Annotated in this window: 223 protein-coding genes, 6 tRNA genes and 1 other RNA gene (2 of these 230 only partly in view); 99 read left to right on the top strand and 131 right to left on the bottom strand. The window is 68.1% G+C overall.

Features of this window, described 5'->3' with window-relative positions; translation table 11 throughout:
* The 3 genes from ACYVKL_RS20260 to ACYVKL_RS20250 all read left to right on the top strand — a co-directional run.
* Positions 1-1320 carry the 3' portion of a serine/threonine-protein kinase gene (locus ACYVKL_RS20260; protein ID WP_379165311.1) on the top strand. 558 nt of this gene lie to the left of the window's left edge, so 1320 of the gene's 1878 nt are visible here — the last part of the coding sequence; its start codon lies off the left edge, out of view; the stop codon is at positions 1318-1320.
* A gap of 12 nt (positions 1321-1332) precedes the next feature.
* Positions 1333-2967: a serine/threonine-protein kinase gene (locus tag ACYVKL_RS20255; protein WP_379165310.1), complete on the top strand. Its 1635-nt coding sequence runs from the start codon at positions 1333-1335 to the stop codon at positions 2965-2967.
* 83 nt (positions 2968-3050) lie between these two features.
* Positions 3051-4592, top strand: a complete 1542-nt coding sequence (locus ACYVKL_RS20250; RefSeq protein ID WP_379165309.1) for a serine/threonine-protein kinase — start codon at positions 3051-3053, stop codon at positions 4590-4592.
* A gap of 14 nt (positions 4593-4606) precedes the next feature.
* On the opposite strand, the gene ACYVKL_RS20245 is transcribed toward ACYVKL_RS20250, so the two are convergent.
* The 4 genes from ACYVKL_RS20245 to ACYVKL_RS20230 form a co-directional block, all read right to left on the bottom strand.
* On the bottom strand, positions 4607-6424 hold the full coding sequence (locus ACYVKL_RS20245) for a glycosyltransferase family protein (protein ID WP_379165797.1): 1818 nt from the start codon (positions 6422-6424) through the stop codon (positions 4607-4609).
* 221 nt (positions 6425-6645) lie between these two features.
* Positions 6646-8580 carry an arabinofuranosyltransferase gene (locus tag ACYVKL_RS20240; protein ID WP_379165308.1) on the bottom strand — a complete coding sequence of 645 codons (1935 nt, stop codon included), beginning with the start codon at positions 8578-8580 and terminating at the stop codon, positions 6646-6648.
* A 162-nt stretch (positions 8581-8742) separates the two neighbouring features.
* Positions 8743-9504 (bottom strand): decaprenylphospho-beta-D-erythro-pentofuranosid-2-ulose 2-reductase, encoded by a 762-nt coding sequence (locus ACYVKL_RS20235; protein WP_379165307.1) that lies wholly within the window; start codon positions 9502-9504, stop codon positions 8743-8745.
* The gene (locus ACYVKL_RS20230; protein WP_379165796.1) at positions 9501-10910 is read right to left on the bottom strand and encodes a decaprenylphosphoryl-beta-D-ribose oxidase; all 1410 of its coding nucleotides are present in this window, start codon (positions 10908-10910) and stop codon (positions 9501-9503) included. The genes ACYVKL_RS20235 and ACYVKL_RS20230 overlap by 4 nt, the downstream gene beginning before the upstream one ends.
* A 164-nt stretch (positions 10911-11074) precedes the next feature.
* Between ACYVKL_RS20230 and ACYVKL_RS20225 the strand changes: the two genes are divergently transcribed.
* On the top strand, positions 11075-11530 hold the full coding sequence (locus ACYVKL_RS20225; RefSeq protein WP_357442801.1) for a GtrA family protein: 456 nt from the start codon (positions 11075-11077) through the stop codon (positions 11528-11530).
* A gap of 11 nt (positions 11531-11541) precedes the next feature.
* Here ACYVKL_RS20225 and ACYVKL_RS20220 read toward each other — a convergent pair whose 3' ends face one another.
* The 3 genes from ACYVKL_RS20220 to ACYVKL_RS20210 all read right to left on the bottom strand — a co-directional run bounded on the left by ACYVKL_RS20220 (position 11542) and on the right by ACYVKL_RS20210 (position 15497).
* Positions 11542-12159, bottom strand: coding sequence for a pyridoxamine 5'-phosphate oxidase family protein (locus ACYVKL_RS20220; protein WP_379165306.1), 618 nt, complete (start codon positions 12157-12159; stop codon positions 11542-11544).
* Positions 12160-12571: 412 nt separating this feature from the next.
* Positions 12572-14839, bottom strand: coding sequence for a molybdopterin-dependent oxidoreductase (locus ACYVKL_RS20215; protein WP_379165305.1), 2268 nt, complete (start codon positions 14837-14839; stop codon positions 12572-12574).
* 190 nt (positions 14840-15029) lie between these two features.
* Complete coding sequence (locus ACYVKL_RS20210; RefSeq protein ID WP_379165304.1) at positions 15030-15497, bottom strand: hypothetical protein; 468 nt, start codon at positions 15495-15497, stop codon at positions 15030-15032.
* Positions 15498-15846: 349 nt separating this feature from the next.
* On the opposite strand from ACYVKL_RS20210, the gene ACYVKL_RS20205 reads away from it, so the two are divergent.
* Together ACYVKL_RS20205 and ACYVKL_RS20200 are read left to right on the top strand one after the other, a co-directional pair.
* Positions 15847-16419 (top strand): DUF4282 domain-containing protein, encoded by a 573-nt coding sequence (locus ACYVKL_RS20205; RefSeq protein WP_213558799.1) that lies wholly within the window; start codon positions 15847-15849, stop codon positions 16417-16419.
* 108 nt (positions 16420-16527) lie between these two features.
* Positions 16528-17400, top strand: coding sequence for a helix-turn-helix domain-containing protein (locus ACYVKL_RS20200; RefSeq protein WP_213558800.1), 873 nt, complete (start codon positions 16528-16530; stop codon positions 17398-17400).
* Positions 17401-17411: 11 nt separating this feature from the next.
* Here the strand turns inward: ACYVKL_RS20200 and ACYVKL_RS20195 are convergent, their stop codons facing one another.
* Positions 17412-17825 carry a MarR family transcriptional regulator gene (locus ACYVKL_RS20195; RefSeq protein WP_213558801.1) on the bottom strand — a complete coding sequence of 138 codons (414 nt, stop codon included), beginning with the start codon at positions 17823-17825 and terminating at the stop codon, positions 17412-17414.
* Between the two features lie 30 nt (positions 17826-17855).
* Between ACYVKL_RS20195 and ACYVKL_RS20190 the strand changes: the two genes are divergently transcribed.
* The gene (locus ACYVKL_RS20190) at positions 17856-19379 is read left to right on the top strand and encodes an MFS transporter (protein WP_379165303.1); all 1524 of its coding nucleotides are present in this window, start codon (positions 17856-17858) and stop codon (positions 19377-19379) included.
* A gap of 111 nt (positions 19380-19490) precedes the next feature.
* Here ACYVKL_RS20190 and ACYVKL_RS20185 read toward each other — a convergent pair whose 3' ends face one another.
* On the bottom strand, positions 19491-20057 hold the full coding sequence (locus ACYVKL_RS20185; RefSeq protein ID WP_379165302.1) for a dTDP-4-dehydrorhamnose 3,5-epimerase family protein: 567 nt from the start codon (positions 20055-20057) through the stop codon (positions 19491-19493).
* 2 nt (positions 20058-20059) lie between these two features.
* Positions 20060-20935, bottom strand: a complete 876-nt coding sequence (rfbA, locus tag ACYVKL_RS20180) for a glucose-1-phosphate thymidylyltransferase RfbA (RefSeq protein ID WP_379165301.1) — start codon at positions 20933-20935, stop codon at positions 20060-20062.
* 247 nt (positions 20936-21182) lie between these two features.
* On the opposite strand from rfbA, the gene ACYVKL_RS20175 reads away from it, so the two are divergent.
* Positions 21183-22184 (top strand): alpha/beta hydrolase, encoded by a 1002-nt coding sequence (locus ACYVKL_RS20175; protein WP_379165300.1) that lies wholly within the window; start codon positions 21183-21185, stop codon positions 22182-22184.
* Positions 22185-22335: 151 nt separating this feature from the next.
* Here ACYVKL_RS20175 and ACYVKL_RS20170 read toward each other — a convergent pair whose 3' ends face one another.
* The gene (locus tag ACYVKL_RS20170; RefSeq protein WP_379165299.1) at positions 22336-23055 is read right to left on the bottom strand and encodes a DUF8020 domain-containing protein; all 720 of its coding nucleotides are present in this window, start codon (positions 23053-23055) and stop codon (positions 22336-22338) included.
* Between the two features lie 436 nt (positions 23056-23491).
* Between ACYVKL_RS20170 and rfbB the strand changes: the two genes are divergently transcribed.
* Positions 23492-24496, top strand: a complete 1005-nt coding sequence (rfbB, locus tag ACYVKL_RS20165; protein WP_213558804.1) for a dTDP-glucose 4,6-dehydratase — start codon at positions 23492-23494, stop codon at positions 24494-24496.
* A 70-nt stretch (positions 24497-24566) separates the two neighbouring features.
* Here the strand turns inward: rfbB and ACYVKL_RS20160 are convergent, their stop codons facing one another.
* A complete protein-coding gene (locus ACYVKL_RS20160) occupies positions 24567-26114 on the bottom strand; it encodes a DUF2142 domain-containing protein (protein ID WP_379165298.1) in 1548 nt (515 codons plus the stop codon).
* Between the two features lie 50 nt (positions 26115-26164).
* Positions 26165-27136: a glycosyltransferase gene (locus ACYVKL_RS20155; RefSeq protein ID WP_379165297.1), complete on the bottom strand. Its 972-nt coding sequence runs from the start codon at positions 27134-27136 to the stop codon at positions 26165-26167.
* Between the two features lie 97 nt (positions 27137-27233).
* On the opposite strand from ACYVKL_RS20155, the gene ACYVKL_RS20150 reads away from it, so the two are divergent.
* Complete coding sequence (locus ACYVKL_RS20150; protein WP_357189818.1) at positions 27234-27737, top strand: GtrA family protein; 504 nt, start codon at positions 27234-27236, stop codon at positions 27735-27737.
* Between the two features lie 119 nt (positions 27738-27856).
* The gene (locus ACYVKL_RS20145) at positions 27857-29761 is read left to right on the top strand and encodes a glycosyltransferase (protein WP_379165296.1); all 1905 of its coding nucleotides are present in this window, start codon (positions 27857-27859) and stop codon (positions 29759-29761) included.
* A 94-nt stretch (positions 29762-29855) separates the two neighbouring features.
* Here the strand turns inward: ACYVKL_RS20145 and ACYVKL_RS20140 are convergent, their stop codons facing one another.
* Entirely contained in the window at positions 29856-30443 is a 588-nt protein-coding gene (locus ACYVKL_RS20140) for a TetR/AcrR family transcriptional regulator (RefSeq protein ID WP_379165295.1), read from the bottom strand.
* 21 nt (positions 30444-30464) lie between these two features.
* Here ACYVKL_RS20140 and ACYVKL_RS20135 point away from each other — a divergent pair, with 21 nt between their 5' ends.
* On the top strand, positions 30465-30845 hold the full coding sequence (locus ACYVKL_RS20135; RefSeq protein WP_379165294.1) for a hypothetical protein: 381 nt from the start codon (positions 30465-30467) through the stop codon (positions 30843-30845).
* The gene (locus ACYVKL_RS20130) at positions 30842-31345 is read left to right on the top strand and encodes a hypothetical protein (RefSeq protein ID WP_379165293.1); all 504 of its coding nucleotides are present in this window, start codon (positions 30842-30844) and stop codon (positions 31343-31345) included. The genes ACYVKL_RS20135 and ACYVKL_RS20130 overlap by 4 nt, the downstream gene beginning before the upstream one ends.
* A 25-nt stretch (positions 31346-31370) precedes the next feature.
* On the opposite strand, the gene ACYVKL_RS20125 is transcribed toward ACYVKL_RS20130, so the two are convergent.
* A complete protein-coding gene (locus tag ACYVKL_RS20125; RefSeq protein ID WP_357189828.1) occupies positions 31371-32219 on the bottom strand; it encodes an SDR family oxidoreductase in 849 nt (282 codons plus the stop codon).
* A 223-nt stretch (positions 32220-32442) separates the two neighbouring features.
* Here ACYVKL_RS20125 and ACYVKL_RS20120 point away from each other — a divergent pair, with 223 nt between their 5' ends.
* A complete protein-coding gene (locus ACYVKL_RS20120) occupies positions 32443-33618 on the top strand; it encodes a serine hydrolase domain-containing protein (RefSeq protein ID WP_379165292.1) in 1176 nt (391 codons plus the stop codon).
* An 11-nt stretch (positions 33619-33629) separates the two neighbouring features.
* On the top strand, positions 33630-35156 hold the full coding sequence (locus ACYVKL_RS20115) for an alpha/beta fold hydrolase (protein ID WP_379165291.1): 1527 nt from the start codon (positions 33630-33632) through the stop codon (positions 35154-35156).
* Here the strand turns inward: ACYVKL_RS20115 and ACYVKL_RS20110 are convergent, their stop codons facing one another.
* The 7 genes from ACYVKL_RS20110 to ACYVKL_RS20080 all read right to left on the bottom strand — a co-directional run bounded on the left by ACYVKL_RS20110 (position 35157) and on the right by ACYVKL_RS20080 (position 41937).
* Entirely contained in the window at positions 35157-35801 is a 645-nt protein-coding gene (locus tag ACYVKL_RS20110) for a response regulator (RefSeq protein WP_213560762.1), read from the bottom strand. It lies immediately after the preceding gene.
* 28 nt (positions 35802-35829) lie between these two features.
* Positions 35830-37170, bottom strand: a complete 1341-nt coding sequence (locus ACYVKL_RS20105; protein ID WP_379165290.1) for a sensor histidine kinase — start codon at positions 37168-37170, stop codon at positions 35830-35832.
* A gap of 116 nt (positions 37171-37286) precedes the next feature.
* A complete protein-coding gene (rsgA, locus tag ACYVKL_RS20100; RefSeq protein ID WP_379165289.1) occupies positions 37287-38393 on the bottom strand; it encodes a ribosome small subunit-dependent GTPase A in 1107 nt (368 codons plus the stop codon).
* Between the two features lie 227 nt (positions 38394-38620).
* Positions 38621-39547: a galactofuranosyltransferase GlfT1 gene (glfT1, locus tag ACYVKL_RS20095; RefSeq protein ID WP_379165288.1), complete on the bottom strand. Its 927-nt coding sequence runs from the start codon at positions 39545-39547 to the stop codon at positions 38621-38623.
* On the bottom strand, positions 39544-40371 hold the full coding sequence (gene wzt / locus ACYVKL_RS20090; protein WP_357189840.1) for a galactan export ABC transporter ATP-binding subunit Wzt/RfbE: 828 nt from the start codon (positions 40369-40371) through the stop codon (positions 39544-39546). The genes glfT1 and wzt overlap by 4 nt, the downstream gene beginning before the upstream one ends.
* 7 nt (positions 40372-40378) lie before the next feature.
* Positions 40379-41230: a galactan export ABC transporter permease subunit Wzm/RfbD gene (wzm, locus tag ACYVKL_RS20085; RefSeq protein ID WP_455566202.1), complete on the bottom strand. Its 852-nt coding sequence runs from the start codon at positions 41228-41230 to the stop codon at positions 40379-40381.
* Positions 41231-41343: 113 nt separating this feature from the next.
* Positions 41344-41937, bottom strand: a complete 594-nt coding sequence (locus ACYVKL_RS20080) for a bacterial proteasome activator family protein (protein WP_379165286.1) — start codon at positions 41935-41937, stop codon at positions 41344-41346.
* Between the two features lie 343 nt (positions 41938-42280).
* On the opposite strand from ACYVKL_RS20080, the gene ACYVKL_RS20075 reads away from it, so the two are divergent.
* Positions 42281-43486: a cysteine desulfurase-like protein gene (locus tag ACYVKL_RS20075; RefSeq protein WP_213558816.1), complete on the top strand. Its 1206-nt coding sequence runs from the start codon at positions 42281-42283 to the stop codon at positions 43484-43486.
* 10 nt (positions 43487-43496) lie between these two features.
* On the opposite strand, the gene ACYVKL_RS20070 is transcribed toward ACYVKL_RS20075, so the two are convergent.
* A complete protein-coding gene (locus ACYVKL_RS20070) occupies positions 43497-44489 on the bottom strand; it encodes an NAD(P)H-quinone oxidoreductase (RefSeq protein ID WP_379165285.1) in 993 nt (330 codons plus the stop codon).
* A gap of 289 nt (positions 44490-44778) precedes the next feature.
* Between ACYVKL_RS20070 and ACYVKL_RS20065 the strand changes: the two genes are divergently transcribed.
* From ACYVKL_RS20065 to ACYVKL_RS20045, 5 genes are all read left to right on the top strand, one after another.
* Complete coding sequence (locus tag ACYVKL_RS20065) at positions 44779-45957, top strand: alpha-hydroxy-acid oxidizing protein (protein WP_379165284.1); 1179 nt, start codon at positions 44779-44781, stop codon at positions 45955-45957.
* A 162-nt stretch (positions 45958-46119) separates the two neighbouring features.
* A complete protein-coding gene (locus ACYVKL_RS20060; RefSeq protein WP_357192342.1) occupies positions 46120-46554 on the top strand; it encodes a MarR family winged helix-turn-helix transcriptional regulator in 435 nt (144 codons plus the stop codon).
* Positions 46555-46619: 65 nt separating this feature from the next.
* Positions 46620-46704: transfer RNA gene (locus tag ACYVKL_RS20055), tRNA-Ser, on the top strand.
* A 5-nt stretch (positions 46705-46709) separates the two neighbouring features.
* On the top strand, positions 46710-48005 hold the full coding sequence (locus ACYVKL_RS20050; RefSeq protein ID WP_379165283.1) for a tyrosine-type recombinase/integrase: 1296 nt from the start codon (positions 46710-46712) through the stop codon (positions 48003-48005).
* A complete protein-coding gene (locus ACYVKL_RS20045) occupies positions 48005-48190 on the top strand; it encodes a hypothetical protein (RefSeq protein WP_379165282.1) in 186 nt (61 codons plus the stop codon). The genes ACYVKL_RS20050 and ACYVKL_RS20045 overlap by 1 nt, the downstream gene beginning before the upstream one ends.
* Before the next feature lie 49 nt (positions 48191-48239).
* Here ACYVKL_RS20045 and ACYVKL_RS20040 read toward each other — a convergent pair whose 3' ends face one another.
* Together ACYVKL_RS20040 and ACYVKL_RS20035 are read right to left on the bottom strand one after the other, a co-directional pair.
* Positions 48240-48620 carry a nuclear transport factor 2 family protein gene (locus ACYVKL_RS20040; RefSeq protein WP_379165281.1) on the bottom strand — a complete coding sequence of 127 codons (381 nt, stop codon included), beginning with the start codon at positions 48618-48620 and terminating at the stop codon, positions 48240-48242.
* Positions 48617-49276, bottom strand: coding sequence for a hypothetical protein (locus ACYVKL_RS20035; protein ID WP_379165280.1), 660 nt, complete (start codon positions 49274-49276; stop codon positions 48617-48619). The genes ACYVKL_RS20040 and ACYVKL_RS20035 overlap by 4 nt, the downstream gene beginning before the upstream one ends.
* A 302-nt stretch (positions 49277-49578) precedes the next feature.
* On the opposite strand from ACYVKL_RS20035, the gene ACYVKL_RS20030 reads away from it, so the two are divergent.
* A complete protein-coding gene (locus ACYVKL_RS20030) occupies positions 49579-49896 on the top strand; it encodes a hypothetical protein (protein WP_379165279.1) in 318 nt (105 codons plus the stop codon).
* Positions 49897-50638: 742 nt separating this feature from the next.
* Positions 50639-51043: a hypothetical protein gene (locus ACYVKL_RS20025; protein WP_379165278.1), complete on the top strand. Its 405-nt coding sequence runs from the start codon at positions 50639-50641 to the stop codon at positions 51041-51043.
* Positions 51044-51456: 413 nt separating this feature from the next.
* On the opposite strand, the gene ACYVKL_RS20020 is transcribed toward ACYVKL_RS20025, so the two are convergent.
* The 59 genes from ACYVKL_RS20020 to ACYVKL_RS19730 all read right to left on the bottom strand — a co-directional run bounded on the left by ACYVKL_RS20020 (position 51457) and on the right by ACYVKL_RS19730 (position 90614).
* Positions 51457-52911 (bottom strand): hypothetical protein, encoded by a 1455-nt coding sequence (locus ACYVKL_RS20020; protein ID WP_379165277.1) that lies wholly within the window; start codon positions 52909-52911, stop codon positions 51457-51459.
* A gap of 44 nt (positions 52912-52955) precedes the next feature.
* A complete protein-coding gene (locus tag ACYVKL_RS20015; RefSeq protein WP_379165276.1) occupies positions 52956-53561 on the bottom strand; it encodes a hypothetical protein in 606 nt (201 codons plus the stop codon).
* A 13-nt stretch (positions 53562-53574) separates the two neighbouring features.
* Complete coding sequence (locus ACYVKL_RS20010) at positions 53575-53979, bottom strand: phage fiber-tail adaptor protein (protein ID WP_379165275.1); 405 nt, start codon at positions 53977-53979, stop codon at positions 53575-53577.
* 26 nt (positions 53980-54005) lie between these two features.
* A complete protein-coding gene (locus ACYVKL_RS20005; RefSeq protein ID WP_379165274.1) occupies positions 54006-54395 on the bottom strand; it encodes a hypothetical protein in 390 nt (129 codons plus the stop codon).
* A complete protein-coding gene (locus ACYVKL_RS20000) occupies positions 54392-54643 on the bottom strand; it encodes a hypothetical protein (protein ID WP_379165273.1) in 252 nt (83 codons plus the stop codon). The genes ACYVKL_RS20005 and ACYVKL_RS20000 overlap by 4 nt, the downstream gene beginning before the upstream one ends.
* A complete protein-coding gene (locus ACYVKL_RS19995; RefSeq protein ID WP_379165272.1) occupies positions 54640-55530 on the bottom strand; it encodes a DUF1906 domain-containing protein in 891 nt (296 codons plus the stop codon). The genes ACYVKL_RS20000 and ACYVKL_RS19995 overlap by 4 nt, the downstream gene beginning before the upstream one ends.
* A 21-nt stretch (positions 55531-55551) precedes the next feature.
* Positions 55552-56964, bottom strand: a complete 1413-nt coding sequence (locus tag ACYVKL_RS19990; protein WP_379165271.1) for a hypothetical protein — start codon at positions 56962-56964, stop codon at positions 55552-55554.
* Between the two features lie 2 nt (positions 56965-56966).
* Positions 56967-57830, bottom strand: a complete 864-nt coding sequence (locus tag ACYVKL_RS19985; protein WP_379165270.1) for a hypothetical protein — start codon at positions 57828-57830, stop codon at positions 56967-56969.
* 48 nt (positions 57831-57878) lie between these two features.
* A complete protein-coding gene (locus ACYVKL_RS19980; RefSeq protein WP_379165269.1) occupies positions 57879-59516 on the bottom strand; it encodes a Gp37-like protein in 1638 nt (545 codons plus the stop codon).
* A gap of 50 nt (positions 59517-59566) precedes the next feature.
* Positions 59567-60487 (bottom strand): hypothetical protein, encoded by a 921-nt coding sequence (locus ACYVKL_RS19975; protein WP_379165268.1) that lies wholly within the window; start codon positions 60485-60487, stop codon positions 59567-59569.
* Positions 60484-65769 (bottom strand): phage tail tape measure protein, encoded by a 5286-nt coding sequence (locus ACYVKL_RS19970; RefSeq protein WP_379165267.1) that lies wholly within the window; start codon positions 65767-65769, stop codon positions 60484-60486. The genes ACYVKL_RS19975 and ACYVKL_RS19970 overlap by 4 nt, the downstream gene beginning before the upstream one ends.
* A gap of 38 nt (positions 65770-65807) precedes the next feature.
* The gene (locus ACYVKL_RS19965) at positions 65808-66317 is read right to left on the bottom strand and encodes a hypothetical protein (RefSeq protein ID WP_379165266.1); all 510 of its coding nucleotides are present in this window, start codon (positions 66315-66317) and stop codon (positions 65808-65810) included.
* Positions 66266-66664 (bottom strand): hypothetical protein, encoded by a 399-nt coding sequence (locus tag ACYVKL_RS19960; protein ID WP_379165265.1) that lies wholly within the window; start codon positions 66662-66664, stop codon positions 66266-66268. Before ACYVKL_RS19960 ends, ACYVKL_RS19965 begins: the two co-directional genes overlap by 52 nt.
* Before the next feature lie 85 nt (positions 66665-66749).
* Positions 66750-67694 carry a hypothetical protein gene (locus tag ACYVKL_RS19955; RefSeq protein ID WP_379165264.1) on the bottom strand — a complete coding sequence of 315 codons (945 nt, stop codon included), beginning with the start codon at positions 67692-67694 and terminating at the stop codon, positions 66750-66752.
* A gap of 12 nt (positions 67695-67706) precedes the next feature.
* Entirely contained in the window at positions 67707-68057 is a 351-nt protein-coding gene (locus ACYVKL_RS19950; RefSeq protein WP_379165263.1) for a hypothetical protein, read from the bottom strand.
* Between the two features lie 41 nt (positions 68058-68098).
* Positions 68099-68464 (bottom strand): hypothetical protein, encoded by a 366-nt coding sequence (locus ACYVKL_RS19945; protein WP_379165262.1) that lies wholly within the window; start codon positions 68462-68464, stop codon positions 68099-68101.
* A gap of 2 nt (positions 68465-68466) precedes the next feature.
* A complete protein-coding gene (locus ACYVKL_RS19940; RefSeq protein ID WP_379165261.1) occupies positions 68467-68877 on the bottom strand; it encodes a hypothetical protein in 411 nt (136 codons plus the stop codon).
* On the bottom strand, positions 68878-69285 hold the full coding sequence (locus ACYVKL_RS19935; protein ID WP_379165260.1) for a hypothetical protein: 408 nt from the start codon (positions 69283-69285) through the stop codon (positions 68878-68880). It lies immediately after the preceding gene.
* A gap of 58 nt (positions 69286-69343) precedes the next feature.
* Positions 69344-69727: a hypothetical protein gene (locus ACYVKL_RS19930; RefSeq protein ID WP_379165259.1), complete on the bottom strand. Its 384-nt coding sequence runs from the start codon at positions 69725-69727 to the stop codon at positions 69344-69346.
* On the bottom strand, positions 69724-70701 hold the full coding sequence (locus tag ACYVKL_RS19925) for a phage major capsid protein (RefSeq protein ID WP_379165258.1): 978 nt from the start codon (positions 70699-70701) through the stop codon (positions 69724-69726). The genes ACYVKL_RS19930 and ACYVKL_RS19925 overlap by 4 nt, the downstream gene beginning before the upstream one ends.
* A gap of 20 nt (positions 70702-70721) precedes the next feature.
* Positions 70722-71090: a capsid cement protein gene (locus ACYVKL_RS19920; protein WP_379165257.1), complete on the bottom strand. Its 369-nt coding sequence runs from the start codon at positions 71088-71090 to the stop codon at positions 70722-70724.
* A 3-nt stretch (positions 71091-71093) separates the two neighbouring features.
* The gene (locus ACYVKL_RS19915; RefSeq protein ID WP_379165256.1) at positions 71094-72308 is read right to left on the bottom strand and encodes a head maturation protease, ClpP-related; all 1215 of its coding nucleotides are present in this window, start codon (positions 72306-72308) and stop codon (positions 71094-71096) included.
* Positions 72305-73693 (bottom strand): phage portal protein family protein, encoded by a 1389-nt coding sequence (locus ACYVKL_RS19910; RefSeq protein WP_379165255.1) that lies wholly within the window; start codon positions 73691-73693, stop codon positions 72305-72307. The genes ACYVKL_RS19915 and ACYVKL_RS19910 overlap by 4 nt, the downstream gene beginning before the upstream one ends.
* An 11-nt stretch (positions 73694-73704) precedes the next feature.
* Positions 73705-75288 (bottom strand): hypothetical protein, encoded by a 1584-nt coding sequence (locus tag ACYVKL_RS19905; RefSeq protein ID WP_379165254.1) that lies wholly within the window; start codon positions 75286-75288, stop codon positions 73705-73707.
* Complete coding sequence (locus ACYVKL_RS19900; protein ID WP_379165253.1) at positions 75260-75583, bottom strand: hypothetical protein; 324 nt, start codon at positions 75581-75583, stop codon at positions 75260-75262. The genes ACYVKL_RS19905 and ACYVKL_RS19900 overlap by 29 nt, the downstream gene beginning before the upstream one ends.
* A 162-nt stretch (positions 75584-75745) precedes the next feature.
* The gene (locus tag ACYVKL_RS19895) at positions 75746-76102 is read right to left on the bottom strand and encodes a hypothetical protein (protein ID WP_379165252.1); all 357 of its coding nucleotides are present in this window, start codon (positions 76100-76102) and stop codon (positions 75746-75748) included.
* Positions 76103-76108: 6 nt separating this feature from the next.
* Positions 76109-76711, bottom strand: a complete 603-nt coding sequence (locus ACYVKL_RS19890; protein WP_379165251.1) for a hypothetical protein — start codon at positions 76709-76711, stop codon at positions 76109-76111.
* Positions 76711-77040 (bottom strand): hypothetical protein, encoded by a 330-nt coding sequence (locus ACYVKL_RS19885; RefSeq protein WP_379165250.1) that lies wholly within the window; start codon positions 77038-77040, stop codon positions 76711-76713. Before ACYVKL_RS19885 ends, ACYVKL_RS19890 begins: the two co-directional genes overlap by 1 nt.
* A gap of 219 nt (positions 77041-77259) precedes the next feature.
* Positions 77260-77334, bottom strand: a tRNA-Met gene (locus tag ACYVKL_RS19880).
* Between the two features lie 529 nt (positions 77335-77863).
* A complete protein-coding gene (locus ACYVKL_RS19875) occupies positions 77864-78037 on the bottom strand; it encodes a hypothetical protein (RefSeq protein WP_379165249.1) in 174 nt (57 codons plus the stop codon).
* Positions 78034-78399, bottom strand: a complete 366-nt coding sequence (locus ACYVKL_RS19870) for a hypothetical protein (RefSeq protein ID WP_379165248.1) — start codon at positions 78397-78399, stop codon at positions 78034-78036. Before ACYVKL_RS19870 ends, ACYVKL_RS19875 begins: the two co-directional genes overlap by 4 nt.
* Positions 78396-78650, bottom strand: coding sequence for a hypothetical protein (locus ACYVKL_RS19865; protein ID WP_379165247.1), 255 nt, complete (start codon positions 78648-78650; stop codon positions 78396-78398). The genes ACYVKL_RS19870 and ACYVKL_RS19865 overlap by 4 nt, the downstream gene beginning before the upstream one ends.
* Positions 78647-79501 (bottom strand): hypothetical protein, encoded by an 855-nt coding sequence (locus ACYVKL_RS19860; RefSeq protein ID WP_379165246.1) that lies wholly within the window; start codon positions 79499-79501, stop codon positions 78647-78649. Before ACYVKL_RS19860 ends, ACYVKL_RS19865 begins: the two co-directional genes overlap by 4 nt.
* The gene (locus ACYVKL_RS19855) at positions 79498-79716 is read right to left on the bottom strand and encodes a hypothetical protein (RefSeq protein ID WP_379165245.1); all 219 of its coding nucleotides are present in this window, start codon (positions 79714-79716) and stop codon (positions 79498-79500) included. The genes ACYVKL_RS19860 and ACYVKL_RS19855 overlap by 4 nt, the downstream gene beginning before the upstream one ends.
* Entirely contained in the window at positions 79713-80024 is a 312-nt protein-coding gene (locus ACYVKL_RS19850; protein WP_379165244.1) for a hypothetical protein, read from the bottom strand. Before ACYVKL_RS19850 ends, ACYVKL_RS19855 begins: the two co-directional genes overlap by 4 nt.
* Positions 80021-80566: a RusA family crossover junction endodeoxyribonuclease gene (locus ACYVKL_RS19845; protein ID WP_379165243.1), complete on the bottom strand. Its 546-nt coding sequence runs from the start codon at positions 80564-80566 to the stop codon at positions 80021-80023. Before ACYVKL_RS19845 ends, ACYVKL_RS19850 begins: the two co-directional genes overlap by 4 nt.
* Complete coding sequence (locus tag ACYVKL_RS19840; RefSeq protein ID WP_379165242.1) at positions 80563-80856, bottom strand: hypothetical protein; 294 nt, start codon at positions 80854-80856, stop codon at positions 80563-80565. The genes ACYVKL_RS19845 and ACYVKL_RS19840 overlap by 4 nt, the downstream gene beginning before the upstream one ends.
* Positions 80846-81037, bottom strand: a complete 192-nt coding sequence (locus ACYVKL_RS19835) for a hypothetical protein (RefSeq protein WP_379165241.1) — start codon at positions 81035-81037, stop codon at positions 80846-80848. Before ACYVKL_RS19835 ends, ACYVKL_RS19840 begins: the two co-directional genes overlap by 11 nt.
* A gap of 153 nt (positions 81038-81190) precedes the next feature.
* Positions 81191-81739: a hypothetical protein gene (locus ACYVKL_RS19830; protein ID WP_379165240.1), complete on the bottom strand. Its 549-nt coding sequence runs from the start codon at positions 81737-81739 to the stop codon at positions 81191-81193.
* Positions 81740-81761: 22 nt separating this feature from the next.
* Positions 81762-82238: a DUF4326 domain-containing protein gene (locus tag ACYVKL_RS19825; RefSeq protein WP_379165239.1), complete on the bottom strand. Its 477-nt coding sequence runs from the start codon at positions 82236-82238 to the stop codon at positions 81762-81764.
* Positions 82231-82389 (bottom strand): hypothetical protein, encoded by a 159-nt coding sequence (locus tag ACYVKL_RS19820; RefSeq protein WP_379165238.1) that lies wholly within the window; start codon positions 82387-82389, stop codon positions 82231-82233. The genes ACYVKL_RS19825 and ACYVKL_RS19820 overlap by 8 nt, the downstream gene beginning before the upstream one ends.
* A complete protein-coding gene (locus ACYVKL_RS19815) occupies positions 82382-82633 on the bottom strand; it encodes a hypothetical protein (protein WP_379165237.1) in 252 nt (83 codons plus the stop codon). Before ACYVKL_RS19815 ends, ACYVKL_RS19820 begins: the two co-directional genes overlap by 8 nt.
* Positions 82626-83096, bottom strand: a complete 471-nt coding sequence (locus ACYVKL_RS19810) for an HNH endonuclease (RefSeq protein ID WP_460772378.1) — start codon at positions 83094-83096, stop codon at positions 82626-82628. Before ACYVKL_RS19810 ends, ACYVKL_RS19815 begins: the two co-directional genes overlap by 8 nt.
* Complete coding sequence (locus ACYVKL_RS19805; RefSeq protein WP_379165235.1) at positions 83089-84444, bottom strand: hypothetical protein; 1356 nt, start codon at positions 84442-84444, stop codon at positions 83089-83091. Before ACYVKL_RS19805 ends, ACYVKL_RS19810 begins: the two co-directional genes overlap by 8 nt.
* 262 nt (positions 84445-84706) lie before the next feature.
* A complete protein-coding gene (locus ACYVKL_RS19800; protein WP_379165234.1) occupies positions 84707-84922 on the bottom strand; it encodes a hypothetical protein in 216 nt (71 codons plus the stop codon).
* Positions 84919-86115: a hypothetical protein gene (locus ACYVKL_RS19795; protein WP_379165233.1), complete on the bottom strand. Its 1197-nt coding sequence runs from the start codon at positions 86113-86115 to the stop codon at positions 84919-84921. Before ACYVKL_RS19795 ends, ACYVKL_RS19800 begins: the two co-directional genes overlap by 4 nt.
* Complete coding sequence (locus ACYVKL_RS19790; protein WP_379165232.1) at positions 86112-86942, bottom strand: PD-(D/E)XK nuclease-like domain-containing protein; 831 nt, start codon at positions 86940-86942, stop codon at positions 86112-86114. Before ACYVKL_RS19790 ends, ACYVKL_RS19795 begins: the two co-directional genes overlap by 4 nt.
* Complete coding sequence (locus ACYVKL_RS19785; RefSeq protein WP_379165231.1) at positions 86943-87467, bottom strand: WhiB family transcriptional regulator; 525 nt, start codon at positions 87465-87467, stop codon at positions 86943-86945.
* Complete coding sequence (locus ACYVKL_RS19780; protein WP_379165230.1) at positions 87464-87802, bottom strand: hypothetical protein; 339 nt, start codon at positions 87800-87802, stop codon at positions 87464-87466. The genes ACYVKL_RS19785 and ACYVKL_RS19780 overlap by 4 nt, the downstream gene beginning before the upstream one ends.
* Positions 87799-88101 carry a hypothetical protein gene (locus ACYVKL_RS19775; RefSeq protein WP_379165229.1) on the bottom strand — a complete coding sequence of 101 codons (303 nt, stop codon included), beginning with the start codon at positions 88099-88101 and terminating at the stop codon, positions 87799-87801. The genes ACYVKL_RS19780 and ACYVKL_RS19775 overlap by 4 nt, the downstream gene beginning before the upstream one ends.
* The gene (locus ACYVKL_RS19770) at positions 88098-88286 is read right to left on the bottom strand and encodes a hypothetical protein (RefSeq protein WP_379165228.1); all 189 of its coding nucleotides are present in this window, start codon (positions 88284-88286) and stop codon (positions 88098-88100) included. Before ACYVKL_RS19770 ends, ACYVKL_RS19775 begins: the two co-directional genes overlap by 4 nt.
* Entirely contained in the window at positions 88283-88501 is a 219-nt protein-coding gene (locus ACYVKL_RS19765) for a hypothetical protein (protein WP_379165227.1), read from the bottom strand. Before ACYVKL_RS19765 ends, ACYVKL_RS19770 begins: the two co-directional genes overlap by 4 nt.
* Positions 88498-88695: a hypothetical protein gene (locus ACYVKL_RS19760; protein WP_379165226.1), complete on the bottom strand. Its 198-nt coding sequence runs from the start codon at positions 88693-88695 to the stop codon at positions 88498-88500. The genes ACYVKL_RS19765 and ACYVKL_RS19760 overlap by 4 nt, the downstream gene beginning before the upstream one ends.
* A gap of 65 nt (positions 88696-88760) precedes the next feature.
* Positions 88761-89111, bottom strand: coding sequence for a hypothetical protein (locus ACYVKL_RS19755; RefSeq protein ID WP_379165225.1), 351 nt, complete (start codon positions 89109-89111; stop codon positions 88761-88763).
* Entirely contained in the window at positions 89108-89245 is a 138-nt protein-coding gene (locus ACYVKL_RS19750; protein WP_379165224.1) for a hypothetical protein, read from the bottom strand. Before ACYVKL_RS19750 ends, ACYVKL_RS19755 begins: the two co-directional genes overlap by 4 nt.
* Complete coding sequence (locus ACYVKL_RS19745; RefSeq protein WP_379165223.1) at positions 89242-89484, bottom strand: hypothetical protein; 243 nt, start codon at positions 89482-89484, stop codon at positions 89242-89244. Before ACYVKL_RS19745 ends, ACYVKL_RS19750 begins: the two co-directional genes overlap by 4 nt.
* 94 nt (positions 89485-89578) lie before the next feature.
* On the bottom strand, positions 89579-89776 hold the full coding sequence (locus ACYVKL_RS19740) for a hypothetical protein (protein ID WP_379165222.1): 198 nt from the start codon (positions 89774-89776) through the stop codon (positions 89579-89581).
* Between the two features lie 233 nt (positions 89777-90009).
* Positions 90010-90312 (bottom strand): hypothetical protein, encoded by a 303-nt coding sequence (locus ACYVKL_RS19735; protein WP_379165221.1) that lies wholly within the window; start codon positions 90310-90312, stop codon positions 90010-90012.
* On the bottom strand, positions 90309-90614 hold the full coding sequence (locus ACYVKL_RS19730; protein WP_379165220.1) for a helix-turn-helix domain-containing protein: 306 nt from the start codon (positions 90612-90614) through the stop codon (positions 90309-90311). The genes ACYVKL_RS19735 and ACYVKL_RS19730 overlap by 4 nt, the downstream gene beginning before the upstream one ends.
* A gap of 247 nt (positions 90615-90861) precedes the next feature.
* Here ACYVKL_RS19730 and ACYVKL_RS19725 point away from each other — a divergent pair, with 247 nt between their 5' ends.
* Complete coding sequence (locus tag ACYVKL_RS19725; RefSeq protein WP_379165219.1) at positions 90862-91497, top strand: helix-turn-helix domain-containing protein; 636 nt, start codon at positions 90862-90864, stop codon at positions 91495-91497.
* Here the strand turns inward: ACYVKL_RS19725 and ACYVKL_RS19720 are convergent.
* The 3 genes from ACYVKL_RS19720 to hisC all read right to left on the bottom strand — a co-directional run bounded on the left by ACYVKL_RS19720 (position 91492) and on the right by hisC (position 94562).
* On the bottom strand, positions 91492-91884 hold the full coding sequence (locus ACYVKL_RS19720; RefSeq protein WP_379165218.1) for a hypothetical protein: 393 nt from the start codon (positions 91882-91884) through the stop codon (positions 91492-91494). The two genes, ACYVKL_RS19725 and ACYVKL_RS19720, sit on opposite strands and share 6 nt — an antisense overlap.
* A 712-nt stretch (positions 91885-92596) precedes the next feature.
* On the bottom strand, positions 92597-93394 hold the full coding sequence (locus tag ACYVKL_RS19715; RefSeq protein WP_379165217.1) for an alpha/beta fold hydrolase: 798 nt from the start codon (positions 93392-93394) through the stop codon (positions 92597-92599).
* 91 nt (positions 93395-93485) lie between these two features.
* Complete coding sequence (gene hisC / locus ACYVKL_RS19710; protein WP_379165216.1) at positions 93486-94562, bottom strand: histidinol-phosphate transaminase; 1077 nt, start codon at positions 94560-94562, stop codon at positions 93486-93488.
* Positions 94563-94736: 174 nt separating this feature from the next.
* On the opposite strand from hisC, the gene ACYVKL_RS19705 reads away from it, so the two are divergent.
* The 3 genes from ACYVKL_RS19705 to ACYVKL_RS19695 all read left to right on the top strand — a co-directional run bounded on the left by ACYVKL_RS19705 (position 94737) and on the right by ACYVKL_RS19695 (position 95718).
* Positions 94737-95429 (top strand): dienelactone hydrolase family protein, encoded by a 693-nt coding sequence (locus tag ACYVKL_RS19705; RefSeq protein ID WP_379165215.1) that lies wholly within the window; start codon positions 94737-94739, stop codon positions 95427-95429.
* 88 nt (positions 95430-95517) lie between these two features.
* Positions 95518-95607: transfer RNA gene (locus ACYVKL_RS19700), tRNA-Ser, on the top strand.
* 38 nt (positions 95608-95645) lie between these two features.
* Positions 95646-95718 (top strand) — tRNA-Arg (locus ACYVKL_RS19695).
* Positions 95719-95771: 53 nt separating this feature from the next.
* On the opposite strand, the gene ACYVKL_RS19690 is transcribed toward ACYVKL_RS19695, so the two are convergent.
* The 4 genes from ACYVKL_RS19690 to ACYVKL_RS19675 form a co-directional block, all read right to left on the bottom strand.
* Positions 95772-96485 carry a maleylpyruvate isomerase family mycothiol-dependent enzyme gene (locus ACYVKL_RS19690; protein ID WP_379165214.1) on the bottom strand — a complete coding sequence of 238 codons (714 nt, stop codon included), beginning with the start codon at positions 96483-96485 and terminating at the stop codon, positions 95772-95774.
* 26 nt (positions 96486-96511) lie between these two features.
* Positions 96512-97273 (bottom strand): DUF998 domain-containing protein, encoded by a 762-nt coding sequence (locus ACYVKL_RS19685; RefSeq protein ID WP_379165213.1) that lies wholly within the window; start codon positions 97271-97273, stop codon positions 96512-96514.
* Between the two features lie 123 nt (positions 97274-97396).
* A complete protein-coding gene (locus ACYVKL_RS19680; RefSeq protein WP_379165212.1) occupies positions 97397-97819 on the bottom strand; it encodes a very short patch repair endonuclease in 423 nt (140 codons plus the stop codon).
* A gap of 38 nt (positions 97820-97857) precedes the next feature.
* Positions 97858-99000 carry a DNA cytosine methyltransferase gene (locus tag ACYVKL_RS19675; RefSeq protein ID WP_357192343.1) on the bottom strand — a complete coding sequence of 381 codons (1143 nt, stop codon included), beginning with the start codon at positions 98998-99000 and terminating at the stop codon, positions 97858-97860.
* A 275-nt stretch (positions 99001-99275) separates the two neighbouring features.
* On the opposite strand from ACYVKL_RS19675, the gene ACYVKL_RS19670 reads away from it, so the two are divergent.
* The gene (locus tag ACYVKL_RS19670) at positions 99276-99878 is read left to right on the top strand and encodes a putative glycolipid-binding domain-containing protein (RefSeq protein ID WP_213558826.1); all 603 of its coding nucleotides are present in this window, start codon (positions 99276-99278) and stop codon (positions 99876-99878) included.
* On the opposite strand, the gene ACYVKL_RS19665 is transcribed toward ACYVKL_RS19670, so the two are convergent.
* Positions 99875-100825, bottom strand: a complete 951-nt coding sequence (locus ACYVKL_RS19665; protein ID WP_379165211.1) for a prephenate dehydrogenase — start codon at positions 100823-100825, stop codon at positions 99875-99877. The two genes, ACYVKL_RS19670 and ACYVKL_RS19665, sit on opposite strands and share 4 nt — an antisense overlap.
* A gap of 58 nt (positions 100826-100883) precedes the next feature.
* Here ACYVKL_RS19665 and ACYVKL_RS19660 point away from each other — a divergent pair, with 58 nt between their 5' ends.
* The 3 genes from ACYVKL_RS19660 to ACYVKL_RS19650 all read left to right on the top strand — a co-directional run bounded on the left by ACYVKL_RS19660 (position 100884) and on the right by ACYVKL_RS19650 (position 102028).
* On the top strand, positions 100884-101423 hold the full coding sequence (locus tag ACYVKL_RS19660) for a tRNA adenosine deaminase-associated protein (RefSeq protein ID WP_213558828.1): 540 nt from the start codon (positions 100884-100886) through the stop codon (positions 101421-101423).
* Between the two features lie 26 nt (positions 101424-101449).
* Positions 101450-101887, top strand: a complete 438-nt coding sequence (locus ACYVKL_RS19655) for a nucleoside deaminase (RefSeq protein WP_379165795.1) — start codon at positions 101450-101452, stop codon at positions 101885-101887.
* 53 nt (positions 101888-101940) lie between these two features.
* Positions 101941-102028: transfer RNA gene (locus tag ACYVKL_RS19650), tRNA-Ser, on the top strand.
* Between the two features lie 223 nt (positions 102029-102251).
* On the opposite strand, the gene ACYVKL_RS19645 is transcribed toward ACYVKL_RS19650, so the two are convergent.
* The 4 genes from ACYVKL_RS19645 to ACYVKL_RS19630 all read right to left on the bottom strand — a co-directional run bounded on the left by ACYVKL_RS19645 (position 102252) and on the right by ACYVKL_RS19630 (position 103569).
* Complete coding sequence (locus ACYVKL_RS19645) at positions 102252-102440, bottom strand: hypothetical protein (protein WP_379165210.1); 189 nt, start codon at positions 102438-102440, stop codon at positions 102252-102254.
* Between the two features lie 11 nt (positions 102441-102451).
* Complete coding sequence (locus ACYVKL_RS19640; RefSeq protein WP_379165209.1) at positions 102452-102910, bottom strand: hypothetical protein; 459 nt, start codon at positions 102908-102910, stop codon at positions 102452-102454.
* 159 nt (positions 102911-103069) lie between these two features.
* The gene (locus ACYVKL_RS19635; protein ID WP_379165208.1) at positions 103070-103390 is read right to left on the bottom strand and encodes a hypothetical protein; all 321 of its coding nucleotides are present in this window, start codon (positions 103388-103390) and stop codon (positions 103070-103072) included.
* 2 nt (positions 103391-103392) lie between these two features.
* Complete coding sequence (locus ACYVKL_RS19630) at positions 103393-103569, bottom strand: hypothetical protein (protein ID WP_379165207.1); 177 nt, start codon at positions 103567-103569, stop codon at positions 103393-103395.
* A 186-nt stretch (positions 103570-103755) separates the two neighbouring features.
* Here ACYVKL_RS19630 and ACYVKL_RS19625 point away from each other — a divergent pair, with 186 nt between their 5' ends.
* Positions 103756-105069: a helix-turn-helix domain-containing protein gene (locus tag ACYVKL_RS19625; RefSeq protein WP_379165206.1), complete on the top strand. Its 1314-nt coding sequence runs from the start codon at positions 103756-103758 to the stop codon at positions 105067-105069.
* Positions 105066-105635 (top strand): GNAT family N-acetyltransferase, encoded by a 570-nt coding sequence (locus tag ACYVKL_RS19620; RefSeq protein WP_379165205.1) that lies wholly within the window; start codon positions 105066-105068, stop codon positions 105633-105635. Before ACYVKL_RS19625 ends, ACYVKL_RS19620 begins: the two co-directional genes overlap by 4 nt.
* A 43-nt stretch (positions 105636-105678) precedes the next feature.
* On the opposite strand, the gene ACYVKL_RS19615 is transcribed toward ACYVKL_RS19620, so the two are convergent.
* Both ACYVKL_RS19615 and ACYVKL_RS19610 read right to left on the bottom strand, forming a co-directional pair.
* Positions 105679-107982 (bottom strand): caspase family protein, encoded by a 2304-nt coding sequence (locus ACYVKL_RS19615; RefSeq protein ID WP_379165204.1) that lies wholly within the window; start codon positions 107980-107982, stop codon positions 105679-105681.
* 5 nt (positions 107983-107987) lie between these two features.
* A complete protein-coding gene (locus ACYVKL_RS19610; protein WP_379165203.1) occupies positions 107988-108404 on the bottom strand; it encodes an effector-associated constant component EACC1 in 417 nt (138 codons plus the stop codon).
* Between the two features lie 315 nt (positions 108405-108719).
* Between ACYVKL_RS19610 and ACYVKL_RS19605 the strand changes: the two genes are divergently transcribed.
* Positions 108720-109223, top strand: coding sequence for a hypothetical protein (locus ACYVKL_RS19605; RefSeq protein WP_379165202.1), 504 nt, complete (start codon positions 108720-108722; stop codon positions 109221-109223).
* 15 nt (positions 109224-109238) lie between these two features.
* On the opposite strand, the gene cutA is transcribed toward ACYVKL_RS19605, so the two are convergent.
* Positions 109239-109577: a divalent-cation tolerance protein CutA gene (gene cutA, locus ACYVKL_RS19600; RefSeq protein WP_379165201.1), complete on the bottom strand. Its 339-nt coding sequence runs from the start codon at positions 109575-109577 to the stop codon at positions 109239-109241.
* Between the two features lie 205 nt (positions 109578-109782).
* On the opposite strand from cutA, the gene ACYVKL_RS19595 reads away from it, so the two are divergent.
* From ACYVKL_RS19595 to ACYVKL_RS19585, 3 genes are all read left to right on the top strand, one after another.
* Complete coding sequence (locus tag ACYVKL_RS19595; protein ID WP_379165200.1) at positions 109783-110295, top strand: hypothetical protein; 513 nt, start codon at positions 109783-109785, stop codon at positions 110293-110295.
* Positions 110296-110492: 197 nt separating this feature from the next.
* Complete coding sequence (locus ACYVKL_RS19590) at positions 110493-110861, top strand: hypothetical protein (protein ID WP_213558833.1); 369 nt, start codon at positions 110493-110495, stop codon at positions 110859-110861.
* 64 nt (positions 110862-110925) lie between these two features.
* A complete protein-coding gene (locus ACYVKL_RS19585; protein WP_460772359.1) occupies positions 110926-111699 on the top strand; it encodes a hypothetical protein in 774 nt (257 codons plus the stop codon).
* A gap of 57 nt (positions 111700-111756) precedes the next feature.
* Here the strand turns inward: ACYVKL_RS19585 and ACYVKL_RS19580 are convergent, their stop codons facing one another.
* Entirely contained in the window at positions 111757-114084 is a 2328-nt protein-coding gene (locus tag ACYVKL_RS19580) for an MMPL family transporter (protein ID WP_379165198.1), read from the bottom strand.
* Positions 114085-114304: 220 nt separating this feature from the next.
* On the opposite strand from ACYVKL_RS19580, the gene ACYVKL_RS19575 reads away from it, so the two are divergent.
* From ACYVKL_RS19575 to tgt, 5 genes are all read left to right on the top strand, one after another.
* Positions 114305-114892, top strand: coding sequence for a TetR/AcrR family transcriptional regulator (locus ACYVKL_RS19575; protein WP_379165197.1), 588 nt, complete (start codon positions 114305-114307; stop codon positions 114890-114892).
* A gap of 38 nt (positions 114893-114930) precedes the next feature.
* Complete coding sequence (locus ACYVKL_RS19570) at positions 114931-115470, top strand: RrF2 family transcriptional regulator (protein ID WP_379165196.1); 540 nt, start codon at positions 114931-114933, stop codon at positions 115468-115470.
* 92 nt (positions 115471-115562) lie between these two features.
* The gene (locus ACYVKL_RS19565; protein ID WP_379165195.1) at positions 115563-117296 is read left to right on the top strand and encodes an ABC transporter ATP-binding protein; all 1734 of its coding nucleotides are present in this window, start codon (positions 115563-115565) and stop codon (positions 117294-117296) included.
* Positions 117293-119257, top strand: coding sequence for an ABC transporter ATP-binding protein (locus tag ACYVKL_RS19560; protein WP_379165194.1), 1965 nt, complete (start codon positions 117293-117295; stop codon positions 119255-119257). The genes ACYVKL_RS19565 and ACYVKL_RS19560 overlap by 4 nt, the downstream gene beginning before the upstream one ends.
* Positions 119258-119332: 75 nt before the next feature.
* On the top strand, positions 119333-120583 hold the full coding sequence (gene tgt / locus ACYVKL_RS19555) for a tRNA guanosine(34) transglycosylase Tgt (RefSeq protein ID WP_379165193.1): 1251 nt from the start codon (positions 119333-119335) through the stop codon (positions 120581-120583).
* Positions 120584-120612: 29 nt separating this feature from the next.
* On the opposite strand, the gene ACYVKL_RS19550 is transcribed toward tgt, so the two are convergent.
* On the bottom strand, positions 120613-121383 hold the full coding sequence (locus ACYVKL_RS19550; RefSeq protein WP_213558841.1) for a queuosine precursor transporter: 771 nt from the start codon (positions 121381-121383) through the stop codon (positions 120613-120615).
* A gap of 61 nt (positions 121384-121444) precedes the next feature.
* Here ACYVKL_RS19550 and ACYVKL_RS19545 point away from each other — a divergent pair, with 61 nt between their 5' ends.
* Positions 121445-122029 (top strand): DUF4190 domain-containing protein, encoded by a 585-nt coding sequence (locus ACYVKL_RS19545; protein ID WP_379165192.1) that lies wholly within the window; start codon positions 121445-121447, stop codon positions 122027-122029.
* 79 nt (positions 122030-122108) lie between these two features.
* Here the strand turns inward: ACYVKL_RS19545 and ACYVKL_RS19540 are convergent, their stop codons facing one another.
* The 3 genes from ACYVKL_RS19540 to ACYVKL_RS19530 form a co-directional block, all read right to left on the bottom strand.
* Positions 122109-122900, bottom strand: a complete 792-nt coding sequence (locus tag ACYVKL_RS19540; RefSeq protein ID WP_379165191.1) for an RDD family protein — start codon at positions 122898-122900, stop codon at positions 122109-122111.
* A 51-nt stretch (positions 122901-122951) separates the two neighbouring features.
* On the bottom strand, positions 122952-123902 hold the full coding sequence (gluQRS, locus tag ACYVKL_RS19535; RefSeq protein ID WP_379165190.1) for a tRNA glutamyl-Q(34) synthetase GluQRS: 951 nt from the start codon (positions 123900-123902) through the stop codon (positions 122952-122954).
* A gap of 98 nt (positions 123903-124000) precedes the next feature.
* Complete coding sequence (locus ACYVKL_RS19530) at positions 124001-124498, bottom strand: DUF309 domain-containing protein (RefSeq protein WP_379165189.1); 498 nt, start codon at positions 124496-124498, stop codon at positions 124001-124003.
* Positions 124499-124891: 393 nt separating this feature from the next.
* On the opposite strand from ACYVKL_RS19530, the gene ACYVKL_RS19525 reads away from it, so the two are divergent.
* Positions 124892-125101, top strand: a complete 210-nt coding sequence (locus ACYVKL_RS19525) for a DUF397 domain-containing protein (RefSeq protein WP_213558846.1) — start codon at positions 124892-124894, stop codon at positions 125099-125101.
* Between the two features lie 105 nt (positions 125102-125206).
* On the opposite strand, the gene qcrB is transcribed toward ACYVKL_RS19525, so the two are convergent.
* Positions 125207-126862, bottom strand: a complete 1656-nt coding sequence (gene qcrB / locus ACYVKL_RS19520; RefSeq protein WP_379165188.1) for a cytochrome bc1 complex cytochrome b subunit — start codon at positions 126860-126862, stop codon at positions 125207-125209.
* A 97-nt stretch (positions 126863-126959) separates the two neighbouring features.
* Here qcrB and ACYVKL_RS19515 point away from each other — a divergent pair, with 97 nt between their 5' ends.
* Positions 126960-128351 carry a wax ester/triacylglycerol synthase domain-containing protein gene (locus ACYVKL_RS19515; RefSeq protein ID WP_379165187.1) on the top strand — a complete coding sequence of 464 codons (1392 nt, stop codon included), beginning with the start codon at positions 126960-126962 and terminating at the stop codon, positions 128349-128351.
* A gap of 58 nt (positions 128352-128409) precedes the next feature.
* Here ACYVKL_RS19515 and ACYVKL_RS19510 read toward each other — a convergent pair whose 3' ends face one another.
* The 4 genes from ACYVKL_RS19510 to ACYVKL_RS19495 all read right to left on the bottom strand — a co-directional run bounded on the left by ACYVKL_RS19510 (position 128410) and on the right by ACYVKL_RS19495 (position 131330).
* Complete coding sequence (locus tag ACYVKL_RS19510; RefSeq protein ID WP_357189929.1) at positions 128410-128835, bottom strand: hypothetical protein; 426 nt, start codon at positions 128833-128835, stop codon at positions 128410-128412.
* Positions 128836-128893: 58 nt separating this feature from the next.
* Positions 128894-129595: a DUF2637 domain-containing protein gene (locus ACYVKL_RS19505; protein WP_379165186.1), complete on the bottom strand. Its 702-nt coding sequence runs from the start codon at positions 129593-129595 to the stop codon at positions 128894-128896.
* A gap of 554 nt (positions 129596-130149) precedes the next feature.
* Positions 130150-130235 (bottom strand) — tRNA-Ser (locus ACYVKL_RS19500).
* Between the two features lie 54 nt (positions 130236-130289).
* Positions 130290-131330: a hypothetical protein gene (locus ACYVKL_RS19495; RefSeq protein WP_379165185.1), complete on the bottom strand. Its 1041-nt coding sequence runs from the start codon at positions 131328-131330 to the stop codon at positions 130290-130292.
* Between the two features lie 99 nt (positions 131331-131429).
* Between ACYVKL_RS19495 and ffs the strand changes: the two genes are divergently transcribed.
* Together ffs and ACYVKL_RS19485 are read left to right on the top strand one after the other, a co-directional pair.
* An RNA gene (gene ffs, locus ACYVKL_RS19490) (signal recognition particle sRNA small type) lies at positions 131430-131524 on the top strand.
* 140 nt (positions 131525-131664) lie between these two features.
* Entirely contained in the window at positions 131665-132954 is a 1290-nt protein-coding gene (locus ACYVKL_RS19485; protein WP_379165184.1) for an aspartate aminotransferase type Ic, read from the top strand.
* Between the two features lie 57 nt (positions 132955-133011).
* Here ACYVKL_RS19485 and ACYVKL_RS19480 read toward each other — a convergent pair whose 3' ends face one another.
* Entirely contained in the window at positions 133012-133836 is an 825-nt protein-coding gene (locus ACYVKL_RS19480) for a methyltransferase domain-containing protein (protein ID WP_379165183.1), read from the bottom strand.
* 64 nt (positions 133837-133900) lie between these two features.
* On the opposite strand from ACYVKL_RS19480, the gene ACYVKL_RS19475 reads away from it, so the two are divergent.
* The 19 genes from ACYVKL_RS19475 (at position 133901) to ACYVKL_RS19385 (ending at position 151595) form a co-directional block, all read left to right on the top strand.
* Positions 133901-134476, top strand: a complete 576-nt coding sequence (locus ACYVKL_RS19475) for an HhH-GPD-type base excision DNA repair protein (protein ID WP_213560766.1) — start codon at positions 133901-133903, stop codon at positions 134474-134476.
* Positions 134477-134591: 115 nt separating this feature from the next.
* Positions 134592-135290: a DUF8020 domain-containing protein gene (locus ACYVKL_RS19470; protein ID WP_379165182.1), complete on the top strand. Its 699-nt coding sequence runs from the start codon at positions 134592-134594 to the stop codon at positions 135288-135290.
* Between the two features lie 157 nt (positions 135291-135447).
* Entirely contained in the window at positions 135448-136170 is a 723-nt protein-coding gene (locus ACYVKL_RS19465; protein ID WP_379165181.1) for a DUF8020 domain-containing protein, read from the top strand.
* 206 nt (positions 136171-136376) lie between these two features.
* A complete protein-coding gene (locus tag ACYVKL_RS19460; protein WP_379165180.1) occupies positions 136377-137096 on the top strand; it encodes a DUF8020 domain-containing protein in 720 nt (239 codons plus the stop codon).
* A 128-nt stretch (positions 137097-137224) separates the two neighbouring features.
* Positions 137225-137773 carry a flavin reductase family protein gene (locus ACYVKL_RS19455; protein ID WP_379165179.1) on the top strand — a complete coding sequence of 183 codons (549 nt, stop codon included), beginning with the start codon at positions 137225-137227 and terminating at the stop codon, positions 137771-137773.
* A gap of 46 nt (positions 137774-137819) precedes the next feature.
* On the top strand, positions 137820-138698 hold the full coding sequence (locus ACYVKL_RS19450; RefSeq protein ID WP_379165178.1) for an amino acid ABC transporter permease: 879 nt from the start codon (positions 137820-137822) through the stop codon (positions 138696-138698).
* The gene (locus ACYVKL_RS19445) at positions 138691-139455 is read left to right on the top strand and encodes an amino acid ABC transporter ATP-binding protein (RefSeq protein ID WP_379165177.1); all 765 of its coding nucleotides are present in this window, start codon (positions 138691-138693) and stop codon (positions 139453-139455) included. The genes ACYVKL_RS19450 and ACYVKL_RS19445 overlap by 8 nt, the downstream gene beginning before the upstream one ends.
* 25 nt (positions 139456-139480) lie before the next feature.
* Positions 139481-140458 carry an ABC transporter substrate-binding protein gene (locus ACYVKL_RS19440; RefSeq protein WP_379165176.1) on the top strand — a complete coding sequence of 326 codons (978 nt, stop codon included), beginning with the start codon at positions 139481-139483 and terminating at the stop codon, positions 140456-140458.
* Positions 140455-140958 (top strand): GNAT family N-acetyltransferase, encoded by a 504-nt coding sequence (locus tag ACYVKL_RS19435; RefSeq protein WP_379165175.1) that lies wholly within the window; start codon positions 140455-140457, stop codon positions 140956-140958. The genes ACYVKL_RS19440 and ACYVKL_RS19435 overlap by 4 nt, the downstream gene beginning before the upstream one ends.
* A complete protein-coding gene (locus ACYVKL_RS19430) occupies positions 140955-142025 on the top strand; it encodes an LLM class flavin-dependent oxidoreductase (RefSeq protein ID WP_379165174.1) in 1071 nt (356 codons plus the stop codon). The genes ACYVKL_RS19435 and ACYVKL_RS19430 overlap by 4 nt, the downstream gene beginning before the upstream one ends.
* Positions 142022-143653 (top strand): ABC transporter substrate-binding protein, encoded by a 1632-nt coding sequence (locus ACYVKL_RS19425; protein ID WP_379165173.1) that lies wholly within the window; start codon positions 142022-142024, stop codon positions 143651-143653. Before ACYVKL_RS19430 ends, ACYVKL_RS19425 begins: the two co-directional genes overlap by 4 nt.
* A gap of 4 nt (positions 143654-143657) precedes the next feature.
* Positions 143658-144617 (top strand): ABC transporter permease, encoded by a 960-nt coding sequence (locus ACYVKL_RS19420; RefSeq protein WP_379165172.1) that lies wholly within the window; start codon positions 143658-143660, stop codon positions 144615-144617.
* Entirely contained in the window at positions 144610-144786 is a 177-nt protein-coding gene (locus ACYVKL_RS19415; protein ID WP_357189954.1) for a hypothetical protein, read from the top strand. Before ACYVKL_RS19420 ends, ACYVKL_RS19415 begins: the two co-directional genes overlap by 8 nt.
* A gap of 4 nt (positions 144787-144790) precedes the next feature.
* Positions 144791-145579 carry an ABC transporter permease gene (locus tag ACYVKL_RS19410; RefSeq protein ID WP_379165794.1) on the top strand — a complete coding sequence of 263 codons (789 nt, stop codon included), beginning with the start codon at positions 144791-144793 and terminating at the stop codon, positions 145577-145579.
* On the top strand, positions 145579-147201 hold the full coding sequence (locus ACYVKL_RS19405; RefSeq protein ID WP_379165171.1) for a dipeptide ABC transporter ATP-binding protein: 1623 nt from the start codon (positions 145579-145581) through the stop codon (positions 147199-147201). The genes ACYVKL_RS19410 and ACYVKL_RS19405 overlap by 1 nt, the downstream gene beginning before the upstream one ends.
* Positions 147201-148277, top strand: a complete 1077-nt coding sequence (locus ACYVKL_RS19400) for an LLM class flavin-dependent oxidoreductase (RefSeq protein ID WP_379165169.1) — start codon at positions 147201-147203, stop codon at positions 148275-148277. The genes ACYVKL_RS19405 and ACYVKL_RS19400 overlap by 1 nt, the downstream gene beginning before the upstream one ends.
* A gap of 11 nt (positions 148278-148288) precedes the next feature.
* Positions 148289-149656: an NtaA/DmoA family FMN-dependent monooxygenase gene (locus tag ACYVKL_RS19395; RefSeq protein ID WP_357189961.1), complete on the top strand. Its 1368-nt coding sequence runs from the start codon at positions 148289-148291 to the stop codon at positions 149654-149656.
* Positions 149653-150462 (top strand): DUF1684 domain-containing protein, encoded by an 810-nt coding sequence (locus tag ACYVKL_RS19390; RefSeq protein ID WP_379165166.1) that lies wholly within the window; start codon positions 149653-149655, stop codon positions 150460-150462. The genes ACYVKL_RS19395 and ACYVKL_RS19390 overlap by 4 nt, the downstream gene beginning before the upstream one ends.
* Positions 150459-151595 (top strand): LLM class flavin-dependent oxidoreductase, encoded by a 1137-nt coding sequence (locus ACYVKL_RS19385; RefSeq protein WP_213558868.1) that lies wholly within the window; start codon positions 150459-150461, stop codon positions 151593-151595. Before ACYVKL_RS19390 ends, ACYVKL_RS19385 begins: the two co-directional genes overlap by 4 nt.
* Positions 151596-151750: 155 nt before the next feature.
* Here the strand turns inward: ACYVKL_RS19385 and ACYVKL_RS19380 are convergent, their stop codons facing one another.
* Positions 151751-152062 (bottom strand): hypothetical protein, encoded by a 312-nt coding sequence (locus tag ACYVKL_RS19380; RefSeq protein ID WP_213558869.1) that lies wholly within the window; start codon positions 152060-152062, stop codon positions 151751-151753.
* Positions 152063-152210: 148 nt separating this feature from the next.
* On the opposite strand from ACYVKL_RS19380, the gene ACYVKL_RS19375 reads away from it, so the two are divergent.
* Positions 152211-154553, top strand: a complete 2343-nt coding sequence (locus ACYVKL_RS19375) for an ATP-binding protein (RefSeq protein ID WP_379165164.1) — start codon at positions 152211-152213, stop codon at positions 154551-154553.
* Between the two features lie 43 nt (positions 154554-154596).
* Here the strand turns inward: ACYVKL_RS19375 and ACYVKL_RS19370 are convergent, their stop codons facing one another.
* Positions 154597-155871 carry an ROK family protein gene (locus ACYVKL_RS19370; RefSeq protein ID WP_379165162.1) on the bottom strand — a complete coding sequence of 425 codons (1275 nt, stop codon included), beginning with the start codon at positions 155869-155871 and terminating at the stop codon, positions 154597-154599.
* A 710-nt stretch (positions 155872-156581) separates the two neighbouring features.
* Between ACYVKL_RS19370 and ACYVKL_RS19365 the strand changes: the two genes are divergently transcribed.
* From ACYVKL_RS19365 to ACYVKL_RS19340, 6 genes are read left to right on the top strand one after another with little or no spacing between them, the layout of a single operon-like run.
* The gene (locus ACYVKL_RS19365) at positions 156582-157370 is read left to right on the top strand and encodes a GntR family transcriptional regulator (protein WP_379165160.1); all 789 of its coding nucleotides are present in this window, start codon (positions 156582-156584) and stop codon (positions 157368-157370) included.
* The gene (locus ACYVKL_RS19360) at positions 157371-157598 is read left to right on the top strand and encodes a 4Fe-4S dicluster domain-containing protein (protein ID WP_213558872.1); all 228 of its coding nucleotides are present in this window, start codon (positions 157371-157373) and stop codon (positions 157596-157598) included.
* Between the two features lie 24 nt (positions 157599-157622).
* Entirely contained in the window at positions 157623-159011 is a 1389-nt protein-coding gene (locus ACYVKL_RS19355) for an ABC transporter substrate-binding protein (protein ID WP_379165158.1), read from the top strand.
* A complete protein-coding gene (locus ACYVKL_RS19350) occupies positions 159008-159874 on the top strand; it encodes an ABC transporter permease (protein ID WP_379165156.1) in 867 nt (288 codons plus the stop codon). Before ACYVKL_RS19355 ends, ACYVKL_RS19350 begins: the two co-directional genes overlap by 4 nt.
* A complete protein-coding gene (locus ACYVKL_RS19345; protein WP_379165154.1) occupies positions 159871-160632 on the top strand; it encodes an ABC transporter ATP-binding protein in 762 nt (253 codons plus the stop codon). The genes ACYVKL_RS19350 and ACYVKL_RS19345 overlap by 4 nt, the downstream gene beginning before the upstream one ends.
* Positions 160632-163328 carry a fumarate reductase/succinate dehydrogenase flavoprotein subunit gene (locus ACYVKL_RS19340; RefSeq protein WP_379165152.1) on the top strand — a complete coding sequence of 899 codons (2697 nt, stop codon included), beginning with the start codon at positions 160632-160634 and terminating at the stop codon, positions 163326-163328. Before ACYVKL_RS19345 ends, ACYVKL_RS19340 begins: the two co-directional genes overlap by 1 nt.
* A gap of 13 nt (positions 163329-163341) precedes the next feature.
* Here ACYVKL_RS19340 and ACYVKL_RS19335 read toward each other — a convergent pair whose 3' ends face one another.
* Positions 163342-164235 carry an immunity 49 family protein gene (locus tag ACYVKL_RS19335; RefSeq protein ID WP_379165150.1) on the bottom strand — a complete coding sequence of 298 codons (894 nt, stop codon included), beginning with the start codon at positions 164233-164235 and terminating at the stop codon, positions 163342-163344.
* A gap of 117 nt (positions 164236-164352) precedes the next feature.
* Positions 164353-165954: a DUF2207 family protein gene (locus ACYVKL_RS19330; RefSeq protein ID WP_379165148.1), complete on the bottom strand. Its 1602-nt coding sequence runs from the start codon at positions 165952-165954 to the stop codon at positions 164353-164355.
* A gap of 95 nt (positions 165955-166049) precedes the next feature.
* On the opposite strand from ACYVKL_RS19330, the gene ACYVKL_RS19325 reads away from it, so the two are divergent.
* Positions 166050-167369: a neutral zinc metallopeptidase gene (locus ACYVKL_RS19325; protein ID WP_379165146.1), complete on the top strand. Its 1320-nt coding sequence runs from the start codon at positions 166050-166052 to the stop codon at positions 167367-167369.
* A 58-nt stretch (positions 167370-167427) separates the two neighbouring features.
* On the opposite strand, the gene ACYVKL_RS19320 is transcribed toward ACYVKL_RS19325, so the two are convergent.
* Together ACYVKL_RS19320 and ACYVKL_RS19315 are read right to left on the bottom strand one after the other, a co-directional pair.
* On the bottom strand, positions 167428-168723 hold the full coding sequence (locus tag ACYVKL_RS19320) for an ammonium transporter (protein WP_379165144.1): 1296 nt from the start codon (positions 168721-168723) through the stop codon (positions 167428-167430).
* A 125-nt stretch (positions 168724-168848) separates the two neighbouring features.
* Positions 168849-169682, bottom strand: a complete 834-nt coding sequence (locus ACYVKL_RS19315) for a hypothetical protein (RefSeq protein WP_379165142.1) — start codon at positions 169680-169682, stop codon at positions 168849-168851.
* Positions 169683-170130: 448 nt separating this feature from the next.
* Between ACYVKL_RS19315 and ACYVKL_RS19310 the strand changes: the two genes are divergently transcribed.
* The 5 genes from ACYVKL_RS19310 to ACYVKL_RS19290 all read left to right on the top strand — a co-directional run bounded on the left by ACYVKL_RS19310 (position 170131) and on the right by ACYVKL_RS19290 (position 181757).
* Positions 170131-172584, top strand: a complete 2454-nt coding sequence (locus ACYVKL_RS19310) for a DNA polymerase III subunit gamma and tau (RefSeq protein WP_379165140.1) — start codon at positions 170131-170133, stop codon at positions 172582-172584.
* A gap of 257 nt (positions 172585-172841) precedes the next feature.
* Positions 172842-174053, top strand: coding sequence for an acetyl-CoA C-acetyltransferase (locus tag ACYVKL_RS19305; RefSeq protein ID WP_379165138.1), 1212 nt, complete (start codon positions 172842-172844; stop codon positions 174051-174053).
* A 38-nt stretch (positions 174054-174091) separates the two neighbouring features.
* Complete coding sequence (locus ACYVKL_RS19300) at positions 174092-176245, top strand: 3-hydroxyacyl-CoA dehydrogenase NAD-binding domain-containing protein (RefSeq protein ID WP_379165136.1); 2154 nt, start codon at positions 174092-174094, stop codon at positions 176243-176245.
* Between the two features lie 294 nt (positions 176246-176539).
* Positions 176540-180121 carry a protein kinase domain-containing protein gene (locus ACYVKL_RS19295; RefSeq protein WP_379165134.1) on the top strand — a complete coding sequence of 1194 codons (3582 nt, stop codon included), beginning with the start codon at positions 176540-176542 and terminating at the stop codon, positions 180119-180121.
* 97 nt (positions 180122-180218) lie between these two features.
* Positions 180219-181757 carry an alpha/beta hydrolase gene (locus ACYVKL_RS19290; protein WP_379165793.1) on the top strand — a complete coding sequence of 513 codons (1539 nt, stop codon included), beginning with the start codon at positions 180219-180221 and terminating at the stop codon, positions 181755-181757.
* A 67-nt stretch (positions 181758-181824) separates the two neighbouring features.
* On the opposite strand, the gene ACYVKL_RS19285 is transcribed toward ACYVKL_RS19290, so the two are convergent.
* The 3 genes from ACYVKL_RS19285 to ACYVKL_RS19275 form a co-directional block, all read right to left on the bottom strand.
* Positions 181825-183141 (bottom strand): class I SAM-dependent methyltransferase, encoded by a 1317-nt coding sequence (locus tag ACYVKL_RS19285; protein WP_379165133.1) that lies wholly within the window; start codon positions 183139-183141, stop codon positions 181825-181827.
* Complete coding sequence (locus ACYVKL_RS19280; protein WP_379165792.1) at positions 183138-184568, bottom strand: FAD-binding oxidoreductase; 1431 nt, start codon at positions 184566-184568, stop codon at positions 183138-183140. The genes ACYVKL_RS19285 and ACYVKL_RS19280 overlap by 4 nt, the downstream gene beginning before the upstream one ends.
* Positions 184569-184757: 189 nt before the next feature.
* Positions 184758-190598, bottom strand: a complete 5841-nt coding sequence (locus tag ACYVKL_RS19275) for a WD40 domain-containing protein (RefSeq protein WP_379165131.1) — start codon at positions 190596-190598, stop codon at positions 184758-184760.
* Positions 190599-190702: 104 nt separating this feature from the next.
* Between ACYVKL_RS19275 and ACYVKL_RS19270 the strand changes: the two genes are divergently transcribed.
* Positions 190703-191944 carry an ArsB/NhaD family transporter gene (locus tag ACYVKL_RS19270; protein WP_379165129.1) on the top strand — a complete coding sequence of 414 codons (1242 nt, stop codon included), beginning with the start codon at positions 190703-190705 and terminating at the stop codon, positions 191942-191944.
* On the opposite strand, the gene ACYVKL_RS19265 is transcribed toward ACYVKL_RS19270, so the two are convergent.
* Positions 191941-192834 carry a hypothetical protein gene (locus ACYVKL_RS19265; protein ID WP_379165127.1) on the bottom strand — a complete coding sequence of 298 codons (894 nt, stop codon included), beginning with the start codon at positions 192832-192834 and terminating at the stop codon, positions 191941-191943. The two genes, ACYVKL_RS19270 and ACYVKL_RS19265, sit on opposite strands and share 4 nt — an antisense overlap.
* 169 nt (positions 192835-193003) lie before the next feature.
* Here ACYVKL_RS19265 and ACYVKL_RS19260 point away from each other — a divergent pair, with 169 nt between their 5' ends.
* Complete coding sequence (locus tag ACYVKL_RS19260) at positions 193004-193438, top strand: SRPBCC family protein (protein WP_213560773.1); 435 nt, start codon at positions 193004-193006, stop codon at positions 193436-193438.
* Here ACYVKL_RS19260 and ACYVKL_RS19255 read toward each other — a convergent pair.
* On the bottom strand, positions 193435-193782 hold the full coding sequence (locus ACYVKL_RS19255; protein WP_379165125.1) for a VOC family protein: 348 nt from the start codon (positions 193780-193782) through the stop codon (positions 193435-193437). The two genes, ACYVKL_RS19260 and ACYVKL_RS19255, sit on opposite strands and share 4 nt — an antisense overlap.
* A gap of 13 nt (positions 193783-193795) precedes the next feature.
* Positions 193796-194605, bottom strand: coding sequence for a MerR family transcriptional regulator (locus tag ACYVKL_RS19250; RefSeq protein ID WP_379165123.1), 810 nt, complete (start codon positions 194603-194605; stop codon positions 193796-193798).
* A gap of 101 nt (positions 194606-194706) precedes the next feature.
* Here ACYVKL_RS19250 and ACYVKL_RS19245 point away from each other — a divergent pair, with 101 nt between their 5' ends.
* Together ACYVKL_RS19245 and recR are read left to right on the top strand one after the other, a co-directional pair.
* The gene (locus tag ACYVKL_RS19245) at positions 194707-195039 is read left to right on the top strand and encodes a YbaB/EbfC family nucleoid-associated protein (RefSeq protein WP_213558892.1); all 333 of its coding nucleotides are present in this window, start codon (positions 194707-194709) and stop codon (positions 195037-195039) included.
* Positions 195040-195053: 14 nt separating this feature from the next.
* Positions 195054-195662: a recombination mediator RecR gene (recR, locus tag ACYVKL_RS19240; protein ID WP_213558893.1), complete on the top strand. Its 609-nt coding sequence runs from the start codon at positions 195054-195056 to the stop codon at positions 195660-195662.
* A 386-nt stretch (positions 195663-196048) separates the two neighbouring features.
* Here recR and ACYVKL_RS19235 read toward each other — a convergent pair whose 3' ends face one another.
* Together ACYVKL_RS19235 and ACYVKL_RS19230 are read right to left on the bottom strand one after the other, a co-directional pair.
* Positions 196049-196690, bottom strand: a complete 642-nt coding sequence (locus ACYVKL_RS19235) for a hypothetical protein (RefSeq protein WP_213558895.1) — start codon at positions 196688-196690, stop codon at positions 196049-196051.
* A gap of 16 nt (positions 196691-196706) precedes the next feature.
* Positions 196707-196925, bottom strand: a complete 219-nt coding sequence (locus tag ACYVKL_RS19230; RefSeq protein WP_379165120.1) for a hypothetical protein — start codon at positions 196923-196925, stop codon at positions 196707-196709.
* 144 nt (positions 196926-197069) lie between these two features.
* On the opposite strand from ACYVKL_RS19230, the gene ACYVKL_RS19225 reads away from it, so the two are divergent.
* From ACYVKL_RS19225 to ACYVKL_RS19205, 5 genes are all read left to right on the top strand, one after another.
* On the top strand, positions 197070-200426 hold the full coding sequence (locus tag ACYVKL_RS19225; protein ID WP_379165118.1) for a transglutaminase family protein: 3357 nt from the start codon (positions 197070-197072) through the stop codon (positions 200424-200426).
* A 22-nt stretch (positions 200427-200448) separates the two neighbouring features.
* Positions 200449-203220, top strand: a complete 2772-nt coding sequence (locus ACYVKL_RS19220) for a circularly permuted type 2 ATP-grasp protein (RefSeq protein ID WP_379165116.1) — start codon at positions 200449-200451, stop codon at positions 203218-203220.
* Entirely contained in the window at positions 203220-204116 is an 897-nt protein-coding gene (locus ACYVKL_RS19215; protein WP_379165114.1) for a transglutaminase family protein, read from the top strand. Before ACYVKL_RS19220 ends, ACYVKL_RS19215 begins: the two co-directional genes overlap by 1 nt.
* A gap of 198 nt (positions 204117-204314) precedes the next feature.
* On the top strand, positions 204315-206117 hold the full coding sequence (gene leuA, locus ACYVKL_RS19210; RefSeq protein WP_379165112.1) for a 2-isopropylmalate synthase: 1803 nt from the start codon (positions 204315-204317) through the stop codon (positions 206115-206117).
* Between the two features lie 158 nt (positions 206118-206275).
* Complete coding sequence (locus tag ACYVKL_RS19205; protein WP_379165110.1) at positions 206276-208081, top strand: MinD/ParA family ATP-binding protein; 1806 nt, start codon at positions 206276-206278, stop codon at positions 208079-208081.
* A 75-nt stretch (positions 208082-208156) separates the two neighbouring features.
* On the opposite strand, the gene ACYVKL_RS19200 is transcribed toward ACYVKL_RS19205, so the two are convergent.
* Both ACYVKL_RS19200 and ACYVKL_RS19195 read right to left on the bottom strand, forming a co-directional pair.
* Positions 208157-209146, bottom strand: coding sequence for an LLM class F420-dependent oxidoreductase (locus tag ACYVKL_RS19200; protein ID WP_357190014.1), 990 nt, complete (start codon positions 209144-209146; stop codon positions 208157-208159).
* A 102-nt stretch (positions 209147-209248) separates the two neighbouring features.
* Complete coding sequence (locus tag ACYVKL_RS19195) at positions 209249-210148, bottom strand: LysR family transcriptional regulator (protein ID WP_357192349.1); 900 nt, start codon at positions 210146-210148, stop codon at positions 209249-209251.
* 207 nt (positions 210149-210355) lie between these two features.
* Here ACYVKL_RS19195 and ACYVKL_RS19190 point away from each other — a divergent pair, with 207 nt between their 5' ends.
* The 7 genes from ACYVKL_RS19190 to ACYVKL_RS19160 all read left to right on the top strand — a co-directional run bounded on the left by ACYVKL_RS19190 (position 210356) and on the right by ACYVKL_RS19160 (position 218789).
* Positions 210356-211333 (top strand): EamA family transporter, encoded by a 978-nt coding sequence (locus tag ACYVKL_RS19190; protein ID WP_379165108.1) that lies wholly within the window; start codon positions 210356-210358, stop codon positions 211331-211333.
* A 126-nt stretch (positions 211334-211459) separates the two neighbouring features.
* Positions 211460-213226, top strand: coding sequence for a hydroxysqualene dehydroxylase (locus ACYVKL_RS19185; protein ID WP_379165106.1), 1767 nt, complete (start codon positions 211460-211462; stop codon positions 213224-213226).
* A 65-nt stretch (positions 213227-213291) separates the two neighbouring features.
* On the top strand, positions 213292-213912 hold the full coding sequence (locus ACYVKL_RS19180) for a pyridoxamine 5'-phosphate oxidase family protein (RefSeq protein ID WP_379165104.1): 621 nt from the start codon (positions 213292-213294) through the stop codon (positions 213910-213912).
* A gap of 88 nt (positions 213913-214000) precedes the next feature.
* On the top strand, positions 214001-215233 hold the full coding sequence (locus ACYVKL_RS19175) for a Mur ligase family protein (RefSeq protein WP_357192350.1): 1233 nt from the start codon (positions 214001-214003) through the stop codon (positions 215231-215233).
* Positions 215230-215943 (top strand): type 1 glutamine amidotransferase, encoded by a 714-nt coding sequence (locus tag ACYVKL_RS19170; protein ID WP_213558905.1) that lies wholly within the window; start codon positions 215230-215232, stop codon positions 215941-215943. The genes ACYVKL_RS19175 and ACYVKL_RS19170 overlap by 4 nt, the downstream gene beginning before the upstream one ends.
* A 157-nt stretch (positions 215944-216100) precedes the next feature.
* Complete coding sequence (locus ACYVKL_RS19165) at positions 216101-217729, top strand: GMC oxidoreductase (protein ID WP_460772319.1); 1629 nt, start codon at positions 216101-216103, stop codon at positions 217727-217729.
* 280 nt (positions 217730-218009) lie between these two features.
* Entirely contained in the window at positions 218010-218789 is a 780-nt protein-coding gene (locus ACYVKL_RS19160; RefSeq protein WP_379165102.1) for an ion transporter, read from the top strand.
* Between the two features lie 4 nt (positions 218790-218793).
* On the opposite strand, the gene ACYVKL_RS19155 is transcribed toward ACYVKL_RS19160, so the two are convergent.
* The 4 genes from ACYVKL_RS19155 to ACYVKL_RS19140 form a co-directional block, all read right to left on the bottom strand.
* Positions 218794-220002 carry a low temperature requirement protein A gene (locus ACYVKL_RS19155; RefSeq protein ID WP_379165100.1) on the bottom strand — a complete coding sequence of 403 codons (1209 nt, stop codon included), beginning with the start codon at positions 220000-220002 and terminating at the stop codon, positions 218794-218796.
* A gap of 73 nt (positions 220003-220075) precedes the next feature.
* Positions 220076-220687: an SRPBCC family protein gene (locus ACYVKL_RS19150; protein WP_379165098.1), complete on the bottom strand. Its 612-nt coding sequence runs from the start codon at positions 220685-220687 to the stop codon at positions 220076-220078.
* A gap of 193 nt (positions 220688-220880) precedes the next feature.
* The gene (locus tag ACYVKL_RS19145) at positions 220881-221063 is read right to left on the bottom strand and encodes a DUF1918 domain-containing protein (RefSeq protein ID WP_213558910.1); all 183 of its coding nucleotides are present in this window, start codon (positions 221061-221063) and stop codon (positions 220881-220883) included.
* Positions 221064-221094: 31 nt separating this feature from the next.
* Positions 221095-221673: a TetR/AcrR family transcriptional regulator gene (locus ACYVKL_RS19140; RefSeq protein ID WP_379165096.1), complete on the bottom strand. Its 579-nt coding sequence runs from the start codon at positions 221671-221673 to the stop codon at positions 221095-221097.
* Between the two features lie 72 nt (positions 221674-221745).
* Between ACYVKL_RS19140 and ACYVKL_RS19135 the strand changes: the two genes are divergently transcribed.
* From ACYVKL_RS19135 to ACYVKL_RS19125, 3 genes are all read left to right on the top strand, one after another.
* A complete protein-coding gene (locus tag ACYVKL_RS19135; protein ID WP_379165788.1) occupies positions 221746-222330 on the top strand; it encodes a dihydrofolate reductase family protein in 585 nt (194 codons plus the stop codon).
* A 112-nt stretch (positions 222331-222442) separates the two neighbouring features.
* Complete coding sequence (locus ACYVKL_RS19130) at positions 222443-223708, top strand: aspartate kinase (protein WP_213558912.1); 1266 nt, start codon at positions 222443-222445, stop codon at positions 223706-223708.
* Between the two features lie 4 nt (positions 223709-223712).
* Positions 223713-224744, top strand: coding sequence for an aspartate-semialdehyde dehydrogenase (locus ACYVKL_RS19125; RefSeq protein WP_379165094.1), 1032 nt, complete (start codon positions 223713-223715; stop codon positions 224742-224744).
* Between the two features lie 69 nt (positions 224745-224813).
* Here ACYVKL_RS19125 and ACYVKL_RS19120 read toward each other — a convergent pair whose 3' ends face one another.
* Positions 224814-225014 carry a hypothetical protein gene (locus tag ACYVKL_RS19120; protein ID WP_379165092.1) on the bottom strand — a complete coding sequence of 67 codons (201 nt, stop codon included), beginning with the start codon at positions 225012-225014 and terminating at the stop codon, positions 224814-224816.
* Between the two features lie 454 nt (positions 225015-225468).
* On the opposite strand from ACYVKL_RS19120, the gene ACYVKL_RS19115 reads away from it, so the two are divergent.
* Positions 225469-225892 carry the 5' end (the start) of a helix-turn-helix domain-containing protein gene (locus ACYVKL_RS19115; RefSeq protein ID WP_379165090.1) on the top strand. Its footprint extends 827 nt past the window's final position, so 424 of the gene's 1251 nt are visible here — the first part of the coding sequence; the start codon lies at positions 225469-225471; its stop codon lies off the right edge, out of view.

The following is a 225892-nucleotide window of genomic DNA, read 5'->3' as shown; positions in this document are numbered from 1 at the left end:
GTGAGCGGGAAACCGGTCGGTCCGCGATCGGATCAATACTCGCTGGCCTGCACGCTTTTCGTGCTCCTGACCGACCATCGGCCGTTCAGCGCCGACAACCCGCTGGCCTGGGTGCACGCCCACACCCGGGAACGGCCGCGGCGGGTCAGTGAGCTGAATCCGGCCCTGCCCGCCGCCCTCGACGAGGTCTTCGACCGGGCCCTGGCCAAGGATCCGGAGGACCGCTTCGACAACTGCGCGGACTTCGCCTACGCCGCCGCCGAGGCCTACTACTCCGATCCGGCGCTGGCCGTCACCGCCCGGGCCCGCATGCTGCCGCATCCACCGGCCCGCAGCGTTCGCCGGCGCAAGCGGAAACCGTTGTCGCGGACGCTGACCCAGCGACGCATCCTGATCCCGATCGCGGTGGCGGCGGTGGCCGCCGGAGGCGTGGGCTTCGCGCTCGACCGGGGCGATTCCGCGCCCGCCCACACCGCGGCGGGGTTGGTGCCGGATCGTTTCGTCGGCACCTGGCTGGCCACCGAGGGCCAGACCAACTACCGGCTCACCGTGCAGCAGGCCAAGATCGGCGATCCCGTGCTGTCCAACCGCGTGGACGGTGTGCTGCCCAACGGTTCTCCGTTCCACTGCGAATTCTCGGCCCCGCTCGACCAGGTGCCCGGCGACGGCGACCGGCTCATCATCGGCACCTCCGAGATCGTGGTGCGGGAGCCGTCCAACGCCTGCCGCGCCAACGGGCCCACCACCCTCACCCTGCTGCCCGACGGCCGAGTGAGCCGCAAAACCGATGTGAGCGGGCTGATCACGTACACCAGCACCGACGCGCTGATCGCGTCCTGGGGGCGGGACGACGCCGCCATCGCGCGCGCCTTCCCCAGCCTGATCGGCCAGCTCTCCGCGGCCGGCACCGCCGTGGGCTGGCAGGGCGGTTCGTGCCGTGCCACCGATCCCGGCCCGGGCGAGGCCGGCCAGGGCGCGCACCGGGTGCGCTGCAATGCCGACGACGCCACCGGCCAGCCCCGCTTCGACCTGCTCGACTTCGACACCCGCCCCGGCAGATCCGTGGCCGCCCTGCTCTTCGGCGGCGACGCCCGCGTCACCCCGGTCACCCACCCGGACGTGGCGGGCGAGCTCACCGTCACCACCGCGGCCGCCGTGGACCCGGCCCGCACCCAGGACACCGAGGCGCACCGCGCCCTGGCCGCCGTCTCCTTCCCCGACGGTGATCCGCGCTCCCGCTTCGTCATGGTGCTGCGCTGGCCCGGGCACACGGTGAACAACCTCCTGACCGACTGGCTCGAAAGGGCTCCGCTGAAGTAGGTAGGTGCGACCATGGCCGATCCGCAGCCGGGCGAGGACATCGCCGGATACGTCATCGAACGCTGGATCGGGGCCGGGGGATCGGGCACCGTCTACGCGGCCCGGCATCCACGCCTGCCGCGCCTGGCCGCCCTCAAGGTCTTCAACCGCGACGAGGTCGACGCCGACACCGAAGCCTGGCGGCGCTTCGAACGGGAGGCCGACATCACCGCCCGCTTCGACCATCCGAACATCGTGTCGGTCTACGACCGCGGCCGTGACGCCGGAAGACTGTGGATCGCCATGCAATTCGTGGCCGGGCCGGACGCCGACGGCCTCTCGGGGCTCTCGCCCGAACGCGCCTTGCACATCGGCGGCGGCGTCGCCTCGGCCCTCGACTATGCGCACGGCAAGGGCGTGCTGCACCGCGACGTGAAACCCTCCAACATCCTGCTCTCCCCGGCCGAGGACGGCCGGCCCGAGCGCGCGCTGCTCACCGACTTCGGCATCGCCCGCCTGCGTGACGAGACCACGCACGTCACCAAGACCGGCGACATCTCCGCCACCTTCGCCTTCGCCTCGCCCGAACAGGTGTCGGGCCGTTTCCTGGACCCGCGCACCGACCAATATTCGCTGGCCTGCACACTTTTCGTGCTGCTCACCGGCGCCCGGCCGTTCCTCGCCACCGACCTGGCGGGCTGGATCTACGCCCACACCAGCACCCCGCCGCTGCACGTCACCCAGCTGCGCCCCGACCTGTCCGCGGCCTTCGACCCGGTCTTCGATCGCGCCCTCGCCAAGCATCCGGACGAAAGATTCGCCAGCTGCACCGATTTCGCCGACGCCGCCTGGCACGCCTGGCAGACCGCCTCCGCCCCGACCGTGCTGAATCCCGCCGCGACCCTGCTGAACCCGGGACCACACGGCTTCGTCACCGACCCGGCCGTGCTGCGCTCCCCGCGCACCGATCCGACCCTGTTGCGGTCCCCGCGTACCGATCCGACCGCCCTGGCCGGGGGCGGATACCGCACCGATCCGGGCGCACCGGTCTACGGTGTCGCGTACGGCGCGCCCGCCGGGTCGTTCGAAGACGCTGTGTCGCACCGGCATCGGACCCCGGAGCCGGTGCGGGCCGCCGCCGGTCGCGGCATGCTCGCCGGTCTGCTGGCCGTCCTGGCCGCCGCGGTGATCGGCGCCGGTGCCGTCGTGGTCACGCTGAACCTGGAAAGTCACGGAAGGTCCAGCAGCACACCGTTGTCCGCCGACGTCCCCACGGTGGCCACGGCCGTGCCGTCGGCGCGCACCTCCGACGCCGCCGCACCGCCGACCGCGCCCGCGGGCCGAATCCCGGCCGCCTTCGTCGGCGACTGGTCGGGCACCAGCACCGCCAATGCCGACCGCTACCGCCTGACCATCCGCCAGGGCGGCCTGAACGACGTCGTCGTCACCTCCACCGTGCTGCGCGACAACCGCCCGATCTGCGTCTTCGACTACCGCCTGCTGGGTGTTCCCGCCACCGGCGACATCACCGTCGGCGCGGGCAGTCTGGTCACCGGCGATGCCGACGGCTGCCTGGTCCAGGGCACCCACGAGCTGGTGCTGAGCGACGGCCTGATCACCCGCGCCCTGTCCCGCAGCGGTTCGGTGACCTACACCCGAAGTAACTGAGAACCGAAAAGTCTTTTATCGGACCCGAATTCGATAGGGTTCGCACGACACGCCCGCGTCGGCGAAGATCGAGATGCTGTCCGATGCGCGGCGTCGGCAATGGGGAAGTGAGTGGGGAGATGGCGGAACTCCGTCCCGGTGAGATCGTGGCCGGGCATGTGATCCAACGGCGGATCGGGACCGGGGGGTCCGGATCGGTCTACGTGGCACGACATCCCAGGTTGCCCCGCATGGTCGCGCTCAAGATCATGCACCACGACGCGGTGATGACCGAGGCCGAGACCTGGCGGCGGTTCCAGCGCGAAGCCGACATCACCGCCCGATTCGACCACCCGCACATCGTCTCCGTCTACGACCGGGGCGTCGCGGACGACCTGCTGTGGATTTCCATGCAGTACGTCGACGGCCCCGACGCGGGCCTGCTGCACGCCACGGAACCGGTTCGCGCACTGCGCATCGCGTCCGAGATCGCGGGCGCGCTGGACTACGCGCACGGCACCGGCGTCCTGCACCGCGACGTCAAACCCTCGAACCTGCTGCTCGCGCCCGCCGACAACGGCCGCAGCGAACGCGCCCTGCTGACCGACTTCGGCATCGCCCGGCTGCGCGACGAATCCACCAAGCTGACCGCCACCGGGGTCATCGCCGCCACCTTCGCCTTCGCCTCGCCGGAGCAGGTGTCGGGCGCGCCGCTCGGACCGCAATCCGACCAATACTCGCTGGCCTGCACACTTTTCGTGCTGCTGACCGACCGCCGGCCCTTCGACGCCGACAACCCGCTCGGCTGGGTGCACGCCCACACCGCCCTCGCCCCGTTGCGGCTGAGCCAGGTCCGGCCGGATCTGCCGCGGGCCCTGGACGACGTGCTGTGCCGCGCGCTGGCCAAGGACCCGGCGCTGCGGTACCCCACCTGTACCGACTTCCTGAACGCGGCGCGGGACGCGGCGGAATCCCGCACCGCCACCACGTTTTTCGTGACGCCGCCGCTGCCGGGCAACCCGATTCGCCCGCTCGCGCCCAGCGCACACCCGACACCTCCGAACCCGCCCCACCCGGTCCCCGCACGTCCCGGTCCGCGCCGCGGCGCCCTGGTCACCGCGCTCGGCCTGCTGTTCGTGGTCGCCGCCGGCGGGCTCGGCTACGGCCTGTTCCGGTACTTCGCGTCGGCCCCGGAGGTCGCGAACGCGGCCAAGACCCAGGCGTTCTCCACGGTTTCCACGGTCGCACCCACCTCCGCGGCGGGCCGTCCGGCCTCGGACGGGCAGGTGCCCGCGGCGTTCCTGGGCCACTGGGCCGCGCAGACCGGACCCTCGGGCGCCGGCGACTACGCCTTGACGATCACCGGCGGCAATATCGGCGACCAGGTCTTCAGCTTGACCGAGAAGATCGCGCTGCCCGGCGGCGGCCCGGCCACCTGCACGTATACCGCCGTCCTCGAATCGAGCAATCTGGCGACCCGCATCTCGGTCGCCGAGTCCCGGCTCGACACGACCGGCAGCGATCGCCTCTGCCCGGTCTCCGCGCCGCGCACCGACATCGAGTTCCGCAACGGCACCCTGTTCCGCTCCGGCAGCAATTACGCCGGAGCCACGTACACCAGGGCGACCGCGCAGCCGATCCGCTAGCGCGGCTCCGGGGCTCAGTGCAGGCCGCGCACGTCCCAGAGCCACACGCCGTCAACGTCTTTGGCGGGGAAGCCGAGCAGTTGGTCGAGGGTCAGGCGGAGGGTGTCGGCATTGTCGGTCGGCGGCAGCACCACCACGTCGGCCCGCCAGTAGCGCAGGTCGACCAGGGCCTGGATGCGGTTCGCCTCGTCGATCACCGGAATCTTGTTGGACTGCTGGGCTTTCATCAGCAGGCTCGCGGTGGGACGGTCGTCCGGGCCGTAGCGGCCCTTCTTCGAGGACCCGGTCGGACCGACGAAATAGCCTCCGGCCAGCGGAAATTCGAATCCGGAATCGACCTGCCAGCGCAGCGCGCGGGCATCGGGCGCGGTGGGCGGCGGGGCGATCACCACCGAGCCGTCCGAAACATACTGGCGCACGGTGCCATCGGTGAAGAACGCCGGCGTGGGCGCGCGCTGCACCACGGGCAGGATGGTCGGGGTCAGCGGCAACAGCGCGAAGGTCATCGCGGCGAACAGGGCCAGCGGCCGCCAATCCGTCGCGGAGACGCTCCAATAGTCCAGGGCGCGCTGGGTGGCCAGCACCAGCACCACCGCGATGGCCGGGATGGCGGCCATGGTGAACCTCGACTCCAGTACCGAATTCAGCAGCGGCACCTGGTCGAGCCACTTCCACGGCAGTACGATCCCGGTGTCGCCGAGGCCGATGGTCGCCGACGCGCCCAGCGACAGCACCGTGAACACCGCCATCACGGCCGCGGCGGCGCGCACCGCGCGCTCCCGCCACATCAGCACGATCGCCACCGCCACCACGATCCACAGCGGCCAGCCGAAGTACGAGTTCTCCTCGGTGGCGTTGATGGCCACGTTCTGGCCGTGCGCGAACAGTCCGCCCAGCGACTCGGACGGGAACTGGAACAGCGCCTTCAGATCGTTCTTCATCGGCCCGTGGTCGATGGAACGGTAGGACTGCGGGCCGAAGAACTGCCACCACAGCGGAATATCGGTGAGCGCCACCGTGATCAGCGCCGCCAGCAGCACCGGCGGGGCCAGGGTGCGCACGATCCGCAGCCCGGTCTTCGGCGCGTGCAGGTGGTAGACCAGCGCGAAGACACCGAAGGCGAGCGCGAAGATGAGCAGCGGCTCCTCGCCGAGCGCGATCTGCAACGCCACCAGCAGGCCCAGTACGACCGCGTCCTTGTTGCGGCGGCCGCGACTCACCTCGGTGCCGTCGATCGCGCGGCGGGCCATCCGGATGAGCTTCAAACCGATCAGTGGCAACAATGCCAGCAGCACGAAATTCGGGTGCGCGTTGGCGTGCGAGATCATGGCGGGCGCGAACCCGCAGAACAAACCGCCCACGGCCGCAGCGAATCTGGACGACACCAGTTCCCGCGAGAACAGCCAATACCAGGCGAACGCGGTGCCGCACAGCCCCAGGGTGAGCACCAGCACGAAGGTGACCGTCGGCCCGAACAGCAGGGTGACCGGGGTGAGCGGCACCCCGACGCCGAACATGGCGGTATTGGCCATCATGTTCACGCCGTCGGGGAAGTTCTGCAGGCTCGATCCCAGCGGATTGTGCAGATGCGCGACATCGTGGGCGGTGACCGCGAAGAACCACTCCCACATGGTCTGGTCCTGACCGCTCTTGATCAGGTAGCCGCGATCGGCGTGCAGCCACTGCCCCGAGAGCACCAGCACCGCCAGCGACAGATAGGCGCCCGCGACGATCAGGTCGGCGCGTGCGAGCCGGAGCCGCTCGGCCGTCCGCTGTGCGCGAGTCAGGTTGGGACGGGCCGTTTCCGGCGCGACGCGGTCGAGAACCGCCACCGCCGAGTCCGCTTCGTTTCGAAGCAATCCAGCGTTCCCCCGCTCGGTTTCCCGCCCCTGTGTCACGCGATAACTCCTTGTGCCTTGCAATCAGCGGCCCACGCTACAGCTTCCGGCTGAGATTGCACTGGCAAGTGGCAAAGTTATCCACAGATGGGGGGAGTTATCCCCAGAATCCGCCCCATTTTTGGGGATAAGTGATCCTTGTCTCGTCCTTTGGTTCAGACACGCACCATCAGGGTGAACGGTCCGATATCGGTGATCCGGTAGTGCCCCGCGTCGAAGAGCGCCTTGGGGAAGGTCACCGTGATGCGCTTCACATTCGGATCGTTCGGGTAGACGTCCTGCGACAGCCGCAGCGTGTAGTCGTCGCCGGAACGCCGGAACAGGAAGGCATCCGGTGCGCGCCAACGGCAGTGCTCGAGCGCGTCGGTCAACTCCTGCGGCGTCTTCAGCGTGCTCCAGCGCTGGATCTCGGCGGTCCGCGCCGCGAAGTCGGCCAGCGGGTTCGCGTAATGCGAAGTGAGAGCCTGGAATCCGTAGTACGGGTAGATCGCCAGGAAGCTGGTGTCCGCGGTCAGCACCACACTGCCGTCGCGCGGCCGCCCGGTCTGCTCCAGCAGCTTCGCGTCGATCTCGCGGTAGTACGAGACCGCCGACGGAGCGCGCTTGTCCGCGCGATCCCCATTGCCGTCGGTGTCGGTGTACGCGGTGGTGATCTCGGTGGCCAGCACCGTCGGAATGCCCTGGCTGAACCCGATCGCCCCGGCCAGCGCCACCGCGGCCGCCGCGATCCGGAATCGGCTCGGTTCGTTCAAGGCCTGGTAGACGGCCCGCGCGCCCTCGGCGAAGCCGAAGACACCCGCCGCGGCCAGCAGCGCGAGCAACGGCGATTCGAGCCGGAACGACAGCAGCGTGGTCCCGGCCGCCGTCGCGGCCATGGACAGCAGGCACCACAGGTAGATGGCGACGACTCCGATACCGAGCGCCTGCGCGCGCCGTGAACTGCCCGCCCGCAGCACCAGCCAGATGGTTCCGACCAGGCAGAACACGCCCAGCAGATCGAAGTCGGTCATCGGCAGCGGCAGCCGCGAACCGGTCTCCGGCAGATAGTGGAAGGCCGAGCCGGAGCCGAGAGATGCCTTGCCGGACAGGAACTTCAGCAGGAACGGCGTCCACACGGCCAGTGCCAGCACACCCGCGAGGACACCCATTCCGATGAGCCGCACCAGGATCGGCCACACCGCGCGCCAGGTGTGCTGCGCTCGAACCGCGAGAACCGCGGCGATCACGGCCATCAGGCACACCGCGAAGACCGCGACACCGAAGTAGAGGCTGTAGAAAGTGGCTCCGAGCCCGAGGAACAGTCCGGTGCCCAGCACCGCACCCCAGCCGCCCGCGGTCGGGTCCGAATCGTCGCCGTCGGCCGCGGCGGGCCGATGCAGGGCGCCCCAGGCCAGTACCAGGGCCGGTCCCAGCAGCAGGGTGAGCACCGCGCTGTACGCCTCGGGCGCGCCGTAAGCCAGCGTCACCGCCGTGGTCGCGGCCGCGACCGCCACCGCCCAATCGGCCCGAATCAGCTTGGACCACAGCACCAGAGCGACGACCGCCGCCACCGCCAGGCCCAGGATCGCGAACGGTTTGAACGCCTCCCACCCGGCCATCCCGGTCAGACTCGCGAACCGGCCGCCGAGCCAGAACCAGCCCGCCGGGTAGAACGGCGGCAACTCGGCGTAGTTCATATCGTGCAGCGCCGCGCTGTCGGTCAACCGCGTCAGATACTGCGTCCGGAACTCCTGGTCCACGGACATCCCGAACAGGTACAGCTTCGTCGCGGCCAGCGGCATCCCCAGCGTGACCGTCACGAACGCCGAAAGCCCACCCCAGGATAGCAGTTTCGTCGCCCACCCCCACTTGCGCAGCCGCAGCAGCACCACGGCCGCCACCAGCATGGCCAATGCGGCCACCTGTCCCACGGTGGTGAGCGCCCGGGTGACGTTGGACGAGTTGAAGGCCGGCCAGTGCACGACCGAGAACGCCGCGAGTCCGACGGCGGCCACCACGGCCGCCACCACGGCGGCGAGCACGGCCTCACCGGCAGCCCCGCCGGCCTGCCGCACCAGCAGGCCCATCCGTCCGCTCGCTCGCTCGCTCATCCGCACCCAGCCTTCGCATTCGTGTCCAGGACCGCCGGTCAGCCTAACCAGTGCCGGGTTCGGGGACGCGCCGCCGGGGCCGACCCGCCGGAAACGCCGAACGCCGGAAACGAGAAAACGCCGCACCCGGCAAGCGGGTGCGGCGTCTTCTCGCGCAGTCGCCTAGATGGGCAGCTTGCGGAAGATCGGGCGCGGAACGTGGCGCAGGATCATCATGACGAACCGGAAAGTGCCCGGGGCCCAGACGATTTCCTTGCCCTTCTCGGAGGCGGCGACCGCGAGCAGGGCCACATCCTCCTTGTTCACGGTGAGGCCGTTCTCCTTGGCGTGCGCGGAGAGCTTGGTGCGCACCATGCCGGGACGGATGACCGTGACGCGCGGGCCGAACGGGGCGATCGCCTCGCCCAGACCCAGGTAGAAGCCGTCCAGGCCGGCCTTGGTGGAGCCGTAGACGAAGTTGAAGCGGCGCACCCGCTCACCGGCGACCGAGGACATGGCCAGGATGCGGCCGAAGCCCTGCGCCTTCATCTTCTCGCCGAGCAGCACACCGACGGAAACCGCGGCGGTGTAGTTGATCTCGGCCATCATGACGGCCTTGCGCTGGTCCTGCCAGAAGATCTCGCCGTCGCCGTCGATGCCGAACGCGACGATGGCCACGTCGACGTCGTTCTCGGCCCATGCGGCGTCGATCACGGCCGGGTGGCTGCCGGTGTCGAGCGCGTCGAAGTCGATGACCTGGACCTCGGAAGCTCCGGCCGCCTTCATCTGCGACACGGCGTCCTCACGCAGCGGATCGCCCGGCAGGGCGGCCAGGATGATGCGCGCGGGACCCTTCTTCAGGTACTCGGCGCAGATCGCCAAGCCGATCTCCGAGGTGCCGCCCAGCAGCAGAATGGATTGCGGGTTCCCTACCGCATTGATCACTGAAGCTCCAGCCTTCTCGCCATATCGGACATGAAAACGCCTGTGGGGTCGACGCTTCGGCGGATCTTGATCCACTCGTCGATCCGGGGGTACATCTTGTGGAAGGTTTCCGCGTCGGTCCGCGAATCCTTGGCAGTGTAGAGGCGACCGCCGAATTCCAGGACGCGCCGGTCCAGTTCGCGCACGAAGTCGTTGAGACCCGGGCGGACCGGGAAGTCGACGCAGATGTTCCAGCCCTCCATGGGGAAGCTCAGCGGCGCCGGGTTGCCCGGACCGAAGAACTTCAGCACATTGAGCGCCGAGTGGTGACCCGACCGCTGGATATCCGCGATGATCTTGGTGAATTCGTCCAGCGCCTCGGGCGGCAGCACGAATTGGTACTGGATGAACCCGGCCGAACCATAGGCCCGATTCCACTCCGAGACCACGTCGAGCAGATGGTAGAACTGCGTCAAGTTCATGATCTTGCCGCTGTAATTGCCGCCGAGCGCGTAATACGCCTCGCCGACCATGCCCAGCGTGAACTTGTTGGCCGCGAAGCTCGGGAAGATATCCGGCACCGTCAGCAGATTCGGCGCATCGAACTTCAGCGGATTCTTGCGCAGCTTCTTCGGCAGCTCGTCGAGCTTCGCCAGCCGGCCGCGAGACACATTGGCGCGACCCAGTTTCGGCGGCGCGCTGATCGCGTCGAACCAGGTGGAGGAGTAGGTGTAGTTCTCCTCGGACCCGTCCGAGTGCACCCGGATGGTCTCTTCCAGGCTGGTGGTCTTGATGCCGTCGGAGATGAAGTAGGCCGTCTCGGTCGGCGTCATCTCGATGGTGGCGCGCAGCACGATGCCGGTCAGGCCGTTGCCGCCGACGGTGGCCCAGAACAGCTTGGCGTTCTTCTTCGGCCCGATGGTCTGCACCTTGCCGTCGGCGGTGAGCAGATCGATGGACCGCACGTGATTGCCGAAGCTGCCCGCGCTGTGGTGGTTCTTGCCGTGGATGTCCGAGCCGATGGCACCGCCGACGGTGACCTGCCGGGTGCCCGGCAGCACCGGAACCCACAGGCCGAACGGCAGCGCCGCCTTCATCAGCTGGTCGAGGCTGACGCCCGCGTCCACGTCCACCAGCCGGGAGTCCCGGTCGATGCGGTGGATGCGGTTGAGCGCGGTCATGTCGACGACCAGGCCGCCGGCGTTCTGCGCGTGATCGCCGTAGGAGCGGCCGAGGCCGCGGGCGATGACGCCGCGACGCAGGTGCGCGGGCTTGGCGTCGTTGTCCTCCGCGACCATGGCGACCGCCTTGGCGATCAGCTCGGGGTCACTGGTGGAGAGCACTTCCGACGTGGTGGCCGCGGTGCGACCCCAACCGGTCAAGCGCCGAGTCTGCGTCGGCAGGTCAAAAGAACCCTGCTGTGACACGGTGCCCTCTTTTTCTTTGCCGACTACGGGGCTCTCACCGTTCGAGCTGGGCTCGGCGGCGGCCTCGGTAGTGGTCTGAGCTTTCGTGGACATCGGCATAGAGGCTACAGGCATAACCGTTCCGAGGCTTGTGTCCGATGTCGCGGGCATTACTCTTCTGCGTTGTGACCGCGGAACCCCATCTGCCCCTCCCGCCCGAGCTGCCCCTGGTCGATGAACCGGGCGGTACGGACGTTGATCTCAAGACGCAGATCATCCGTTTCCTGGCGACGGGCATCTTCTCCGCGGTCGTGGACTTCGGGCTGTACACCCTGCTTTTCAAGGTCGTCGGCCTGCCGCTGCCGGTGGCCAAGTCGATCAGCTTCATCGCGGGCACCACCACCGCGTACCTGATCAACCGCCGCTGGACCTTCCAGGCCGAACCCAACCGCAAGCGGTTCCTGGCGGTGATCGCGCTGTACGCGTTGACCTTCGCCCTGCAGGTCGGGATCAACCAGCTCTGCTACTACGCGCTGCCCGATGCGTGGTGGCGGATGGCCCTGGCCTTCTGTGTCGCGCAGGGCACCGCCACCGTGATCAACTTCATCGTGCAGCGCGCGGTGATCTTCAAGATCAACTAGCTGATCGCGGATCAGGACTCGACGAGGGCGCTGGTCTCTTCCTTGGCCCGGAAGTAGTCGCCGCCCTTGGCGCGCATATTGTCGGTGCCCCACTGCCGGGCCTCGCGCTGCGCGGGGACCAGGTGCGGGATGTGCTTGCGACAGTGGATGTAGGCCTCCACCACATCGACCACCACCCAGCGCTCCGGGACGCGGCCACGGGTTTCGACGGGCAGATCGGGGACGCAGCGGCGCATGAGCGCGTCGTCCACGATGCGGGCGGTGCCGTTGATGTGCAGGCCGATCAGGTCCTGCACGAAATCGATCATGAGAATGCCGACGTGCGGATTCTCGAGCACATTGCCGAGGCTGGCCATCACGCCGTTACCGCGGTATTCCGGGTAGGCGACGGTGCGGTCGTCGATCACATGCAGGAAGCCGGGATTGCCGGCGCGGAAACTGGCGTCGCATTCGCCGTGCTTGTCGGCGGTCGCGATGAAGGCCATATCCATCCGGCCGATGAAGTCGATCATGTGGGTATTGAGCCGATCCCGCACTTGATCGGAGTAGAAGCGCTGTGCCCGATCCTCGGTACCGTATCGCTCCTGCAGTTCCCGCTCGCCGTCGCTGCCGTTTCTGATACCGGGCATCGTGCGACCCCTTTGGTAGCTGAAATACCGGATGGAAGAGGCTCGGCCACGAACTACGGCCGTCCGAAATCCTATACGGTTTAACTATTTTCGTCTGGCGAATGCGTGAACCGGCATATCTGCCCTGGTGGGCCCGTTTCGGCTGATACCGGACAAACCTTCCCGTTGCGAGGATCCTCCCGAATGAAAGTGCTCACAAGGGACCTTCGTCCCTTAGCTATGGGGATGCTGACGTCCGATTCGGGGTGTGGGTATGCGAGATCCCCAGGGGGCGCGGGGATTTCGCATACCTGTTTTGTCCATTTTGCAGAGTTTCGCGCCGGGCCTGACGGCTTTCATCCCCCTAGGTGGCGCCGATCTTCGGTACTCGAAACATAAATACCGAAAGGTCCTTTAGGAGACGTGGCCGAACTCAGACTCGGGTCAGGATCACCGGCACCCCGTTGAACACCGCGTTCCCCGACGGGACATCCACCAGCGAATCATCGGTCAGCACATTGGCGTTCACTCCGGCATGCGCCCGCGCCACCGCCTGCGCGCTGTCCTCGTGTCCCCAGCCGTGCGGCAGGCTCACCACCCCCGGCATGATGTCCTCGGTCAGCTCCAGTTCCACCGTCACCGCGCCCGCCGCCGACTTCACCACGGCCTGCCCGTTCAACCCCAGCCGCGCCACATCCTCGGGATTGATGTGCAGCGTGCAGCGATTCGAGCCGCCCACCAGCGGCCGCACATTGTGCAGCCAGCTGTTGTTGGACCGCAGCTGCCGCCGGCCCACCAGCACCATCTCGGGCTGCCGGTCACCCGAACGCGCCCGCAGCCGCGCGACATCCGCGAGCAGCTCCGCCGGCGCGAGCTCCACCTTCCGGGACGTGGTCCGCAGTACTCGCGGCAGTCGTGGCCGCAGCGGGCCCAGATCGATGCCGTGCGGATTGTCCAGCAGCACTTGCAGATTCAACCGGCCCGCCCAGTCCTCGGCGGCCGCGTCACCACCGGCCCCGGCGGGATCGCTCGAACCCGGCTGCACCGCAGGGGCGTTCGCCTCGGCCGCCCACTCGCCGAACGGGCCCAGCCGCAGCATCAGGTCCAGCCGCTGCTCGGTGGTGTTCGCGCCGCGCAGCTCCGCGCGCCGATCCGCCATCCCGGCCTTGTGCAGGGTCCCGGCGATGACGATCTCGTCGACCACGGTGAGCGGATCCAGACCGGGTTGCGGCTCCTGACCGCACACCGCCAGCGCCAGCCGGGCCAGCACCTCCGCTTCGGACAGCTCGTGCTCGCCCAGCGGCGCCGCGGGCGGCGAGTAGCGGGCGTAATCGCGCACCGCGAAGTTGAGCAGCGCGAAGTCGTAGTGCGGCGACTGCACGACCCGCGGAGGCGGCAGAATCACGTCCGCGTGCCGGGTGGTCTCGTTGAGGTAGCGATCGACGCTCACCATGAACTCGAGGGCCCCGAAAGCGGCATCCAGGCGCGCGCTGCCGGGCGCCGACAGCACCGGATTGCCGGCCACGGTCACCATGGCCCGGATCCGGCCCTCGCCGGGCGTCAGGATCTCGTCGGCCAGCGTCGCGACCGGCAGCTCACCCATCACCTCGGGCAGGCCGCGCACCCGGCTGCCCCAGCGTCCGGTCCGGAAGGGCCGCGAGCGCACGATGCCCAGCGCCGCGCCCGTCGCGAACATGGCCCCGCCGGGGGTGTCGAGATTGCCGGTCAGCACATTGACGACATCCACCAGCCACTGCGTCACCGTGCCGAATTCGGCCGTGCAGGTGCCGATCCGGGCATAGACGGCGGCCGTGCGGGCGGCGGCCAGTTCGCGCGCGAGGCGCACCACCGTCTCGGCCGCCACCCCGGTGCGCTCGGCGACCAGCTCCGGCGGGAAGCCGGCCGCGGCGGCGCGGATCTCGTCGAGCCCGTTCACTTCCACCCGGATGTCGGTCAACTCCTCGGCGAACAGCGTGTGCACGATCCCGAACAGCAGGTAGGCATCGCTGCCCGGCCGCACGAAGAGGTGCTCGTCGGCCAGCTTGGCGGTGCGGGTGCGGCGCGGGTCCACCACCACGAAACGCCCGCCGCGCTGCCGCAGCGCCTTCAACCGGCCCGGGAAATCCGGTGCGGTACACAGGGACCCGTTGGATTCCAGCGGGTTCGCGCCCAGCATCAGCAGGTAGTCGGTGCGATCCAGGTCCGGCACGGCCACGGTGAGCGGATCGCCGAACATCAGCCCGCTCGACACCTGCTTGGGCATCTGGTCGGCGGTGCTGGCGGAGAACAGGCTCCGGGTGCCCAGCGCCCGGATCAGCAGCGGCACGTACAGCGCCCCGGCCACCGTGTGCGCGTTGGGATTACCCAGGTACAGCCCCACGGACTGGTTCCCGAAGGCGCCCGACACCTGCGGCAGCCGCTCCCGGATCACCCCGAACGCCTCGTCCCAGCTCGCCGCGCGCCAGGTATCGGTGGCCCGGTCGCGAATCATGGGCCCGGTCAGCCGGTCCGGATCGGCGTCCAGGTGTCCGAGGGTCGCGCCCTTGGGGCAGATGAAGCCCTTGCTGAAGGGATCGGCGTGATCACCGCGCACCGAGACGATGCGGTCGGCGCTGTCGAGGGTGAGTTCGAGGCCGCAGACCGCTTCGCAGAGCGGGCACGTGCGCAGGGCGGTCCGGTGGCTGTCCGTGACGTGGGTCATACCCAATGATCGCCCGGAGCCGGACGGTGTGAAACAACCTTGGAGAAGGAATTACGCGGGGGCGCAGGAGATCGCCGGAGCTGGGCTGATGTCCGTCATCTCTCAATTTGCAACGTTCGGGCCCGGATACGGCGAAACCCGCGAGCGCCGGGGAGCACTCGCGGGTTTCGCGTCGGAATTCGAGCCGGTGTCAGGAGGCGATGCGAGCGGCCTGCGGCCGGGCTCCTTTGGCGGCGGCGCGGACGCCCGCGGCGATGGCGACCACCGGCGGGATCCAGCGGGACTCGTGCGGGGCGACGCCCCAGCAGGCCGCACCGGCGGACAGCTTGCTCGGCGGCAGCGGGATGCCCGCGCCGTCGGAGTAGACGACCACGCCGGACTCGCGCAGCGCCTCGACGGCACGCGCGGCCTTGCGCAGGCCGGTGACGAGGTGGATCTCGCGGCGCTCGGCGCCCGGGATCTCGATGACCGGGCCGGTCAGGTCGTTGGCCCGCAGGTAGCGGCGCACGAAGGCGGCGGTGTCGCCGGTGACCTCGATGCCCGCGATGTTCTCGTCGGTGACCAGGCAGACGCCATTGGCGGTTTCGGCGACCGTCCAGCCGCGCTGGATGTAGTCCTGCGCAGATTCCGCAACGGCTGACGAAAACGTCGTACGCACTGGTTTCTCCATTCCCCGGTAGATCTAGTTCCTGCTCTGGGTGGCGTATCGGAGCGGGGGGTTGAGGGTGTTACACACCCTTTTTCGCCTCGGGTCCTTTTTTGTCGCAGAACATCCTGTGTCCAGTCCGCTCGGGCTCAGCGGGGACAACGGCTCTTCTGCGACACGCCGGAAGCCGACCGGCTCTGCCTGCGGCGACGCGTCAAGGGCGCTGTCGTCCGGTTCGGAGCCCATCGTCAGCCCACCGGCGTGACGTGTTCTACAACACACTCTCTCGTCCTGCGGGCCCCCGGCGTTACCGGCGACACTGAATCGGCCGAACAGGTCTGCGGGAGAGGAGATCGTCGGCATGGCCGATCAGTCGGGGGAATTGGAGCTCGAGGAGTTCGACGAACTCATCGAGGAAGGCCGCTGGGCCGCCTTCAAGGAGGCCGCCACGCGCCGCATGTCCCGGCGCCTGGCCGAGGACGGCGAGGTCGAGGAACCCGTCGAACCTTTCACCAGCCCAAGCGCTTTCGGCGCCTGGAGCGTAGATGCCGCCCGCGCCCTGCTGGACCTGCAGTTTCACCGCGCCGCCACGGCGACCCTGCTGCCGCTGGCGTATCTGCTGGGCCTGGCCGGCGCGGTCGCCATCCCGATCGTCGGAACCGTAGGGCTCTGGCGAGTTTCGGCCTGGCTGGGGATCGTGTTCGCGGTGGTGTTCGCGGTGCCCTTGGCCCTGGTGATCGCCGCGGTGGTGCGACTGCTGCTCGAATTCGTGCTCAACGCATCCCGGCTGGCGGCTCGCGTCGCGCATATTTCCGATATGGCCGACGATCTCTTCCAGGCGCTCTCGGACGTGGCGGAACCGGTCAATCAGCTGTCCAAAGATGTTCAGGCAGTGCAATTCTGGCGCTTCCGCCGGCGTTCTTCCCGCAAGTAGCCCGAGTAGCGCCCCGCCGGCGGGGCCCTCCGGAGCGTGCCCCGCGTCCATGGATCGCTGAGTTTTCCTGTGCAACAATGCGATCGCAACACCGTTATAGGGGGACGAATGGCTCTACCGCAGGGGATTACCGGATCGACCGTGCCGCGTCGGCAGCTCGGCCGACAGCTGCGCGACCTGCGAAATCGCGCGCGAATGACCACGCGGGTGGCCGCGCAGCGACTGGAATGGTCCGAGGCCAAGATCTGGCGCATCGAAACCGGTCAGACATCTTTACGCAGCCTGGACGTCGAGGCCATGTGCCGGATCTACGGCGCGCCCGAGGACGCCATCGAGCCGCTCACCACGCTGGCCCGCGAAACCAAGGCCCGCGGCTGGTGGACCGAGTTCAGTGACGTGATCGACGAGGGCTACGAGGTCTACATCGGGCTCGAAGAGGCCGCCGGGAAGCTGGTCAGCTACGAGAACGAGCTGGTCCCGGGGCTTTTGCAGACCGAGCAGTACTACCGGGCGGTGCTGGCGGGAGCCTACCCGGGCATCTCGCCCGAACAGCTGGACCGCCGGGTCCGGGTGCGCACCGCGCGCCAAGCACTGCTCACCCGCGCCGATTCGCCGCTGCAACTGGACGTGGTGATCTCCGAGGCCGTGCTGTGGCACCGCGTCGGCGGCGACGAGGTGACCGCCGGCCAGCTCGACCGGCTGCACAAACTCGGCGAGCTGCCCAATGTCCGGCTGCGGTTGCTGCGCGCCGAGTGCGGCTACCACAACGGCATGGACGCGGGCCGCTTCGTGTTGCTCGAATTCCCCACCGCCGCAGGCGAACCCACCGAACCTCCGGTGGTGTACGTGGAATCGCTCACCGGGTCCTCGTATCTCGACAAGGAGCCCGAGGTGGCGCGCTATCGCGAGGCCTTCGCCGGGGTGACTTCCATTGCGGTGGACGCGCTTCCGATCATCGAGTCGGTGCGGGCCGCACTCTAGGGCGCGGTTCTCTAACCCAGATTCCGGGCCAGCACCTCGCGGTGCGTGGGCGCGGCCTGCTTGTGCAGTTCGCGCCCTTTCTCCGTGACGCAGACGAAGATCGCCCGCCGATCCTCGGTGCACAGCGTCCGATCCACCAGCCCGTCGCGTTCCAGCCGCGCCACCGTGCGGGAGAGCGCGCTCTGGCTCAGGTAGATGTCGTTGGCGAGATCGCTCATCTTGCAGCTGTCGCTGCCGGATTCGACGAGGCGGTCCAGGGTTTCGAATTCGCTGAGCCCGATGTGGTGGCGGCCTTGCAGTTCCTTTTCCAGAGCGCACGAGGTCGTCGCGTGCCGGGCCAGCAGATCGCGCCACTCGCCCACCAGCCCTGACGTCTCGAAAGACGTTGTCACAGGCCGGTCGACAGGCGTTGTCGGCTTCGGCATGGGGGCCATCCTAGTCTGTCCCCGCAAAACATGCAAAGGCATTTAATGCTTGTGCATTTGATGCGCGTGCATGTACCGTCCTCTCTCGTGACTTCCACCGAGATCCGCCCCGCAGTGAGCACCGCGGCCGACACCACGCAGTGGACCGCCCGCCTCTGGGGCATGCTCATCACCCTGTGCATCGTGCTGTTCCTCGACGGCCTCGACGTGTCGATGATCGGCGTCGCGCTGCCCTCGATCGGCACCGAACTCGACATCCAGACCTCCACCCTGCAGTGGCTGGTCAGCGGCTACGTGCTCGGCTACGGCGGCCTGCTGCTGCTGGGCGGCCGCACCGCCGACCTGCTCGGCCGCCGCAAGGTCTTCCTGATCGCCCTGGCCGTGTTCGCCCTGGCCTCGCTGGCGGGCGCGCTGGTCAGCTCGCCGGCGCTGCTGATCCTCACCCGCTTCGTGAAGGGCCTGGCCGCCGCGTTCACCGCGCCCACCGGACTGTCCATCATCACCACGAATTTCCAAGAGGGACCGGCCCGTAACAAGGCGCTGTCCATCTACACCGTGTTCGGCGCGGGCGGCTACTCCATGGGCCTGCTGTTCGGCGGCCTGATGACCGGCCTCGGCTGGCGCTGGACCTTCCTGCTGCCCGTCCCCGTCGCGCTGGCCGCCCTGGCCGCCGCCTGGTTCCTGGTCCCCAAGGACAAGCCCGCCGAAGAGGGCGGCCACGACCTGCTCGGCGCGCTGCTGTCCACCGCCACCATGCTGCTGCTGGTCTACACCGTCGTCTCCGCGCCGCAGGCCGGCTGGGCCTCGGCCCGCACCATCGGCTCGTTCGTGGCCGTCACGGTGCTCGCCGCGGCCTTCGTCTACGTCGAGAACAAGGTGCGCTACCCGCTGGTGCGGCTGGGGATCCTGCGCAAGGGCACCCTGGTCCGGGCCAGCCTGGCCATCATCGCGGTCGCCGGTTCGTACTTCAGCTGGCAGTTCATCACCACGCTGTACCTGCAGGACACGCTGGGCTGGTCGCCGCTGAAGCTGTCCATGGCGCTGCTGCCGGTCGGCCTGCTCGTGGTGGCCTCGGCCTTCGTCTCCGACAAGCTCGTCGACCGCTTCGGCACCGGCCCGATCATCGCGATCACCATGGTGGTCATGGCCGTCGGCTACCTGCTGTACCTGCGCATCGACACCGCGCCGTCGTACCTGACCGTGCTGCTGCCCGCGGTGCTGCTGGTCGGCATCGGCTGGGTCGGCTTCCCCGCCATCAACATTCAGGCCACCAGCGGCATCGACGATGACGAACAGGGCCTGGCGGCGGGTGTGCTGCAGACCGCCATGCAGGTCGGCGCGGCCATCGTGCTCGCGGTGACCACCGCCATCGTCACCTCGAACGTGCCGGACCACCCGACCCCGCAGGCGATGCTCGACACCTACCGTCCCGGCCTGGAATTCGCCGCCGGCGTCTCGATCGTCGGCGCGCTGGTCGCCCTCACGGTCTTCCTGCCGAAACTGCGGACCCGCCGCGCGGAGGCCCGGAACCCGGAGGTCGAACTGGTCGGCTGAGCCACCCACCGGCCGGGCCCGCCGCTCACACGGGCCGGCCGGTCACCGAAAACAGCCGAGGCGCACCGTGACTCACGGTGCGCCTCGGCTTTTGCGTTCGGTCGCCGAATGTCAGTGCGGCAGTCTCAGGTCCGCCAGGCGGGGGGCGGCCGCGTCCTTGTCGGAGCGGGTGAAGGTGAGTGGCTCGCCGTTGCGGCCCACGGTCGGCCAGTCGATGGCCAGGTCCGGATCGAAAGCGTCCAGGTCCCGGTCGAATTCGGGGGAGTACTCCAGCGAGCACAGATAGTTGACGGTGGAGTTGTCCTCCAGCGACAGCAGCGCGTGCCCCAGCCCCTCGGCGAGGAACACCGACTTGCGCTCCACATCGTCGATGACGACCGCGTCCCAGGTCCCGAAGGTGGGGGAGTCCCGGCGCAGGTCCACCACCACGTCCAGGAACGCGCCGCGCACGCAGGTCACGTATTTGGCCTGCCCGGGCGGGGTCTCGGTGTAGTGGATGCCGCGCAGCACGCCCGCGGCCGAGGTGGAGATGTTGACCTGCAGCAGGTCGAACGGCCGCCCCACCGCCTTCTCGAACTCCGAGGCCTTGAACGACTCGTAGAAGACGCCGCGGGCGTCTCCGTGCGGCCGGGGCGTGAACTCCCACGCGCCCGGCACCGACAGTTCCCGAATGCGCATGCCTACTCCCAGGTTCGCCCGTGGTCCAGCAGGCCCATCAGGTACTTTCCATAGCCCGAGCGCACCAGGGGTTCGGCCAGGCGGATGAGTTGATCGTCGTCGATGAAGCCGAGCCGCCAGGCCACCTCTTCCGGCACGCCGATCTTGAGGCCCTGCCGCTCCTCGATGGTGCGCACGTAATTGGCGGCGTCCAGCAGTGAGTCGAAGGTGCCCGTGTCGAGCCAGGCGGTGCCGCGGGCCAGCACCTGCACGTGCAGCCGGCCCTGCTCCAGGTAGGTGCGGTTGATGTCGGTGATCTCGTATTCGCCGCGGTCCGAGGGCTTCAGGTCGCGGGCGATGGCGAGCACGTCGTTGTCGTAGAAGTACAGCCCGGGGATGGCGTAGTTGGAGCGCGGCCGGGCGGGCTTCTCCTCGATGGAAATGGCCCGGCCCTGCTCGAATTCGACCACGCCGTAGGCGGAGGGGTCGGAGACCCGGTAGGCGAAGACCGCACCGCCGTCCAGATCGTGGAAGGTCTGCAGCTGGGTGCCCAGGCCCGGGCCGTGGAAGATGTTGTCGCCCAGCACCAGTGCGGCGGACTCGGTGCCGACGTGGTCGGCGCCGAGCACGAAGGCGCGCGCCAGTCCGTCGGGTTCGGGCTGCACCACGTAGGAGATGTTCACACCGAAGCGGCTGCCGTCGCCGAGCAGCCGGGTGAACGCGTCCGCGTCCTCGGGGGTGGTGATCACCAGGATGTCCCGGATCCCCGCCAGCATCAGGGTGGACAGCGGGTAGTACACCATCGGTTTGTCGTACACCGGGACCAGCTGTTTGCTCACCCCGCGCGTGATCGGGTGCAACCGCGATCCGGTGCCCCCGGCCAGGATGATTCCGCGCATGTCACGACAGTCTGCCAGTTCTGCCGCGAACCGTGGCGGTCAGGTTCCGACTCGACTTCAGATCGATCACGGCCGTTTACCCCGACACGGATCCGGCGATAACTGTTGCGTAGGTCACGTTCCCATGGTGTTCTGAAACAACGCTATGTGAGATGTCAGCGCCGACTCTCGCGCGCCGGGTGCCGAGCCTTTGAATCGGTCATCCCGGACGAACGGCTCGGCGCGCCAACAACGAGGTAGGTGCGCGATGGCAATGACCCCTGACGGGACCGCTGCGGCCCGCGACGATGTCGAGAACCCGGACCGTGTCAGCGCCGCCGCGCGCACCCTGACAGCTTTCTCCCGAACCGTGATCCGGCCCGCCGGCGACCGCGCGACGGTCACCGTGGGCTCGATGCCGGTGGTCAACACCGTGATCAACAGCCTGGCCAAACTGCGCCCCACCCCGCGCGGCGTGGAGCGGGAAGAAGTGCGGCTCAAAGGCTTCCGCATCGAGATCGTCCGGCCCGCCGGCGCGAGCAAGTCACTGCGCGACGGCGCGGTGCTGTACATGCACGGCGGCGGCTTCTTCCTCTGCGGGCTCGACACCCACCGCCCGGTGGTCGCGGCGATGGCCCGGCGCACCGGAATGCCGGTGGTCAGCGTGGAATACCGGCAGCTGCCGAAGACCGACATCAACGGATCCGTGGACGACTGCCTGACCGCCTACAAGTGGCTGCTGGCACACGGCGTCCCGGCCGAACGCGTGGTCTTCGCGGGCGACTCCGCCGGCGGCTACATGACCTTCGCGACCGCCCTGCGCGCCCGGGACGCCGGACTCCCCGTCCCGGCCGGACTGGTCGGGCTGAGCCCCGCGCTCGACCTGGACTGCACCGAGAAGCGCGCCCACCCCAACTACCGCCGCGACGCGCTGATCCCCTTGTCCGCCTTGGAATCCGTGGTGAAGATCGGCGCGGAGGTCGACGGCCGCCTGGATCCGCGGATGTCGCCGGTCAACAATGTGCTCGCGGGTCTGCCGCCGGCCCTGCTGATCATCGCCGAGGACGAGGTGCTGCGCCGCGACAGCGAGGTCATGGCCCAGCGCCTGGCCCAGTCGGGCGTGCCCGCCACCCTCGAGATCTGGCGCGGCCAGGTGCACGCCTTCCCGGCCATCTTCCCGAACATGCCCGAAAGCCGGGCCGCCCTGGCGCATGTGGCGCGGTTCGTCCGCGAACGCATCGAGTCCGGACGCATCGCGCGCACAGCGTGATTCGATGATGTGGGGCTCGGGGCGAATGAACCCGGGCCCCACATCTGCCCCACCACTTGGCTGACCCTCGGACAACGCGAAACCCCCGCCCGGATGACCCGGGCGGGGGTTTCGACTGACAGCGCGCTCTTACTCGGCCGGAGCCGGAGTATTACTTGGCCGGAGCCGGAGCGATGTGCGGGCCGTTGATGGTGGTGAAGTACTGGATCGCGGCGGCGATCGCGACCGGCGCGGTCACGAAGAGCTGTCCCGCAATGGTGCCCAGGAAACCAACAGTGCTCGCACCGATGAGGCAGCCGGCCACCGGGCCGACACCGAACATGGTGGCCAGCGGGGCGGTCGCGGCGGCGAACACAACGGCACCGATGGCGCAACCGACAGCCGCGCCACCAAGGCCACCGACCAGCGTGGCAACAGTCGCGCCCAAGGCGATGGTGTCCTTCATGCGGTTCCAGGCGGCCTGCTCACGGTCGTAGTCCGACTTCCAGGGAGCCTGGTCCTCGTACGGCAGCGCGACGTCCTTGAGGTTATCCGGCGTGTAGGCCGCGTGGGCCATGTCGAACTGCGGGGTCAGAGTCGCGGTGTGGTCTGCGATCTCCGCGGCGATCGGGAAGGTGAAGTCGTTGACCTTGAAGGACAGCGGCATACCGGCGACGACGGTGCCATTGGCGGCCTTGATCTCGAAGACGCCGTTCTCGACGACCAGGGAGCCCGCATCCGTACGGATGATGCTGTTGGTCTCGGACGTGGTCGCGGTGTAGTTGACCGTGCCATTGTCGGCCTCGGCCGGCGCGGCGTTCACGGTACCGGCGGTGACGGCCACGGCGGCGGACACCAGTGCCGCGGTGACGGCGAATTTCCTCATCAGCATTTCTTGAAACCTCATCGCAAGAGCTCGGGGGGACAACACGAATCGAAATGGAGAACAGCTAACGAGCGGTGAACCCGTCGTGACCGTTCGTTCAATTTTTGTTCACCATCACGATCGTGCGGTCTGCAAGGTAGTGGAAAACCCCTGCGTAGGAAAGGGTTTGGCGCAGATATACGATCCGTCCGTTGGACGCCGACGCGCCGTGTTGTGATGAAGGTCACACGTGGCGATGCAGAATTCGTGACCTTCCGCACCTGAATGTCACGGTCGGGCCACCGAATTGCGAAATTTAGACCGAACGGCCGCCTTTCTATTTCGTTCATTTGTTTCAGCGGGATGTCCGATTCCGCGCACACGGACGGCCCGATAGGTGTAGGGGATGGCAACTTCCCAGACCCATCGCGGGCGTTCGCCCCGCCCGACGTAGTGTTTCCGTGTGCGATTGCTCGTAACCGGCGGGGCCGGCTTCATCGGCGCGAACTTCGTCCACCAGGTGGTGACGCGGCGTGCGGGTGTTCAGGTCACCGTGCTGGACAAACTCACCTACGCGGGCAACCGCGCCTCACTCGACCCGGTCGCGGACCGAATCGAGTTCGTGCACGGCGATATCGCCGATACGGCGCTGGTGGATCGGCTGGTCGGCGGGGTGGACGCGGTGGTGCATTTCGCCGCCGAATCACACAACGACAATTCGCTGGCCGACCCGTGGCCCTTTGTCCAGACCAATATCGTCGGCACCTATTCGCTGCTCCAGGCCGTGCGCCGGCACCAGGTGCGCTACCACCACATCTCCACCGACGAGGTGTACGGCGACCTGGAACTCGACGACCCGGCGGCATTCGATCAGAACACGCCCTACAACCCGTCGAGTCCCTATTCGGCGACCAAGGCCTCGAGCGACATGCTGGTGCGCGCCTGGGTGCGTTCCTTCGGGGTGCGCGCGACAATCTCCAACTGCTCCAACAACTATGGGCCCTACCAGCATGTGGAGAAGTTCATCCCGCGCCAGATCACCAATCTGATCGACGGTGTCCGCCCCCGGCTCTATGGCGCCGGACATCAGGTGCGGGACTGGATCCACGTCGACGATCACAACAGCGCGGTCTGGGAAATCCTGGAGCGCGGGCGAATCGGGCAGACCTATCTGATCGGCGCGGACGGCGAACGCGACAACAAGTCCGTGGTGGAGCTGATCCTGGAGGGATTCGGCCGTCCCGCAGACGATTTCGATCATGTCACCGATCGGCCGGGCCACGATCTGCGCTATGCCATCGATGCCTCGCTGCTGCGCACCGAACTCGGCTGGGAGCCGGAGTACCGCGACTTCCGCAAGGGCCTGGCAGCCACCATCGACTGGTATCGCGACAACGAATCCTGGTGGCGGCCGCAGAAGGCCGTGACCGAATCCGCGTACGCCGACGCCGGCGAAAAGGTGCTCTAGACCGGCGCTGTCCGCCGAAACAGCAACGCCGGGGCAATCCGCCCCGGCGTCGATGTAGAGCTGTCCCGGGTCAGCCCCAGACCAGGGTCGAGTACTTCACCACCGCCGCGATCAGCGCCACCGAAGTGGCCGCGACCACGGTGAATGCCGCCGCGCGCGCCGGCACCCGGCCCGCGGCGTCGGTGAGCCGCAAAGGCGCCCAGCGCAGCACTACCGCCAGCCCCAGTACCGCCAGCGGCACGAAGTAGCGACCCTGCACGCCGTCGATCATGAAGTAGCCGACCGGGGTGAAGGACATGTACAGCGTCACGTAGATCATGGCCACGCTGGCCGCGATGGTCAGCAGCACCAGCCAGGTCCGCGAACGGTTCGCGCCGCTCGGCGAGAAGCGTTCGGCCACACCGAGACTCATGCCGAAGGCCAGCAGCCCGGCCAGGATGGTCAGGGCGGGCACCTCCACGTAGGAGAAGCCCAGCTGACCGAAGAACTGGGTGAACCAGAGCTGGTCGCGGCGGGCGATGCTGTCGCCGAACACCCGCAGGAAATGGAACGGGTCGCTCAGGATGCCGTGCAGCTGGTCGCCCGGCCGCACCGTGCCCCACTGCTTCTCGGGCCGCATCAGGCTCATGCCGTCGCCGGTGGGGGCGGCGATCTTCATCCACACCGCGAACGCCACCGCGCCGACCCCGGCCGCGGCCCACGGCAGCACCCGCTGCCACACCGCGACCCGCTCGCCGTCACCGAAACCGAAGCGGCGCGCCGGGATCAGCACGGGCAGCATGGCGATCAGCACGTAGGTCGGCTTGCACACCGGCAGCAGCACGGTGGCGGCCAGCGCGGCCACCGTCTCCGGCTTGGTCAGGCGCTCACCGAGGAACAGGCCCTTCACCACCAGCGCCGACACCAGCAGGGCCAGCGCGTTGGTGACGGTGTCCGCGGTGACGGTCCCGGCCTGGAACAGCGCGATCGGCAGCACCGCGACGGTGAAGGCCAGCCACTGCACCCGGTGCCCGCGCAGCACGCGCAGCGCGAAACCGACGATCAACAGGTAGGCGAGCAGTCCGGCCCAGCGGGTGGCCAGCACCATGCCGCCGACGCTCAGGTCGAGGGCCTCGGCGACGCGGATACCGGCCGCGGGCGGGAGGTACGGAACGGGGGAGTAGGCCGCGGTATTGGTGAACCACACCTGCTTGGTCTCGTCGGAGACCGACGCCGCGCCGAGCTGGTCGTAGATGTGCGGGTCCAGCACCATGGGCTCCGGCTCATCCGGATTGTCCTGGTAGTCCTGGAAGGCGTAGCTCATCAGCGCGTCGATGCTGATCGGCACGTCGCCGCCCCACGCGGGCCCGCGGTCGTCGTGGATCTTCTCGGGCAGGAAGCCGCCGTGCGCGACCTGGTAGGCCCGGCCGAACTGGGTGATCTCGTCGTGGCCCCAGAACGGCGGGGTCAGCACCGACCACACCGCGCCGAAGATACCGGCGAGCAGCACGAAAACCACGGCGGCCGAACCGAATCGACGTTCGACGCCGATCACCGCGCGCCGCAGCCCGGTGGCCGGCGCGGCCGGCTTCGGCTCCGGTGTGGGGATGGTCGTGCTCTCGTTCGCTTCGATAACCACAATGTCCGATTCTGCTGTGCCGTCGGGGTTCTGCCCGGCAAGCCGCACCGTCATCGCAGCGAACCGCCCGGCCGAGCATCGGGTTTCTGCTCGCCGACCGCGGCGTACCGCAGGTACATCAGGCGGGCCGCCTCGTGCCGGGAGCGGCGGATGCCGTCCAGGATCAGGCCGGCGGTCCAGGCCAGGCTGCCCAGCAGCAGCAGGGTGAAGCCGAGGAACAGGGTCGGGAACCGCGGGACCTGATGGATCTCGTAGAACTCGATCACTATCGGCGTGATGAGCACCACCGAGACCAGCCAGGCCAGGGTGCCGAACAGGCCGTAGAAGGCGACCGGCCGCTCGTGCCGGGCCAGGCCGACGATCAGGCGCAGGATCTTGAAGCCGTCGCTGTAGGTGCGCAGCTTGGATTCGCTGCCCGCGGGCCGATCCCGGAAGCCGACCGGCACCGCGGTCTGCGGGACGCCCAGGTGCTGCGAATGCACGGTGAGCTCGGTTTCGATCTCGAACTCGCGCGACACCGCCGGGAACGACTTCACGAAGCGGCGCGAGAAGACCCGGTAGCCGCTGAGCATGTCCTCGACGTTCTCGCCGAAGACCTTGCCCACCACGCCGTTGAGCACCTTGTTGCCGGTCTCGTGCCCGGCCCGGTACGCCGACCCGGCCTCGACCTCGCGGCGCACACCCAGGACGTGGTCGTACGGGCCCTCCAGCAGGGCGCGGATCATCTCGGGCGCGGCGGCGGCGTCGTAGGTGTCGTCACCGTCGACCATCAGGTAGACATCGGCCTCGATGTCGGCGAAGGCGCGGCGCACCACATTGCCCTTGCCCTTGCGGTTCTCGGTGCGCACGATCGCACCGGCCGCGCGCGCCTTCTCGGCGGTGGCATCGGTGCTCAGGTTGTCGTAGACGTAGACGACGATGCCGGGGACGGCGGCCTGCAGGTCGGTGACGACCTTCGCGACGGCGGCCTCTTCGTTGTGACACGGCACGATGGCGGCAATACGAAGCTCGGTGGAGTCCACCCGGTCAATCCTCTGATCGGAGGCGAATATGAACACCGGGAGGGTACCCGACCGTCACAGATATAGCGGTGCTGCGGGGTTGGGGTACCGTCGGCCGGTGTCTGCGAACGAGTCCACGGCGGTGAGCGCTTCCGCCGCGAATGTCTCCTTGACCGGCAAGGTCCGGGCGCTGGTGCAGCGCGGCGGGGCATTCCTGGTGGTCGGTGCGATCGGTTTCGTGGTCGACGCGGGCACCTACAACCTGCTGGTCTTCCTCGGCGGGGAGGGGCCGCTGTTCCATGCCCCGCTGGTCGCCAAGATGATCGCGATCGGCGTGGCCACGGTGGTCACCTATTTCGGCAACAAGTGGTGGACCTACTCCGATCACGACGGCGATACCGGGGCCCGGCACATCCTGACCTATGCCGCGCTGAATGTGATGGCCATCGGACTGCAATTGGGCTGCCTGGGCTTCTCCCGCTATGTGCTGGGGCTGGACAGTCCGTTGGCGGACAACGTTTCCGGCACGCTGATCGGCCAGGCTGTCGCCATGGGCTTCCGTTTCTGGGCCTACGGCAAATTCGTCTTCACCAATCCGGCCTCGGGAACGAATAACGCCTGACACTGATATTGTCGGGCCGCCGAGCGTGACAGTGGCACTGTTTGAACGGTGCACGGCTCGCCGTGGGACCACGTCGGGATGAGCCGGTGTCTAAGTATTCAAAGGATGTCGAGGGATTCATGGATGCGTCGGCTGGGCAGGCCGTGACCGAAACCGAGGATCGGAAGGCGACCGGGGAGGCCCCCGCCTCCCTGCGCGCGGAACATGCCGCGCCGGATCGGCTGGTGTTGGCCCGCGGAATCTTCTGCGGCCCCGCCCCCAAGATCAGCGACGACTTGTACGCGGTGGCCAAGGGTAAGGTCACCCGGGAACGGCAGACCCTGCGCCTGGAGAAGGGCGCGTCGGTCAATACCAATACCTATTTCGGCCGCTTCGCCGCGGCCTACTGGCAGCGCTGGACCAAGGTCACCGAGGTCGAGGTGGGCATGACCCTCGAGGTGACCGGCAAGGTGCGGGTGCGGCTGGCCGCCTCCGACATCGCCGGACACCGCCGGGTGGTGGACACCGCCGTGGTCAGGGAGACCGGCCGGGTGACGCTGCTCGCCCCGCTGGACATGTATGTCGACGGCGGCGCGATCTGGCTGGAGATCGAGGCGCTCGGCGGTGAGGCCGTGATCACCGATCTGGAGTGGACGGCGGCCGCGCCCGAGCAGGTGCGCCCGGTGGCGATCGCCATCTGCACCTTCAACCGCGCGCAGGACTGCGCCAATACCGTTGCGGCCCTGGCCTCCGACTCGACGGTGCTGTCGCTCATCGACGCCGTGTACGTGGTCGACCAGGGCACCGACCTGGTGCAGGACCAGGCGCTGTTCACCGAGACCCAGCCGAAGTTCGGCGACAAGCTGCGCTACATCCGGCAGCCGAACCTCGGTGGCGCGGGCGGTTTCACCCGCGGCCTCTACGAGGTGTCCGGCGCCAACGAGCACGCCGACGTCATCCTGATGGACGACGACATCCTGTGCGAGCCGGAAACGGTGCTGCGGCTCAACGCCTTCGCCAACCTGACCGTGGAACCCACCCTGGTGGGCGCGCAGATGCTGTTCCTGTTCAACCCCGACTACCTGAATGTCGGTGCGGAAGAGACGAACCTGGGCAAGCTGCGCCACGGCCAGAAGGTGGCCAAGGCGCTGCGCAACACCTCCATGCTGAAGAAGCACCAGGAGCGCCGCGTGGACGCCGGCTACCAGGCCTGGTGGACCTGTCTGATCCCGGCCGAGGTGGTCAAGAAGATCGGGCTGCCGGTGCCGATCTTCTTCCAGTGGGACGACGTGGAATACGGCCTGCGCGCGCGGGAGAACGGTTTCGTCACCGTCACCCTGCCCAATGCCGCCGTGTGGCACGCCGACTTCTACTGGAAGGACTTCGACGACTGGGCGCGCTACTTCTCCTCGCGCAACTCGCTGATCGTGTCCTCCCTGCACCACGATCTGGACGGCAAGGCGATCACCCGCCAGTTGTTCCGGGAGATCGCGGAATACCTGGTCGGCATGCAGTACGGCCTGGCGCACACCACCCTGCAGGGCATCGAGGACTACCTGAAGGGCCCGGAGACCCTGCGTGACGGCGGTATCGAGGCGCTGGCCAAGGCCCGCGGCTCGCGCTCCGACTACCCGGAGACCGCCAAGCACCCGGCGGCCACCTCCCCGGTCCCCAACGCGCACCTGCACGTTCGCCGTGCGGGCGGCGAGCCCAGCCACCCGCTGCTGGTGCTCTACAAGCGTGCCCTGAACCAGTGGACCGGCCGCGTCATCCCCGGTCCCGTCGCGGTCACCCGCGAGGACGCGCACTGGTGGCACGTCGGCCTGTTCAACCACGTGGTCGTCACCGACGCTTCCCAGTCCGGTGTCCGAGTTCGTGTGCGCGACAAGGAAACCGCCCGGCGCCTGCTGATGCGTACCTACCGCGTGCTGCGGCAGCTCCGCAAGGAACTGCCCGATCTGCAGCGTCGCTGGCGGGGCGCGATGCCGGAACTCACCAGTCGTGAGAACTGGGAACGCCTCTACGGAATCGACAAGACTGCTTGATAGTCGGCTGAGCATGGCCCGGGACCTCGTGTCCCGGGCCATGTTTCATTTTCGTGGCAGGAATTTCGCATGTCCGCCACCTAATCTCGTTGGATCAGCGCGCAGTCAGCAGGGTGCGGGCAGCGTCGGCGAGGTCGGCTTCCAGCCAGTCCGGGAGTTCGGGGGCGTGGGCGTGGCGGCGGAGCGCGGCGTAGGGGAGGTCCACGACGGCGCGGCTGACGGCGTCGACCTCGCGGGGGCCGGCGCTGCCGTAGAGGCCGACCGCGATGCGGTGCAGCTGCGCGATCAGGGGTTCGTTCATCCGGGCCAGGCGATCACGGAACTCGGTGTCGGGCGCGCCGTCGAGCAGATCGCTCGGGCGCAAGTTGAGCAGCAGTTTGGCGTCGTCGATGCAGTCCCGGCCGAAGCCGACCGCGGCGGCGGTCATACCGACCGCCGCTTCGAGTGGATTTTCCGCGCCGCCGGCGGCCAGTACGCGGGATTGGAAGCGGTCCAGGGCTCGGATCCACGCCTCGGTGAGCACGCCGTTGCGGTTGCCGAACCGGTGGTAGAGCGTGCCCACGGGTGCGCCGCTGGCCTCGGCGATGGCCGCGACCCCGGCCGCGCGGGGGCCGTCGCGCAGCACCAGGGTGCGGGCCGCGTCGAGGATCACATCGGTGTCGTGCTTGCGGGGAGGAGCCATGAACTAGTACGTTCCTTCTATATGGAGCGTTTGCCCTATATCGATGAGAATTCCAGGATAGTCACCGCCGATCGCGCGCAGGCATGGGCCGCCGTACTGCGCACGACCTGCAAGAACCCTGACGATCTCACCACGCTGCCCCGCGGATTCGTGCTCGACGAGGCCGACCCGCCGAACCGATTGGTCACCAAAGGACGCCATTGGTTCTCCCGCTACCGGCTGAGCTTCCGGCTGGACGAGGTCGATCCCACCCACACTCGCGTCACCGCCATCACCCATGCGGTCTTTCCCGGCGTGCACGGCCGGATCTATCGCGCACTGGTCATCGGCACCCGCTTGCATCGACTGGTGGTGTGGGACCTGTTGCGCCGCATAGCCGTCGCGGCGGGGAGTCCGGCATGAACCTTCCGGGTCGGCGCTGGGGCGTCACCGATGCCGAGACATCCATGCGATTGCCGTGTGACAGTGCTGATTCCGGACCCGTGGTGGTCTGCGACCGGGCTGTCTCCGTCGCCGCACCCGCGGCTACGGTCTTCGCGTGGCTGTGCCAGTTGCGGGTCGCGCCCTACAGCTACGACCTGCTCGACAACTTCGGCCGCCGCAGCCCGCGCGAACGCGACGATCGGCTGACCGAACTGGCTGTGGGGCAACGCTTCATGAGCCTGTTCGAGCTGACCGGCTTCACTCCCGGTGTGCAGGTCACCCTGCTGGCCAAGGGAGTGGCGGTCACCTACGCCGTGCACCCGGACGGCGAGTCCCGTAGCCGCCTGCACGCGCGCGTTCGATTCCGTGGTCCGGCCTGGCTGTTGGCCCTGCCCGTCTTCGGCGACTTCCTGATGATGCGCAAGCAACTGCTCACGCTGAAGGAATTCGCCGAGCGCGAGGCGCTCGCGCCCGGCTGAGTCGTCGACGGGGACGGAGTGGGTCTCAGAGGAACAGGTCGGTGGTGAGCGGGGCGTCGCCCGGGGTCACCCGGTACTTGTCGAGGTCCGTGATCCCGTGCGCCGCAAGGACATCGTCGTCGATGAAGAAGTTGCCGGTGGTGTCCTTGGCCGGGGAGGTGAGGACCAGGTAGGCGGCGTCGGCGTAGATGTCGGGGGTGCGGGAGGTGGCGATCATCTGTTCGCCGCCGAGCAGGTTCTTGACCGCCGCGGTGGCGATGGTGGTGCGGGGCCACAGCGAGTTCACGCCGATGCCGTACTTGCGCAGCTCCTCGCTCAAACCCAGTGTGGTGAGCGACATTCCGTACTTGGCGATGGTGTAGCCCAGCGCCATGCCCGCCCACTTCGGATCCAGGTTCAGCGGCGGCGACAGCGTGAGGATGTGCGGATTGCGGCCGGCCTGCGCCGACTCCTTCAGGGCCGGGATGCTGAGTTTGGAGAGCAGGAAGCTGCCCCGGCAGTTGATGTCCTGCATGAGGTCGTACTTCTTCATCGGCAGCAGCTCGGTGGGGGAGATGTCGATGGCCGAGGCGTTGTTCACCACCAGGTCGATCCCGCCGAACCGCTCCTGCGTCTGCCGTACCGCGTCCGCGACGGCTTCGTCGTCCCGCACGTCACCGAGGTATTTGAGGACGGTGCCGCCCGCACTCTCCAGCTCCGCCGCCGCGGTGTGAATGGTGCCCGGCAACTTCGGGTGTGGCGCATCGGTTTTCGCGATGAGGGTGATGTTCGCGCCGTCGGCCGCCGCCCGCTTGGCGATCTCCAGTCCGATCCCGCGACTACCACCCGACATGATCATGGTCCGGCCCGCCAGCGGCTTCTGTGCTCCGGTCATGGATCCACTCCTCTTCTGCTGTTGTCGCCCTGAATCCGATCATCCGCGCCTGACTGGGTCAGTGGGGCGGAACTCTCGCATCTCGGGCGGTAGTGCTGGCACTACCTCCACTCGGCTGCCGGCGCGACCGCGATTCGGGTGCTCGGGGCATGGGCTGCACCCGGGCGCGTCCATAGCCTCGAAAGGGCCGGAAAACCCGGCCTGAACAGGAGGAATGTCTTCCATGAGCGCAATGCGGCGGCCACGCGGCCGGGTGCTGCTGGCCGGTGTCGGGGTCCTGGCCGTCCTCGCGGCCCAGGCGTGCGGCACCGACCCCGGGAGCGGCGAATCCGCACGCAAGGAGTTCTATCGCACCGTCACCGAGGCCCTCGACGGCGTGGTTCGTAGCGGCTTCCCGGGCGCGCAGGTGGTGTTCGACGGACCGGACGGTCATCACGTGCTCACCGCGGGCGCGGGTGACCTGAGCACCGGCGCACCCATCCCCGAGGATGCGCGGGTGCGGATCGGCAGCAATACCAAGACCTACGTCGCCACCGTGGTGCTGCAGCTGGTCGGCGAGGGCAAGGTCGAACTGGACGCTCCGATCGAGCGCTATCTGCCGGGCGTGGTGCGAGGCAACGGCAATGACGGCAACCGCGTCACGGTCCGGCAGTTGCTGCAGCACACCAGCGGCCTGCCCGAATATCTGGCGGGCCGAGACCCCGCCGCGCCCGGCTCCGGGCAGCTGACCGCCGATTCCGATCAGCTCCGCCGGTCCCATTACGAACCGGCGGACCTGGTCCGCATCGCCATGGCCATGCCGCCGCAATTCGAACCCGGCGCGCGCTCGGTCTACACGAACACCAACTACATCCTGCTCGGCATGCTGATCCAGCAGGTCACCGGCCGCCCGGCCGCCGCCGAGATCGACAGCCGCATCCTGGCGCCGCTGGGCCTGCGCGACACCTACTTCCCCGACTCGCGCGAGACCGGGATCCGCGGACCGCATCCGCGCGGATATCACGAAATCGACGGTCGCCGAGAGGACTTCACCGACCTGGACCCGTCCTGGGCCGATACCGCGGGCGCGATGATCGCCACCCCCGCCGACCTGAACCGCTTCTTCACCGCCCTGCTCGCCGGGAAACTGCTGCCCGCAGCGCAACTGGCGGAGATGAAGAAGACGGTCCCCTGGGATCGCGGCGAACCCGGCTCCGGCTACGGGCTCGGCCTGATCCGCCACGCGAGCTCGTGCGGCAAGGAGGTGTGGGGCCACGGCGGCAGCATTCCCGGCTTCGGCACCCACACCGGTGTGGCCGCCGACGGCACCGCCGTGGTGGTGACCGTCAATCAGTTGCTGGCCGACCGGGATGCCTCCGAGGTCGTGACCAAGGCCTTCGACTCCGCCTTCTGTTCGTGAGAGGAACCTCCGTGCGTTTTCGCGAGATCGCCCGCACTCGACAAGGTTTGGCCGCACTGGCGGTGACCGGTCTGGCGGCGGGAGCCGCGCTCGTCGCCGCCGCCGTCACCGAGCCGCCGGCCACCGCGGCGTCCCTGGACCGCTACTACCACCAGCGACTCGACTGGAAATCCTGTGACATTCCGGGGCTCGACGGTATGGGCGGGCAGTGCGCCGACGTCACCGTGCCGTTGAATTACGCCGAGCCGCAGGGCCGTACGACCACTGTCGTCATCTCCCGCATACCCGCCACCGACCCGGCGCGAAGGCGCGGTGTCATGCTCTCCAACCCGGGCGGACCCGGCGGCTCGGGCCTGGACTATTTCGTCGACACCAGCAAGGCCATGACACCCGAGGTCCGCGCCCGCTACGACCTCATCGGCATGGATCCCCGCGGCGTCGGGCGGTCCGCGGCGGTGAACTGCCACTGGCCGACCGGCTTCGGACTGCAGTTCGCGGGAGTCGACGCCAAGGGTTTCGCCGAATCCGTGGCCACCCAGTCCGATCTGGCGGCGCGGTGCGCGGCCGCCGAGGGGGAGCGGCTGCCGCACATGACAACTCGCAATACCGCCCGCGACATGGATGTCATCCGCGCCGTGCTCGGTGAGGACCGGATCAGCTACCTGGGCACCTCGTACGGCACCTATCTGGGTGCGGTGTACATGCAGATGTTCCAGGACCGGGCCGACCGCATGGTGCTCGACGGCAGTGTCGACCCCGACCGCTACGGCGTGGTCGGCATGGTGCAGGACATGGGCGCACCCAATGAGGCCGCGCTCGACGCCTGGGCGGCCTGGACCGCCGAACACGACGGTGAATACCACCTCGGCGCGACCGCGGCCGCCGTCCGCGGCCGGGTCCAGCGGCTCATCGCCCGCGCCGCCGCCGAGCCGATCCGGATCGGCGACTTCGCCGTCGACGCGCACTCCCTGCCCCTGGTGCTCTACATCGCCTTCGATTCCCCGCAGAACTACGGCCGTGCCGCACAACAGATCCGGGAGCTCGTCGACGCCGCCGACGGGAAGCGGATCGAGCCGGACGAGAACCTGGCGGGCAGCCTGGCCGTGATACTGCGTGCCCAGCCGCGCGATATGTCGCCCGCGATGGCGGTCCTCTGCGGGGATGTCGGCGCACCCCGTGATCCGGCGTGGTACTGGCACAATCTCGAGGCCGCCCGCGCCACCCAGCCGGTCTTCGGGGCGCTGGCGAACAACATCACGCCGTGTGCGTTCTGGGCCCCGCCGACCGAATCGCCCACGGCCATCGGCAATTCGGTGCCGAACCTGATCATCCAGGCCACCGGCGACACCCGCACCAACTACGGCGGTGCGATCGCCATGCACCGGGTGCTGACCGGATCCCGCATGGTGACGTTGCAGGACGTCGCCGTCCACTCGATCCTGGGCCGCTACCCGAACGCCTGTGTCTACGGCGCCGTGAACACCTATCTGGCCGACGGCATCCTGCCCGCCGCCGACCTCGGCTGCCGCGACGAGTGATCAGGCGTTCAGATAGGCGAGGACGGCCAGCACCCGCCGGTGCCCCACCTCGTCGGCGAACAGCCCCAGCTTGGCGAAGATGCTCCGAATGTGTTTGAGCACGGCGCCTTCGGTGACCACGAGGCGCTCGGCAATGGTGGCATTGTCGAGCCCCTCGGCCATGAGCGCCAACACTTCCCGCTCGCGCGGGGTCAGCGCCGCGAGCGGATCGTCGGTCTTGCGCCGCACCAGCAGTTGCGCGATCACCTCGGGATCCATCGCGGTCCCGCCCTCGGCCACCCGCCGCAGCGAATCCAGGAAGCGATCCACCTTCCCGACCCGTTCCTTGAGCAGATACCCGATTCCGCCCGCCCCGTCGCCGAGCAGTTCAGCGGCGTAGCTGTCCTCGACCCAGGCCGACAGCACCAGCACCGGCAGCCCGGGATGAATCTGCCTGGCGCGCACCGCCGCCCGCAGCCCGTCATCGGTGAAGGTGGGCGGCATCCGCACATCCACCACCACCGCGTCGGGCCGGTCGGCGGTGACGATCCGCAAGAAGTCGTCGGCATTGTCGACCGCCGCGACCACATCGATGCCGGCGGTCTTCAGCAGCAGCGTCAGACCTTCCCGCAGCAGCGCGTCGTCCTCCGCGATCACCACCCGCATGTCGCCACCACCTCGTTCACCGGCTCCTTCACGATCGACACGGCAGCTCCACCCGCACCACGGTGGGCCCGCCGGGCGGGCTGCTCAGCAGCATCCGGCCGTCCAGCGCCTCGGCCCGCCGCCGGATTCCGGCCAGCCCGCCGCCCTCGGTCTCGATCGCCGAGCCGACGCCATCGTCGTGAACCTGCACGGTCAGCAGCTCGGCGGTGCCCCCGAGATCCACTCGAAGCTGTTGGGCCCCGGAGTGTTTGGTCGCGTTGGTCAGCGCTTCCGCGATCACGAAGTACGCGGCGGCCTCCACCGCCGCCGCGTGCCGCGGGCCATCGCCCTCGATATCGAGCGTGCAGGGGATCGGCGAACGGGCAGCCAGGGCCGAGACAGCGCTGGTCAGACCGCGATCCGCGAGCACCGGCGGATAGATGCCGCGCACCACGTCGCGTAGTTCGGTGAGTGCGGCCTCGGCAGTGTCCTGGGCCTGGCGTACGAGCTCGTCCGCCGCGCCTGGATCACGGTGCCGCAGTTGATCCGCCAGTCCCAGTTGCATGATCACCGCGGCGATCCGCGCCTGCGCGCCATCGTGCAGATCCCGTTCGATGCGTCGCAGTTCCGCCCCGTGCGCGTCCAGGGCGGCCGCGCGCGTCGCGGTCAGTTCCGCCACCCGGACCGCCAGCTCGGCCCGCGGGGCCCCGAGCAGCGTCCGCGCCAGCTGCGCCTGCCAGCGGGCCACGACCGGAATCTGGAGCACCAAGGCCGCCAAAGGAATCGCGATGAGGGCGCTGAGCCCGGCCAGCGGCCACGAGTCGACGACGAAACCGAAGCTTTGGACCGTGCCCGGCGGCACGATCTGCCAATACGCCGGTATCGCCAGCTGATTCAACAAGCCCCAGGGCAATCCGATCGCGAACAGCGCCACCACCATGCCGGGCACCCCGTGCACGCACAGCCAGGCGATATCCCGCGCGTTCGCCGGATCCTGGAAGGCACTCGTCAACCGCTGCCGCAGCCCGCCCGTCATCGGCTGATACGCCGCCCTGACCGGCACGCCCAACCGCTTTCCGGCCCGCCGCCGTTCGAAACCGGTCAGTGGCCGGATCAGCCGCAGAAATTCGGGAACCGCCGGAATGCCGACGCCGATCAGACTGGTGGCCGCCACCAGCAGCAAACCGACCGTCGCGAGGATGGCCGCGGCTCCGGTGGCACCACCGATCAGCAGGTAGCCGATGCTGCCCGGCAGTGCCCGCAGCCGATCCGCCGTCCACCGTCGGGCGGTCGGCAGGGTGTCGCCGGAATCGCCATTGCCCGGAGTAGTCACCGCCACGCCGCCGGCCCGGTGATCCGGGCCGTGCTCCGGCATCGGGTCGGCAGTCATGCCACCAACCTACTGGCCGCCGGATGGGCCCGGTCGCGGCGTTCCGCCCCGGCACCGCCCCGGCTGGAGGCGGCGCGCCGCGTGCGGGCCACTCGGCGCGCCGCCTCCGGGTCCGGTCAGCGCTGTTTGCCGCCGCGCTCCTTGTACATCCGGCGCTGGCTCTTGTTGATGTCCTTCCACACCTTCTTGCGCTCGGCCTGCAGCCGGGCGTCGGTGCGGGAGGCCAGCCAGTCGTTCTCCCGGCTCAGCTTGCGGAAGCTGTCCAGCCGTCGCTGCGGCAGCTCACCGGATTCGATGGCCGCCAGCACCGCGCACCCCGGTTCGGTCCGGTGCGCGCAGTCGGCGAACCGGCACAGTCCGGCCAGGGTTTCGACATCGCTGAAGGCGCGGCCGATACCCGTCGCGGCATCCCAGAGCCCGACCGACCGCAGACCGGGCGTATCGATGAGGGTGCCGCCGCCGGGCAGCGGCCGCAGCTCCCGGTGCACGGTGGTGTGCCGACCACGCTTGTCGCCGTCGCGAACCGCCTGGGTGGCGAAGACCTGCGCACCGAGCAGCGCGTTGGCGAGCGTGGACTTGCCCGCACCCGAGGGCCCGATCAGGGCGACCGTCCCGGTCAGCAGGGCGGCCAGCACATCCATGCCGACACCACCGGCGGCGCTGACCGCCAGTACCGTCACGCCGGGTGCGGCGGCCCGGACGTCCTCGATCGGAATATCGTGCGCCAGATCGGCTTTGGTGAGCACCACGATCGGCTGGGCGCCGGATTCCCAGGCCAGCGCGAGCAGCCGCTCGATGCGCCCGAGATCCACGTCCCCGTCACCGGCGGTGCACACCAGCACGGTGTCCACATTCGCGGCCAGCACCTGATGGGCGGATTTGGCGCGGGCATCGGGCTGCCCGGAGACGGCCGCCCGCACGATGGCGGTCCGGCGCGGCAGCAGGGCCCGCACCGTGCGGCCGCGATCGATGGCCACCCAGTCGCCGGTGCACAGTCCGCTGACCTCGGCATCCGAGCGCGGGAGCTGTGCGCGGACCACCGCGGCCGCCAAGCGGCTCTGATAGTCGGCGGTGGGGAGCGGTGCGGCGATATCGCATTCGCTGCGATCCATGCGGATCACCCGGGCGGGAATCAGGTCCGCGCCCAGCAGCGGCAGGTAGTCGGCGGCGAGGGCGGAGTTCCAGCCGTAGGGGGAGAGCAGGTCGAGATCGACCGTAGACATGGGGGAGTCCTTCGACGGGCCGAGCCCGGATCATGGACTCAGCGAGGGGAATTCGAGGTGGAGGCGCGCACCGCGCGCGTGTACGCGGGCACGGCAATCCGCACAGTCGTCGTCACGAAACTCCACCTCCCATCTCTCCTCATGCCGTCACCGAGGCGACCGCTACCGACAAGAACGGGGACAACCTTCTCAGGCTGTCCCCGTCCGCGCAACGTATTTTCCGAGCCCTATGAGGTGGGCTTGTCGAACTGCTCTCGGCGGCCCATCCGCTGCAGGCGTAGCCACTCCATCAGCCCTGCCGGGTCCTTCTGCTGCACCAGGAAGAACCAGCCGAAGCGGGCGACCTCCTGCGGCAACAGCTTTCGCATGCCGGGCTGGGCCATCAGGTAGCCGCGGTTGCGATAGGTGAAGTGCCGCTTGACCGGATCGTCCGGGTACTGGGTGTGCATGCGCCCGCCCAGGATCGGCTTGAACTCCGCCGAGCCGTTCGGGTGCAGGTAGGCGGTCTGCAGGCAGGTGCCGAACGGCAGCCCGGACCGCACCAGCCGCCGGTGCACCTCCACCTCGTCACCGCGCACGAACAGCCGCAGGTCCGGCACACCGATCTTGTCGACCGCGGTCGCGGACACCAGCGCGCCGTTGAACAGCGAGGCGATACCGGGCAGGAAGTCCTCGTCGCCCAGCTCCGAGCGCAGCCGCCGCCACACCACGCCGCGGCGCAGCGGGAAGGCCAGCCGGTCCGGGTCGTCGATATCGGCTACCACCGGCGACACCTCGACCAGCGAGTGCCGTTCGGCGCAGTCGAAGAGAGTGGCGAGCACGTCGGGGCCTTCGGGCCGGCCGTCGTCGTCGGCCAGCCACACCCAGTCCGCGCCCATGCTGAGCGCGTGCAGCATGCCGAGCGCGAACCCGCCCGCGCCGCCGAGGTTGTGCTCCGAACCCAGGTAGGTCGATTCGATCGGCTGCTGCTTGACCAGCTCGCCGACCTCGGCCTCGTTGCCGTTGTCCACCACGATCAGGTGATCGACCGGGCGGGTCTGGCTGCTCAGCACCTTCAGCGACTCGGCCAGCAGTTCCCGGCGTTTGTGCGTGACCACGATGGCGACGATGCGCGCGTCATCGCCATACAGGGGGCTGGACGATTGGTCGGTCATGCGGGATTCCGTTCCGGTTCACGTTCACGTTCACGTTCCAGATCCCGCAGCACCTGCGCCACGTGATCACCGGCCTCCGGGCCTTCGTAGGCGCGCACCACGTCCTCGATGTCGCCCTGCATGCGCACCTGGCCGTGGTCGATCCACATGGCGTGGTCGCACAGCTGGGCCAGGAATTCGTTGGAGTGACTGGCGAACACCAGAATGCCGGAGCGCGAGACCAATTCCTGCAGGCGCACCCGTGCCTTCTTCATGAATTCCGCGTCGACCGCGCCGATGCCCTCGTCGAGCAGCAGGATCTCCGGGTCGATGGAGGTCACCACGCCCATCGCCAGGCGTACCCGCATGCCGGTCGAGTAGGTGCGCAGCGGCATCGCCAAATAGTCGCCCAACTCGGTGAATTCGGCGATCTCGTCGATCTTGGCCAGCATCTGCTTGCGGGTCTGCCCGAGGAACAGGCCGCGAATGATGATGTTGTCGTAGCCGGAGACCTCGGGGTCCATGCCCACGCCGAGGTCGAAGACCGGCGCCACCCGGCCGCGGATCCGCGCGCTGCCGCGGGTCGGTTCGTAGATGCCCGAAAGCAACCGCAGCAGTGTCGATTTGCCCGCGCCGTTGTGGCCGACCAAACCGACGCGATCGCCTTCCTTCAGCGACAGCGAGATATCCCGCAGCGCCTCGACGACCACCACGTCTGATTGATTGCGCCCGATGGCGCCGCCGGCCGAACCCAGTACCGCCTTCTTCAGCGATCGGGATTTGGCGTCGAAGATGGGGAATTCCACCCACGCGTTCTGGGTCTCGATACTCACACGGTCGGTCATTGAGCCTTCACACCCAGTAGGGGACTCGGGAACGGAACTTCTTCATAGCCAGTATCGCGACAATCCAGCCGACAACGGTGATCGCCACCACCACAATCCAGCTGCGCAGGTGGATCGGGTCGCCGAGCAGGGGCGCGCGCACGATCTCGAGATAGTGGAACGTCGGCACCAGCTCGGCCAGCTTGGCCCGATCGCTGGCCGCGCCCGACAGCGCGGAGGTCTTCCACATGACCGGGGTCAGCACGAACAGCATGAGCGTGGTGCTGCCCAGGATCGGAGCCAGGTCCCGGTAGCGGGTGCTGAAGATGCCGAACACGATCGTCACCCAGATGGCGTTGAGGAACAGCAGCACCAGGGCCGGAATCGCGAGCAGCGCCGTCCAGTGCAGGTGCCGCCAGATGCCGAAGACGGGCACCATCACCACATAGATGATCAGGTTGTGCGCGAAGAACAGGAACTGCCGCCACACCAGGCGATACACGTGCACGCTCAGCGCCGACGGCAGCTGTTTGATGAGGCCTTCATTCGCGATGAAGACGTCGGAGCCCTCCAGAATGCTGGCATTGATCACATTCCAGACGATCAAACCCACTGTCACGTAGGGCAGATACGAACTCAGCGGCTGCCCGAACAGTGTGGCGTAGAGCACGCCCATCGCGGCCGCCTGCAAACCGGTGGCGATGGTGATCCAGAACGGTCCGAGCACGGACCGTCGATAACGCTGCTTGATGTCCTGCCAGCCCAGCGCCAGCCATAGTTCACGCTGGGAGAACCCGTCGCGAAAGTCCTTGAACGCGCGACCGAAGGACTGGGAGTCCGACACGAACGGCACCGGTTCATTGTCCGGGCGCACGTCTATCGTCGCCGAGTCGGGGGGAGCAGCAGCAGGCACAGCATCCGACCCTATCTAATGGCATTCGCTTTGCGCGCGGAACCTGCCGCCGACCGCTATGTATCGGCGGCAGGGAGCCGTCAGAGGTACTGGCCGCCGCCGGGGTTCTGCTGGCCGCGGGGGTCGCCGGAGCTCATGCCGGGCGGGAGGGCTTGGCGCATCTGCTCGAGCTGGGCGCGGGCCGCCATCTGCTGGGCGAACAGGGCGGTCTGGATGCCGTGGAACAGGCCCTCCAGCCAGCCGACCAGCTGGGCCTGGGCGATGCGGAGTTCCGCGTCGGAGGGGATGGTCTCGTCGGTGAAGGGCAGGGCCAGCCGCTCGAGTTCCTCGCGCAGTTCGGGCGCGAGGCCGGTCTCCAGCTCGCGAATCGAGGTGCGGTGGATCTCGCGCAGCCGGGTGCGGGAGGCGTCGTCCAGCGGCGCGTGCCGGACTTCCTCGAGCAGTTGCTTGATCATGGTGCCGATGCGCATGACCTTGGCGGGCTGCTCCACCATGTCGGCGAGCGACTCCTCTTTCTCGGAGTCGTCCAGAATGCCCGAATGATCGTCACCGACAACCTGTCCGGTGATCTCCACCGGCTCGCCGCCGATCTGGGCCGCCGCCGGGATGAACAGCGGCTTTCCCTCGGGTCCGATTACGACAATGTGCTCCGGAACCCCATCGGATTGCGTCATGTCTCCCATCCTGCCGAATCCCGGCCGAACCCGCTAAGTGCCACCCCTGTTCGTAACGCTCCGATGACCCGCCGCGAAGTTGGACAAGACCCAGCGGTTCGCGGCCGTCCCGATTCTGGACTGCGGCTTGATAGACCTCCGCCTTGGGGGAGCGAAGCGGAGGAGCGGAGGAGGGAAGAATCGGGACCTAGGGGCCGCGAACCTGCCCCGGAGCGGAGCGGAGGGGCAGTTGAACACCGCGTCCCGTCCAGTTTGTTCGGTAGCTGCAGGTCGTCCGTTTCTGTGAGGTCGCTTCCATCCCTACCGTTACCCAGCCGTGCCCTCTCCCTTTAGAGTGGCCAACATGACTTACGACGTCGCACGGGTGCGGGGCCTCATACCGTCCCTGGGCGACGGCTGGATCCACCTCGACCCCCAAGCGGGCATGCTGGTCCCGGATTCGGTATCCCGGGCCGTCTCAACAGGTTTCCGGACCTCGGCCTTCTCGCACTCCAATCGGCACGGCGCGGCCAAGCGCAGCGCCGCGATCCTGGAGGCCGCGCGGGAGGCCGTCGCCGATCTGGTCGGCGGCGATCCGGCGGGCGTGGTGCTCGGCCCGGATCGCGCGGTCCTGCTGGCCTGGCTGGCCGAATCGCTGAGCTCCCGGCTGGGTCTGGGCACCGGGATCGTGCTGTCGCGCCTGGATGACGAGGCGAATGTCGCGCCGTGGCTGCGCATCGCGAATCGCTATGGGGCGCACGTGCGCTGGGCCGAGGTCGAGATCGAGACCTGCGAGATGCCGGCCTGGCAGTTCGAGGAGCTGATCGGACCCACCGCCCGGCTGGTGGCGCTCACCGCCGCCTCGCCCATCGTGGGCTCCGCGCCCGCGGTCCGGGTGGCCGCGGACCGGGTGCACGAGGTCGGCGGTCTGCTGGTCGCCGACTGCTTCGGCGCCGCGCCCTACGCGCTCATCGACATCGACGAACTCAATGCCGACGTGATCGCTCTGAGCGCACCCGCGTGGGGCGGCCCGCAGATCGGCGCGCTGGTCTTCCGTGATCCCGCGTTCCTGGACCGGATCCCGTCCATGTCGCTGAATCCCTATGCCAAGGGCGCCGAACGGCTCGAGGTGGGCGGGCATCAGTACGCGCTGCTGGCCGGGCTCACCACCTCCATCGACTACCTGGCCGCGCTGGACGAGCGCGCCACCGGCACCCGTCGCGAGCGCCTGGAAATGTCGATCACCTCGCTGCAGGACTATCACGACCAGCTCTTCGAGCACCTGATGGCCGTGCTGGACACCATCCCCAACCTGACCGTCATCGGCCGCGCCTCCACCCGCATCCCGACGGTGAGCTTCACCATCTCGGGCATGCAGGCGGAGAAGGTCTCGGCCAAGCTGGCCGACGCCCGTATCGGCACGCTGAGCGGCTCGCACGGCGGCAGCCGCCTGCTCGACGCCCTGGGCGTCAACGACGAGGGCGGCGCCGTGACCATCGGACTCGCGCCCTACACAACGACTTTCGAGATCGACCAGCTGGGCCGAGCGCTGGCCGCGCTCGACACCTAGCCGATTCCGGTCAGACCTCGCGGATCTGCAGGATCACCTTGCCGACCGTCTCGTCGGAGTCCAGCAGCCGATGCGCCCGAGCGGCGTCGGTCACCGGAACCTCGGCCGAGACCACCGGCGCCACGGTGCCGTCGGAGATGAGCGGCCACAGGTGGCGGCGCAGTTCGCTGATGATCTCCGCCTTGGATCCGCGCCCGTGCTCGGGCCGGCGGCGCAGATTGGTGGCGTGAATCGCGCCCCGCTTGCCCAGCAGCACAGCCAGATTCAATTCCGCGGTCACCCCGCCCTGCATGCCGATGATCACCAGATGCCCGTCCTCGGCGAGCGCCGCGACATTGCGTTCCAGGTAGGCCGCGCCCATATTGTCGAGAATGATGTCCGCGCCGGGATATTCGCTGTGCAGCGTCGTCACGAAATCGTGCTCGCGATAATTGATCAGCACCGTCGCGCCCAATTCTGCGCACCGGTCCAATTTGAACTGCGACCCCGCGGTCACCGCGACCCGCGCGCCCAGCGCCCGCGCCACCTGGATGGCGTGCGTGCCGATACCGCTGCCGCCTCCGTGAATCAGCAGCAACTGCCCGCTGTGCAGGCCCGCGGTCATCACCAGGTTCGACCAGACCGTCGCCGCCGCCTCCGGCAGCGCGGCCGCCGCGGCCACATCCAGCCCTTCGGGGATGGGCAACACCTGGCCGGCGGGCGCGATCACCCGCTCCGCGTACCCGCCGCCGGACAGCAGCGCGCACACCCGATCACCGGGCCGCCAATCCCTTACGCCCGGACCGACTTCCGCGACCAGACCGGACACCTCCAGGCCCAGGACCTCACTCGCCCCGGGTGGCGGGGGATAGAGACCCTGCCGTTGCAGCAGATCCGCGCGGTTCACCCCCGCGGCCACCACGTCGATCGCCACTTCGCCCGGTCCTGGCGCGGGCAGATCGTCCACCTGCGCCCATTTCATGACTTCGGGCCCACCGAAACCGTCAAGTGTCACCGCATACATGAAAACGAGCCTACGACCGCGCCGCACCGATTACTGTCAGGCCACCCTCGGGCGCGGTACAGCATCCTCTCAGCTTCTACCGGCACCGTGGAGTGGACGGATTCGAAAGGAGATTCCATTGATCACCACACTGACCGTCCTCGGCGGCATGATCATCCTGGCTGCCATGGCGATGTCCGGCTTCATCGCGAACGACGCCCCCCGCGCCCTGGTCCGCGTCCGCAACCGCTGACAACCCGTATCTTCGACCCCCTCCGCGGCGAGGTCGAAGGTACTAGCGTTCCCGGGCATGAGCAGTTTCGTCGACTTCCAGAACGAGATCTATCTGGCCGGCCTCGCGGGGATCGTCCCATCGCTTCCGATGACCGCGGCGGGCCTGGAAGAGCGGGCTCGGGAAGAGCTGGATCCGGCGGCCTTCGCTTATGTGGCGGGCAGCGCGTCCGCCGAGCGCACCGCGCACGCCAATCTGAGCGCCTTCGAGAAGTATCGTCTGCTGCCGCGCGTGCTGCGCGGCGCGACCGGGCCGGGGGTGCGTGACCTCTCGGTCGAAGTGCTCGGAACCCGTTTGGCCGCACCGATTCTCACCGCCCCGGTCGGTGTGCTCGGCCTGCTGCGGGAACGCGGCGAGACCCTGGTCGCCGAGGTCACCAAGGAACTGGGCATCGGCATGTGCCTGTCCACCGCCGCCTCCTCCACCATCGAGGAGGCCGGTGCGCGCGCCGGCGCCTGGTGGTATCAGCTGTACTGGCCCAACGACATGGAACTGGCCCGTTCCTTCGTCGAGCGCGCCGAGAAGGCGGGGGCCAAGGCCATCGTCGTCACCGCCGACACCCCCGCGCTGGGCTGGCGACCGCGCGACCTGCAGCAGGGGCACCTGCCGTTCCTGCACGGCAAGGGCATCGCCAACTATCTCTCCGATCCGGTCTTCCGGGCCAAGCTCAGCGCCCCGCCGGAGGAGAGCGAGGAGGCGATGCAGGCGGCCGTGCTGACCTGGTCGGGGCTGTTCGGTAATCACGCGCTGCGCCCGGCCGACATCGCCCGGCTGCGGGACTGGACCGAGCTGCCGATCGCGGTGAAGGGCGTGCTGCACCCCGACGACGCCCGCCAGGTGGTGGACGCGGGCGCGGACGCGGTGATCGTGAGCAATCACGGCGGCCGCCAGGTGGACGGCGCGGTCGGCGCGCTGGACGCGCTGCCCACCATCGTCGCCACCGTCGGCGATCGGGTGGACGTGCTGTTCGACTCCGGGATTCGCACCGGCTCCGACGTGATGATCGCGCTCTCGCTGGGCGCCAAGGCGGTCCTCTACGGCCGCCCCTGGGTGTACGGCCTGGGCCTGGCAGGCCTCGACGGAGTACGCCACGCCCTACGCTGCCTGCTCGCCGATTTCGATGCGGCGATGGGGCTTTCGGGCTGCACGAGTTTGCACGACCTGAGCCGCACCATGATCTCTTCCTACCGCGTTTAGGCCCCGCGACGCGGAGGAATTCAGCTGGGGGCCGTCGGGGGTCGCCGAGCCGAGGAGTTCACGATCACACGCCGTCACAACAACGAGCCGGTGGCCGCCGGCCGGAACGGGCGCGAACCGAGGTGGCTCACCCCGGAGCAGCAGCGGGCCTGGCGGGCCTACATGGACGGCAGCCAGCGCCTCATGACCGAACTCAACCGGCAGCTGCAACGCGACTGCGACCTGTCCTTCGCCGAATACCGCATCCTGGTGAAGCTCTCCGAGGCCCCCGGCCGCGCGCTGCGGATGAGCGACCTCGCCGACGGCGTGCTGTCCTCCCGCAGCCGCCTCACCCATCAGATCCGCCGCATGGAGGCCCAGCGCCTGGTCCGCCGCAGCGCGTGTGAGGACGACGGCCGCGGCGTGCTGGCCCAGCTCACCGACGAGGGCCTGCGCCGCCTGCGGGCCGCCGCCCCCGGGCACGTGGCCGCGGTGCGCCGGTTCTTCGTGGATCTGCTCACACCCGAGCAGCTGGCCGCCGTGGCCGCGGCGCTGGACCTGGTGAACCAGGCCGCCGATCACCGCGCCGAGACCCGCCCGGCCGCCGATCCCGAGTGACCGCCCACCTCGATCCCGAAGTGGGAAGCCGACCGCACGCGCCATCAGTTACCATCAGTCCGCCTGGAAGCATGGCAGAGCGGCCGAATGCACTCGCCTTGAAAGCGAGCGTCGCGAAAGCGACCGGGGGTTCAAATCCCTCTGCTTCCGCGTAATTGCAGCAGGTCAGGGCTGGTTTTCTAGCTGGCCCTGACCTCTGGTCAACAACAGCGGTCAACAAACGCATCTGGGGAGATGTCGGTGGACAGCCAAGTTCCGACCAGGCAAGGACCAGCCACATGTCCAGCTTCAGAGTGCGTACCCGGCCCGACACGTCCACCTACACGCAGATCCTGTTCCGCCACAACGGAAAACAAGCCTCACGCTCGTGGGATGACCACGCGACAGCGCTGCGCTGGAAAGAGCTCCTCGACAAGGTCGGCTCGACCGAGGCGATAGCCATCCTCGACGCCCAGCTCGGCGTCCAGGCCGACGGCACGCCGACGCTGAAACAGTGGCTGCTGACCTACATCGATTGCCTCACCGGCGTCGAAGCGGGAACCATCGACCGCTACAAGGCCATGGTCCGCAACGACTTCGACGAGACGATTTCCGCGCTGCCGGTCACCGCAATCACCGATGCCGTAGTGGCCTGCTGGATTCAAGGCCTGGTGGCATCGGGCGCGTCCGGAAAGACGGTCGCGAACAAGCATGGATTCTTGTCTGCGGCACTGGCTGTCGCGACCATTCGGAAGATTATTCCGGCGAATCCGTGCGCGGCGACGCGATTGCCGCGGGCGAATGCTCCGCGAATGACGTTCCTCGAAGTCGACGAGTTCCGCGCCATTCTGGACGCCATGCCCGAACGCTGGCGGCCGTTCACGCTGTTCCTGGTCACCAGCGGCGCTCGATTCTCCGAGGCTGCTGCGCTCACGGTCGGTGATGTCAACGTGCGTGCCGGAACATGCCGAATCGACAAGGCATGGAAGGACACCCGCCAAAAGGGCGGCAATCAGTGGCAGCTCGGTCTGCCCAAGACCAAGAAGTCGATCCGCACGATCAACTTGCCGCCCGAGACGCTGGCCGAATTGGATTTGAAACGCGCGCCCAATGAGCGACTGTTCCTGAACACCCGCGGGAAGGCCATGCGGTCGGGCCCCTACTACCACACCGTGTGGAAACCGGCCGTGCGGAAGGCCGAAGCGGCATTGAACGGCAAGGACCCCAGGCCGCACGACCTTCGGCACAGCTGCGCGAGCTGGATGATCAGTGCCGGCGTCCCGCTGCCGGTAATTCAGGCCCACCTCGGGCACGAAAGCATCACCACCACCATCGACCGCTACGGACACCTCGACCGCCAGGCCGGAGCCGCTGCTGCGTCGGCGATGTCGGCCATGTTGAGCGGCGGGCAGCCGAGCCCGGGCGGGACGCCGCCGCGTCTGGTCGTTGTCGGTAGCAGGGGCGCGGCCTGATGACCGGCCCGCGGACCAGACGTGCCGGATATGTCGAGCGCCGCCTGTGCTGGATCCTCGACCACGCCCGGGCCACCGCGGTGCGCGAATCCAGCGACCCGGCAACGCAGCTGCTGAGCGAGCGCGGCCAGCTGCGCGCCGAGCTCATGGGCTGGATCGCCGAGATACGGCTTGCCGCACCGTAGACGCGAGAACGCGCCGCGCGGGGATCCTTATCCGGCGCGGCGCGTCCGGTCAGTTGATCGTTTCCGAGGCCCAGTACTCGCGCAGGCTCCGGATCAGCTTGCCGTCGAACTCCAGCAGGGCGACCTCGCGCATCCGCTTGCGGATGCCTCGGACCAGGTCATCGAAGCGGGCTTCCCATTCCACGATCGCGGTCTCGCCATCGACATACAGGCTCAGCAGCTCGCACTCGATGTTCGACTGCGACTCGACCACCTTCGACTGCCAGTAGTCCCGGATGCCGTCATGGTTGGCGATCGGCTCGCCGAGCACGCGCTCGTGGTAGGTCGCGTCCTCGGTGAATATCGACAGGATCAGATCGGGGTCCTGCTTGGTCCACGCCCGGATGTAGATATCTACGACGTCGCGGACGTGCTGCTTGGTCAGGGTCATCGTGCCTCCGTGATGTCCTCGAGCGTCATCGGACCGGCCGTGTGGCTGCGGTCCTGGAGCAGAGCGTAGATCAATGCCGGTGCTTGCAAGGTGACGGCGGCGAGATCGATTCCGTCCAGCGAGGACGGCTCGATGCGCACCCATTTCCACTGTTCCGCAACAACTTCCATGTCGTGCGGAAAGCCGGTGTAGTAGCCGGTGAGCATCATCTCGCCTGGCATGACCGACAGGTGAAGGGAGCCGAAATAGTAGCTGTCGCTCAGGTTTCGCCACTGGCCGATTAGATGCCGCCCATACAGCTCGGCCTCGACCTGGTTGCGGAATCCCTCCGCCTGGTCCTCGCTGCGCGGCGACGGCGGCCAGTTTGCGGCCGTGATCCGCCGGCCACCCTGCGGGGTGATCACGGCGATATCGGCATGGTGCCGCACGCTGTCGAATTTGTAGGCCGTCACCCAGCAGCCTGCGATCGCGGCCGGCGGTAGCGACGGCCCGATCAGCGCCTCGTCGGCATCCTGCGGAATCGGATTGGCTGCGACCGCATCCCAGAATCGGCGCAGCTGCCCGTCGTCGAGATTGTCGAGCAGCTCAGCCAGGCGCGCCTGGTTGGCCAGCCGCAACCTCGCGTGCGCTCCGGCACGCCGCCACCGGTACAGCATGCTCGCGGTGACACCGACCTTCTCCGCGAAGGCCTCGGCGGTGTCCCCTACGGCCTGCTGAAGGGCGTGCGACTCGACGCCCGTCCACTTCCCCACGCCCCTCATGCTGGGAAAGTACGCCGAAATCCTTGTCGAGTATGTACTTTCGTGAACTTTCCGAGCGTTTGATACTCCACCGCGGCGCAATGGTGAATCCACACCGCCGCGCCGGACCATCGATGCAGCCCCGCCGCCCGGGTCGAGCTGCTTGCCCCCAAGAGTTCCCCGGCGGCGCGGCTACCCAATCGACCAAGGGGCAGGCGATGGCGATGCGGACACAACCGACAGCATTGGGATGGCTCGATATCGGCGTGACAGAAACGCCCGACTGGGATCGGCCTCAGATTCGAAGACTCGCCCGACATCTCGGCTACCGCCTGGAGTGGGCGCCCGAGGTTCTGACTATTCCGCTCGTCGACGTAGTGCGCGAGGCCGACGTCGATGCGCTGATCATTCCGCGCCCGGAACATCTTGATCCGCTGATGCTGAACGCGCTCCTGTCGCTCGTCGACGTCGAGTGCGTGCTACCGCGGATGTCCTTCGCCCGGTGGGCGCTCGCGCAACAGGGGAGGCGGAAATGATCGGTCTCGGACTGGCTTTCGCGATCGGATTGCCCGTAATGGTCCTGACTTGGGCGGTTTGGCCGCGCCGATGGACGCTGAGGCGGTCGCCGGAGATATCTCGGGGAGAACTAGGCCACTTCGATGCTCGGGACCCCGAAGGGAGGTGCGTGTAAGGACATTCCCCTTGCTCCACAGAAAGACCCCCGGCAGGTGCCTCTTCAGTTGCGCCGCAAACCTACTGGAGTCTCATCGCTTGCACCGGGGGTCTTTCGATGTCCGTGCCAACCGTGTGACATCTGATGCCAATTTACCAAGTGTTTGCTAAAGGGCCGTCGCTTCGGCTGTAGCCTCACGGCCAGTCGGGGGGTCGCGCGCATATCGCGCGGATACAAACACCAAAGGGGAATGCTATGAATCGCATTGCGCGGGCTGGAATTGTGGCATGTCTGGCCGCAATCGGAATCGCTACCGCGGCAACGGGCACGGCGTCCGCTGACCGGACTGGAATCATCTACGGCTACTCGGCATGTCAGGACACTGCCCGGTCGTACCGGAACGCCGGATACACCGCTGACTGCATCCTGCTGCAGGGCGAGTCGTACGTCGTCGACTACCACCTTCGCGGCGAGAGCGGCGCATCCCCGTTCAGCGCCCAAGGGCTCGCTCAACTGCTTGCCACCGGCAGTGCTTCCGCATCTCAGTAGGTCGGCGACTGCGTAACGACAGGGCGGCCATCGCCGCCACCGCACAAGGGGAATCCATGAAGACTGCCGCCCTGCTCGCTGTCCTCGCTCTGCCGCTACTGCTGACGACCAGCTGCGGGTCCGACGACCACACCGCAGCCGGCGCAACTACACCGGCGGCCGCGCTTTCGACGAGCGCGGTAGCGGATCCATTGGACCCTGGCGCCGCAGTCCCGGCGGGGGTTTCGTGCGCGGATATCGGCGGCGTGTTCGAAAAGCACGGCACCGATGGACGCGGCAGCTGCGTACCCGCGGATAAGCGCGCCCAGTGCCATGTGCCTCCAGGCGCGCAGGATGCGCACTATGTCGCTGATTTCGAGATGACGCCGCCGTTTCCGACCGGGACGGTCAGCCCGACCATGGTGGCGGTGATGCTCGACGGCGCGAGCAATCCGGACTGCTGGAAGATTCCCGCGAACTAGCGCGGCCCGGTCCACACCGGCAGCCGCGTTACTGGCCGCCGTTCCCATCGCGCCGCTGACCAATCACTGAACAATTCAGGAGAATTGATGCTCTGCAAGATCGTTTGCGCGGCCGTCCTATTCGCAGCCGCCGCTGGGGCCGGAACGGGGATCGCGTCTGCTGCCTACGACGGTGAGGTCTATCCCTCGTATGCGGCGTGCGCCGCTGATGCTCGCGCTCAGGAAGCGGCGACGCGGAACACCACTGCTGATACCGCGACGTGCGATCAGGTACCCGGGAACAGCGGTCGTGGGCTATGGCAGATCACGATCACGCCGCGACCGTGGCTCAATCAGCGAAGCGACGACACTACCGATCCCAGTGATTTCGCGGGTGGCTTCATGAGGGGCCTGACCTCCGGCAGCGCTCAACGCTAACGCGGCCCGGTCCACACCGGCAGCCGCGGAATGACTTTGATCAGCCGCAGCCGCGCCGGGACACCTTGGCCGGCGTGTCGGGTGGTGGCGCTGTCGAGAGTGCCGGCCGAGTCCGCAGTGGCGAGCCGCAGCGTCGCCGCATCGGTGGCCGCCGCGGTGTCGGTCGAGGTGAGCTTGTTGAGGACAACCGCAGCATCGACCGCAGTCGCGGAATCCGCGGTGGGCCGGACGATTGCGACGGCCGCAGCGTCGGCACCGGTGGCGAGATCGGCTGCCGGGGTGCTCGCGGTGACCGCGCTGGCCTCGGATCCGGCCGCGGTCTCGGATGCTCTGATGATGGGGTTGGCGGAATCGCTGGCCGTGCCGGTGTCGGGTGCCGCGCCCACGAACACGGAGACGGTTGCCGTGTCGGCCCCGGCTGCGGTGTCGCCGAGCTGCTGTCGCACGACTGCGGCGTCCGCCCCGGCAGCGGTCTCGGTGACGGGCGTGGTCACCGCCGCCGCGTCTGCGCCGCCCGCGCTCTCGGCAGTTGGGTTGGTGATTTGCGCGGCGTCGGTGCCGGCCGCGGTGTCGCCGAGCTGCTGTCGCACGACTGCCGTGTCGGCTCCGGCTGCAGTTTCGGTGACGGGCGTGGTCACTGCTGCCGCGTCTGCGCCGGCCGCGCTCTCGGTGGCCTTGGTGGTGAGTTGCGCAGTGTCGGCGCCGGTGCTGGTCTCGGTACCGAAGGCGCTCGCGGTGACCGTGCCGGAGTCGACTCCAGTCCCGCTCTCTGCGTTCGGCAGCGTGACCCCGGCGGTGTCGGTGCCGGTGGCGGTATCGCTGCTCGGGGTGGATACGCCGCTCGGGTTGAGGATGCCGATCCACGCGGCAGATAGGCCGTTCGACGGGGCCGTGTCGGGCACCGTGCCGACCATCGAGGTGTTTCCGGTGGAGATGACGGCGGCGGAATCGGTGAGCGCGAGCGCGAAGGTCGTGGAGTTCGAGCTGCCGCGGTTGGTGTCGGCCGGGCTGAATGTGGTCCAGGCCGAGATGGAAGCGTTGAAGTTGTTGTTCACGCCCCATGCGGCGATGCGCCACGCGCTGCCGTTGGTGTTGTTGACCGTCGGCGTCGTGATGGTGCTGGCGTTGGCGGTCGTGTAGTTCTCGACGAGCAGCGGCGTCCCATTCGATACACCCGAATAGGCCGAGCACGCGTTGTATGTCGCGCCGGTGAGAGTCCAGCTGGTCGCCGCGCCGGTGGTCCAAACGAAGTAGGCGACGACAAGGCGGATGCTTGAGAACGTGCCGGTCCCGGTGACGTTGCGGACGGTGGTCCAGCCGGTTGGCACGGTGATTGTGGTGCCTGATGCCGCGATCGCGGTCATGATCAGCACGTCGCCGTTCGCGACGCCGGTCGGGGCTGTGATCGTGGTCGAGCCGGTCGTCGCCGTCCCGCGCAGGGCTATCGCCACGTCACGCCCCTCTCGCCGTCCGAATCACGCTGTGCTGCTGCGGTTCAGGAAATCGTGCAGGTCGCCGCGAGGGTCCAGATCGCGCCCGATGCCTTGGTGCCGAGGCTGGCGATCTTGTGGTTCAGCATGATCGGCGAGGTGCCCACCGAGGCCAGCGTGCCGCCCGGGGTGAGCGTTCCGGTCGCGATGCCGAGGCACCATTCGAACCAGCCGAAGTTGCCGTTGTTGATGCCGAATGTGCTGTTGACCGTGAGGGTTCCGCCGGTCTGGGTCGGGTAGCCACTGTCCGCGCCCTGGTAGTAGGCGGTCGTGGTCGAGCCGTTGCCCGCGAGCGCGGTGTCGGTGACCGCGGCGTCGTTGGTGCTGGTGCCGCCGTGGTATCCGACGCCGATGATGGCCTGCGCGTTGTTGAACACGGCGCCGCCGTTGCCCTCGAGCAGCGAGGTGATGCGGCCGAGGCCGGCAGTCGTGAGCAAGTTTCCGGGCTCGACGTGGACCTCGTCGGGCGCGAACCGCCCGCGGGCGACGAGATCCTCGATCTCGTGGCCGAGCGGCTCGCGGCCGACGTGGGCGATCATGGCCTGCACGGTGTTGGCGAAGTACTTGCGCACCTCGGCGACTGCGGACCAGGCGAAAACGTCGTCGGACATGGGAATTCCCTCTCTATTGCTGGGTGATGGTGACCTGGAACGACCAGTCGATTTGCCTGCCAGTGCTGGTGGCGATGCGGTTGGTGACCAGATAGGTGGTGCCGAGAGTCCCGCCCGATACCCAGATCGAGGCGGTGGTTCCGGTGTGGGCGGCCGAGCTCAAGGTGAGGCCGGGAATGGCGAGAAAGCTGCTCGCCGTGATGGTTTCGCCGCTGGCGAGGTCCGAGGACCAGTCGAAGGTCCAGGGCTCAATGTCGGTCGGGCTCTTGGTGAATCCGTCGTACAGCTGGTCGGCGGTCGCGGGGATTCCGGGAGCGCCGTACGGCAGCCGCCAGCCGTACGCCTGATACCGCGCGAGGTCGGCCGAGTCGATCATCATGCCTTGGGTGGGCATGCGGGATCCGTCCGCGGCGAGCACGTCGCGGACTATGAGGATCGAGGACATTAGGTGCGGCTGGCGATCTCGTCGAGCAGCTCGTCCGACATCTCCGGAGCCGGGATGTCGTGGTCACGCGCAATATCCATGAAGTCCCGGATCACTTCGATGGCGTGGCGAAAGAGGTTCTCTAGCCTGGACTGGGCCTGCTGGCGGCGGCCGAGCTCCTCCTCGGCGGCGTCCAAACGCTTATGTACATCCGACAGCGATGCGCTCAGCTCCGTTGACGATGTGGTCAGGTTCGACACTGTCTGTGCGAGCTGGTTGAGGCTCACCGCGTGGTTGACGTTGGTCTGCGCCTTGTCACCGCTGCGGCCGCGCAGCCAGCGGATGCCCTCGACACCGCTTGCGCCGCCGAGGATTCCAGCGAACGTCTGTCCGATTGAGGTCCAGCTCATGAGGCGGCGCCGTGGTCCGGCGCGAATGCCGCTTCGGCTTCGGCGACGACGTGCTCGAGCGCGGGCTCGTTCTTGGTGAGCCACACGCCGAATGACTGCGCGGTGTGCACGACGAGCAGCAGCGCGGCGGCGACCGCGGCCGCGCGCTTGTCGGGCACCAGCTCCAGGAGCGCGGCGGTCTCGGTGCCCCAGGCGACGACACCCCCGGAAATGCTGATTGCGGTCTTCGAGTACTGCGAGATGCTCACGGCTGCACAACCTCCGGGCCGGCCTTGGAAACGACGACTGCCGGGAACACCTCGGCGATGTCGACGCCGAGCTTGGCCGCAATCGCCTTGGCGTACGACTTCAGGAGCGCGATGTCATTGACCACTGCGGCGAGCGCATCGACGACAGTTCGATCGTTGCCGCCTGCGTCCTGGCCGAGCTGTGCCCATCCGGTGTACTGGCCCGGGTCGCGGGATCCCTGCCCACACAGCTGCTCTCGAACATCGGCGATGCGGTCGGAATCGAACACGGGTGGCTCCTGAGGGGTCGGGTCGGGTGTGGTGGCGGACCATTGGCCGTAGTCGTCGGCGCGGGATTCGTTCACGTCGCACGAGACGCCGTCGATGTCGACCTGCTCGATGCGTTGGTGCAGCTGGGCGCGGGCCTCGACGTTGCCGCCGGACCAGGCGTCGGTCTGCCACGCCCAGCGGACCGCGCCCGCGTCGAGGGCGCGCGAGACCGGCCAGTAGCCGCTATAGATGCCGACCCATTGCGGGCCCAGCACCTCGCCAGCACCCCGCAGGTACTCGTTGATCGCGTCCTGCTGCTCGGGGGCGGCGTCGAAATCGGCCGAGAAATAGATCGGCCGGTCACGGCGGCCGCCGCAGGCGAGCACCTGCGCCAGGGCGGCGGTGGCGTCGGAGACTCCGGCGTCGTGGCCGTCGAGCATGCGGTCAGCGGTGGTTTCCCAGTTGGCGACGATGTCGACGCCCGCGGCGCGCAGCGCGTCGGCCTCGTCAGGGGTGAGCAGTTTGCCGGGCAGACCGGGACCGCCGTCGGACAGGTAGCGGACCACGAAGCCGTAGCCGCAGGAACGGATTTCGGCGGCGTTGGGTCTGCCACCGGCGTAGTCGAGCCCGAGAACCATGGTGGGTTTCCTTTCGAATCGTCAGGCGCTGTTGAGCAGCGCGCCCTCGAAATAGGTCTTGTAACCGACGCCGGAGGACCCGGATCCGGTCAATGTGCCGCTACCGATGCCGGTGAAGATCGCGGGCGAAACCTGGTCGCCCGCGCTGAGATAGAGCACGTTCGCCACGCTGACGGTGTAGTTCGAGGTGTTGTCGCCACCACCGCCGCCGTCGACGCGCGCTCCTTGGCGCACCAGGCCTGACGAGCCGCCCGAAGGCTGGTAGAACAGCCCGGCGGCCGCGGTGACCTGGCCGACGTTGAGCGTCGCGGTGAACGCGACGCTGTACCAGCCGGATTTCTGGATGGTGACCACACCGAGGCCGAGCGAGGGGATGGTGACATTCACGCGCTGGCGGATGACATCGAAGGTGTTGGATCCGACCGTGGTCCAGCCGCTGCCGGGCAGCGCCTGGCTGGAGGTCGATTGGTAGATGGACCAGCCAGTGCCGACGACGGGCGGCGAGGATACGTCGGCGGCCGCGAAGGACTTGATGTCCCAGCCGGTAAATGCCGAGCCGAACGCATCGACGAACTGCCCCGACAACATGCCGACGCGCACGTTCGACGAGCTGACCGTCGGCGGGACCGCGGAGTCGGTGTGCGCGAGCAGCGTGCTGCCGCCGAGGCTGGCGGTGTAGTTCTGCCCCTCAGCGCGCAGCGTGAGCGAGGTGCCGACCGCCAATCCACCCAGAGCAATGTCTGTCCAGTCGTGGAAGGTGTAGTTGCTGCCGTTCCAGCTGCCATATCCGAGGTACGCGTGGTCGTGGTAGACGTTCAGATAGACGAACGATGACAGGTCGGTCGCGCACCGCACGAGCAGCGAGGTCATCGCCTGTGTCGACCCGGCGGTACCAGCGACCATGGTCACCTGGTGGTCGGAGGTCATCATGGGCGTGGTGTTGAGCGCCCACCGCACGCCGCTGCCGTAGTGGTTGTCCGGCTGAATACCGGCGACGCCGTTGCCCTCAGCCCACAACGCAGTCGATTGGCCGCCGAGCGTCCAGCCCGGCCCGATGTTGCCGAGCTGGGTGTCGTTCCAGGTCACCGAGACCGATGCGCCGCCGACCTGGCTTTGCTGCTGCTGGGTTTGCAGCGCGGAGATGGCCGCTGAGTTCGCGGCGATGTTGTTCTGGATGCCGCCGACGGTGTTGGCCACCTTCGTCGGATCGGAGGATCCGCCGTTGATGCCTGAGGCGATGGTGACGCTGTTGTGGATGGCGGTGTTCGCATCGGCGCGGAGCTGGGCGGCCCAGTCGTTGAGGAACGCAAACGGCATCAAGTCGACGCCGAAGATGTTGATGTCGACGCCGCCGACCGCGCTGCACACGTTGGCCAGCAGCAGATCCTTCATGGCTTCGCCGACGCCAGAGAAGAACTGCGGGCTCAGTGCCATTGCTAGACGGCGTCCAGGGCGATGCGCAGCTCGCCGAGCGTCTGCGAGGTGGTCCAGGCGGCCGAGCCGTATTGGCGGACCGCGGTGAGGACGATGCGCTGCACGGTGCCCGCGGTGACGACCGCGGCGGGCGAGCTGTCGGTCGGGGCCATCGCGGCACCGAAATACGGTGTGATTCCCAGGTGTACGGCCAGCGCGGATTCGGCGCCGCGCCCGTAGCCGATGAGTGTGCCGCTGGTCGAGATCGTGGCGTCGGCGGTGGCTTGGGTGTTCATTCGCACCTCGGCGTCGATGCGCATGCCGACCGCGCCGGTCACTTCGAGGTCTCCGGAGATACGCGGCCGGTAGTTGTAGGTCTGCGCGGGAATGGTGATCGCGGCGACGATGTCGCGTGCGCCGGAAGCGGATTCCGACAACGCCGTGAACGCTGTGCCCGGCAGCACGTAGTACGGGGTGACCGGGTGAATCGTGGTCCAAGCGACCTGTCCGCCGGTCGAGTTGTAGACCGGCACTTGACCGTTGGCTGGCGAGTTCGAGAAATCAGAGCTGCCCAGGATGTGCCCGGTCGCGCCGGTCGTGCCCGTCGCGCCCTTGAGCAGGTTGAGGGTGAGCGTGTAGTGCGCGGCCTGTCCGGGGCCGCCCGGGTCGACGAGGTTGAGGGTCGCGGACTGTGAGGGGGTCGGCACGGTGGCCGGGTCGAGGGTGTTGACCGAGACCGAGTCGATGACCGGCGGCAGGCCGGGCGCGCCCTGGGCGAGGACCGGCAGGTTTCCCCACCCGCCGGCGGGGGTGAGGGTGAGGGTGGCGACACCGGTCTTGGCGATGTCGTCGATGTTCATGAGGTAGACGGTGCCGGTCCACGTCATCGATCCATCGGGGTTCAAAACCAGTGTGGGCGTGGTCAATTCATGTCCTCAGTTCTGCGCCAGGGCGGCGGCTTTGACGATGTCGTAGAGAGAGCCGATGCGGCGCATGAGCTTTGCCCACGGGGATTCGACGGCCGACTGGTCGCCGACCTTCGCGGTGATCGCGACGCGGTGAGTGCGGTCGTCGGTGAGCGTGGCCTCGGTGCAGTAGTCGGTGTAGATCTTTCCCTTGCGGACCCAGCTGACCGGGAACCCGATTCCGTAGTCGCCGTAGTGCTGACCGAACAGCTCGCCACCGAACGAATACGGGTAGCCGTCCTGGGTGATGAGCTGAAAACTGTGGTAGCCGCGGGTATCCCACAGGGCGCCCTCGAGGATGACCTGCGAGTCGAGGGTGTAGGCGGCACTGCCGCCCTGTGCCCAGAATTCCGGCCGGCCGAACTTGCCGAGCTTGATGCGGCGCGCCTCGTCCTCGAGCTGCTGGTATGCGAGGAAAACGTTGTCGAACAACCCATCCAAGAGCGTCGACGAGATGCCGCTGGCGCCGAACGCGGCGAGCAGCAGGCTCAGCCCGTATTCGAGCACGAGATCGATGCCCTTGTTCACCCAATCGGGGCTCTTTCCGCCTGTCACGACTCGATAGGCAAGTGGCGAGTGCGCGGTGACGTGGGATTCTTCGATCCCTGAGCGCGGGCCGTCCTCGTAGATCACCCACGGTGGTTTGGCATCGATGCCGAGCAGCTGCGCGAGGATGCCGTTGCCGTACGGGTTGGTGGCGTCGGTGCTGTTGCTATCGGAAACGTTCGCACCGGCGACGAGGGAGAGGATTTCGCCGAGCACGGTGTCGATCAGGTCGATGACACCGCCAATGAGGCCATCGAGCATCGTGCCGGTCAGGCCGGTCACGCCGGAGTAGTCCCGGACGTCGATGACGACAACGGGATCGGTGAGGATGATGCCCCAGTCGGCTGCGGGCTGCGGGTCGCCAGGCAGCCACAGGTCTGCCGTCAGCACCAGACCGCAGTCCTTGAGGGTCTGCTCGACCGCGGCGGCGACCGTGGTCATCTTGCACGTGATGGAGGTCCACTTGCTGGTGTCGGTCAAGGGATTGGTCGGTACCACGACCAGCGGCAGACCGTAGAAGTCCAGCAGCGACCCGAGGTAGGCGGGCGGGTTGAGGATATTGCCCGCGAATTCCAGTGCAGCACCGATCAATCCGGACTGCCGCAGGATCTGCTCGGCCACCAATTCCTTGATATTGGTGATCGCCGGACCGACGAACACGGCCTCTTTCGGAATCTGCGCCTCGATCGGCATCCACCACGCAGGGAACACGAGCAGCGACGAGAACCAGCAGTAATCGCTGATCAGCTGCAGCGTGGCCGTACCGACGCCGCGCACGACATCGTCGGAGCTGGTGTCGACTCGGCCCGACCACCGCCAGCCCGACGCGAGCTCGATCGTGACTGGGATGACTGTGTACCAGCAGTTTTCCGCTACCGACACCATCGGGTCGGAGTCCTTGAGGACGATGGTGCCCGCGGCGATCCCGTTGCGTTTCGGGGTGAACGTGACCGAGATATAGTCGCCGCACTCCCCAAGCGGACGGCCACTGTTGTCGTAGTACGTGACAATGAACTGTCCGCGACCCTCGGGCTGATCCTGCGGCGCGGCAAGAACATTCACCCGGTCGAGCGCAGCCCAAGCTGGAGTCTGCGTCAGATCCATAGGCCCGGTCATTCCGGCCAGCGCCGCCAGGGAGTAAGGCAACTGAGCGCCGACGTCACGCCGGTCTGCGCGCCGGTCACAGTGATCGGGTTGCGTACCACCGCGCCCGCTGGCACCGGTGTGGAGAACCGGCCGACCAGGCGCGAATAGATGTTCGCGCCCGTGTTCACCTCGACGACCGTGCGACGATTCGGGATCGTGGTCACACGTGCGAGCTCACCGACATTGAGCGGCAACGTGATTCGCCGCGAGCCACCGTTGTCGCCCATCGTGAACGTGCCCGGGCCCTGCAGAAGCATGACTGGCCAACCGTCCTGGTCGCCGCGGTTCCAGTTCTGCAGGAAATTGGCTGGCGCCTTACCTGCCGGATCGGCCAGGGTGGTCGAGTTCGAGGCGATGAGCTTGGTCGAGACCGAGTCGAACGACTGCCAGAACGAGAAGTCCGAACGAGCAGCCCACTGCGTCGTAATCGACGCCGCGTCACCAGCTTTGATGGCATCACTCGGGGCCTGCAACAAGCGCATGTCGAGCCACCAATGCCCGAGGTCCGACGTGAACCACACCATCCGGCCGTTCTTCCGGGGCTCCCATCCAGCGAGCCATTCCCGGAAAACTCTGCGGCGGCCGCGGGCATCGCGTCCGAAGATCGTGAGCGTCATGTCCAACTCGAGCGCGTCATATGTGGTGTCCAGGTTTGTGACGCCGTCCTGGTGTGCGCCCTGCTGGTCGACATGCTTGAACGGCGCATGCATGCCCTTGATGTCGACCAGCTGCACGCCCTCGGCGGGCGGCATCGGCGCCATGCCGCCGGAGATCGGCCACAGGCCGCCGTCGGATCCGGACCAGGTGATGATCGAGTCCGCGCCCGAGAGCAGCGATTGCAGCGCCCACGCCGAGGGCGGCGACGAGGGGGTGATCAGTGTGCTCATCGGGCGATCGATCCTGCGTACGGGGCGATCTCGCGGGCGATGGCCCGAGCGTCGGCTTGACCGCCGGACGGGTCGGCCGCGTGCCAGTGCTCGATGTGCAGCACGGGCGCGGAGCGGCCGAAGTTGAGCGCGCCGGACGGCTGTTCGGCCGGGGTGAGTTTCGGGTTGACGACGTACTCGTGGCCGCCGGTCTTGTTGTTGACGATGCTGAGACCGGGCGGCAGCAGGCCGCCGAGGTCGTGGGTGGCGTCGAGGTCGTTGGACAGCGCGTCCGGGTCGGAGGGCTGCAGGTCGTCGGGCATCGCCTGCGTGCCCGGGTCCGCGTCGACATCGATGTCGGCGGAAATGTCGGGCGAGGCATCGATTTCCGGGGCCTCTGTCGACTCGGGCACTTCGGTGGATTCCGGGGCCTCGACCGATCCGGGGGCCTCGCTGGTGGCCGGTGCGGCTTGGGTCTGCGGGCTGGCGTTCGTGGTCAGCGGCGCAAGCGGATTGACGAACACCGGCTGGCCCTGGACCTTCAGGCCGGTCATCGCCGACCCGATTTTCAGCAGGGGCGACTTGTTTGGATCCGCCAGCAGGGTGTCTTTCAGGCCGAACGTTTCCAGCAGCCCGCCCGCGGCGATTCCGCCGGCCTTCTCGCCAAACTCCTGGAAGGTCATCAAGTGGTTGGAGTCGCTGCTGCCGTTCTTCGAGTTCGTCGTGGTGGTCGGGTTGAGCGCCTTCTGCCGGTCCTCGCTCGCGGTCTTGCGGTGCTTGTCGGCCTCTTGGCGCGACTTGTCCGCGGCCTCACGCGAGGCCTTCGCCTTGGCCTGGTAATCAGCGACCGCGGCGAGGTGCTTCTCGCGGGCCGACCCGATTGTCTTGTCGGCGAGTTCCTGGGCGTGCGCGGCCTTCTTGTCCCAGTCCGCGGCCTTGTTGTCGTGGTCGACTGCGGCCTTGTCCTCTTTCGCGGCTGTCGCGTCGGCTTTGTCCGCGGCGTCGCGCAGCTTCTGCGCCGCCGCCTCGGCCTTGGTCTGGGTGCTCTTGGCGTTCGGGTCGTAGACCGGATTGAAAGTCTTGGGGTCCACGTGGAATTGGGCGCTGAACTGAGGATCGAACGCACCGACTGCGGACGATCCATACCGGATCTTCTCGCCGCGCTGGCGAGCCTCGATCGGCGTGCCGAGGATGGTCATCGCGGTGTGGTCGGCGTTGGCGCCGATGGCGAATATGTCGCTCGCGGTCGCGCCGCGGATCAATCCAGGCCATTGGCCGGCCAGCATCGAGGTTGTATCGCCGAGGCGCGCGGTTGGATTCGCGACGCCCTGTGCGAGCTGGACCGCGTCACCCACCAAACCTGAGCAGTCGACACCGACGGTGAGGTCGCTGCCGCCCCAGACGTACGGCGTGGAGGCGTGTTCGCGCACGGTGTCGCGGGCGACCTCGGGGCCGGACTTCCCAACGATGCCGCCGGACGCGTATCCGTGACCCCTGCCCCACCAGCCGAGGAGGTCGCCGCCGTGCTGCGCCTTGAGCTCGCGCAGACCGAGCCTGAGGTTGGTCAGCGGGTCGTAGATGTCGCCGCCCAGGTCCGAGAGCCCCAGCCATGCGGCTGTTTTGGGGGTGACCTGCACAAGGCCGAGCGCCTCGTTGCCGCCGCTGTTCTCGTCCTTGATCTGCTGGACCGCGTACTGGTTGCCCGACGACTCGGTCATGATCTGGCCTTCGGCCGCGGTCACATAGGGCTGCGTGGTCGGGAAGCCCTCGAGCTGCAGCGCCTGCGCAATGACCTGGTCCCATTGCTTCGCGCCGGTGCCGTCGACCGTCGCGCCGCCTCCGATGCCGAGCGCGGACTTGGCGAAGGCGAGGGCCTTGTCGATCACCGAGTGCACGAAGTGCGACGGGATCCCGATCAGCATGTCGCGCCATGTCGAGGTGCCGCCGTCGCTGCCGCCGTCCGGGGTGCCCTTGGCCTTGTCGAGGACGCCCGAGAAAAGGTCGGTGACCGCGGCGCGCGGGTCGGTGGCCAGCCGCGCCGTGAACTTCGCGGCATCGACCGCACCGGTCACGGCGTCCTTGGCCCAGTCCACGACGTCGCCGACGATGCCGCCGAGGTCGAAATGCGGGACGCCGCCCAGGAAATCGCGGACGCCACCGACGCCGCCGGAGCGGGCGGCCGCATTGGCCGCGTGCACGTAGTCCGAGCCGACGGCGCGCGTCCATTCCGGCCGCATGATGGCCTCGCCGCCGCCAACCGCGATGAGGCGGTCGTCGACACCCGGGCTGTAGCCGGACATCACGCCGTGCACACCACCCGTGGCGTAGTGCGGGATCTTCGATGTATCAACGGGATTCAATTTGCCGAGGTGGAAGACATCGGCAATTCCGTTCCACAGCTTGACAATTCCGTCGTTGTAGACCAGATCCACGATCGCGACCGCGGGCGTACCCACGATCTTCTCGATCGTTCCCCACTTGTCCCGGATCCAGTCGACGGCGTGACCGAATCCGTCCTTAACCGCGGTCAGCCCGTCCTTGATGCCCTCGAAAGCGGGCTTGAGCGCGTGCTCGTATAGGAACTTGCCGATCTCGATCCAGATCTTGATGTAGGCGACAATTCCCTCGATGTAGGGCTTGATCAGGTCTCGCCACAGGAAATCCCAAATCGCCTTCAGTCCGTTGCGGAACCAGTCGAAGTGATTCCAGGCGTAGATGACGCCCGCGACCAGCGCGGCGATACCCGCGATCAGCAGTCCGACCGGATTGGCGTCCATCGCGGCATTGAGCAGCCATTGCGCTGCGGCCATTCCCTTTTCGGCCACACCCGCCGCGATGGCAGAGCCCTCGACGAGCACGAACGAGGCAACGATCTTGGCGTTCTGCACTACCCACGCGAGGGCGGTCTCGCCCGCGCTGATCACCGCGCTCGCCTTGGTCGCAATGAACGCGCCGACGGCCTGTGCCTGCATGGCGAGCCAGCCCGCGCCGGCGCTCACCTGTGAGGCGATCCAGGCAGCGGCGGTCTCGCCAGCCGACACGGCGGCACTGGCCTTGGTCGCGAGGAACGCGCCCGCCGCTTGGACTTTCATAACCGTCCAGGCGCCAGCGGCGCGAGCGCTCTGCATGAGCCACGCACCGGCGGTCTGCGCCGACTCGACTACCGCGCTGGTCTTCGTGGCCACGAAATCCTTTGCCGCCTGGACCTTGAACTTCCCGGTCCAGTTCCAGTAGTCCTTGACCGTCTGGGCCGCGCCGGACGCGCCGTTGCTGATCACGGTCCAGGTATCGCTCACCGTGGTGGCGGCGGTCTTGATGCCGCCGATCGCGTCCTTGATCCCACCGATACCGGACTTGACCAGGGAGAACGTGCCTGTCGCGGCCTTCCAGCCCAGCCACACCGCACCGAGATCGACAGCGACCTGAATGACGTCCTTGGTCAAGGTCTTGTGTTCCTTGAGCCAGTGCGCGCCCTCACCGAGCCAGTGCCCGGTCTCCTTGATGACCCCGATGAACAGGTGCGCTGGCGGCATCACGTCAGCGGACACCGTGTGCCCGAGGGAAGCGAATGCGGCCTTGTGCTCACCGAGCCAATGGACCCCGTCCTGCACGCCCTCAAGGACTTTCGTCGCGACGGGCAGCAGGTGGTCGCCAGCCTCGATCGCCCATGCGCCGACCGATGCCTTGGTCTCCTTGAGCTTCTGGTTGAACGTGTCCTGCACCTCGGCCCACCCCTTGACGTCGCCATTCGGGCCTTCGGTGCCGGTGCCAGTGATGTCGGCGCGGGTGGCGGTGACCTGAGCGGCGTTCTCGTCGCCGGTGAGATTCGCCGCGACGCGGGCGGATTCCTGGTTGCCGGTCGCGGCGATCAGCATCTGCTGATACGTCTTGTCGCTGTTCTTCAGGCTCGTGAGATTGGCGTTGAAGCCGGTGGCCTTCGCTTCTGCTCTTGCATACTGCGAGACGAGGTTCGCCTCGTTCAGGTCCAGCCCAGCGCCCTCGAGCGCACCCACGGTCGGCTTGATCGCGCCCGCCTTGACCTGGTCGGCGATGGGCTTGATCTTGTCGGGCAGCGCCGCGTATGCCTTGGCCACGTCGTCGGCGGCGACTTTGCTCTGATTGAAGGCGTCGACCATGACCTTTCCGGCCGGGCCCATGTGGTTCATGATCGCCAGCGAGATTTCCTCGAGCGTGCCGGATAGGCCCTTGCTGGACAGCTTGTCGCCGAGGTCCGCGGCATTGATGCCGATGTTGGCCAGCGAGTTGGTCATGTCCGCGCTCGGCTTCTGCAGCGTGGTGATAGCGCGGTTCAAGTTCTGCGCGCCCTGCTGCGCGGAGATGCCGTGGATCGTCATCTGGGACAGCGAGGCGTACAGGTCGTCGATCGGAACGTGCGCGCTGGCGGCCGAGGCCTGCACCTGGCCAAGCGCCGAGGTGAACTCACCGAACGTTGTCTTGCCGTGCGACACGGCAGCGACCATTTGGCCGGTCACGACCGCGGCCTGGGACGCCGGAATGTGGTAGTCCTGCAGCGTCGTGGTGACCGCGTCGACGACTTCCTTGAGGTCGGCGTGCTCCTGGGCCGCGCCCTGGGCGGCCGCCTTCATGACGGTGAGGCCGTCGGCGCCGTGGAATCCGCCGGACTCGACGGTGTACATGGCCCGGCTGAGTTCCTGCGCGGAATAGCCCACCTGCCCGGACATGTCGAGCAGGCCCTTAGACACTGAGTCGAGAGCCTCCTTGGACTCACCGGCGGTGGTGACGAGCTGGGTTTGACTGGACTGGAAGTTGCCGGCCACCTTGATCGACTCGGCCATCGCCAGGCCCATGGCACCGACGCCGGTGACCGCGGCTGCCTTCATGGCGATTCCGAGGCCGCCGGCCGTTGCGGCGACCTCGTTCTGGCGCGCGGACAGGGTTTCCTGCGCCCGCTGCTCGGCGCCGGCCGCGGCCGCGACATCAGCCGACGCGGCGATGTTCTTGCGTTTGGCGCGTTCCAGATTCTCTTCTGCGGCAATGAATTTCGTCGAGTCTGCGGCGTACTTCAGGCGCGCATCGTTCAGTTGGGACTCGGCGATTCGGACGCGACCCGCGGCGTCGGACTCCGCGTCCTTGGCCTTGATCACCCGGGCCGATGCCGATTCCAGCGCCGAGGTAGCCGAATTGACCTGCGCGGTCATCGATGCGGTCATGCCCGAGCTGACGCCGAGCACCTTCGACTTGAAGGCGTCGGCGAATCCGGTCCCGGCCTGCTCGCCCGCGCGGGCAGACTTCGCCACGACCTCGGTGGCTGCCGCCTCCATGCCGACGATGCGGCTGACGATGTCGAAGTAGACCGCGCTCAGTTGAGTACCTCCTCAATGGATTTGGTGGTGTCGATGTCGGACATCTGCAGCTGGCCGGACAGCATGCGATCAAGGACTGCCTGCTGCAGCTGACGGCGACGGGTCTGCGCGCTTTCCCGCGCTTCACGGCGGCGGCGCTCGTGGTCGAGCTCGGGTGCCTCGATGGGCGTGAAGTGGTAGTCAGCCCCGTACCTGCTGCGGTAGTCCTGGCGCATGAGGTGCTGCAGGTTGATGCTGGCCGCGAGCAGCCGCTCAAGCAGCGTCCAGGAGGTCGAGCGTTTCCGCTTGAACCCGGAGTCGTCGGGCAACTCCTCGATCAGCACGACGAGCTCACGGGCCGTCATTTCGCCGGTACGACGAAGGCCGACGGTTCGCCAGAATTCAGCGATCCGCCGGCCCGGGTAGCAGTGCTGCAGGTCGGCCTCGATCTGTTTCGGGGCCAGCTTGAGCAGTGCTACCGCTTCGCCGATTTTGGGGCGCCAGCGCCTTCCCCGAGTCGTCGCCACGCGATCATCACATCGCCGGACCTGCCGCCCGCGGCCCGGAACCGGTTGTACACCTCCGAGTCCTGCGGGGTGTTGAGCAGCACTCGCGCGATGGCGGGTGTGCTGAGCACTTCGCTCAGGGCGTCGTGCTGCTCGTCCTCGAGCAGCAGCGGATGCGGGACGGTGAACACTTCGGTGCCGGGGCCGCCAGGCTGGAAGCTGATCCCTTCGCCGCCCATCCCCTCGATCGCCTGCGCGCGGAAGTCCGCCAGGTCGGTGATGACGTCGGCGGGGACGGTGCCTGCCACGACAAACGGGGTCATCGGGACGGCGGCCGCAGTGGCCGGGGTGGTGATCGGTTCGGTCATGGTGTTTTCCTCCTGGGAGCGTGGCTGCGGTGGCTGGGCCCGACGCGACGCCCAGCCACCGCGCGCCACGTCGGGGTTCAGGGGGTTAGGAGACGGTCACCGAGTTCGACGCGGCCGACATCACCGACGCGGACAGGTTCGCGCCGACCGCCTGGACCTTGTAGGTGTGCGAGCCCGTGACCTGGCCCGACACGGTCAGAATCGGGTTGGTGAGGGTGCCACCCACGGTGACGTTGCTCGCGGTGACCGGCACGACACCCGCGTCGACGAACACGTTGTAGGTGAACGGTCCGTTCGGCGAGGTAGGCGCGGTGAATGTCAGCGTGGCGACGCCGGTAGCGCCTGCGGCCGCGGTAGGGGTGCCCGGGGTGCTGGTGGTGCCGCCGAGGGCGCGCCAGCCAGGTCCGTCGCGCAGAGTGCGCACCGCGAAACCGGCGGGGCCATCGGGGTAAGACTCGATGGTGAGCTTCGAGTTGGCCTCGGTCTTGGCGTTGTGCACCATCTTGTCCGGCTTGATCATCAACGCGCGCGGGTAGATCCGCGCCCAACCGCTCACGCCGTACGCGCTGGAGAAGATCGAGCCGAAAATGAACTGCCGCGCGATCGGCACCGTGACCTTGGGCTTGGTGTACTGGTATCCGGCCTGACCGCGGCTGCCCATCGCCGCGAGCGGCAGGTTGGTCTCGAGCGCCTCGACGATCGGGCTGCGCTGGATCGCGGTGAACATCGCCGCTTCGCTGTCCTCGGTAATGTCGGTGAACAGCTTCTGTCGCGCCTGCCAGGCCTTGGTGTCGGCGGTTTGCAGCGTCGGCGTGAATTCCAGGCCGTTTTCGTCGGTGTAGCCGATCGCCTGGAATCCGTCGGTGGTGAGCAGCGTCGAGGACCAGTTTCCGGTCGTCGTGTCGAACGGGGTGTAGTTGGTCAGCGGCTTGGTCGGGTCGTAGTCGCGGACCAGGATGAAACCGAACTGGCCCTTGAAAACGTCGTCGGGGTTGCCACCGAAAATGGTGTCCCATGTGGTGCCGGGCATGACTGAATCTCCTTACAGGGGTGCGGAATTGACGGCGGATTCGATCTCGTACTCGGCGATGAACCGGTGCAGGGTCGGGTCCTCGTAATCGAGATCGCCGAAGCCATTGATGGTTCGGACTTGGCTGACCGGCACGCCGCCGACATAGCTGTGCCGCAGCCGCATCATGTGGTCGTGCACGACGCGGGTGAATTCCGCGCCCGAGGGATAGTCGGAATGGAAAACCTCGACATCGACCACCTGGCGCGACCAGATGTAATCGTCACCGCCGGAGGGGATTACGGTCACCAGCACGAACGGGAACACCAATTCGAGCTTCGTCCCGGACGCACCGATGCCGGACAGCGTGCCCAGGTAGGCCACCAGTAGCGTTCTCAGGTTCGCAAAGTGGCGGCCGGGCTGAGTCACGAGTCGGTGCCCCGCAGGTACCCAGCGGTGCGGCGCAAGACCGCGAACTTCGGCTTACCCTTGGCGCCGTACTCGATGATGTGGGCTTTCCAGTCGTACGCGCCGACTCGGCCGCGCCACGCGCCATCCTTGAACAGCACGTCACCGCGGATCGAGTTGCGGTAGTCGCCGGGCTCGTCTACATATCCGGACTTCAGCTTGTGCGGCTTGCCCGTCTTGTTCACCGGCGCAATGGTCTTCGCGTACTCCTCGCCCTTCTTGGCCAGCATCAGGGCGTGTTCGCGGGCCAGGGCCGAGGCGGGGCCAGCCTTCTCGACCAACTTGGTCAGCTCAGCAGCCACGTTGGCGATATCGATAGCCATGGCTATCCGTCCTCTCGGGTGCCGGGGATGCTGCTGCCCAGATACGAGCGGCAGGTGATCGTGATGTGGTCGACGTTGGTGTCGCGGATGTTGGCGACCGGGCGCGGCGGCCCGTGTACCTCGAACTTGATGCCCTGCCAGGTGACCGCGGCGGTGTGGTCGAGGGCGGCCCCGGGTGGCAGTAAGGTCCCGACGTCCGGCGGGAGCATGCCGCGGCCCGTCAATTTCGTTGCGGTGACCGCGTTCTCGGTCTCCTGCGACTCGGTGACCCAGAAGTCGCAGCCGTCGACGGGGACGTCGGACTCGGTGATCTGGGCGCGCCCGTAGGCGTTGAGCACGGGTTTGCCGTTGCCGTCGAGGATCGGGATCCGCAGGTGCAGCACTAGCTGCTCGACCCCGAGCTCGTAGACCACCTAGTTGACCGGGCCCCACTGGTCGACGCCGGGCAGGATCACCGGATCCGGTGTCCCGTACCGGTTTCCCATCGCGTACCGCGGGCCCGTCGGCTGCCACAGTCCGAGTAGCTGCTGGTGATACTCGGAGAATACGAGCGTGCGCGCCAGCTCCTCCAGTGTCGCGGTGCGGACGTTGGTCCACTCGTCGGAGCGGTCACCGCGGGTGGTCTTGCCCGACGGGACGCCGTCGAGCTTGTCGCGCTGCAGCGCGGCGCGCACCACCTCGATCGAAACGATCTTCGCGGCAGCGGTGCTCACCGGAATGTTGGCCGCCTGGCACTTTCCGGTGATCCACAGTGCCGCGGCCTGCAGCAGCAGCCCAGCGAAATTGAGCTGCTGTGCATTGAGGGTGCGCCACGAGTTCACTACGTCATCGGTGGACGCGAATGGTGTTGGCGTAGGCGAAGTCACAGCGCACCCCCTCTCAGCCTGCGCGAGTGATCAAGTCGTTCTTCGTCATCGCCTCGGCGGCTGCTCGGTCCAGGCCGAGCACGGTCACGGCGTAATCGACCCAGATCTCTTTGTTCGCGGTCTGCAGCGGCCGCGCGCCCGGGGTCGACTGCACGGCAGGCGCGGAACTGCCGGACGCCGGCTGCTCGTCTTCCTGCTCGTCGTCCTCCACCGCGTCGTCGGGGCCGACGACGCCGGGCGGGGTGGCGTCGGGGATCTCCTCGACCATGCCCAGGCTCAGCAGGTGACGACGCTGCGCGTCGGGCATCCACGGGATGACCTGGCCCTGATACCGGTGTTCGGCAGCGCCTTCCTGGTTGTGGGTGATCACCAGCGGCGCGGTTACGCGATGCCTCACAGGTTCACCCCGGTGATCTGCCAGGCCGCACGGGACTCGAGCACGATCGGCACGGTGATCCGGCGGCAGCGGATCCGCCAAGAATCGTTCAGGTCGTTGCGGATCGTCTTGACCTGCAGGCCGTCGGCGTCGGGCAGGCCGTCCTTGCTGGTGCTCATTACGTAGCCAGGGGCGGGCTGGCGCTCGTCGGTGAAACCGCCGAACACCTTGGAGTCGAGCAAGGTGGCGACACCGGCGACCGGAAGGTTCGGGCTGCCGAGGAAGGTGAACCCGCCGATGCGCTTCATGTAGGGCGAATCCCAGCCCGAGAGAACAGGCGAGTTGCTGACGCCGGGGACCTCACGCGGCAGCAACTGGGCCAGCTTGTCGTCGGAGACGACGTTGGCGAACGTGGTGGTGTCGAGCAGGACGGTATCGGGCATGTAGCCCTGCTTGAGGTTCACGATGTTGGCGAAGGCCCGCATGATGTCGCGCAGGATGGCCGGCGCGGCACCGGTGCCCGCCCACGAAGACAGCGCGGCGGTGTTCTGGGTGACCGCGGAAGCGACCGCCGAGAGAGCGACGCTGTCGATCGTCTGGACGTGGCTGTTGGCGAGCTTGGTGAACGCGCGGCCGACGACATCGAACTTCTGCCGCGAGATCGAGGCATCGGTCAGAATCGAGTCCTGGCCCCAGTTGATCGTGTTGGCCATGGACGCGGTGCCGGTGCCGGTCGTGGTGACCGGGTACTCAGCGCCGGGCGCGACCGGCTTCGGGGAGTTGTCGGCGTAGATGTTCTCGTTCTGCTGATAGCCGACGGTCCCGGACTCGGTCCACATCTGCGCGGTCAGAATCTTGTTGGCGATGAACATCTGCTCGGTGATGTTGCGCAGGGCACGCATCACCCACAACGGGTCCTTCAGGAACCGATTGATCGAGATGATGTCACCGGTCAGAGTCGCCGGTGACGGTGCGAACGTGACGTTTCCGGTCATGATTGCCTACTTTCCGATGCTCACGACAGCCGCAGCGCGACGAGCACCTTGCCGCCCGAGGCAGCAGCGAGGGCCTGGCCGACGACGTGGTTGTAATTGGTGTCCGACCCGATCGTTGCGACGGCGCCGCCGGCGGCCGGAATGACAGCGTCACCGGCGGCGATTGCGCCGGAAGCGGTCAGCATGTGAATGCCGACGCGCCAGACCAGGATCTGATTGCCGCCGACCAGGTCATCTTGCGCGGCAACGCCATACGCCATCGCCGCAGCCGAGGACGCGGCAACGGTGTTGTTGCCGGAGACCACGACCACCTGTCCAGCCGTGACAGCTGCGGAGGTGACGGCCGAGACCTTATCGGCCGGGCTGTAAAGGGGCAGAAAGTCGCTCACGGGTCAGTCCTTCCAGGGGTTGCCGGTGACGCGCGCGAATACGCCCGACTTTTCGTTTTCCGCCGGGTCGATGTCGGGCTCGCCCGCGTGGCCGATCTCAGCGAGCGGCACGACCGAACCGGCAGGCAGGCTGTTGAGCAGCTCGGCGGTGCCCTCGGGGTCGGCCTTGAGCAGCTTCGCGAAGTGCTCGCGGCGGCCGGGGGCGAGCGCACCTCGCCGAACGTGGTGGTCGAGCACGTTGTTCACGCGGTCGGTCTGCAGCTGCTTGTACGCTTCGGCGCCCTGGTCGGCGCGGGCGACGGTCTGCTCGTACTGGGTCCGGTCCACGAGAACCAGGCCCATCCGGCTCGCTGAGGCGGTGATCTGCGCCGCGCTCGGTTCGGCCGGCGCGTCCTCGGTGGCTGCGGCGACGCTGTCGAGCTGCTCGCTCACCGCGGCCAGAATCGTTGCCTCGTCGGCGTCTTCGGGCAGACCGAAGCGCTCGCGGAGGCCCTCAATCAGGGTGGGCATGCGCCCCTCCTCTCTTTTGACCTCCGCGCGGATGGCAGAGGGAGTTCGTGTGGTTCGCGCGGTCGATGGTGCGGGCGCGGCGTGACGACCGGCGAAGGTGAAGCGCGAAAGGTCGTGGTGCGCCTTGGCGGTCGGCTCGGCTGCGGCGGTCTTGCCCGCCTTCTCGACCCGGTCGGCCAGGCCCGCGTCGACGGCTTCCTGCGCGCTGTACCAGGTTTCGGCGTCCATCGCGGCCTGCCAGTCGGCGACCTCGCCGCCGGAACGGTCGGCGTAGATACCGGCGAGGCTGGCGCTGGTGCGCTCGAGCTGCTCGGCCGCTGCACGCAGATCGGACGCGCCGCCGACGGCGACGGTCCACGCGTTGTGGATCATCAGCTCGGCGCCCGGGCGGATGATCCGCTCGTCACCGGCCATGGCGATGAACGATGCCGCGCTCGCGGCGAGGCCTTCGACCGAGGTGATGATCTTCGCCGGGTGATCGGACAGCGCATGCATGATCGCCAGGCCGTCATAGACGTTGCCGCCCGGACTGTTGATCTTGACCATGATCTCGTCCGCGTCGATCGCGTCGAGCTCGCGCGCGAAGTCCTCGGCCGACACACCCCAGTACGAATCGATCTCGTCGAACAGATAGATCGTCGGGGTCGATCCCTTGGTGGTGGCGGCGTTGTGGATGGCGAACCACGGCCGCGGGGTGCGGGTACTCACTGGCCCTCCTGCGGGTCCGGGTCATTGGGGTCATCGCCGGTGGGCTCACCGGACGGCGTCGGCGGTGGCGCGCTCTTCTGGTTCGGCGATGGGTCCGGCGCGTCGGGGTCCTTCTGCGGCAGCCCGTACATGTCGCGCACCGCCTGCTCCAGGCGGCGGTCGGGGAACACCGCACCGGCCTGGATGAGCAGCGACAGCGCCTCGGCGGTCGCGTCGTGGCGAGATCCGATCTCGTCGAACACGATCCGCGGAGCGGGCTCGTCGGGCGAGAAATTCAGGTCGACGAGCGGCTCGATGATTTCGGCGTTGGCGGTATCGGCGATCAGCTGCGCCGTGGTCTGCAGCGACATCACGAAGAAATCGGCGAACGTGCTGCCCAATGCCCATGAGCCGGTTTGGGTTCCGAGGTTCAGGAAGTGGGCGAGCACGCTGCGCGCGATCTGCGAATCGTGATACTCGATGACTGGCATCGCGTCGGGCAGCGCGCCCTCGACGCCCTGCAGCCGCAGTTTCGCGCCGTTGGGCAGCGCCGCGCCCGAGCTGTCGCCCGCGCGGTAGTCGTTGGCCATCTGCTGGCCGAGGTCGAGATCCTGCTGCCGATCTTGCGGGCCGGCGTAATAGACGGGGATGCCCATGCCGTTGCGCTCGATCGTCTGTGCCTGGACCCTGAGCAACCGGTCCTTCAGGATCCAGTTCTTGTACGCACTGCGCAGCACAGATTTACCGAGCCAGTCACCGCCCTCACGCTCGTTGACATAGGCCACGAGCCGCTTCGCCGGAATCCGCGCACCGCCGGCCTCCGCGCCGCCAACCGCGATCGCCTCGAACGCACCGGTCATCGTGCCCATCGCGTACTGGGCAATTGAGACAAGATCACCGTTCGGCGCGACAACGATATTCGCGATCGACCGCTGCAGACGCGGCGACAGCTTCGCCAGGTGCGCCCAGCCAGCGTCGTCGATCTGGTACGTCCGCTCGAAAAAGCTGTGCCCGTACGGAATATGCTGCAACGCCATCCGCACATGCTCCGGCCAGCTGAAAGCGTTGCGGATCCGCCGTTTCGGCCGCTCGGTCTCGTCATCGGCACCGACGATCGGCAGGTGCAGGTCGTCGGAGACGAACTGGGCGACCTCGTCACGCGCCCCGTTCGGGTCGATGCGCCACGTTGTGCGCCGCACCGGCAGCATGATGGCGCGCAATACCGATTGCACCTGTGCGTCCTGGCGCGACATCCTGTCGTACACCGACACCGAGAGCGGCCAGCGCAGTTCCGGCGTGGTCTCGGTGTTCTGCAGCCAGATATCGCCCGGATAGGAGACGGCATAGCCGAGCTCGCGCGTCGCCACCCGGCCCCTCACCGGGGACTGCTGCTGCTGGTCGGCCATATCGCCTCCTCTCAGAAACCGACCGCGGCGAGATTGGTCTCACCGCGGAATTGATGTCTTGGTGCGGCGGCCGCCGAGGCGGCGCGGTGCACGATCTGCTGTACCGGCGCGGTCTGCGCACCGAAGGCCAGAAGTCCCCAGTGCGCGAGCGTCGCGGCAACCAGGGGCGAGATGTCGTTCTCTGCGCGCTTGCGGTCCCACGCCCAGCCGCCGCCGGGCAGGTCCCGTTTCACCGCGCCCTCGACAGCGTCGGCGAGGTCCGGGTCGCCGGTGTGGTGCAGCGCTGCCGCGAGGGCCTTGTCGTAGAAATCACCGGTTGCCTTCGCGAGTTGGCCCTGATCGGTCATGGTCGGCTCGATGCCTGCGGCGATCAGGTCCTCTTCCATCGAGGCCGCGGGCGAGGCCCGGTCGATGACGAGCACGCACGGATCCATCCGGGTGACCACGCCGACGATGTACTCGACGGCCTGCGCTGTGTACGGGCCGTGGTACCCCAGGTCGAGGTGTACCGGCCCCTCGATAGTCCACTGCGCGGCCGAGATCGCGACGGTCTTACGGTCCGGTGTCCGGTCGACCGCCAGCGCGATCGGCCCGACCAGCTGCACCGCGCCGGTATCCATCGCCGACCAGACATCGGCCGGGATCAGCGCGGGCATGTCCTCGGACCGGACGGGCCACACGCCGCGGCCGAGGGCCTCGACGCCGAAGGCGATGATGCCGGCCTTCGTGGTGGCCTTGCGCAGCAGCTTCCGCATCTTCGCCGCCGTCTGGATCACCCCGTAGGACGGATTTCCGTACTCCCAGGTGGCTACCGCGCCGTGCGGCATCTCCTCGGGCGCCATGTATTCGGCGAGGTAGAGGCCTTCGCCGCGGCGCAGTCCGGCCGCACGCATGTCGGTGAGCACGAAGCCCTTCGAATGCATCTCGGCGTTCACCGCCGACGACGTGTAGATCGTCTGCGGATCCTCGGCGGCCATCTGCGCGAAATCGACTGCGGCCGAGGCCGAGGAATCGAGGTTGTATGCCTCGTCGTAGATCAGCAGATCGAGCTTGGTGATGCCTCGGCCGACGTCCGCGGATCGGGTCGAGGTGATCATCTGCGCGCCGCTGGTGAGCACGATCTTGCCGCGGCCCTGCGACATCGTCGGCTTGGCGGCCAGGTGGCGCCGCAGCCACGGCCGGCTGTTGATCATGGCCACGATCCGCGAGTGAATCTCGATGCCCGTGTCCCACCGCTGCACCGTGTACAGGATTTTCTCGCCCAGCTTGAACAGGCCGTACAGGCAGCGGAACAGCAGGATTTCCGACTTGCCGTTCTGTCTCGGGCAGAGCAGCACGGCGTCCGGGTGCGTCCAGCTGCCGTCGAGGGTCTTGCGCAGGATGGCGCGCAAATTCCCGCACTGCCAGGGCATCACCGGCTGCACGGTCGCGCGGCCGGCCAGAGTGATGGCCTTGAATCCGTGCGTGTCGTCACCGTCGAACACCGAAAGGTGGTGCGGCGCCTGCCGTCCGGTCAGCGTCGGGAACACGAGCGGATCCGGAGCCGGGAACAGCTCGACGACGTTGTCAGAGATCAGCGAGGCCGTCCTCGTCATCGGGTTCCGGAGCGCCGCGGCGCGCCGCAATGGTGGTGAGCAGCTGCCGCAGCGTCCCGGCCTGCTGCCGGGCCTCCTGCAGCGCGCCGTCGACGCGCAGTTCAAGCTCGCCGTCGCGGCCTTCGACGATGCGGGCCCAAATATCGGTGTCGCCCTCTAGAATCTGGGCCAGGTGCTCCAGCCGGTCCGCGATCCGGCACGCTTCCAGCACCAAAACGCCAGTTTCGAACGACTTTGTGTCGGATTCGAGCGCGTTCCAGAGCATTTCGCCCGCAGAACCGAGGTTTTCAGGCATTGCACGCACCGTTTTGGGCCCCGTGTAAAAAAGCCTGACTAAATACGGGGGTCAGGAGGCCCCGGGGGTCTGGATTTTCTGCCGGCGCGCGCCGCGGACCACCCCGCCGGCCGGACCGCGGGGCGCGAGAGTCCCCGTGACCCTCTCCAGGTCGAGCCATGGTCACCACCCCGTGAGCAGGCACCAGGCCGACCGGTCGTCGGCGGCCTGGCCCTCCTCGACCGGCTGCCCAGTGAGCGCCGGGCGCAGGTGATCCCGTGAGCCGTCCCCGCGCTCGCCGTTGCACTTCGCGTGCAGCAGACGGTCGGTCACGACGCCGCCCATCGCTCGCGACTTGGAGTGATCGCCCTGCAGCTGCCGTTCGTCGAAGTTGCGCCCGGCGTCGCGGTACATGGGACGGGTGCACCACCAGCAGGGAGTGCCGTCGACCAGCTGGCGTTTGAGGGTGTCGACCGCCTGCTGGTGACGCCACCCGAGACCGCGCTGTGTGGTGGTGCGCCGCGCGGTCGTGGGTGGCATGTGGTGCTACTGGCCGACGGTGTCGGTGGCCGCGCCGCTGTCGCTGGTGGCGGGCTCGGCGTCGGCACCCGACACCTTGCCGCTGTTGTTGATCACCGGTGCCTGCACCGGAACCACCGGGGTGGCAACGGTATCGGGGGTGGTGGGCGGCACGGTCTCGATGGGCTGCGAGGTGACCGGTGCCTGCGGCTCGACGACCGGGGTGGCGGGCGCGGGCGAGGTGGCGCTGGCCGAGGCGGTGGCGTGGGCCTGCGCGGCGGTGCCGGCGATCTTCTGGGTGATGGCGTCCAGCGCGGCCAGGGTGTCGGCGCTCGGTGCCACACCGTTGGCGATCTGGTTCTTGAGCGCGGCGATCTGGCCCTGCAGGTCGGCGATCTGGGCGACCTGCTGGGTCTCGAAGTTGACGAGCGCGGTGTTGGAATCGATCAGCGAGGCGATGTCGTTCTTGAGCTGAGTCTCGATGTCGGTCATGAGGATCTCCAGAATCCGAGCGTTCTGCTCGATGATGTAGCCCGCCCAGATGGGAATCGGGCCGTCGTGTTTGGCGGCCACGTTGCCGCCGGTCAGGAACTCCTCGAACTGGTCGAGGATGAAACGGTGCCGCGTCATCAGCAGTGGGTGATGACGGGGCCGTTGGTCGAGCCGCTCATGGTGGGCGCGAGGCGCTTCCACAGGTCGGCATGGTCGACATACACGCGGTCGACGGTCAGCCCACGGCCATCGGCGGGGTTCAGGTACAGGCAGAACCTGATCCAGCCGCCCGAGCCGGTGATCGTGCCACCGGCGGATTTGCGGATGGTCTCACCTTCGCGAAGCTTCTCGCTGGCCTCGGCCAGCAGCTTCGAGATCGCGTCGTTGGTCGGGGCGACAAGCAGAACCCGCAGGCCATCTCGCATATCAGCGAGAGCCCGGTCGATGGCCGCGGAGCCGGCGACCATCACCTGATAGGCGAGCGGGTGGTGCCGAGTCGAAGAGTGCGCCATCGCGGTCAGAAGAACGCCCGGAACAGGGCGGCGGCGATGTTGATCAGGGCGTGGTCGACGAGCGACCAGTCGACGGCGTGCGCGGCGGCGGACAAAGTAGACATCATGATTGCTCCTCAAACGACGGAACCCGAACCCGCACAGCGGATTCGGGTGTTGAGTGACCAATGGTCGTTGCAGGGGCGTGATTTGAACACGCGACCTCTGGGATATGAGCCCAGCGAGCTGACCGAGCTGCTCTACCCTGCTGCGCGCCCGGCGGAGTCCGGGCATGAAAAAGGCCCGGTCCGTGTGCATCGGATCGGGCCTCGGGGACAGCTGTCCCGCTGCAATCGAGTGTTGCACGCGGATTCGATCTTGTCACGCAGGATGTGCTGTGCATCGCCGACAACGTCCGCCGCGACACGGCGACGACATCCCCGAACGCGCTAGCCGCCGCCGGTACGATGGCCGACGGCCAATACCACCGCGCCCCTGGCCAGGGTGCACCACAATTGAATATCGGAGGCTCGATGAAGTCGCAGTTCTGCCCCATCTGTAGGGGCGCGATTGAAGTACGCCACAGTGGAACTGAAACAGTCCACTACGACGAGCGGTCCGACCCATGGGTCTTCGTCCCCCATACCCGGACCGAATACCGCGGCGAAGAGCCCCTCTTCACACTGCTGTGTGAGGCATCCGGCCAGAACCAATGGTTCGCAGAAACTAGCTGGTAGATGACGGATTGGGCGGGGGTAAGCTCGCAATTTGGCTGATCCCCGCCCAATTTCGCCCGGGCTCATTCGGCAGGGCGCTCCACGTAGGTATCGAACTCCGCGCGGCTCATCGCAACCCAGTTGTCCCGGCCCTCGGCGATGTTGAGCGCGAACAGCGCATCCATGCGCGTGGTGAACGGCCCGATGTGCTTGCGAGTCACTTTGTTCACGAGCCAGGTCACGCCTTCGTCGGTCACGCTTCTGGCCCCTCGTCGTCGGGTTCCTCGTCTTGGAAGAGCCCTTCCGCTGGTTCGACCAACACCTGTAGGGTCGTCGGCTCTTTCGGATAGCTCTCCCCGAGCGGCCAGTTGTACGACCCGTATTGATTGTGCGACCAGCCCCTGGCGATGACTCGGTACTGACCAGCGTCGCCGGAGAATTCGTCGGCAAGGAACAGCGTGTCGCCCATGGCTGGCGGGTGCATGGTGAGCAAGCCCCCCTCGTTCGCTCCCATCGGATTCTTCAGCGAGATGCGCTGGTACCGGTAGGTTCCCGGATGCTTCGTCGAAGGATGGCGGACGTAGAACCAGCACTTCACCATCGACACCCTGTCGCTCATGCTGCTGATCCTCCCTCGAGTACCTCGGCATCGGCCACCACGTCGATCACGCGCAATCTGTCGTTTTCGCAGCTGTAGGTGATGCACAGTTCGCCGTCCGGGTATGCCTGCTCGGAGTAGTTGCCGTGCCGGTCGTACTCGCGGCCCCGCTTGCGCGCCCACGCTTCCGCGACCGCGCGCTCGGTGAACAGGTGCGCAGTCGTGTCCGCGTGTCGGTCGTGCCAGATCACCGTGGTGAATTTGCCGCTCATGCCGTCGATCCTTTCGGGTGTGAGGTCAGCGTGCGCAGTCGGCGCACGTCGTCGAGCCGATACAGCGGCCGGTCGCCGTCGTGACGCTGCGGCTGCAGCTGGCCGCGCGAGATCCACGAGGCGACGGTGCCGCGCGGGATGGGCTGGCCGAGCTCGCGAAGCACGCGCAGGAGGTCGGGCAGCTCGAACACCTGCTTACCGATCCGCACGAGCAGCTCCTGCTCGAGCTTGGCGACGTCGTGCCGGACGTTGCAGCGCGGGCAGGTGATGAACTTTGCGACGTCGACGTCCGCGCCGCTGGTGTTCGACGAGTAGACCGTCGCGGCTTCGGCATCGACATACAGCGGTTCGCCGCACTCGACCGGCTTCTCGTGCTGCAACGTCCGCAGCAGCGTCGGGCATGGGCCACGGAATCCGGGCACCGGCGGCGGGTTGATCGCCGCGAGTGCGACCTCGGCGAGCCGGGTGATCTCGCGGTGGATTTCGCCGGCCGCCTCGTCGAGGCGCACCGCTGCCACGTGCACGCCCAGCCACTGCGCGGCGTCGTCTGCGGATCCGGACGGCCCTTTCACGCCACGCGTTTCGGCGATGTGCCGCGCCCACCCGCACACCGCATTGTCGAGCTCGACGCGGATGGCCGCGACGTCCGGATCGAACGGCAGTGGCCTGTCCGGACGCGATCCGGTGCGCAGGCCGCGCGATACGCGATCCTGCCGCAGTTCGGTGACCGCGAGCTGCTCCAGTAGCCACGGCACGCCCTCGATGGTGTCGGCGAGCTCGGCGGTGCAGTCGCTGCACAGGAATTCGGCACACGGCCGCCCGCACTTGCGGTTCCGGCACGTCGCGCTCATTCGCCCTCCGGTGGCGGCGTGACGGTGATGACGAGGCTGCCGTCGGCGCGCCGCAAGATGTGCATGCCGGAGTACAGGTTGTCGCGCAGCGCCACGAGGATGCCGAACAGCATCTCGTACTGGGCTTTCGGCGGCAGCATGTCGCGGATCCGCGCGAGGCGGCGGATGCTCTCCTTGCCCGCTTCGACGATCGCGGGCAGGTTCGGTGTGGTCACGGCAGCAGCCCTTTCGACGTGAGCATGACGAGGATTCCCTCGGCGATGATCGGAGCGGACGAGTACGCGCGGACGTGCTGTGCGGCCTCGCGGGTGAGCAGGAACTCGGCCAGGCCGTCGCGGTCGATCGGCTCGCGCAGCCGCCCGGCGAGCACGCGGGCCCACGCTTTCGCGGCGATCTCGTTGCTCCCGAGCAGGTTCACGCCCTCGCGCACCAGCTCGCCGTCGCGGTACAGGTCCGCGGCCGCGACCCATTCGATGACCGCGGCCTCGATCGGGTCGGCCTCGGGAATGTGGAACTCGATCATTCGGCCTCCACGATCGGTGTGACTGTGATGCGTACGCCTGGCGTCTCGCCGAGGGCGGCCAGTCGCTTGCGGGCGTGCAGGTCGACGACTTGCGCGTCATCGGCGTACGCGATGCCGGTCAGCGCGTCGAGCACCGCGCGCGAGAGCTTGTCGAGATCCGGCTTCTTGGTGGCTGGTGGCCGGCGGGACTTGGGCGTGCTTAACGGACGCGGCCGCACAAACAGGAGATAGACGGCAACCGGGCCCGTGCCCGGCGTCCAGCCGTGCCCGTGCGCGGCCAGCGCGATGCGTTCGCGCCACGGCCCAACCGATTTCGACGACTCGACCATGCGGCCGCCGCCGACGTGCCGCTTGCTGCCTTGCGGCGCGGCATCACCGGGCACAAACAGCGGTGGGATGGCGCGCGGGATCTCCCAGCCGCTGATCGCATCGCGCTTTGCTTCGCAGAACGCGCAGACAACGATCGGGTTGTCGCCGTCGAATGTCCAACCGTGCTTGCCATCCGCGCGTGTGGACTGGGCGCACTCGATATCGCTGCTCATTCGCCGACCCCCAACGCGCGCAGCCGGGCCCGCGCGCCTGCCAGCATGGTCGGGTCCGCGAGCATTTCACCGATGGACGCAGCGACGGCTCCGTCCATCTCGTCGAGCGCGGCGATCACCTCTTCCGAGGCCGTCACACCGAACGCATTGAGAACGGTGTCGAAGACCTGGCGGACAACGACGTCGACGCTGCCCGCGAGGTACGCCTCGGCGACGAGATCTCGGTTCGAGTCAGCGATTTCGGAATCGGCCGCATTTATGAGCGGCCGGCCGCTGTTATCACCGGGCATTGGGCTCATTCATCACCTCGCGCAGGTCTTTGCCGAACGGCACGAACCATGCCCGGCGGAACTGGTCCTGGTTCGCTGCGCGCATCGCCACGATCTCGTCCGGGTACGGGGTCACCTCGCTCAGCCCGTCGGCAGGCCAGTAGTGGTCCGCGACCACCCACACGCCGGTCTGCTCAGCCACGGTTCACCTCCGGCAGTGCGGAGTGGCGGAAGCACCGCCACGGATGCTTGGAAAACCAAGCCAACGTCTCGCCTTCCTCTCGTCGGCTCCTCGCCTCGGCGAACTCCAGCTCGCGGCAGCCAACCTCAGCGCATGAGAGGGACACCCCGTACCTCATCGGTTCACCTCCGGTTGCCCGTCCGACCAATGCATCTGGGAGGTATGGGTCTTCGTGAATCCCTCGATGCCGGACGACACCTGGTCCTCGATCTCGCCGTGGTGCCAACCGGCGTGGCCGTTCGGGAGCGTGCACCAGACGGCGCGGTGGTCGTCGGGCGTGAGGAAGTTCGCCATGGTGGTTGTCGCCATGCAGCGCCACGGCGCGGCCCTCTCCAGTTCGACATTCGCGATGAGGAGGTCGTCGCGTCGATCACGCGCCAGCTGCCGCCACCGCTGCGTCAGCCCTTGCCAGCGCTTCACGTCGCGCTCCAGCTCGGCGATGCGGGCATGGGCGGCCTCCAGCTCCGCGGTACGGTCCTGCGCCGCCGGCCATTCGGTGTAATCCTCGAATCCGCACACCGCGCACGTCGAGAACGGGCGCACCGGCGCGGGTGGCTCCATCAGGCCGTGACACCGGGGGCTCTGAAGCGAGTGCTGCTTCTGTGCTTCGGCGATGCGGTCTCGATCAGCCTGGGTGCTGGCAAGGAACTCTCCGAGGCTCATGAACTCGGGGTCGGGGGTGGGCTCAGGCATTGGGGACCTCCGCAGCGTTGGCGAATTCGAGCAGGACGTCGGCGTGGCACGGCTGATTGAGCGGGCACCAGCAGGCGAGGTCGCGACCGGCCAGCTCGCTGCGAATGGTCTTGAGGGTGACGGGCTGGTCGCGGTGCCCGATCCGAGGCCATCGGCTGTCGCGCAGGTGCACGACCTCGCCGGTGAGGACCTCGCGGTACAAGGCGACCGCCTGGGCGCGGGACAGGTTGTGGATCTCGCAACGGGTGACGCGGTCGTCGCCGTGGAAGTAGTCGTGGCGCATCCCCGCGGCGGAGATCCGGTCCTCGTACTCCCAGTCGGCACCGGTGACCGCGCCGGGCATGCACGCGAGCCCGTTCGATCCACCGAGGGTGAATGGGTTGCCCCACTTCGTCGGGCGACCGACGTACACAGCACCTTCAGGCAAGCGCCACCCAGCGGTGCGTTTGCGTTGGATGCGTTCAGGCATGGTGTCTCCGTTCGAATTTCGGGCGCAGGTGGGGCTTGCAGAACAGGCAGGGCCGCGGGTTGTCGCCGTCGCGGTCGATCCACTTGTCGACGCATCGCGGGTCGTGCTCGACGGGCTCCTCGTCGCGTTCCTCGCCGGTGCGGTCACGCATCGGGGATCACTCCGGCAGCGCGGCCGACGCTCTGGATGTCGGCGGCGAGCTGGATCGTCACGTGCGCAACCAGATCGTGGAATTCCTTGTGCGCCTTCGGAATAGCGACGTGCGCGCCACAGATATTGCAGATCGCCGGGACGGTGAACATCTCAGCGAACCGCGCCGCTTCGGCCTCCTGCTCGGTCTGGAGCTTGGCGGCGATGTCGGCGAACGGGTCGGTTGGGTCGATGGGCTCAGGCACTTTTCACCACCGAGCTCACGAGCTTGCGGTTTGCCCTCCAGCGGTTGCGGCGATCGTTGGCGCACCGCCGGCACCGCTGGCCGATGCCGCGGTTTCCGCTTCGCTGGTAGAGCTGGATGTTCGCCTCGGTGAGGTGGTGTCCCTTCGGGCACACAGGTTCTCGTCCAGCGTGAATCCGCCGCAGATTCTCCGCGTGTGTGACCGCTTCGAGGTGGGTGGGTTCGATGCAGTCTCGCCATTTGCAACCACGTGCCGCGACGTGGTCGATCTCCAGCTCGTCGGCGATCTCGCCGTACATGAGCTCGTAGGCGATCCGATGAACGGACTTGACCTTTCCGCCTATGGACAGCTGTCCGTAACCGGTCGGTATATGCGCTCCGGTCCAGCGCAAGCATTCGCCATCGCGGCGGGAATTCAGCGCGAGTTTCTCGGCCACGGTGGCACCGGGCAGTCGTCTAGACATGGGCGTGCTCCTGGTCGTTCTGGTCCTCGTCGGTCTCGGCGTCGACGTCGGGCGTGTGTTCGGTCGGGCGGCCGGCCATCGCCGCGCGGACCTTGGCCATGCCCTCGCGGCCGATTTCGGCGGTGGCGGGGTTGTGGTCGCAGCGAGTGCCGGCGGTCTTGCCGTACTCGGCGCCCCGGAAGCCATCGGCGTCGCACAGCGTGCAGTTGGCGATGGCCCGTTCGCGGTCCTCGGCGGCGCGCTGGGTCTTGGCGGTGTGCTTGGCGGCCCTGGCTCTGGCGAGGGCGGCGTCGTGGTCCCGGCGCGCTTTCCGGGCGTCGCCACACGCACCGCATGCGTCCGTGGTGCCGTCGGGATGGGCGGCGCAGAAGGGCGAGGGCGGTTCGGCGGCGAGGACGCGGTCGGCCTGCCAGGCGGTGCGCTGCTCGATGAGCTTGGTGCACTGGGCGCAATCCGGATCCCAGAAGTCGGGGTGTTCGGGATGGTGTGCGGGGGGTGGGGGGTCGTTGCGCGGCTCGCGCGCCTGCGCGACGTGACGTTCCCCCATTGCGTAACCCCCATGAGTTGCAGGGTGAGAGGTGTTAGGGCTTTGGGACCGATCCGGATTGGCATAAGGGCTTTCGGACCGATCCTGATTGGTATTCCAGGCGGTATTCCGGGGGGTGTTCAAAGCACTAATCGAGCCGAGGTCATCGCCCACGGGATCGTCTGCGGCGATGGGTGTTTCGACCCGATCGGCATCAGCGTTCGGGACCGTCTCGGATTGGTAATCAGGACCGGTCTCGAACGGTGTCTCGTACCGATCCTGATTACCAACGGGATTGGTGTCTCGATTGGTAATCGGATTGGTAATCGGAAGGGTGATGCCGAAGTCTTCGAGGGACCGCTCGGCGAGCAGCCGGTCGAGCTTCGCCCGGGACATCGGGTGCGTCCACGACGAGTACTCGGGGCACTCCTCGCGCAGCCGCCGGACCTCGGTGACGACGCCGGCGCGCAGCTTCCGGGATGCGAGCCCCTGGTATGCCTTGACCAGCGCCACGGCCATCGTCGGATTGCGCAGCAGCTCATCCCAATGGATGTGCTTGATCACCAGCGCTTCCTCGGTGGCGCTGTCGAACAGGCCGAACCCTGCCGCCTCGTACTCGGCGGCCGCGGCCTCGATCGCGCCGACGGTCCAGCCGCGGGCGCGAGGCACCAGACGGGCGGGCCGCCAGTCGACGCGGCCGCAGTATGAGATCTCGGGCCCGTGCCGCAGCACGAAGTCGAGGTGCTGGGCCACCGGACTCAGGTCGGTGTAATCGGCGTCGTCCCAGATCCACAGGGGATTTCGGGCGTATTCACGCGCCATGGTCTCGCCTCCTACAGGGCAGATGGATCGAAAAGTGCCGGCGTCGCCTCGTCGGCATCGCCGCGGCACTTGCGGCACAGGCGGTCTCGCGGCACAGGGACATCGGGCGCCCACGGGGTGCGGCACTCGCGGCAGTCCATGAGCACGGTCGGGCCGTGCGTGCCGACGCGGTACCGGTGCGGGACAGGGCGAGGTGTCGCCGCGCGGGCCGGGGCCGCAGCCCGGCTGCTGCCAGGCCACGGTCCCGCGACGACGTTGTCGCTCATGTCCGCGAGACGATTTCGGCGATCCGGTCGCGGATCCACCGACGCGCGGCCTCGCGCTCCGAGCCCGGCTCGTAGCCGACGCCGGTCACGGTCGCGTTGATGACCGCGCCGAGCTCCATGGCGGCGACCAGTCGATCGAGTTGCTTCTCGACCTGGCCGAGTCGGGCCTCGGCACCGCGCAATGCATGTCCGACGCTGTAGTCGACGCTCATTCCGCACCGCCCTCGGCCGGGGCCTTCGCCTGCTCCGCGGCGAGGGTGTCGACGAGCTCGGCGATGAGGACCTCGCCCTCTTCGATGGTGAGCTGTCCGAGGTCCGGGAGGGGCTTGCCCAGGACCATCGATGCGAAGTCACGCTGCTGGTCCTCGTCGGTGACCTTGAGCGCGGTCATGAGCTCGTCGATCTTCTCCGACTGCTGGGCCGTGATCAGGTTCGGCGCAGCGGGTTTGTCGGCCTTCCGCGTGGCACGCGAACGCTTCGGCGGATCGCTCTCGGGAGGGGCCTTGGCCGTGTCTGTGACCTGCGCAGGTTCCGGTTTTGCGCCCGATTCGGAGGGCTCCGCCGCGGCCTCGACCTTGCGGCGCCGACTGACGGCGGCCAGCTCGTCCGCGCTCGGCGGTGCGGCCACCGGCGCGGGGAATTCTTCGGCCTTGTTGACCTCACCGCGCTGGATCGACTTGAAGATCACCGACAGCTGACCGAGGTGGTCACCATTCCACTCCGCCCGGGGGGCACCGACTTTCGCCTCGAGCTGCTCGACCGTCACACCCATCTGGGCGAAACCGTGGATGGCGTTGGTCCGTCGCTCCTCCAGTGGGTCGCCGTCGCCGCGCTTGAGGGTCTCGTGGCAGCGGGCCTTGGCCTCCTCCACGAACCAGTTCGGGAGTACGGAGATGATCTGCTCACGCAACCTCCGCGCACCGTTGTTGGCGTTGTTCTCGTAGATGTCGCGGGTCTCGGTGAGCTGACGCCGGCCCTTCTTGGTGTCGCGGATATGCGGCACGATGAACGACGTCGACGAGCTCGCGTTGGTCTGCATATCCCAAGCGCGAGCGAGCATCTCGCTCACACCCTGCTCGTCGTCGCGGCGCAGTTCCTTGATGCCGTAGTCGATGTTTCCCCAGCAGCGGGCGAGCTCGCGGGCGAGGTGGATCGAGACGCCGGTGACGGTCTCTTCGCCGCGGTTGTACCGAAAGAACGCCTTCTCGGCGACGGCCATTTGGGCTGTGGCGTCGCGCATTTCCTCGACCGCCATGGCCTTGTTCCGGGGCCGCTCCTGGGCGACCATGACCGCGGCCTGCACCTCGGCGACCGCGCGGGACTGCTCGACCGCGGTGGCCTGCGAGATGGGGGTGCGCGGCACTGGCGCGATCGAGACGGGCCGATAGTGGGCAGGGGTGTTCAACCCAGGATCTCCTCTGCTTGGTAGCGGACCCAGGCGGGCAGGGTCACGCGGTCGATTTGGTTGGTGTTGTCGGTCCATTCGCCACTGGCCTGCGCTTGGGCGTATTGGCGGATGGCGTGGCGATTGAGAGCGCGGCCGAGATCGATGTCGGCCGGTTCGATGTCGCAGACGCTGACCACGTACGGCGGCGTCTTGCATTGGCTGATGAACACGAAGATCGGGTCGTCGTCCAGACCGAGGGCCTCGATGCCGTCGGTGTAGAACGGCTGCTGCATGTAATAGCCGAATTCGCCTGCGGCCTTGGCGAACCCACGCCGCCCCGAGTACTTGCTGGTCTTGTAGTCCGGAACCCACAATCGGCCATTGATGCGGGTCATCCAGTCGGTGCGGAACTTCAGCTGCACGCCGGTTTCGGAGTCCTCCCACCAGCCCGACAGTTCGGCCTCGCCTTCGGCCAGCAGCGGGCCTGCCACCGAGTGCTCGAGGACGATGCGCGCCATCTCTCGGGCCGCCTCGTCTTCCTTGGGCAGCGCGGGAATTCGGCCGGCTGCCCGGGCGTCGTCCTGAGCCTCCTGCGCGGCGTTGCTGCGCCAGTTCGGGAAGTCACAGATCTCGACATCGGCCCCTTCGCCGAGCACGTACTTGTGCGCCAGGTGCCCGAAATCGAATTCCGACTTGTCTTCTCGCCCGCGCAGGCGCTCGTCCCGGAACTCCTTGGGCGAGCTCATCGCCAACTTGCGAGCACCGGACGAGGACAGCGCTGGGTCGCGGTGATAGACGACGTCCGGGACGCCCGGATACAGGCCGGGCCGGAACGGCTCCGCCATTCAGATCGCCCCCGCCTCGGCGACGGCGTCCGGCTTGATCGCGAACAGGCGGTCAGCGATCTTGCCTTTCACGTACGGCCGATCCGCCGAGAGCATCTTGTTGACTGCACCCGGCGAGATCTGTGCGCGCGCAGCGATTTCGGTCTGTGACATCGTTTCGAGCAGCTGCTTGAGGTGGGCGCGGACCGGCGCGATATCGCGCAGCCCTTGTGCGCACGGCGTGCACATCACGGCATTCGCGTATTGAGATGCGATCTGCCGCCCGCACGCGCAATGCCGCACGGTTGAAGGCTTTTCCACGCCGAGCAACTTCCGCAGACCGCGCTGCCCCGGTGAAGTCGCGAGGTTGAATCCGGCCCAGATGCCATAGTTCGCGCCGAGTTCCTCAGCGGTCTTCGCGCACTCCCTGCGCATCGTGCATTCCTCGACGCAGACGCGTACAGCTTCTCGCCGCGCGTCGCGATCGCCCTCTGTGAGCCACAGGGCTGGATCTTTCGCACAAGCAGCGGGATTTTTCCTGGTCACAGCGCCCCCGAATCGGCCGCGATATTGTTGTAGCGCTGCTGGTCCGGGTCGTAGGGGCGCGTCTCGCCGTCGGCGTCCTGGTCCTCGTCCTCGCCGTTCGGCACGAGGTCCTCGGCGGTCTTCTTGCAGGCGACGAGCACAGTGACGAGGTCGCTACCCCCACGCATCCGCCTCACGATCGAGACGAGGGAATCACCGTCGAGGTGCTCGGTCGCGGTCACGAAGGACCGGAGCACGTCGAGGGTGAGGTCCTCCTCGAAATCGAGGTACATCGCGACCTCGCGCTCGACGCGCTCGACGGCCGTGTATTTCCAGTGGTTCTCGGGCTCGGTCATCGGGCACTCCGGCTCATGTTCGCCGCCTTGAGTTCGCGATTGGCGTTCACCTCGGCGAGGGTTTGGTCAAACATCTTGTCCCGCAGTTCGTTCCGCTGGTTCGTGACGTTGGCGAGCTGCGCCTGGCACTTGCGGAGCGTCTTCTTGAGGGCGCTGGCCTTCTTCTTGAGCTCCGCGATCGTGCGCGCCGCCATGTCGGCCTTCTCTGCCGCGATTTCGAGCTCGCCGCGCAACCGCACGTTCTCGCCGACCAGCTCGCCGAAGTTCTGGGGCTCGGTCGATGTCTGAGGTTGGGTCACCACTGCCTCCTGGCGAGGTTGCGCAGACGTCCGGCGATCTCGGCGTTGGTGAGCGCGTCGCCGTCAGCAGCGGCCAGCAGATCGGCGAAATCGAGGATGGCCGTGGTCAATTCGGTGCAGTCCTGAAGCGCGTGCTCGGCGAGTTCCGCGATCGCAGTCCCGAGGGCGGTGTGTGGCGCGCTCACCGGGCACCTGCCCAGTGCGGATCGCTCAGTAACGCGGGCAGGCATTCGCAGGTGTCGGGGCCTGCGTGGTGCAGCCCGATGCACCGGTCGTCCGGGCATCCGCAGATGTCGCCGGTCCAGGTGTCGCCCATGCCGTTGCGTGTGCGCCACTCGGCGATGCTGACGCCAGATGCGCGCAGCGTTTCGCGCGCGGTCACGTTCAGCCTGCGGCTCACCAGTGCACCGCCTGACCGTCGTCGAGCAGCGTGGGGCGGGCGAGGCAGATCTCGAGGTGCTCGCTGTAGATGGGGAGCAGCTCGGTCGGCGCGGTGGCGAACGCACGCGCCTTCAGCGCGTCGGCGATCACGGGGTCGGAGGTGCGGCGAAGGAAGGGCACCCAGCCCTTCCAGCCGCGGCGGTGCTTGGCCATTACAATCTCCTTGTCTCTGGAAATGCGCCCCGCCGAGCTCGTCCCTCGGCGGGGCGCGATGAATTTCAGGGGTTTGGCAGGTCGCCCAGCGCGGGCAGTTCGTCGCCCGCGCTGGGCTTCCCGATCCCCCAGTCCGCGCGAACCCAGCGGCCGGAGGACGGATGACGGCGGCGAGCCTCGCGGCGGAGGGCAGCGCGCCGGATACGGAAGTCGGTGATCAGCGCGGCGACCAGCCAGAGCGCGGCGACGACGCCGATGGCCCCGCAGACGCTGAGCATGATGACGATCGCGGCGAGCATCTGGGGCGCCACGATGACGCCGCTGGCGTAGAGCACCCAGTTGCCGACCAGGGCGGCGAGCCATGGCCAGGTGGCGTGAATTGCGGCGTCGGTAGCCTGCCCGAGACGGTGCCTCACAGCGGCGCTCCCCAGCAGGTCAGCCACTCGCCGGTCAGCCAGCCGCCACCGACTATCAGCAGCGCGACCGCGTCCCAGCCGAGGATGGCGAGGTGGTCCGGGACGCGGTCGATGAGCGGGCGAATGCGCTTCACGCGGTCACCCCGTTACCGGTCGCCGAGGGGCGCGTCGCCCCCTCGAGCTGTACGTGCTGCGGGGGCACGCCGAGCAGGTTCGCCATTTCCTCCGCATTGACGATCCCGAGGTCGACCCTCTCCAAGGCGGCCAACGCCTCGCGCACCGCCTCCTCGTCCTGCTCGTGGAAACGCTCGAACGCAGCGGCGATCTCTTCGCGCACGATCCGACGCACACGGTTCTCGGACATGTTGCTCATCGCGGCATCACCACCAGGCCGAGCCATCCCAGGCCGAAAACCACGAGGGCCGTCACCACGGCCGTGATCACCTGCGTGCGCATGCTGGTGGCGGTCACAGCGGCCACGCTCCAGCGAGATGCCACTGCGGCCGCAGGACCGGCGCAGGCTGCTGTTCGCGGATCCACGCGTAGACGGTGGGCCGCACGAGGTTCGACGGTTCGGTCTCGCTTTCCGAGCACGCGAGGCGGATCAGCGGGGGCAGCGCGGCGATGGCCAGCGCCCACACGGCTACGAAGATCGCCGTGATCATGCGGGGCCCCAGGGCAACATGCCGATCGGGGTCTGCATGGGCAGGGGGATCGGCTTCGGGGCCGGGTGGATCAGCGAGCAAATCCAGGCGAACAGGTCCATGTGGATCTCCTTGTCTGCGTAGGGATTTGGATGTGGTGCGCGCCCGGAGGGGCGAGGTGGGGAGTCCTCGGCGGTCCCCCTCCAGGGCGCGCGGCCCGGGTCCGGCGTCGGTGGCGACCGGCCCGGGACACTTCAGGCGGACCGGCTGGCCATGCGGCGACGGCTTCCCGCCGTGAGGGCCGAGGCGAAATCGACGCCGCCGGGCTGCGTGGCGTGGCCCCCCACCACGGGGGCCGGATCCGCGATGCGTACGAGGGCGGGGGAGGCCAGCAGTTCAATGGCCTCGTTGATGTCGCTGTCGGTCATGCACCACGACCGTCCGACCTTGCGGCCGGGAAGCTTCCGGGCGCGCAGCTGAAGCATCAGCCAGTGCGTGGAGGGGGCCCCGAGGCGCTCTGCGGCGATCTCGAGGGGGTGGCACTTGGTGTCGGTCATGCCGTACCGCCCGCGGTGGCCGTGATGCTGGGCGCGTCGGTCGGGCGCATGATGGCGATCTGCGGGACCTTCAGGGTCTCTGCAGCGCGCGCCAGCATGACGTTGGTGAGTTTCTTGCGGCCGGCCTCGATGTTGACGAGGTAGCTGCGACTGATTCCGAGGTGGTTGGCGAACTCCTCTGGGCGATAGCCCCGAAGTTCCCTCAATGCCCGCAGAGTGCCGCCAACTCGCTCCCAGTCGGACTCGGTGAACGGCGTTGACGCGACCCTCGCGGGGTGAGTTCCGTGAAGTTCCGCTTGCACGAGAGGAACATTAGGGATCAAAAGGGAACATGTCAACGGATGTTTGCGGCGAGGCGCGGAGGTTTGCTGGGCCAGATCCCCCCAATGGGAACAAAATGCGCGCAGTTACCGACTAGTAGCTACCCATTGGTGCTGTTGGGACAACATGACCGCCGGTCCTTGTAGTTCCCGCTTGTTCCCTGTAACACTGTCAATTGAGGGCAGATTCGAGGCCCTGAGTGCGACAGAGATTCGACGGGAGTCGGGGATGACCGAAGCGACACAGCCGCCATACAGGCGTGTCGGCCGCGAGGTCGAACTGCGCAGGGCGTTCTTGGAGATAGACCAGGCGGCCCTTGCGCGCGAAGCTATGGTGGACGCGAAAACTGTCCGAGGCCTGGAGCGCGGCGAACGCTGGCCCCGGACCACTTCCCGCGCGAAGATCGAGCGTGCGCTGAAATGGCCGACCGGCCGACTCGATCAACTCCTGGCGAACGAGGGCCTGTCTCCCGATGCGGCCGCAACGGAAGCGGGGCAGCACCCCGGAGAGTGGCCGGCGGCGGCTGACATTTCGGCCGGCGTGCAAGGTGCGGTTGTCGTAGTGAATCGAGCTCTCGACTCCGGTGCGTCCCTGGATGACGTGGAGCGTCTGATCACTGCGGTCCTCCGGCTGGCTACCGACCCGGCGCTGCAGTCGCAGCTCGATGACGAAACGGTCGAGCTCGTTTCCGAAACACACAGAGCGGTACTTGCACGCCTGCGCCGGCGTCGAAGCGAAGGGGATGCAGACCCGGAGTTCGGCCCAGTAATTCCTGGGACGAATGTGCGTCCAGGGGTATGGACTGATGGAGAATTCGACGGGGCGGTTGCGCGTGACATTCGCAGCGACCGAGAGCGCCTATAGCGCCGCGATTCCCCACAGAGCGATAGGCTGCCAGATCATCTGAAACCAGCGGCCGAGTCCCCGGTGCTCTCTCCAGCCGAATGCCGGATCAGGGCCCGCCACGAGCGCGTACTGGGCGGCCCTCTCCAGCTCGACGCGCTGGTGCATATCGACGCCGTGCCGCGGCACGATCTTCACGAGGTTCCGTCTGCGGTCATTCAGCAGGACGAGCTCGCCGATGAGGACGTGGTCGCCACGATGAACCATTTCGCCGTGGCAATCCGCGTAGATGATGCCGAGCTCCATCATCGCGGCCGTATGTCGTTCGATGCACTTGGCGACGCGGACGAACCGGCTATCCCTCTCTCCGCCGGGTGCACCGGCGACCTGAAAATCGGAGTCGCTCACCTGTCCTCGCCTCGACCAGCTGAATAGGGCGACGAAGTCAGCGCCCCCTCGATCACAATGCCCATGTACCACCCCTGCGGCAAACCTGGAACAAACCTTCGAGTCAGCACATTAGTTCGAAACCGCATATTTCGGAAGAGAATTCTAGCAAACTTTCAGCGAAATTCCGTGGGGGAGCGCACCTTACGGAATTCCGTGGTTTTGTCTTCTCTGCAGGGACGCCCCCCCCCCGCTGATTTACGAAGTAGCGCAACTTATCTCGGGTGCGCACTAACTCCCGGCATCGCTGTTACGTTGCTGAAACATTCAGGGTGCGAGGGTTAATCGTGTAGTCGTGCGGGCATTCCCTAACTGGTGCACACACTGGCCGGTGTTGGAATCTTGGCACGCGCCGTCATAGTTTTGGCTCGTGTTTGGGTTTACTTCCCGCAAACGCTGTTGTACGGCGTTTGACGTGACCGGGATCTGCAGGAGGTCGGGCCGCTTCCATGCGCCCTCGGCCACGCCGGGCGGCGGTTGACGGGGTGTTGACCCGGTCAACACTCGTGGCTAAAGTCCCAGTTCGTCAAAGTCCTCGAATCTCCTCCAGAATCCTCAAAGATGCTGGTAGACCGGTTGCGGCGGCGCTCTTCATGGGGTTCAAATCCCTCTGCTTCCGCTTGAAGATGCTGGTGGCCAAGGGTTTTCGAACCCTTGGCCACCAGCATTTCTGCTATGCGGGCAGGCTCGCGAGCCAGTCGAGGATGATCGGGTCGGTGACCTCGGGGTGGGTGTAGGTGACCGCGTGCGCGGCGCCCAGCCCGTCGATGGTCTCGACTCGGGTCGGGCCGCCGAGCTGCCCGGCCAGTTCCTCGGTCTGGCGGCGGGAGTGGATCTGATCCTGCACGCCGTGCATCAGCAGCGCCGGCGCGGTGATGTCCTTGACCAGGTCGACAATGGATTCGCGGTCGATGAGGCAGCGGCCGGCCTGCTGCAGCCGGCGGCGGTCGGAGGCGTTCCACTTGTCGAGCCAGTACCGGCGGTCCTCGCGGGTGCCGCCGATCATCTGCACTGCGATCGGGGTGGCGAGCGGCTCGAGCGGGCCGTCGCCCAGGATCCACTGGTTCATGATGATCATCTCGAAGCCAACGGATTCGGCGGCGTCGTAGGCGTCGGCGCGGGTGCCGATCAGGATCAGGCCGCGCACGCGGGTGGGCTGCAGCAGCGCCATCCGCATACCGATCCACCCGCCCTGCAGCAGGCCGCCCGCGACGACCCGGTCGAGCCCGAGGTGGTCGACGACGGCCCAGGCGTCCCAGGCCAGGCGCCAGTTGTCGAAGGGCTGGTCCGGGTCCTCGGTCAGGCCGTGGCCGCGGGCGTCGATGGTGATCAGCCGATAGTCCGGGGCGAGGGACCGTTCCTGGGCCGCCCACATCTCGGCGTCCTTGAAGAAGCCGTGCATCAGCACCACCGCCGGACCGTCGCCGCCGGTATCCCGGTAGTGGATCCTCGCCCCGTCTTCGGTGGTCACGAACGGCATGGGACAGCGCCCTCCCCTGGTAGGTCTTCGACTGCGCCAGTGTGGATTCGAGGCGCGCGCCCGACCATAACAGGAACGTGTTCTAGAGGAAGCGCGCGATCGTCGCCGGATCGGTGGCGAAGGCCAGGAACGCGTCGTTCTCGTGCGGATCGCCCGCAGTGATACGCACGCCGTCCACGCCGTAGGGCCGGATGATGACCCCCGCCTCGGTGCTGGCCGCACCGTATTCGGCGCTGCGGTCGCCCAGCGGCAGCCAGATGAAGTTGGAGTGGCTCACCGGCAGCCGGTAGCCCGCCGCGAGCAGCGCGTCGCGCATGCGATCACGTTCGGCCACAACGGCATCGGTGCGCTCCAGCAGCTCGTGCCGCGCCTCCAGCGAGGCGATGGCGGCCGCCTGCGCCACCCGGCTCACGCTGAACGGGATGTGCACCTTCATCAGCGCGGTGATCACCTCGGGCGCGCCGACCGCGTAGCCGACCCGCAGTCCCGCCAGGCCGTACGCCTTCGAAAACGTGCGCAGCACCAGCACATTCGGTCGGTTTCGGCCCAGTTCGACGCCGTCGGGGAAGTCCTCGGCGGGCATCCGCAGGTATTCGAAGTACGCCTCGTCGAGCACCACCAGGACGTCGGTGGGCACCTTGTCGAGGAACTCGACGAGTTCGGCCTTGCCGCGCGCGGTGCCGGTCGGATTGTTCGGATTGCACACGAACACCACGCGGGTGCGCGGGGTGATCGCCGCCGCCAAAGCGTCCAGATCGTGGGTGGATTCGTCGTCCAGCGGCACCTGGACCGCCTTCGCGCCCGCCACCTGGGTGACGATCGGGTACGCCTCGAACGAGCGCCACGCGAACAGCACCTCGTCCTCGGGGTGCCGGCAGGTGATCTGCACCAGCTCCTGGCACAGCGCGACACTGCCGCAGCCGGCCGCCACGTTCTCCAGCTGCACGCCCAGGAAATCCGCGATGGCGCCGCGCAATTCGATGGCGTGGTTGTCCGGATACCGGTTCGACAGCTCGACCGCCTCGGTGATCGCCTTGGTCACCGACGGCAGCGGCGGGAAGGTGGTCTCGTTGCTGGCCAGCTTCACCGCGCCGGGGTGGGTCTTGCCGGCGACGTACGCGGGGATGGCATCGAGGTCCGGGCGAATGTGCGCGCTCACCCTTCCACCCTATGTCGAGCGTCCGCCGGGCCGTCCGCCGGTGCCGTCCGGTTCGACCCGGTTGCTTGAAAGCCGCCTGCCGCTCCCGAATCGCGCTCGGCTGGAAAGTCTCCGGATTTCCGGACCGTCGGAAAGATTTATCGCGTTTTTACCTAGCACAACTACAGTGGCCCTATGTCGGGCATTTATCGAGAACTCGCCCCTGTGCACGACACGACCGCGATAGCGCTCACCGTGCTCGAACCCGAGGGACACACGCGCGGCGGCATCGTGGTGTTGCACGAATCACGTGAATTCACCGAGCCATTGCTGGAACTCATGCGAGCGCTCGCCGACGACGGCTGGACCGTCCTCGCCCCCGATCTGTTCCACCGCCCGGTCAACGGCAGCGTCGACGAGTGCGTCTTCGGTGAGGACCTCTTCGCCGACTTCGACGCCTGCTTCGAATGGCTCACCCGGCACGGCGTCTTCCGCGACTGCATCGGCGTCCTCGGCTTCGACTCCGCCGGCACCGCCGCCGCCCTGGTCGCCACCAACCGCCGCGTCGGCGCGGCCGTGAGCGTCGCCGCCCGCGGCATCGAGACCCCGATCAGCCCGCACGCCAGCACCCTGCTCGCCGCCGCCCCCGCCTTCCAGGCCCCCTGGCTCGGCCTCTTCGGCGAGGACGACCCCCTCACTCCGCCCGACCAGGTCGACCGCCTCCGCGAGGCCGCCGCCCGCGCCGACGTCGCCACCCTGGTGGTCACCTACCCCGGTCTCCACCACCGCCCCGACCATCCCGGCTTCGACCCCGCCGCCCTCGAGGACGTATCCGTCCTCGACGCGCAGACCAGAATCTACGAATGGTTCGACTCGCACCTACGCTGACCAGCCGATTTGGCCTATTGGTCACCCGCTGTGTAATCTTCTGTCCCGGCGGTTCGAAAGGAACCGGCGCCCTCGAAGAGGGGCACCAGGAGGCGTGCCAGAGCGGCCGAATGGGACTCACTGCTAATGAGTTGTCCCTTCACGGGGACCGGAGGTTCAAATCCTCTCGCCTCCGCCACCGCCCGGTTCGCCGGGTACGAAAACTTGAATAGCCATGCGCCCGTAGCTCAACGGATAGAGCATCTGACTACGGATCAGAAGGTTAGGGGTTCGAATCCCTTCGGGCGCACAAACAAAGGCCCCACACCGAACGGTGTGGGGCCTTTGACTTTGGCGGGCCGGTTACTTCCAGGCGGCGAGGGCGGGGAGATCGCCGGTGAGGTCGGCGCCGGGGGAGCGGCCGATGAGCCAGGCGGCCAGCGCGGCGGCGGGGCCGGTAATTGCGGGGCCCTGGGCGCCCACCGTGCCGGTGTAGCCGGTGTCGGTGGCCAGCACCGTGAAGCCCGCGCCGTCGGCGGGCCTGACCTCGCCCAGGGATTGGGTGAGCAGGCGGGTGGTGAAGTCCTCGGGCCAGTCGGCGGGTGTGTAGCCGATGTTCAGGTCGACGTGGTGGATCTCCACCTCCAGCCGGCGCATCCAGATGACGCGCGTCGCGGGGATCTCGCCGCCCATCCGGTTGCGGACGGTGGCGGGCCAGCGGTCGGCGGGCATCACCCGGGCCAGCGCCAGCCAGCGTTCGGCGGAGGCGGTGAGGTCCTCGAGCTGGTCGCGCAGGGGGCGGGGAGCGCCGGCCTCGATATCGGCGTCGCGCAGGAATTGGCTTGCGTATTGCGGGGTTTCGATGCCGGTGCGGGCCCACAGCAATAGGTTGACCAGGCTGTCGGCATTGCGGGACAGATGGGCGAGCACGTGGCCGCGGGTCCAGCCGGGCAGCAGTGAGGGGTCGACGAGATCGGCTTCGCCCAGCGCGGCGACCGCGGGGAGCAGGCGCTCGGTCGCGGCGGCGACGGTGTCGAGCTGGGCGGCGATGTCGGCGAGGTGCGCGTCGCTGGTCACGGTCCGACCCTAACCGGTGCGGGCGGTCAGCGGCCGGACGACGAGCTGGTGCGGCGGTGCCGGGCGGGCACCCCGGAATCGCGTTCGGCCACAACGATTTGCACGGCCAGCGCGACCAGCCACAGCGACATGGCCCCGACCTGGATGCGCTGGGCGATGCCGAGACCGTAGTTGCCGGGCAGGTTGTCGGCGATCAGCATCCACGCGGTGACCACCGAGCCGACGATCAGAATCCACAGGCCGGTGTGCCGCAGGATCGGCCACCGCCGGTACTTGAACGCGGCCACCGTGAACGCGATCATCGCGATGTAGATGGAGAACACCGCCAGCGTGCTGGTCAGCGCGTGGATCTGATGCAGTTGCGGGAACAGCCCGGTGTCCACATAGCGTTTGGGCCCGTCCGGATCCTCGGGCACGATCGGCCACTGCGCGTCGGCGATGGTGGCGGCGCCGAAGCAGGCCAGCGCGACCCAGCCGATGGTCGAGTAGCGGCGCCGGGAGAACAGCAGCACCCCGCCGAGCCCCGCGACCACCAGCAGGGAGCCGGACACGGTGTCGCCGGTGGTGAAGACCCAGCGGAACGGTGCGCCCTTCTCGGCCAGCTGGCTGAGGAACGTGTTGGTGGGGTTGCTCGGGATGGGCAGGATGAATTCCAGGACCCAGGAGGAGTAGCCGAGCCCCGCGATCGCGATCAGGATCGCGATGAACCACCGCAACACCCGTCGCCATCGCGGCTGGAGTGTTTCCGTGCTCGGAGCCGCCTCGGCTAGTTTCTGCTCGGTTGGCATCACCGCGCTCGCTTTCGCTGGCCTCGCTTACTCGTACTGCCTGCCCGCAGTTTCTGGCGCTGTCCGGACTGGTCGGCTGGTCCGGTCGCTACGTCCATTGTCGCCCATGAGTTAACACGGACGTCACACCCCGCGCGTCAAAGCCCGCATCACCAGGTCGGCAGCCGATTCCGCGGGTTCGTGTTCCCAGACCCGCACCACGGTCCAGCCCGCCGCCGCCAGCCGGGCATCGGTGTCGCGGTCCCGCGCCACGTTCCCGGCCAGCTTCTCGGCCCACCACTGGGCGTTGTTCTTCGGGTATGTCGCATGCTCGGGGCAGCTGTGCCAGAAGCACCCGTCCACATAGACCGCTACCTTCCGCCGCGGGAACACCAGGTCCGCCCGCCGCCGCAGTCCTGGCAGCGGCGCCCGGTCCACGAAGTAGCGCTCACCGCGCCGATGTAATTCCCGCCGCAGGGCCAGCTCCGGTTTCGTCCCCACCCGGCGCTGCTTGGCCATGCGGGCGCTGGTCGTCGCATCGGTGCCCGGCCGCGCCGCATCGGTCATCGGGCCATCCTCGCCGGGCCGCGCCCGGCCGGCAAGGCTCACGCGGCCTTGACGGGCGCGCCTCCCATGCGCTCGAGATGGTTCTCGACATCGTCGAGGAAACCCGCCGGGAAGCGCAGCGAGCCCATCTGGGTGCGGCGCAGGAAACCGGCGGTCGCGCGGGCCGAGAGCAGCCGCGGATCGTCGAGGAACCAGCGCAGGTCCTCGTAGGGCGCGTGAACGGGCCAGGTGGACACCGGAACCCGCCGCACCTCCCCCTGATGCCCCCAGGCGGCGGTCGGCCAGCTCTTGCGGGTCAGCGGTTCGCCGTCGGGGATCGGATCGTCGGACGGGTTGGTGACGCGCTCGGCGATCCAGTCGGCCATGCGGACGCTCACCGCGTTGCCGACCAGCTTCCAGCGATGCCCCGGCCGCACGCCCGGCACGGCCAAAGCCGGTGTCGTCCAATCCCGATCGAAGCCCTGCAGGCGTTCACCGTCGGTGATGCCGGGGGTGACCAGTTCACCCGAGGGCAGCCGGACCGCGGGCGGGCTCGCGATCCCGAGGCCGGAGCCGCCCTTCAGCGTGGGTACCGCGTTCACCGCCCAGCCCAGGCCGCGGTTGCCCTCGGTCCAGTAGAAGCCGCACGGATCGTGCGCCGGATCGCCGACTTCGCGCGGGCCCGCGTCGGCTCCGAACAGGATCGGCCGCGGATCGTCGGTGCGGGAGGCCAGCATGAGCACCCGCTCCCGCCGTTGCGGCAGGCCGAACGCGCGCGCGTCGACCACCCGGTAGGCCCAGGTGTAGCCGAGTTCGGTGAGCGCGTCGGTGATGTGGCGCATGGCCGCCCCGCCGCCGAGCTGCAGCATGAACGGCACGTTCTCGATCAGCAGCCAGCGCGGGCCCTTCTTGCGCTTGACCAGCCGGAACACCTCGTCCACCAAACCCGAACGGGAGCCGGTGATTCCGGCCGTGCGCCCGGCTTGCGACAGGTCCTGGCAGGGGAAGCCGGCCGCGACCAGTTCGATCCCCGCCGGCAGCGACCGCAGCTTGGTCACGTCCGAATGCAGTGGCACGCCGGGGAAGTGCGCCCCCAGCACCGCCTGCGCCCCGGAGTCGATCTCGCACAGCAGTTCGCTGCGCCAGCCGTGGCCCGCGAGCCCGAGTTCCAGCCCACCGATGCCGGCGAACAGGCCGACCATCCGTGCGCCCGTCACAACAGTCCCTTTCACCCCGGAGTCCCCGTGCCGCAGAGCACGTTACTCGAGTCCCCTCATCCCCACCGAGAGCAACACCCTCCGCCCGCTCGGCATGAGAGCTTGTCGCTATCACCCGGGCGCTTGATCAGCAGGCGCCGGCGTGCGCAAACAGCGAGAACGGCGTCGCACCATTGCATGTTGATCACGATGCCGGGTCGCGGGAGTGATACCGGCCGGGGATCGCGGGCCCGCCGCTGCCTGCAACTACGGTTATAGGCGTGACGGATAACGGGAGTGAGGACGCCAAGCCCGGGGCGCCGCGGTGGCCGGCCATTCTCACCTGGCGCGCGCACAACGCCTCACGCATGGAGTCGGTGCGGGTGGTGCTGAGCGGCAACCGGATTCGTGCCGCGGGCCGCATCATCGCCGGCGAATGCGAGGACCATCCCGCCTTCAGCGCCTCCTACGACCTGGTCACCGACGAATCCGGGGTCACCAAGCGGCTGTCGCTGCGCAGCACCCTCGCCACCGGCGAACGTCATGCCTCGATCGCCCGCGACGAGGAGAACTACTGGCTGATCGACGCCGGAAACACCCATGTGCGCTCCACCTTCGGCGGCGCGCTGGACGTCGACGTGGTGCTGAGCCCGTTCTTCAACACCCTGCCGATCCGCCGCTACGGGCTGGCCCGGGCCAGCGAGGACGTGCAGGTTCCGGTCGTCTACGTGCGCCTGCCCGACCTGCTGGTGCAGGAAGCCAGCCTGACCTACAGCAGTGGACCGGACGGGATCCACGTCCTGTCGCCCGTCTCGTCCGCCACCGTCACCGTCGACCAGGACGGTTTCCTGCTCGACTATCCCGGCCTGGCCGAACGCGTCTAGTCCAGCGAGGTCAGGACGCCGCCGGTGCGGCCGGCGTCGATCAGCTTGGTGAGCCAGTTGTGGTCGCCGAGGCGGACATCGGTGATGACCCAGCGTTCGTGGTCCTCGTATTCGGTGCGGGCGTCGTGACCGGCCTCGGCGAGTTCGGTGATGGTGCCGTTGGCGCGCAGGCTGTCCCGGGCCTGGGTGAGCACTTCGAGGGTGTCGTCGAGGACGTCCAGCAGGGCGGCGGCATTCGGTTCGCAGATGGCGCGGACCAGGTCGGGGGAGGTGGCGGCGACCCGGCTGCCGTCGCGGAAGGAGCCCGCGGCCAAGCCGAGCGCCAGGGGGCCGCCGTTGGAGCCTTCGATGGCCAGCGCCTCCGCGAGCACGTGGGGTAGGTGCGAGATGCGGGCGACCGCGCGGTCGTGTTCCACCGCCAGCACCGGGACCACCACCGCGCCGCAGTCCAGCGCCAGCTGGGCGACACGCCGGAAGTTGTCGGCGTGCACGCCGGGATCGACGCTGACCGCCCAGGCCGCGTTCTTGAACAGGTCGGGAGTGGATGCGGCCCAACCGGATTCGCTGGTCCCGGCCATCGGGTGGCCGCCCACGTAGCGGGCGCTCAGCTCGTTGCGTTGGACGGCCGCCGCGACCGGGGCTTTCACGCTCACCACGTCGGTGAGCACGCAGTCGGGGGCGTAGGTCTTCACGTCCGACAGCACGGCGTCGATGGCGGGCATGGGCACGCCGACCACGATCAGCGCGTCCCGTTCGGCGGCGCGGGTGAGCACCGCTTCGACATCGCTGATCACGTCGTAGCCGTCCATCCGGGCGGCTTTGGCGCCGACCTCGGACCGGTTGTAGCCGAACGCCTCGTAGCCACCGGCGACGGCGGCGCGCAGCACCGAACCGCCGATCAAACCGGTACCGAGGACGCAGACAGCTGGTTTCGAAGTGCCCGTCATGCGATCAGATTCGCATACGACTTCAACATTTCCCCCGAAGCGGACTACCGTTGCGCGCATGGCAGCACAACGCTCGAGCACGAACAGGGCGGCGTCGGACGACTTCGACGACGTGGAAGGGTTCGCAGTGGCCGTTGTCCGCGAGGAAGCCAACTGGAAAGTGACGCCGCTGAGCGACGCGTCGCTGTCCAGTCTGTCCGCGGCCGAGCACGAGTTGCGCGCGCTGCGAAGTTCCGGCGCGGTGTTCGGCCTGCTCGATGTCGACGACGAGTTCTTCATCATCCTGCGCCCGGGCCCCACCGGCAGCCGCATCCTGCTGTCGGACGCCACGGCCGCCATCGACTACGACATCGCGGCCGATGTGCTGGAGGAACTCAATCTCGAGATCCCCGATATCGACCCCGACGAGCTCGACGACGTCGAACCGTGGGAGGAGGGCGACCTGGGTGTCCTCGCCGACCTCGGCCTGCCCGAGCCGGTGCTGGCGGTCATTCTCGCCGAAACCGACCTGTACCCCGACGAGCAGCTGGGCATGATCGCGCAGCGTCTCGGCTTCGCCAACGAGCTCTCGGCGGTCCTGGACAAGCTCCCGCGTTGATCGGCTCGCTCGCCTCCGACGAGGCGATGATGCGGGCCGCCATTGCCGCCGCGAGCGCCGCCGACCCGCGCGACGTCCCCGTCGGCGCGGTGGTCTTCGACGCCGACGGTCGCGAACTCGCGCGCGCCGCCAACGCCCGTGAGGCCCTGGGCGATCCGACCGCCCACGCCGAGGTCCTGGCGCTGCGCGCCGCCGCCCAGGTGCTGGGCGACGGCTGGCGCCTGGAGGGCACGACCCTGGCCGTCACCCTCGAACCCTGCACCATGTGCGCCGGCGCCCTGGTCCTCTCCCGAGTCTCCCGCGTGGTCTTCGGCGCCTGGGAACCCAAAACCGGCGCCGTCGGCTCCCTCTGGGACGTGGTCCGTGACCGACGTCTCAATCACCGCCCCCAAGTCCGAGCCGGCGTCCTCGAACCCGAATGCGCCGCCCTCCTCGACACCTTCTTCCGATCCCACCGCCCCTAGCCCCTCTCCAGCCGATTTCGGATTCGGCAGGGTCCTCAGGTAAAGTCACCACCGGTGGCGTGTCCGAGCGGCCTAAGGAGCACGCCTCGAAAGCGTGTGAGGGGTAACCCCCCTCCGAGGGTTCAAATCCCTCCGCCACCGCTGAGGAGCCCCTCACCTGTTCACGCAGGTGGGGGGCTTCTTCTATTTATCCGAACCAAAAGGTTCGCTTAAGCCCTGCCTCCCAGGATTGCTTGCAGCGCAGAACTTTCCACGCCACCCCGCGTCCGGAGGCCTCAATGTCCCACCCGCACAACCAGCAACGCGCGAACCGCACGATTTGTCAGCGCAAAGGCCCCCGCCGGGCGGGGGCCTTCGTGAACTACTACGCCGTTTGCGGCTCGTAGTCACCGTAACGGCGGCCGCCGGGCGCGGTGGCCGCGAGTTCAGTGGCCGCTCGCAGCAGCGACACCGCTGCCGGGTGATCGGCCCCGAGCAGGGCGGCGACTTCCTCGTAGATCGGCTGGATCTTGTCCCGGAGTTCTCGGGACTCGCTCGCGTCCAGATCTGACACCAGGCTTCCTCTCATCGGGTGGGGCATTGGCTGGTCGGTACGTCGCGCGTTCCCGTGTGGTCGCTGTACACGAACGGGTTCCCCTGAATGCTGCCTGTCACGCTCATACTGACACGCCACGTTCCCGCGTAACAGGCCGCGCTGACCTCGTACGCGGCGTGCCCCGGCGGCGCCGGGGGACGGGTCGCGTCGGTGATCGACGACACCGTTTCCCATCGGTCGGCCTTCTTGTACTCCAAGGCCAAGACCAGGCGGTGTTCGTCCGGCGGCAGGTCGCACTGGGCGACGCCCCGGCCCAGGATCTGGGCACCGATCACCGACGGCTGAGTCCAGGTGAATTCGAATCCGCAGGACTTCGCCGCGGCCTGGGCGGGACCGGTGCCGTTCGTCGCCAGGCCGGCGGCGACGATCGCGGCGGCCGCGGCGGTCGACAGGGTGCGGGGGAATCGGATAGTGGGTGAAGTGTGCATTGTCGGTTCCTGTTGGTTCAGTTGTGGCGGTGCAGCTTTCAGCATTCGAGTCGAGCGCCCCCTGACCGATTCCGGCGGGATTCCAGAGGCCCCATTTCGGTACGCATCGGGTCGCCTAGTGGGCGGCGCCCGAGCCTGACGGCAGATCGTCATCGCTGTCTATCTCGCGGGCCGTACTCGGGGTGTGGTGCTCCCAGGTGACACCGTGACCACAGCTGCCATCTCGAGCAGTTCGGCGGGAATCGCGTGATCGTCGAAGTGCGCGACGCTCGGCACGATCACGGCGTCCACGCCGAGGCGGTCAACCGCGACGCGGAGGCGATGCGATCGGTCCTCGGTGCGCTCGTTGAACACGACGGTCTTGCGCAGGTCGTATCCAGTTCGCCTGGCGGCGGCGCGGATTCGCAACTCGTCACGGACCTGGTTCAGCCCGGAGACATCACTCCGCAGGAACCCCACGGCGGACGGCAGCAGACTCATGGTCACCACCCCCGACTGATCGGGACGTACGTGCGCGGCGGCTCGGCGGCCAGTCTGGCCTGGATGTCGGCGACCGTGAGCGGGTGGCTCACCTGTCGCGTGTTATCGACAACGCAGCCAACCATGGCGGCGATGAACAGCACTAGCGAAATGACGGTTGTCGCGAGGATGATTCCCATGTCGGGTGTGCTCCCGTTCCCTGGACGGTCCTGGAGTGCACCCGGCGCCAAGGCTTTTGGGGCTTCGCATATGGCGCCGGGGCATATTGAGCCTCGCGCGTTCAGCGATCTGATCCCAGCCACGAAACCGCACGCAAGTAATACGCTTCCAACACGAGTCGTTGCGAGGATCGACAAGGGGCGTCGATGATCGTCAGTCGGTGGACGGGTGCAGAAGTTCGCGCGCTGCGCGAGGTTGCACTGCGCATGACTCAGGAACAACTCGCTGCGGCCTCCGGCTTCAAGCCCCCAACGGTTCGGAAGTGGGAGAAGGCAACCGCCGCTCGGCCGGTTCGTGGCGAATCTGCGGAAGCTCTCGACACATTGCTCGGTCGGCTCGACGATGCGCAACGGGCGCGCTTCCGAGACGCGTTGGCGATCGAGCCCATCACGGCGGCCCCGGCCGCTGATGCCGGTTTTGTTCCGGCGGTACGGGATAGCCTGGCGATGGGGGACTCGGAGGGCAGTGAGGTCGACGACGAGGTGAAGCGGCGAGAGTTCGGAATCTTGCTGGGCGCAACGTTGCTGGCGACTGGTAGCCGGTCCATAGGGGTTGCCGACGCCCAGCGAGTTTCTCGCGCGGTGGCGACGTTTGCGGAACAGGATCAAAACGTAGGCGGCGCGGCTTTGGTGGACACCGCCGTGCGCGAGCTCGAGGTCGCCAAGGAGCTCATCGAGACGTGCTCATTCAGCGATAATGCGGGCAAGGCTTTCGCCAGTGCCGCCGGCAATCTAGCCACCATCGCCGGCTGGCTGGCGTACGACGCCGACCAGCATCAACTTGCACGCCACTGCTACACCGACGCATTCTCCCTCGCCAATCAAGCAGGCGACGACGAACTCACCGTGCATGTGTGTCTCGGCGCGGCGCACCAGGCGATCACCCTGTCCCGCCAAGGCTTCTGCAATCCACATCGCGCTCTCACCCTGATCAGCCGAGCACGGGAATTGACCCATGGTCTGCCGCCGGGACGCATCCACGCGCTGATCGCTACCCGGGCCGCACAGGCATACGGCGTCCTCGGCGACCGCGCGAACTTCGGCCGTTGCATCGCAACCGCGTGGCGCGAACTCGACTTCGCGCTCGAACACGAGCCGCTCACCGAATGCGCCAAATGGCTGCACTTCGTCAACTCCACCGAGGTCCGATGCCATGAGGCCCGCGCCTATGGCGATCTCGGGAACTGGTCAAAGGCAGCCGATTTGTCTGGCGAACTCGCCATCGAAAAGGCCGGCACACGAAACGCCGTCAACTATCGAGCCGGGTGGGCAGCCGCACTGGCGCAGGCCGGCGACGCGCTGGGCGCGGTGTCGATCGGGCTGCCTGCGCTCGAACGGCTGCAAGCGGTTTCATCCACTCGGACGCTTCGCGTTCTCGAACCTGTTCGATCAGTTGTCCAGCCGGACAGCGCATTCGGTCTGCACTTCGATGATCTGACGAAGAAGGCGGCGAGGGTATGACGAGCCTGGAATTCGAGCACCTGGACCACGCGGAGGCGCGCGCACGCCGCGCCGATGTCGAGGACATCTACCGTGGTGCGTACGTCGAGGCGATTCGCTCCGGCGCGCCATTCGCAGATCCAGTGGCGTTCATGCAGAGGTTCGACGCTTACACCGCACCCGACAGGCCCGGCGAATTCGGGCTGATCATGGTCTCCGTCAGGGGGCGGCCGGTTGGTCAGGCGTGGGGTTGGTCGCTGTCCAAGGGGACCTCATGGTGGGGTGGCCTGCAGCTCGACGACGCACAAGATCTCGACGACTTCACGACCGAGGATGGCGCACGCACCTTCGCGCTGAGCGAGCTCATGGTCAAGAACGACATGACCGGGGGAGGCCTTGCGCGGGCTCTTCACGACAGGCTGCTCGACAACCGAAACGAAGAGCGTGCAACCCTTCTGGTCCGGCCGGACAACACCCGCGCCTATCAGACTTACCTGCGGTGGGGTTGGAACCGTGTCGGCACGCTCCGACCGAGCTGGCCGGACGCTCCACAATTCGACGTCCTGATCCGCGACCTTCGGCGATAGGTCATTCGACCTTCTATGTTCTTGTGGCGCGGAGCTTTCCGCGCTACCCGGCCCATTTCTGGAACCAGGCGAGTAGGTCTGAGTCGGTGGCGATCGCGGGCTGCGGTGCTCCGGCGGCGCTGGCACAGAACCCTCTCGCGATGTGTGGGCTGTCCAGGACCGAGAGCAGACAGGGGCGGTGATCGTCCGGGTGAACCGTATCGCCAGCCGAGAGAATGCAGGTGAACCGACCGATAGGCAGATCGTTTCGGGTCTGGAGGCTGTCCTGTCCTGGCCGACCATCACAGGCGTGGCCCGAGCCCAGTCTCAATGCGCTTTGGTATCCCACGGTCGCGTCGGCTGCGGTGGGAAATTCCACGAACGATGCGGTCGGATAGCCGACCGGTGTGCCACACGCGATTTCCGCGTCCGCAGGTTGCCGTGGGTCTTCGTGCCGACAGTTCGTCCGGGTGAATTCGCTGCTGAGATGAGACAGCAGATCTTTGTCCGCGGAGGTGAATTCGTCCGGGTCGTGTGCTTCGTCCACGGGCAGGAACTGTCGATCACCCCGCGCCGCCTTGTAGTTGCGAAGTTGTTCGGCGACGGGTGAAGTCCAATCAGTGGGCCGATAGATGAACTGGGCGATGGCGAGGTCGGGTTCATCGGTCACGATCAGCGTCGATGACGCCGGGTTGGTCGTGGGATCGACGGCGCACGTCTTTCGGCCCACCACTCGGTGGAGATCGTCGAAGACGGGCGCATCCGGTCCAGGCGGGTCGCCGGGGCAGCTGGCGGTTTGCATGATCCGACTGGTGGTCTGATAGAAGTCGGTGAGTTTGTCGATATTGGTGAAACGTATGAACGCTGCAAGGGGCACGCTGGCGGCCTTATTTGCTCTACAGGCGATCTGTGCGACCTGGCCCGGGGCGGGGTTCACGTGGTTGCAGGTGTTGCGATGGTAGCCCGTCGAGGCAATCAGTTTGAGCAGGTCGACGTCGGGACCCCGCAGCGCCTTCTCGTCGGCGATGGGGTGCCCGGCTACGCCGTTACCGGCGATATGCCAGCCACCCACCGCGACCACGCAAGCCATCGCCACTGCCGCGGCTGCCGTAGGTATTGCCCATTTCCGATCGCGGAGGCGGCTTCGGAACCGACCATCGGAGTGTCTGATTGCCTCGTGTTCCGGCCGGGGAGACGGCTCGGGTTCGCCGAATAGTGCCGCCGGTTCGGTCGTACCCGCGTCCTCGTCCTCACCCTCGTGGCAGGGATCTGGTGGCGCTTGGTCTTTGGCTGGCGAGTCTTCGTGTTGCGCAGCATCATTGGTGCGTGCCGGCGCCGTTGCCGGGATGGCCTCGCTGACCGGGTGGGGGTCGGGTTTCATGGCTGCTCCGGTACCGCCACCGGCCGACGACGTTGGCGTGCCGGTGGGGTGGGAGTCGAGCCAGCTGGCGGCCGCGGCGGCGATGGCGCGGCTGTCGTCGTTCACGAGCCGGGTGATGGCGTCGTGGATGCGGGACCGGACGATGGCCCCGCCGGTGCGGTGCAGTTGGTCCAGGTCTTCGAGCGCGTTGCGGCGATCACGGACGGCCGGACTTTCGAGTGCTGTTCGAATATGTTGCGGTACTTGCCAATTACGGTTGCGGGCCAGGACCGTTCGGCCTTCGATGTTGTCTTGCTTCTTGGGTCGCTGGCGGGGGCGTTCGGCGACGACATGGTCGTGGACGTAGCTGTAGAGCTCGTCTACGGTGATGTCGCCGTCCTGGTCGAGGTCGGCGCCGCCGTCGCGTAGTCCGGCGACGAGGTGGCGGGTGAACACCGACTGGGTCGCCTGCCCGTGTGGTGTTTCGCCTTCGAAGGCGAACTGGGTGGCGTCGGAGGCGGTGAGCACGGTCCGGCCGCGGCCGCTGAAGGTTTCCAGGGCGTGGACCTGGTCGTCGGCTTTGGCGATGGTGCCGGCGGGGAAGGCGCCGCTGTAGCAGCAGTCCAGGATCAGCACCTGATGGTTGGAGTGGCAGCCGGTCATGGCGTAGTCGATTTGGTCCGCGGCGACCGAGGTGAACAGCGGGGTGAGCGTCCGGGTGTCGGTCATCGCGAGGTAGAGCTTCCCCGCGTCGTCCTTGAGCCCGTGTCCGCTGAAGTACAGCAGGGTCAGGTCATCGCGCAGGCGGTCGGAGAAGAAGTCCCCGATCGCCGCGCCGACCACGTGGTGCGGCTGGTTGATCAACGTGGTGACCTCGAACCCGCCGATCGCGGGGTCGGCCAGCACCTCGGCGAATGCTTCGGCGTCGTGGACGGGTGCGGTCAGCTGCCGCAGTCCGGGATCGTTGAACGCGTAGGTCGCCACCACCAGGGCGAATCTGCCGGTCATCGCAATCACCCCGCCGCGACGCCGGCGTGCCGGCGAATATAGGCGTCGACCAGGGCACGCTGCTGCTCGTCGCTGGCGGCCTCGACGTCGATGCTCTCGCCGTCGATCGTGACCGTCACCCGATGACTGCCCGGCTGGCGCCCCAGCCAGTCCCGCACGGTCTCGATCAGCGTCGTGAACACCCCTCCGGAGGCGCTCAACGCCAGCACGATCGCACCGAGGGTGATCGGATCAGCGACCTTCGTCCCCGCCGCGGTCCCAGAGCTGTCCCGCCCCAGCGCCGCAGATTCGACGCCGTCCATCTCGGCCAACTCGGCCCGCAGCATCCGCGTCTGCCGGTCCAACCGCTCATCGTCGATACCCCCGGCGTCCAGCGACACTTCAACTGTCACGCCGCGACGGTCGTTCTGCGCGATACCCATCGGATTCCTCTTTCCCGCCTGGGCGGCCGACGCCGACCAGGATGCGAATCGACAAGATCGATTCTCATCACCCGCACTCAGCACCACACGCGTACGCAACTACCCGAAACCGACGAAACGGACATCCCGGCTCCCGCAATTCCACCCCGGGACGGCTGACCATCTCCGGTGTCATGCACCGAGTCGTTTGCGGCACAACAAGAACGGCATCGAATGCAGCGCGCTCTCGACCGCGCGGTGCGGGTAGTCGACTACTCGCGTACTGCTACTGCAGGGCTGAGCGAGGTTGTCGCTGCCGGATGGCACGATCGGGCCATGAATCACCTGAACAGCCGATTCGCGGGGCCCGTCGATTTCGCCGACGACTCGATGGCCGGTGCCGTGCTACCTGCTGGAATCGACGGATTCGGGGCGGGTGCCCGGTATTGGATTCTGGGTGATGATGCTCTGAGTCAGAACGAACTCGACAAGGCGGAGCACGCTCTCCTCGATGTGAAGGCGCTGGTCGCCGCAGCCTTCGTGGCTTTCGTCGCCGAGCTATCCGATCCCAACTCGACGACGTCATTGTTCCGCGACGTTCATCTTGGGGAGATCCCCGAAGAGATGGCGTGCGACTTGTTCGAGGTGGACTCCCGCGAGGCTGTCACCGACAAGGTCTTCCTCGACCATTTACTCCTGGTCGGCATCGCGATCAGCCCGACGGCGGCGGAACGTGTGCTCGCCCTCGACTTCGCGATCGGCGCTGGCAAGCCCACCGACCAACTGCTTGTCGCCGTATGGGATCGGAACAACACAGTTACCGTCCACCACGAAAGCTGAGCCCGGCGTATCAGCCTATTCTGTTGTGGTTGTGATCTTTTCGACCCACATCGCGTAGCTGTCGATTGCCCATTCGACTGGTGTAGCGGTGATCTCCGGGCCGCTCGCCCAGGGGTGCAACTCCAGCATCCGTGCGGCGAGCTTGTCCCGGAGGGCCGCCGAGGTCTTCAGCGTTACTCGCCACTCCGGCCCTTCGCCGAGTTGATCAAGATGCCAGAAGACTGACCAGGTTGGACCGGTCACCTCAGCGCCGGCGGCGAGGCGCTCGGCAACCGCGGTGCGAGCGATTACCTGCGCGTCTGTTTCGGTTGGCGTTGTCGTAGTCACCGACCACACCCGTGCCTCTTCTGTCATAACCACAACACTATTCGCGCTGTGATCCCAGGTGGTTCTCAGCTGTTGTTGGATAGGTCGTCAGATCTGCCGGTGCCTCCCATGCATGGGTGAAATGTACTATGTGACAGTCAATTTCGAGAATTGATAGTCAAATGACATTGTTCGGACTTGTCGGTGGGGTGCGGTAGCTTCGCGAATGGGCGTCGATCTTCGGGGGCGCCTAATGGACGAAGGGCTGATTACGTTGAAGAACAATCGAATCCGTCGGGCGGGGCTCGGAATGGCCGGATTCACTGCGGTGGCGGCTGTCGGCTTCATGACCGCGGTAGTCGGTGCGCCTGCGTCGGCTGATGTGATCCAGTGCCCGCAGGGTGTTGCGCCGCAGGTGTCGAGTTCGACGCTGTCGGTCGGTCAGACCTACACCTTGACGGTGCCGGCTTGCAGCGGGGCGACCACCGCGTGGTTCTCGGTCTTCTCGAAGACCACCAATAAGTGGTTGGACCCCCAGAATGTGTCGATGACGTTGAGCCAGAGCGGCGGAACCGCTGTCTTCACCGCGTCGTGGACGCCGACTCAGACCGGCGGCAATGAGATTCACGTCATCGAACAGAGCGACGCGAACACCTACATCTCCAATCCGAACACGGTGACCGTCAACGCGGCCCCGGCCACCAGCACGGGAAGCGCCGACTCGATTCCGGTTATCGGCGGCCTGCTGAAGTCGCTCCGACTCTGATCGAAGCTGTACGGCCCCGCACCGAACCGGTGCGGGGCATTTCCGAGGGGGTGGATCGGTCGCGATATCGGTCGGTGTATTCGGCGGATTGGCGAACGCCCCTAAACTGCACGAGGTTTCAGTCGACGCGACATCAAGACGTGGTGTGGCCCGTAAGGGTTGAGTCGGCGCCGTTCTTTCGGGGAGTTCTGAGTTACATGAAGAAGTTTGTTGCCGTGGCGTGTTTGGCGGTTGCTGCGAGTGGGGTGTTCGGCGGGGTCGCGCAAGCGGCGCCGGGGGCAGCGGGGGATTCCGGTGTGCCGGTGACGGTTCCCGTGCAGGCAGATCCCATCGCCTTGACTCCGGAGCAGCAGAACTATTGCCGGAATATGGCGATGAGCGGGTTGGCCGGGTTTGCGATCGGGTCCGCGGTTGGGCTGCCGCTGTTCATCATCGGGTCGGTTCCGCTGGCGGCGCTCGGTGGGTTCATCGGCATGGGGGCCGGAAGTAGCGCGCCGATGCCCGATGACGGGCAGTCGCCGATCGCCGGGCAGGCGCCGTTCGCGCGTTGCTCGATGGGGATGTAGGCCTCGAATGAATGAAGGGCGAAATACTGTGAAGAGCAATCGAATCCGTCGGGCGGGGTTCGGGATGGCCGGATTCTCTGTGGTGTTGGCATCGGCGGGGATTGTCTCGCCGGGTGCGTCCGCCGACATTGTCAGCAAGTCCGCGACTCCGGGCGTCGGCGGCGATCCGTCGGTGTACACGTTGAAAGTTGGGCTCGGCGGTTCAGCCGAGGACTCGACCGCGCAGGTCTTCTTCTACGACAAGCAGTTCGACAGCTCGTACAACATCACTCTCGACATCCTGGTCGGTGGCGGACCGCAGCAGGCGTCCGGCGGTGTGGCGCAGGTGACCTGGTATCCGACCACAACCGGCCACCACTACTTCGATGTCTGGGAGCGAACGGCGAGTGGGTGGTACATCCACCGCGACACCATCGAGGCCGATGTCGACAAATTGCCGAAGTCGTCGGGCCCGGCGATCACCGAGACGTCGGGCGGCACAATGACCGACCAGGGCATCACGGTGAACGGGAAGGTTTTCCATCCCGGCAAGTCCTACACGCTGAGCGCGCCGTTCCCCTCGGTGCCGGCGGGTAGCACGGCGGTCTTCACGAACGCCGGAGCCGAAATCGGCCGGGCCGTGGTCACCAATGGTGTTGCCACGCTGACGTTCACGCCGCCCGCCATCGGCCTGTACGCGATCGAGGCCGAGTACGCCAATGCCGACGGGACGGGGGTCGTTTTCTATGGTCCCTTTTCGCTCGAGGTGACTACCGCGCCCACGGTCGGTGGCGGTAGCACCGGGAGCGCGGATTCGATCCCGGTCATCGGCGGCCTGCTGAAGGCGCTCGGACTCTGATCGAAGAAAAAGCCCCGCACCGGTAAACCGGTGCGGGGCTTTTCATTTCAGTACCGATCAGCCGATCGTGGCGTGTTCCTTGTTCTCGCTCGGCGCGGAGGACTGCTTCAGCTCGGCGAGCTTGGCGCCTTCCACGTCGATGTCGGGGAGGATGCGGTCCAGCCACTTGGGGATCCACCAGGCCGAGTCGCCGAGCAGGGCGAGCAGGGACGGGATGAGGATCATGCGGACGATGAAGGCGTCGAAGAAGACGCCGGCCGCCATCGCGAAGCCCATGGACTTGGCCACCACGTTGTCCTCCAGCATGAAGGCGCTGAAGACGGAGATCATGATGATGGCGGCGGAGGTCACGACGCGGGCGCCGTGGTGGTAGCCGCTGATCATGGCTTCCTTGGCGGACTTGCCGTGCACGTACTCCTCACGCATGCGGGTGACCAGGAAGACCTGGTAGTCCATGGCGAGGCCGAACACCAAGCCGATCAACATGATCGGCAGGAAGCTGACCAGCGGGTGCGGTTCGACCAGGCCGAACTTGCCGTCCTGGAAGATGAGCACGGTCGCGCCGAAGGTGGCTGCCATCGAGAGCAGGAAGCCGAGGGCGGCGGTCAGCGGAACCAGGATCGAGCGGAACACCAAGAGCAGCAGGATGAATGCCGCGCCGGCGACGATCGCCAGGTACGGGATGATCTTGACCAGCAGGGCCTGTGACACGTCGGCGAAGATGGCGGTGGTGCCGGTGATCCCGTACTCCATGCCGTACTGGGCCTTCAGGTCGGACTCCGCGTTGCGGGCGTCCTTGACCAGGTCCTTGGTCTCCTTGTTGTTGGGCCCGGAGTGCGGGACGCCCATGAACATGGCGGCCTGGCCGTCCTGGCTGTGCTGGGCCACCGTCAGGTAGTCCATGCCCGGGTAGTGGGCCAGCTTGTTGCGCAGCGCGTCGAGCGCCTCGGTGCGCTGATTCTCTGGCGTCTTGCTGAGGTCGACGGCCACCATCAGGGTGCCGTTCGAGCCCTCGCCGAAGCCCGCCGTCTGCAGGTCGTACGCCTTGCGGATGGTGGTGTTCTGCGGCATCGAGTCGCCGCCGGGCAGACCCAGCTGCAGGTTCACCGCGGGGGCGGCGAGCAGGCCCAGCAGCACCACGGAGATGCCGAGGGTGAGGGCGGGCGCCTTGCCGATGAGGCGGGCGAAACGCTGGCCGTTGGTGACCGAGGTGTCGTCCTCCGGATCGTGCTGGGCGACCAGCGGCAGCTTCGGCTTGAACAGGAAGCGGCCGAACGCGCCCATCAGCGCGGGCATCAGGGTGACCGCGACCAGCACCGCCATGGCCGCGGAGACCGCGCCGAAGATACCCATCGAGGTGAGGAAGCTGACCTTCACGAAGGTGAGGCCGGCCAGCGCGATGATGACGGTCAAACCGGCGAAGATGACGGCCGAGCCCGCGGTGCCGACCGCGGTGCCCGCGGCTTCCTCCGGCGAATTCGATACGGCCAGTTCGTGTTTGTACCGGGAGACGATGAACATGGCGTAGTCGATGGACAGCGCCAGGCCGATCATGGAGGCCAGGATCGGGGTGAAGGTCGGCACGGTCAGCCAGTGGGTGCCGAACATGATGACGGAGATGGCGGTGCCGACACCGACGAGCGCGGTGAGGATGGGCACGAAGGCCGCCACGATCGCACCGAACGCGATCACCATGACCACCAGCGCCACGGCGATACCGATCATCTCGGAGGCGCCGCTGGAGCCGCCCGGATCCTGGGTGATGGAACCGATGAGTTCGACCTGCAGGCCGGCCGCGCGCGCGTCGTCACCGACCTTGTAGGCGGCTTCACGGTCTGCCGCGGTGAGGTCGGAGTACTTCGGGATCGTGTACTTGACCTGCATGGTCGCGACCGTGTCCGGGTGCTCCTTGTTGAGCACGTTCAACGGTGCGCTCGAGCAGTTCGCGGCGAAGGCCGGGTTGGAGCGATCGCTGGCGAGGCAGTCGATGCCGGCGCGCTCACCGATCTTCTTGGTGATGTCGACCGGGTTCATCAGCGGCGCGGTCTTGTCGATGATGTCGAGTTCACCGAGCTTGGTGACGAAGGCCTGCAACGCGGCCGCGTTGCTGGGATCGGTCAGCTTCTCACCGTTCGACGCGGCGATCACATAGGTGCCGTTGACGGCATTCTGGTCGAAGCCCGCGGAGGCGCCCGGGAAGTGCTCGTCGAGGATCTTGGTGGCCCGCTCCGACGGCAGGTCCGGCATCGTGAAGGAGTCCTGGAACGGCTTGGCGAGCGAACCGCCGACACCGCCGATGACGAACAGCGCGATGATCCACGCCGCGATGACGATCCATTTACGGCGGAAGGCGAACTTTCCCCACCGATAGAGGTATACGGACACGAGGGGTTCTCCTGGGGGCGATGGTTTGTGCGGGCGAATACAGGGGTGCTGGTGTTCGAGCGCGTAGACACTGCCGCCGGGAGCCGCGAGCTCCCCGCCTTCACTGAAACGAAATCTGCCTACCGTGCGGTAGGTAGACTACCGAGGGCTTAAGTGGAGGAACAACCTCGACTCTAGGTGGCGTTGATCGCATTCCGAGCGAGGGTGAGAGGATGAGCGTATGGGTGGCCAGATCGGTTCCGCGACAGTTGTCGCAGGTAGAAGCACTAAAGAAGCGATCCGAGATGCCGCTCTGCAGTTGTTCGCCAGCAAAGGGTTCGACCACAGCAGTTTGCGCGAGGTCGCCGATGCGGTGGGAATCACAAAAGCCTCGCTCTACTATCACTATGCCTCGAAGGTCGATCTTCTGGTAGCGATCATCGAGCCGATGTTCGACGAGGTGCGTGATCAGGTCGAGCGGCTCGACGATTTGCCGGCCACTCCCGAGAACGTGCGCGCGGTGATCCGCGAGCGCCTGCATTCGACGCTGGCCAACCGTCAGGTGGGCGCGCTGTGCATGCGCGACACCGTCGCCATCGTCAATGCCCTCGGCAACCGCTATCCCGACATCATCGAGTTGCATCACCGCATGTGCCGGTGGATGGCCGGACCCGACGCCGACGACGACACCCTGCTGCGCGCGGCCGCGGCCATGCAGGTGCTCAGCACCGCGATGATGTCGCAGGAGATCGTGCCCGCCACCGATGTCGATCACGTCGAGACGACATTGTTGAATGCCGCACTCGGCGTGCTGTATCCCCCGCGATAGGGTTTTCCCTTCACCACCGATCGATTTCAGGAGTTTTCGTGCACATCACCGCGAAGGTCGATTACGCGGTGCGCACTCTCGTCGAAATCGCGAAGGCGCAACCTGATTCGGTGAAGGCCGACGCCATTGTCGCCGCCCAGGACATTCCGCCGAAGGTGCTGGAATCGGTGGTGGCCGATCTGCGCAAGGGCGAACTGGTGATCAGCCGCCGCGGCCCCGACGGCGGCTACCGGCTGGCCCGCCCGGCCGCCGACATCAGCATCGCGAATGTGATTCGCGCCGTGGAGGGCCCGCTGGCCTCGGTGCGCGGGCAGCGACCGGAGGACGTCGTCTATCCGGGCGCGGCCGAGCCGCTGCAGCGGGTGTGGATCGGGCTGCGCGTGAACATCCGTTCGGTGCTGGAACGGGTCACCATCGCCGATATCGCCCACGACCTGCTGCCGTCCTTCCTGGACGAACTGCTGCACGATCCGGACGCCTGGACCCGGCGTCCCCGCCCCGCGGGCGGCTCGGCGGCGAGCGCACCCGCCCGGCCGACCGCCGGTGAGTGGCGTGATCTGGATCAGCCCGACATCTAGGCGGTTCCCATGGCGCTGACCCGGGCGGTCCCGGCAACGCCGGAAAAAGGTCGCGGCGAGCGCCCGGGTATGGCGGTAGCCTGCCAAGCATCATGTTGATCCGACTTCTACGCACTTCCATGCGGCCCTACCGCACCCAGTTGGCGGGGGTCGTCGTGCTCCAGCTGATCTCGGTCATCGCCATGCTGTATCTGCCCACGCTGAACGCCGACATCATCGACAAGGGCGTCACCAAGGGCGATATCGGCTATATCTGGTCCACGGGCGGGTGGATGCTGCTGGTGACAGCCATCCAGATCATCGCCCAAGGCTTCTCCGTCTACCTCGGCGCGCAAGCGGCCATGGGCGCGGGCCGCGACATGCGCGCGGCCCTGCTGCACCGGGTGGGCACCTTCTCGGCGCGGGAGGTCGGCGTGTTCGGTGCGCCGTCGCTGATCACCCGCAACACCAATGACGTCGGCCAGGTGCAGCTGCTGGTGCTGATGAGCGCGACCATCCTGGTGATGGCCCCGATTATGTGCATCGGCGGCATCTTCATGGCGCTGCGCGAGAGCATGCAGCTGTCGTGGCTGTTGTTGATCGCGGTGCCGGCGCTCGCCCTGTCGATGGGCTTCATCATCAGCCGCATGGTGCCGGGCTTCCGGCGCATGCAGGATCGCATCGACGCGGTGAACCGGGTGCTGCGTGAGCAGATCACCGGTATCCGGGTGGTGCGGGCGTTCGTGCGGGAGCGGCAGGAGACCTTGCGGTTCGGTGTCGCCAACAGCGAGCTGACCGAGCAGTCGCTCTACGTCGGTAAGTACATGGCGCTGATGTTCCCGATGGTCATGCTGATCTCGAACGTCACCACGGTCGGCGTCATCTGGTTCGGCGGCCACTCGATCGACAACGGGGACATGCAGATCGGCACGCTGACCGCGATGCTGGCCTACATCATGCAGATCCTGATGGCGGTCATGATGGCCTCCTTCCTGGCCATGATGGCCCCGCGCGCCGCGGTCTCGGCCGAGCGCATCAGCGCGGTGCTCGACACCGAGTCCTCGGTGGCGGAACCGCAAGCGCCGCAGCCGTTCCGGGGCGATCCGGGCGTCGTGGACATGCAGTTCGCCGAGTTCAAGTTCCCGGGCGCGGAGAAGCCGGTGCTGAAGGGCATCCGCTTCCGGACCGCGCCGGGCACAACCACCGCCATCGTGGGCGCGACCGGCTCCGGCAAGACCACGCTGATCAACCTGATCCCGCGGCTCATCGACGTCACCGACGGCGGGGTCCAGGTGGGCGGCACCGATGTGCGGGAACTGCAGCTGGAGGCGCTGCGCAGCGAGATCGGCCTGGTCCCGCAGAAGGCGTACCTGTTCTCCGGCACCGTGGCCTCGAACCTGCGCTACGGCAAACCCGACGCCACCGACGAGGAACTGTGGCACGCGCTGGAGATCGCGCAGGCCGCCGACTTCGTGCGGGAGATGCCGCAGGGTCTGGAAACACCTGTGGCGCAAGGCGGTACCACCGTTTCGGGTGGTCAGCGCCAGCGCCTGGCGATCGCCCGCGCGCTGGTCCGCAAGCCGCGTGTCTACCTGTTCGACGACTGCTTCTCCGCCCTCGACGTCGCCACCGACGTGCGGGTGCGTGAAGCCCTGCGGCCGGAAACCTCGAACGCGTCGGTCATCATTGTGGCGCAACGGATCTCGACGATCCGCGACGCCGATCAGATCGTGGTGCTGGAGGACGGCGAGATGGCCGGCATCGGCACCCACGAACAGTTGCTGCTCGACTGCAACGAATACCGCGAGATCGTGGAATCGCAGTTCAGCGCGGAGGAGGTGCGATGAGGCCCGGAGCGGTCAATCCCGGTGCGCCGGACGCGAAGGCGAAGTCCTTCGGCCCGTCGCTGAAGCGCCTGCTGCGCATGCTCGCACCGGATCGGGTCTACCTGATCGTGGTGTTCGTGCTGGCGGTGGGTTCGGTGGTGCTCAACACCCTGGGCCCGCAGATCCTCGGCAAGGCCACCAACCTGATCTTCGACGGTGTGGTCGGCAAGCAGCTGCCCGCCGGGCAGACCAAGGACGAACTGGTCGAGGGACTGCGCGCGGGCGGCAACACCACCTTCGCCGACATGCTCGCCAGCATGGACGTGATCCCCGGCACCGGAATCGATTTCACCGCGGTGGGCCACGTGCTGGCCTGGGTGCTGGCGCTCTACATCGGCTCCTCGGTGTTCGGCTGGCTGCAGGCGCAGCTGCTGATCGTGGTGCTCAACCGCACCGTGAAGCGGATGCGCGCCCAGATCGAGGAGAAGATCCACCGGCTGCCGCTGCGCTACTTCGACTCGATGCCGCGCGGCGATGTGCTCTCGCGCGTCACCAACGACGTCGACAATGTGGCACAGACGTTGCAGCAGACCATGTCCCAGCTGATCATCAACGTGCTGTCGGTGATCGGCATCCTGATCATGATGTTCTGGATCTCCTGGATCCTGGCCCTGATCGCGCTGCTCACCGTGCCGCTGGCGGTCATCGTGACCGCGCAGATCGCCAAGCGCTCCAAGCCGCATTTCGTGGATCAGTGGAAGTTCACCGGCGAGGTGAACGCGCAGGTCGAGGAGGCCTTCACCGGCCACGAGGTGGTCAGCGCGTTCGGCCGGGTGCGCGAGGTGGGGGAGCAGTTCGACGAGACCAACGCCAAGCTCTACAACTCGTCGTTCAAGTCGCAGTTCATCTCCGGGTTGATCATGCCCGCCATCATGTTCCTCGGGAACCTGAACTACGTGCTGATCGCCGTGGTCGGTGGCCTGCGGGTGGCGTCGGGCAATCTGTCGCTGGGTGAGGTGCAGGCGTTCATCCAGTACTCGCGCGGATTCACCCAGCCGCTCACCCAGATCGGTTCGATGATGAACCTGCTGCAGTCGGGTGTGGCGTCGGCGGAACGCATCTTCGAGATCCTCGACGCCGAGGAGCAGTCGCCGGATCCGGATCCAGAGGATGCGCGGCCGCTGGATCGGGGCCGGGTCGCGTTCGAGGACGTGTCCTTCCGCTACGAGGCCGAGACCCCGGTCATCGACGACCTGTCGCTGGTGGCCGAACCCGGGCACGTGGTGGCCATCGTCGGGCCGACCGGTGCGGGCAAGACCACGCTGGTCAACCTGCTCATGCGGTTCTACGAGGTGGATTCCGGCGCCATCACCATCGACGGCGTCGACATCACCGCCATCAGCCGTGATCAGCTCCGCTCGCGCATGGGCATGGTGCTGCAGGACACCTGGCTGTTCGGCGGCACCATCCGGGAGAACATCGCCTACGGCAACCCGAACGCCACCGAGGAGGACATTCTCGAGGCGGCCCGGGCGGCGTACGTGGACCGGTTCGTGCACGCGCTGCCGATGGGCTATGACACCGTCATCGACGAGGAGGGCTCCGGCGTCAGCGCCGGTGAGAAGCAGCTCATCACGATCGCCCGCGCGTTCCTGGCCAAGCCGTCCATCCTGATCCTGGACGAGGCCACCAGCTCGGTCGACACCCGCACCGAGCTGCTGGTGCAGCACGCCATGGCGGCGCTGCGCCGGGACCGCACGAGTTTCGTGATCGCGCACCGGCTTTCGACGATCCGCGACGCCGACACCATCGTGGTGATGGAGAAGGGCAAGATCGTCGAGCAGGGCACGCACGAGAAACTGCTCGCCGCCCGCGGCTTCTACTACCGCCTCTACAGCGCCCAGTTCGCCGCCGCCATCACCGACGGCGAGGGCAACAACGTCGACGATCCGGAATCGGACGCGGTCGCGCTCAGCAAGTAGCTCACGCTCCAGTGGCCTGGCCCGCACCCAAAGGTGCGGGCCAGGCCACTTTCGACGAAGTGAGAGGATGGCTGGGTGTCTGCTGCCTCCGAGTTCTCGTTCAAGGTCGGTACCCGTCTGGAAGGCCGGCACGGCAGGACGGGCCTCATCAGTACGCCACACGGCGATATCGCCACGCCCGCTTTCATCCCGGTCGGCACCAAAGCCACGGTCAAGGCCGTGTTGCCGGAGACCATGAAGGAGATCGGTTCGCAGGCGCTGCTCGCCAACGCGTACCACCTGTACCTGCAGCCCGGCCCGGACATCGTGGACGAGGCCGGCGGCGTGGCCGAGTTCATGAACTGGCACGGCCCCACCTTCACCGACTCCGGCGGCTTCCAGGTCATGTCGCTGGGGGTCGGGTTCAAGAAGGTGCTGGCCATGGAGTCGGTCGGCGTGCAGAACGACGACGTGATCGCCAAGGGCAAGGAGCGGCTGGCGCACGTCGACGACGACGGCGTCACCTTCCGCTCCCACCTGGACGGCTCCAAACATCGGTTCACGCCCGAGGTGTCCATGGGCATCCAGCATCAGCTGGGCGCGGACGTCATGATGGCCTTCGACGAGCTCACCACGCTCATGAACACCCGCGGCTACCAGGAGGAATCGCTGGAGCGCACGCGCCGATGGGCGCAGCGCTGCCTCGACGAGCACGAGCGGCTCACCGCCGCGCGCTCGCATCGGCCGTATCAGGCGCTGTTCGGCGTCATCCAGGGCGCGCAGTACGAAGACCTGCGCCGCAAGGCCTGTCGCGACCTCGAGGAGTTGCGCGGCGCGGCCGGAACGGGATTCGACGGCTACGGCATCGGCGGCGCGCTGGAGAAGCACAATCTCGGCACCATCGTCGGCTGGTGCTGTGACGAACTGCCCGAGGGCAAGCCGCGCCACCTGCTCGGCATCAGCGAGCCGGAGGACATCTTCACCGCGGTGGAGAACGGCGCGGACACCTTCGACTGCGTGAATCCCTCACGCGTGGCCCGCAATGCGGCGCTGTACACCGACGAGGGCCGCTTCAACATCAACACCGCGCGATTCAAACGGGACTTCACGCCCATCGACGAGAACTGCGACTGCTACACCTGCGCCAACTACACCCGCGCCTACATCCATCACCTGTTCAAGGCGAAGGAGATCCTGGCGGCCACCCTGTGCACCATCCACAACGAGCGCTTCACGGTGCGCCTGGTGGACCGGGTCCGCGAGAGCATCGACGGCGGCTACTTCGACGAGTACCAGGCCGACTTCCTCGGCCGGTGGCGCGGTCGCATCAAAGCCCCAGGGCTGTAAGGCAATTCGACACGACCGCGCCGGAACCCTCACTCGTAGATGGCCGAGCGCTCGCGCGGGCGGTACGAGGGTTCCCGCTTCTTCAGGAAGGCGATGCAGCGGTAGCTGATCGGCAGCACGCACATCTCGACCAGGGTCTTCCAGACGAAGCCCACGATCGTGTAGTTGAAGTAGTCGCCCCAGGTGTGGATGCCGATGGCGGTGGCGGCGATGGAGCAGAACACGAAGGTGTCGCCGATCTCGCCCGCCACGGTCGAACCCAGCAGCCGGGCCCACAGGTGCTTCTCCTTGGTGCGCTCCTTGATCAGCACCAGGGTGATCGAGTTGAGGAACTGGCCCACGAAGTATCCGGCGATGCCGGCGAAGGCCAGCTGCGGGGTGTGGCCGAGAACGTCGCCGAAGGACGAGCCGTTCTGTTCGAGGTCGCCGGTCGGCAGTTTGATGACCACCTGGAAGCAGATGATCATGAGCAGCAGCGCGCCGAACCCGTAGTAGACGATGCGGCGGGTGGCGCGGAAGCCGTAGACCTCGCTGAGGATGTCGCCGATGACGTAGGCGAGCGGGAAGAGGAAGAACGCGCCGTCCATGGTGATCGGCAGCACGGTGATCGGACCGAGCGACACGTGCTGCCCGGTGAAGAATTGGACGCCCTTGGCGACGCACACATTGGAGATGAGCAGGACGGCGGTGAAGGCGACCGCCACCGGCGTGAAATATCCCCCGGCCGCATCCGCGAAACTCGCGTGATCGGGCGCGGGGTGTCCAGATCGGTCGGTATCGACCGTTTTCGATTCACTCACGTCGAAAGTATCCCTGCCTGGACCGATACGCACCGGAGGCTGGGTGACCTAGGCTGAACGAATGACGAATCCCGGCGATTCCGACGAGTGGTGGAAGCAGTACGGCGGTGAGGGCGTCACGCCCGAAACCCCGCCCGCGGCGCCGCAGCAACCGCCGCCGCCACCGGCCGGGTACAGCTCGGCCCCGCAGTACCAGACGCCGCCGCTGACTCCGCCGCCGCAGCCGGTGTACCCGAGTTATCCACCGCCGCAGTCGAATCCGACGCCCGCCTACCCGGCCGGTGGGCAGCAGCCGCCCGCTTACGGACAGCAGCCGCCGGTTCCGGGGCAGCCGGCCTACGGCGGCTATCCGGGCTACCAGCCCTACGGCTACGCGGCGCCGACGTCGCAGACCAGTCCGCTGGCCATCGCCTCGCTGGTGGTGTCCATCATCGGCCTGCCCGCGATGTTCTTCTGCGCCTTCCTGCCGGTGGTCTCGATCGTCGGGCTGGTGCTGGGGATCGTGGCGCTGAATCAGCTGAAGTCCAACGGGCAGCAGGGACGTGGGCTGGCGCTGGGCGGAATCTGGGTGGGCGCGATCGGCACGGTGCTGGGGCTCGGCGGCTTCCTGATCTTCATCATCGCCAGCGCGATGGGTTCGAACTGACCGCACCTCGGGTCACCAATGACAATGGGGCGCATCCTTTTCGGATGCGCCCCATCGTTGATTCCGCGTCGGAAGAGCGTCAGCCCTTCAGCACCTGGGTGCCGCCGGCGAACATGTCGTGCCAGCCCTGCTTGGTCGGGCTCTGCTCGATGGTGATCGCGATGTAGATCGCCATACCGAGGCCGACCAGGGTGCCCAGGCACGGGACCAGCTGCACGATGACGAACAGGTTGCGCTTGGCCGAGGTGGCCGGGTCCAGCGGCGCGCCGCCCGGGCCGACCACGCGCAGGCCCAGGAGCTTCTTGCCCAGGGTCTGGCCGCCCTGCTGGGTCTCCATGAAGATGAAGTAGCCGAAGATGATGACCGGGACCAGCACGCTCCACAGCCACGCGATGCTGCTGGGCAGCAGCGCCTCGATGATGCCGGCCGGGATTCCGATGATCAGCGAGTCGATGATGCGGGCCGCGAAGCGGATCCACAGGTCGCCGGGCTGCGAGCCGCCGTAGCCGCCGCCGAAACCGGGCTGGCCGCCGTCCGGGTACGGCTGGTACGCCGGCTGGCCGTAGGGCTGCTGCTGGCCGTAGGCATCGGCCGGGGGCTGCTGCTGGCCGTAGGGGTCGGACTGACCGAACGGCTGCTGGCCGTACTGCGGCGGCTGCTGCTGCGCGTACGGGTCGGACTGGCCGTAGGGCTGCTGACCGTAGGGCTGCTGCGGCGGCTGCTGCTGGCCGTAGGGGTCGGGCTGGCCGTAGGGCTGCTGCTGACCGTACGGCTGCTGTGGCTGCTGCGGCTGCCCATACGGCTGCTGCGGCTGCCCGTACGGCTGGCCGCCCTGCGGATACTGGTTGGGGTCGTACCCACCGCTCGTCATTGTTTCCGCCGTCCTCGTCGAATTCGTTCGGGATCTGGTCGAGTGCGTACGTTACGGACATTTGCGGGGTTGCAACAACCCGTCCGGGTCGAGTCTCCACGGTTCTCGCGGCAGGTTTTCCAGGCGGAATCGTTCCAGCAGACCGGAAGGCGTGATTGCGCCGGCGTAGCCGAGCGAGTCCGCGAGCACGCACAGCACGTGTTGGGGGGATTCGCCCAGCGCCGTCCGATCCCGCAGGGTGACCGCGCCGTCACGCTTCGCGAGCCGTTGCCCGGAGGTGTTCAGGACCATTGGGACATGGGCGTATTCGGGCAGGGGCAGGCCGAGCAGGGTCGCCAGATACGCCTGCCGCGGAGTGGACGGCAGCAGGTCGTCGCCGCGCACCACCTGATCGATGCCCTGGTCGGCGTCGTCGACCACGACCGCGAGATTGTAGGCGGGGGTGCCGTCGCCGCGGCGGAGCACGAGATCGTCGACCGCGCCGCGATATTCGCCGAGCAAGCGGTCGGTGACGGTGAATTCGGTGACGGACGCGCGCAGTCGCAGCGCAGCGGGCCGGCCTTCGTCGCGGCGTTGCCGGATCTCGCGGTCGGTGAGGTTGCGGCAGGTGCCGGGGTAGGCGCCCATCGGGCCGTGCGGCGCGGTCACCGCCTGCTGGATTTCCCTACGTGTGCAGAAGCATTCGTAGGTCAGGCCCGCCGCGGTGAGTCGTTCGATGGCCGCCTCGTAGAGCGGGAGCCGGCGTGACTGCCACTCCACCGGCGGATCCCAGTCCAGGCCCAGCGCGGCCAGATCCTCCAGTTGCCGTTCGGCCGCACCCGCTTTCACGCGGTCCAGGTCCTCCATGCGCAGCAGGAATCCGCGCCCGGTGGAGCGGGCGAAGAGCCAGGCCAACAGTGCGGTTCGCAGATTGCCCAGGTGCAGGTCGCCGGAGGGACTCGGCGCGAAGCGGCCGGACCAGGCCGGGCGTTCGGCTGTTGCTGGGACAGGGTCGGTGGCCACGTTGGTCGATGGTAGTTCGCATCCTTCGCAGTGCTTCCGATCCAACGCATTCCTGCGGGTGCACACAGCGAGTGCGATGAGACAGCGCGGTTGCGAATTCAGTGCGAGATTGTGAGCCGGGCTCGAAGGTCGGTGTCGGAGATGGGTTTTCCCTGCTCGAGCGCCATGAGCAGACTGTGCGCGCGGTCGACCAGGCCGGGCGAGTCGATGCCGTAGGGGGCGGTTCCGTAGGCGGAGAGGCGATCCGACGCGCGTTTCAGGAGCGTGCGCGCCCCCTTGGCGTTTCCCCGTTGAATGTGGGTGAGCCCAACGGCAAATTGCGCGAGGCCCTGCCACAGCGACTTCTCGGCGAACGGACCGTTCTTCCAGGCGGCCTCGAGTACCTCGTGGGCGTTGAAAGCCAGGCCCTCGTCGAGCAGACGCTGGGCATAGTCGAGGGTTTCGGCGGGCGGCAGGTCGAGGTCCTCGGGGATACGGGGGACACCGGCGCTGCCGAACGGGAGGGGTCGCCCAAATCGGTCACGAGGACGGGCATTCCGGGCGCGGCCGTCGTCGTCGCGGTCCCGTCCGGTGTCGTCCTGTGTTTGCTCGGGCATGCCCTCCATGATTCCCCATGGGGGGAGCTCCGGGTCCGCCCGGAGCCGTCCGGGGGTCGCGGAGGGGTGGCCAGCGGAATTCCGTCTTCTGAAATTCAATGGACTCAAATTTGGGCTAATTTCTTGCAAATAAATAGCTGGCTAACCTTGCCACATATTTGCTGATTGAAAACGAAAGAATGCGATCTCCTAATGACGAACCCTGCTACTGTTTAGCCCGGGAACGGCCATCGGGGGTGCATTCCCATCGCGAAGTGCAGAGAACAGGTTGTACGGAGCGTTTGCGTGTGACCCGTGGCGTACCGGGGACTCGGGGTTCCCGAGGTCACCCAGCGGTCGCCGAGATCGATGCCAGCAGGATTCCAAGCTTGACGCAGAAAAGGAGCTAGTACCGTGAAGGTGGATTTCACCGGCGCCGTTTGGCGCAAGAGCAAACACAGCGGCCCCAACGGCAACTGCGTGGAGGTCGCGTTTCTCGGCGACGGCAATGTCGCCGTCCGGGATACCAAGGACCTCGGCGCCGGGCCGATCCTGGCTTTCACCCCCGGCGAGTGGGATGCCTTCGTAGCCGGCGTCTCCGACGGGGAGTTCAACCGGGCCTGACCCGCCCGCGGGCCGTGCCGCCGCGGCCCCACCGGGAACACAGAGAATCCCCCGAGTCCCGGAGACTCGGGGGATTCGCTCTGTGCGCCTCCGGACGCGGGACCGCTAGGTGGTCCGGTGCCCGTCGCCGGATTGCCCGTTGCCCGCCACGCGTTCCTGCGCCTTCCGCAGCACCGCCAGCTGGGCGCGCTCGGCCGCATGCTCGTTGGCGGCATTGAGTGCGCGCTCCTCCGGGGGATCGGCCCAGAAGAACGCGCCGGTTCCGGGCTGCCCGGCGACGCCGAGTTGGTTCATCTTCCGGGGTACCCGGGCGCCCTGATATTCCAGGGGAATCGGATGCCCGAGCGCGTCCACCGGCCCCAGCGGCTGATGCACCTCGATGTACTCGCCGTGCGGAAGTCGCCGCACCACACCGGTTTCGATGCCGTGTTCGAGCACGCTGCGGTCGGCGCGCTGCAGCCCCACGCACAGCCGGTAGGCGACGGCGTAGGCCAGCGGCGGGACGAGCAGCAGCCCGATACGGAAGGCCCAAGTCGTGGCATTCAGCGAAATGTCGAACTTGAAGGCGATGATGTCGTTGACGCAGGCCAGCGTGAGGATCAGATAGAAGGCCAGCGACATGGCCCCGATGGCGGTGCGCACCGGCACGTCGCGGGGGCGCTGCAGCAGGTTGTGCCGGGCCCGATCACCGGTGAGCCGCTTCTCGATCCACGGGTAGGCGATGATCAGCGTGAAGATCAGCGGCATGAACAGCGCCACCGAGAACGCGCCGGGGATGGTGTGCCCGAACGGGTACGCCTCCCAGGCCGGGAACAGGCGCAGGAAGCCGTCCGTCCACATCATGTAGAAGTCCGGTTGGGTGCCGGCCGAGACCTGGGAAGGGTTGTAGGGACCCAGATTCCAGATCGGATTGATCTGCAACAGCCCGCCCATCAGCGCGAGCGCGCCCAGGGTGAAGGCGAAGAACGCGCCCTGGTCCAGCGAGAAGACCGGGACGATGCGGGTGCCGACGACGTTCTTCTCACCGCGTCCGGGTCCCGGGTACTGGGTGTGCTTCTGGTACCAGACCAGCGCGATGTGAACACCGATGAGCGCCAGCATGATTCCGGGCAGCAGTAGCACGTGCGCGATGTAGAGCCGCGGAATGATGATGGTGCCGGGGAAGTCTCCGCCGAACATCAGCCAGTGCAGCCAGGTGCCGATGACCGGGCTGCCCAGGGTGATCCCGGCGAAGGCGGCGCGCAGGCCGGTGCCGGAGAGCAGGTCGTCGGGGAGTGAGTAACCGAAGAAGCCCTCGAACATGGCCATGATCAACAGCAGCGCACCGATCACCCAGTTGGCCTCGCGGGGTTTGCGGAATGCGCCGGTGAAGAAGATCCGGCACATGTGGACGATCATCGACGCGGTGAACAGCAGCGCGGCCCAATGGTGCACCTGCCGCACGAAGAGTCCGCCGCGTACGTCGAACGAGATGTTGAGCGCGGTCTCGTAGGCGCGCGACATGGTGACGCCGCGCAGCGGCTGATAGGAGCCGTTGTAGGTGACGTCACCCATGGAGGGGTCGAAATACAAGGTCAAATAGACGCCGGAGAGCAGCAGAATGATGAAGCTGTACAGCGCGATTTCACCGAGCAGGAACGACCAGTGGGTCGGAAATACCTTGTTGATCGATCGTTTCAGGAATGCGGCACCCTGGTACCGCTGATCCATCTCATCGGCTTGTTTGCCAAGTCGACCGGCGATCTTGTTGGTGGTTGCCATAGCGGTCACCCCGCCCCCGGGACAGTGCTAATGCTTCTACTACAAACGGTAGCACTACCGTGTCCGCAGCGCATCGGGTTTTCGTTATGGTCATCAGGTGAATTCCCTGGCCGCCCGGGACGCCACCATGTACTGGCTGTCCGCGCGCACCCGCAACGACCTGTTCCTGCTGTACTGCTTCGCCGACACCGGCCGCGATGCGGAGCAGCTGCGGGCCGCCGTCGCGAAGCGGGTGATCCACATTCCGGATTTGCTGATACGCGTGCTGGATGCTCCTGCAAACATTGCGTATCCGATTTGGGTGACTTGCGAATTCACGAACGATCAATTCGTCGACCACGCCTCCTCCGATGCCACCTGGCTGCAGGTCACCGACGAGCTCGGCGACCTGCTCGGCACCGGCCTGAACGCGAACGACCACCCCTGGCGACTGCACGTCTTCCGAAACGTTCGGGGCGTGCCGGGATTCGCCACCGGTGAGCCCGCCCTCATAGCGGTACTTCAGCTATCCCACGCCCTGGCCGACGGCCGCCGCGCCGCCGCCATCGCCCGCGCGCTCTTCGGAACGAGCGAATTGCCTGCTGCGCCGACCCCGACGCCCTCCGCGCCGTTCCCGGTTCGATTCCTACCGGCCCGACTGCGCGCGGCGGCGACGGGCGCCCTCGCCGCGACCCGCGCCCTCCCGGGCATTCCGATCGGCATGGCGCACACCGTGGTTCGCGGTCTGTCCGCCGCCAAGGCGCAGCGTCGCCTGGCCGAACTGACGGCCGCTGGTGAGCTCCCGCCGCCCGCACCCGACACCGACCCGATCCTGTTGAACGGCACCGGCGGCCCCCCGGTCGCGCACGCCGTGCGAATGCTGGTGTGCGACAAGAACCGCCTGCACGCACCGGGCCATTCGGTCACCGTCGTCGCCCTCACCGCCCTCTCGCTCGCGCTGGAGCGCTATCTCCGCGACCGCGGCGCGGCGATTACCGACCTGCGCGCCCAGGTGCCCATGGCTGTTGCCCTGACCGGCGCCGGCCGCAACGGCTACCGCGACCTGTCGGTGGATCTGGCCGTCTCCGCACCCGCGCCGCGCACCCGCGCCGACCGCATCGCCGCCGAACTGACCGCCCGCCGCACCCGCGCCGCGCATCCGCTCCAGCAGGCGCGGGACGACGTGACCGCCGTTCTCCCGGCCCCCATCCTGCATCGCGACGTGACTCACGCCCAGATCGACGTCCTTCCCGAACGAGTTTCGGGTCACACCGTGCTCTCCAGCGTCGACCGCGGTCCCGCGGATCTCGAGTTCGGCGGCGGTGCGGTCCGTTTCACCGCGGGCTTCCCGGCTCTGGGCGCCGTCATGCACCTCACCCACGGCCTGCACGGCCTCGGCGACACCGTCACCCTCTCCGTCCACGCCGACCCCGCCGTGATCCCCGACCCGGACCACTACCTCGAGCTGCTGGAGTCGGCGCTGGACGAGGTCGCCCGCGCCTTGCGATAGCCCGCCGACGCGGAAGGCCCCGGCGGACCGAGTCCGACCGGGGCCTTCCGATGGCGAGTTACACCATTCCGTTGACCAGCGGATGCTCGGACAAGCTATCCGGTACGCCCCACTGGGTATGGGTGAGTGCTTCGAAAACACAGATCAACAACAGTTTTCGCGCGCGATGGCCGGAGCCGCTTTCGGATTCGCCACCCACGTCCTGGATCCGCATACCGACCGCCGGGCTGCGGCGCGGTGCGGGCTCCGACAGCATCCAGAACATTTCGGGTCCCATCAGGGTCGAGCGCCCGCCCGTCTCGCTGAACCACCGACCGGAGTATTCGATCATCAGATCGGTGAATGATTCGACATTGCTGAATGCGTCGGTGAACTGCGTCATCGCACCCGATCGATCCAGACTGTTCTGGATGATCGAAGCCAGCCGGATCGCGATTTCCCGGAACTGATCCACTCCCTGGTCTTGCCAGTTGTTCATCGCCATACTTCGCTCCAGAAGGGTCGGTGGTGAATGGTGGGGGTTCATCGAGCCGTATGCCTGACTACATTTGCGCGGCGGTCATGTAGAACTGGCGCCTTTCGTCGGCGTTCAGCAGAACGGGGCGGGGCTGGGCGCCGACGCCCGCGGTCGGCCCTCGGGAATATCCGGGTCCCACGGATTCGAGCGGATAGAGCCTCGGCTGAGCCGCGGGAAAGGGGTCCTTGGGGCGCCCCATCTCCTGCGTGTCGAGCGCCACGACCTCGAGCTCGGGCGCGGGCTCCGGGTCGTCGTGCTCGGCCGCGATTTCTACGTCCTCGGGCTCATCCTCGGGATCGTCCTCGAGCTCGGACACCTCGATCTCGTCCTCGAACTCGGAGGCCGCGATCTCGGCCGCATGTTCCGCCGCGACCTGCTTGCCGCGTTCCCAGAGCATCAACGTGAGGTGTACGGCGAACAGCATCGTCAGCGGCATACCGGCGTAGAGGCACATCGGCACGACGCTGCCGCCGATCTCGTGGGCGTACTGGATATTCCCGGCAATCGAAACGAGAGTCGAGATAGCGAACAAGGCGGTCGAGTACCACCAGCCGACGCTCCATTGCCGGAATGCGGCGGTGGCGATGATCGAAGCGATCACCAAGCCGTCGATGGCGATCGGCACATTCGAAGCGAGATCGGGCGGCACCAGATTGCGCACCGAGAGTTGGTGCAAGGCGGCAAAAGACATCTGAAATGACTTGACTGCCACCACCGATGTCACCACCAGGGAAGCATGAGCCAGCCGGGGTCTGAACGAACTCAATCGACGGAGGATTCCTCCCGTCCCGCGTGACGGGGATACTCGCACTTCGCTATTCGTAGATCCTGCGGTAGTCATCGTCACCATGGCGGCGAGGGTACCGCGCAGTAGGTCATCGATTGCGCATCGTCTCAGTTTCAGATGCGGTCCGGTGTCGAGTTCCTTACTGGGGCGCCTGAAAATTGGCCGACAATTGAATGAAATCCCCTCTACTGCAACATATAACGCTTCGCCGCGCCTGCCGGAAGTGCGTCAATGCTCAGCCTATGGGTGTTTCGTGATGATTATGCCGTTATCCCGTTCTGCCCGTTGTGTTCTGGCGGGGGCTCACATGCAATTTGTCGCGCACCACGCTGACTCGTAGACGTTCGGCATCGAACACCTCGGCACCGGCGATCGCCCCATCCCGTCGGACGAGACGCTGGCCGCGATCGACCGCCCGGGTCCTCGAACGTCTCGGAGGTGGCCCGCGCATGCGGAAGGCCCCGGCGGACTGAGTCCGGCCGGGGCCTTCGAAGCGGAGGATAGGGGATTTGAACCCCTGAGGGCTGTTAACCCAACCCGCGTTCCAGGCGAGCGCCATAGGCCACTAGGCGAATCCTCCGTGGAGCAATATACCGGGTACACCCATGGTGGAAGCAAATGCCGTGGTCGGCGGCTACTTCTTCTTCACATTGTCGAGGGCCTTCCGGGCCTGCTCCTTGCAAACCTGGGCGATCTCGTCCTTGGTGACGCTCTGGCCCTTGGCCATGCGCAGGCGGATGTTGACCTTCACCGAGGCGTTGTCGTCCTTGACGGCGACGGTGTAGTCGGTGGTGGTCCAGTAGGTGTAGTCGTCGACCTTCGAGGACCAGTAGCCGCCCTCGCCGATGCCGTTCACGTCGCCCGCGGTGCGGCCGCTGCCGGTGGTGCCGGTGTCGCTGGACTTCCACATCTCGTACTCGGGGCGGTTGTAGGCCGTCGAGGAGCCGCTCAGGAAGGACACGTTGAGGGTGAGGTCGGCGGTGTTGGTGGTGTACTTGTCGGTCTTGGAGGCCTCTTCGTTGCCGGCCCGGCAGTCGAAGCGTCCGCCCGAGTAGTCGGTGGGCTTGGTCTCGGTGTGCTCGGGGGTGCCCTTGGAGTTGGCGGCCCACTTGTTGAGCACAGAGGTGTCGATCACAGTGCAGCCGTTGGTGACACCGTCCATCGTGTACTTGCCGGAATTCTTCTTCTTGTCGCCGCCCAGCGCCGTGGGCTTGTCGCCGCCACTGAGGGCGACCACGCCGATGATGACGCCGACGATCACCACCAGGCCGATCACACCGCCGACGATCCAGCCGGTCTTGTTACCGCCGGAGCGCGGCGGCTGCGCCGGGTAGCCGTAGCCCTGCGCCAGCGGCGCGATCGGGGGCTGCGGGGCGTACTGCGGCTGCGGGTAACCGGGCATGGGCTGCGCGTACGCCTCGGGGCCGGGCTGCCCGTAGCCGCCGGCCATCGGCTGCTGCGGGTAACCGCCGGAGGGCTGGCCGCCCGGAAGCGGCTGCGCCGGTGGCGTGTACGGGGGCATGCCGCCGGCGGCGTAGTTGAGCATGGTCGGGTCCGCCCCCTGGACCGGTTGACCGGGCTCGCTTCCGGACGGTGCGGTGGCCCACCATTGCGCGGTTTCCTGGGCTTTCGCCGGATCGTGCGGCGCACCGGCTCCTGGATCGGAACTAGTCATGTCGTCTTTCCCCTCCGGATTTTCGCGAGCATCCCCGCATGTCGCAGGCATCGTATCGACCCGGCGCGGCACCGGGCGCGGTGAGCCGCTACACTGGCCGACGGATCCAGCGCGGCGCGCATCCTGTGAACTCCCCCAGGGCCGGAAGGCAGCAAGGGTCAACGGGCTCTGCCGGGTGCGCTGGGTCCCCTTTCTTTTTCCGGCCCGATCGTGCGGGCGACGGAAGTACAGATATCCCTGCCGAATCGGAGCGGGCGCCTAGTAACCTGGGCGGTTGGGTTCGCATTGCGCGCAACCCTGGACACACATCCCACGCCATTGGAAGGGCGCTCAGATGCCTCGGCAGACGCAATTCGGTTTGATGAGCCATGCGGAACTCGTGACGGAACACGAGACGCAGACCGCGAACTACGCGAAGCTCAAGACCGAGAAGCTGACGCTGGACATTACGAGGGGAAAGCCCTCGCCCGAGCAGCTGGACCTCTCGCAGGGACTCCTCGAGCTGCCGGGCGCCGCCGACTACCGTGACGCCAACGGCACCGACGTCCGCAATTACGGTGGCCTGCACGGCCTGCCGGAGCTGCGTGCGATCTTCTCCGAACTGCTCGGCATTCCCGTGTCGAATCTGCTGGCCGGCAACAACGCCAGCCTGGAGATGATGCACGACCTGCTGGTGTTCGCCATGCTGCACGGCACCGCGGATTCGGCCCGCCGCTGGGCGGACGAGCCGGTGCTCAAGTTCCTGTGCCCGGTACCGGGATACGACCGGCACTTCGCCATCACCGAGTCGCTCGGCTTCGAGATGATCCCGATCCCGATGAAGGGCGACGGCCCCGACACGCACCTGATCGCGGAGCTGGTGGCGTCCGACCCCAGCATCAAGGGTCTGTGGGCGGTCCCCAACTACTCCAACCCAACCGGGGTCACCTTCTCCGAAGCCGTTACCCGCGAACTGGTTTCGATGCCGACGGCGGCGCCGGACTTCCGCCTGTTCTGGGACAACGCGTACGCGGTGCACCCGCTCACCGACACCGCCGAGCCGGTGCTGGACGTGCTGGGTATGGCCGCCGCGGCGGGCCACCCGAACCGGCCGTTCGTGCTGGCCTCGACCTCGAAGATCACCTTCGCGGGTTCGGGCGTGAGCTTCTTCGGTTCCTCGACCGCGAATGTGGAGTGGTACCTGAAGCACCTGGGCAAGAAGACCATCGGCCCGGACAAGGTGAACCAGCTGCGGCACCTGCGCTTCTTCGGCGACGCGGACGGCGTGCGCGAGCACATGCAGAAGCACCGCGCCATCCTGGAGCCGAAATTCAAACTGGTGCTGCGGATTCTGGAGGACCGGCTGGGCGCGTCGAAGGTCGCGTCCTGGACCGAGCCCAAGGGCGGCTACTTCATCAGCCTGGACGTGCTGGAGGGCACCGCCGCCAAGGTGGTGGCGCTGGCCAAGGATGCGGGCATCGCGCTGACCCCGGCGGGTTCGTCCTACCCGTACGGAAAAGACCCGGAGGACAAGAACATTCGCATCGCGCCCAGCTTCCCGTCGGTGGGTGAGCTGGAGCAGGCGATGGACGGCCTGGCCACCTGTGTGCTGCTGGCCGCCTCCGAGAAGCTGATGAGCGTGTAGCACCGACGACAAAGCGGCGCGTACCCGAAAGGGTGCGCGCCGCTTGCGTTTTCGGGGTCAGTTCGGCTTGTGCGCCAGCACCGCGAAGATGGTCACCGACAGGTGGATGTCGCCGCTGGCGGCCCCGGCCTCCAGATCGGCGAGCAGCTGCGCCCGCTGCCGCTCGCTGATCGCCCCGCGGGCGACGGCCCGCTCCGCGACCCTGGCGACCAGCGCGCCCGCGCCGACGCCGCCGTCCTGGATCAGGGCGTGCGAGCCGATGTCGTCGACGACCAGTCCGGCCGCGGCCAGCTGCCCGGGCAGGCGGCGGCCCGCGAACGGGTTGGTGGTGCCCGCGATCATGGTCTCGAGCACCTCGTGCACCACGTGCCGGTCGCCCGGGTGCACGATGGCGGAGCCCCAGTCGGTGTCCATCACCACGACCCGGCCGCCGGGCCGCAGCACGCGCGCGATCTCCCCGGCCGCGCGGGCGGGTGCGGTGAGGTGCTGGAAGACCCGCTCACACAGCGCCACGTCGAAGCTCTCGCTGCCGACCGGCAGACCGTAGGCGTCGCCGCTGACGAAGGTGGCGGTGGAGCCGGCCTGGGCGGCGCGGCGTTCGGCGGCGGCCAGCAGGTTCGGGTCGGGTTCGACGCCGAGCGCGGAGCCGGTCGGCCCGACCAGCTCGGCCAGGGTCAGCACCTCCGAGCCGGTTCCGGACCCGATGTCGACGGCGTTTTCGCCGGGCTGGGTGGCCAGGGCGTCGTGGGCCCAGGCCCGCAGGCGCCGGATGCCCGGCAGCGCTGCCTGTAGATCGTGAACGTCGACGAGCTGATCCTGTCCGTCACGGTCGAAGCGGTCCGGCCGCAGTCCGGACTCCGAAGAAGCCATGGTGTCGGGCATGAGTCCGAGCCTAGCCGTGACCCGCGTCACCGCAACGCAAGATGAATGGGATGATCGACCCATGGTGAGCCGCACGCTGTGTATTGCGCAGGAATCCGATGCCGACGAGCTGCTTTCGACCGATGATTTCGCCCTGTTGGTCGGGATGATGCTGGATCAGCAGTTTCCGATGGAGCACGCATTCCGAGGTCCGTGGAAACTGGCCGACCGGATGGGCGGGTTCGATATCCATCGGATCGCCGCCGCCGATCCCGCCGAATTCGAGGAGCTGGCCGCCACCCCGCCTGCCATTCACCGCTACGGCCGTTCCATGGGACGGCGGGTGCAGGAGCTGGCCCAGTACATTCTGGACAACTACGGCGGCAATACCGCGGGCCTGTGGACCGAGGGCGATCCGGACGGCAAGGAAGTCCTGAAGCGGCTCAAGAAATTGCCCGGCTTCGGTGACCAGAAGGCGCGAATCTTCCTCGCCCTGCTCGGCAAACAGCGTGGTCTGGCCGCCGCCGGCTGGCGGGAGGCGGCCGGCGCGTATGGCGAGGACGGTTCCCGCCGCTCGGTCGCCGATGTCACCGACGCCGAATCCCTCACGCAGGTACGGGAATTCAAGAAGCAGGCGAAGGCCGCAGCCAAAGCGAAGTAATCTCCCGCACATCCCCCGATCGAATCAAGGTGGTTTTTAACCTCCAGAATCACAGGGGGTTCACAGATGCTTGCCGCCGACAGTTCAGTTCTCGGCAGTGGAAGCAGTAAAGACAATGAAGATGAGGGAATTCGCCGGGATCGCGGCAGTGCTGATCGCGGCTACGGGGGTGAGCGCGGGAACCGCGTACGCCGGTCCGGCCAAGACCGATGACGGCACGATCAACTACACCTCCCAGATCACCGAGGCGGGCAGCACGGTGATCCACACCGACGCCGGTTCGCTGGTCGTCGAGGACGGTGCGCTGAAGGTCAAGGCAGCCGATGGAACCACCGTCGCCGGTACGGAATTGAAGTTCCGGATCGACGATTTCGAGTTCCCGATCGCGGCACAGATCAGCGACCGGACCGCCACCCTGACCCCGCAGGTGGACCAGTCGCATGCGGTGTACAAGCCGGTTGCTCTGCCCTACGAGGACCAGGCCCCGTGGAAGACGCAGTACGACCGTGAGTTGGCCGCCTGGAACCGTTTGACCAGCACCATCTCCGCGGGCGCGACCATCGGCACCGTGGTCGGCGGCCTCGGCGGCGCGGCGCTCGGCTGCGTCCTCGGCGGCGTCGCCTTCGCGACGGCGACGGCCCCGCTGGCCACCCTGTTCGGTGCCGGCCCGCTGGCCGGCTGCTTGATCGGTGCGAGCACGGTCGGCTTCCTGGGCACGATCGGTGGTCAGCTGTTCGTCACCGCGCCCATCGCGATCGCCGCGGCGGTGCAGTACTTCACCACTATCAATCAGCCGTTTTCCGCCCCTAAATAGGCATTTTCGGCAACCGATGGGCAAAGGTTCACCGCGGTGGAACCCGGCTGCCACGTTGCGTTTGTAAAGGCCGGTTTCCATCACTGGGCCCCGGGGGATACACCTGACCTTGTTCCCCTGGGGCGCACCCGCTCATCTCTAGAGGGATTTCGAACACATGCGTCTCAAGAACTTCACCGCGGTTTCCGCGCTGGTTATCGCCGCCATGGGCGTCACCGCCGGCACCGTGAATGCCGCTCCCGCGGCCGACAACAACGGTGCGATCAACTACACCGCCACCACTTCCGAGACCAACAGCGTCATCCGCACGGATGCCGGCTCGCTGGTCGTCGAGAACGGCAACTTCGTCATCAAGGCCGCCAACGGCAATGTCGTCGCCGGCATGCCGCTGTCCTTCAAGGTCGACGATTTCACCTTCCCGATCGCCGCGGAGATCGCCGACCACACCGCGACCCTGACCCCGCAGTTCGACATGGACCACGCGACCTACACGCCGGCCAACGTCAAGGACGTCGCCCTGCCGTACGAGGACCAGGCTCCCTGGAAGTCGGACTACGACCGTGAGCAGGCCGCCTGGAACCGCATGAAGGACACCATCTCCCTGGGTGCGACCGTCGCCACCCTGGTCGGTGGCCTCGGCGGCGCCGCGCTCGGTTGCGCCATCGGTGGCGTCGTGTTCGCCGCCGCCACCGCCCCGCTGGCCACCATGTTCGGTGTCGGCCCGCTGGCCGGTTGCTTCATCGGCGCGAGCACCGTCGGCTTCCTGGGCACCATCGCGGGCCAGCTGCTGGTGACCGCCCCGGTTTCCATCGCCGCCGCGATCCAGTACTTCACCACGATCAACCAGCCGCACATCGCCGCTCCGGCTCCGGCCAAGTAATACTCGGCCTGAAAATAACAGGGCAAGGGGCTCTATAGGCATCAGCCAACACCTCATCGGGACAGCCCGCTCGGTCATCAGGCCGGGCGGGTTTCCCATTTGAACTGTTCACCGTTTCAGCACCCGTGGGACACATCTCGTTCGCGTCGGCCCGTTTCGATCATGCGGTCCAACCCTGCGGACTGCCTGATGAGGAAAACAAAGAAATGCGCTTCAAGACTTTCGCCGCGACCGCGGCCCTGGTGTCCGCCACCGCCATGGGTATCACCGCCGGAACCGTCAACGCGGCTCCCGCGGCCGACAACAACGGCGTGATCAATTACACCGCAACGACTTCCGAGACCAACAGCGTCATTCGCACGGATGCCGGCTCCCTGGTCGTCGAGGACGGCACCTTCAAGATCAAGGCTGCCGATGGCACCGTCGTGGCCGGTATGCCGCTGAACTTCCGCGTGGACGACTTCGAGTTCCCGATCGCCGCGGAGATCGCCGACCACACCGCGACGCTGACCCCGCAGTACGACATGGACCACGCGACCTACAAGCCGGTCGCCGAGGCCAAGGACGTCAACCTGCCCTACGAGGACCAGGCTCCGTGGAAGTCGGACTACGACCGTGAGCAGGCCGCCTGGAACCGCATGAAGGACACCATCTCCCTGGGCGCCACGATCGGCACGCTGGTCGGTGGCCTGGGTGGCGCGGCCGTCGGCTGCGCGATCGGTGGCGTCGTGTTCGCCGCCGCGACCGCCCCGCTGGCCACCATGTTCGGTGTCGGCCCGCTGGCCGGCTGCCTGATCGGCGCGAGCACCGTCGGCTTCCTGGGCACCATCGCGGGCAACCTGCTCGTGACCGCCCCGGTCGCGATCGCCTCCGCCTACAACTACTTCGTCACCATCAACCAGCCGCACCTGGTCGCGCCGAAGTAAGTCGCACAGCGTCATCGAACCCCCGTCCGGCACTCGCCGGGCGGGGGTTCTTCCAATATGCACGGTGCTTTGTGATCGGCGTGAGCCCAATCCTGTCGCCGCGGCGCGGCCGGTGCTGGAGTGGATCGATGGGTGACCTGACCTCGATTCACGGCGCGGCTGCCGCGCTCACTCCGGTCGACGGGACCGATCTCCGGCGGACCTTCGCGCACTTCCCGAGCGGGGTGGTGGCGGTCTGCGCGCGGCTCGGCGGAACGCCGTACGGGCTGGTGGCGAGCACCTTCGTGCCGGTGTCACTGGATCCGCCGCTGGTATCGGTGTGCATTCAATATTCGTCCGAGACCTGGCCGCGGCTGAAGAACGCGAGCCGGTTGGGGCTGAGTCTGCTCAGCAGCGAGCAGGAGAGCGCCGCACGCGGGCTGAGTTCCAAGCGCGGCGATCGGTTCCGGGAGGTGGAGCTGCGGGCCGGCGATGGGAATGCGGCGTTCGTGGCGGGCGCGACGGCCTGGCTGGAAACCTCCGTGCACGAACAGGTTCCGGCGGGCGATCACGCGGTGGTGCTGTTGCGGGTGCACCGGGTGAGCGTCAGCCCGGAGTCGGAGCCGCTGGTTTTCCATCGCAGTGATTTCCGCGCACTTTCCGGGAAATCGATTGCCGGCCAATTGAATTCAGCCTGATCCGGACCGGCGACAGCGCGTGCCGGCCTTCGTATCGTCGTTGTCCATGAGCACCCTGGCGGTATCCGCGCAGACGGCGGTGATCGAGGACGAGGACGGCGACCTGCCCGTCGTCCGCACCCGCCACCCGTGGCGGTGGGTCACGGGTGCGGTCGCCCTGGTGCTGGTCGCACAGTTCGCGCACGGCCTGATCGCCAATCCGGGCTGGGACTGGGGTACCTTCGCGCAGTACATCACCGCGAAATCGGTGCTGTCGGCGCTGAAAGTGACGCTGGAACTCACCTTCTGGGGCACGCTGCTGGGGTTCTTCCTCGGTGTCTGGCTGGCGGTCGGCCGCTTGTCGAAGAACCCGGTGCTGCGGGCGATCGCCTGGACCTATGTCTGGGCGTTCCGGTCGATTCCGCTGATCGTGCAGCTGTTGTTCTGGTTCAACCTGGCCTACCTGTACAAGACGCTGTCGCTGGGGATTCCGTTCGGGCCCGAGTTCGCGCGTTTTCAGACCAATGGTGTGATCAGCGGATTCACCGCGGCCGTCATCGGTTTGGCGCTGCATCAGGCGGCGTATTCGGCGGAGATCATCCGGGCGGGCATCATCTCGGTGGACGCGGGGCAGTGGGAGGCGGCGCGGGCGCTGGGCCTGCCGTGGCGGCGGCAGTTCTTCACCATTGTCGGGCCGCAGGCGATGCGCGGAATTCTGCCCAATGCCGCCAATGAGGTGATCAGTCTTTTCAAGGGCACGTCGATCGTGTCGACCATGGCCATCGCCGAACTCTTCTATCAGGTCCAAGTCATCTACGGCCGCAACGGCCGGGTGGTGCCGCTGCTCATGGTAGCCACGGTCTGGTACATCCTGCTGACCACCGTGCTCAGCGTCATTCAGTTCTATATCGAACGGCGCTTCTCGAGGGGGACCGGCGATGAGTGAATTCGCGCTCGAATTACGCGGGATCAGAAAGTCTTTCGGCCGCAACGAGGTGCTGAGCGGGATCGATCTGACGGTCCGGCCCGGCGAGGTCACGGTCATTCTGGGCCCGTCGGGTTCGGGCAAGTCGACGCTGCTGCGCACCATCAACCACCTCGAGCAGGTGGACGCCGGCACCGTGCGGGTGGGCGGTGAGCTGGTCGGCTATCGCCGCAAGGGCGGCAAGCTCTACGAGTTGTCCGAGCGCGACATTCTGCGCCAACGGGCGCGCATCGGTTTCGTGTTCCAGAACTTCAATCTCTTTCCGCACCTGACGGTTCGGGAGAACGTGGCGCTCGCGCCGGTGGCCGCGCAGCGGCGCGCCAAGGCCGAGGTGAACGCGGAGGCGCTGGAACTGCTGGCGCGAGTCGGCTTGGCGGACAAGGCGGATGAGTATCCGCGCCGCCTGTCCGGCGGGCAGCAGCAGCGGGTGGCCATCGCGCGGGCGCTGGCCCTGCGGCCCGAGGTGGTGCTGTTCGACGAACCCACGTCCGCGCTGGATCCGGAGCTGGTCGGCGAGGTCCTCGAGGTGCTCGAGGACCTCGCGCAGGCCGGTTCGACCCTGGTGATCGTCACCCACGAGATCGGTTTCGCCCGCGAGGTGGCCGACACCGTGGTGCTGATGGACGCCGGCCGCATCGTCGAACAGGGCCCGCCCGCACAGGTGCTGGACAACCCATCGCATGCGCGTACCAAAGCTTTTCTCGCACACGTGCTCTGACGCACCCACTAGGTAAGGACCGACCATGTCGCTGGCGAGCCGTCGCCGACGGACCAACACCCTGATCGCCGTCACCTTGCTGAGCCTGCTCATCGGCGGCTGTGGCAATGGCGATGGCGGCACGCCGGAAACCCGCAGCGTGAACGGCCTGACCTACGACCTGACGCCGGATCAGGCCGGGCGTATTCACGCGGCGAAGGTGGACGCGATCGCCGCGCAGGTCCCGCAGGCCATTCGCGATCGCGGGACCTTGGTGGTGACCGGCACGGTCGGCGCGACGCCGCCGTTGGGCTTCTACGCGACCGACGACCGCACCGTGATCGGGTCGGAAGTGGATGTCGCCGTGCTGATCGCCGACATCCTCGGCCTGAAGGTGGACCGGCGCAACGGCGACTTCGCGCAGAACTTCGTGAAGATCGACTCGGGCGAAGCCGACCTGTTCGTCAGCAATGCCACGGTGACCGAGGAGCGTAAGGAGAAGTACGACTTCGCCACCTATCGCCTGGACACCATCGCGCTGGAAGTGCCCAAGGACGCGAACTGGACCTATCGGGATCGTAAGTCGCTCGCGGGCAAGAAGATCGGCGTCACTTCGGGCACCAATCAGGAGCAGCTGCTGGTCGGCTGGAACGACCAGAACGTGGCCGAGGGCCTGCCCAAGCTGGAGCTCGCGTACTACCAGCAGACCTCGGACTACTACCTGGCGCTGTCCTCCGGCCGCATCGACGGCTATGTGGGCCCCAATCCCTCGGCGCAGTATCACGCCGCGACCACGGGCAACAAGGTGCTCACCACCTGGTCCGGTGCGGGCGATGCCCTGCAGGCCGAGATCGGGGTGCTGACGCGCAAGGACAACGGGTTGGTCGGCCCGGTGCACCAGGCCATCCAGTACGCCATCGAGCACGGGACCTACAAGCAGGTGCTGGACCGCTGGGGCCTGGGCGGCGAGGCCGTCACACAGTCGCGGATCAATCCGCCCGGACTGCCCAAGAAGAAGGGATGAGCATGTCGCGCAGGGTCTTCCACGTCGGGCAACACGATCCCCTGGCCGCGCCGCTGCTGGCGGAACTGGCCATCGAATACAGCAGCCGCTACGGCGGCACCCCGGGCGAGGTGCACGCGGATCTGATCGGCTACTCGGCCAGCCATTTCTCCCCACCCCACGGCGACCTGTTGATAGTTGTGGATAACGGGGAACCGGTGGCCGGCGGGGCCTTCCAGCGCTACGACGCGGACACCGCCGAGCTGAAGCGGATCTGGACAGCGGCCGGGCACCGGCGAAAAGGATTGGGCCGCTTCGTGCTCGACCAGCTGGAAGCCGAGATCGCGCGGCGCGGATATTCGCGCATCTACCTGACCACGGGCCCGCGTCAGCCGGAGGCCGTCGCCCTGTACACGGCGGCCGGGTACACCGCGCTCCCGCGTGACGTCCGCAAGGCAGTCGGCTACGTGCACCCGTTCGAGAAGTACCTGGCCACCGGAGAGGAGGCGATCCCGGCATGAAATTCCTGCTCCTGACCCTGATCACGCACACCCCCGATCCGGTGACCGGTGGCAGCGAATCGCCCCGGCAACGGCTGCGCCGGGTCGTCGACAGCGCCCGGCTGGCCGAGGACCTCGGCTACGACGGCTTCGCGGTGGGGGAGCGCCACGAGGACCCGTTCATCTCCGCCGCGCCGCCGGTGGTGTTGAGCCACATCGCCGCCGTCACCGCGCGCCTGTCGCTGTTCACCGGTGTCACCACGCTGAGCCTGCTGGATCCGGTGCGCGCCTTCGAGGACTACTCGACGCTGGACAATCTGTCCGACGGCCGCCTGGAACTCATCATCGGCAAGGGCAACGGCGCCGCGCAGGCCAAACTGTTCCACGTCACCACCGACGACCAGTGGGACCGCAATCGCGAAGGCTACGAACTGTTCCGCAAGCTGTGGGACAGCGACAGCGTCACCTGGACCGGCCGCTTCCGGCCGGCACTGACCGAGGCGAAGGCGCTGCCGCGGCCGTTGCAGCCGCGGCTGCGTATCTGGCACGGCAGCGCCACCAGCCGCGAATCCGCGGATTACGCCGCGCAGCAGGGTGATCCGCTGTTCTCCGCGAACGTCACCTACCCGATCGAGCCGTACGCCGAACTGGTGGACCACTACCGGGAGCGCTGGGCGGCCTACGGTCACGACCCGGCCGAGGCCCTGGTCGGCGCGGGCACGGCGGGCTTCCTGGTGACCCGCACCTCGCAGGAAGCCGTCGACCTGTACCGCCCCATCTTCGAGGCGCGCCAGCAGGTGGCGCGAAAGTTCGACGTGCCCATCGTGTTCGAGTCGGTGGAGGACTTCATCGACCGCTCCTCGGCCCTGATCGGCAGCCCGGAACAGGTGCTGGACAAGGTGAGCCGCTATCACGAGCGGTTCGGCCACGAGGTCGTCCACCTGAGCGCGGACGCGGACGGGCGCACCGAGGCCCAGCACCGCGACAGCCTCGAACTCTTCCAATCCGAGGTCGCTCCCGAACTGCGCCGCCGCATTCCGAGCCGCCCGCTCGGCGCCGACCGATACCCCACCGGAGGCCCCCGATGAACCGTTTCCCGGCCGCCCGCGCCAAGCGCCCGCTGGCGATGACCGGCGCGCTGGCCGCCGCCGTGACGCTGGCCGCGTGCGGTGGCGGCGATGCCACCGGTACCGGCGAGCCGGCGGGTCCCCCGCAGGCGGGCGGCACCCTGCGCTACGGCTTGTCCTCGGCCCCGACCTGCTCGGATCCCGCGCAGTCCTCGACGAATCAGACCATCTACGTGACTCGGCAGATCGTCGATTCGCTGGTCGATCAAGACCCGGATTCCGGTCAGTTGCGGCCGTGGCTGGCCGACACCTGGTCCGTCTCGCAGGACGCGAAGCAGTTCACCTTCCATCTGAAGGACGGCGTCACCTTCAGCGACGGCACCCCGCTCACCGCGGACTCGGTGCGCCGGAACCTCGACTCCATCGTCGCGCTCGGCGGGGTGAAAGCGCCGCTCGCCGCCAGTTACCTGGCCGGGTACGCGGGCAGCACGGTGCTGGACCCGCGCACGGTGCGCGTGGACTTCGCGGCGCCGAACGCTCAATTCCTGCAGGCGACCTCGACCCCGCAACTCGGCATCCAGTCCGACGCCACGGTCGCGAAGGCGGCCGACGATCGTTGCCTGGGCACGAACATAGGCAGCGGTCCGTTCACCTACGCCGAATGGAAGCAGAGCGCCTCCGCGACGCTGACCAAGCGGGCCGGATACGCCTGGGGCTCCGCGGTGTTCGCGACCCAGGGCGAGGCGCATCTGGACAAGATCGTGTTCACCGTGGTCCCCGAATCCGGGGTCCGCACCGGCAGCCTCGCCTCCGGTCAGCTCGACGTCGTCAGTGACGCCCTGCCGCAGGACATTCCGCAGATCGAGGGTGGCGGTGGCCGGGTGCAGTTCACCGCCAACCCGGGCATCCCGTTCGGTCTGCAGGCGAATGTCACCCGCGGCCCGCTGCGCGATCCGGCCGTGCGGGCGGCACTGGTGGCGGCCATCAACCGCAAGGAACTGGTGGACACGGTGCTGGGGCCGCAGTTCAAGCCCGCGAGCAGCGTCCTCGCCTCCAGAACGCCAGGCTACGTGGATCTTTCGGCCCGGGTGAAGTACGACCCCGACGCCGCAAAGAAGCAACTCGAGCAGGCGGGCTGGGCGCCCGGCGCGGACGGCATCCGAGTCAAGGACGGGCAGCGGCTCAGTGCGGGCGTCATCTTCGCCCCCGTCTTCGCGGCCAACCAGCCCATTCTGGAACTCACCCAGCAGCAGCTGCGGGCCGTCGGCTTCGACCTGCGCCTGGAACCCCTGTCGGTCGCGGAGTCGACGGTGCGCCAGAACGCCAAGGACTTCGACTTCAACTACTACAACTCCACCCGCGCCGACGGCGACATCCTGCGCACCACCTTCGCGGTGGATCAGCGCAACCTGAATGCCCGCGGTCCCGCAGCGCCCCTGGACGCCCTGCTCTCCCAGCAGCTCGCGGCCACCGATCCGGCTGCCCGCAGCCGCATCATCGGCGACGCTCAGACCGCGGTCCTCGACCAGGGCCTGTGGATTCCGACCATCGAACTATCGCAGGCCATCGGCGTCGGCAAGGCCGTCGCCGGGGTGAAGTTCGAGGCGTCCGCGCGGCTGCAATTCCACGACACCTGGCTGAAGCGGTAGATCCATGGGCCGCTACGTGATCGGACGGGTGCTGCAGGCGATCGGCGTGCTGTGGGCGGCGTTCACGCTGTCGTTCGTCGGGCTCTACCTGCTGCCCGGTGACCCGGTGGCCATGGCGGCCGACGCGGCTACCGGCACCCCCGTCGACGCCGCGGCCATCGCTGAGATGCGGGCCCGCTACGGCCTCGATCAGCCGCTGTGGGCCCAGTATTGGACGGCCTTGTCCCACGCGGTGCGCGGCGATCTCGGCCATTCGATCTCCACCGGTCAGACGGTCACGGGCGCACTGGGCGAGGCACTGCCCTCGACGCTGGTGCTGGCGGGCACCGGTCTGCTGCTCGCCGTGGCCGTCGGCGGGGCGCTGGCGCTGGCGGCCGCGTACACCGAGCGTCCGTGGTTGCGCGGGCTGCTCACCTCGCTGCCGGCGATCGGGGCGTCGATGCCGGGCTTCTGGGTGGGATTGCTCCTGCTGCAACTGTTCTCGTTCCAGCTGAAGCTGATACCGGCCTTCGGTGGGACCGGCTTCGACGGGACCGTGCTGCCGGCGATCACCTTGGCCATCCCGGTGGCCGCCGTCGTCTCCCAGGTCCTCTACGCGAGTCTGGTCGCGACCTGGCGGCAGGCGTTCGTCGAGGTGGCCTTCGCCAAGGGCGCGTCGCGCTGGTGGGTACAACTGCGCCACGTGCTGCGCCCGGCGGCCGCTCCCGCCCTCACCGTGGCCGGTCTGTGGACGGGCACCGTGCTGGCCGGGGCGGTGGTCACCGAGACCGTGTTCTCCCGCCCCGGGATCGGCCGCCTCGCCCAGGAATCGGTGCTGCACCAGGACATTCCGGTGGTCCAAGGCATTGTCGTGTTCGCCGCGCTGGCCTTCGTCACCGTCAACCTGCTCGTGGACCTCGCCTACCCCCTGCTCGACCCCCGTGTGGTGCAAAGGAATTCGACGAAGGAGCGCGCCCATGCCTGACCGTTCGCCGACCCCGTCCCGGCACGTGATCCGAAACCTCCGCGCCCGCCTCCGCTCGGGCTCCGGATCGGGCCCGCGCTCGACGCTACGCGTCATCACCCTGACACACCCGCTGCTGGACCCGGGTTTCGCCTATTGGGCGATCGACGATGAGTCCCCCGATGCGTGACGGGATGATCCGTGTCGGAGTGGTGGCCGCGGGCATGATCGTGCTGCTGGTGGTCGCCTGGGCGGTGGCGCCGTCGGTGTTCGCGGGCGGCGATCCGCTGCGCGGCGTGCCCGCGCAGAAGTTGCGGGGGCCGAGTGCGCAACACTGGTTCGGGACCGACAATCTCGGTCGCGATCTGTATACGCGGGTGGTGCACGGTGCGGCGCTGTCGTTGAGCGCGACGGTGTTCGCCGTTCTGATCGGGCTGGTGGCCGGTGCGCTGGTCGGGCTGGTCGCGGGTGCGGCGGGCGGCGTGGTGGACACCGCGATCATGCGGATCGTCGACGTGGTGCTGTCGATTCCGGACATGCTGCTGGCCCTGGCCACCATCACGGTGCTGGGACTCGGGACCCGCAATGTGGCTATCGCGGTGGGTATTTCGCTGATCGCCAAGTTCGCCCGGGTCATGCGCGGCGAGGTACTGCGGGTGCGCAACGCCCCCTACGTGGAGGCCGCCTTCGCCTCCGGGGTGCGCTGGCCCATCGTGTTGTTCCGCCACATCTTGCGCAATGCGTATGGGCCGGTGGCCGCGCTCGCCGCCGTCGATTTCGGTGTCGTGACGCTGTTCGTGGCCTCGCTCAGCTTCCTGGGTTACGGCGCGGTGCCGCCCACTCCGGAGTGGGGATCCCTGGTGTCGGAGGGCCGCGGCTACCTGGCCACGGCCTGGTGGCTGACGACGCTGCCCGGACTGGTGATCGTCGCGCTGGTGCTGTCCACCCAGCGGATCTCCCGTGCTCTCCAGAAGGACGCCTGATGACCGAACTACTGAGCATCGCGGACCTGCGGGTCGAATACCGGGGGAGCACCGGGACGACTTCGGCGGTGCGCGGTGTCTCGCTGGAGGTGCGGCGGGGCGAGACGGTCGCGCTGGTGGGTGAATCCGGTTCGGGCAAGTCCACGCTCGCGCACGCGGTGATCGGGCTGCTCAACGGCGGGCAGGTCACCGCGGGTGCGATCACCTTCGCGGGCGAGCGGCTCGAGCACGCCTCGCAGCGGGTCCTGCGGGGGATTCGCGGGGCCCGCATCGGGCTGGTCCCGCAGGATCCGGGCACCTCGCTGAACCCGGTGCTGCGCATCGGCCGGCAGGTGGGGGAGGTGCTGCGGATCCACGGCCGCGCCGATCGCCGGACGGCCGATATCGAGGCGGTGCGGATTCTGGACCAGGCCGGGCTGGACCGGCCCGAGCTGCGGGCGCGGCAGTATCCGCAGGACCTGTCGGGTGGTCAGCGGCAGCGGGTGCTGATCGGCATCGCGCTGGCCTGCGGGCCGGAACTGGTGATCGCCGACGAACCGACCAGCGCGTTGGACGTCACCGTGCAACGCCGCATTCTCGATCTGCTGGCCGCCCGCACCGCGGAGTCGGGGACGGCGGTCCTGCTCATCACCCACGATCTCGCCGTGGCCGCCGAACGCGCGGATCGGATCGCGGTGATGCGGGACGGCGAGATCGTCGAGACCGGCACGGCCGCAGCGGTACTGGGCGATCCGCAGCACGAATACACGAAGCGCTTGATCGCCGCCGCCCCGAGCCTGTCCGGGGAGCAGAGGACGCGCCCGGCCCGTGCGCACGGATCGCCGCTGTTGTCCGCGAACGGCCTGCGCAAATCCTTCCGTGTCACCAAGGATTTCACCGTCAACGCGGTGGACGACGTGTCGCTGGACGTGCACCGCGGTGAAACCCTGGCCGTGGTGGGCGAATCCGGTTCGGGGAAGTCCACCACGGCCCGCATCGTCGCCCGGTTGACCGCGCCCGACGTCGGTACGGTCACCTTCGACGGGCAGGACATCACCGCGCTGCGCGGCTCGGCCCTGCGGGCCTTCCGCCGCCGTGTGCAGGTCGTCTACCAGAACCCGTACGTCTCGCTGAATCCCAAACTGACCGTCGGCCGAATCGTGTCGGAACCCTTGCAGGCGTTCGGAATCGGCGACCGCCGCAGCCGCCGGTCCACGGCCGCCGAGCTGCTCGAGCAGGTCGCGCTGCCGTCGTCGTACCTGGATCGCCGTCCCGCGGAACTGTCCGGCGGACAACGCCAGCGCGTCGCCATCGCCCGCGCTCTGGCCCTGCGCCCCGACCTGCTGGTCCTGGACGAACCGGTCTCGGCCCTGGACGTCTCGGTGCAGGCGCAGATCCTCGAACTGCTCGAACGCCTGCAAGCCGAGCTGGACCTGGCGTACCTGTTCATCTCCCACGATCTGGCCGTGGTCCGCCGTCTGGCCGACCGGGTCGCGGTCATGCGGCAGGGCTGTGTGGTCGAAACCGGCTCCACCGCACCACTGTTCGACGATCCGCAACACGCCTACACACGTGAGCTGCTCGCGGCCGTCCCCCGGGCGGCCACTCCCGAAGTACCCATTCCGCTCGAAAGGACAGCCTGATGCCGCACCCGACTCCGCTGTTGCTGGGCCTGGAACTGTCCGGCACCGGCGCGCACCCCGCCTCCTGGCGGCGCGCCGACTCCCGTGCCGAGGACCTCTTCGACGCCCGCTACTGGGTGGACGCGCTGCGTGCCGCCGAGGACGCGGGCATCGACCTGGCATTCCTGCCCGACTCCGGCACGCTGCAATCGGCCGGCGCCCTGGGCCGGCTGGATGCGGTGGCGGTGGCCGCGCGGGCCGCCGCCGCGACCCGCCGGATCGGACTGATCCCGCAGGCCTCGGTCACCCACAGCGAGCCCTTCCACCTCTCCAAAGCCATTGCCTCCCTGGACTTCGCGGCCACGGGCCGGGCGGGGTGGGAAGTGTCCGTCGCGGTGGGGGAGGCGAGCCTGTACGGCCGCAAACCCGAGCAGGACGACCGGTCCCGCTGGCAGGAGGCGGACGACGCCGTCGAAGTGGTGGCCCGATTGTGGGACAGCTGGGAGGACGACGCCGAGATCCGTGACGCCGCCACCGGACGCTTCATCGACCGTGAACGACTGCACTACATCGACTTCGCCGGTGAGCACTTCGCGGTGAAGGGCCCGTCCATCACCCCGCGCCCGCCACAGGGACAGCCGCCGATCGCGGTGCGCGCCGCCGACCCGCACAGCACCCGCGTCGCCGTGCAGCGCGCCGACCTGATCCGGATCGCCGCACCGGATCTCGCGACCGCCGCCGCCACCCGCGCCGAACTGCGCTCCGCCATCGCCGCCGCCGGGCGCGATCCGAACCGGGTGCGGGTGCTGCTCGACATCGACATCCATCTGGCGGACACGGCGGACACGGCCGCCCTCGAGGTCGCCCAGCTCGAGGACTGGATCGCGACTCCGGCCCCGGCGACGGTGTTCCACATCGGCACCGCCGCCGGACTCCGCGACATCCTGCGTCGGATCGAAACCGACTGCGCCGCAGACGGTGTCGTGCTGCGACCGCTCGCGCTGGCCGCCGCCCTGCCGCACCTGCAAGCCCTCACCCCGACCCTGCGCGAGCGCCTGGGCCTGCCCCGTCCCGCCAGCCGCTACGCCCACGCCTGAGGAGTCACGTCATGCCGGATCATCGGATACGCAAGCAGATTCACCTGGCCGCCCACTTCCCGGGCGTCAATCACCACACGGTCTGGACGGACCCGGGCTCGGGCAGCCAGATCGACTTCGACTCGTTCGTGCACCTGGCCCGCACCGCCGAGCGCGGCCTGTTCGACTTCTTCTTCCTGGCCGAGGGCCTGCGCCTGCGCGAGCACCGCGACCGCATCCACGACCTGGACGTGGTGGGCCGGCCCGACACCTTCACGGTGCTCAACGCGCTGGCCGCGGTCACCACCCGGCTCGGCCTGGCCGGGACCATCAACACCACCTTCAACGAACCTTTCGAGCTGGCCAAGCAATTCGCGTCGCTCGATCACCTGTCCGGCGGCCGCGCCGCCTGGAACGCGGTCACCTCCTCGGACGCTTTCACCGGCGAGAACTTCCGGCGCGGCGGCTATCTGGAGCACGCCAAGCGATACACCCGCGCGCACGAGGTGGTCGACGCCACCCGCGCGCTGTGGGACAGCTGGCCGGCCGACGCGCTCGTGATCGACCGGGAGCGCGGGATTTTCGCGCAACCGATTCCGGAAGCGCGGTTCGTCAGCGATCAGTTCGACATCGACGGGCAGTTCGTGCTGCCGCGCAGCCCCCAGGGCTACCCCGTGCAGATCCAGGCGGGCGACTCCGACGAGGGCCGCGAATTCGCCGCCGCCAAGGCCGATGTCATCTTCAGCGCCCACGGCGAACTCGAGGACGGCCGGCGCTTCTACCGTGATGTGAAGGACCGGCTGGCCAAATACGGCCGCGCCCGCGACGACCTGAAGATCCTGCCCTCCGCCGGGTTCGTGCTGGGCGACACCGAGGCGGAGGCGGCCGAGCACGCCCGCCACATCCGCCACCAGCAGGTGACGCCGCAGACGGCGATCACGTTCCTCGAACAGATCTGGGGCCGTGACCTTTCCGCGTACGACCCGGACGGGCCGCTGCCGGACATCGACCCGATCGACGACGCGAACATCACCCGCGGCCGGGTCCGCCACGCGCGGGATCCGCGCGCCGTGGCGGAGGCCTGGCGGGCCAAGGCCGCCGCCGAGAATCTCTCGATCCGCGAACTCATCATCGCGACCACCGCCCGCCAGCAGTTCGTCGGGACGCCCCGGCAGGTGGCCGTCGAGATCGACCACTACGTGCAATCCGATGCCGCGGACGGTTTCGTCCTGGTCCCGCACCTCACCCCGGCCGGCCTCGACGAGTTCGTCGACCGGGTCGTCCCGGAACTGCAGTCCCTGGGCAGCTTCCGCACCGAGTACACCGGCGCGACCCTGCGCGAGCACCTGGGCCTACGCCACCCCCAGCAAGGCACTACCGAAGGAGTCCGCGCCTCATGACCGCCACCGAAACCGCATACGACCAGCAGTGGGCCGCCTTCCGGGCCGAACGCGCCGCCTGGGCCCGCCAGCCGCTGGGCTGGCTCAGCCTGACCGGCCTGCATTGGCTCGGGGACACCGAGGAGACGGTCGACGATCTGCCCGGCCGCTGGCGCGTCGACGCCGAGAACGTCTATGTGACAGTCGAACCGGGGCAGCCGGAACTGCTCCGCGACGGCGCCGCACTGACCGACTCGGCCGTGCTCACCCCCGGTGAAGGCGCTCCCGGACTCCAGGTGCACACCGGGGACCGCATCATCGAGGTGATCCGGCGGACCGGCCAATTCGCGCTGCGCGTGCACGATCCCGCGGCGCCGACCCTGGCCGCCTTCACCGAGATCCCGGTCTACGAACCGCATTCGCGGTGGGTGGTGACCGGTCGCTTCGAGCCCTTCGAACAGACGCGCGTGGTGACCACCGGTGCGGTGGTGGCGGGTCTCGAGCACCACCACACCGCCACCGGCACGGTCGCTTTCGAGCTGAACGGTGACCAGCGCGAGTTGGTGGTCTTCGGCAGCGCGGCGCTGGGGCTGCACGTGCTGTTCACCGATGCCACCAGCGGCGTCACCACCTACGGCGGCGCGCGGCGGCTGGACCTGTCCCGCCCCGCCGCCGACGGCACCGTCACCCTCGACTTCAATCGCGCGGTCAACCTGCCCTGCGCGTTCACCGATTACGCCACCTGCCCGATCGCGCCGGCGGAGAATCGGCTGCCGCTGGCGGTCGAAGCGGGCGAACAGGATCCACGACGGGAGGCCTCGGCATGACCATCCCACTCTCGATCCTGGACCTGGCCCCGATCAGCGCGGGCTCCACACCGCAGCAGGCGATCCGCAACACCATCGACCTGGCCCGGCAGGCGGAAAAGCTGGGCTACCACCGCTTCTGGGTCGCCGAACACCATTTCGTGCGGGTCGCCAGCGCCGCACCGGCGACGTTGATCGGATTGATCGCCGCCGCCACCGAAGCGATCCGGGTCGGGTCGGCGGCCGTGCAGCTCGGGCACCACACCTCCATCTCGGTGGTGGAGGCCTTCGGCACCATCGACGCCCTGTATCCGGGCCGCCTGGATCTGGGCCTGGGCCGCTCCGGACAGCGCGCCGAACAGGTGCGGTCGGCCGGCGTGCCACCGGTGCCCGCGCCCGAGCGGCCCACCGAGGTCCGGGACGGCGTGGTGCTCCCGCCGCCCTTCTATCCCGGCCAGCTGCTCGATTTCACCAGGGTGAAGGCGGCATTGGAGACACTGCACCTGCCCGGCGCGCAGCCGCTGCCCTACACCGAGCAGGTCGGGGAGATCCTCGCGCTGCTGGACGGCACCTATGTGACGCCCGAAGGCGTGGAGCTGCACGCGGTTCCGGGCGAGGGTGCGGCGGTGCAGCCGTGGCTGTTCGGCAGCAGCGGCGGCGAAAGCGCCCAGCTGGCAGGACGATCGGGGCTGCCGTTCGCGGCGAACTACCACGTCTCGCCCGGCACCATCGTGGAGACGGTGGAGGCCTACCGGGCGGCCTTCCGCCCGTCCCCGCGCTTCCCGCGGCCCTATCTGGTGGTCTCCGCCGACGTGGTGGTCGCCGAGGACGATGCCGCGGCCCGGCGCCTGGCCGCCAGCTACGGCCACTGGGTCTACAGCATTCGCAGCGGGGCGGGGGCGGCCGACTACCTCGACCCCGATACCGCGCCCCCGCTGTCGGACCAGCAGCGGCGGCTGGTCGACGACCGGGTGACCACACAGTTCGTCGGTTCCCCGGCCACCGTCGCCGAACGCCTCGACGCCCTCCGCAAACTGACCGGCGCCGACGAAATCCTGGTCACCAGTGTGGCTTTCGACCACGCGGACCGGGTGAACTCACACCGCCTGCTGGCCCGTGAGTGGGGACTGACCCCACAGGTGCGCGCCGCCTGAGGCCACCGCCGCCCACCGGGAAGGGGACTCCACGGTGGGCGGCGGTTCCCCGCACCGCGTGAAATGGGCCTCTCGCGCGTGCGGGTCCGGGGGCCGGGCCGGATCGTGGACCGTCCGGCTCGGCCCTCCCCGGTACGAACCGGGATTCGACGGATTCAGGCCGCGGCGAACGCTGGTGCGGCGGCCGGTTCGCGAGGTCGGGACGCGCGCAAGACCTGCAACACACCCTGATTGGCGTCGACCAGCTCGCGCTCGCACGCCTCACCGTCCGCGCCGGCGAGTTCTTCCTCGTGCGCTTGCACGGTCAGGTTCCAGCGGTAGCGAAGCGCCGCGATCAGTCCGCCCGGGTCGCCGAACACCGCGGCGTGTTCCGGGCGCCAGGGCAGCTCGCCGTCTCGTCGGTTCTCGATTTCCGCGGCCACGTCGTGCAGTGCCCGCCACCATGCGTGTGTGCTGTCCCAACTCATTGCTCTCACCTCGATCGATTGTCGATGCCGTCACGATCGCCGGGCTGTGACCGACTCTCCGGATCAGCATCGGTCCGGGCCGCACCGGACCGCTATTGGGGGAATCACGTACTTCCGGGCGCCGGTGGGGTACGCGTAAGCTCCGACAGTGACGCCCAGCGATTGGGAGCTCTCTCCTCCGCTGAACAATCTCCCGACGCCGCTGTCGAGCTTCGTCGGACGTCACGCCGATCTCGCGAAGATCCAGCAGCTTTTCCAGACCTATCGGTTCGTCACCATTACGGGGCCGGGTGGCGCCGGTAAGAGCCGACTCGCGCTCGAGGTGGCGCTGGCGCGCAGCGACGACTTCGTGGACGGCTGCTGGTTGGTCGAACTCGCCTCGATCACCGACCCCGCGCTCGTCCCGCAGGCTATCGCCGGGGCCGTGGGGGTTCCGGAGCATCGCGAGCGTTCCCGCACCGATTCCCTGGCGGTCCGTCTCGAAGCGTCGGCCGCGCTGATCGTGCTCGACAATTGCGAACACGTCGTCGAGTCCGTCGCGAACGTGGTGACAGCGTTGCTCGAGCGCTGCGGCCGGTTGCGGATTCTGGCCACGAGCCGGGAACTCGTCGAGATACCGGGTGAGGGCGTGCTGCGGGTCGGCGGACTCGCGTTGCCGTCGGCGACCAGCGATCCGGACCTCGCGGTGGTGACCGGCGCGGAGAGCGTCGCGCTGTTCTTCGAGCGGGCCCGGGCGGTGCAGCCGAACCTGACGATTACCGCGGCAACCGCCGTCGGAGCCGCGCGGATCTGTCGCTATCTCGACGGCCTCCCACTGGCGATCGAGCTGGCCGCGTCGAGAGCCGCATCGCTCGACGTCGAGCAGATCGCGGCCCACATGGACGACCAGTTCGGGCTTTTGACCAGCGGGAACAGGTCCGCGATCCGGCACCATCGCACACTCGTCGCCACCATGGACTGGAGTTATCGACTGCTGAGTCCGGCAGAGCGGCGATTGTTCGACCGACTCGCGATCTTCGCGGGCAGCTTCGGAATCGAGGAGGTGGACGGAGTCGGCTGCGCGCTGTCCGACGGGGACCGCGCGGGACTCCTCGGTGGTCTCGTCGCCAAATCGCTGGTCTCGTTCGACCCCGCCGCGGGGCCGGCGCCTTATCGCCTGCTGGAGACGGTGAAGAGCTACGGCCGCGCGCATCTGCGCGAATCGGGGGACCTGGCCGAATTGCGGAAGGTCCACGCGTCCTACTTTCGCGATCTCGCCGAGCGCGCCGCCGCCGCCTTCCGGACCTATGCGGAACACGCCTGGGCGAACCGGCTCGAGTCCCAGCACCCCGACCTGCGTGCTGCGCTGTCGTACAGCATCGAGTCCGGCGATGCCGATACGGCGGTCCGGCTGGCCGGCGCGCTGCCGCACTTCTGGCAGCTGCACGGCCATTTCCGGGAGGGATTGCGGTGGCTCGCGACAGCCCTCGCGATGTCCGGTGAGGTCGACCGGTGGTTCACCGCCTGGGCCCACGTCGGGGTCGGTGACCTGGCGATGATCCATGGCGATCGGGCGGCCGCGGCGGCGGCGCTCGACCTCTCGGCGGCGATATTCCGCGGTCTCGGCGACGATCGCGGTCTTGCTCGCGCCTTGCAATATCGAGGGCTCACAGCAGCATTCGACGACGATCTGGCCCCCGCCGGGAGCCTGATCCACGAGTCCCTCGCGCTCATCATGGCGGCCGGTGAGACCGGGGCGCTGGCCCACGGTTGGGGCCTGGTGATGCTCGCGGGCGTCGAGCTCGGGAAGGAAGACTATGTCGCGGCCGCCCGCGATGCCGAGGCGGCCGACCGGATCCTGCGGGTGATCGGGGATCGTGAGGCCTTGGGCTGGGCGGCTCTGATCCGTGCGGTCGCGGCGTGGCGTACCGATCGGATCGACGAGGCCACGACCGATGCCCGGGCCTGCCTGGTCGCCTTCCTCGACGCCGGCGGGCTGTACGGGGCCAGCATCGGTCTGATGGTGGCGTCCGCGGTCGCGTTGAGCGGTTCCAGACTCACGCGCATGGCCGAATTACTCGGCGCCGCAGAGGCTCTCGCCGCCACGATCGGCGCCATGCCGGTTCCGTTCGGGATGCGGTGGCTGACAGAGGCATTCGGCGACGCGGTCGCCACGCTCGACCCGGCGGCCTTCGAGGAACACCGCCGGATCGGTGCGGATCGGGTGCGATCCGACACCGCCGGATATCTCGCCGAGGTCCTCGACGATCTCGACGTCTCGATTCCGCGCCAGGCAGGGAAGCCGCTGCTCACCAGGCGTGAGCGTGAGGTGGCGGCACTGGTGGCGCGCGGCCGGACGAACCGCCAGATAGCCCGGGCGCTGGGGATCTCCGAGCGGACGGCCGAGGTGCACGTGCACAACATCGCGGGCAAGCTCGGGGCGAGCGGCCGTGCCGAGGTGGCCGTGTGGTTCGCCACGGATCACGCCCTCCACGGCGGGGAAGCGACGTAGGTCCCCGCCGGGATCACCCGGCGGGGACTGCGCGCTCGAGGGGCTAGCGGGTCCGCGTCGCCCGGCGCATGGCCGAGAGCGGGTCGGCGTAGAAGGCGCTCACCGAGGTGACCGCCGCCGCGAATTCCTGCACCCGGCCGCCGAATCGGCTGATCCGCAGATCCGCCGCGGGCAGGGTGGTCGACTCGGCGAAGGCCTTCGCGACTCGCTCCATGCCGGGACGCCAGCCGGTGAACGCCTGGCCTCCCAGCACCACCCGGTCCGGGTTGAACATATCGCGCACCAGAGCCGCTGTGCGGCCCAGGATTTCGGCGCGTTCGATGAGCAGGTCGCGGGCATCGGCATTGCCGGCGTCGGCGGCCCGATACAGGTCGACCACGGCCGGGCGGCGCGGGGCCTCCGGCTTGGGCAGGATGCCCTTGCGCACGGCGCGCTCCAGCAGGGCGCGCTCACCGATGGTGGCCTCCAAGCAGCCACGCCGGCCGCAGGTGCAATCGGCATCCGAGCCGGTGGGCAGGTGCGCGATCGAGCCGGGACCGTTCGTGGGAGTGTGCACGCGATCGTGCAGAGTCACTGCGACACCGGCGGTTTCGCGGGCGTACACGAACAGGCTGCTGCCCGGCCGCGTCTCCTCGCCCGGATCGCGCGGGGTGAGCAGCAGTTCCGCCGCGGCCATCGCCTCGACGTGCGCGGACACCGACACCGGCAGGTCCAGCACGCTGCTGAAGACCGCCGCCACCGGCGCGGCCTGCCAGCCCAGGCGAGGATGATCCACCACACCGGCCGCCGGATCCACCCGCCCGGCCAGCGCGACACCGGTCCACAGCGGCCGCCGCCGCGGCAGCCGGTCCAGGAAGGCCTTGGCGCTGCGGGCCACTATGGTCAGCGCCGCGTCCTGACCCGTTTGGGGCGTGGCGATTTCGAGACCGCCGAGAATGCGGCCGGACAGATCCGCGGCCACGATGCGGGTCACGGTGAAGCCGATGTGCACGCCCAGCGTCACGTACGAGTCGGTGTCGACCTCGAACGGCACGCGCGGGCGGCCCACCGCGCCGGACGCGGTCAGATCCGCGCGCTCCCGCAGCAATCCGGCCGAAAGCAGCGCGGACACTTGGCGATTCACGGTGGCGATGCTCAGACCCGTGGTCTGCGCGGCGATATCGCGGAAGATCGGGCCGCGGGTGGCGGCGCGCAGCACAGCGGCCGCCGGGTTGTCGGTGATGCGCAGCTCCGGCGGTACGGCCGGGCGGGCCTGGGCCGGGCGCGCGGTCGCGGCGGAGACGGCGGAAAGGGTGCGTTCGAGCGTGGGGCTGGACACAGTGTGAATCCTTGCTGCGGTCCGCCTGTCGACAGGCGGACGAATGCCTACATGGAGGTTTCAGCGGTGCAGCGGAGGAACCCGGATTACGAGACGGGCGGGAAGCTCGAAACGATCGGGGTCAGAACTCGACTGCGCGACGGCAGGGACAACACAGTTCCCGTTGCCGCGGCAGCCGAACGCCCAGCGCGACGGTCACGTAGGTGACCCGCGGCGCGGAAGAGGGGCGGCTGGCAGACATAGGATCAAAGTATCATTGCGATTACGGCGAACGGAAGGCGTGCGAGACCTTCCCGGCAGCCCCGGGCCTGTCGTGGCGCCGTCGCCAGAATCCCTCCGGGCAACCTCCCTCTAGACCGAATCTTTTGTGTTGGTTGACAATTCACGACATCCGCGTCGCGGTCGAGGCGGCGCCGGTGAAGTGGTGCACGCCACATCGGGTTCCCATATCTCGAGAACCCGGGCGTAGCCCCAGCCCACTCCGGCGCGTCGCCGCGCACACGCATTCCGCTCAACGTGATTCCAAGATCCCCGCCCCGGGCGCGGGTGGCGCAATACCCTGATTCCCCGCCATTCCGGCAGGCCGGACGCCCGCGGCGGCGGCGTAAAGCCGCACCGTCGCGGTGGTCGCGCAGTGAGTCGACCGGTGGCCTCCGATTCCGCCGATACAGTTCTGAAACTGCAGGTCAAAGGCGTGGAAAGGAGTCGAGGTGTCGCCGGAACCGGTACCGTTGCGCGCCCCCGGACGCCGGGCGGATCGCGCCCGCCAGGTGGCGGATGTGCTGCGCCAGCAGATCCACGCGGGCGCCTTCGATCAGGCCCTGCCCTCCGAACAGGAGCTGGCCGCGGAATTCGCGGTCTCCCGCAATACCGTTCGCGACGCTCTCGCACTGCTCAAGGACGAGGGCCTGATCGAGCGCGCCCCCAAAATCGGCACCCATGTCGCCCAACGCAAATACGACCACGGACTCGACGCGCTGCTCGGCTTGAAGGAGACCCTGCGGGGCCACGGTGAGGTTCGCAACGAAGTGCGCGCGGCGCGCCGGGTCACCCCGCCGCCGGCGGTCGCCCGCAAACTCCGGCTCGAACCCGGCACGCAGGCCGTGTACATCGAGCGGCTGCGCTATTTCGGCGATCTGCCGCTGAGCCTGGACCTGACCTATCTGGTCCCCGACATCGGCGACGAGGTCATCACCCGCGACCTCGAGACCAATGACGTCTTCGCCCTCATCGAGCAGATCAGCGGCGGCTCGCTCGGCTCCGCCGATCTCGCGCTGGAGGCCATCACCGCCGACGCCCACTCGGCCATGACCCTGCACATGCCCGAGGGTGGCGCGCTGCTGCTGCTCGAGCGGCTCACCGAACTCGAGGACGGCCGCCCGGTCGACCTGGAATACATCCGCATGCGCGGCGACCGGATCACCATGCGCGGCAGCCTGATCCGGCCGCCCGAGCGCCTGCCGGACACCGACCCGGACACCGACTGGAGATTGATCTAGATGGCATTGGCCGAGCACCGGGCCGACGTCCCGGTGACCATCGACGAATCACTGTGCATCCAGGGCTGCACGCTCTGCGTGGAGATCTGCCCGCTGGACTCGCTGGCGATCAACCCCGACAACGGCAAGGCGTACATGCACGTCGACGAGTGCTGGTACTGCGGCCCCTGCGCGGCCCGTTGTCCCACCGGCGCCGTCACCGTCAACATGCCCTACCTGCTGCGCTGAGCCCAACCCCCGCTGAGGAAACCCATGAAGTACCGCCCCGCCCGCGTCCTGGCCGCGGCCCTCGCCTCCGCCCTCGCCCTGACCGTGTCCGGCTGCTCGCTCGAGAACACCGGCAACGGTGACACCGTCAAGGTCGTCATCGGCTACCAGTCCAAGACCATCAATACCGTCACCGCCGGAACCCTGTTGAAGGCCAAGGGCTTCCTGGAACAGCGCCTGAACGCCATCGGCGCCAAGGGCGGTGCCAAGTACCAGGTGGAATGGCAGGACTACGACACCGGCGCGCCCATCACCGCGCAGATGGTGGCGGAGAAGATCGACATCGGCTCGATGGGCGACTACCCGCTGCTCATCAACGGCTCCCGGGCCCAGGCCAACGAGCGCTCTCGGACCGAGCTGGTCTCCATCACCGGCTACAACCCCAAGGGTGCGCTCAACATGGTGGTGGTCGCGCCCGACTCCAAGGCGCAGTCGATCACTGATCTGGCCGGGCAGAAGATCTCCGCGTCCGTCGGCTCCGCCGGGCACGGCACCCTGGTCCAGGCGCTCACCCGGGCGGGCATCGACCCCAAGTCCGGGGTGGAGGTACTCAACCAGCAGCCCCAGATCGGTTCCTCCGCACTGGAATCCGGACAGGTGGCCGCCCTGTCGCAATTCGTGGCCTGGCCCGGCCTGCTCGTCTTCCAGAACAAGGCCAAACTGCTCTACGACGGCGCGGAGCTGAACGTCCCGACCTTCCACGGCGTGGTCGCCCGCCGCGACTACGCCAAGCAGCACCCGGAGGTGCTCGATGCCTTCCTGCAAGCCCAGCTCGACGCCACCGACTTCATCCACCAGCACCCCCTGGAGGCGGCGCAGACCGTCGCCGACAACGCCGGGCTGGCCCCGGAGGTCGTGTACCTCTACAACGGGCCGGGCGGCACCTCCTTCGACACCACGCTGAAGCCGTCGCTGCTGGCGGCGTTCAAAGGTGATGTGCCGTACCTGAAGTCGATCGGCGACTTCGCCGAACTCGACATCGACAAGTTCGTCGACCCGGCCGCGCTGCGGCAGGCGTACCAGGAACGCGGACTGAACTACGAGGCCGAACTCGCCAACAACGTCAACCCGCTGCCCGGCTCCGGCGGCGAGCTCTGGCTCACCGGACAGGACACCACCCAGTCGGTCGCCGATCCGACCGCCCTGCTGCGCGCCGTCAAACAGGCTCGGGCACAGGGCAAGACGGTGCGCGCCGCGTACGTGCCGGATGCCGAACTCGGCACCCGCTGGTTCGCGGACAAGGCGATCTGGGTGCGGGACGGCGACAACTACCTGCCCTTCACCACCCCGGCGGCGGCGCAGCGGTACCTCGCCAAGCACCCCGCCGGCGCGATCGTCGGCTTCGACCAAGCGGTGAACGAGGTCCGGGTATGAGCGCCCCGGCGGTCGCCGCGCCCGCGGCGGCCCCGATCGTCGCCACCCCCGAACCGCGGGTGTCCCGCCCGCGGGCCGGGCGGGCGGTGTGGCGGTCGCGGACCGTGCGAGCGCTGTCCGTGCTCGCGGCCATCGGCGTCTGGGAATTCCTGACCGCCAACCACATTCGACTCTGGGTGCGGTTCGACACGCTCCCGACCGTCACCCAGATCGTGCGGGCCTTCCGGCACCAGCTCGGCACCGACGCCTACTACCTCGACCTCGGGCAATCGCTGATCCGGATCCTCAGCGGATTCGGGCTCGCCGCCGTCGTCGGCGTGACGACCGGTGTGGCACTGGGCCGTTCACGCTGGTTCGCCGACATCGTCGGTCCGCTCACCGAACTCGCGCGCCCCATCCCGGCCATCGCCATCGTGCCGGTCGCGATCCTGCTGTTCCCCGACGACGAGGCCGGGATCGTGTTCATCACCTTCGTCGCCGCCGTCTTCCCGATCCTGGTCGCCACCCGGCACGCGGTGCGCGCGCTGCCGACCATCTGGGAGGAATCCGTGCGCACCCAGGGCGGCAACCGCTGGGACGTGCTGTGGCGGGTGGTGCTGCCGGGCAGCCTGCCCGGAGTGTTCGGCGGACTGTCCGTCGGCATCGGCGTGGCCTGGATCTGCGTGGTGTCGGCCGAGATGATCTCCGGGCGACTGGGCGTCGGCTACCGCACCTGGCAGGCGTACACCATCGTCGACTATCCGGGCGTGTTCGTCGGCATCATCACCATCGGCGTACTCGGGTACACCACCTCCGCCGCGGTGGAACTGCTCGGACGGCGCGTCACCCACTGGCTGCCGCGCGGCGACGAGGAGGCGAAATGAGTACCGCCGGAATCGGATTGACCCTCGACCGAGTGCGGCTGTCCTACACCGGGGACCCGATCATCGACGAGCTGTCGATCACCGTGCGCCCCGGCGAGATCCTCGTACTCACCGGACCCTCCGGCTGCGGGAAGTCCACGGTGCTGCGCGCCCTGGCCGGACTGCTGCGCCCCGACGCGGGCCGCGTGCTCGCCGATGGCGACGAGGTCACCGGCACCGACCGCGACCGCGCCGTCGTCTTCCAGGACAACGCCCTGCTGCCCTGGAAGAGCGTGCGCGCCAATATCGAACTGGCGCTGCGACTCCGGGGCGTGCCACGCACCGGACGGCGGGCGCTGGCCGACCGCTGGATCGCCGAGATCGGGCTCACCGGCTTCGCCGACTTCCTGCCGAAATCGCTGTCCGGCGGCATGCGGCAGCGCGTGCAACTCGCCCGCGGCCTGGCCGGCGCGCCCCGCGCGGTGATGATGGACGAACCCTTCGGCGCGCTCGACACCCAGACCCGCACCACCATGCAACGCCTGCTCATCGACACCTGGGACAGCCATCCCACCACCGTCGTCTTCGTCACCCACGACGTGGACGAGGCACTGCTGCTCGGCGACCGCATCGCCGTGCTCGGTCGCGCGGGCGAACCCCTGCGCGCTCTGCTGGAGGTCCCCCGGCCGCGCGAATCCGGCGTCGACCGCTCCACGGTGCGCACTGAAATCATTGCCGCCCTGAACCATTCGGGCGAGCTGACGGAGGCTACGAAGTAATGGAAATCCCCGATCTCGCCGACACCGTCCGCCTCGACTGCGACGTGCTGGTCATCGGCGGCGGCACCGCCGGCACCATGGCCGCCCTCACCGCCGCCGAAGCGGGCGCGAACGTCCTGCTGCTGGAGAAGGCGCACGTCCGCCACTCCGGGGCGCTGGCCATGGGCATGGACGGCGTCAACAACGCCGTCATCCCCGGCAAGGCCGAACCCGAGGACTACGTCGCCGAGATCACCCGCGCCAACGACGGAATCGTCAACCAGCGCACCATCTATCAGACCGCCACCCGCGGCTTCGCCATGGTGCAGCGGCTGGAGCGCTACGGCGTGAAATTCGAGAAGGACGCCTACGGCGAATACGCCGTGCGCCGCGTCCACCGATCCGGGTCCTACGTGCTGCCCATGCCGGAGGGCAAGGACGTCAAGAAGGCGCTCTACCGAGTGCTGCGACAGCGGAAGATGCGCGAACGCATCCGCATCGAGAACCGGCTGATGCCGGTGCGGGTGCTCACCGAGAACGGGCGCGCCATCGGCGCGGCCGCCTTGAACACGCGCACCGGGGAATTCGTGGCCGTCGGCGCGAAGGCCGTCATCCTGGCCACCGGGCCCTGCGGACGCCTCGGGCTGCCCGCCTCCGGCTACCTGTACGGCACCTACGAGAACCCGACCAACGCGGGCGACGGCTACGCCATGGCCTACCACGCGGGCGCGGAGCTCTCCGGGATCGAATGCTTCCAGATCAACCCGCTCATCAAGGATTACAACGGCCCGGCCTGCGCCTACGTGGCCAATCCGTTCGGCGGCTACCAGGTCAACGCGCTCGGCGAGCGGTTCGTGGACTCCGACTACTGGTCCGGCCAGATGATGGCCGAGGTCAAGCGGGAGATCGAATCCGCGCGCGGGCCCATCTACCTGAAGGTCTCGCACCTGCCCGGGGAGACCCTCGACGCGCTCGAGGACATCCTGCACACCACCGAACGCCCCACCCGCGGCACGTTCCACGCCAATCGCGGCCACGACTACCGCACCCACGACATCGAAATGCACATCTCCGAAATCGGCTTGTGCAGCGGGCATTCCGCGTCCGGAGTCTGGGTCGACGAGAACGCCCGCACCACCGTGCCCGGCCTCTACGCCGCCGGCGACCTGGCCTGCGTCCCGCACAACTACATGATCGGCGCGTTCGTCTACGGCGACCTGGCCGGAGCCCACGCCGCATCCACCCTCGACGAGCTGCCCGCACCCGGCGCACTGCCCGGCGATCAGCTGGCCGCCGCGCACGACCTCGTCTACCAGCCTCTGCGCCGGCCGGACGGTCCGCCGCAGCAGCAGGTCGAATACAAGCTGCGGCGCTTCGTGAACGACTATGTGGCCCCGCCCAAGACGGCCGCCAAACTGTCCCTCGCCATCGAGACCTTCGAGCGCATGCGCGGCGACCTCACCGCCATGGGCGCCCGCACCCCGCACGAACTCATGCGGTGCGCCGAGGTCAGCTTCATCCGCGACTGCGCGGAAATGGCCGCCCGCTCCTCGCTGACCCGCACCGAATCCCGGTGGGGGCTCTACCACGAGCGCGCCGACCTGCCCGCGCGCGACGACGTCGAATGGCGCTACCACCTCAACCTGCGCAAGACCGCCGATGGGGAGATGGAGTTCCTGAAGCGGCCCGTCGCACCGTATTTCGTTCCGGTGCCCGGGCTCGACGAGCTGGCCGGCGCCGATACGACCGCCATTCCGGTGCAACAGCCCGCCCTCATCGGCACGCCGCCCAACCTCGGCGAGCAGGTGCGCTCGCACGCCCCGGCCGCGCGCACGGCGAAAGACGTTGTCGCGCTGCGGATCGCACTGCTGCTGAGCCTGGACGCGCCCGGCATCGCGGAGCTGCGGCCCTTCCTGACCGACCCGGACCCGCGGGTGCGAGCCAACGCGCTCGCCGTCCTCACCGAGCACACCCCCGACGGTTTCGCCGATCAGCTGATCGCCGCCCTCGCCGACGAGGACACCGAGGTCCGGGCCGCCGCCGTCGCGGGCCTGCGGGAACTCGCCGAAATCCTGCCCGCGGCAACGGGACTCGAACAGCACGCCGACTCGCCGGACCCGTTCGTACGCGCCGCCGTCGTGGATCTGCTGCGCGCATTGCGCGCGGGCACCGCCGAATTGTTCGGCAAAGCCTCCGTCGACCCCGACCACCGGGTGCGCATCCAGGCCGTGCACGCCCTGGTCTCCTTGGACGACTGGTCCACCCTCACCGCGGCCGCCCACGACGACAACCGCGAGGTGCGCATCGCCGCCGCGCGCGGCCTGGCCACCATCGGGCACGGCGGCGCGGACACCGTGCGCGGGCTCACCGGCGACCGCGACCCACTGGTCCGCGCGGCCGCGTTCACCGCACTGGCCCGGCTCGGCAGCGATGCGGACGCATCGATACTCACTGCCGCGCTCGGTGATTCGGCCTGGCAGATCCGCGAGGGCGCGGCGCGGGGACTGGCCGGGGTCGGCCCGGAGCAGGCCGTGGCGGCCTTGAGCGCGGCGCTCACCGATATTCACCCGGACATCCGGAAGGCCGCGGTTCTGACCCTCAGCGTGTGGCCGGAATCCGCCGCGGCGCGGACCGCCCTCGAGCAAGCCCACGCCGACAGCGACGCCGACGTGCGCGCCTACGCTCGCCGGGCGCTGGCGGTGCACGCCGATCGGTGAGCGGTCGCCCCGGTCAGGCGACCCGGTGCAGCAACCCGACCGGCAGATACCCGGTGACGACCCCCGGGCGCAGGCCCCGATCGACCGCCAGACAGGAGACCGCCAGCAAGGGCCAAGCGATGAAGCCCTCCGGGTCCAGGCATCGTTGCGGGGTGTCCCAGAAGCGGCGATGGAATTCGAGGCCCTCGATCAGCGCGGTCTCGAATTCCGCCGGGTCGCCGCGCAATACCGCGTCCAGCAGGCACAACGCGGAATATGCGATGGTGAGCGGATAGTCGTCGCCGGCGGCGGCCTGGGCGTCCACCGCGGCCTCGATGCCGTCCACGATGACCGTCTCCGTCGCCGGATCCCCGGTCCAGGCCCGCTGCCAGGCATCCGCCCACAGGTACAGGCACTGCTCCACCGGCTGCCCGGTGCGGCTGGTCACGGCCAGCGGATGGCCGGGGCTGCCGGGCGCGCCGAGCAGATAGGCCAGCAGTTCCCGATCACGTCCGATCAGCGCGGCCCACACGCCGTTCAACAGGTCCGTCACCGCCGGGGGTGCGACCAGGCCGCCGCCGGCGGGAACCGTCCACTCCGATCCCGCCAGCGTCACCGGGATCGGCTGCTGCCCGGCCGGGCGTGCCGCCGAGCGCAGTCGCGCGGTGTCCGCCGCGGCCGCGTCCGCCACCGCCACCGCCACGGCGGTGGACTCGCCGCGCGGGTCGTCCAGGCTCAGGTAGCCCGCGATGGCTCGCGAACACCGGGCCACGTCGGCCAGCACCGTCTGCGGTTGCGCCAGTAGGAATTCGGTGCGCAGCGCGGTCGTCCGCACCCGGATGGCCCGGCCGAACCCGGCATCGGTCGTGCGAATAGCTGTTGGATAACTCAATTCTCGAGGGGTGAGTGCGATATGGCGATCGATCATCGGACGTCGATGGTGATCGGTATGCTCACCAATATTGCCAATTGATTGCTCACGTCGTGACAATAGCTAACCCCGAAGGCCGGTACATCGGTTGGTATATCGGTCGGTCCGGGTGTGTCACCGCTGGTTGCCGGGCCGGAACAAGCCCTCGACCGCGGTGATGAAGTACGGGAAGTGCGCGCCGAAACGCTGCAGATTGCGATCGCCCTCGAAGCCGCCGAACCAGTACAGGCCCGGACTGCCGTCGGCCGTCGGATCCAGCTCGCGGAAGGTGCGAACCCACTGGTCGCCCCGTCGAGCGGCCACCTGGAAGGGCAGCGCTCGCGAGAACGCCAGCTCCTGATCCGCCGCCGGAATGCGCTGCGGCGCGAGCGCGTCCAGCCCCCGCTGCATGCCCTGCACCCGGCCGGTCAGCTCACGGCCCAGCGCTGTGCGCGACGGAAGATAGCGGGGCAGCAGCAGCGCGGCCACACCACCCAGCGCGATCGCGACACCGATCAGGGCGTGCCGCTGCGGGCCCAGCGCCAGCGCCGCCGTCGCGCCCAGACCGAACACGATCAACGCGATCCCGAGCCAGAATTCGAAGCCGCGGCGGGTGCGGTCGATGAACACCCCGGCCGACACCGCGTCGTCGATCAGCGCCGTGCGCACCGCGCGGGCATCCACGTGACCGCGGCGCTCGGACAGCAGCGCCGCCTCCGCACCCTCGGGCAGCAGCGCCGCGTACACCGCGCGCTCATAGTCGGTCAGCTGCCCGTCGGGCGGATTCACCCGGGAGAAGCGCCAATCCGCGTCACCGGCGACGCTCACCCACAGATAGTTGCGCACCGCCAGATCCACTACGGTCGACGCCATGTCGGGCACATCGGCATGCCCGTCGAGCAACAGTCCCGCGGTGCTCGGCAGCACGCCGTCCGGCGAGGCGAACTGGACATGATCGCCCGTGCGCACCAGCGGATCGAGGGCCTCGGCCGCGACCGGAGTCGAACGCCGCGACCACACCACATACCCGGCCGCCGCGGCCACCGCCGCCAGCAGCGCGCCGAACGCGGCCCACACCGGACCGGTCGGCGAGAAGGCATCGGGCGCATTGTCATCGCGGACATCGGCATTGGCCCGCACCGTGTCCGGCGGCAACTGCAAGGTCACATCGAGAATGTCGCCCTTGTGCAGATCCGTCTTCTCGAGATGCGCGAAACCGTCCGGCTCCACCCGAATATCCCCGCAGTTCTGCGGATTTCCGGGCGGGCCGACCGTGCACTTGGTGACGCCCATCCGGAAACTCGGACTCGACACCGTCGCATTGATCGACGCCACATCGGTATTCAGCACACCGGTCCACTGGAACACCTGCGCGCCCGTGGCGTCACTGACGGTGTTGTGAACGGTGTACTTGAAGGTGGACGAACCCGGCCGCGCGTCGATGGTGAACCGGTCGTCGGCGACCTTCGCCTCACCGTCCCCCTCGGCGGACACCTCGGTCACCTGGAAATTGCGCTGCACGCCCTCGGCCACCTGCACCCGCAGCGGCAGTACCTGCCGAAACTCCCCGCCCTCGGGGACTTCCACGGTTTCGGTGACCCGCAGCAGACCGTCGTCGCCGAGATTCACCTCCGCGGTGATATCCACTCCGGCCGGCTGCGCCCACGCGGCCGGCGCCGCCACACCCGCCACCGCGAGCAGCAGCGCGACGAGGGCGGCCCCCCGAAAAATCTGCATGACTGGCACTCTAGCCAGCTTGCTATCCTTCCTCAGCGGCAAGCCGCAGGTCGATGGAGCCGGCAGGTTATCTGAGGAACGAGGGGGTGCGGGGGATGACTCGCCCACCGTCCGAACACGGACCGACGCCCCCGGGCCGCCGGCCGGTGCCGCCTCCCGGAAACCCACAGCACCAAGGCAATCCGCAACCGCCCGTCCAACAGCCCGGATTCCCCGCCGTCCCGCGCCGCCCCGGACCCCAGCCCGGCGGCACGCCCCCACCCGGATATCAACGGCCACCGGGATATTCACCGCAGCCGGGCACCCCGCCGCCCTATCCCGGCTATTCGCAGCAACCCGGCGCACCCCGCCCGAGCTACCCGCCGCCGCCCGGCGCCGGTCAGGCGCGCCCGGGTTATCCACCGCATCAAGGATTTCCGCCGCCGCCCGGCTATCGGCCGCCCGGCTATCCGGCCACCGGTCAGGGGCGGCCCGCCTACCGCGCACCCATGCCGCCGCCCACCGTCGCACCGCCGACCGGCGCGATTCCGGTGGCCCGCCCCGCGCCGCCGCGCCGCGGCCGGGTCGGCACCCTGGTGGTGATCCTGATCCTGGTGGTGACCGGCGTCCTGCTGCGCACCGCCATCACCACCGGCCTGCACCTCAGCCCGAGCGCCAACGTCAAGACCGGCTATTCCAGCGACGCCGGCGAGAACCACGGTGTCGCCGCCACTTCCGACAATCCGCTGCTCACCAATGCCGACTACACGCTGCTGCCCGCTAAATGCGCGTACTCGCCGTGGGGCACCCAGGTCGAGGTGGCGCGGAAGTTCTTCGAGACCGCCGCCGACTGCCTGCACGCGGCGTGGAAACCGTTGTTCGACAAGATCAATCTGCCGTTCCAGGCGCCCAATCTGAAGGTCTCGGCCGACACCAACGGCATCACCACGCTGTGCACCGGCAACAGCAGCAACTTCGCGGCCTTCTACTGCTCGGCCGACATGACCATCTATCTGCCGATCAGCCAGCTGCAGACCGACATCTTCGGCAACAACTGGGTCGTCTACCTGTCGGTGTTCGCCCACGAATACGGACACCACGTGCAGGCGCAGTCCGGCATTCTCGGCAAGGTGCACCAGCAGCGCCGCGACGCGGGCTCCCGCAGCGACACCGGACTGGAACTGTCCCGCCGCACCGAGCTGCAGGCCCAGTGCTTCGACGGCATGTACCTCTCGTCCTCCGGCAACGGCGGATCGCTGTCCAACGCCCAGATCGGGGTGGCCCGCAACGACGCCTACCACCGCGGCGACGCCCCCGGCGACATGCGCGATCACGGCACCGCCCAGAGCATGGGCGGCTGGTTCGAGATCGGCTACGACAAGGACCGCGCCATGCAGTGCAACACCTTCAGCGCCGCTGCGAGCAAAGTGAACTGACCCCGACAGCATTCGAGCCCCGCCGCGATCCGCGACGGGGCTCGAAACAGCTACGGGCTCAGTGGCCCGGCGTCTTACCGATGCGGTTCGGCGAATGCCCGTGCACGCCCTCGGCGTACGCGGTCTCCGCGTGCAGCGCGAAGTCCACGCCGCCCAGCTCGTCCTCCTTGGCGACCCGGAAACCGACGAACCGGTCCAGCACCTTGCCCAGCGCGAACGTCATCCCGAAGGCGAACGCCGCCACCGTCACCACGCCCACGGCCTGCTTGCCGAGCTGACCCAGCCCGCCGCCGTAGAACAGGCCCGCGGGACCACCGGTCATCACGGCCGAAGCCAGGAAGCCGATCAGCAGCGTGCCCACGATGCCACCCATGAAGTGCACGCCCACGACATCCAGCGAATCGTCGTAGTTGCCCTTGAACTTCCAGCTCACCGCGAACGAACACACCACGCCCGCCACCAGACCCACGACCACTGCGCCGATGGTGTTCACCTCACCGCAGGACGGCGTGATGGCCACCAGACCGGCCACCGCACCCGAGGCCGCACCGAACGTGGTCGGCTTGCCGTCCCGGCGCGCCTCGACCACCAGCCAGCCCAGCATGCCCAGACAGCCCGCCACCAGCGTGTTCAGGAAGACCGCCGCCGCAATGCCATTGGCGGACAACGCCGAACCGGCATTGAAACCGAACCAGCCGAACCACAGCAGGCCCGCGCCCAGCAGCACGAACGGCAGATTGTGCGGCCGCATCGCGTCCACCTTGAAGCCGTGCCGCGGGCCCAGCACGAAGACCATCGCCAATGCCGAAGCGCCCGAGGCGATCTCGACCACCAGGCCGCCCGCGTAATCCAGCGTGCCCAGGTTCGTCAGCCAGCCGTTCGGGGTCCACACCCAGTGCGCGATCGGCGCGTACACGATCAGCGCCCACACCGGCACGAAGATCATCCACGCCGAGAACTTGGTCCGATCGGCGATCGCGCCACTGATCAGGGCGACGGTCAGAATCGCGAAGGTCAGCTGGAAGGTGACGAACAGCAGTTCCGGCACCGCCGCGCCGCTGGCCTTGTCCACCACGTGCAGCGTCTCCGGATTGATTCCGGCCAGCCCGAAGTGCCCGAGATCGCCGATGAATCCGCCGCCCGCGTCGTCACCGAAGGCCAGGCTGTACCCGCCGAGCAGCCACGCCACCGTCACCAGCGGAATGGAGATGAAGCTCATCATCAGCATGTTGAGCACACCGCTGGACCGCACCATGCCGCCGTAGAAGATCGCCAGGCCGGGTGTCATCAGCAGCACCAGCGCCGTGGCGGCCAACAGCCAGGCGGTGGCAGCCGGGTCGAGATGGGGTGTCATGCGGTAACTCCTTCTGCGCGTGATCGCGTTGCTGGAAGCGTGATCGCGTTGCGTGGAAGTTACCGAATTCTCACGTTAAGGCGCTGTTACAAAAATGAGGACTTGGATACCTCCCCGTAACAGCCTCAGCTGCGGTGTTCCCTGCTCTTTTTCGCCAATGCGCGCAATCCGCGCGGGCCGGGCACCGGATTTCCGTCGTCGAGCGCCATCCATTCGGCGGTGGTGAGCCACTGCGCCTGCGCGCGGGCGTCGGCTGTGTCGTTGAACACCCGCCGGCCTCGGTCGTCACGCAATTCATAGGCCAGCACCGACCAGCGCGGCGGGCGCCCGTTCTCGGCCTGCTGGTCGCGCAGATACGCCGCCACCAGGGTGCCGATCGCGTTCACCGGTCGCAGCGAGACCCGGTTGCCGTAGCGCGCCGCGTGGAAACGCCTTCCGGCACACAGGGATCGGGGCGTGGCGTTGTAGGCGATCCAGCCCGACCGCTGCGCGCGCTCGATGAGCCACAGGTGCTTGATGGCGGTCGGCGGAATGTCACCGACGCGGTCGCGGATCAGGGCGATCACCGGTTCGGTGAGCAGAATGTCGCGCCGGGTCGGGCCGGTGCCGTGCGCGATCCAGTAATCGTCGGTGAGCTTGGCCAGCACCCGCCCGAAATCGTCGATGCTGCGCTGCGCCCGGCGGCCCAGCCGCTCGATGCGCTCGGCCTCGGCCCGCATGTCGTTCTGCACGAGGTGGGTGCGGATGGCGGCCAGGGTCGGCACCTGGCGGCGCTGTAACAGCTCCAGGATCGCGCCCGCGGTGGCCGGATCGGCCGCGGCCGACACCGGTAGCGAATCACGCTTGATGTCGAAATCGTGCGGGCTGATGGCGCGGCTGAGCAGTCCGACGGCGGCGGAATCGTCCGCGAATTCGGTGCTGGAGAGCCAAGCGGTGGCGATGTCGTCGTGCGCAGGCACGGAGCATGTCCTCCGGGAGATTTGGTTGTGCCCCGGCCGGGATGAGGGACCGGCCGGGGCAACCAACCTGATGAAGGTTTGGCTACCGAAGTTGCCGAGGTCCACGGTAGCCAAGGGATTGCGATCTTGGCGCATCGCTTCACTGGATCGTTATGTCCGCTGCGCGGAGTTGAAACAGAACGGAAGTCTGTATCTGGTCCTGTTGTTGGAATGCAATGTTCGACTATTACCGTTTCAACAAAACGCCAAGAATTTGCTATCCGGGTTGACGTGATGTCAGTCCGGGTCGGTCGGTTTTGAGCGGGCCTCGAGATTGAATGTGATCTACATCACATCGCAGTGGTTCTGCGGGACGGAAGCGACGTATCGGGCGAGCCGCCCGGCCGGTCGCGACCGGCGGCCCGGCCGCATGTCACCTCCTGTCGGGGCACCCCGGTAACCTCTCCCCGTGGCTCTGTACCGGAAGTACCGACCGGCAACGTTCGCTGAAGTGGTGGGTCAGGAGCACGTCACCGATCCGCTGAGTACGGCGCTCGACACCGGGCGGATCAGTCATGCCTACCTGTTCTCGGGACCGCGCGGGTGCGGCAAGACCTCCTCGGCGCGCATCCTGGCGCGCTCGCTGAACTGTGTGGAGGGACCGACCTCCACGCCCTGCGGCGTCTGCTCCTCCTGCGTCGCGCTCGGGCCCGGCGGCTCCGGCAACCTCGACGTCATCGAACTCGACGCCGCCAGCCACGGCGGTGTGGACGACACCCGCGAACTGCGCGACCGCGCCTTCTACGCGCCGGCCGAATCCCGGTACCGCGTCTTCATCGTCGACGAGGCGCACATGGTCACCACGGCGGGCTTCAACGCCCTGCTCAAGATCGTGGAAGAGCCGCCCGCCCACCTGATCTTCGTCTTCGCCACCACCGAGCCGGAGAAGGTGCTGCCTACCATCCGCTCGCGCACGCACCACTATCCCTTCCGGCTGCTCCCGCCCGCCACCATGCGCGGGCTGCTCGGCAAGATCTGCGAGCAGGAGCATGTGCAGGTCGAAGAATCGGTGTACCCCTTGGTGATTCGCGCCGGCGGCGGTTCCCCGCGCGACAGCCTCAGCGTGCTGGACCAGCTGCTGGCGGGCGCGGGCGCCGAGGGCGTCACCTATCCGCGCGCGGTGTCCCTGCTCGGCGTCACCGACGTCGCCCTGATCGACGACGCCGTCGAGGCGCTCGCCACCGCCGACGGGGCCGCCCTGTTCGGCGCCATCGACCGCGTGGTGGAGGCCGGCCACGATCCCCGCCGCTTCGCCACCGACCTGCTCGAACGCCTCCGCGACCTGATCCTGCTGCGCGCCGTTCCCGACGCCACCGATCGCAACCTGGTCACCGGTCCCGGCGACGTCATCGCCCGCATGCGCGCCCAGGCCGACAGCCTCGGCCCCGCCACCCTGGCCCGCCACGCCGAACTCCTGCACGAGGGCCTCGGCGACATGCGCGGCGCCACCAACCCGCGTCTGCTGCTCGAGGTCATCGCCGCCCGCATGCTGCTCCCCGCGGCCTCCGACGCCGAAACCGCCACGCTCCAGCGCCTCGAACTTCTGGAGCGCCGAATCGCGACCGGTGCGATCCCTTCCGCCCCGCAGCAGGGCCAGTCCGCCCCGCAGTCCGCCGTTCCGGCAGCTCCCGCGCAGTCCGCCGCTCCCGCCGCCCCGGCGGCCGGAGCCGGCAACGCTCGCCGTGGAGCCGCGGCCCTGGCCGCCCTGCGTGCCGAAAAGTCCGGCGCCCCTGAGCCTTCCGCTGCCACCGTGCCCGTCACCGCGCCCGATCCGGTTGCCGAAGTCGCGACGACGCAGACCGCGCCCGTCGCTCCCGGCGCCACCGCGGTGCGTCCACCCGAGCTCGGTCCGGTGAACGCCGTACCGCAGACTCCGCCGGCTCCGGTAGTGGAAAGCCCTGCGCCGCAGCCGGTTCAGGCCGTCGTGGAGGCGACTCCCGAGCCGGACCCGGTCGAATCCGTTGCGCCGGTCGCCGAACCACTCGCGCCCGAGTCGCCGGTGCCGGCTCCCGCGCCGGTCGTCGAGCCGGAGCCGGTTCCCGCGCCCGATCCCGCCGCTGTGGCCGAACCCGCGCCCGAACCGGTCGAGGTTGCGGCGCCCGTGGTCGGCGGCCCCGGGGGCGACGATGTGTTGCAGCAGGTCGAGGAGGCCTGGGCGGATATTCGGGCCAAGGTGCGCGAGTTCGGGGCGGCGGTGCACGCGCTGTTGTCCGGGGCGAGTGTGGCTCGGGTCGAGGGGGAGACGATCGTCCTCGCCCATCAGCACGCGCCGCTGGCGCAGCGGTTGTCGCAGCCGCAGTATCTGGAGGCGGTGCAGTCGGCCGTCAAGGCGGTGCTCGGGCGTGAGCACGGGGTGAAGTGGGAAGTCGGGGGTGCGGGGTCGGGTGGCGGCGCCGCCAAGGCCACGGCGGGCAAGGCTCCCGCGAGCGCGCCCGCGGAACCGAAGAAGGCGGCGCAGAAGTTCTCGCGGCCGAGTCAGGCCAAGGCGGCCGCGGCTCCGGTCGTCGAGGCGGCTCCCTCGACGGGCTGGGGGAGTGTCGCGGCACCCGCGCCGGCCGCCGCGGCGCCCGCGGATCCGGGTCCGGCGGGCGGGGATTCGTCCGCCGCCGAGAGTGCCCGGTTCGCGCCCCCGGAGGACGATATTCCGCTGCCCGACGGGCCGGACCTTCCGGATGATCCGGGGCTGGGTGACTACTCGCCGGTAGGTTATGACGGCGTCCCACCTGCTACTACGCCGGAGGAGGAGCGGGAGATGCTGGAGGAGTCGGCCAAGCCGGTGCCTCCGGAAGAGCGCCGCGACCCGGATGAGGTGGCCCTAGCCCTTTTGGTGTCGGAGTTGGGCGCCACACCTCTGGAGGGTTGACAGTTCCCTCGGGTGCCAACTTAAGTTAACCGGAGTTCGCATAGTTCGGTACTATGATCGGGTGGCCGTGAGTATCGGTTTCGCGAGGTTCTAAGGTATGCCCAGGCGTACGGGTTACCGGAGCGTCAACAAACCGGCTCGGGACGTTGTTTGTACAGCGTCAAAGGCGATCGGTCGTGGGGCCGGTCGGCGAGGTATGGCTACGGCACGGCCCGCACAACGCGGTGACGGCGCACCCAAGAGAGGAAAACTCCGATATGACCACAGAGGCCTACATTTACGAGGCCATCCGCACCCCGCGCGGCAAGAACCGCGGGGGGGCGCTGCACTCGGTCAAGCCGATCGACCTGACCACCGGTCTGGTCCAGGAGCTGCGGAAGCGCTTCCCGAACCTGGACGAGGCTCGCATCTCGGACATCATCCTGGGTGTCGTCTCGCCGGTCGGTGACCAGGGCGCGGACATCGCCCGCACCACCGTGCTCACCGCGGGTCTGCCCGACACCGTCGGCGGCTTCCAGATCAACCGCTTCTGCGCCTCGGGCCTCGAGGCCGTCAACCTGGCCGCCCAGAAGGTGCGCTCGGGCTTCGACGACCTGGTCATCGCCGGTGGCGTCGAGTCCATGTCCCGCGTGCCGATGGGCTCCGACGGCGGCGCCATGTTCATGGACCCGAAGACCAGCTACGAGAGCTACATTGTCCCGCAGGGCATTTCGGCCGACCTGATCGCCACCATCGAGGGCTTCACCCGCGATGACGTCGACGCCTACGCCGTGCGCTCGCAGGACCTGGCCGCCAACGCCTGGAAGAACGGCTACTTCGCCAACTCCGTCGTCCCGGTCAAGGACCTGAACGGTCTGACCGTGCTGGACAACGACGAGCACATGCGTCCCGGCACCACCGCCGCCGACCTCGGCAAGCTGAACCCGGCCTTCGCCGGCATCGGCGAGATGGGCGGCTTCGACGCGGTGGCCATGCAGCGCTACCACTTCGTCGAGTCCATCAACCACGTGCACCACGGTGGTAACTCCTCGGGCATCGTCGACGGCGCCGCCATGGTGCTGATCGGTTCCGAAGAGGCCGGCGCCGCGTCGGGTCTGACCCCGCGCGCCCGCATCGTGGCCACCGGCACCTCCGGCGCCGACGCCACCATCATGCTCACCGGTCCGACCCCGGCCGCCGAGAAGGCGCTGGCCAAGGCCGGTCTGAAGCGCGAGGACATCGATCTCTACGAGATCAACGAGGCCTTCGCCTCCGTCGTCCTGAAGTTCCAGAAGGACCTGCAGATCCCCGACGAGAAGCTGAACGTCAACGGCGGCGCGATCGCCATGGGTCACCCGCTGGGCGCGACCGGCGCGATGATCACCGGCACCGTGGTCGACGAGCTGCACCGTCGCAACGCCCGCTACGGCCTGATCACCCTGTGCATCGGCGGCGGCATGGGTGTCGCCACCATCATCGAGCGCGTCTGACGCCCACCGACTTTTTCTCAAGGGAGACACGAAAGACTATGACCGAGAACATGATCGGCTGGGAAAAGGACGCCGACGGCATCGTCGTGCTGACCATGGACGACCCCAACCAGGGCGCCAACACCATGAACCAGCTCTACAAGGACTCGATGAAGGCGACCGTCGATCGCCTGGAGGCTGAGAAGGACGACATCACCGGTGTCGTCATCACCTCCGCGAAGAAGACCTTCTTCGCCGGTGGCGACCTCAAGAACATGATGAAGACCACGCCCGAGGACGCGGCCTCCATCATGGAAGAGCTCACCACCATCAAGGGTGACCTGCGTCGCCTGGAGAAGCTGGGCAAGCCGGTCGTCTCCGCGATCAACGGCGCTGCCCTGGGCGGCGGCCTGGAGATCACCCTGGCCACCCACTACCGCATCGCCGCCGATGTGAAGGGTGTGCAGCTGGGTCTGCCCGAGGTCTCCCTCGGCCTGCTCCCGGCCGGTGGCGGCGTCACCCGCATCACCCGCATGCTGGGCATCGCCAACGGCCTGATGGGCGTGCTGCTGCAGGGCCAGAAGTTCACCCCGGCCAAGGCCAAGGCCACCGGCCTGATCAACGAGGTCGTCGGCTCGATCGAGGAGCTGGTCCCGGCCGCCAAGGCGTGGATCAAGGCCAACCCGGACAAGGGCGTGCAGCCCTGGGACGTCAAGGGCCACAAGATTCCGGGCGGCACCCCGTCCACCCCGGCGCTGGCCGCCAACCTCCCGGCCTTCCCGGCCAACCTGCGCAAGCAGCTCAAGGGCCAGAACATGCCGGCCCCGCAGGCCATCATGGCCGCCGCGGTCGAGGGCGCGCAGGTCGATTTCGACACCGCGTCGATCATCGAGTCCCGCTACTTCGTGTCCCTGCTGACCGGTCCGGTCGCCAAGAACATGATCCAGGCGTTCTTCTTCGACCTGTCGCACATCAACAACGGCGGTTCGCGTCCCAAGGACGTGCCGAAGCGTGAGATCAAGAAGGTCGGCGTGATCGGCGCGGGCATGATGGGCGCGGGCATCGCGTACGTCACCGCCAAGGCCGGCATCGACGTCGTCCTCAAGGACGTCACCATCGAGGCCGCGAACAAGGGCAAGGACTACTCGGTCAAGCTCGAGGAGAAGGCGCTCTCGCGCGGCAAGACCACCGAGGAGAAGTCGAAGGCCCTCCTGGACCGCATCAAGCCGACCGCCGACCCGGCCGACTTCGCGGGCGTGGACTTCGTGATCGAGGCCGTGTTCGAGAACCCGGAGCTCAAGGCGAAGGTCTTCGGCGAGATCGAGGACATCGTGGACGCCGACGCGCTGCTCGGCTCCAACACCTCGACCCTGCCGATCACCCTGCTGGCCAACGGCGTGAAGCGGGCCGAGGACTTCATCGGCATCCACTTCTTCTCCCCGGTCGACAAGATGCCGCTGGTCGAGATCATCAAGGGCGAGAAGACCTCCGACGAGGCGCTGGCCCGGGTGTACGACTACACTCTCGCGATCCGCAAGACCCCGATCGTGGTGAACGACTCGCGTGGCTTCTACACCTCGCGCGTGATCGGCAAGTTCATCAACGAGGCCATCATGATGCTCGGTGAGGGCGTCGACCCGCAGACCATCGAGCAGGCCGGTCTGCAGGCGGGCTACCCGGCGGCGCCGCTGAAGCTGTCGGACGAGCTGAACTTCACCACCATGCAGAAGATCTACAAGGAGACCGCCGAGGCCCTCGTGGCTTCGGGTGGCGAGATCGACGCCGCCTCCGGCGCGACCGCGCAGATCCTGAACAAGATGGTGGACGAGTTCGACCGCAAGGGTAAGGCCGGCGGCGCGGGCTTCTACGACTACACCGATGGCAAGGCCACCGGTATCTGGTCGGAGCTGCGTTCCACCTTCGGCACCTCGACCACCCTCCCCGAGGGCGTCACCCTGCAGGATCTCAAGGACCGCATGCTGTTCGCGGAGGCCATCGAGACCCAGAAGTGCTTCGACGAGAACGTGCTGACCTCGACCGCCGACGCCAACATCGGCTCGATCTTCGGCATCGGTTTCCCGGCCTGGACCGGTGGTACCCACCAGTTCATCGTCGGCTACCCGGGTGGACAGGAAGCCTTCGTGGCCCGCGCCGACGAGCTGGCCGCCAAGTTCGGCAGCCGCTTCGAGGTTCCGGCTTCGCTGCGCAAGTAAATCCGAGGTGGCTCGACCACTGAGGAACTGAAACCCCGAGACCCGGGTCGCGAAATACGCGACCCGGGTCTCGGCGTTGAAACAGTAATGAGTGGGGACGGGACGTTGCCCAACGTGACAACTGATTTCGCGACGATCGGGGTAACTCATCGGGTACGGCCGAAGTAGTTTCGGCAGCCAACCGGTGGTCCGCAAAGGCTCGGAGAGGCGGAACCGTCCACATGCCCGAGCGGTCCGCGCTACGTTGAATGTGCGGGTAGAACACCGGAAGCAGCCCAGGTCGAGGTGGTCGAGATGAACTCACAGGCGCGCCCGGATGGCTCGCGGCGTGAGCAGACCTCTTCCGAAAACTCCACGCAGGCATATCTTCCCGTGAACCTCGACGACGAACTGGAGGCCATGGGCCTGTTCGACGCGGAGGAGATCGGGCGGGGCGGCTTCGGGGTGGTGTATCGCTGTGCCCAGCGCGCCCTGGACCGGGTGGTGGCGGTCAAGGTGCTGTCCGCGGAGATCGACGACGAGAGCCGGGAGCGGTTCCTGCGCGAGGAACACGCGATGGGACGGCTGTCGGGGCACCCGAACATCGTGGACATCCTCCAGGTGGACGTGACTCCGACCGGGCGGCCCTTCATCGTGATGCCGTACGCCACCCGCGGTTCCCTCGAGCAGGTGGTGCGCGACAGCGGGCCGCTGTCCTGGGCGGATTCGCTGCGGGTGGGCGTGAAACTGGCCGGGGCCATCGAGACCGCGCACCGCGCCGAGGTGCTGCACCGGGATGTGAAACCCGCGAACGTGCTGCTGAGCCGGTACGGGGAGCCGCAGCTCACCGACTTCGGGATCGCGCGGATTCCGGGCGGTTTCCGCACTTCCACGAGTTTGATCACCGGGTCGCCCGCGTTCACCGCGCCCGAGGTGCTCAAAGGGGATGAGCCGACGGTCCGTTCGGACGTGTACGGGCTCGGGTCCACCCTGTTCGCGCTGCTGACCGGTCATGCCGCCTTCGAGCGGCAGGCGGGGGAGAAGATCGTGGCGCAGTTCCTGCGGATCACCAGTCAGCCGGTCCCGGACCTGCGGGAGCTGGAGATTCCGGCGGATGTGGCCGCGGCCATCGAGGCGGCCATGTCGCCGGAGCCGGGTGATCGGCCCGCCAGTGCGGTGGAGTTCGGTGAGCTGCTGCGCACGGTGCAGGGCGATCACGGTCAGGTGCCGGACGAGATGGCCCTGATCGACGGCTCGGAACCCGGTGTGGACGGCGCCGATCCGGCCGCCGGTTACACCACCCGGCGGACCCGCCCCGTGGTCAGCGCGCCGCGCACCCGTTCGCTGACGCTGCGCCCGACCGGTAATCCGAGTGCGGTGTTCGGCACCGGCAATACGCTGCCACCCACGGCCACAACGAAATTCCGTCCGCCGATCCCGGCGCGCGAGCCGATCGCCCGGCCCCGGCTGCTGGATCCGCTGCGCGCGGGCGGCCGCCGCCGGTTGGCGGTGATCCACGGCCCGGCCGGGTTCGGCAAGAGCACGGTGGCCGCGCAGTGGTGTGCCGAGCTCACCGATCGCGGGGTGGCGACGGCCTGGATCGGGATCGACCGCGACGACGACAACGAGGTGTGGCTGCTGGCCCACATCATCGCCGCGATTCGCAAGGTGCGTCCGGAGATCGGCGCGGGGCTCGAGCAGTTGCTGGAGGAGCGGCCCGCGGAGGCGGTGCCGTACGCGGTGTCGGCGCTGATCGACGAGGTGCAGGCGAGTGCGAGCCCGGTGGTCGTGGTGGTGGACGACTGGCATCGGATCACCGACGCCGGGGCGCAGCGCGTGATGGCGTCGCTGCTCGACAATTGTTCGCACGAACTGCGTTTCGTGATCACCAGCCGGGAGCGGGCGGGGCTGCCGTTGAGCCGCCTGCAGGTGGCCGACGAGCTGGTCGAGATCGGGTCGGGGCAGTTGCGGCTGACCGCGGCCGAGACCCGCCAGATCCTGGTCGAGCGCCTCGAATTGGAGTTGACCGACCGTCAGGTCGAGCAGATCCATGCCGCCACCGACGGCTGGCCGGCGGCGATCCAGCTGGCGGGGTTGTCGTTGCGGGCGGCCGATCACGACGTGGATCGGCTGATCGCCGGACTGTCCGGCGACAACCAGGCGATCCGGGAGTATCTCGCGGAGAACGTGCTGGGCACCATCGAGCCGCGGATGCTCGAATTCCTCGGCGCCATAGCGATTCCCGAGCGGGTGAACGCTTCGCTGGCCGAGGCGCTCTCGGGGGCGAAGGATGCCGCAGACCTGCTCGATCAGGCCGAGCGGCGGGAACTGTTCGTGCATCGGGTGCCCGACGATCCGAGCTGGTACCGGATGCAGCCGATGGTGGCCGAGCACCTGCGGTCCCGGCTGGACCGGGCGCAGCCGGGGCAGTTGAAGAAGTTGCACGGCAAGGCTTCTCGCTGGTTCGCCGAGCACAATCTGATCAAGCAGTCGGTGGATCACGCGCTGGCGGCCACCGATCTGAAGTACGCGCTGGATCTGGTCGAGAAGGGCGGCATGGACCTGATCGACAGTTCCCGGCTGGCGACCCTGTTCGGCACGGTGTCGAAACTGCCGATGCAGCAGGTGGCTTCGCGGTCCAAGCTGCTGATGGCGCTGGCCCGCGCGAACGTGAATCTGCAGCAGTCGGGGGCGGCCCGGACGGCGCTGGGCCGGTTGTCGAACATGCTGGCGCGCAGCGGGACCGACGATACCGAGGCGGTGAACCAGCGGTGCCAGGCGGCGGTGCTGGCGGCGGCCGACCAGGTGGCGCGGGACCGCACCGAGGGCGTGCTCGACAAGATCACCGAATGCCTGAAGCTGTCCGACGACCTCCCGGCCTGGACGGTGTCCACGGCCGCGAATCTGGCGTCGTTCGTGCGGCTCTGCGATTTCGACTTCGAGGGCGCGCGGACCATGCAGGACTGGGCCGCGCCGTTCCACGCGCGCTCGGCCGATCCGCTGGGTGCGGTGTTCGGCCTGTGCGCCCGGGGCGACGCCGCCTACGAGCAGCTCGATATCGATACCGCCACACAGTGTTTCGAGCAGGCCTGGCAGACCGCCCGGGACCGGGCCGGTTCCCGTTCGCACGCGGTGCGGGTCGCGGCCGCGCTGCTGGGTGAGGTGGCCTACCGTCGCGGGGATCTCGACAGCGCGGAGCGACTGCTGGATCAGAGCCACGAATTGACCGCCCGTGTCGGCCCGGTGGATTTCCTGGTCACCATTTTCGTGTCCGGCGCGCGGGTGAAAGCCGTTCGCGGCGACCTGGAGACGGCCGCGGCCCGCCTGGACGAGGGCGCGCGCATCGCCGCCGACCGCAAGCTGCCCCGCCTGGCCGCGCAGGTCCGGGCCGAGCGGCTGCGCCTGGGCCTGCCCGGCGACTCCCTCACCGCGGGCCTGGTCACCGATCCGATGGCGCGCATCCCGCGGCATGCCACCGGTGCGGCGGTGCTGACCGCCGAGGCCGAGGAGATCGCGACCATCCGCGCGCTGCTGGCCCGCCACTATCGCGGTGACGATCGCGCCACCGACGATCTGGCCCCGCTGGGCACCGACGACACCGTCGTGAAACGCGCTCGTGCCCTGCACTCCCGCATCCGGGAACAGCAACGTCCCCGGGCCGAACTGGATTCGGCGCTGCTGCTGGCCGAATGCCTGTCCGCGGCGGGCTGGCTGGGCGAGTCGATCGCGGTCCTCACGCCGGTGGTGATCCGCTGCGCGGAGCTGCGCTGGTCGCGGCCGTTGCTCGACGCCGGTCCCGGCGTGCTGAACATCCTGCGGACGCTGCGGCACGAGATGCCGCTGGGTTCCGGGGCCGAGCAGGAGGGTCCGCGCCGTTTCCTGGAGTCGCTGCTGTAGGTCCGGTCGCCTGCTGTAGGACGGGTCGCAGGGTATTCACAGCGTTTCTCGAGGAATGGCGGACACAATCGCCGTCGTGTTGTCCACACATGCGCCGATGCAGTCCCCGCCTCTCGGGCCGCCGCCCGCACCGCAGGCCCCCGCCGCGCGGACCGGGTATCCGGGCTTCCACCACGGGGTTTCACTGCTGCACGGGTGGGTGCCGCAGGTGGTGGCGTTCGTGGCGGTGCTGCTGCTGGTGATCGCGTTCGCGCGGGCCACCCGGCGCTGGTGGGTGCTGTGGATGCCGGTGTGCGCGGTGGCGGGCGTGGCGGCGGCCTGGGCGGCCTGGGATTTCACCGACGATCAGGGACTGGCCTCGGATCCGGCGCCGGTGCTGTTGTGGGCGTGCGTCGGGCTGACGGCCGCCGGACTGGTGGCCGCGGTGGTGGGGTTGCGGACCGGGGGCTGGTGGCAGCGGATCGCGGCGGTGCTGGCGGTGCCGGTGGCGTTGCTGTACACGGGCGTGGTGCTCAACCAGTGGGTCGGCTATTACCCGACCGTGCAGGCGGCGTGGGATGCGATGAACGCGGATCCGCTACCGCATCAGGTCGACGCGGACGAGCTGCCCGAGTTGCGCAATACCGATGTGGGGACCGGCCGGATCGTGGAGGTCGATATTCCGGAGGCGGGCAGCGACTTCCGGCATCGGCAGGAGTACGTGTACCTGCCGCCCGCCTGGTTCGCCGGTGACAAGCCGCCCGCGCTGCCGACGGTCATGATGATCGGCGGCGAATTCAACACCCCGGCCGACTGGGTGCGCAGCGGCCAGATCATGCCCGCCGTGGACGCGTTCGCGGCGAAGAACGGCGGGGTGACGCCGGTGCTGGTGTTCGTCGATTCCGGCGGCAGTTTCAACAACGACACCGAGTGCGTGAACGGTCCGCGCGGCAATGCGGCCGATCACCTGACCAAGGACGTGCCCGGCTATCTGGAGTCCGAGTTCGGCGTCGCCAAGGATCCGGCGCAGTGGGCGGTGGTCGGCTGGTCCATGGGTGGCACCTGTGCGGTCGACCTTGCCGTCATGCACCCGGAGTTGTTCGGCACCTTCGTCGACATCGCCGGTGACCTGGGCCCGACCTCGGGCACCAAGGAGCAGACCGTCAAGCGCCTGTACGGCGGAAACGCCGACGCCTGGGCACAATTCGATCCGATGACCGTCATGCAGCGGCACGGGCCCTACACCGGCATGGTCGGGGTCTTCGACGATCTGACCGCGCCCAAGCGCGGTAGTGGCCAACAGCAGGGCAGTGGTCAACAACAGGGCAACGGCCAGCAGCAGAACGAGCAGCAGCGCGGCGGCGGTCAACAGCACCCCGGTCAGCAGCCCGCGGGCCAGCAGAAGATGAACTTCCCCGGCGCGCCCAAGGTGACCGAGGATCAGATCGGCAAGGGCGGCCGGGACGGCGTCCAGGACACCAATGAGGAAGGCGCGGCCGAGCAGCTGTGCGATGAGGGCCGCAAGGTCGGCATCGACTGCACCGTCCACACCACCGTCGGCGGCCACACCTGGCAGTTCGCCGCCTCGGCCTTCACCTCGACTTTCCCTTGGCTGACAGCCCGATTGGGGATCCCGGTGCCGGGCCTGTCGTCCTGACCGACAGCGGGCGTGCGGCATCGGCCGCACGCCCGCTGTCGGGGTTTCCGGGGTTTACCCCTGAGAGTTATGCCCTCCACCAAGGGCGCAATGGCGCCGTCCAGGCTTGGTCGGCGCCGAGTTTCACGCCCAGGATCTGGTGCAGCTGCACCACATTGCGTTCGAAGCCGAGCTGGCAGCCGGCCATGTACAGGCCCCACACCTTGGCGGTGCCCTCGCCGACCTCGGCGACCGCGTCGTCCCAGTTCTTCACCAGGTTGTCGCACCATTCGGCGAGGGTGAGGGCGTAGTGCTCGCGCAGGTTCTCCTCGTGCAGCACTTCGAGCCCGACGTTCTGGATCTCGGAGATGATGCGCCCGGAGCCGGCGAGTTCGCCGTCGGGGAAGACGTAGCGGTCGATGAAGTCGCCGGCCTTGGTGATCCGGGTGTTGTCGGGCCGGGTGATGGAGTGGTTGAGGAACAGGCCGCCGACCCTCAGCTTGGACTTGATGTAGTCGAAGTAGGCGGGGTAGTTGTGCACGCCGATGTGTTCGGTGAGGCCGATGGAGGACACCGCGTCGAATTCGCCCTCGCGCACGTCGCGGTAGTCGGAGTGGCGCACCTCGGCGAATTCGGTGAGCCCTTCCTCGGCGATCTTGGCCTGCGCCCATTCGGCCTGTTCGGCGGACAGGGTGGCGCCGATGACGTGGACGCCGTGCTTGGCGGCGTAGCGCACCATGCCGCCCCAGCCGCAGCCGATGTCGAGCAGCCGGTCGCCGGGCTTCAGGTTCAGCTTGTCGAAGACCAGCCGGTACTTGTTCTCCTGCGCCTGCTCGAGCGTCCAGGCCGGGTCCTCGTAGGCCGCGCAGGTGTAGGTCATGGACGGGCCCAGCACGTATTCGTAGAACGTGTTGGAGACGTCGTAGTGGTGGTGGATGGCCTCGGCGTCGCGGGTCTTGCTGTGCCGCAGTCCTTCCAGCGCGATGCGCCGCCAGCGCGGCATGGCCTCCTGGGGCGGCGGGGGCACGGGCTTGAGCAGTTCCCAGCCCAGCGAGCGGGCGATCACGACCAGCTGCAGCGCGGTCGGGCGGCGGAACTTCATGCTCGCCATGGCTTTCAGCAGCTCGTAGGGGTCGCCGGGTTCGACGCCGTGGGCGATGAGATCGCCGGAGATGTAGGCGCGCGCCATGCCGAGATCACCGGGCGCGGTGGCGATGTAGTTGACCCCGCGCGGAGTGAGGATCTCCAAGCCGAATTCGGAGTCCTGGGGTCCGGCGCTGCTTCCGTCGTAACAGGTCAAACGGATGGGCACCGGCCCGTCGAGGAGGGTGGCGAAGATCTCGGCAATGCTGAGTTTGGTTCCGAGCTCCGCGAATACGTCGGAACGGTCCTTGTATGTGGTCACTTTCGTTGCACCGCCTTCGAATACAGATCCAGTAGACGAGAATCCGGGTCGTAGCGCTTCTTGAGGGTGGAGTAGGCGTCGCCGCCGTAGTAGAGGCCGGCGAATTCATCCTCGCCGTAGTAGGAGTCCGAATACAGCGATTTGTGACCGTCCAGTTCGGACACTTTGCGTTCGATGGCCCGGTTGGCCGCGCCCTCGGGCTGTCCCGGCACGGTCGGCACGGCCGACCAGAAGCCGATGTTCACGTAGGTGCGGGCGGGTTCGAGCGGGTACAGCGGCCACGGCCGTTCCCCGTCGGTATCGCGCAATCGCAACGGGCACAACCAGATCGGTTCGATCGGGATCTCGCGCAGGAACCATTCCACGAAGTCGGCGGTGTGCTCGAGCGGCACCTCGATGTCCTGCACCACCCGCTCTCGGGGTGGATTCCCGTGCCGCGCCTCGATCTTGTCGCCGATCGCGTACTTGTGGTCGAGTGCGATGAGTTTCCAGTAGAAGCTGGAGCGCCGGTATCGCTGCGGCCAGAAGCGCCGGATCTTCGGGTTCTGGGCGCCGAAGGCTCGCGAGCACCAGAACCAGTCGGTGTCCCAGCGCCACAGGTAGTCCGCGATGGTGAGCCGGTCCCGCCTGGGCCGCGGCGAGTCGTGCTGGAGGGACCGGTAGTAGATGTCCATGCCGGTGTAGTCGCTGACCGGGCCGGGTTCGTCGGTCTGGCGGCCCAGGGTCAGGTAGCTCTCGTCGGCGGTGAAGACGACCCCGTCGAGGTAGTCGACCGGTTCGCCGTCCCAGGCGCGGTCGGCGATGATCTGCGCCATCGCCGCTTCGAGTTCACGCAGGTCGTGAAAGCGGAGGTGGCGCAGCGCGACGTAGGGCTGCACGGCTTCCAGCTCGATTTTCAACCGCGTCGAATACCCCAGCGTTCCATAGGAATTGGGGAATCCGCGGTACAAATCGGCGTGCGCTCCGTCGCGGGTGGCGGTGATGATCTCGCCCGCCCCGGTGAGCACGTCCATCTCCAGTACCGATTCGTGCGGTAGCCCGTTGCGGAAGGAGGTGGATTCGATGCCGAGTCCGGTGACCGCGCCGCCGAGGGTGATGGTCTTGAGCTGCGGCACCACCAGTGGGGCCAGCCCGTAGGGCAGCGTGGTGGCGACCAGATCCTCGTAGGTGGTCATGCCGGCCACGTCGGCCGTGCGGGCCTCCGGGTCCACGGCGATGACCTGCGCTAATCCGGACACGTCGAGGCCGGGCGCGGTGCTGCGGGCGCGCGCCCGGAAGAGATTGGACGTCTTCTTGGCCAGCCGGACATTGGCATCCGGCGGGATGGCGCGGTAGGAGGCCAGGAGGCGATCGACTCCCGCCTGATGCGCGGCGAACCCTGATTCGTGTGCGGCCGGTGCGCGGCCGGCCTTCCCCAACAGACTCACTGCCACCCTCGGAAACCTAGCGTGCACCGACCGGTACGGCCAGCAAGTACGGACCGGCGGGGCGGGTTTTCACGCACAGTTTGCATGCGTGCCGGCAGGTGTGACCTGCCTTGTACTCAGGGTATTCCCGCCTCTCCGGTGATGATTATTACTTTAGCTAACATTTGGCTTACGGTGTGCCGGAAGCGTTTACAGCGGGTCGTCGAGTTCCAGCTGCCGGATCTGCGGCAGATACGGGTCCAATTCGCCCGCTTCGAAACGGCACATACCGATCACGTGCCAGAACTGGCCCGCCGTCAGCCCCTCGGTCTTGTAACGGCCGTCGGGGGTGAACGCCGCCCAACCCTCCGGCAACCCCAGCAGCGTGGCGCGCGGTTCCGGGGCCGCGCCGGCCTCGCCCAGCGACCACACCATGATCGAGCCGTCATTGCCGCCGCTGGCCAGCAGCCGCCCCGTCGGATCGAAGGCCAAGGAACGCACCCGGTTCCGATGCCCGTGCAGCGTGTGCAGATGCGCGCCCGAGGTGATGTCCCACAGCTGGATCACCAGGTCGTCGCCCGCGGTGGCCAGCATGCCGGTCGCGGCGTCCACCGCCACGCACCACAGCCGCCCCCGATGCAGGTCCAGCCGGTGCAGCGGCGGACCGCCCGCCGCACTCCAGATCCGCACGCTGCCGTCCCAGGAGATCCCGGCCACCCGGTCGCCGTGGAACACCACCCCGTAGACGCGATGCCCGCCCGCCCCGCTCGGCGTCGGATCCGACAGCGTGCCCCGGAGTTCCCCGGTCTGCACGTCCCAGAGCCGGACGTGCCCGTCATCGCAGCCGGTGGCCATGGTCGCGCCCGCCGCATCGAAGGCGATCGAGCGCACCCGGCCGCGGTGCTCGGCGCAGACGGCGTGCTCACCGCCGGTCTCGCGGGTCCACAGGGTGACGGTGTCGTCGTCGTTGGCGGTGGCGATGAAACGGGCGGTCGGGTCGTATGCGACGGCCCACACGGGTGCGGAATCGACGGTGATCTCGCGTTCGGCCGCGCCCGCGGCGATATCGAACACCCGCAGCCGCCCGGCATTGCCGACGGTGACCAGCTGGGTGGCCCGGGCCGGGCTGAAGCTCCCGGATTCCACCGTGATCAGTCCGTCCGCGCTGCCCTGCAGGCGCTGGGTGAGCCGCCCGGTGGCGGCGTCCCAGAGCCGGATGCTGCCGTCGTTGCCGCAGCCCGCGAGCAGCGTGCCGTCGGCATTGAAGGAGACCGCGCGCACGTGCCGGCCGTGCCCGTTGAGGGTGTGCAGGCGCTCGCCGGTGGCGGGATCCCAGACTCGCAGCGCGAACTGGTCGTCGGCGATGGCGAGCTGGGTGCCGTCGGGCCGGAACGCGAACGGCCAGATCGATCCGGTGTGCCCGGTCAGCCGGTGCAGCGGGGCGCCGCTGCGGCCGTCGCGCACGTAGACCGCGCCCGCGGTGTCGCCGGTGGCGAGCAGGTCGCCGCCGGGATCGAAGCCGAGCCAATGGATGCGCGCGCTGCCGTGCTCGGTGCGGATCTGCTTCGGCTCGCCGGTGCCGGTGTCCCACAGCCGGATTCCGCCCGCGAGGTCCCCGCTGGCCAGGATGGGTTCGGTCGGATGGAAGGCGACGGTGTACACGATGTGCTCATGCCCGGACAGGTCGTGCGCGCGTGTGCCGGTGGCCGGATCCCACAGGCCGAGCGTGCCCTCCGCGCCGCCGGCGGCCAGCAGGGTGCCCATCGGGTCCCAGCAGACCCGCCGGACCGGTCCCGGCGCCGCCCGGAAGTCTCCGACCCGGTCTCCGGTCGACAGTTGCCAGATGCGCACGGCCCCATCGTGATACGCGGCGGCGACCCGGTCGCGGTGGAAGGCGAGACTGTAGATGCGTTGCGGACGGCCGTCCGGTGACGGGAATTCGTGCAGTAGCTCGCCGTCCGGCAGCAGCCACACCCGCAGCGTCCCGGCCGCGTCGCCGGTGGCGAGCAGCGTTCCGGCGGTGTCGGTTTCCAGCGGCCATGGCCAATTCTCGTGGCGGGACAGGATTTTCCGGACCGCGCCGCTGGTGGCGTCCCAGATCCGGACGGTGCCGTCGGCGGATCCGGTGACCAGCACCTGCTCGGTGTAGGCGAGGGCGAAGGTGCGGTCGCGATGTCCGTGCAGCGTGCGCAGGGTGCGTCCGGTGTCCGCGCCGTAGATGACCACGCTGCCGGAATCGCAGCCCACGGCGATGGTGCCGCCGTCGGGACTGTAGGCCAGCGGCCGCGGCAGCCGCCCGCTCTGCGTGTCCACGCCGTGTTTGACGCCGATGGCGGCCGGGGCGAATTCGGTCAGCGGAGGGGTGCCTGGCACCCGGCCGGAACCGGTCAGGTCGGTGCCCGCGGGACTGCCGACCACGTCGAGCAGCGCGGCCCGGGTCCAGCGGCTGCCCTCCCCGCGGGCCCCGGTGAGGTCGGTGCGGGCCAGCCGCGCCCCGGTCAGGTCGGCGCGGCCCAGATCGGCGCGCACCAGGGAGGCCTGATCCAGGTGGGCTCGATGCAGGCGGGCGCCGCGGAGGTCGGCGTTCTGGAGGTTGGCGCTGGTCAGTTGGACTTCGGTCATATCCGCTCCGCGGAGGTCGGTGCCGACCAGGGACGCCTGGTCGAGTTGCGCGCCCACCAGTCGCACGCCGCGCAGGACTGCCTGGTCCAGCACCGCGCCGGTGAGCCGGGCCCCGGCCATGTTCGCGCCGGTGAAATCGAGTTGTTGCAGGTTGCGGAAGGACAGGTCCTCGCGGGACAGGTCCAGTCCGCGCAGATCCTTGTCCGGGGTGATGCGCAGCCTGGCCGCGATCCGCGCGGCATTGGTCCGGGTGATCTCGTGCTCGTCGGGTGCGTCGCCGATGCGCTCCACCCAGGTCTGGAGCTGCTCGACTTCGGCCAGATCGCAGAGGAATTCGACGGCCAGCGGTTCGAGTTGCGCCTGCGCCAGCGGCGCGGGTTCGGCGACCTGGTCGCGCAGCTGGGTGGCGATCGCCTTGGCCACCAGCCAGTCCCGCACCGAGGAGTGGATGAAACCGAACCGGTTGTCGTCGGTCCGCACGATCAGGCTGCGGGAGCCGAGCGCGTGCACGAACTGCGCCACATTGAGCGGGCCGGCGTCGATCTCCTGTACGGCGGCCTGTGCAACCTCGGTCAATTCGGTCAGGTCCAGGTAGGGCCGCCCGTTCTCCCAGACGCGCAGTGCGAAATACGTGACCGCGAGCCACAGTTCGTCGATGCCGAGGGTGGGCTGGGAGCTGGCGCGTTCGGGGGAGTGTTCGATCTCGTAGGCCAGCCAGCTGGTCAGGATCTCCTCGTAGAGCCGGGTCGGTCCGATGATGCGGCGGGCTCCGGCCGCGGTGCGCAGCCGCTGTTCGGGCAGGTCGGCGATGAAGCTCAGCATGCGCGGGTTGCAGGCGAGTTCGAGCAGCCCGGGAATGCCGCGCAGCAGCCGCATCCGGGCGTCGGGCGAGGGCCCGGACGGGCCGTAGCGATTGATCAGGAAGGCGTGCACCTGTTCGTCGGTGAAGCTCTCCACGTTCAGGATGTAGCGATCCGGATGCGGGTCCTGCCGGGTCTCGAGCGCGGTCGCGATCTGGTCGTAGGACTTGAAATGCTGTGTGCGCCCGGCCACCACGACCTTGGCCCGGCCCACCGCGGCCTGCAGCAGGGTGGACATGTGCTCGGCGGCGCTGTCGTAGTTGAGGCGGGTCAGCAGTTCGTCGAAGCCGTCGAACAGCAGCACCACCCGGCCCTGCTCCAGCATGTAGCGCAGGGCGCGCAGGTCGATGCGGGATTCGCCGTTGTCGGCCAGGTGCGCGGCCAGCAGGGTGTCCAGGGAGCTGGTGCGGTCCAGTTCCCGCAGTTCGATGAGGATGGGGACGAGTCCGGTGGTGGTCTCGGCGATGCGGCGGGTCAGCTCGCGCAGCGCGAAGGTCTTGCCGAGCCCGAAATCGCCGAGCAGCAGCACGAATCGGCCGTCCCCGGCGGTCACCAGGTTCATCAGTTCGGCGACCAGGTCGTGCTGCACCTCGCGGCCGCGCGGCGCGAGCATGCGGAAGCGTTGCGGCACATACAGTTCCGACGGATAGGCCGGGTCCGCACGCAAGCGGGTGGACTGTTTGCGCAGGTAGTCGCCGAGTTCGACCATGCCCTGGAAATCGGTGAAGCTGCGGATCCGCACCCCCTCGGCGGCCGCCCGATCGGCGAGTTCCCGGCTCGGAGCGGGTCCCAGGTAGATGAGCTGGGAGCCGGGGCGCGGTTCCGGGCCGAGGAATTCGTCGAGAACCTGACCGGTCACCTCGCCCACGTGCGCGCCGATGATCAGCTGTTCGATGACCGGCTCGGAATTCACGGTGACCAGCAGATAGTGCGGATCGGCGGCGATTCGGCGGATACGCGCGCCCGGGTACCGGACCTCGCACACCTCGGCGACCTGCTCCAGCAGCATGTCGTGGGGGCGGGCGGTCTCGCTCGCGCGGAGTTCGGGGCGGCGGGGTTCGGGCGGCGGGGCGGGCAGTTCCGGCCGGTCCGCCCGGCTCTGCAGCGCCACCACCGCATTCGACCAGGCGATGACTTGCGGGACCGGAGCGTCAGCGGGTTCGTCGTAGCGGTATCGGGTGAGGCCGGTGGCGGTGATGTGGATCAGTTCGGCCTGGCCCGGTGCGGGCGCGGACAGCACGGGCAGGGTCCCGCCGGGGTGCGCGAGCGAGCGGCCCGCCCGTCCGGGACCGCGCAACAGCAGGTTCAGGCGCGGACCCAGGCGGCGGAAGGTGCGCTCGGCGTCGCGCAGGACGCCCGCGTCGTAGGGGGAGGTGTTCGGGCCGGGAGCGGGGTCGTGGCGCAGCACGCCCAGCCGGAACCAGCCCTGCGCCTCCTGCGCGCGCAGGTGCTCGGCGAACCAGTCCTTCTGTTCGTCGCCGATGGCGCCGTAGTCGTCCTCGGGACGGTGAGTGGCGGCCATGGTCGAGTTCAAACCGGCCACCACCAGGCGCAATTCGGGGATCGGGAACAGCGTCCAGGGCTGGCCGACGTCGAAGACCAGGTGGTCGAGGCCGCGGTAGAGGGTGGTGAACATCTGCTCGAACAGGCGCAGTTTCGCGAAGTACGGTGCGCGGGGCAGGCGGTCGTTGGCCTCGCAGTCGAGGAAGTGGGCGCGGCAGGCGAGTTTCGAGATGTCGTGATTGCCGGGGACCACCACCAACCGGTCGGGTTCCAGCTTGAGCAAGACCCGCAGGCCGGTGAGAAACGCCGTGGCCTTGCGGAATTCGGTCGGATGCGCCGATTCGGTGAGGTCGCCGCTGACCACGATCAGATCCGGGGGCGGGGCCTGCCGATCGACCAGTTCGGTGACCGCGCCCCAGACGTGCGACTGCAGGCCCTCGGGATCGGCCGGGATGTCGGACCCGGCCGGGGCGCGGCCGAAACGCGGGCCGCCCAGGTGCAGGATCGACAGCCCGGCATGGGTTCTGGCCGCCGCCCTGTTCCCGGGAAACGCCGGCGGCGACAGCGGGCGACGGCCGGGACGCACGGGTTCCGGTGCCGGAGACCACAGATCGTCCGGCCGCGGGTCCGGTCGCCGCCGCGGCGCCCACCGCTCCGACAGCATCCGCTCGACCCGATCCAGCACCTCGCGCCGCATCTCGCCCTCGTCGCGCATCCCGAGCAGATCCAGGCAGGCGACCCCGGCCGGCAGCCACTCCAGGGAACAGTCACTGACCCGGATGGCCAGCAGCTTCCCCGGATCCGCGTCCAGCGCGGCCTGCCACTCCCGATTCGCGTGCCGCGAGGACACGTAGTCGCGGGTCAGCACCGCCAGCACGAGATCGGCTTCCCGCACACCCCGCTGTACGAACTCCCCGTAGTTCGCGGCCGGATCGAAGTCCCACGAGGACACCATGGTCCGGTACCGCGCCTCGGCGTGTTCCAGCTGCCACCCCAGCCAGATGGCCCATCTCTCGTCGGCTGCCGAATAGCTCGTGAACAGAAGTCGCCCGCCCCAGCGTGTCACACCGTCCAGTATCCAGCCCGCCAAAACCTCGCGAGGGCAATCGAATTGACCTCTTTACCAATTCTCAGATCCTGCTTGCGTCCCGAGCCTGCGATCATGACTGAATGCCCGACAAGCAGGACTCCGGTTCGCGGCCCGCCCGGGGAGGCTCGGCCGGGCGCCGGCGGCCCAGCGTCCTGGACACCGTCCGGATCGGGCTGCTCGTGCTCGGGCTGCTGTGCGTGGCAACCGGACTGCTGCCGCGGGCGGAGGCGGCGGACAACATGCGGCGGATCGCGCCGCTGCTCTTGTTCCTGGGCAGTGTGATCGTGCTGGCGAATCTGGCGCGCCGCGCCAAGGTGTTCGACGTGATCGCGCATCGGCTGGCGATCATCGCGGGCGGGAACTACGCCGGACTGTTCCTGCTGTGCGTGCTGTTCGCGTCGGTGACGACGACCGTGCTGAACCTGGACACCACGGCGGTGCTGCTGACGCCGGTGATGATCGCGCTGGCGGTGCCCGCGAAGATTCCGCCACTGCCCTTGGCCATGACGACCCTGTGGCTGGCGAACACGGCGAGCCTGTTGCTGCCGGTGTCGAATCTGACCAATCTGCTGGCGGCGGATCGGGTGGCATTGGACGCCACCGGGTTCGCGGCCCGGATGTGGCTGCCGCAACTGCTGTCGATCGCGGTGACCATGGTGTGCCTGTGGTGGTGGTACTGGCGGCGGTCGCAGCGCGGCGCCGAGCGGTATGTGGTGCCGGAGCCGATCCGCCCGGCGGACGCCCGGGAGCGGGTGCTGTTGTATGCGTCGGGCGGCGCGTGCGTGCTGTTCGTGCTGGCCATTCCGTTCGTGGGGGATCGGATCGGGATCGCGGCCACCGTGGCGGCGGCCATCGCGGTGCTGGCGTTCGCCGTCTGTGACCGGTCGGCGCTGCGGCCCGCGCTGTTCCCGTGGCAGCTACTGGTTTTCGTGTCCGGCCTGTTCCTGGTGGTGCCGACGCTGTCGCGGTACGGCCTCTCGACGCTGATGGACACCCTGATCGGGCAGGACACCAGCGGGCCGGGCGTGTTCCGGGCCGCCGGGGCGGGCGCGGCGCTGTCCAATATCGTGAACAATCTGCCCGCCTACACCGCGGGCGAGGCGGTCGCGCACGGTGGCCGGAATCAGTTGCTGGCCTTGCTGATCGGCGCCAATGTGGGTCCCGTGGTGACGCCGTGGGCGTCGCTGGCGACCCTGCTGTGCCTGGAGTTCTGCCGCACCCACCAGGTGCGCGTCCCGATGCGCCGGTTCGTGCTCACCGGGCTGGTGCTGGCGGTGGCCGCGACCACCGCCGCCACCGCGGGCCTGCTGCTCACCGGCTAGAACGTATTCGCCGGGCGCAGTGCGTATTCCACGATCTCGGCCACATCGTCGTCGGTGTACACCGCGGGCAGCGGCAGGGCCAGCCGTTCCAGGAGTCGGCGCACCTGCACGATGGTCGGCTCGGCGGGCGGGCGCAGTTCGCTGTCGCGGCCCAGCGGGATATGGCGGGCCTGCTTGTAGCTCAACGCCAATTCGCGGGTGAGGTCCGAATACTGGGTCTTCCCGCGTTCGAAGAGCAGCGCCGGAGTATTCGAGCCGCGCTGATTCATGATGCCGACGCTGTCGGACATGTCCCATCGGTAGGTCGACACCACCGCGGACAATGCCAGTTCGATGGTCAGCAGCTCGGACTGGGCCCGATACCAGGAGCAGGCCAGCACGGTGGCGAAGGACTGCTTGCGGATCCGGTCGGTGGTCCAGGGCCGGCCGTTCGCGTCACCGCCCGGTTGCAGTGAATTGCGATGCTGCGCCTCGGCCTCGCACAGCTGTTCGTCGCCCGGGTCCAGGATCTCGACCCGCAGGTTCAGCAGCTGCTGCTCGGCGCGGACCCGGGCCAGGAAGAACGGCAGCGTGGCCGCCCGCAGATAGGTTCCGGTGCCACCCTTGTAGATCCAGTTGGCGGTGTCACGGCGGGCCAGGGCGTGGGCCTGATCGACCTCCGCCCCGTAGAGCAGCCGCACCGCGGCGGTCTCCCGGACCAGCCGGGCGATCCGGTTCCGGTCCCGCAGCAGCGTCACCGCCAGCAGGCTCAGCACCAGCAGGATGGCATTGCTCACCGGATCGAGTTTGGTGTTCTTGTCGATGAACTCGATGATCACCGCCGTGATCGCGATGACGATGGCGACTACGGCGTCGATATTGAGCCGGAGCCAGGTCACGAAGCGTGTCATGGGCGCGGTCCTCCCCCGAGAGATGCACCCAGGATAGGTGCCGCGGGGACGCCGAGACGGTGGAAAGCGATGCCCCCGGAGCATCCGGTGCGTCCCCGGTGCGGCGTAACATGACCGAGCGGTAACAGGGCAGAGTGCCGGTCAGCCCGCAATCACTAAGGAGCACATGGTGGGACAGGTCAGCGCCTCCAGTTCGATCGTCGTCGCGGCGGATCCGAAGCGCACCCTCGACGCGATCGCCGACTACGAAACGGTCCGGCCGAAGATCCTCTCCTCGCACTACCGCGACTACAAGGTGGTCGAGGGCGGTCAGGGTGCGGGCACCGTCGCGGAGTGGACGCTGCAGGCCACCGAGAAGCGGTCCCGCAATGTGCGCGCGGCCATCTCGGTCTCCGATTCCATGGTGACGGAACGGGATTCGAACTCCTCCATGGTGACCGCGTGGACCGTCACGCCCTCGGGCTCCGGCTCGCTGGTCACCGTGCGCACCACCTGGAAGGGTGCGGGCGGCATCGGCGGCATCTTCGAGGGCATCTTCGCGCCCCTCGGCCTGAAGAAGATCCAGGCCGAGGTGCTGGAAAACCTGAAGAAGGAACTCGCCTAGCTCTGGGCAATGTCGAAGAGGTTGCCCTCGGGGTCCGCGAGCGTCGCCCACTTGGTGCCGTACTCGTCGAAGTCGGCCAGATGCTTGGCCCCGAGGGCGACCGCCTTCGCGATTTCCGCCTGCTGGTCCGGCGAATGCAGGTCCAGGTGCACCACGTTCTTGCCCGGGTTCTTGTCGGGTACCTGGATGAACATGAAGGTCGGGCCCGCGGCCGCGTTGTCGATGGTCGCGAAGTACTCGGTCGCGCCCTCGTCCACCGGGCGCTCGAACAGCTGCGCGTAGAAACCTGCCAGCTCGGCCGCGTTATCGCAGTCGATGGTGATGTTGGCGAGGGACAGTGCCATGGTTCTCTCCTTTTCAGAGCCGGCCGATCGGCCAGCAGACTTCGGTGCGGTAGTCGGCGGGCTCGGCGTCGCCGGGCCCGACCAGGTAGAGCTCGCGCACGGGTTCGGTGAGCGCGGTGTCGTGTTCGGCCACATGGCTGCCCAGGGCGCCGTAGGTGCGGTCGAATTCGGTGAAGGGCCCCGCGTGCAGGGCGATGGCGAACCGGCGGGCGGGTAGATCCAGCACGGTCGCCGGGTCGAAACGGTCCCGGTGCCGCGGCTCGATGGGCACGAAGGTGACCACCTCGCCCCGGTCGTACTCGAAGAACTCGGCCGCATAGGTCGCGCCGCCGGGTCCGGCGGGTGCCAGGTCGGCCGCGGCCAGGGTTCCGTAGAGCGTCCCGAAGCTGTGATCGCACCACACGTCGCAGTCCTCGCGCGCGACTTCGGATCGCATGGCCAGCGCCGGATAGCTTGCGACGGAACGGTATTCGACGCTGATCCCGGTCGACGGCAGCAGCAGCGCCTGCAGTGAGGCCACCACGTCGCGGGTGCGGACCAGTTCGGCCTCCATGCGCTCGAGATGCGCGCGAATCGCCGCGTCCCGGGCCGCCTGATCCGGTGCGGCCACCACCGCCTTGATCTCCGGCAGCGGCATGTTCAGCTCGCGCAGCCGCTTGATCAGGTGCGCCTGGTCCACCTGTGCGGTCGAATAGAAGCGGTAGCCCGAGCCCGGGTCGATCGCGACCGGCTCCAGCAGCTCGATCTCGTGGTAGTACCGCAGCGTTTTGATGGTCAGGTAGGTGAGTCGCGAGAACTCGCCGATCGGAACCGTTGCCGTCATGCCTTCAGCGAACACCCTCCAGCGAGGGGAGAGTCAAGGAACGCCGCGCGAGTCGCCGACTACGCTGGTGTCCGATCACCATCCCCCAGGAAGGACGCGCCGTGCAGCCCGGTGAAGGATTCGATTTCCAGCAGTTGATGGCCCAGGCCCAGCAGATGCAGCAGGCCGTCATGGCCGCGCAGCAGGAGATCGCGGAATCGGAGGTCGAGGGCGAGGCCGGCGGTGGCCTGGTGCGCGCCAAGATTCGCGCGACCGGCGAGGTGCTCTCGCTGACCATCGACCCGAAGGTGGTCGACCCCGAGGACGTCGAGACCCTGCAGGACCTGATCATCGGCGCGCTCAACGACGCCATGGACACCGCGCAGAACCTCGCCGCGGAACGGCTGGGCCCGCTTGCCGGCGGGTTCGGCGGCGGCGCGCTGCCCGGACTCTGAGCGGGGCTGGGTAGGTGTACGAGGGTCCGGTACAGGATCTCATCGACGAACTGGGCAAGCTGCCCGGCGTCGGCCCGAAGAGCGCGCAGCGCATCGCGTTCCATCTGCTGTCGGTGGAGCCGCCGGAGATCGACCGGCTGCAATCCGCCCTGCAGAAGGTGCGCGACGGCGTGCGGTTCTGCGCCGTCTGCGGCACCGTCTCCGACGGTGAACTGTGTCGTATCTGCGCCGATCCGCGTCGCGATCGCACCATGATCTGCGTGGTCGAGGAGCCCAAGGATGTGCAGGCCATCGAGCGCACCCGCGAATTCCGCGGCCGCTATCACGTGCTGGGTGGCGCGCTCGATCCGCTGTCGGGCATCGGTCCCGACCAGTTGCGGATCCGGGAATTGCTGACCCGCATCGGAAATCAGGATGACGGCGTGGACGTCTCCGAGGTCATCATCGCCACCGACCCGAATACCGAGGGTGAGGCGACCGCCACCTATCTGGTCCGCATGCTGCGGGATTTCCCGGGCCTGAGCGTCACCCGCCTGGCCTCGGGTCTGCCCATGGGCGGCGATCTCGAATTCGCCGACGAATTGACCCTGGGCCGTGCCCTTTCCGGCCGTCGCGCGCTTTAGGGCGGGCCGGGGGGTTTCCGGGGTGACCCCGGAGAGTTACCGGGAGTCGGTCAGGTCCAGGTCGGCGGCGCGGGCAGCGCCGCCGGCTGGGGGCACGGAATGTGCTGAACGTTCCTCGGGATATCGGCGCCGGCCCCGCTGGCGTGTAAAACCACGGCGATAGCGAAGGTGGCGGCGAGCCCCGCCACCACTGCCAGGCCCTTGCGTAGAGTCCCGGTCTTCAGGGACGGGCGTAGCTTCATCTTTCGCGCTCCTCGCCTCGGTGAATAATGCGAACCAGCTGGAAACACCGCATGCAATTAGCGGAATGCTAGCTTTCCAACGCGCGCGCGTCGTTCATTGCCGGGGGTCGGATCCGGAAATTGAAATCTTCCCGTTATTTCCGGTCAGAACGTGAGGCGTTGCCAATCCAGCGCGTCGAATCCCGAACGATCTCCGTTTGCCCAGCTCCAGATGAGATCGGCGACAATTCGCGGGTCGTTCGCGGTGGCGGCGAAATGCTTGTCGGCGGAGCCTTCCCGGTATTCCAGGTCGAAATGCCCGTCCGGGTGCCGATAGGTCTGGATGTAGTGCTGATCGGCGGTTTCCGCGATCAGATACGGACCGGGCTGTCCCAGCTCCGGAATCCACAGGTCAACCAGTTGTTTTGTCAGGTAAGGAAATTCACCGGCCCCGCCGTGGGTGACGGCGGCCGGCACCGAACCGGCCGGATCGGCCAGCCAGGCCAGCTGCGGATCCCACACCGCGTAGCCGTGCGGGGTGCCCAGCTCGAACAGCAACGAGCGGGTGTGCCCGATGGCGTCGTACGGGGTGGACACGAACAGCGCGTCACCCAGCACGCCGTCGGCGGCCGGCGCGCCCAGGAAGCTGTCCGCCTCCGGCAGCGCGGCATTGCGCTCGTCCAGCTCGGCCGCGATCGCGGTGACGGTGTCACCGGCCGGTTTGCCGTCCTGCCCGGTCAGGTAGTCGTCCACCGCTTCGGGGGACGACGCGACACCGGAGGGCAGCAGAACGAGGTCGTAGCTCACCGGGCCAGGCTAGTGGCTAGCCCGCGCGGTTCCGCCGCCCGGTCCGGGCCGCGGGCGCCGCGCAGGCGCAGTCGCCGGCTGCATCGAAGCAGTCGGCCACGAACAGATGCCGCGCCCGGTCGGTGTCGAAGCACTCGGATTCGGTGCATTCCACCGGACCGGCGGCGTGCACGATCAAGGTCCCGTGACAGTGGTCGAGGGCCGATTCACACGAAGCGCAACTCGCAGGACGCACAGCAACCTCCTTCAGCCGTCCCTACGGTGATAGCACCCGCGACCGACAATCGCGGGAGGCTGTGGAGCTGCAGGACACCGCGTGTCGCCCGAACTGTCGGAAAAACTCCCGCGTGCCGGGGGCTCGCCGTGGTCAACTGGACGGATGGGGATCAAGGTTTCCCTCGAACACCGCACCACCTATTCCTTCGACCACCCCGTGCGCGTCCATCCGCACGTGGTCCGGCTGCGCCCCGCTCCGCACACCCGCACCACCATCGAGGCCTACTCGATGCGGGTGACGCCGGGGAACCATTGGGTGAACTGGCAACAGGACGCGTTCGGGAATTTCCTGGCGCGCTTGATCTTCCACGAACCCACGCCGGAACTGTCCATCACGATCGGGCTGATCGCGGACATGGACGCCATCAATCCGTTCGACTTCTTCGTCGAGGAACAGTCCGAGCATTTCCCGTTCGGCTATGCACCGCAGCTGGCCGCCGACCTGGAGGCCTATCTGCGGCCGGTCGACGAGGGCGAATCCGGGTCTGGGCCAAGCGGTCTCGTGCGGGAGTGGGTGCGCCGCCACACCCCGCGCGACCGGCCGCGCACCATCGAATTCCTGATCGCCGTGAATCAGGCGCTCCGTCAGGACGTCGCGTACACCATCCGGTTGGAGCCCGGCGTCCAAACACCCGCGCACACCCTGCGCACGGGCCTCGGATCGTGCCGGGACTCGGCGTGGTTGCTGGTCTCCATCCTGCGCGAATTCGGCCTCGCCGCCCGCTTCGTCTCCGGCTATCTCATCCAATTGGCCCAGGACGTCCCCTCGCTGGACGGACCGTCGGGCCCGCCCGCCGACTTCACCGACCTGCACGCCTGGACCGAGGTGTTCCTGCCCGGCGCGGGCTGGGTCGGCCTGGACCCCACCTCGGGCCTGTTCGCCGGCGAAGGCCATATCCCCTTGGCCGCCACCCCGCACCCGGTGTCCTCGGCCCCCATCACCGGGGCCACCGACCCGGTCAACGCCAGCCTCGACTTCTCCAACACCGTCCGCCGTATCCACCAGGATCCCCGAGTCACCCTGCCCTACACCGATTCTCAATGGCAGCGGATCCGCGCGGCGGGCGCCGCGGTGGACACCCGCACCGAGGCCGCCGGCATCGACCTCACCATCGGCGGCGAACCCACCTTCGTCTCCCTCGACGACCAGACCGGCCCCGAATGGACCACCGAGGCCGACGGCCCCGCCAAACGGGAACGCGCCGCCGACCTCGCCGACCGCCTCCGCCGGATCTACGCCCCCACCGGTCTGACCCAGTACCGCCAGGGCAAGTGGTATCCCGGAGAACCCCTGCCGCGCTGGGAAATCGCCCTCACCTGGCGTGACGATGGCGAACCTCTCTGGAATCACCCCGAGCTGCTCGCCTCGCCCTGGCTGACCTCCACCGAACCGCCGACGCCCGCGTCTTCGGGCATCGCGGGGGAGGTGATCGCCCACATCGCGAGGGGTTTGGGTCTGCCGGACAGCCAGGTGCGCCCGGTGTACGAGGACCCACTGCTTCGCATGGCGGCGAAAGCCGCTGTGCCGGAAGGGGAACCGGTAACGGCAGGAGAGGATCTGCCAACCGGATCGGATTCCGCTGCGGCCCGGCGGGAACTGCTGGAACGCCTCGACACCACCGTCGGCGAGCCGGTCGCCTACGTGCTGTCCCTGTATCGCCGCGAGGACGAGGCCGGGTGGGCGAGCGCGGACTGGAAGTTGCGCCGGGGCCGAATCATGTTGACGGAAGGCGATTCTCCCGCCGGACTGCGGCTGCCGCTGGGGTCGGTCACCTGGAACGCGCCGCCGCCGCGGCCCGAGGCCGACCCGTTCGCGGCGCGCCGGCCGTTGGCTGCGAGCGAGCCGCCCGCGGTGGTGGAGTCCGCGGAGCGCGCGCCGATCACCGCGCTGGTCGCCGAGATCCGCGACGGCCGCCTGTTCGTATTCCTGCCGCCCATCACGGAATTCGGTGCGTTCTGCGATCTGGTGCGGCGGGTGGAGGACGCGGTGGTCGCGGTCGGGCAGCCGGTCGTGCTGGAAGGGTACGCGCCACCGGTGGACGGTCGGCTGCACACGCTGTCGGTGGCCCCGGATCCGGGCGTGCTGGAGGTGAACGTCCAGCCCACCACCGGTTTCGGTGAGCAGTCGCGGCTGCTGGAGACGCTCTACGAGCAGGCACGGCTGGCGCGGTTGAGCACCGAGTCCTTCGATGTGGACGGCACCGACCGGGGGACCGGCGGCGGCAATCACATCACGCTGGGCGGTCGGACGCCCGCGCGGTCGCCGCTGCTGCGCAGACCGGACCTACTGGTCTCGATGCTCACCTACTGGCAGCGGCACCCGGCGCTGTCCTACCTGTTCTCGGGCAGATTCATCGGGCCGACCTCGCAGGCGCCCCGGGTCGACGAGGGCCGGGAGGACACCCTCTACGAGCTGGAGATCGCGTTCGCGGAGATCGCCCGGCTGAGCCGATCCGCCGCCGACGACGATGCCGAGGACGCCACCGCGCCGCCGTGGGCGGTCGACCGTGCGCTGCGGCATCTGCTCACCGATCTCACCGGCAATACCCATCGCGCCGAGTTCTGCGTGGACAAGCTCTACAGTCCCGACTCCGCGCGCGGCCGGCTCGGGCTGGTGGAATTGCGCGGCTTCGAGATGCCGCCGCATTTCCGGATGGCCATGGTGCAGTCCCTGCTGGTGCGGGCGCTGGTGCTGCGGTTCTGGGAGCATCCCTACACCGCTCCGCTCATCCGGCACGGCGCGAATCTGCACGGTCGCTATCTGCTGCCGCACTTCCTGCAGGCCGATATCGCCGAGGTGGCGGCCGATCTGCGCGCGCACGGTATCGAATTCGATACCAGCTGGCTCGATCCGTTCTCGGAGTTTCGTTTTCCCCGCTTCGGCACGGTGGTACTCGGGGATATGGAAGTGGAACTGCGCGGGGCGATCGAACCGTGGAACACGCTCGGTGAACAGACCACGGCATCCGGGACCGCACGGTACGTGGACTCCTCGGTGGAGCGGCTGCAGGTGCGGGTGACCGGTGCCGACCGGGACCGGTACGTGGTGACCTGCAATGGTTTCCCGCTGCCGCTGATCCCGGCCGGCCGCGCGGACGTGCAGGTGGCGGGCGTGCGCTATCGGGCCTGGCAGCCGCCGGAATCCCTGCACCCGACCATCACCGTGGACGCGCCACTGGTCTTCGACGTGATCGAGCTGGACACCGGACTGTCCCGCGGCGGCTGCACCTATCACGTGAGCCACCCCGGCGGCATGTTCTATGCCGGGCCGCCGGTGAACGCGGTGGTCGCGCAATCCCGGCGCAATCGGCGCTTCGAATCCGCCGGGCACACTCCGGGTCCGGTCGATATCGCCGATGTGCGTGCCAAAATGGCTATGCAGGCAACGGACGTGGGCGCGCCCGGAATACTCGATCTGCGCCGGGCGCGGACGGTGTGGGGCATCGTCCGCGATTCCTAGGCATACCGGGGAAGTGGTTGCGGTGACAGTGCTCGACGCAGTGCCGCCCGGAGACGCCACGCCGGGAGAACCGGATCGGTGGGCCGCCCTGTCCGCGCGCCGCGAGGTGCTCGAGGAATTCGCGAACTACCGTGCCGCCGCGGCCGCCACCGGCTCCCGCGACGCCTGCGGGCTGACCACCGGCGGCTTCTACGACGAGCTGGCCGACCGGGACGGCCGGTTGCGCGGCATGTGGGCGGACCTCTCCGCCGACGTTCTCGACCAGGGCCGGGAAGGCCTGCGGCGCATCGACACCCGGGTGCGCCGGCTCATCGAGGACGACGGCATCACCTATACCGAACTGACCCCCTCCGACGCGCCTGCCACCCCCTCGCCGTGGCGGCTGGACCCGATTCCGCTGCTGCTCTCCGACGCCGAGTGGGCCACGCTGGAATCCGGTGTGGTGCAACGCTCCCGGCTGCTCGACGCGGTCCTCGCCGACGTCTACGGTCCGCGCCGCACCCTCACCGAAGGACTGCTGCCGCCGCAGCTCGTCTTCGCCAATCAAAAGTATGTGCGCGCCGCACATGGCATTTCGCTTCCAGGTCGGCATCAGCTGTTCCTTCATGCCTGCGATGTCAGCCGCTGGGACGACGGCGGCTTCCGGGTGCTCGCCGACTGGGCGCAGGCCCCGTCCGGCGCGGGCTACGCGCTGGCCGACCGCCGCGTCGTCTCCGCCGCCATCCCCGAGGCGTTCGAACTGGCCAGTCCCCGGCCGCTCACCCCGTTCGTGCGGGCCATGCGGCTCATGCTCATCGAGGCCGCGCCCCGGGCTGCCGACGAGGACCCCGTGGTCGTGGTGCTGAGCCCCGGCGTGCACTCCGAAACCGCTTTCGATCAGGCGTATCTGGCGTCGGTGCTGGGCTTCCCGCTGGTCGAGTCCGCCGATCTGGTGGTGCGTGACGGCCGGTTGTGGATGCGTTCGCTGGGCACCCTGAAGCGGGTCGACGTGGTGCTTCGCCGGGTGGACGCCGAATTCTCCGATCCCCTGGATTTGCGGCCGGATTCGCGGCTGGGCGTGGTCGGGCTGGTGGAAGTGCTGCGCCGCGGCGCGGTCACCGTCGTCAACACGCTCGGCAGCGGGCTGCTGGAGAGCCCTGGCCTGGCTCCGTTCCTGCCGCGTTTGGCGCGCCGGCTGCTGGACGAGGAACTGGCGTTGCCCGGGGTCGAATCCTATTGGGGTGGAGACGATTCCGAACGCTCACACCTGACCGCCAACCTGCACCGACTGGTATTGCGCTCGACCATCGACGGCGCCGCGATCTTCGGCCCCGTGCTCACCGCCGCCCAGCGCGCGCACTGGCGGGCCCGGATCGAGGCCGAGGGCTGGAAGTGGGTGGGGCAGGAACCCGCCCGGTTCTCGGTCGCGCCGGCGGTGGACGGCGCCGGCGGACTCGCCGCCGCACCTGTCGCCGTCCGGCTGTTCTCGCTGGCCGGGCGCGTCGGATACCGCGTCATGCAAGGCGGATTGGGGCAACTGCATCAGCGTGGCGGACCGGACGGCATGGTGGGGGAGGCCGCCGCCAAGGACGTCTGGGTACGCGCCACCCCCGCCGAGGTGCCCGCCGTGCCCGCGGTCGAGGTGCCGGAGGAACGCGAGCGCCTGGCGGCGGCCGTCGCGCCGGTCGACGTGGTCAGCTCGCCGCGCGTGCTCGACGACCTGTTCTGGCTGGGCCGCTACGGCGAGCGCGCCGAGGTCACCGTGCGCCTGCTCGCCGCCATCCACGACCGCCACCAGGACTACCGTTACCGGCCGTGGATGGAGGGCGCGGAGGCCATGCCCATCCTGATGGCCGCGCTGGGTCGCATGACCGGTACCGCTCCGCCCGCCCCGCGCCGGGCACCCGTGCCGAAACCCGTAGCGGTACCGGAAGAGCTGGCGGAGCCGCCACGCAATCGGCGGCAGCGCGAGTACTCCGACGAACCGACCGTCCCGATCGCGCTGCCGGGCGCGTCCCGCCGCGACCACGACTACCTGGTCTCGCTGACCGTCGACCGCGAGTTCGCCGGTTCCGTCGCGTTCTCCCTGGAGCACTACGCCAAAGCCGCTCGCGCCGTCCGCGATCAACTCTCGCCCGATACCTGGATGGTGCTCGGCTCCCTCGACCGCGCCCTGTCCGAATACCGTGACGCGCTGGGCGATCGGGGCGCGGCCCTGTCCACCGTCCATTCCCGCGCCCTGTCCGCGCTGCTGGCGCTCACCGGGATCGACGCGGAATCGACGGTCCGCGACACCGGTTGGCACGTCATGGACATCGGCCGCCGGCTGGAACGCGCCCTCGCGCTGGCGGCGCTGCTCACCGCCGCGCTCACCGGCACGCACCCGCCCGAGGCGAGCCGGGTGATCACCGACGTGGTGCTGCAGGCCACCGTCTCCGCGGTGAGTTACCGCCGCCGCCACCGGGATTCGGTGCGGATCGCCGCCGTGGCCGGCCTGCTGCTGTTCGACGAGCACAATCCGCGGTCGCTGGCCTACCAGCTGCAACGACTCGACGACGACTTCCAGGCGCTGCCCGGCGTCTCCGGATCCGCGCGCCCGCAACGACTCCTGGCCGACGCCCAGCGCATGCTGCGCCGCGTCGACCCGGCCGACCTGGAAACGGTGGCAGCCGACGGCCGTCGCGCCGAACTGGCCGACCTGCTCGACGGCGTCCACCTGCGCCTGCGCAAGCTCTCCGAATCCTTCGAGGCGACCAGGCTGTCGGTGCCGCTCGAGATCCAGCCGCTGTGGGGCTCCACCCGGGTGGTGGGGTGATGCGCCGCTACCGGGTGCTGCATCGCACCGTCTACGAGTACTCGGACGTGGTCAGCAGTTCCTACGGGCGCGCCTATCTGACGCCGCGCGAGTTCCCGGGCCAGCGGCTGCTCGCCCATGACACCCGCGTCGACCCGATGCCATCGGACCGGTCGGTCGGCACCGACGTGTACGGCAACACCACCCTTTATTTCCACGTCACCGCCGGACACCGTCGCCTCGAGGTCACCGGCGAATCCCTCGTCGAGGTCACCCCGCCCGGCCCGCCCGCCGCACAGCCCGCCTGGGAACAGGCCCGCCCGAGCGCCGGAAACGGCCCGCTCGCCGTGGAATTCACCCTCGACCTGACCCCGTCCGAGATCACCCCCGAAGTCGCGGCCTACGCCGCCCAGTCCTTCCCGCCCGGCCGCCCCCTGCTGGACGCCGTGCGGGAACTCACCACCCGCATCCACACCGACTTCGCCTACGAATCCGGCTCCACCACCGTCAGCACCAGCGTCGCCGACGTGTTCTCCGAACGCCGCGGCGTCTGTCAGGACTTCGCCCGCCTCGGCATCGCCTGCCTGCGCTCACAGGGCCTGGCCGCCCGCTACGTCTCCGGCTACCTCGCCACCGACCCGCCCCCCGGCAAGGAACGGATGGTCGGCGCGGACGCCACCCACGCCTGGGCCGACGTCTGGCTGCCCGGCGGCGCGGGCCGGTGGATCGGCTTCGACCCGACCAACGACCAGTTCGCCGACGACCGCTACGTCACCGTCGCCTGGGGCCGCGACTACGCCGACGTCCCCCCGCTGCGCGGCATCATCTATACCGACGCCCGCGAATCGACCATCACCGTCTCCGTCGATGTCGCCCCGATCCCGCCCGATGTCCCACCGGCCGAGCCGGGGGAGTGACACACTCGGACTGTGGCCCCCGCCTCCCCGACTTCCAGGCGCCTATCGCGCCCCTGTAAACTTCTGACCATCATGCAGCGGGCACTTCTCCTCGGCCGCCGCGACGGGGTCTGATTCGGACCGGCTCCCGCCGCGGGGATCTGCCATGCCGGTCTACCCCATACCTGGGATCCAGCCACACCCTCGGAGATAATCGCCATGTCACCCGCTGACGCTTTCACATCCGGTACGCGCAACATCACCGCGCCGTCCAAGCCCGCGCCCGCTGACCAGCCGGCGTGGAACAAGCAGAAGAACTCCTCGATGCCGGTGTTCCGGTACCGGCCCTTCGCCGAGGAGGTCGAGCCCGTCGAGCTGCCCGACCGCACCTGGCCGGACAAGATCATCGACCGCGCGCCCGGCTGGTGCGCCGTGGACCTGCGCGACGGCAACCAGGCGCTGATCGACCCGATGAGCCCCGCCCGCAAGCGTCGCATGTTCGACCTGCTGGTGCGGATGGGCTACAAGGAGATCGAGGTCGGCTTCCCGTCCGCCTCGCAGACCGACTTCGACTTCGTCCGCGAGATCATCGAAGACGGCGCGGTTCCCGACGACGTCACCATCCAGGTGCTGACCCAGTCCCGCGCGGAACTGATCGAGCGCACCTTCGAGGCCTGCGCCGGCGCCCCGAACGTGATCGTCCACTTCTACAACTCCACCTCGATCCTGCAGCGCCGCGTGGTCTTCCGCGCGGACCGGGCCGCGGTCAAGAAGATCGCCACCGACGCCGCGAAGCTGTGCCTGGAGGTCGAGCAGCGGTACCCGGACACCAACTGGCGCTACGAGTACAGCCCCGAGTCCTACACCGGCACCGAGCTGGACTATGCCCGCGAGGTATGTGACGCGGTCTCCGAGATCATCGCGCCGACCCCGCAGAAGCCGCTGATCATCAACCTGCCCGCGACCGTGGAGATGGCGACGCCCAACGTCTACGCCGACTCCATCGAGTGGATGCACCGCAACCTGGCCCGCCGCGACTCCATCCTGCTGTCGCTGCACCCGCACAACGACCGCGGCACCGCCGTGGCCGCCGCGGAACTGGGCTACCAGGCCGGCGCGGACCGCATCGAGGGCTGCCTGTTCGGCAACGGCGAGCGCACCGGCAACGTCTGCCTGGTCACGCTGGGCATGAACATGTTCTCGCGCGGCATCGACCCGCAGATCGACTTCTCCAACATCGACGAGATCCGCCGCACGGTCGAATACTGCAACCAGCTGCCGGTCGCCGAGCGCCACCCCTACGGCGGTGACCTGGTCTACACCGCGTTCTCCGGCTCGCACCAGGACGCCATCAACAAGGGCTTGGACGCCATGAAGGCCGCCGCCGACGCGCAGGGCGCCGACGTGGACGACATCGTGTGGGAGGTTCCGTACCTGCCCATCGACCCGAAGGACGTCGGCCGCACCTACGAGGCCGTGATCCGGGTGAACTCGCAGTCCGGCAAGGGCGGCGTCGCCTACATCATGAAGACCGATCACGGGCTGGTGCTGCCGCGCCGGCTGCAGATCGAGTTCTCGCAGGCCGTGCAGAAGATCACCGACGGCGAGGGCGGCGAGGTCACCCCGAAGGAGATGTGGGACGTCTTCTCCGAGGAGTACCTGACCCCGATCCTGCCGCTGGAGCGCATGCGCCAGAAGGTCACCGCGTCGGAGACCGACGGCGGCGTCGATCACATCGAGGCCGTGGTCAAGGTCGGCGGTGTCGAGCACGCCATCTCCGGTGAGGGCAACGGCCCGCTGGCTGCCTTCATCGACGCGCTGGCCACCATCGACTACGACGTGCGCGTGCTGGACTACAGCGAGCACGCCATGTCCTCCGGCGACGACGCGCAGGCCGCGGCCTACGTGGAATGCGCCATCGGGGACCAGGTTTCGTGGGGTGTCGGCATCGCCACCTCGATCACGACCGCCTCGCTGCGCGCGGTGGTCTCCGCGGTCAACCGCGCTGCCCGCAAGGGCTGAGCGGACCGGGACCGGTACAGCAGAGAAAACGCAGGTAGGAGGGCCCGTCTCGACGTCGTCGAGACGGGCTCGCCGCGTCCACGGGGGCCGATAATGCTAGCGTTGGGTCGCATTAGCGCCGAGCTCTCTGTTCGAGCCGTCGAGCAGATGGGGGACACGTGACTACGAAAGATCAGAATTCGACCGCGAAGCCGGTCGAGGATGTCGACGACGCCCTCGCAGCGGCGGAGGCGGATATTCAGGGCGGGTCCGCCGAGGTGAAGGAATCCGGTTCCGACGCCGAGGAATCGGCCGCCGGGTTCTTCCCGCCGGTGCCGGATTCGATCGACCAGACCGTGGTGTATCCGGGCAACGGGAGTCCCTTCCCGGGTGACGGCCACAATCCGTTCCCGCCGGGCGGCCCGGGACCGTACGGGCAGCCGGGCTTCCCGCCCGCCGGCGGGTTCCCGCCGCCGGACGCCGGACAGTTCGCGCCGCCGCCGAATCCCGGTGCGCCGGGCGGTTTTCCGCCGATCGGCGAGATCCGCGAGCAGACCCCCTACGGCGAGATCCGGCAGGAAATCGGCAGCGACGGCATGGTGCGCCGGGTGTTCCCGGATCAGCAGGGCCACTTCCCCGGTGAGCAGGGCCCCGATCAGTCGGGTCAGCCGGGCGAGCCCGGGCACTTCGGCGGACCCGGACAGCCGGGGCAGTTCGCGCCGTCCAACGATCAGCCGGGCGGGCCGATCTACAGCTGGTCGCCGCCCCCGGCCGCGCCGCCGCAACAGCAGCAGCCGCAGGTGGGTTTCCAGCCGGGCTGGAATCCTCAGCAGCAGCAGGGTTTTGCGCCGCAGGGCGGGTTCGGGCAGCAGTACGGGCAGCAGCCCCCGCCGCCCGGGCATTCGGTGAACGACCTCAACCTGCTTAAGCGGGCTCGGCGGGCGCCGGGCAGCGGCTGGCGGCGCGCCGTGCACAAGGCGTCGGGCGGCGCCATCAACCCGGGCGAGTCGGCCGCGGACGTGGTGCACCGGCAGTTGGTGGACCGGGTGAACCAACCGGTGCGCGGGGACTACCGGATCGCGATCCTGTCGCTCAAGGGCGGCGTCGGAAAGACCACCACCACTGTCGGTCTGGGCTCCACCTTCGCCTCGCTGCGCGGTGACCGGGTGATCGCCATCGACGCCAACCCCGACCTCGGGACGCTCGCGCACCGGGTGCCGCGGCAGACCCGCTCCACGGTGCGAAACCTGCTGGAGGACGGACACATCTCGCGGTACTCGGATGTGCGCGCACACACCTCGCAGGCGCCGAGCCGACTGGAAGTGCTTGCCAGCGAACAGGATCCGGCGGTGTCGGAGGCGTTCTCCGAAGCCGACTACCGCAAGGCCATCGGCATCCTGCAGCAGTTCTACAACATCATCCTGACCGACTGCGGCACCGGCCTGATGCACTCGGCCATGTCCGGCGTGCTGGATATGGCGAGCTCACTGGTGCTCGTCACCTCGCCGGCCATCGACGGCGCGCGCAGCGCCTCGGCCACCCTGGACTGGCTCGACCACCACGGCTACCACAAGCTGGTGGAGCGAACCGTGGTGGTGGTCAACGCCTCTCGCAAGGGATCCTCGACGGTGGACCTGGACCAGCTGCGCAAGCTGTTCCTGGACCGCACCCGCGCCGTGCAGGTCGTCCCGTTCGACGATCACCTGGCCGAGGGCGCGGAGATCGACCTGGAACTGGTCGGCAAGCCCACCCGCCGGGCCCTGCTGGAACTGGCCGCCATGGTGGCCGACGACTTCGGCTATCAGGCTGCCGCGCAAGGGTTCCCGCCCCACCAGGGCGGATTCCAGCCACAGGGCGGCTTCGCGCCGCAACAGGGTGGATTCGCGCCCCAGCACGGTGGCATGCCGCCGCAACCGGGTGGTCTCCCGCCGCAGCAGGGTGGCTTCCCGCCGCAGCCGGGCGGCGGTTTCGCGCCGCAGGGCTGAGTCCCCGCAGGTGAGCCCGACTCGACGAAATGCCCCGCGGTTCAACAGAACCGCGGGGCTTCGTGCATTTGTGAGTCAGCCCTGAACGAGCGGCGACAGGGCCCGCCCGGCCAGTTCCACGGTGCCCGCCTCGTGGCCGTTGGTGACCAGGTTGACGATGATGCCGTCGATGCCGTGGTCGAGGACCCGGGACTGGATCTGCTCGGCCACTTCGTCCGGGGTGCCGACGAATTGGCGGTCGGCGGGGGTGTTGCGCAGCGCCTCGTTGGGCATGGCGCCCAGGTCGGTGATGCCGATCCGGGCCAGCATTTCGGCCTGGGTCTTGCGGGCGCGGTCGCCGTCCTCGTCGACGATGACGAACGCGAGGAAGCTGGTCTCGAGGGTCTTCGGGTCGCGGCCCGCCTCGTCCAGGCGCGCGTGCAGGGCGTCGAGCTTGCGGGGGAGCTCGGAGGCGTTGCAGATGATGTTGAGGTGGTCGGCGAAGCGGGCGGCCAGGCCGAAGGTCTTCTTCTCGCCGCCGCCGCCGAGCAGGATCGGCAGGTCGTCGCGCACCCGCGGCTCGTTCATGGCGTCGTTGGTGCGGTACCACTTGCCGTCGAAGGTGGAGTGCTGCCCGCGCAGCATCGGGGTGATGATCTCCAGGGACTCCTCGAGCTTCTCGAACCGCTCGGTGAAGGTGCCGAAGTCGAAGCCGTACGCCTGGTGCTCGAGCTCGAACCAGCCCGCGCCGATACCGAGCACGGCCCGGCCGCCGCTGACCACGTCGAGGGTGGTGACGGTCTTGGCGGTGAGCGCCGGGTTGCGGTAGGTGTTGCCGGTCACCAAGGCGGACAACTGGATTCGCTCGGTCGAGGCGGCCAGACCGGACAGCGTGGTGTACGCCTCCAGCATCGGCTCCTCGGGCGCCCCGATCAGCGGCAACTGGTAGAAGTGGTCCATCACGAAGGCCGCGTCGAAGCCCGCCGCCTCGGCTTCCCGCGCCTGCGCCGCCACCGCCGGGAAGAGGTCCCGGGGCGCGACCCCGTAGCTGAAGTTCGGCATCTGATACCCGAGTCGAATGCTCATGAGCGCCACGGTAGGACTTGGAGCGCACTCCAAGTCAACAGGTGATTTCCGTGCCGGTCGCCCGGCGTGGCCGGCCCGGACCCCGCCGGGGTCCGCGGCGGGCTATTCCGCCCCGGTGGCGCGGCGGGCGGCGGTCTGGAAGGCGGCGATGACCATGGCGACGGCGGGGCGCTTGTCGGCGTGCGGGCGGGTGGCCAGATCGTAGACGCGGGCCGCGCGCACCCCGGCCAGGCGCAGCATCACCAGGTGCGGGTGGCGGACCGCGTAGCGGGGCATCAGGGCCACCCCGTAGCCGGTGGCCACCAGCGCTTCGATCACGCTGAATTCGTTGAGCCGCTGGGCGATTCGCGGCTGCACCCCGGTCACCGTCGCGATCGAGCGCAGCACGTCGTCGACCGGGAAGCCGGTGCGCACGCTGATCCAGGTCTCGTCGGCCAGTTCCGCGGGCACCACCGCGCCCTGCCGGGCCAGCCGGTGATCGGGCGCGACGACCACGTCGATCGGCTCCCGCATCAGCACCCGCGCGGCCACCCGCGGCCCACTGAGCGACGGCGCGCGCTCGTCGCGATGGGTCAGCACCACGTCGTAATCGGCCAGCAATCGCGGCACCTCGCTGGGCGGCACGTCCTCGTCGCGCGCCACCACGTCCACGCCGCTGTCCTCCAATTCGGCCAGCACGTGCGGCAGCAGCAGGGCGGCGCCGGACGGGAACAGCGCCACCCGCACCCGTCCCCGCGGCTTCCCGCGATACTCGGCCATCTCCGTGACCGCCCGTTCCATCGCGGCGAGCACCTCATCGGCTCGCACGACCAGCGCTCGACCGGCATCGGTGAGCCGTACTCGCCGGCCGTCGGGTTCCAGCAGCGCCACCCCGGCCTCCCGGGCCAGCACCTTCAACTGCTGCGACACCGCCGACGGTGTCATCGACAGCGCCTCGGCCACCGCCGCAACCGTCCCGCGATCGGCCAGTTCGCGCAGCACCCGCAGCCGCTCGAGTGACATGAGCGGCCCGTCGGACCGCGGTGCGGCGGACGCGCCGGCCGTGTCCGGTGGCGGCGGGCCGGTCACGGCCGGGGTTTTGCGGGGGACGCGGCGTGGGGGTGGGACGGAGCGGGGCGGGTCGGGCTGCGGCACGGTTAAGTTCTACTACATTGTTGGTGCAGAATTATTCGATTGTTCTTACTTATTAGCGCCAGCAAGATTTTCGGCATGACCAATCGCGATCGACTGCTCGGGCTCGCCGTCGTGGTGCTGTGGGGGTTGAACTTCCTCGCCATTCACGTCGGGCTGGAGCACTTCCCGCCGTTCTTCTTCGCGGGGCTGCGGTTCGCCGTGATCGCGATCCCGGTGCTGCTGTTCGTGCCGCGGCCGCGGGTTCCGTGGCAGTGGTTGCTGCTCTACGGGATCGGGTTCGGGATCCTGCAGTTCGCGTTCCTGTTCACGGCGTTGCGGGCGGGCATGCCGACCGGGTTGTCCTCGCTGGTGTTGCAGTCCTCGGCGCCGTTCACGGTGCTGCTGGGTGCGGTGTTCCTGCGGGAGCGGTTGCGGGGCGTCCAGCTGGCGGGGATCGCGGTGGCCATGGCGGGGATGGCGGTGATCGGCTGGGATCGGGCGCACCACGCGGCCCTGCTGCCACTGCTGCTGACCTTGCTGGGCGGATTGAGCTGGGCCTTCGGCAATATCGGGTCCCGGCTGGCCGCGGCCGCGTCCGAGAACGTGAACCCGCTGCACCTCACGCTCTGGATGGCCGTGGTGCCGCCGATTCCGATGTTCGCGTTGTCCGCGCTCACCGAGGGGCCGGCCACCGGCTGGAACGACCTGATCGCGTCCTGCTCCTCGACCGGGTGGCCCGCGTTCGCCGCGCTGGCCTACATCGTGGCGCTGGGCACCATCGCGGGCTCGGGGCTGTGGACGTATCTGATGAGCCGCTATCCGGCGAGCACGGTGGCTCCGCTGTCGCTGGCGGTGCCGGTGGTGGGGATCGCCGCCTCCTGGGCCTTCCTGCACGAGACTCCGTCGGCGTTGTCCCTGGTCGGGGCGCTGATCGTGATCGTGGGCGCGTTCACCGCCACCTCGGCGGGCCGTCGGGTGCCGGCGGCCGTGGTCGAGGACGCCACGCCCGGGCCAATTCGACACACCGAGCCGACACGCCAGCCATTTCAAGACCCCAAGCTGGTCGATGCCTAGCTGAGCAGTCCAGTTTGTTGCTGTTCGACCGATATCCGGACCTTCGGGATGAAAATTTCCACCCCAACCGACCATCTGTCTGCGACAGCTCCATAGGATGCTGACCAGGCGTGGGAGGTAACGGGTATGGCAGGACAGCGTTTGTCCGTCACGCGGCGGTCAGTGCTGCGTGGAGCAATAGCGGCCGGGGCGATGGCGGGTGCGGTGGCGGCGGGGGCCGCCCGTCCGACCTCCGCCCGCGCGGCCGCGGGACGTCGGGTAGCCGTGCTGGGCGGTGGCGTCGCGGGCCTGACCGCGGCACACGAACTGGCCGAACGCGGCTTCGAGGTGACCCTGTACGAGCGGCGGGCGCTGGGCGGCAAGGCCCGCAGCATCCTCGTCCCGGGCAGCGGCAAGGACGGCCGGCCGGAACTGTGGGGTGAGCACGGATTCCGCTTCTTCCCCGGCTTCTACCGCCATATTCCCGACACCATGCGGCGAATACCGTTCGCGGGCAATGCCAATGGTGTGTGGGACAACCTGGTGGCGGCATCGGAGGTGCGCTTTTCGCGCAAGGGCGCCGACGACACCATCATCCCCATGGGCAAGGCCGGAAAGCCCTGGACCAACCCCGACAGCTTCCGCGAGACCGTCGGGTCGGCCATCACCACCTCCACCAATATGGGCACCTCCGATGCCCTCTACTTCGCCAATCGCCTGCTGGTCTTCAACACCAGCTGCGACGCCCGCCGCAACGGGCAGTGGGACGGCGTCCCGTGGCGCGACTACGTGGGCGCGGGCAAGCGCTCCAACGAATTCCGCATGCTGTTGTCCCGCACGCTCACCACGCTGCTGGTGGCCGCCAAGGACGACAAGGCCAGCACCCGCACCATCGGCAACATGGGCGAACAGTTCCTGGGGAACCCGCTCGAGACCGGCAATGACGGGCCGCTGGACCGGCTGCTGAACGGGGCCACCAACGAGGCCTGGATCGATCCCTGGGTCAACCGGCTGCGGGAGCTCGGCGTCACCTTCGTCAACGCCGAGATCCGCGGACTGGAACTGGACGGGGCTCGCATTTCCGGTGCGCGGGTGGTGGATTCGTCGGGAGCGGCCCAGACGGTCGAGGCCGACCACTTCGTGAGCGCACTGCCGGTGGAGGTGGCGCGCACCCTGTGGACGCCCGAAATCCTGTCGCTGCGACCGGAATTGGCGGGCATGAGCCAGCTGACGGTGGACTGGATGAGCGGCATCCAGTTCTTCCTGCGCCGCCGCACCGATATCGCCCGCGGTCACGTCGCCTATGTGGACTCGCCCTGGTCGCTGACCTCGATCGCGCAGGGCCAGTTCTGGAATCGCACGCCCGTCACCGGTCTGGGCGACGGCTCGATCCAGGACTGCCTGTCGGTCGACATCTCCGACTGGAACACCCCCGGCATCCTCTACGGTAAACCGGCCAAGGAGTGCACGCACGAGGAGATCGCCCGCGAGACCTGGGCGCAGCTCGGCGCGCACCTCAACGACCGCGGTGAACTGCTCGGCAAGGACGACCTGCACTCCTGGTTCCTCGACACCGGCATCGCCTGGGACGCCTCGCAGCAGCGCAACACCAATGCCGACCCGTTGCTGATCAATACCGCGGGTTCGCTGGCGCTGCGGCCGTATTCGCATGCCGATTCGCTCCAGAACCTGTACCTGGCAGGTGATTACGTGCGCACCAACGTGGACCTCGCCACCATGGAGGGTGCGTCCGAGTCGGCCCGGGCCGCGGTGAACAAGCTGCTGGAGGTGACGGGCTCCGACGCACCCCGTTGCCAGGTGTTCACGCTGTACCGCGCGCCGGAGCTGGAGCCGTTCCGGCAGCTGGACATCGCGCGCTACACGGCGGGGCAGCCGAACCTGTTCGACGCCTAGGCGATTCCTCACACCGGCGGAAAAGGGCTGGTGTGAGGGCCCCGCCCGCGCGTTCAATCGAGTACATGAGCGAGATCACGGACCCGGTCGAACTGCGTGAACTGCTGGGGGAGGTCGCGCCGCGGCCCCGGAACAAGGACCGCTACTCCCTGCACGAGTGGGATCGTGAATGGATCGCGCGGTCGCCGTTCGTGGTGCTGGCCACCAGTGACGCGGACGGCAACTGCGATGCCTCGCCGAAGGGCGATCCGGCCGGGTTCGTGAAGGTGCTCGACGACAAGACGATCGCCATCCCCGAGCGGCCCGGTAACCGCCGCGCCGACGGGTACCTCAATATCCTCAGCAATCCGCACGTCGGCGTGATCTTCCTGATCCCGGGCCGCGGTGACACGCTGCGGATCAACGGGCGCGCCCGATTGCTCCGGGACGCACCGTATTTCGACGACATGGTGGTGAAGGGGCATCGCCCGATCCTGGCCATCGAGGTCGATATCGAGCAGATCTTCTTCCACTGCAGCAAGGCGTTCCTGCGCAGCGGGCTGTGGAAGCCGGAGCAGTGGCCCGAGGACACGCTGCCGGGCGTCGCGCGCTTGGTGAAGGACGTGGTGCCCGGGACCGAGACGCTGGCCGAGCTGGAGGCGTATTACACCGGCCCGGGCTACGAGAAGATGCTTTACAACGGCTGATTGCGGCGCGAATCACGCGGTGGGCCCCGGCACCGCCTGCACGGTGGAAGCGCCGCACCAATAAACTCGCGTCGTGGCAGACATCTCGATGCGCGGACAGCTGGCGCTGCGGGCGGCGACGGCAGCGTCGTGGGCTTCGCGGCGGGCCGGGCGGGGCAACGGCTCGATGATCGGCGGGCTGATCGCGCTGAAGATCGATCCGTCGCTGATGACGCAGCTGGGCCGCGGCAAACGCACGGTGCTGGTGACCGGCACCAACGGCAAGTCCACCACCACCCGCATGACCACCGCGGCGCTGCAGTCGCTGGGCCGGGTCGCCACCCAGGCCGACGGCGCGAACATGGACGCCGGGATCGTGGCCGCGCTCACCGCGCACCGGACCGCCCCGCTGGCGGCCATCGAGGTCGACGAACTGCACCTGCCGCACGTCGCCGACGCGTTGAACCCGTCGGTGGTGGTGCTGTTGAACCTGTCGCGCGACCAGCTGGACCGGGTCGGCGAGATCAATATGATCGAGCGCCGCCTGCGTGAGGGCATGGCCCGGCACCCCGCCGCCGTCCTCGTCGCCAATTGCGACGACGTGCTGATCACCTCCATCGCCTACGACCACCCGAACGTGGTGTGGGTCTCGGCCGGCAGCGGCTGGGCGGTGGACGCCACCAGCTGCCCGCGCAGCGGTGAGCCCATCGTGTGGGAGGGCGAGCACTGGTACAGCACCGGCGCCGATTTCAAGCGCCCCGAACCGCAGTGGCGGGTCGACGAGCAGGGCCTGCACGGTCCCGACGGCCTGGAACTGCCGCTCTCCCTGGCCCTTCCGGGTCGCGCCAATCGCGGCAATGCCGCCCAGGCGGTGGCCGCCGCGGTCGCGCTGGGCGCGGATCCGGCCGCGGCCGCCGCGGCGACCGGCACCGTGACCGAGATCGCGGGCCGCTACCGCAGCGTCGACGTCGACGGCCGCAGCACCCGCATGCTGCTGGCCAAGAACCCGGCCGGCTGGCAGGAGGCGCTGTCCATGATCGACCCGGCCGCAACGGGTCTGGTGATCGCGGTCAACGGCCAGGTGCCCGACGGCGAAGACCTGTCCTGGCTGTGGGACGTGCGTTTCGAGCACTTCGAGGGCACCCAGGTGGTGGCCGCCGGTGAGCGCGCCACCGATCTCGCGGTGCGCCTCACCTACGCCGGCGTCGACCACATCACGGTGGCGGATCCCTTGCGCGCCATCGCCTCCTGCCCGCCCGGACGGGTCGAGGTGCTGGCCAACTACACCGCGTTCCGCGACCTGAACCGCGACCTCGAAGAGAAGACGGGCGCCAAGGCATGACACGAGAATCGACCGTCCGCATCGGGCTGGTGCTCCCCGACGTCATGGGCACCTACGGCGACGGCGGCAATGCCGTGGTGCTGCGTCAGCGCCTGCGCATGCGCGGCTACGACGCCGAGATCGTCGAGATCCCGCTCACCGAGCCGGTTCCCAACTCGCTGGACCTCTACACCCTCGGCGGCGCGGAGGATTCGGCGCAGCGGCTGGCCACCCGCCACCTGCAGCGGTATCCGGGCCTGCAGGAGGCCGCCGGGCGGGGTGCGCCGGTGCTGGCCATCTGCGCGGCCATCCAGGTGCTCGGCCACTGGTACGAGACGTCGTCGGGGGAGCGGGTCGACGGTGTGGGCCTGTTCGACGTCACCACGTCGCCGCAGGACAAGCGGGCCATCGGCGAGGTGGCGACCCAGCCGCTGGTGCCGGGCCTGTCGCAGCCGCTGACCGGTTTCGAGAACCACCGTGGCGGAACCAAACTCGGCGGTGACGCCAAGCCGCTGGCCCGGGTCACCAAGGGCGTCGGCAACGGCGTCGGGGACGGTCTCGAGGGTGTGATGCAGGGTTCGGTGCTCGGCACCTACATGCACGGTCCGGCGCTGGCCCGCAATCCGGAGCTCGCCGACTACCTGCTGGGCCGGGCGCTGGGTGTGGATTCCCTTGCGCCGCTGGAGCTTCCGGAGGTCGAGCAGCTGCGCCGGGAGCGTCTGCGGGCCTGATCGCAAGGTATTCGCCGGTCGTTATTCGACCGGTGGACCTGTGGTCGGACATAGCGGTCACGCATATTCCGTTGGTGATCTCTCACCAAGGTATTGAGGCCGTGGCGACCGGCCGGTAATCTCGCGCGCGGTCACGCGTGATGAGGGAGGTGACCGGTTGCGTAGGCGCACCATGCTGAAGGCTGCTGGGTTGGCGGCTGTACTGGCGGGCGTCGGAACGGGTGCCGCTACGCGCGGCGCCGGGTCCGCGTCGGCCAATCCGTTGTGGAACGCGCTGTTCGAGGCGTGGGTCCCGGAAATCTTTGCGCCGCTGCCCGATCCCCCCGAACACAGCGAAGCCATCGTCATCGGCTCCGGATTCGGCGCCGCGGTGACCGCGTTGCGGCTGGCCGAGGCGGGCGTGCAGAACACGGTGCTGGAGCGCGGCTCCCGCTGGCCCAACGACCCGTGGCGCGAGATCTTCACCGGCGACGACCTGCCGGACGGGCGCGGCTTCTGGCATCGCACCAGCTTCACCGGCGTCACCAAGGTGCCGGTGCCGTGCGCGGACTTCGGCGGCGTGCTCGATGTCACCGAGTACCCCGGCATCGACGTGTGGCGGGCGTCCGCGGTGGGCGGCGGGTCGATCGTGTTCAGCGGCGCCATGGTCGCGCCGCCGAAGCACCTGTTCGACCACGTCTTCGGTGGCGTGGTGAACTTCGACGAACTGGATTCGGTGTACTACCCGCGGGTGCGGCAGATGCTGCGGCTGTCCACCATGCCGCAGGACGTCTACGATTCCGCGCCGTTCGCGCACTCCCGGGTGTGGGATCAGCAGGTGCGGGCCGCGGGTTACGCGCCGCAGCCCAATGATTCGATCTTCAACTGGGATGTGGTGCGCGCCGAGCTGGCGGGCAACAGCCGGCCGTCGGCGACCGCGGCGCGCAGCAATCTCGGCAACTCCAACGGCGCCAAGTTCGATCTGAACCAGAACTACCTGCGCTACGCGGAGGGCACCGGCCGCTCGGCCATCTTCCCCGGCCACCGGGTCGATACCATCGGCCAGGACGCCAACGGGAAATACGTTGTCACCGTGAGCAAGCTGGCCCCCACCGGTCAGGTGCTGCGCACCCGCACCCTCACCTGTGACCGACTATTCCTGGGTGCCGGCTCGGTCGGCACCTCCGAGCTGCTGGTGCGCGCACAGGCCACCGGCACGCTGCGCAACCTCAACGAGCACGTCGGCGACGGCTGGGGCACCAACGGCGACGTCGTGCTGGCGCGCAGCTTCAGCTACCCGTCCATGAACGGCGGTGGCGTGCCCAGCGCGAGCCGCATCTTCGACGACGCGGGAATGCCACTGCACCTGGAGAACTGGTACGTGCCGGGGATTCCGATGGACACCGGGGCCATCGCCTCGCTGGGCATCGTGCTGGACCCGACCCGCGCCCGCTTCGGCTACGACCGCGGCCGCAACGCGGTGGGGCTGGCCTGGCCGCGCGAGGCGCAGGATCAGATCGTGGCGGCGTGCCGCGCGGTGGATCACCGGGTGGGGCAGGCCAGTGGCGCGATGGTGGATTACACCGCCATCGGATTCGACGCGCAGGGCTTCTTCACCGCGCACCCGCTCGGCGGCGCGGTGCTCGGGCGGGCCACCGACGGCTACGGCCGGGTCATCGGCCACCCGGGCCTGTACGTGATGGACGGCGCGGGCATCCCCGGCAGCACCGCGACGGTGAACCCGTCGCTCACCATCACCGCGCTCGCCGAACGCAATATCGAGGCCATCATCCGCGCCGGAAGTTAGCCGGGCGGGCGGTTTTTCGCCGCTGTCCACAGTTCCCACAGGGGCTGTGGACAAACTTGCTTTGCGGAATTCTGCGATCGGGAAAGTCGACCACTGGGGATAGCTGCGACGCGGAATAGTGGCTCAGCGGTGGCATGGGTCGTGTAAACAGGTGCTAGAAGGTTCGTGGCCCGTCTCGTTCTGGACTGAGCGGAGCGGGGGAGCGAAGCGGAGGAGCGGAGGGAGGGAAGAACGAGACCTCCAGGGCCGCGAACCCGCCCGGAGCGCAGCGGAGGGCAAATTGGACACCGAGTATCCACGCAAGCCCCCCGCCCTGTGGAGCGACTTCCTCATGCTCGCGCTCGCGGTGGTCTCGGTCGTGCTGGTCACGTGGATCACCTTCTTCCACGTCTCGGACCACACCTACCGGCTGATCCGGATCGCGGACTACAGCGTCTGCGGGGTGTTCGCGGCCGAATTCCTGTGGCGCTGGCGGCGTGAGGGCTGGAGCTGGACGTTCCCGTTCATCTACTGGTACGAGGTCCTCGGCATGATTCCGGTGACCAGCCCGTTCTTCCGCGGGTTCCGGCTGCTGCGGATCGTGGTGATCGCGGTGCGGCTGGGCCGGGTCGCCGACCGCGCCTTCGGCGACCGGATCACCGCGGCCATCGTGAACCGGTCCCTCGGCGCCATCATCGAGGCGATCGAGCGCCCGCTGACCATCCGGGTGCTGGACGAGGTGGGCGAGGTGCTGCGCGCCGGGCACTACACCCGCAATATCGCGAATGCGCTGGAGGAGAACCGTTCCGAGATCGATCAGATGATCGTCGAGGTGATCCGCAGCGACCCGCAGCTGGGGAAGGTGCGCTACATCCCCTTCCACGAGGAGATGATCCGCGGCATCGCCGACGCCAGCTTCCGCGTCATCTTCCAGGTGCTGGCCGATTCGCGCACCGACGAACTGGTCGCGGACGCGCTGCGGGAGAACATCAATCAGATCCGCGACGCCGTGCACGCGGGCACCCGGGTGCCGGAGTCGATCGATCACCGGCTCGCCCCGGGCGCCGGAGCGCCCGTCTGACGGCTCAGTTCAGCCCGTGCCGGATGAGATCGCGCGGCTGGGCATACCGCACCACCTCGAACACGATCAGCGCCAGCAGCACCGCGCACAGGATGCCCAGCGCGGCCAGTGCGGGCAGCGCGGAGGCGAGCGGAATCAGCGCCAGCAGCACCACCGCCGTCACCAGCCGCGGCACCAGCACCTTGCCGGTCGCGTAGTGCCGGAACCCGACCAGCGCGACCAGATACGCCACCACGCCGCCGTACAGCGCGAACAGCGGAATCCCGTGCAGCTGATCGCTGAGCGAATGTCCTTGCGCGCCACCCACGTAGTTGAGCACCTTCTTCAAACCCAGTGCCATCGACACGATTCCGGCGATCATCGGGAAGTGCCAGAAGGTATAGCAGTTGCGGGCGATCTGGATGCGGCGCTCGCCACCGGCATGGTGCATGGCGCGCTCCACCACCAGGGCGGCCACGTCGAAGTAGGCCCACCACAGCAGTCCGGCCACCCCGAGCCCCAACATCGAGCCGACGGTGATCGACCAGGAGATCGGCAGTCCGGCCACGCCGACGCCGATGGACACGATCGATTCGCCCAGCGCGATGATGACGATCAGCCCGTACCGTTCGGCGAAGTGCGAGGGCGAGTAGAGCCGCCATTCGTTGCCCGCGAAGAAGGTCCAGCCCATGTCCCACACCAGGGCGGCCAGCCACAGCCCCAGCTGGGCGGCGCCGGTGGTGGTCGCGCCCGCCACCAGCAGCACGCTGGCGACGCTGAGTGATCCTGCGGCCCAGCGGATCACCTGCCGCCGCAACTGGGCGTCGTGCGCGCTGGCCATCCAGAACACGGCCAGGTGCGTGAGCCGGACGATCAGGTAGGCGATCACGAAGACCAGCGGCCCGTACCAGCCGCCGGGCAGATCGCGGAAGGCCTCGGGGATGGTGAGCGCGATGATGAACACCGCCCCCATGGCCGCGAACATGGCCACCCGGGCGATGCCCTCGTCGGCCTTGATCACATTGCCGAGCCAGGAGTAGCCGATCCAGGCCCACCACAGCATGGCCAGGATCAGCAGTGCGCGCAGCAGATTGACGCCGGTGGCGTCGTGCGCGGCGAAGTCGGTGACCATGGTGAAGGCGAAGACGATCACCAGGTCGAAGAACAGTTCCAGCTGGGTCACCGAGGCGTCCTCGGCGACCGGGGTCATGCGGGTGCGAACCGAACCGGGCATGGCAGACATACTGCCGTCTCGAGCTCACGAACGGCAGTGCCGACGGCGAGTGTTCGCCGCCGGCGTGACGCGATTACGCGGTGCCGAAGCCGGGTTCGAAGTTGCGGCCGTAGTCGAGGCGCTGTGCGTAGCCGGCCTGCGGGTAGCCGGGCTGGGCGTATCCGGCCTGGTCGTACGGGGCCGGTTCGGCGTAGGGCGCGGCCTCGGTGGCTTCGGCCGGAGCCTCGAGCTCGCCGAGTCCCTGTAGGCCGGTGACGGATTCGACGAAGGCGATGAAGTTGCTGATCATCGTCTCGCCCTCGCGTCGCGCGCTGCGCTTGAGGACCATGCCGGGCACCGGGATCGGCAGGTAGAGCTCCGAGTGGTACCAGACTTCGGTTGCGCCGTCCTCGAATTCGGCGAGGTCGAACCAGCCCTTGCCGCCGGCACCGGCGCTGGACTCGGTGACCTGCCATTCGACGCGGTTCTCGGTGCAGGTGTACTCCACGACCTGGCGGTCGGGCCGGCCCATCAGGCTGGCCGAGATGTACACGCGCTTCGGGCGGCCGAAGTCGTCGCGGCTGGCGACCCGGACATCCTGGTGCGAGGGCGACCAATCGGGCATCTGCTCGACCATGAGCAACGCGTCCATCACCTGATCGGGATCAAGGTCGATCACGAACCGGTGGTCAGTTTTCGTGCGCATATCTACCCTCCACTCGGGGACCGATTGTGACCAGGGTCGCTCCGAGAGTCAACTGTGCACGCCACCGCTCTTGACCGACTGGTCGGTCTGGTTTGTCGCAATGTCCCTGCTCGGCGCAGGTATCCATCCGGGCCGGGGTCGTGCCGGAATTCATTTCCGGAGGCGGCGCCCGCGACCCGCTGACTGGGACGCCTCAGCCGTGTTTCACTTCCGAGTCCGGACCCGGGAACACCAGGTTCGTCCGGCCGTCGGGGAAGCGCACCACGTAGGGCGGTTCCCCGTCCTCGCCGCGCACCTCGACGATCTCCGCGGTGTGATCGGGGAGTCCGACATTTCGCCCGTGAACGACCAGTTGGTCACCGACAGTTGCTCGCATACCTGCGATTCTCCTCCCGGAGTGATCCCGGTCACAAGGCGGGGATGGCGCGGTCGACCGCCACTCGGATCAGCCGCGCCGCTTCCTCGTCACCGAAGATGCCGGGCAGCGTGAGCCTTTCGACGATCAGCCAGTTCAGGGCCAGGAACAGCAGAATTACCGAGTCCGCGTCGCCGGGCAGGCCGGAGTCCAGATGGTTGCGGACATTGAATTCGATGTCGGCGCGCACCCGTTCGGTGAGGATCGTCTGCAGCTCCGGGCGACGGGTGGCTTCCAGGCGTAATTCCAGCAGGGCGAGGTAGCCGGTGCGGAACCCGGTGATCCGGGTGACCGTCTCGGTCATCAGCTCCGCGATGGTTTTGCGGGTGCGTGGGCCGGTGAAGAGGTGGTTCATCGTCTCGGCGCTGGGTTGTAGCCGCTCGTAGAAGCGATGGCCGGCCTGGATGAAGAGCTCGTCCCGATTCGGGAAGTAGTTGGAGGCCGTGCCCGCGGGTACGGCCGCCTCCTTGTCGACCGCGCGGAAGGTTAGCCCGCGGGCGCCGTCGCGGGCCAGGACCTCGATGGCGGCGTCGATCAGGGCATTGCGTCGTTCCGGGTTCGTTCGAACCATTGACACCACTCCATCTGTAGTACTACGTTCGTAACCACTACGGACACAGTACTACGAATGGGGCGGTACAACATGCGAAACCTCGTCTACTACGTGGCGGTCTCCCTGGACGGTTACATCGCGGGTCCGGAAGGTCAGGTCGACTTCTATCCGGTGGCCGACGACATGGCAGCCTGGTTCAACGAGCGGTACCCCGAGGCTGTCCCGACGCACATCCGCCCGCACGCGGGCCTTCCGGTCGATACGCCCAACAAGGAATGGGACACCTTGCTCATGGGCCGTGGCACCTACGAGCCCGCGCTCGCCGTGGGCATCGCCAGCCCGTACGACCACCTGAAGCAGTACGTTTTCTCTACAACCCTCGCCCCCGTGGACAACCCGCAGGTGGAAGTGGTGGCCGGCGATCCGGTCGAGCTGGTGCGCCGATTGAAGCAGGAAGCGGGTAAGGACATCTGGCTCTGTGGCGGCGCGAACCTGGCCGGGCAGCTGGCCGACGAGGTCGACCGGATGATCATCAAGAGTTACCCGGTGATCGCGGGCGCGGGCCTGCCACTCTTCTCCGGCGGATTCCGGCCCGCTCGATTCACCGTTACCCAACGCCGCGAATTCAGTAACGGGGCCCAGGTGACCTGGTTGGACCGGGTGCGGCCGGAATAGCCGGCCGATGGCCGAAAGCGGCCGACGAGAGGTGGGGCGAAATCTCGTGGACCTGGGCCGGTAGTCTTGACCCTCGGTAGCAGCAGTTTGTCGATCTTGGAGGATTTCCGCCGTGGCTCTCGTCGTCCAGAAGTACGGAGGATCCTCGGTCGCCACCGCCGAGCGCATCCGGAGAGTCGCCGAGCGGATCGTCGAGACCAAGAAGCTGGGCCACGATGTGGTCGTGGTGTGTTCGGCCATGGGCGACACCACCGACGAACTCCTGGATCTGGCCCAGCAGGTCGCGCCCGCCGCGCCCGCCCGCGAGATGGACATGCTCCTCACTTCCGGTGAGCGCATCTCCAACGCGTTGGTGGCCATGGCCATTCACTCGCTCGGCGCCGAGGCCCGGTCCTTCACCGGCTCGCAGGCCGGTGTCATCACCACCGGTACGCACGGCAACGCCAAGATCATCGATGTGGCCCCGGGCCGGGTGCAGCAGGCGCTCGGCGAGGGCACCATCGTGCTGGTCGCGGGTTTCCAGGGCGTGTCCCAGGACAGCAAGGACGTGACCACGCTGGGTCGCGGTGGTTCCGACACCACCGCGGTCGCGCTGGCCGCCGCGCTCAATGCCGACGTGTGCGAGATCTACACCGATGTGGACGGCGTGTTCAGCGCCGACCCGCGCATCGTCTCCGATGCCCAGAAGCTGGACTCCGTCTCCTACGAGGAGATGTTGGAGATGGCCGCCTGTGGCTCGAAAGTTCTCATGCTGCGTTGCGTCGAGTACGCACGCCGCTACAACGTGCCCGTCCATGTGCGGTCCTCGTACACGGATAAGACGGGCACCATGATTACCGGATCGATGGAGGACATCCCCTTGGAGCAAGCAATCCTCACGGGCGTCGCGCACGACCGCAGCGAGGCCAAGGTGACCGTGGTCGGCATTCCGGACAAGCCGGGCTACGCCGCCAAGGTGTTCCGCGCGGTCGCCGATGCCGAGATCAACATCGACATGGTGCTGCAGAACATCTCCAAGGTGGACACCGGCAAGACCGACATCACCTTCACCCTGCCCAAGCTGGAGGGCCCGCGCGCCGTCGAGCTGCTCACCAAGCAGCAGGGCGACATCGGCTTCTCCCAGGTCACCTACGACGATCACATCGGCAAGGTGTCGCTGGTCGGCGCGGGCATGAAGTCGCACCCGGGTGTGACCGCCACCTTCTGTGAGTCGCTCGCGGACGCGGGCATCAACATCGACCTGATCTCCACCTCGGAGATCCGGATCTCGGTGCTGGTCAAGGACACCGACCTGGACGAGGCCGTGAAGGTGCTGCACTCGGCGTTCGATCTGGGCGGCGACGAGGTCGCCGTGGTGCACGGCGGAACGGGACGGTAGAGCCATGGGTGTGCGGGTAGGCGTCGTCGGCGCGACCGGTCAGGTCGGCGCTGTCATGCGAAAGCTGCTGGAGGAGCGCAACTTCCCGGCCGACGAGGTGCGTTTCTTCGCGTCCTCGCGCTCGGCGGGCAAGACGCTGCCGTTCCGCGGCAAGGACATCGTGGTCGAGGACACCGAGACCGCGGATCCGACCGGACTGGACATCGCGCTGTTCTCGGCCGGCGCCACCATGTCCCGGGTGCAGGCCCCGCGTTTCGCGGCCGCCGGGGTCACGGTCATCGACAACTCCTCGGCCTGGCGCAAGGATCCCGAGGTGCCGCTGGTGGTCTCCGAGGTGAACCCGGAAGCGACCCGCAACCTGGTCAAGGGCATCATCGCCAACCCGAACTGCACCACCATGGCCGCCATGCCGGTGCTCAAGGTGCTGCACGACGAGGCCGGTCTGCAGCGGCTGATCGTGTCCAGCTACCAGGCGGTTTCGGGCTCCGGCCTGGCCGGTGTGGAGGAGCTGGCCTCGCAGGTGCGCGCGGTGATCGGCGATGCCGAGAAGCTGGTGCACGACGGTTCGGCCGTGGACTTCCCGGCGCCGAACAAGTACGTGGCCCCCATCGCCTTCGATGTGATCCCGCTCGCGGGCGCACTGGTGGACGACGGCAGCGGTGAGACCGACGAGGATCAGAAGCTGCGCAACGAGTCCCGCAAGATTCTGGGTCTGCCGGACCTGCTGGTGAGCGGTACCTGCGTGCGCGTGCCGGTGTTCACCGGGCACTCGCTGTCGATCAATGCCGAGTTCGCCCGGCCGATCTCGGTGGAGCGCGCGGAGGAGCTGCTGGCCGAGGCGGCCGGTGTGAAGCTGACCGATGTGCCGACTCCGCTGGCCGCCGCCGGGCAGGACGAGTCGCTGGTGGGTCGTATCCGCCAGGATCCGGGTGTGCCGGACGGGCGCGGTTTGGCACTGTTCATCTCCGGCGACAATCTGCGTAAGGGCGCCGCGCTGAACACCATTCAGATCGCGGAAGTTCTTTTGAACAACTGATCAGTTCTCTGATCGAACTATCCGTTACGGACCGTGCACACAATGTGCGCGGTCCGTTTTCGGATATGGTCAATCGGTCCAGAGTTCCGCGCACGGCAGTGGCGCGAGCCGATCGATGGGCATGCCGTCGATGGTGACTTCAATGCGATGCGGTCGCAAATGCGCAGCGAGGCGTTCCGCAATTGCTCGCTCGGCGCGGTAATCCAAGATCATTCCGCCAGGAAACCGCAGGTGCACATGGACTTCGTCGGTTTCGGTGCCGGCGGTCATCGCGCGGGCGCCCGGTGGGTGGCTGGTTGACCTTTCCTCGTGCGTGAGTTCCGGTTACCCTCGCGTTCGAGGCGGGCGGTGATGGATTGCACCGTCGCCCCGTCAGCAGTGGAGGAATACCTGGTGGCCGCTAGGGCGCACGCCGCGAACCACATTGCCGCGCCGCCGATTCCGGCTCCGAGTAGGAAGAAGAGAAGTTCGCCGGGCATGACCACCTCTTGTCGTCCGTTTGGTTCGACGGGTCCTCTTCAAACGTTAAACACAGAAAAATTGCGGTGCAATAAGAAAAATCCATGTTCCATACTGTGCGCCGTAAGCTCGCCCGGTCTGGAATCCTTGTCGGCAGATCCCCCTTGGAAGGAATGGGTGGAAGGAGAAGGGCATGGTAGACATCGGCGAAACAAGCGGGCGGTGACGGCCGGGAAAGCCGATCAGGCAGAAGGAGTTTGACCCGGTGGCCGAAAGTACCCTTGGGGCACGGGTAGCGGAGTTGCGCCGGCGGCGGGGACTATCGCAGAAAGAGTTGGGCGCGGCGATTCGGCGCTCGGAAAGCTGGGTGTCGCAGGTCGAGCGAGACGTGCTGCCTGTTGAGCGACTGTCCGTTCTGCAAAGACTGGCGGACGTGCTCGGTGTGGCGGTACGCGATCTGCGTCCCGAAGCTGCCGAACCGGTGGCCGCCGACCGCGGTGACGGGCATCGGCCCGGCTCTGCGGTTTTCGAGCAGCTGCGGCTGCTGCTCACCGGACATCCCGCACTGGACCAGCTTTTCGGAGACGACACCGATCGCGATCTCGAGACGAGCACCGCGGTGGAGAAACTCCCGGAGCTGCAACAGCGGGTGGACCTGGCCTGGCAGCTGGCGCACGAATCCCGGTTGG

This window comes from Nocardia tengchongensis, assembly GCF_054781395.1.
Note: the sequence above shows the minus strand (reverse complement) of the source record. Positions and strands in the feature narration are given on the sequence as shown.

Excerpts from the sequence above, each read along its gene's own strand:
- ACYVKL_RS19425 (WP_379165173.1), top strand. The coding sequence starts at position 142,022 with ATGAACCGTTTCCCGGCCGCCCGCGCCAAGCGCCCGCTGGCGATGACC.
- ACYVKL_RS20255 (WP_379165310.1), top strand. The coding sequence starts at position 1,333 with ATGGCCGATCCGCAGCCGGGCGAGGACATCGCCGGATACGTCATCGAA.
- ACYVKL_RS20205 (WP_213558799.1), top strand. The coding sequence starts at position 15,847 with ATGGCCGATCAGTCGGGGGAATTGGAGCTCGAGGAGTTCGACGAACTC.
- ACYVKL_RS19655 (WP_379165795.1), top strand. The coding sequence starts at position 101,450 with ATGATGCGGGCCGCCATTGCCGCCGCGAGCGCCGCCGACCCGCGCGAC.
- ACYVKL_RS19925 (WP_379165258.1), bottom strand. The coding sequence starts at position 70,701 with ATGACCGGAAACGTCACGTTCGCACCGTCACCGGCGACTCTGACCGGT.
- ACYVKL_RS20170 (WP_379165299.1), bottom strand. The coding sequence starts at position 23,055 with ATGCTGATGAGGAAATTCGCCGTCACCGCGGCACTGGTGTCCGCCGCC.
- ACYVKL_RS19495 (WP_379165185.1), bottom strand. The coding sequence starts at position 131,330 with ATGACTAGTTCCGATCCAGGAGCCGGTGCGCCGCACGATCCGGCGAAA.
- ACYVKL_RS20035 (WP_379165280.1), bottom strand. The coding sequence starts at position 49,276 with ATGCTGTACCGGTGGCGGCGTGCCGGAGCGCACGCGAGGTTGCGGCTG.
- leuA (WP_379165112.1), top strand. The coding sequence starts at position 204,315 with ATGTCACCCGCTGACGCTTTCACATCCGGTACGCGCAACATCACCGCG.
- ACYVKL_RS19430 (WP_379165174.1), top strand. The coding sequence starts at position 140,955 with ATGAAATTCCTGCTCCTGACCCTGATCACGCACACCCCCGATCCGGTG.
- ACYVKL_RS19610 (WP_379165203.1), bottom strand. The coding sequence starts at position 108,404 with ATGGGTATCGCGCAGAACGACCGTCGCGGCGTGACAGTTGAAGTGTCG.
- ACYVKL_RS19470 (WP_379165182.1), top strand. The coding sequence starts at position 134,592 with ATGAAGATGAGGGAATTCGCCGGGATCGCGGCAGTGCTGATCGCGGCT.
- ACYVKL_RS20130 (WP_379165293.1), top strand. The coding sequence starts at position 30,842 with ATGAACCTTCCGGGTCGGCGCTGGGGCGTCACCGATGCCGAGACATCC.
- ACYVKL_RS19415 (WP_357189954.1), top strand. The coding sequence starts at position 144,610 with ATGCCTGACCGTTCGCCGACCCCGTCCCGGCACGTGATCCGAAACCTC.
- ACYVKL_RS19595 (WP_379165200.1), top strand. The coding sequence starts at position 109,783 with ATGGACGAAGGGCTGATTACGTTGAAGAACAATCGAATCCGTCGGGCG.
- ACYVKL_RS19450 (WP_379165178.1), top strand. The coding sequence starts at position 137,820 with ATGAGCACCCTGGCGGTATCCGCGCAGACGGCGGTGATCGAGGACGAG.
- ACYVKL_RS19180 (WP_379165104.1), top strand. The coding sequence starts at position 213,292 with ATGAGCGAGATCACGGACCCGGTCGAACTGCGTGAACTGCTGGGGGAG.
- ACYVKL_RS19460 (WP_379165180.1), top strand. The coding sequence starts at position 136,377 with ATGCGCTTCAAGACTTTCGCCGCGACCGCGGCCCTGGTGTCCGCCACC.
- ACYVKL_RS19575 (WP_379165197.1), top strand. The coding sequence starts at position 114,305 with ATGGGTGGCCAGATCGGTTCCGCGACAGTTGTCGCAGGTAGAAGCACT.
- ACYVKL_RS20065 (WP_379165284.1), top strand. The coding sequence starts at position 44,779 with ATGAGCAGTTTCGTCGACTTCCAGAACGAGATCTATCTGGCCGGCCTC.
- ACYVKL_RS19390 (WP_379165166.1), top strand. The coding sequence starts at position 149,653 with ATGACCGCCACCGAAACCGCATACGACCAGCAGTGGGCCGCCTTCCGG.
- ACYVKL_RS19320 (WP_379165144.1), bottom strand. The coding sequence starts at position 168,723 with ATGACACCCCATCTCGACCCGGCTGCCACCGCCTGGCTGTTGGCCGCC.
- ACYVKL_RS19335 (WP_379165150.1), bottom strand. The coding sequence starts at position 164,235 with ATGATCGATCGCCATATCGCACTCACCCCTCGAGAATTGAGTTATCCA.
- ACYVKL_RS19405 (WP_379165171.1), top strand. The coding sequence starts at position 145,579 with ATGACCGAACTACTGAGCATCGCGGACCTGCGGGTCGAATACCGGGGG.
- wzt (WP_357189840.1), bottom strand. The coding sequence starts at position 40,371 with ATGACCGACCGTGTGAGTATCGAGACCCAGAACGCGTGGGTGGAATTC.
- ACYVKL_RS19780 (WP_379165230.1), bottom strand. The coding sequence starts at position 87,802 with ATGACCGAGCCCGAGAACCACTGGAAATACACGGCCGTCGAGCGCGTC.
- ACYVKL_RS19440 (WP_379165176.1), top strand. The coding sequence starts at position 139,481 with ATGTCGCTGGCGAGCCGTCGCCGACGGACCAACACCCTGATCGCCGTC.
- ACYVKL_RS19155 (WP_379165100.1), bottom strand. The coding sequence starts at position 220,002 with ATGCCCGGTTCGGTTCGCACCCGCATGACCCCGGTCGCCGAGGACGCC.
- ACYVKL_RS19725 (WP_379165219.1), top strand. The coding sequence starts at position 90,862 with ATGACCGAAGCGACACAGCCGCCATACAGGCGTGTCGGCCGCGAGGTC.
- ACYVKL_RS20175 (WP_379165300.1), top strand. The coding sequence starts at position 21,183 with ATGGCAATGACCCCTGACGGGACCGCTGCGGCCCGCGACGATGTCGAG.
- ACYVKL_RS19215 (WP_379165114.1), top strand. The coding sequence starts at position 203,220 with ATGCGCCGCTACCGGGTGCTGCATCGCACCGTCTACGAGTACTCGGAC.
- ACYVKL_RS19360 (WP_213558872.1), top strand. The coding sequence starts at position 157,371 with ATGGCATTGGCCGAGCACCGGGCCGACGTCCCGGTGACCATCGACGAA.
- ACYVKL_RS19270 (WP_379165129.1), top strand. The coding sequence starts at position 190,703 with ATGCCCGACAAGCAGGACTCCGGTTCGCGGCCCGCCCGGGGAGGCTCG.
- ACYVKL_RS19150 (WP_379165098.1), bottom strand. The coding sequence starts at position 220,687 with ATGCGCACGAAAACTGACCACCGGTTCGTGATCGACCTTGATCCCGAT.
- ACYVKL_RS19685 (WP_379165213.1), bottom strand. The coding sequence starts at position 97,273 with ATGCCAACCGAGCAGAAACTAGCCGAGGCGGCTCCGAGCACGGAAACA.
- ACYVKL_RS19420 (WP_379165172.1), top strand. The coding sequence starts at position 143,658 with ATGGGCCGCTACGTGATCGGACGGGTGCTGCAGGCGATCGGCGTGCTG.
- ACYVKL_RS19175 (WP_357192350.1), top strand. The coding sequence starts at position 214,001 with ATGCGCGGACAGCTGGCGCTGCGGGCGGCGACGGCAGCGTCGTGGGCT.
- ACYVKL_RS19265 (WP_379165127.1), bottom strand. The coding sequence starts at position 192,834 with ATGACACGCTTCGTGACCTGGCTCCGGCTCAATATCGACGCCGTAGTC.
- ACYVKL_RS19485 (WP_379165184.1), top strand. The coding sequence starts at position 131,665 with ATGCCTCGGCAGACGCAATTCGGTTTGATGAGCCATGCGGAACTCGTG.
- ACYVKL_RS19990 (WP_379165271.1), bottom strand. The coding sequence starts at position 56,964 with ATGGCACTGAGCCCGCAGTTCTTCTCTGGCGTCGGCGAAGCCATGAAG.
- ACYVKL_RS19560 (WP_379165194.1), top strand. The coding sequence starts at position 117,293 with ATGAGGCCCGGAGCGGTCAATCCCGGTGCGCCGGACGCGAAGGCGAAG.
- ACYVKL_RS19735 (WP_379165221.1), bottom strand. The coding sequence starts at position 90,312 with ATGACCGACACCAAGTGCCACCCCCTCGAGATCGCCGCAGAGCGCCTC.
- ACYVKL_RS19410 (WP_379165794.1), top strand. The coding sequence starts at position 144,791 with ATGATCCGTGTCGGAGTGGTGGCCGCGGGCATGATCGTGCTGCTGGTG.
- ACYVKL_RS20105 (WP_379165290.1), bottom strand. The coding sequence starts at position 37,170 with ATGACTGCCGACCCGATGCCGGAGCACGGCCCGGATCACCGGGCCGGC.
- ACYVKL_RS19295 (WP_379165134.1), top strand. The coding sequence starts at position 176,540 with ATGAACTCACAGGCGCGCCCGGATGGCTCGCGGCGTGAGCAGACCTCT.
- ACYVKL_RS19810 (WP_460772378.1), bottom strand. The coding sequence starts at position 83,096 with ATGTCTAGACGACTGCCCGGTGCCACCGTGGCCGAGAAACTCGCGCTG.
- ACYVKL_RS19640 (WP_379165209.1), bottom strand. The coding sequence starts at position 102,910 with ATGCACACTTCACCCACTATCCGATTCCCCCGCACCCTGTCGACCGCC.
- ACYVKL_RS19395 (WP_357189961.1), top strand. The coding sequence starts at position 148,289 with ATGCCGGATCATCGGATACGCAAGCAGATTCACCTGGCCGCCCACTTC.
- ACYVKL_RS20070 (WP_379165285.1), bottom strand. The coding sequence starts at position 44,489 with ATGTATGCGGTGACACTTGACGGTTTCGGTGGGCCCGAAGTCATGAAA.
- ACYVKL_RS19185 (WP_379165106.1), top strand. The coding sequence starts at position 211,460 with ATGGCAGGACAGCGTTTGTCCGTCACGCGGCGGTCAGTGCTGCGTGGA.
- ACYVKL_RS20250 (WP_379165309.1), top strand. The coding sequence starts at position 3,051 with ATGCGCGGCGTCGGCAATGGGGAAGTGAGTGGGGAGATGGCGGAACTC.
- ACYVKL_RS19355 (WP_379165158.1), top strand. The coding sequence starts at position 157,623 with ATGAAGTACCGCCCCGCCCGCGTCCTGGCCGCGGCCCTCGCCTCCGCC.
- rsgA (WP_379165289.1), bottom strand. The coding sequence starts at position 38,393 with ATGTCTACGGTCGATCTCGACCTGCTCTCCCCCTACGGCTGGAACTCC.
- ACYVKL_RS19620 (WP_379165205.1), top strand. The coding sequence starts at position 105,066 with ATGACGAGCCTGGAATTCGAGCACCTGGACCACGCGGAGGCGCGCGCA.
- ACYVKL_RS20005 (WP_379165274.1), bottom strand. The coding sequence starts at position 54,395 with ATGAGCTGGACCTCAATCGGACAGACGTTCGCTGGAATCCTCGGCGGC.
- ACYVKL_RS19200 (WP_357190014.1), bottom strand. The coding sequence starts at position 209,146 with ATGAGCATTCGACTCGGGTATCAGATGCCGAACTTCAGCTACGGGGTC.
- ACYVKL_RS19305 (WP_379165138.1), top strand. The coding sequence starts at position 172,842 with ATGACCACAGAGGCCTACATTTACGAGGCCATCCGCACCCCGCGCGGC.
- ACYVKL_RS20185 (WP_379165302.1), bottom strand. The coding sequence starts at position 20,057 with ATGCGCATTCGGGAACTGTCGGTGCCGGGCGCGTGGGAGTTCACGCCC.
- ACYVKL_RS19830 (WP_379165240.1), bottom strand. The coding sequence starts at position 81,739 with ATGAGCCTCGGAGAGTTCCTTGCCAGCACCCAGGCTGATCGAGACCGC.
- ACYVKL_RS19435 (WP_379165175.1), top strand. The coding sequence starts at position 140,455 with ATGAGCATGTCGCGCAGGGTCTTCCACGTCGGGCAACACGATCCCCTG.
- ACYVKL_RS19530 (WP_379165189.1), bottom strand. The coding sequence starts at position 124,498 with ATGCCCGAGCAAACACAGGACGACACCGGACGGGACCGCGACGACGAC.
- ACYVKL_RS19540 (WP_379165191.1), bottom strand. The coding sequence starts at position 122,900 with ATGACGAGCGGTGGGTACGACCCCAACCAGTATCCGCAGGGCGGCCAG.
- ACYVKL_RS20110 (WP_213560762.1), bottom strand. The coding sequence starts at position 35,801 with ATGCGGGTGGTGATCGCGGAGGACGACGCGCTGCTGCGGGAAGGTCTG.
- ACYVKL_RS19190 (WP_379165108.1), top strand. The coding sequence starts at position 210,356 with ATGACCAATCGCGATCGACTGCTCGGGCTCGCCGTCGTGGTGCTGTGG.
- ACYVKL_RS19330 (WP_379165148.1), bottom strand. The coding sequence starts at position 165,954 with ATGCAGATTTTTCGGGGGGCCGCCCTCGTCGCGCTGCTGCTCGCGGTG.
- ACYVKL_RS20190 (WP_379165303.1), top strand. The coding sequence starts at position 17,856 with ATGCAAAGGCATTTAATGCTTGTGCATTTGATGCGCGTGCATGTACCG.
- ACYVKL_RS19820 (WP_379165238.1), bottom strand. The coding sequence starts at position 82,389 with ATGCGTGACCGCACCGGCGAGGAACGCGACGAGGAGCCCGTCGAGCAC.
- glfT1 (WP_379165288.1), bottom strand. The coding sequence starts at position 39,547 with ATGACCGACCAATCGTCCAGCCCCCTGTATGGCGATGACGCGCGCATC.
- ACYVKL_RS20080 (WP_379165286.1), bottom strand. The coding sequence starts at position 41,937 with ATGACGCAATCCGATGGGGTTCCGGAGCACATTGTCGTAATCGGACCC.
- ACYVKL_RS19400 (WP_379165169.1), top strand. The coding sequence starts at position 147,201 with ATGCCGCACCCGACTCCGCTGTTGCTGGGCCTGGAACTGTCCGGCACC.
- ACYVKL_RS20120 (WP_379165292.1), top strand. The coding sequence starts at position 32,443 with ATGAGCGCAATGCGGCGGCCACGCGGCCGGGTGCTGCTGGCCGGTGTC.
- ACYVKL_RS19955 (WP_379165264.1), bottom strand. The coding sequence starts at position 67,694 with ATGCCCGGCACCACATGGGACACCATTTTCGGTGGCAACCCCGACGAC.
- ACYVKL_RS20060 (WP_357192342.1), top strand. The coding sequence starts at position 46,120 with ATGGACGGCAGCCAGCGCCTCATGACCGAACTCAACCGGCAGCTGCAA.
- ACYVKL_RS19565 (WP_379165195.1), top strand. The coding sequence starts at position 115,563 with ATGTTGATCCGACTTCTACGCACTTCCATGCGGCCCTACCGCACCCAG.
- ACYVKL_RS19870 (WP_379165248.1), bottom strand. The coding sequence starts at position 78,399 with ATGAGCGACAGGGTGTCGATGGTGAAGTGCTGGTTCTACGTCCGCCAT.
- ACYVKL_RS19665 (WP_379165211.1), bottom strand. The coding sequence starts at position 100,825 with ATGACGGGCACTTCGAAACCAGCTGTCTGCGTCCTCGGTACCGGTTTG.
- ACYVKL_RS19480 (WP_379165183.1), bottom strand. The coding sequence starts at position 133,836 with ATGCCCGACACCATGGCTTCTTCGGAGTCCGGACTGCGGCCGGACCGC.
- ACYVKL_RS19945 (WP_379165262.1), bottom strand. The coding sequence starts at position 68,464 with ATGGCTATCGATATCGCCAACGTGGCTGCTGAGCTGACCAAGTTGGTC.
- ACYVKL_RS19890 (WP_379165251.1), bottom strand. The coding sequence starts at position 76,711 with ATGACGCGGCACCGTTTCATCCTCGACCAGTTCGAGGAGTTCCTGACC.
- ACYVKL_RS19510 (WP_357189929.1), bottom strand. The coding sequence starts at position 128,835 with ATGGCGATGAACAACTGGCAAGACCAGGGAGTGGATCAGTTCCGGGAA.
- ACYVKL_RS19385 (WP_213558868.1), top strand. The coding sequence starts at position 150,459 with ATGACCATCCCACTCTCGATCCTGGACCTGGCCCCGATCAGCGCGGGC.
- ACYVKL_RS19745 (WP_379165223.1), bottom strand. The coding sequence starts at position 89,484 with ATGAGCAACATGTCCGAGAACCGTGTGCGTCGGATCGTGCGCGAAGAG.
- ACYVKL_RS19740 (WP_379165222.1), bottom strand. The coding sequence starts at position 89,776 with ATGATCACGGCGATCTTCGTAGCCGTGTGGGCGCTGGCCATCGCCGCG.
- ACYVKL_RS19895 (WP_379165252.1), bottom strand. The coding sequence starts at position 76,102 with ATGCCACCCACGACCGCGCGGCGCACCACCACACAGCGCGGTCTCGGG.
- ACYVKL_RS20015 (WP_379165276.1), bottom strand. The coding sequence starts at position 53,561 with ATGTCCGACGACGTTTTCGCCTGGTCCGCAGTCGCCGAGGTGCGCAAG.
- ACYVKL_RS19630 (WP_379165207.1), bottom strand. The coding sequence starts at position 103,569 with ATGGGAATCATCCTCGCGACAACCGTCATTTCGCTAGTGCTGTTCATC.
- ACYVKL_RS19455 (WP_379165179.1), top strand. The coding sequence starts at position 137,225 with ATGGGTGACCTGACCTCGATTCACGGCGCGGCTGCCGCGCTCACTCCG.
- ACYVKL_RS19445 (WP_379165177.1), top strand. The coding sequence starts at position 138,691 with ATGAGTGAATTCGCGCTCGAATTACGCGGGATCAGAAAGTCTTTCGGC.
- ACYVKL_RS19625 (WP_379165206.1), top strand. The coding sequence starts at position 103,756 with ATGATCGTCAGTCGGTGGACGGGTGCAGAAGTTCGCGCGCTGCGCGAG.
- ACYVKL_RS20125 (WP_357189828.1), bottom strand. The coding sequence starts at position 32,219 with ATGACCGGAGCACAGAAGCCGCTGGCGGGCCGGACCATGATCATGTCG.
- ACYVKL_RS19300 (WP_379165136.1), top strand. The coding sequence starts at position 174,092 with ATGACCGAGAACATGATCGGCTGGGAAAAGGACGCCGACGGCATCGTC.
- ACYVKL_RS19790 (WP_379165232.1), bottom strand. The coding sequence starts at position 86,942 with ATGGCGGAGCCGTTCCGGCCCGGCCTGTATCCGGGCGTCCCGGACGTC.
- ACYVKL_RS19250 (WP_379165123.1), bottom strand. The coding sequence starts at position 194,605 with ATGACGGCAACGGTTCCGATCGGCGAGTTCTCGCGACTCACCTACCTG.
- ACYVKL_RS20145 (WP_379165296.1), top strand. The coding sequence starts at position 27,857 with ATGGATGCGTCGGCTGGGCAGGCCGTGACCGAAACCGAGGATCGGAAG.
- ACYVKL_RS19615 (WP_379165204.1), bottom strand. The coding sequence starts at position 107,982 with ATGACCGGCAGATTCGCCCTGGTGGTGGCGACCTACGCGTTCAACGAT.
- ACYVKL_RS20025 (WP_379165278.1), top strand. The coding sequence starts at position 50,639 with ATGAAGACTGCCGCCCTGCTCGCTGTCCTCGCTCTGCCGCTACTGCTG.
- ACYVKL_RS19465 (WP_379165181.1), top strand. The coding sequence starts at position 135,448 with ATGCGTCTCAAGAACTTCACCGCGGTTTCCGCGCTGGTTATCGCCGCC.
- ACYVKL_RS19910 (WP_379165255.1), bottom strand. The coding sequence starts at position 73,693 with ATGGCCGACCAGCAGCAGCAGTCCCCGGTGAGGGGCCGGGTGGCGACG.
- ACYVKL_RS19120 (WP_379165092.1), bottom strand. The coding sequence starts at position 225,014 with ATGACCGCCGGCACCGAAACCGACGAAGTCCATGTGCACCTGCGGTTT.
- ACYVKL_RS19760 (WP_379165226.1), bottom strand. The coding sequence starts at position 88,695 with ATGGCCAAGCACCGCCGCGGCTGGAAGGGCTGGGTGCCCTTCCTTCGC.
- ACYVKL_RS20045 (WP_379165282.1), top strand. The coding sequence starts at position 48,005 with ATGACCGGCCCGCGGACCAGACGTGCCGGATATGTCGAGCGCCGCCTG.
- rfbA (WP_379165301.1), bottom strand. The coding sequence starts at position 20,935 with ATGCGCGGAATCATCCTGGCCGGGGGCACCGGATCGCGGTTGCACCCG.
- ACYVKL_RS20215 (WP_379165305.1), bottom strand. The coding sequence starts at position 14,839 with ATGACCCACGTCACGGACAGCCACCGGACCGCCCTGCGCACGTGCCCG.
- ACYVKL_RS20135 (WP_379165294.1), top strand. The coding sequence starts at position 30,465 with ATGGAGCGTTTGCCCTATATCGATGAGAATTCCAGGATAGTCACCGCC.
- cutA (WP_379165201.1), bottom strand. The coding sequence starts at position 109,577 with ATGACAGAAGAGGCACGGGTGTGGTCGGTGACTACGACAACGCCAACC.
- ACYVKL_RS19960 (WP_379165265.1), bottom strand. The coding sequence starts at position 66,664 with ATGACCGAACCGATCACCACCCCGGCCACTGCGGCCGCCGTCCCGATG.
- ACYVKL_RS19680 (WP_379165212.1), bottom strand. The coding sequence starts at position 97,819 with ATGACCGATGCGGCGCGGCCGGGCACCGATGCGACGACCAGCGCCCGC.
- ACYVKL_RS19995 (WP_379165272.1), bottom strand. The coding sequence starts at position 55,530 with ATGGTTCTCGGGCTCGACTACGCCGGTGGCAGACCCAACGCCGCCGAA.
- ACYVKL_RS19545 (WP_379165192.1), top strand. The coding sequence starts at position 121,445 with ATGACGAATCCCGGCGATTCCGACGAGTGGTGGAAGCAGTACGGCGGT.
- ACYVKL_RS19135 (WP_379165788.1), top strand. The coding sequence starts at position 221,746 with ATGCGAAACCTCGTCTACTACGTGGCGGTCTCCCTGGACGGTTACATC.
- ACYVKL_RS19860 (WP_379165246.1), bottom strand. The coding sequence starts at position 79,501 with ATGAGCGCGACGTGCCGGAACCGCAAGTGCGGGCGGCCGTGTGCCGAA.
- ACYVKL_RS19845 (WP_379165243.1), bottom strand. The coding sequence starts at position 80,566 with ATGAGCAGCGATATCGAGTGCGCCCAGTCCACACGCGCGGATGGCAAG.
- ACYVKL_RS19380 (WP_213558869.1), bottom strand. The coding sequence starts at position 152,062 with ATGAGTTGGGACAGCACACACGCATGGTGGCGGGCACTGCACGACGTG.
- ACYVKL_RS19840 (WP_379165242.1), bottom strand. The coding sequence starts at position 80,856 with ATGCCCGGTGATAACAGCGGCCGGCCGCTCATAAATGCGGCCGATTCC.
- ACYVKL_RS19985 (WP_379165270.1), bottom strand. The coding sequence starts at position 57,830 with ATGACGTGGACCGGCACCGTCTACCTCATGAACATCGACGACATCGCC.
- ACYVKL_RS20195 (WP_213558801.1), bottom strand. The coding sequence starts at position 17,825 with ATGCCGAAGCCGACAACGCCTGTCGACCGGCCTGTGACAACGTCTTTC.
- ACYVKL_RS19850 (WP_379165244.1), bottom strand. The coding sequence starts at position 80,024 with ATGATCGAGTTCCACATTCCCGAGGCCGACCCGATCGAGGCCGCGGTC.
- ACYVKL_RS19885 (WP_379165250.1), bottom strand. The coding sequence starts at position 77,040 with ATGGTCGCCGGCTCCGCGGCCATCGACCGGGCTCTCGCTGATATGCGA.
- ACYVKL_RS19340 (WP_379165152.1), top strand. The coding sequence starts at position 160,632 with ATGGAAATCCCCGATCTCGCCGACACCGTCCGCCTCGACTGCGACGTG.
- ACYVKL_RS20140 (WP_379165295.1), bottom strand. The coding sequence starts at position 30,443 with ATGGCTCCTCCCCGCAAGCACGACACCGATGTGATCCTCGACGCGGCC.
- ACYVKL_RS19145 (WP_213558910.1), bottom strand. The coding sequence starts at position 221,063 with ATGCGAGCAACTGTCGGTGACCAACTGGTCGTTCACGGGCGAAATGTC.
- ACYVKL_RS19900 (WP_379165253.1), bottom strand. The coding sequence starts at position 75,583 with ATGCCTGAAAACCTCGGTTCTGCGGGCGAAATGCTCTGGAACGCGCTC.
- ACYVKL_RS20030 (WP_379165279.1), top strand. The coding sequence starts at position 49,579 with ATGGCGATGCGGACACAACCGACAGCATTGGGATGGCTCGATATCGGC.
- ACYVKL_RS19225 (WP_379165118.1), top strand. The coding sequence starts at position 197,070 with ATGGGGATCAAGGTTTCCCTCGAACACCGCACCACCTATTCCTTCGAC.
- ACYVKL_RS20240 (WP_379165308.1), bottom strand. The coding sequence starts at position 8,580 with ATGAGCGAGCGAGCGAGCGGACGGATGGGCCTGCTGGTGCGGCAGGCC.
- ACYVKL_RS19805 (WP_379165235.1), bottom strand. The coding sequence starts at position 84,444 with ATGGCGCGTGAATACGCCCGAAATCCCCTGTGGATCTGGGACGACGCC.
- ACYVKL_RS19255 (WP_379165125.1), bottom strand. The coding sequence starts at position 193,782 with ATGGCACTGTCCCTCGCCAACATCACCATCGACTGCGATAACGCGGCC.
- ACYVKL_RS19970 (WP_379165267.1), bottom strand. The coding sequence starts at position 65,769 with ATGGAGGCGGCAGCCACCGAGGTCGTGGCGAAGTCTGCCCGCGCGGGC.
- ACYVKL_RS19125 (WP_379165094.1), top strand. The coding sequence starts at position 223,713 with ATGGGTGTGCGGGTAGGCGTCGTCGGCGCGACCGGTCAGGTCGGCGCT.
- ACYVKL_RS19195 (WP_357192349.1), bottom strand. The coding sequence starts at position 210,148 with ATGTCACTCGAGCGGCTGCGGGTGCTGCGCGAACTGGCCGATCGCGGG.
- ACYVKL_RS19905 (WP_379165254.1), bottom strand. The coding sequence starts at position 75,288 with ATGACGAGGACGGCCTCGCTGATCTCTGACAACGTCGTCGAGCTGTTC.
- ACYVKL_RS19705 (WP_379165215.1), top strand. The coding sequence starts at position 94,737 with ATGTCGGGCATTTATCGAGAACTCGCCCCTGTGCACGACACGACCGCG.
- ACYVKL_RS19585 (WP_460772359.1), top strand. The coding sequence starts at position 110,926 with ATGGCCGGATTCTCTGTGGTGTTGGCATCGGCGGGGATTGTCTCGCCG.
- ACYVKL_RS19605 (WP_379165202.1), top strand. The coding sequence starts at position 108,720 with ATGAATCACCTGAACAGCCGATTCGCGGGGCCCGTCGATTTCGCCGAC.
- ACYVKL_RS19675 (WP_357192343.1), bottom strand. The coding sequence starts at position 99,000 with ATGGTCGGCCTGTTCGCCGGCATCGGTGGGCTGGAACTCGGGCTCGCG.
- ACYVKL_RS19975 (WP_379165268.1), bottom strand. The coding sequence starts at position 60,487 with ATGAGCACACTGATCACCCCCTCGTCGCCGCCCTCGGCGTGGGCGCTG.
- ACYVKL_RS19140 (WP_379165096.1), bottom strand. The coding sequence starts at position 221,673 with ATGGTTCGAACGAACCCGGAACGACGCAATGCCCTGATCGACGCCGCC.
- ACYVKL_RS19170 (WP_213558905.1), top strand. The coding sequence starts at position 215,230 with ATGACACGAGAATCGACCGTCCGCATCGGGCTGGTGCTCCCCGACGTC.
- ACYVKL_RS19590 (WP_213558833.1), top strand. The coding sequence starts at position 110,493 with ATGAAGAAGTTTGTTGCCGTGGCGTGTTTGGCGGTTGCTGCGAGTGGG.
- ACYVKL_RS19325 (WP_379165146.1), top strand. The coding sequence starts at position 166,050 with ATGACTCGCCCACCGTCCGAACACGGACCGACGCCCCCGGGCCGCCGG.
- ACYVKL_RS19345 (WP_379165154.1), top strand. The coding sequence starts at position 159,871 with ATGAGTACCGCCGGAATCGGATTGACCCTCGACCGAGTGCGGCTGTCC.
- ACYVKL_RS20220 (WP_379165306.1), bottom strand. The coding sequence starts at position 12,159 with ATGCCCGGTATCAGAAACGGCAGCGACGGCGAGCGGGAACTGCAGGAG.
- ACYVKL_RS20075 (WP_213558816.1), top strand. The coding sequence starts at position 42,281 with ATGACTTACGACGTCGCACGGGTGCGGGGCCTCATACCGTCCCTGGGC.
- ACYVKL_RS19800 (WP_379165234.1), bottom strand. The coding sequence starts at position 84,922 with ATGAGCGTCGACTACAGCGTCGGACATGCATTGCGCGGTGCCGAGGCC.
- ACYVKL_RS19660 (WP_213558828.1), top strand. The coding sequence starts at position 100,884 with ATGGCAGCACAACGCTCGAGCACGAACAGGGCGGCGTCGGACGACTTC.
- qcrB (WP_379165188.1), bottom strand. The coding sequence starts at position 126,862 with ATGGCAACCACCAACAAGATCGCCGGTCGACTTGGCAAACAAGCCGAT.
- ACYVKL_RS20200 (WP_213558800.1), top strand. The coding sequence starts at position 16,528 with ATGGCTCTACCGCAGGGGATTACCGGATCGACCGTGCCGCGTCGGCAG.
- ACYVKL_RS19350 (WP_379165156.1), top strand. The coding sequence starts at position 159,008 with ATGAGCGCCCCGGCGGTCGCCGCGCCCGCGGCGGCCCCGATCGTCGCC.
- ACYVKL_RS19825 (WP_379165239.1), bottom strand. The coding sequence starts at position 82,238 with ATGCCTGAACGCATCCAACGCAAACGCACCGCTGGGTGGCGCTTGCCT.
- ACYVKL_RS19635 (WP_379165208.1), bottom strand. The coding sequence starts at position 103,390 with ATGAGTCTGCTGCCGTCCGCCGTGGGGTTCCTGCGGAGTGATGTCTCC.
- ACYVKL_RS20040 (WP_379165281.1), bottom strand. The coding sequence starts at position 48,620 with ATGACCCTGACCAAGCAGCACGTCCGCGACGTCGTAGATATCTACATC.
- ACYVKL_RS19290 (WP_379165793.1), top strand. The coding sequence starts at position 180,219 with ATGCAGTCCCCGCCTCTCGGGCCGCCGCCCGCACCGCAGGCCCCCGCC.
- ACYVKL_RS19865 (WP_379165247.1), bottom strand. The coding sequence starts at position 78,650 with ATGAGCGGCAAATTCACCACGGTGATCTGGCACGACCGACACGCGGAC.